Raw genomic sequence first — 230686 nt, forward strand, 5'->3', positions numbered from 1 at the left:
GATGCCGCTCGCACGCGCACTCGTCTGGTTCGCGCAACTGCTGGACGCGCTTGCGTACGCGCACGAACTCGGCGTGATCCATCGCGACATCAAGCCGGCCAATCTGATGATCGCGCAGCGCGGCGAATGCAAGGTCACCGACTTCGGCATCGCGCAGCTCGATACGTCACGGCTCACGCGTGCAGGAATGATGATCGGCACGCCGAGCTATATGTCGCCGGAGCAGTTTTCGGGCGAACCGATCGATGCGCGCAGCGATCTCTTTTCCGCCGGTGTCGTGCTTCATGAAATCCTGACCGGCGTGTGTCCGTTCACCGGCACCGCTGCCGCGGTAATGCAGCAGGTGCTCAATGAGATGCCGCCAGCGCCGTCTCAACGGGTGGCCGGCGTGCCGCCGGAGCTCGATGCGATGGTGTTGAAGGCGCTCGCGAAGCGGCCCGATGATCGTTATGCGTCCGCGCAAAGCTGGCGCGTCGCGCTGCTGACGCTGCTCGATTCGCTGACGGCCGCCGACGATCCGGATCGCACGGTGCTGGTCGCGCCGCTTACGCGCGCCGCGCTCGCCCCCCCGCAGCCGCCATCCGCCGCGCGTGTCGCGACTGCTGAGACGACCGCGCCCGGCGGTGTCATAGCGGGCGCTGCCGGTCATTGGCCGCCGGAACTGCTCGCACAACTCGAGCAACGTCTGGCGAGCTATGTCGGACCGGTCGCGACCCGGTTGATACGGCGCGCGGCCGCGCAGGCAAGCGACTCGCAGACGTTGTCCGCACAGCTTGCCCGGCATTTGCCCGACGACGCAGCGCGGCGCGAATTCGACGCGTTGCTTGCGCGTCATGCCGCGCAAGCCAACGCGACATCGGCGGCGGGTTCGGTGCGGGCCGCGGGGGCGGCGGTGTCAGGTGGTGGCGTGGTTGGGGGCTCGGGTAGCGCGGCCGGTGGTGCAATGGTCAGCGCGCCGCCAGCCCGAGCCGGCGTGCCACTCGATCCGCAACGGATCGATGCTGCCGCGCGCCGCCTTGCAAGCCATATCGGACCGATCGCGCGTATCGTCGCGGCGCGGGCCGCACGCGGCGCCGATGCGGCGACCTTCCATGCACGGCTTGCGGATGCGTTGCCGGCTACCGCCGACAAGGCCGCGTTTCTGCGCGAACTGGATGACTCTTCGGGTTGATCGCAGCGTGCGAACTTGCACGCGCAACATTGCGCGTGGCTCGTGGCACACAACGTCGAGACGACAACGCGCACGCCGGATCAGCCGGATGAGCCGCCATAGCGCCAGGTATCAGCGCTCGCTTGAACCGCCGGTCGCACTGCGCTAACCCGCGGTATCAGCCTTCTCCGCGAGCGCATCGAGCTGCGCCTGGTACGCGCGTGCAAACGGCTCGCGAAACGCGCGCTGGAACTCGGGGCCGACCCGCTGTCTGGTCTGCCGCCACGCGTCGACGTAGACCTCCCACAGGCGCGCATGGCGGCTCGACAACGCTGCTTCGATGCGCCCACGCGGCCGCAGGCGCGCCTCAATCTCCTCCGGCGCGAGCCCGGAGAGCACATCGGCGAGCGTCGCGCATAGTCCCGCGACCAGCGCCAGTTCGTGATCGCGCAGCTCCTTGAATGCCTGCCGCACCGCGGCGCGCGGCTCGAGCCACGCGCCGCCGTCGTTGCACAGCATTTGCGCCAGCGCCGCTTCGGCATCCGGAAAGAACTTCAGCGGATTATTGCCATGCGTGTCAATCATCGTCGTCGGGACGGGTGTCTGCTGCTGCGTGCTCGTGCGTGCGCGCAGCGCATGCATCGTGCCCTGCAGCGCGTCCCGCAGCAACGAGCCGGCCAGCCGCGCGAGTTCCACCGGCGACCGGTCGCCGATGCGATTGGGCTCGACGCCAAGGCCGTCGAGCAGCGCGCCCAGAACCGTGTCCGATGATGCAGGTTCACGCTGATGGACCACCGTCGCGCGTTCATCGGCCGAAGCCGATACGGGTTCGATCGTTGATGCCGCCGGAGGTGAGGCCTGTGCGACGCGCGTCGCCGCGTCGTCGTGCGGCGCGTAGCCCCGCAGCGCCGTCAGCGCGGCAGCGGGCATCGCGAAGAACGGTTCGTCCGCGACCGGCGGGAAGATGTGGCTACGCCGCGTCGGTGGCGGCACGTGATGCCCGGCTTGCATCGTGCCGGGCAGTGGCGCGGACACCGTGGCCGCACCTGGCTCGGGTTCCAGCGGCGCGCTCAGTCCGGCATGATCGAGGTCGAGCTCGATCAGGTATGCGCCGATGCTCAGCATGTCGCCGTCACGCAGGATTACTTCGCGCGAGGCATCCGGCGCGTTGCCGTTCACGAGCGTCGGATGGCCTCCGGTGTCGATCAGCACATAGCGGTCGCCGCGCCATTCGATACGTGCCTGCACGCGCGAAATCGCGCGCCGCCCGTCGGCCAGCACGACTGTGCAATCGGCACCGCGTCCGAGCGTCGCACCCTGCGCATCGACGGCGACGCTTCGTCTTGCCGATGGGCCATTGATGGTGAGGGTCAGGGAAGGAATAGCGGACATGGTTCGGCCTTCGATCGATCGTCGCTCGGCAATTGCCTGATATCAACCGATACAACAGCCGGTTTGCGCGGCTTATTCCGCGCGCTGTCCTTTCGTTATTCGTCTGCTTATTAAGCTATTTTGGTGCTTCTTCGTGCTGAAACCGCGTGCAGGGGCGCCGCGCGGCACACCGTTCATTGACCGGCGAACTCCACCCGATTGCGTCCGCCGCGCTTCGCGCGATACAACGCGGCATCTGCGAGACCATAGGCTGTGTCGAAATCGGTTCCAGCCGGATTCGCGCTCACGCCAAAGCTTGCTGTAATACGACGGTTCACCGGCGGCGCAAATACATGATTGCCGATTGCTTCGCGCATTTTTTCGGCCTGTTGTAATGCGTCGGCGAGTGCGTGCCCAGGTAGCAGCACAGTAAATTCCTCTCCCCCTACCCGCCCGATCATCCCGCGCTCGCCGACGATGCGCCGCAGACAGTCGACGATGCCGAGAATGACCGTGTCGCCTGTCGGATGGCCAAATTCGTCGTTGACCCGTTTGAACTCGTCGATGTCCAGCACGATCATCACTGCGCTATTGGCGCGCAGTGCCTTGATGGTCCGCTCGATCACCGCGCTGCGGTTGAACACGCCGGTCAGCGCGTCGTGCGTCGCACGATGCGCCAACTGCTGCGCGAGCATCTGCATTTCACGCTCGGCCCGGTCGCTGCGGCCAATCAGACGCCGCGTCTCGCGCATCAGACGCTCGAAATGCGCGATCAGTTCGCCCAGCGACTGCCGGTATTCGACCGCATCGGCATTGACAGCGGCGTAGATCGCGCGTGCCTTGTCCAGTGCATCGTTCTCATTCTGGAACAGGTCGGGCACGTCGCCGACAGGCGATTCCGGATACGGGAGCGCGGCCACCTTATTGTCCCTGGTGAGAGACAGGCCGATCGGTAAATTCGATCGCGTGGAAATCGGACTTCAGCTCTTCGCCGAATTCAGCGATGGTCTCGTCCTCTTCGTCGCGGTACCAGTTCATCAACACGCGGCTGCCGGACTGCGCTGCCTGGTCCAGTGCGTCGAACATGCTAAACAGCATCTTCGTGCTGGAGCTATTGAAGTAGGTCAGCACCACATCGATGGTGATGACCGCGCCGACCGACTCCGCGAGGTACTGACGCATCTGCTCGATGATGGGTGCATAAAAAGCCGCCGCATTCTCGGGGTACGACTCCCCTCTGAGCAGCAGTGAATGCTGGTCGAAGCGAAAATCGACTTCCGGGGACGTTGCGGTTGCAGCAATATAAAGATTATCCATGGGCTCGTGCGCCTCCTTACTCAGATGATGGCCATGAGGCAAAACAGCGTGGTTCCGGGTTCGTCGGCACGCGGATAAAAAGCAAACTCGAGAGGCGCGCTTGCGTCGCGCGCCATCGTCAGAAAACCTAGGCCCGCGCCCTTGCTATCCGCTGGGGTTTCAGACCGTAAGGTGACCTTGTAGGCCTCCTTGATCTGCTCAAGGGACATATTGCGGATTGGTTCCAGTTTGTTGCGCAGCGTATCGACGTCGGCGGTCGCGATAGGATTCACGCATAACATCAGGTGCCGCTCGCCGTCGGTGCTGATGCATACCGCGCCTTCACGGATGGTGCCGCCGCCTTCGCCATCCGGCTGTAGCGTGCCGGACGAATACTGGACGATATTCTGCGACAGTTCGACAAAGGACGAAAACAATTTGCGGCGGGTCGGGCCGCTTACGCCGGCGACTTCCAGTTGCAGCTTCACGACCTCGCCCATCGCCGCCACGATGTTATGAGAGAAGTAGCCTTTATGATAGAAGAGCACGTTACGCCGACGTGCCAGTTCAAAGAATGCGCTGTCTTGATCGAGTAATTGAGACATCTCAGTTGGGTAGCTAAATGCGGGCACAGAATAGGGTGACGTCGTCGCGACGGCGCTGCGCGCCCTGCCATTCGGATAGCGAGCGCCGCAAGTTTTCGCAGATCGCCGACGGCGCCTGCGCACGATGTTTGACAATCAGGTCAAGCGCGCGGCGCCGGCTGAAGGAAATATTTTTCGGGCCGCCGATCTGATCGATCAGACCGTCCGTGCAAATGAAAATCAGGCTGCCGGGCTGTACCGCAACGGTGAGTGGTGTCCACGCATAGTTGGACAGGCTGTCGACGTAGCCGACCCCCATGCGGTCGCCCGCGATCGTTTCGAAGTGGTCGGCGTCCGGCTGCAGGATATGCAGCGCGATCCTCGCACCGGCGAAATGCAGTTCGCTTTTAATCGCATCGAACCAGAAGAACGCGGCGTCCAGGCCATCGTTCGATTGGGGCACTTCACCGGCGCGTTGCGCTTGCCCGAGCAAGCCCTTGACGTTGCGGTTCAGTGCCGCCAGCAGCGCCGCAGGATCGCCCGGGCCGAGTTTTTCGAGCACCTGCGACAGCGACGCCGACGCGAGCAGCGTCATGAACGCGCCGGGCACACCGTGACCGGTGCAGTCGGCAACCGCGCCGAACCAGCCCTGCGCAAACGCGGCGAAATGATAGAAGTCTCCGCCGACCACGTCGCGCGGCTCCCACACCATCGCGGCATCCGGCAGCCTTTCAGAGAGTGTATCGCGCGATGCGCGCAGCATCGCGCGCTGGATCACGCTCGCATATTCGATGCTTTGCATGATCTGGCGGTTTTTCTCCGCCTGCATCTGCGCGACCGCGCTCATCAGTTGCAGGCCGCTGCCGAGTCCTGCGAAGCCGCCGTCGCGCGTCACGATAAAGCCATCCACCAGCGCCTTTTCGCCGGTTTCGACAGCCTTGAACGTCAGTGCCTCGATGCTCATACCCGCATCGACGATGAGCGGCTCCTTGTCCATAAACGCGATGCAGCTTTTTTTATCGTACAGCTCGCGATGGAAAGGCTTGCTCATTTGCGACAGAAAGATATCGCGATTGATCAGGCCAATTGGCCGATTCTCTTCAATCACAGCCAGGCTCGCGACATCGCCGCGTGATGAAAAAATTTCCATCACTAATGAGTTGGAGTCTTCAGCATCGACTGCTGGAACTTCCTGACATAAATCGCCGGCAGAATGGGGGTCGCCCTGCTTCGACGAACGGCGAAACCGCGAAAACGCTGGATGCATGGCAAACGAGCCGATGTGTGACTGGAAGCCAGCACGCTAATATTTCTCTATGTATTTTGCGTGACAGTTTCAACGAGTTCGTTCATTTATTAAATGCAAACGTTTCAATTTACGCCATCCGTAATGTGAAAAAATATGAATATATTCGAATGTCTCCGGCTATATCGCGCAATAGAAATCAATGCAAACGTTTGCCGTTCCGGATTTAGCCGGATTAACCGGCCAAACATCGCGCAAATTCCATGCTGACGCGAATCTTCGTTTCGCCTCACGCGATGCACCGTCGGCATTCGACCATGGAGCGCCCTTCTTCCTCGACGGAACGTCGAACCCGGCACCGGCGCGGCGCCTGCGGGCTAACGCGCGCTCCGTCGCGGCAGCGCTTATGATCACCATGGCATCCTTCCACCCATCCCCAGAGATGAACATGCCGATGTGCGAACCGATGTGGAAACGATTCGTCGCCGTGGCCGCCGCAGCCATCGCGCTAAGCCATGCGCCGTACTGTCCCGCGAAAGGAGCTGAGATGCCGCATACGAGCGAAGCACAGGTGCTCTATCACACCGTCGATATCGATGGAGTAGCCGTGTTCTACCGCGAAGCCGGTCCGCGCAACGCGCCGACGCTCCTGCTGCTGCATGGCTTTCCGTCTTCGTCGCGAATGTTCAATCCGCTCTTCCAGCGGCTCGCGAATCGCTACCATCTGATCGCCCCCGATTATCCCGGCTTCGGCAATAGCGCTGCGCCGCCTCCCGCAAAGTTCAACTACACGTTCGATCACCTCGCGCAGGTCGTCGACGCGTTCACCGTAAAGCTCGGCCTGTCGCACTACGTGCTGATGATGCAGGACTACGGCGGCCCGGTCGGATTCCGGCTCGCGCTTGCGCACCCGGAGCGGGTGGATGCGTTGATCATTCAGAACGCAGTCGCGCACGAGGACGGGCTCGGGCCATTGTGGAACAAGCGCCGGGAATTCTGGGCAAATCGCGCAGCGAATGAAGCCGCGCTGCGCGAAAACCTGATTTCATTTAACGCAACGAAGCTTCGTCATCTCGGCTCGAGCCCGTATGTCGACCGTTACGATCCCGACCTGTGGATGGATGAGTTCGCGTTTCTGAGCCGGCCAGGCGAAGTCGATATTCAGAGCGACCTCTTTTACGACTATCGAACGAACGTCGCGTCGTATCCGGCATGGCAAGCATGGTTAAAAAAGACCCAGCCGCGCACGCTGGTGCTATGGGGCAAGTACGATCCGTCGTTTCAGGTTGCCGAGGCGAACGCGTATCGGCGCGATCTGCCGGATGCGGACATTCATATCCTGGAGGCCGGTCATTTCGCGCTCGACGAACAGCCCGATCAGTGTGCGCGGCTGATCGACACGTTCATGCACCAGGTTATCGCGACGCGTCGCGCTTCGTAACGCGTTTGGTTTGCACGGCCGCACCGCCCGCCGAACGAGGTGGCGCGTGCCGCTTTCCTGTAACCGGTAATCGGTCTTGCCGGTGGTAATCAGACCGCGAAATCGATCGTGCCGCGCTTGTGCGACGATGTGTCCGACTGCGTACCAGTCTGCGTGCCCGTTTGCTGCATTTGCGTCAGTTGCATCGACTGGTTTTGCTGCTGCATCTGCGCCTGCATTTCCTTCTTCATCAATTCGTGGATCTTCTCTTCGATTTTCGCGCGTTCCTGCGGCGTCATCTGCGCATACTCCTGCGGTGTGATGCCCAATTGCGCAAGAATCGAGTTGAACATGCCCTGGCCGGGGTTGCTGCCCGTGTAGTCGTTCAGTTGCGCCAGCACGTCCTGGAACGACGGCCCGTCGTTGCGCCCGGCGACGCCGGACGACACAGGATGACTGGCCAGCGACGCGGCTGCGTTATCGCGAATCTGCATGACAGTGACTCTCCTTCGAGCGGCTGCTCAGATGGGTATTCATCGGGTAGACAGGCAAGCCGGCGCGGCCGGCTCCAGCATCGAGAATACGACTGGCCGCCGCATTCGAAAGCCCCGATAACGCGGCCGATTTGCCCGCACTTTTTCAATTACCCGAGCAGCGTTCCCTATGTTGATCACGCTCACGCCATCGCACTAAATGCCACGTGTCACTTCGCAAACAGCGACGCCATATTGGCAAATGCCTTGATCTCGACCGCGTTTCCCGACGGGTCGAGGAAAAACATCGTCGCCTGCTCGCCGACTTCACCCTTGAAGCGAATATGCGGTTCGATAACGAATTTCGTGCCCGCCCCCTTCAGTTTGTCCGCGAGCGCGTCCCATTGCTGCATCGACAGCACCACGCCGAAATGGCGCACCGGCACCGCATCGCCATCGACCGCGTTGGTCGCGCGGTGACCCGCTTCATCGGGCGACAGATGCGCGACGATCTGATGGCCATAGAAATTGAAATCGACCCACTCGGGCGAACTGCGGCCTTCCGGGCAGCCTAGCAAGTCGCCGTAAAACGCGCGCGCGGCCGCGAGGCTATGAACTGGAAACGCGAGATGGAATGGCGGCATCGCGCCTTGCGTCGTATCGGTCATGGGAGTCTCTGTGGGTCGTGGATGAACAAACAGCGAATACCGGCAGGCAACCCGGGATTTGAACCGTAGTCTACTGACAAACAAAATTGGTTGAAAGCGATATGATTTCGCTCTCAGCCTCAAAAATATTGATGAATCGAACCCCATGCTCCGCGAACTCTCCACCCTTGTCGCCGTCGCGCGGCACCGCACATTTGCCGCGGCCGGCGAACAGATCGGCCTCACCCAGTCGGCCGTCAGCGCGCAGATGCAGCGGCTCGAAAGCAGCCTCGGCCATGCGCTGTTCGACCGCACCGGGCGCTCCGCGACGCTGAACGACGCGGGCCGCGAAACGCTCGCGCTTGCCGAAGAAATCCTTGCGCTGCTCGCGCGCCTTGGCGATCGCGGCGCAACGCACAAAGCGGCGGGCGAAGTCAGCATCGGCGCGATCGCATCGGCGCAGACGTCGTTTCTCGCGGATGCGCTGGCCGCATTCCGCGCCGAATGGACCAGCTGGAAAGTGCGTGTCGTGCCGGGTGTGTCGCTTGCGTTGCTTGGCCAGGTCGATGCGGGCGAACTCGATTTCGCGGTGCTGATCAAGCCGCCGTTTGCACTGCCCGCGGAACTCGATAGCCAGACGCTCGTGAAGGAACCGTTCGTGTTGCTCGCCCCGGCCGCTTACGCACGCGCCGCATGGCGCGACGCGCTGGCGGCGCTGCCGTTTATCCGCTATGACCGCCGCTCGTTCGGCGGTGGGCAGGTCGACCGGTTTCTGCGGCGCATGCGTATCGAAGTCGACGACGCAATCGAACTCGACGAATTGCCCGGTATCGTGCGACTCGTCGCGCGAGGCCTGGGCGTCGCGCTGCTGCCGCTCACCGTGGGGCTCGGCAAATTGCCGAAATCCGTCGTGCCGCTGTCGCTCGGCGACGATACGTTCGATCGCGAGATCGTGCTGGTCGAGCGCCGGTGCCGCGAAGTGCCGTCCGCGGTGCGCAAGCTTGCGCAATGCGTGGCCGATGCGGCAAGCACGGCCGCGCAGCATGCTTGAGCACGGTAAGCGTGGCGTGCATACGCAAGCGGGCATGCACGCCGCGCGCAACACGCGGACCGCGTCGCGCGTGCGCGCCCGCTTCGCGATACCGCGCCGGCACGACACCATGCCAGTCAATCCTGGCCGCGCGGCACCGTGGCCACCACCTTCGGCGCACGCAGAAAGTCGAAATCGCAACCGTCGTCGGCTTGCATGATCGTCTCGAGAAATAGCTTGCGGTAGCCGCGCGCATCGGGGTCGGCTTCGCGCGGCGGCAATGCGGCAAGCCGCGCGGCGATCTCATCGTCGGATAGCAGCAGTTCGATCGAACGCTGTTGCACCGAAAGCCGAACCCGGTCGCCATTGCGCACGATCGCAAGCGGCCCGCCGATCGCCGCTTCCGGCGTGACATGCAACACGATCGTGCCGGCCGCGGTGCCGCTCATGCGGCCGTCCGAGATGCGCACCATGTCTTTCACGCCCTCCCGTGCGAGCTTGCGCGGAATCGGTATGTAGCCGGCCTCCGGCATGCCCGGCGCGCCGACCGGTCCGATCCGCTTCAACACCAGCACGTCGTGCGCGGTCACATCGAGCGCGGGGTCGTCGATGCGGCGCGCGAGGTCTTGCGCGTCTTCGAATACGACCGCGCGGCCCTCATGCTCCATCAACTGCGCATTCGCCGCGGACTGCTTGATGATCGCTCCGCCTGGCGCAAGATTGCCGCGCAGCACCGCGATACCGCCTTGCGGATAGACCGGTTTCGCGATCGGACGCACGACCTCCTGTTTGAAGCCCGGCGGCGCCGCGTCGAGCTCTTCGCCCAGCGTGCGGCCGGTGACCGTCAACGCGTCGAGGTGCAGCAGATGTTTCATCTCACGCATCACGGTGACGAGGCCGCCCGCTCGATGCAGATCTTCCATGTAGTGCTGCCCCGACGGTTTGAGATCGACGAGGACCGGTGTCTCGCGCGCCATCCGGTCGAGCGAATCGAGGTCGATCCGGATACCGAGGCGGCCGGCGATAGCGGTCAGATGGATGATGCCGTTCGTCGAGCCGCCAATTGCGAGTAACACGCGCAACGCGTTTTCGATCGCCTTTGGCGTGATGATTTTCGCGGGGGTGAGATTCGCGCCGATCATCGCGACAGCTTGCGTACCGGTACGCTCCGCAACGCGGATCCGGTCCGCGCTCACCGCGGGCGGCGATGCGCCGCCCGGCAGCATGATGCCCATCGCCTCGGCAATGCACGCCATCGTGCTGGCCGTGCCCATCACCGAGCAGGTGCCGACTGTCGCGACCAGTTGCGTGTTGACTGCGTCGATCTCCGCGTCGTCGATCTGGTCGCCACGAAAGCTCGCCCAGAAGCGGCGGCAGTCCGTGCATGCGCCGACCCGCTCGCCGCGATGCGAACCGGTCAGCATCGCGCCGGTGACGAGCTGGATGGCGGGCACACCGGCGGCCGCCGCGCCCATCAGCTGCGCCGGCACGGTCTTGTCGCATCCGCCGATCAGCACGACCGCGTCCATAGGCTGCGCGCGGATCATTTCCTCGGTGTCCATCGACATCAGATTGCGAAGATACATGCTCGTCGGATGCGAGAAGCTTTCGGCAATCGAGATGGTCGGAAATTCGACCGGCAAGCCGCCCGCAAGCTGCACGCCGCGCTTGATCGCGTCGATCAGTTGCGGCGCATTGCCGTGGCATGGGTTGTATGCGCTGCCGGTATTCGCAATGGCGACGATCGGCCGCGACAGCGCGTCGTCGGTGTAGCCTGCGCCCTTGATGAAAGCGCGCCGCAAGAATAGTGAAAAACCTTCGTCGCCGTAATTCGTCAAGCCCTTGCGCAAGCCTCTCCTTGCGCCATCGTCTGCGTTGTCAGCCATGTGATGTCCTCGATCGGATGATGCCGACAGAGTATCAATAATATTGGCGCATCGGGTCGGACGCGCGCAGGTCGACGTCCATCCGGACCACGGCACGTCCTGGCGTACGGCGAGAATTTTCTGCTCGAAAGCGGTCGGTGAAATTCGTCGAAGCCGTTCAGCGACGCGGCGCGATACGCCGGCGGATCCACTCGGCAAACGCTTCGTCTTCGATCCGGTAGTCGCCGACCGCAAGCCGCGTCACCACGTTTTGCGCCTGCAAGCGACGCAACGCCTGCGCGGCGGTGTTCTTCGTCGCGACCCTGCCGAGCATCTGCGTCAAACGTTTGACGCCCGCGGCGCTATGGATGTCCGTCTCGCCGCGTGCCAACTGCGCGATCACGATCTGATCGGCAGTTTTCATCGCGGTCCATTGCTTGAGAAAATTTTCATCGGAAAACACCGAGGCCTTCGTATGCGAGAGTGCCGCCTCGTCACCGTCGAGCTGGTAAAGCATGTACCGCTCGACGAAACGTTTGAAAAATTCCGGCGTGCGGTGCAGTTCTTCAAAAGCATGCCTTCCCTGCTCGAGCGTCAACCGGTAGCGCGCCATTCTGTTCAGCAGCTTGATGGTGAACGCAACGAACTCGTCTCCAAGCAGCGGAAACGGTTCGAGCGCTGCCCAGTTGTAGAAGGGCTCGGACGCACGCGCAAACATCTCACGCAAGGTGGTTTCCGAACTGCCCGCGAAAATGACCTTGATACGGTCTTTGCGGACGTCGAGCGCCGCGCGCAACGCATGCGCGAATTCGGCATGCTCCGCGCGCGCGAGCACCTGCGCTTCGTCAATCACCAGCAGCAGCGGCTTCTTCTGCCGATCCAGTTGCCTGAGCACTTCACGCAGCGCCACGCCAGGGTCCACTTCGGGCGCCGACAGTTCCGCTTCGAGCGCGCCTTCGATACCACCCGGGATTTTCGCACTGGCCTTGACCTTGCGCACAGGCGTGCCCAGCTTCGCAAGTACGGCCCGGATACCCTGCGGTTCCAGTGCCTCGGCAAGTGACGACACGAGTGCCGACGCGGGAGACGAACGGCTGTCCCAGAAGTTCGTATAGGCCGCCAGGTAGCCACGCTGCTGCGCCGCTGGCAGCAGATCTCGCCGCAAGAATTCCGTTTTGCCCATGCGCCTTCGAGCAAACAGCCCTCTTGCGGACGACAGCTTCAGGTCGAACGCGTTTAGATAGGCATCGGCCAGTTCCGGCCGGACGAAATGCCACGGGTCCGGCTGGAGAGTTTCATGGAGTTTCATCAAAAATGAGAAGTTTCAAAATCGATGATACCGGATGATACCGGCGCGGGAAGCTTCAGTAAATGAACGGGCGCGTAGCTCCCACGGGCTCCATGGAACGGAACAAGGCACGGGGTGATGTACGACGGTCGATCGCACGCCATGGACGGCAAATGCTAGCCGAAAAGGTCCATCTGTCGGGGAGCCCCGCTGGCTTCCTGCGCGCCGCCACCCTGCGCAATTGGCTTCGCTTCGATGCGGAAAAAATCCGGGTCCACGCCCGCATGTTTGGCCGCCTGTAACCAGCCCGGCATCGACCCCTGGCCGTTCCACTCGTTACCGCGCGCGTCGCGGTACAACGGCGGATGACGCCGATCGTGCTCGATCGATGCGGCCAGCGCGTCGATCGTGATGCCGAATTCTTCCATTCGGCGGCGGATCCAGATGATCAGGCGGTCGCGAGCCTCGCCGTCTGCAATTCTTGTCTTCATATGTGCGACATCGTGGTTATTTCCGCTCGAGTATAACGGGCACAACGGTCTCCCCGTCCGTGAGGACGCTCACGAAGTGCAAAAAACGCCCGTTTTATCGCGCCGACGCTGTATATGTCTTTCGATTTCACCGGCCAAGCCGCGCTCAACGGTATTGACGCAGTTTCACGCCAATCGTCGGGTCGTCGATGTTGGCCGCGCTCAGCACCAGTACGTCGATATTGATCTGCGTCTGGACCGGCTTACCACCTTCCGCCTTCAGCAACGTCTGCATCGCGACATACCCCATCTGATACGCGTCCTGCGCGATCACCGCGTGCAGCACGCCCGTTTGCAGATACTGGCGGAAGACCGGCCGATAGTCGAAACCGACCAGCTTCGGCCGCTGCTTCAGCGCAAGCGCTTCGAGCGCACGCACCGCGGCGACGGTCGTGAAGTCGGTCGGCGTGAAAATCGCGTCGAGAGGATGGCCGTACGTTTTGATCGCGTCAATCGCGGCCAGTTCGGGCTCGTGGATACCGTGCCCGATATACGCGTCAACCACGATCTGAAAGCCCATTTCTTTCGCCGCGTCGATAAAGCCCTGCTCGCGCGCGCTCGTCGACACCACGTCGCGCGCGAGCCGCAGCACGCCGACTTTCGCGCCGCGTGGCAACGCGTTCTGCAAGGTACGCGCGGCCGTGCGGCCGGCGGCGTAATTGTCTGTAGAGACGGTCGCAAGCGACTGGTAGTCCTGGCTCGGCCGGTCGATGAACACCACCGGCACCGGCAACCTGACCGGCGTCTTTACGCCGTTGACCGGAATCGGCGCAAGGATGATCGACTTCACGCCCGAGTCGATCATCCATTGCACCATTTTCAGCTGCAAATTCTGTGACCTGCTTTGCGGGTCGTCGTCGATCGGACTGCGGACCACCACCTGTACCTGGTGCTCCGAAGCGGCCTGCGTAATGCCGTCCTCCATGGCCTTCCAGAATTCACTTTGCGCGCCGGCCAGCACGGCGCCGTAACTCGCGGCACGCGCAATGCCGCTCGCGCCGGTCAGGCACGCAAGGCTGCCTACGCCCAGCACACCGATCAAACAGGCCACCACCTGGAGACACCTGCGCCGCACCCGTTCGCAGCTCATCGCATCACCTCGTTCGTGAGGACGTCGTATGCGCGCGAGCCGCTTGCTTCATATGTTTAGCGTGATGCCCTCGCTGCTGCCGACAGCCGTAAGTAACTATACTAGGGGCTGAATTCGAACGGGGGGAGCCGACTTGCGACGGCGAGCGAAAGCCACGTTTGCGCAGGACGCGACCGGGTCGGAATGCGCGTCTTCTGCGGCTGATGCGGACCGCACTGACGGATGGCCGCCGGCGGCGCGCGCGGCCGGCTCCGTCGGGCCATGGCGGACCATGGCAGGCATGCGTCACGGCGTCGGCATGCGCCTTCTGATCGGCGTACTGATCTTCAGTTCCGCAATCACGCTGATCATGACCGCCGTGCAGCTGTACCTCGATTACCGGTACGACGTCGGTCTGATCGAGCACCGCCTGAACGAAATCGGCGAAGGTTATCCGGACATCATCGGTGAAAGCCTGTGGCATCTGGACCGCGAGCAGGTGCGTATCGAGGTCGAAAGCATCCTCAAGCTGCCTGACATCCAGGCCGTTACCGTGCGCGAAACCGGCACGGGGCATCCGCTCGTGATCATGGCGCGACGCCGGCAGAGCACACCGGTACTGACACGCGAGCTGCCGATCAACCGCGTGGTCGAAGGCAAGCTCAAGCAGATCGGCACGCTCTATATCGAAGCGGCGCTCACCGATGTCTACCGCCGGCTGATGGGCGAAGCGCTCGTTATCCTCGTCAGTCAGGGCGCGAAAACTTTCCTCGTTTCGCTGTTCATCCTTTTTATTTTCTCGCGGCTCGTCACGCGCCATCTGGCGACCATCGCGCAGTTCATGCGAACTTACGATTTCCATCGGCCGGCGGCGGCTCTCGCGTTGAAACGCCGGCAGCCCGCGGCGCCCGACGAGCTCGATCAGGTCGTGATGTCGTTTAACGATCTGTGTACGAGCCTGCAGCTCGCGTACCGGAACCAGCAGGCTGCCAACGATGCGCTCGAACAGGATGTCGCGATGCGCATCCGCAAGGAAGAAGCGCTGCGTGAAGCCGAACAGCGTTACCGGCATCTGTTTCACGACATGCCGATCGCGTTGATCCAGATGCACGGTAACTTCGATCTGTTCCCGGCGCTGCGCGAAGCGGGCGTCACCGATCTGAACGCGTATTTCGACGCCAATCCGGACGTGCTGCGCCGCCTGACGAGCGCAATCGCAATCGACGAAGTCAACGCGCGCTCGGTCGAACTGTTTCGCGCAGGCGACGCCGCGCAACTGGTCGGCCCGGCCGGCCGCCTGTGGACCGAAAGTCCCGGTACGCTGCGCCGCGCGTTCGAAAGCCGCTACCACGGTGAAACACGTTTTAACGAAGAGATGAAAGTGGCGACGCTCGATGGCCGCGTCATCGATGTGCTGTGCGCGATTTCGCGGCCGCAGCCGATCGGCAGCCACACGCCGACGCTAATGGGGCTGATCGACATCACCGAGCGCGTGCGCGTGCGCGAAAAGCTGCAACAACTGGAAACCGACCTCGCGCATGCCGGCCGGATTTCGCTACTCGGCGAACTGATGGCGTCGATTGCGCACGAAATCAACCAGCCGCTCGGCGCGGTAGCCGCGAGCGCGCAGGCAATCCAGAACTGGTTGAACCGGCCGGAGCCGCCGCTTGACGAAGTGCGCGAGCTGACCGCGCTCACGCTCGCATCGGCGCGCCGCGCGAGCGACATCATCGTGCGCACCCGTGCGATGGCCGCAAAAGGCACGCCGCGCCGCGATCCGCTCTATCTCGACGACGTGATCGACGAGGCATTGCTGCTGCTCAGCCATGAAATTCACGCAAAGGGGGTCGAGCTGTTGCATCGGCCGGCGCCGGCCGCGCCGCGCATCATGGCGGACCGCACGCAATTGCAGCAGGTAGTCGTCAATCTGACCATCAATGCGATGCAGGCAGTCGCGCCGCTCGGTACGGGCCATGGCAAAGTCGCGCTGACCGTGATCGTGCCGTCGCCGGGCATGGTCGGCTGCGTGATCGAAGACAACGGCCCCGGCATCCGCGAGGAGAGTCTCGCGCTGCTGTTCGACCGGTTCTTCACGACCAGCGAAGGCGGCATGGGGATGGGGCTCGCGATCTGCCGGACCATCATCGAAGCCCATGGCGGGCGCATTGCCGCCGACAACGCGTCGACGCTCGGCGGCGCACGCTTTACGTTCACGCTACCGGCCGGCACATCATAGAGCGCCGCAGCGCCGCGGCACCATTTCGCAGCACAGACTTTGCGTCGATAGGCTCGTTGGCGTTTTCGTGAAACTTCGTACGCTTGCAACTTCGCACGGAAACATGACGCCAAAGCACACAACTAACGTAAAGATGTCATAGGCATCGAAACCGTGTGTGCCTACGCTGGCGTCCATGTGCACCGCTGCTTGCAAACGCGCCGGCCATGGTCTACAACGCCAGGTTGCACCGCTTGTGCCGCGCCGTCGAAATCGATGTCGCCGCAGCGGATGCGATTGTGTGCTCTTATGTGCGATGGTGTGCCCTTGTCTTCTTCAACCCCAGCATCCGCCCGCGCATAAGCCGTGTGCTGATTCAGCGAGTTAAACCGGAGAACAGCGATGACGATCGTAGCCGACCAGTTCGTGGACGTTTTGCTAGCCGCAGGTGTGAAGCGTGTATATGGCATCGTCGGAGACAGTCTGAACGGGTTGACCGACGTGATCCGCAAAACCGACGGTATCGAATGGATACACGTGCGTCACGAAGAAGTCGCCGCATTCGCCGCCGGCGCCGACGCGCATCTGACCGGCAGCCTCGCGGTATGTGCCGGCAGTTGCGGGCCCGGCAACCTGCATCTGATCAACGGCCTGTTCGATTGCCATCGCAACCGCGTGCCGGTGCTCGCGATCGCCGCGCAAATTCCGTCGCGGGAAATCGGCAGCAACTACTTCCAGGAAACGCATCCGCAAACGCTGTTCAAGGAATGCAGCCACTACTGCGAACTGGTGTCGATTCCCGGCCAGATGCCGCGCACGCTCGAAATCGCCATTCGCGAAGCGATCGGCAAGCGCGGCGTGTCGGTCATCGTAATTCCGGGCGACGTCGCGCTGCAGGAGGCGCTCGAGGCGCCCGCCGTCAAGCCCGCCGGGCTGATTCCGCCGCGTGCAATCCTCACGCCGGCCGACGACGACATCGACGCGCTCGCCGATCTGCTCAACGATAACGAGCGTGTCACGCTGTTGTGCGGTTCCGGCTGCGAAGGCGCGCATGACGAAGTGATGGCGCTCGCCGAAACGCTGCAGTCGCCAATCGTGCATTCGCTGCGCGGCAAGGAGCACGTCGAAGCGAATAATCCGTACGACGTCGGCATGACGGGCCTGATCGGCTTTTCGTCCGGCTACTACGCAATGCGCGATTGCGACCTGCTGCTGATGGTCGGCACCGACTTCCCGTACATGCAGTTCTATCCGTCGAACTACGAGGCGAAGATCGCGCAGATCGATCACGCGGCCGGCAATCTTGGGCGCCGCGCCGCGCTTGACCTCGGCATCGTCGGCGACGTGAAGGCCACGCTCGCCGCATTGCTACCGAGACTCGCGAAGAAAACCAGCGCCGCGCATCTGCAAAACGCACAGCAACACTACAAAAAAGCCCGCAAGGAACTCGATGCGCTCGCGCTCGAGAGTTCGCGCGAGTCGCTGATCCACCCGCAGCAGATCGCCAAGGCCTTGAGCGATCAGGCGAGCGATGATGCGATCTTCACCTGCGACGTCGGCCTGCCCACCGTGTGGGGCGCGCGCTACGTCGCGATGACCGGCAAGCGGCGCCTGATCGGCTCGTTCTGGCACGGCTCGATGGCAAATGCGATGGCGCAGGCGATCGGCGCGCAGTCGGCGTTTCCGGGCCGCCAGGTGATCTCGATGTCCGGCGACGGCGGTTTCGCGATGCTGATGGGCGACTTCCTGAGCCTCGCGCAACTCGGTTTGCCGGTCAAGGTGTGCGTGTTCAACAATGGCGCACTCGGGTTTATCGAACTCGAACAGAAGTCCACGTCGTTCGTTCCGTTCGGCACCGACCTGAACAATCCGAACTTCGCCGCGATGGCCGAAGCGGTCGGCATCAAGGGGATCCGGCTCGAGAAGCCGTCCGAGGTCGAAGCGGGTATTGCGGCCGCCCTCAAGCATGACGGACCGGTACTGATCGACGCGGTAGTGAACCGGATGGAACTCGCGATGCCGCCTTCGATCAATCTGGAAATGGCGAAGGGTTTTTCGCTCTATATGCTGAAGGCGATTCTGAACGGCAAGACCGACGAGGTAATCGACCTCGCGCAAACGAACCTGTGGAGATAAAACGTAGCGCCTGGCCGGCACGCGGCAAACCGACCCAGCCGTTACATGCTTACACCTGCGTTGCCGGACCCGCGGTCCGGCTCGCGCGCTATCAGTTCGCCCGATACACGCAAACGGTCGGCCATTCGCACCAGATGCGGCAACGACCTGGCTGCCATCTTGCGCATCACGTGACCGCGGTGAATTTGCAGCGTCACCTCGCTGATGCCGAGAATCGCCGCGGCCTGTTTGTTCAGGAGGCCTGACGCGATGAGCGGCATCACTTCACGTTCACGTGGCGTCAGCAACGCAAACCGTCCGAAGAGCCGCGCATCCTCCGCGCGCAGCATGCGCGCGTCGCGGTCCTGTTCGAATGCGGTGCGAACCGCTTGCACCAGTTCCCGATGGCCGAACGGCTTGATCAGAAAATCGATTGCGCCGGCCTTGATCGCGCGCACCGACGATGCGACATCCGCGTAGCCGGAAATAAAAATGATCGGCGGATGATCGCTGCCCGCGAGCTGCGTCTGCAGGTTCAGGCCGGTACCGTCAGGCAGGCGCATGTCGAGAATCAGGCACGCCGCCTTCGGTGGACGTTCGAACGCACGATAACGTGCAATTGAATCAAACCCGAGCGTCGCGATACCTTCTGACTCGAGCAGTTCGCCAATCGATTCACGAATGCGCGAGTCGTCGTCGACTACGTAGGCAACCACCTCATCACAACTGGTTTCCATTGCGTGCGTCTAGTAGCGAAGTCACATCGAAAGCGACACTGTAGAGCAGAATTGCAAATCGCATCGTTGTAAATTTTCATCGCCGGGCGCGCGACAATCATTCCGGGTCCATGCATCGCGGCCATTGTTTCAACGACTGCAGTGCATGGTCGATAGAGCGACCCGGCGGGCGCAACGATGTGTCAGGAAGCAAGCGCTACTAAGCGTTCTACCGGGAGCGCAACGATGAAAGCACGCTGTAACGACACGCACATTCCAGGTGCTAAAGCGCTTCGCGGCAGACGCTCGCGCGCTGATCGCGGGGCTCGCGCACGTCAACGTTCTGTTCATATCAATCGAGCCGCAAGTCAGCCCGCCTGCATCGGCACGCGCGTAGTGCCAGGCATCAGTAAGTTGCCTCATAATAGCGACGCCCTTCCCCCCGGGCCCGGCAACGCCGCCTTTACCAACAATCGCCTTGCACTCATCCGAACCCAAACGGCGGTGTGCGCGTTGGTCTATCGGTCTGTTAGCGGGAGCGCGATCTTGCGAGGTCAAACATGGCTGCACACCCCACGGTCGCGTACTGCGCGGCGACAACCGGACTACGGCGCTATGCGGTCGCGCTGCTGTTGACCGCTTGCGCAACGGTGCTGGCGTGGTTCACGAGCGCCCACGCGTCGTGCTACCTGCTCGCATTGATCATGAGTTCACTCTACGGCGGCCGTGTCGCGGGTTTCGTCACGCTCGTGTCATCGCTCGTCTGTTTCATCCTGCTGATCGCACTGCCGCACGCGAATGCGTTTGCCGCAGGCGAGATTGCGCGGCTTATCGTGTTCGTGATCGTATGCGTGATCGTCAATGACCTGATCACATCGCGCCGCAAGGCACAGAGCGCACTGCAGGAACGAGCGCCGCGCGCGGCGCCCGGTGCGCCGGCCGCCGCACATTGGGCGGATCCCGCACCGGCGGATCCGGCCGCGTTTACCGCAGCGAACGATCGCATGCGTAGCGCACGCGCCGGCAAGCTCACACTGTTCGGCGATGCGGTCGTCGATCGCGCCGGACCGCTTGCCGCCGGACAGTTCGCACAGTCGATCGGGAGCATCCACACGAACATCGGCACTCGACGCAACGCCGATTCCACACCGGGCCGTTACAGTGGCGTGCATCCGCTCGCGCCACGGCCGGACGCGAACGAACAGGCGCTGCGCAACGCGCTCAACAGCTTTCCTTGCATGGTCGTGATCACCGATGCCGAAGGGCGTCTGCAGTATGCGAACCAGCAAGTGCTGCAGTTTGTCGGCAAATGCGCGAGTGAGCTGATCGATAGCGGCTGCTCGCACCTGCTGCACGCCGACGACGCGCCGCGTGTGATCGCCAGCCGGCGCCGCTCTCATGAGACCGGCATTGCGCTTACCACGACCTACCGGCTGCGCCGCCACGATGGCGAATACCGCTGGATCGAGACACGTATGCAGCCGTCGCACGATGCTAAAGGACGCATCGTGCGCTGGTATGGCATCCATATGGATGTGCACGAAAGCATGACGACCGCGCACGCATTGCGCGACACGCAAGCGCAATTGTCGCGCGCAGCGCAGATCGCGACGGTCGCCGAACTCTCCGCATCGATCGCGCACGAGGTCAATCAACCGCTCGCCGCGATGGTCACGAACGGACATGCGTGCGTCAACTGGCTGCGCGCAAAGGAACCGAATATCGAGCGCGCGGTGACCGCGGCCGAGCGGATCGTGCGCGATGGCACCACTGCCGCGGAGGTAATCCGCCGCATTCGCGCGCTGTTCCGTCAGGCGCGGCCCGTGATCGGGCCGTTCGACATCAACGCGACCATCCGCGAAGTGCTTGGACTGATGCATCGCGAACTGCGGCATCATCAGATCGCGGTCGAGCTCGATCTCGACGCCACGCTGCCCGCGCTGAACGCAGACCGTTTGCAGCTCCAGCAGACGCTCTTCAATTTAGTTGACAACGCAATCGACGCGTTGATGCATGTCACCGTTCACCGGCGCCGCTTACAGATCCGCTCGGCGCGCGACGGTAACGAACATCTGCTGATCGAGATTCGCGATCAAGGTCCCGGTCTCGACGACGTGAACCGGATTTTCCAGCCTTTCTTCACGACCAGGCAGGACGGCATGGGCATGGGCCTCGCGATCTGCCGCTCGATTGTCGAAGCGCATGGCGGCCTGTTGTGGGCAACAAATCACGAGAAACCAGGTGGCGACAAACAAGGCGCGACGCTGCATCTCCGGCTGCCGTTCATGCATGCCCAAGCTGAGCCAACGCTTATTCCGATCGATTCGATACGTGTCGGTCAACTGCGCGGTCAATCGCGATAAACCGCAGTCCGTCGCGGCGGCGGCCTCAAACAGTCGCGATCATGAGAAGCCGGTCCGTCCGCTGCAAGCCGCCGCGTACCTGGCCCCGCATCGATCAGTCGAGCCGCGCCTTGATGCGCCAACGGTTCGGCGTATCGCCGACGAGCCGCCGGAATACCGTCGTGAAGTGCGCCTGGCTGCGAAAACCGCAATCCAGCGCGACGTCGAGCAGCGTTTTCTCGGACCGCTGCAACAGACGCTGCGCATGCTCGACGCGGCGCCGCAGCAGATACGTATGCGGCGTGTAGCCGGTCGAGCAGCGAAACTGCGCGGCAAAGTGCATGCGCGTGAGACCGACGCTTGCCGCGATATCGTTCAGCCGTACCGGGTCCGCGAGGTGCGCATCGATAAATTCGAACGCACGGCGCAGCCGCCATTGCGGCAGCGCGGTCGTGCGCGTCGCCACTGGCAGCGCACGCCGCGCAAAGTGCCGCTCGAGCAGACGCGCGACGATCGCAATGCAAATACTGTCGACATAAAGCGACGCGAACGTCGCATCGGCGTACTGGATATCCGCGAGTGCCCGGCTCAGGCGTTCGAGCGACGTATCGCGCGTGATTTGCGATGCGCCGAGCGCCAGTTCCCCCGCGTGCGGACGGCCAAACGCTTCTTCGTAATGCCGCTCGACCAGACTCTGCGGAATAAACAGATGAATCACATCGCACGAAGCGCGAAAAACCGCCTCCGCACTTTCGCCGGGGCCGGTCACATGCATCGAACCCGGCCCGAGTTGTCCGTCGAAAAGCAGCGAGCCTGAGCGGAACCGCGCGAAAGTCGGTTTCAGGACCACGCCGACGGTATGCTGGTCCGCGCCACAGGTGCTCGTATGTTCGACGCCGTCGACATCCTGCTGGGTCCAGCGCGATGCGATCACATAGTCGCTGCGCGTGCGGTAAGCATTGGTAGCATCGCGAGCGCCCCGCACGTCATGCTGCGGCGGCACGCGCCAGCAATCCTCCAATGCGACCAGCACGCGCCGCGGCGCGATGGCCTCGCGCGGCTCCGCGTACTGAACGCTGCATGCGGGCATCCGCCCGCCGGCGCCGATGTGGTTTTCTTCATTGTTCATGATGGGCTCCGTGACAATCCGTCGAAGCCACGCGAAACACGGACGCGGCATCGGCTACTGCATCGCGGCGGCCTGCACGAGCGCAGCCGCGCGACGTCGGGTACTGGCTTTGGATGCTAGTCGACATCGCGCTATGCGCAAATCATGTCTATCCGTTAGACGCCCGTAAGGTACATGCCGAAAGCGGCAAGCAGGCCGTCCGCCAACGCGCGATGGCCGCACCGTGGCCACTGCGGCTGCACCATTGCGCACGCGCCCGTTCTTCAACGCATGCAAAATTGTGCGCGGCTTGCGCGGCGCGTTCGATGAATACCTGTTTCGCCGGCCATTTCAAAGCGCTTATGGGTATGTCGAACTAGTCGACGAGCGAGTTGAAGCGCGTCGATCTTCGCGTCCGGATCGCCGGACGCATACTTTACGCGTCGTTCCCTCGGCCACGTGCGGATTGGTCTGACATAAGAAATTCCGTCAACGAGATGGTTCGGCATACGCGAGGTCGGCAGCCGCATTGTGGTCCAGGTCGGCTTTCAGGAAGGGTTCGGTTGACGGCAACGCGAGATGCGGTGCCGGCCGCATTGCGGGCAAGTGTGCCTTCGATAAATGCGGCGGGTTTTTCGTGATGCACGAAAATTTCACTGCGGCACGACCCGGCGCAACGAGCCGGTGCTTTCAAAAAGTTACGGCTTGCCGCATGCAAGGCGGGACCGTGCGCAAAGCGGCTGGCACGACGAAGAGCCGTTGAACGCGATGTCGGCGTATGCCCTTGCGAAGTACGCCAACACATTCCATTACAAAACAGTTTGGCTATTCTCACGTCGCGCGGGAATAACGAATCGTGCCGTTGCGTTTCAGTCATCTGCATCACCGTTTCGCCACGGCGAACCGGCATTTTCAATTCGTTTCGATAAGATACCTATGCAACTATCGCAAACTGCTACTACCTCCGCTTCTTCGTCGACATCATGGTCGCGGCCGTCAATTTTCATTCATTGGGCGACCGCGCTCGCTATCGCGGTGGGCCTCTTCGCCATCGAAATACGCGGACCGAAGGGTTCGGAGAGCCGCGTGTTCTGGAATGCCGTGCATATCTGGGCTGGCACGATCGTGCTGTGTCTGTCGGTGCTGCGCGTGGCGTGGACGTTGTGGAACGGCACGCCGCGCGAATTGCCGCACAGCCGCTTGCAACTGTTTCTCGCGCGGCTCGTGCATCTCGCGCTGTATCTGCTGGTGGTGGTGCAACCGCTGTTAGGCATCGCGATGGTCAATACGAGCGGTAGCGCAGTGCAACTGGCCGGCACGAGCATACATCTGCAGTTCTTTGCAAAAGACCCGGTCGCGCACCAGTTCCTGCACGACGCACATTTTCTGATCGGCAATGCGGCGTTCTGGCTGATCGGCTTGCATGCGCTCGCGGCAATCGTCCATCACACCGTGTTCAAGGACGCCACACTGACGCGCATGCTGCGCGTGGCGCGCGACGAATAAACGCGGCATGGCGGCCATCACGCGCCGCCCCGCTCCCAGATTTCGTAAGCCATCGCGCGGCGGATCAGCCCGTCGCCAATATGGAAGGTCTGCAAGCGCCGCACGCGCGCGTGCGCACCGACCGGCAGCGGGCAGTTGTCCAGCGCATCGCCGGCAATGCTGAAGCTGATCAACGAATCGACAAACACGCGCTCGGCGGTCGCAAACTGCTCGAGCGGCTCGAAGCGCAAGTCGCGCACGTGGCAAAAGAATCGCAGATAGTTCGCCGCGATTGCCGCCAGGCCGCGGTAAGTGACGTTGCGTAGCGGCGCCTCCCAGACCGCGTCGAACGCATATAAGCGCAGGCATTCTTCGAAGCGCTGCCCGTGCTCTTCCTGCAGGGACACGCTGACGAGATCGAGCGCATAGCGGCATCGATCCTCGTAACTTTCTGTCAACGAGCGGCGCGACAGAATCCAGTCGACGCTGCCAGCAGGACTTGCGGCGGGACTCGCATCACGGCCTGCGTCGCGATTCGAACCGCGTAGTGAACCCCGAATCGCACCGTGTTTGCACGGCTCCTGCGGATCGCTCATCGTTTTCCTCTTCTGTCCTTCTTTGCCCGTATCGACAGATATCGCACGCACCACATTGCACGATCGCTGAGGAGGCGCGAGCGGGCCTTGCCGCGCAGCGTGACCGCCCGCTCGTACCACAAGTGCCTCCGCATATCTAAACACGCGAAGCGCGAGCGCTATTCCAGAGCATCCAGCTAGCACTTTGCGCGGCGCACGCAATCGGTGCATCCGGCCCATGGCAATACATAGTCATCACCATCAATGCGTCCAGATACCTAGCATGGTTTCGCGACGCGCATCGAGCCAAACGCGTCGCGGCACGCACGCGGTCGACGTGTGCGTCACTCCGCCTGCACCGCTCAATCGATTTGAACAAAGGGATACGAAGAAAAATGACCCAACACCACCCAACCGGCGCGGCGACACCGCGACGCGCGTTTATCGCCGACATGGCACGGCTCGCCGCGGCGGGCGTCGTCAGCGGATGGACGCCGATCGGTCAGATTGCCGCTCACGCGCAAGGCGCCGGCGCGACGCCACCGGGCTTTCCGTCGGGCATTGCACTGTATCGCCAGGCATTCCAGAACTGGAGCGGCGAGATCGCGGTCGCGAACGTGTGGACCGCGGCGCCCGCGACGCCGGCGGATGTCGTTGCGATCGTCAACTGGGCGCGCGTGAGCGGCTACCGCGTACGTCCGCGCGGCCACATGCACAACTGGTCGCCGCTCACACTCGAGCCGGGCGGCGCCGCGCAACAGGTCGTGCTGCTCGACATGACGAAGTCGCTGACGAAGGTGGGGGTCGATGGCGCTTCGCGGCCTGCGCGCGTCACCGCGCAGACCGGCGTGTCGATGGAGTCGCTGCTCGCGACACTCGAAGCCCATGGATTAGGCGTCACCGCGTGTCCGGCGCCCGGCGATATCACGCTGGGCGGCGCCCTCGCGATCGGTGCGCACGGCACTGCGATTCCGGCGGCACGCGAAGCGCCATTGGCGGGGCGTACGTATGGTTCGCTGAGCAATCTGGTCTTGTCGCTGACCGCCGTTGTATTCGACGCAGGCACGCAGCAATACGTGCTGCGCACGTTCACGCGCAGCGATCCGGAGATCGGCGCGTTTCTGGTGCATATCGGCCGTGCATTGATCGTCGAGGTGACGCTCGAAGCCGGCGCGAACCAACGGCTGCGCTGCCAGAGCTTCGTCGATATTCCGGCATCGGAGCTGTTCGCCGCGGGCGGTTCGCGCGGCCGTACCGTCGCCTCGTTTCTCGACCAGTCAGGCCGGATCGAAGCGATCTGGTTTCCGTTCACGCACTGCCCATGGCTCAAGGTGTGGACGGTACAACCAGTCAAGCCGCCCTTTTCGCGCGCGGTGAGCAAGCCGTTCAACTACCCGTTTTCCGATTCGATATCGCAGCCGCTGTCGGACCTCGTCAAGCGGATCATCACGCGCGGCGAGTGCCACCTGACGCCGCTATTCGGCCAGACGCAGATGTCGATCGTCAGCACGGGGCTCGCCCTGACGCTGTCCTGCGATTTGTGGGGCTGGTCGCGCAATCTGCTGCAGTACATCCGTCCGTCGACGTTGCGTGTGACCGCCAACGGCTACGCGGTCATCACGCGGCGCGCCGACGTGCAGCGCGCCATTTCAGAGTTCGTGCAGTTCTATCAGAACCGTGTCGACGTGTACCGCGGGCGCGGCGAGTACCCGATGAACGGTCCCGTCGAAATTCGCGTAACGGGCCTCGACCAGCCGGCCGACGCGGGCAATGGCGCCGCCGTGCCGCTACTGTCGCCGCTGCGGCCGCGCGCGGACCGGCCGGACTGGGATGTCGCGATCTACTTTGACATCCTGACGATGCCGGGAACCCGCGGCGCCAATCGCTTCTACCGCGAAATCGAGCAGTGGATGCTGTCGAACTATGCGGGTTCGTATGCGACCGTGCGGCCCGAATGGTCGAAAGGATGGGCTTATACCGACGCGGCCGCGTGGCAGGACGCGGGTGTGATCGACGCGGCGATTCCGGCTTTGTTTAGCGAAGGCCAGGCGCCCGCCGGCCGATGGGATGCGGCCCGCACGATACTGAACAAGTACGATCCGCAGCGAATTTTTTCATCGCCGCTGCTTGACCGGCTGTTGCGGTGACGGGCACTGCGATCGACGCGCATACGACACGATCCCACGCGCAAGCTGGTTTTCCGGCAGCCGTCACAGGCCTGCGATACCCGGCCAGACGGGTTATCTGGCGCACTCAACCACAAGGACACCATCGTGCCTTCCGCAATTTCACATCGACAACACTTTAGTTCCGACCACGGCTACGGCGCTGACAACACCTCCGATGGCCCGATCATCGATGGCATCAACCAGTTCAATAACGTGCTGAACAGCCCGTTGCTTTCGTCGGTCGGGCAGACTCTCAATTACGTACCGATTGCCGGGCCAATCGCTCACGTGTTGCCGGATCTGGGAGGTCATCTGTTTTCGAAGATGGGCGAAGGTTTTGCCCATATGCTCGGCGAACAGGGCTCGGTGAACACGCACTTCGAACATGAGTGGCTAGGACGCGATAAGGCAACCGGAACGCGCGACAGTAGCGGACTCGGTCTGAATAGTCACCATCACAGGACCACGACACAGACCTGGCACGCGTCGAACGATGAGGCCACCCACTCGACAACGTTGAGCACGCAACGGATATCCGGAAGCAGCACGTAGGCGCCGGCGGTGACGAGCCGCCCGAGCAGCTTTGGCCGCGCTGGGCAAGCGCGCGACCTGGTAAGCGAGCGCGGGTTCAGCGTCGGCATTTGCGATTGACGCGCAACCCGTTAGCTCGCGTGAGGTCGATGCGCGATGTTTGTGCCCACCAGTTATTCCATCGCTTACCGATGTTGACCGGCGCATGCGAAACGCGTGCACCGAACGATCCCGGCCAGACGGGTCTTCTGGCATCAAACTTCACGAGGAAAGACGGTTATGTGTATTAAAGCGATAGCGAGCCTTATGCAAGGCAATATCGGCGGCGCCGTTTCCGCCGAAGCGAACGCGTGGGGCCTGGGCGGCGCGAGCGCAACAGCAGGTGCGTTCGCAACCGGCGGCGCAAGCAGCAGCAGTCACGGGTGTACATCGCGTTCTGGGCACTCGCGTGCATTGGAATACGGTTCGGAATCACGCCATAGCCGTGCCGGCGGCTCGTTCGAAAAAACCACCACGCAAACGCGGGTGGGCGCGGATGGTAGCTTCGAGCAGAAAACGACGCATACCCGTGCGAGCGAAGCGAAGGCCGGCTACGGCGGTCACGGCGAATGCGGCCGGCAGGGCCACCATGGCTCGGGCTACGACCGTTCTTACCAGCACACTAGCGTGCGCAGCTATGACCATGGCCATGAAAGCGCGGCCTGGCGCTCCGGCGGCAGCGGGTACAGTCATTCGGGCGCGATGGCGGCGGGCGGTTCATTCGCGGCGGCCAGCGTGTCCATTCAGCCGACCGGGCTCCTGAGCCTGTTCGGCGGCCTGCTCGGCGGCGCCGGCCAGCCAGCCGCCTGAGCGTCGGCTGAACGTCGGTGAGCGTCGGCTGAGCGTCGCCGACGACGGACGTCGCGCCCTCCAGCCGCGCGCTTGCTGCCGACTCCCTGGCCCGGCGCGCACGTGGCCGGAGCGCATGCCGTCCGTCATTCACCGGATTGGCAGCCGTTGCTTGCACGCAGCGGCCGCTTGCCTTTCCTGTCGCGGCGTGTATGCTCGCCCACGCGGCAAGCGTGGCGTCCATGCTACGATGCCCGGAACCGTATCGAGCCTCGACCCGACATGGCAACCCTATACATGAAGCTAGGCGTAGCGGAAGACGCCAGTGCCGCCGAAATCAAGCGGGCGTACCGCAAAGCCGCAATGAAATGGCATCCCGACCGCAACGCCGGCAACGAGGAAGCCGCGCGCGCGACCTTTCTCGACATCAAGGACGCGTACGAGATCTTGTCCGACCCGGAAAAGCGCAAGGTTTACGACTCGGTCTATGCAAGCGAGATGCACCGCTGGCAAACCCAGCAAAAACACCATCAGGAACGGCACCATCAACAGCAGCACCCGCAGCAACAATACGAACAGCAGCGGCAGCGCGACCACGAAAGGTCGGAGCGGGCGCGGCGTCAGCGCGCCGAGGATGCCGCCGCGGACGCAAAGTACCAGGAGCGCGTCACGTTCGCGATGCGCTATGTCGAACAAGGCTATAACCGCGACGTGATTTTCGGCGTGCTGCTCGGCCGTGATTGCCCGCCGAATCTCGCGGCGAGGATTGCAGATAGCGTGTGGGCGCTGCATCAATCGCGCGCCGGCGCTGCGCATGCAAACGGCGCGCGCCGGAAAACGGCACCGCGCTCGCGCGGAGCTACGTCAAGCGCGACGACGGCGCCGCGAACCGCAAGCGGCAAACCGGGTGCGCGCGGCAAAAAACCGTCTGGCTTCTTCGATACGCTGTGGCACAGCTTCTTCGGTGTACGTTCGTAGCCTGCCGCGCGGCGCACGCGTGACCCCGAACGTATGATGAAACGCGGGACCGCGCGGCATGAAGCCACCCGTGCGCCGCATCGGTAACCGTCACCAGGCGCGGTCAAACTTCGCCACGCCGAACACCGAACCGCCCAGCTGCGCTCAGCGTTGCCACGGCGGCGTGCGCGCAGCATCGCCATCGCTCGCCTCGCCGCTACGGTAGCGCGCAATCGCGTCGCGCACGACGCTTCGATCGATCGCGCGCTCATCGGCAAGCGCATGCAGCGCGGCAATCACGATCGACACCCGATCTACCTCGAAAAACGCACGCAACGCGCTGCGCGTGTCGCTACGCCCGAAGCCGTCGGTGCCGAGCGTCACATAGCGGCGCGGCACATATGCACGAATCAGTTCGGGCACCGCCCGCACGTAATCGGTTGCGGCGATCACCGGCCCCTGAGTCGCATTCAGTGTGTGAGTCACGTAGGGAATCGGCGCCTGCTCCGATGCCCCCGACGCCGAGCCGGTATTGCGCGCGTGCCGCTCCGCTGCCATCCCGTCGCGCTGCAATTCGGTAAAGCTCGTCACGCTCCATACCGCTGCGTCGATATCCCAATCGTCGGCGAGCATCTGTTGCGCGGCGATCGCTTCGCGCAGGATCGCGCCGGAGCCGAGCAGTTGCACGCGCGCCGCGCGCGGCCGCGTACCTTCGGACAGCCGGTACATTCCCTTCAGGATCGGCTCGCGCAGCGCGTCGAACGTTGCGGCGCTCACCGAGCGCTGCGCGTAGTTTTCGTTGGTGACCGTCATGTAATAAAACACGTCGCGCTGCTCCGCGACCATCTCGCGCATCCCCGCATCGACGATCGCGGCCACTTCGTACGCGAAAGCCGGATCGTACGCACGGCAGTTCGGAATGGTCGACGCCGCGAGATGGCTCGTGCCGTCCTGATGCTGCAGACCTTCACCGCCCAGCGTCGTCTTGCCCGCGGTCGCGCCGACCAGAAAGCCGCGTGCGCGTTGATCGGCGGCCGCCCAGATCAGGTCGCCGATGCGTTGAAAACCGAACATCGAGTAGTAGATATAGAACGGCAGCATCGGCAGATCGTGCACGCTGTATGACGTCGCGGCCGAAATCCACGACGACACCGCGCCCGCTTCCGAAATGCCCTCCTCGAGAATCTGCCCGCGCGTGTCCTCACGGTAGTACAGCATCGAGCCAAGGTCTTCCGGCTCGTACAACTGCCCGAGCGGCGAATAGATGCCAACCTGACGGAACATGTTCGCCATGCCGAAGGTGCGCGCCTCGTCAGCGACGATCGGCACGATGCGCTGGCCAATTTCACGGTCTTTCAGTAAAGCGGTCAGCATCCGTACCAGCGCCATCGTCGTCGAGATTTCGCGGTCGTTCGCGTCGAGTGCGAACTGCGCCCAGTTCGACACTGCCGGCACGGTGAGCCCTTGCGTCGCGATGCGCCTGCGACGCGGCAGATAGCCGCCGAGCGCGGCGCGCCGCGCGTGCAGGTACTGCATTTCAGGGCTGTCGGCGGCGGGCTTGTAGAACTTCAGCTGTTCAACGTCATCGTCGGAAAGCGGCAAACGGAAGCGGTCGCGGAACGCCTTCAGTTCATCGACGTCGAGCTTTTTCTGCTGGTGCGTGGTCATTCGTCCCTGACCCGCCGCGCCCATGCCAAAGCCCTTCATCGTTTTCGCGAGAATCACGGTCGGCTGACCGCGATGCTGGCGCGCCTGCGCATACGCCGCGTACAGCTTGCGCGCGTCGTGGCCGCCGCGCCGCAAGCGGTCGATGTCGTCATCGCTCATCTGCTCGACGAGCGCTGCGAGCGCCGGGTTCTGGCCGAAGAAATGCGCGCGATTATAAGCGCCGTCATTCGCGGAAAAGGTCTGGAACTGGCCGTCCACGGTATGCGCGAACGCATGCAGCAGCGCGCCGGTCTTGTCGCGCTCGAACAATGCATCCCAGTCCGAGCCCCACAGCACCTTGATCACGTTCCAGCCCGCGCCGTTGAACTGCGCTTCGAGTTCGTCGACGATGCGGCCATTGCTGCGCACCGGCCCGTCGAGCCGTTGCAGATTGCAGTTGATCACGAAAACAAGGTTATCGAGTCCTTCGCGCGCGGCCAGCGACAACGCGCCGATCGATTCCGGCTCATCCATTTCGCCGTCGCCGAAAAAGCCCCACACGGTGCGTCCGTCGGTCTCAGCAAGGCCGCGGTTGCGCAGATAGCGCATGAAGCGCGCCTGGTAAATCGCGTTGATCGGGCCGATGCCCATCGAGCCGGTCGGGAACTGCCAGAAGTCCGGCATCAGCCACGGATGCGGATACGAACACAGTCCGGGACCGGCAATTTCGCGGCGATAGTGTCGCAAATGCGCTTCATCGAGAAAGCCTTCGAGAAACGCGCGCGCGTACACGCCCGGTGACGAATGCGGCTGGAAGTACACGAGGTCGCCGCCGTCGCCCTGTTGCGCGCCTGGCGCGGCCGCGCGAAAAAAGTGATTGAAGCCGGTTTCGAAAAGATCGGCGGCGGACGCATAGCTTGCGATATGGCCGCCGAGTTCGCCATACGCTTTGTTTGCGCGCACAACCATCGCGAGCGCGTTCCAGCGTAACGCAGCCGCGAGCTTCTCCTCGAGTTCGATATTGCCCGGGTAGCGGCCCTGCTGTTCGAGCGCGATGGTGTTTTCGTATGGCGTTACACGCGTGCGCGCCGACTGGATGCCGAGCATGCGCGCATGTTCGGCAAGACGGTCAAACAGGAATTGCGCGCGGTCGCGGCCGGCGTGCGTGAGCACGCCTTCCAGCGCATCCAGCCATTCATCCGTTTCCTGCGGATCGTTGTCTTTGCGTATTTCCTGGCGGATTTCTTCGCGGCTTGCGGGGGTGCGTGCCGCTATCGGCGCGGTTGCACTATATGCGACGCCGGGTACCGCACCCGCGACGCTCAGCGCCTGCGTTGCCGTTTCGTTTTGCACCTGCCTGAGTTGCTGATTGCCATTGGACAAATCCGTCATCGCACGCTCCACATCCGGTCGCCGGTTCATTGGGGATGACGAATATGTTAGTGACGACCCGGCAGAATGTGCGTCTCATTTGCTGGTGAATTCGATTTCGCGTAGTGTGTTTATTCTTAAACTTCAGCGATAACCGGAATGTTTGCACTATGAGCTCCCCTGCCCGCCCTTCCCGCCGTCTGGACCGCATCGATATCGGCATCCTCAATCAGCTGCAGCAGAATGCGCGCATCACCAATTCCGAGTTGGCGCGCGCGGTCAACCTGTCGCCGACGCCGTGCTTTAACCGCGTTCGTGCGCTCGACAAACTGGGCCTCTTCAAACAGCAGGTCACGCTGCTGAACCCGGACGTGCTGGGCTTGCAGATCAACGTATTTATTCAGGTGAGTCTGGAGAAACAGGCGGAAGACGGCCTGCGGCGCTTCGAGCATGCGATCAATGCACGCCCCGAGGTGATGGAGTGTTATCTGATGACGGGTGATGCAGACTACCTGTTACGCGTGGTCATGCCGGACATTCACGCGCTCGAGCGTTTTATCCTCGACCATCTGACAAAGATTCCAGGCGTGTCAAACATCCGCTCGAGCTTCGCATTGAAGCAGGTTCGCTACAAAACCGCGTTGCCGCTGCCGGCCAACGGACTTACGCTGCACGAGCGCGACGACGAAACGGAATAACAGGCGCGCTCGCAGCTAATTCACGACATCGCCCAGACAGTCTCAGACGTCGGTCCAGTCCGCGAATCGCGCGGCCTGGCCGCGGTACACGCCCGCGCGGTCGACCAGATTCCATACGACGGCGTGCTCAATCCAGAAACGCCGTCCGGACTTCGCGATGCGAAGCCCGCGATAGCCGGTCGAATAGCCTTGCGTGCGCACATCCTCAAGTAGACGCGCGCGCTCTTCGCGGTTCGGGTCTTCGGCCGAAAGCCGCGATTGCAGCGTAACGAACTCGTCCCAGTCGTATTCGAAACAACGTTGCGCAGTTCTGTTCGCGTAAACGAAGCGCGGGTCCGCGTCTGCATTGTGCGCAACCAGCACGAACGGCGCATCCTGATAGAGCCAGCGCGCGGCGTCGGCAATGGGAACGTGTTGATCGACAAGCGGCGTGCCGACGAGGCGCAGATGACTATCGGCAAGCAAGGCGGCGAATTCGGGGGCGAGAGCAAAAGACGTCATTGGCGTGTCGGGCAGCGGGTTAGCGGCGGTGAAGCACGGGTAGTGAAGCGCAACAGCAAGCAGAAACAAGCCGCATCAAGCGGGATCGGCAACCTGGCGCCGGAACCACGAGAGATGGAAGCGATCACGCATTGCGCGAAGTTGCGGCGCGTTGCGCGACACGTGAAACCGTCGATTACCGGTGTCGGCACCGCCGCGCTCGTCCAATACTAGCGTAGCGTCGCGACCGATGCAGCGTCACGCGTGCAACTCAATGTTTCGCCATTGCGGCGATGCGCGCGATACGTCACGGGAATAGAGCGCAACGACGGATGTTTAACAGTCAGGCAGCCCAATAAAGAGACCGGGCTTGAGATGAGTTCCGGCTCGTGCACACGGGCGCTGCCGTCCTGTTCATTCGTGGAGAACGCTTATGCTCACCCGTTTTCGTCCCGGTCCCTCCTTGCATGAACAGGTCGAGCAACTCGGCCTGCTCGCGGCGTTAGCCGGCCGCTGGTCGGGCAATGGCTTCAATCTGATTTCGCTGCCCGACTTCGATTCGACGCTGCCCAGCACCGGCGATAAACCGTTTCGCACGCTACTGTCGGCCACTCACGAGACGCTCGAATTCACACCGATCGGCGCGCATGTACCGAACCGCGGCTCGCAATTACAGAGCAACAGCACCGATGGACAACCCGACATCACGATCTTCGGTCTTCGCTATCTGCAGCGAATCAACGACGCGGATTCACACGAGCCTTTGCATATCGAAAACGGTTTCTGGCTAAACGTACCGGCTAGCAAGATTCCGAAAGAAGCGCCCTCGGTGGTCCGTCAAGGCTCGATTCCGCACGGCTCGTCGATTCTCGCGCAGGGCAACGCGTTGCTGTCGCCGGACGGCAAGCCAGCCTTCGCAACACTCGATTCGACGCCGCAGCGCAATCCGGCTGGCGCCGCGCTGGGCAGTGCGTACCTCGCACCGCTGACGCAGGCCGTGTTGCCTGCTCGCATCACGAGCAAGGATGCGGTGAAGAATCCGAATGCGGTGCTCGCCGACGCGCTCAAGCCGTTTAGCGAGCATCTGAAAAGCACCACCGTGCTCACCGTGTCGAGCAAAAATGCGGGCGGCGTGCTGAACATTCCGTTTCTGCAAAATGCGACCAACAATAACGCCGCGGCCACCAGCGTCGAAGCCACGTTCTGGATCGAGACAGTGCAGCCGGAGAATGGGCACCCGTTCGAAGTCCTGCAATATTCGCAGAGCGTGACGCTCAACTTCCTCGGTATCGACTGGCCGCATATCTCGGTCGCCACGCTGTTCCGGCAGTGATGCGATGGCCGCGCGGCTTTGTCGTGCGCGGCGCGCTATGAGCCGCGTTTGTCGCGCGGTGCGGCAGCCGGTCCAACCGGCGGTTTGAAATCCTGATCGCTCCCGGCAGCGGCGTCAACAAATTAGCGTAGCGAATCGCCGCCGGCACGGCCGCTACTGCCCCTGCCGTGTACGCGCGATCGTATGCATCAGTTCGATCAGCACATCGGGGCTCACCGGCTTGACCAGATGATGCGCAAAGCCCGACTCGCGCGAGCGCGCGAAGTCTTCGGGCTGGCTGAAACCGGTCAATGCGATTAATACCGGACACACGCGTTGCGCGTGGGCGGCGAGCCGCCGCGCGATTTCATGACCACTCATACCGGGCAACGCGATATCGAGTAGTACCACGTCGGGGTCGAACTGCTCGGCAAGCACGAGCGCCGATGGACCCTCCGCGGCGGTGCGCGTGTCGTGCATTTCGAGCACCAGTGCGAGCGATTGCGCTGCGTCGAGATTGTCGTCGACAATCAGGATTTTCAGCCGTTTCGCGTTCGCGCCGCGCCGCTCGTGCGTGCGTGGCGCATCGGCCGGCGCCTGCACAGGCGCCACCGCGAGCGGCAGCGTGATCGAAAACTCGCAGCCTTTGCCGACGCCATCGCTCGCCACCGAGATGCTGCCACCATGCATGTCGATCAGCTTGCGGGCGACGAACAGACCGATCCCGAGTCCGTCGCGCGCGCGCCCGGCCGGCGGCGTGGCCTGCATGAACAGATCGAACAGAGCCGGAAGCTCGGCCGCGGCCACGCCGATACCGCTGTCTTTCACCACGACCCTCGCACGGCCATTCAATAACTCCGCGCGAATATGAATCTCGCCGCCGTCGTCGGTGTATTTGATTGCGTTGTCAACGAGGTTCGACAGAATCTGCGTCAGCCGCGTGCGGTCGCCGTCGACCGGAATTGGCGTAGCGAGTGTATTGAGGAAAATGCGGTGGTGCCGTTGCGCGGCAGCCGGTCCGTTGATTTCCATCGCGCGCCCGATCGCATCGCGCAGATCGAGCACTTCGCGCTTCAGGTTGATGCGGCCGGTCGTGATGCGCGACACGTCGAGCAGATCGTCGATCAGATGCGACAGGTGGAAGCTTTGCCGCTCGATCACCGCCTGCACCCACCGGACCTTCGACGGCAGGTTCTCGCCGCTCTCCTTGAGCACGTGGGCCGCGTTACGGATCGGCGCGAGCGGATTGCGCAGTTCGTGCGCGAGTGTCGCGAGGAACACGTCCTTGCGGCGATCCGCTTCCTTGAGCGCCTCCTGCGCATTCGCGCGCGCGGTGATGTCGGCGAGTGTGCCGACAAACGAATGCAGCGCGCCATGCGCGTCGTAGCGAAAGCGCCCGTGCATTTCGAGCACGCGCAGCGCACGGTCGCCGATCCGGTACGCGCGGAACACGATATGGACCGGCCGGTGCGCGGCCTCATCCGCCAGATAGCGCTCGACGAACGCGGCGCCATCGTCCGGATGCATAAACTCGCGCATGAAGTCTTCGCTGGAGAGCGGGCCGGCGTCGATCGGCTGCCCGGTGATCTCATACATCCGCGCGTTTTCCCACACGCCCGAACGCGTGACCGCGTTCCATTCGAAGATGCCGAGCCCGGCCGCGCCCGCCGCGATGCGCAGACGCTCGTCGCTTTCCTGGCGCGCGGCGAGCGCGCGGTCGCGTTCGCGCAGCGACGCGCCGATACGCTGATTCTGCTCGTCGAGCAACTGGCGAATCGCGCCGTGAATCGTCGCGCTGAAAAAGCCCTCGATGATCTGATGCGCGCCCGCCTGTTCGGTGCGCGGCGACAACGTACTGGCGAAGTATTCGCGCACGACCTGCTGCACGCTGATCTGCAACAGATCGAGCTCGCGATACAGTTCGTCGAGCTGATAGCCGTGCATCCAGCGTTTGCGCGCGTACTGGCGCGCGTCGAGATCGATCCGCGCATTGAGCGCGGAATTCGGCACCGCGGTCAACGCGGCGCAGATTTCTCCGTAGATTTGCGGCAGCAGATCGATCAACTGACGGTTCGTGAGCCGGTCGGCCTGCTCGATGAACGGGTCCGAGCGGACCGCGCGCAGCCAGCGGCGCGTGATGCGCCAGCGCTTGACGCGAATGTGTACCGCCAGATCCGCATATGGCCCGGCTTCGGGCGCTATTGTCATGTTCAAGCGTGAGTCATGCAATGTGCTTCAGGTGCCCGAACATACCACGCGAAACCGGTTCACGTTTTGCTTAATGCGAACCTTGTTTCAGGCAAACGACACATTCATCTGTTGTTTCCCGGCGCGTCGGCCAGGTCGTGACCCGCACGTGCATTCGCTCGAATGGTGCAACCGCGCGGAGCAACCGGCAACCCATGCAAAAGCCCGCGAGGTAGCACCCGGGTATCGCGCGGCAAGCGGTACGACCCTTGCTTGCTCAATCCGCACCTCTGTTCATCGCGCGCCCGGTTGTTCAGCCCGGCAACCGGCCTGCGCCCTCTTCTTTCCACGCGAGGCCCACCCGCAAATGACGGTCGAAGCGACCTGGTATCTGATCATCGGCGGCCTGCTGATCGCGATGGCGCTGGCCCGCAAGCTGATCGCGCATTTGCCGATGACGGGTGCGATGGTGTACCTCGCGGTCGGCTTCGTGCTCGGGCCAGCGGGCTTTGGTCTGCTGGCGCCGCAACTGACCCGCGGTGCGCAGGCGCTGCGTCTTGTCACCGAAGCCGGTCTCGTGATCTCGCTGTTCGCGATCGGCATGCACTTGCGCGTGCCGCTGCGCGACCGTCTGTGGCGGCTGCCACTGCGTCTGGGCACCGGCGCAATGCTGCTGACGATCGCCGCGATGACCGCGATCGCGTACTTCGGGCTCGGGCTGTCGGCGGGCCTCGCGCTGATCGTCGCGGCGGCGCTCGCGCCGACCGATCCGGTGCTGGCGAACGAACTGCGCCCACGCGAGGCCGGCGACGCCGACCCGCTGCGCTTCGCGCTATCCGGCGAAGGCGGCTGCAACGACGGTGCCGCGTGGCCGTTCATGCTGCTCGGCCTGGCGTGGTGTGGCGTCGAGGTCGGCGGCGCGGCGGGCATGCTCGGCAGCGCGCACATCACGACCGTTACCGGCTTCGCGGCCGCGCTGCTATGGGGCATCGGCAGCGCGCTCGCGATCGGCTGGCTGCTCGGCGCAGGCGTGGTCGCGCTCGTCACGCGCTTGCGGCTGCGCTTTGACGTCGCGGTCGGCGTCGAAGGGTTTCTCGCGCTTGGGCTAATGTCGGCGTGCTATGGCGCCGCGCAACTGGTTCATGGCTATGCGTTCGTCGCGGTCTTTGTCGCCGGCGTCGCGCTGCGCCACCAGGAACTGCGCGCGACCGGCGACGATACCGCGCCGACCGAGGTGCTCGAGAAGGTCGAGCACGGCGAGTTGGAGAAGGCTGCGCGCACGCCTGAACTGGCGCACGCGTATATCGCCGAATCGATGATGGCGTTCGCCGTTGAGATTGAGCAGACCGTCGAGCTTGTGCTGATGCTGCTGATCGGCAGTGTCGTATCCGCGCATTGGCGCGAATTGCTCGAGTGGCGCGCGATCTGGCCGGCGCTCGCGCTGCTGCTGGTCGTACGGCCGCTCAGCGCGCTCGCCGCACTGGCCGGTTCGAGCGCGACCTGGCCGCAGCGGCTGCTGGCCGGCTGGCTGGGCATTCGCGGCGTCGGTGCGTTCTACTACCTGATGTTTGCGATTGAACGGCTGCAGCGCGTTGCGCAGGATGCGGCGCTCGCCGTCGTGATGGCGGCCATCGTCGGCTCAGTGTTGCTGCATGGCGTATCGGCGACGTTGCTGCTCGACCGCTACCTGCGCACGCCACGAACGAAGTGATGCGCAAACCGTTGCGCCGCGCTGCAATGTCGCGCTGGCGCTATCGCGCTGTCCGCCGCGCGGACCACGGCGCCACCAGCCGCGCCCGGCGGCCTTGATCTACCTCAGGCTTCCGGGTTCTCCAGATCCGCATTCACCACCGTTTCCCCATAGTGCTGCGCGGCTTCGCGCGCTTGCTGGCCGTTATCGAACGGACCAATGTCGGGCGCACCGGCGAACGGGAACAGCAGCCGCCCGTCGGTTTTGCGCACGACTTTCAGCAGACCGACGAACGCGCCTTCCGTGGTGCGCCGATAGGTCGCATAGATTTCGTAGTCCTGTTTCGATTCGGCGCGCGAAGCCGTCGCATCGCGCGACTTCGCGAAAATCATCCGAGGCCTCGTCATGTTGACGCTCCGCATCCGATAGCCCGGCCGGCGCTCCTGCCGGCAAACAAAGGCTTTACTGCTGAACGCGCAAGCGATGTGCCCGTGTCGCGCGCGCGGCCTGCGGGCCGATAAGGTCACGCGACGCGGCACAGCGGGATCGCCGCATGCATCCGATCAAACCGACACCGCGCACGCGAGCGCCGCACAGACGCCCGCGCGCGCACCGGTGCGAAAGATGCGTGCGAAAAATTACACCGTTCAAGTATGTTTGCAACGGATGACGAAGCAACAGGCCGAAGCAACAGGCCGAAGCAACAGGCGCGCGGTCTACCTGTCGAAGTGCGGCTCGAACGGCGGCGATTGTGCCCCCAGCACCAGCACGCAATGCGATGCGAGCCGCGCTCATACGCTTTGCGCGAGCGCCACGCATGCTCCGCCCGCACCCGTGCGTGGCAAACTATGATTCTTCCCAGCGACGGGAGCGCACATCATGGAGCGTGCATTTACCAATCGCGCCGAGGCCGGCCGCGCGCTGGCGAGCCAGCTCGGTGCGTATGCGCATCGCAACGATGTCGTCGTGCTCGCGCTGCCGCGCGGCGGCGTGCCGGTGGCCTTCGAGGTCGCGCGTTCGCTGGGCGCGGCGCTAGATGTGCTGGTGGTGCGCAAGCTCGGTGTGCCATGGCAGGCCGAACTCGCGATGGGCGCGATCGCATCCGGCGGCGCGCTTTATGTCGATGAAGAACTGCTGCGTGAAATCAGCCTGCCGCAATCCGCGTTCGATCGGGTACTCGCGAGCGAGCGCGCGGAACTCGAGCGGCGCGAGCAGCGTTACCGCACGCCTCAACAAACGCCTGTCGGCATAGCCGGACGTATCGCGATCGTGGTCGACGATGGCATGGCGACCGGCGCATCGATGAAAGCCGCGATCCGCGCGCTACGCAGCCGCGGGCCGTCGAAAATCGTCGCCGCGTTGCCGGTCGCGCCACCGGACGCGGCGCAGAAGCTGCGAGGCGAAGTCGATGAATTCGTCTGCGTCCTGACGCCAGCCAACTTCTATGCGGTCGGGCAGTTCTACGATGACTTCAGCGAGACCACCGACGACGATGTCCGCACACTGCTCGCGCAGGCCGGAACGCAGCCGCGCCCGGGCTGATGCATCGCCGTAGCCGTAGCCCGTAGCCCGTAGCCCGTAGCCGCAGTCATGGTCGCTAGCGCGCGGCGAACTTGAACAGCGAACCGAGCGCGTAGTGCGCGATGCCCGGATGCATCACGGCCTCGCGCAACGCATGGACGACGCGCTTCTCACGCAACGACGCCTTCACGTTTTCCCAGTGCAGACGTGTCTTCAGCGCGCTGCGGCGCCGGTCCAGTTCCGACAGCAGCGGCCCGCTTGCGCGCTGCGTCGCGCGAAACCGCTGGTCCGCGACGAGCATCCCTTCGAGCGCTCGCCGTGCGGACCCTTTCGACAGCGAGCTGGTGCGCTGCCGATACAGATAGCCCAGTTCCGGATAGACGGTCATGCCGCCGGTCGCGGCCAGCGCCCGCAGCAGGAAGTCGAAATCTTCGCCGACGCGCAATTCGTCGTCGTAGCGCAAGCTTTCGATGACACGCCTGTCGAACATCGGCTTCAGATAGCCGAGTTCACCGGCGTTTTTCACGAGATCGACCGCATCGCATGCGCGCTTCGCGGACAAGGTCAATAGTGTGCGCGACGTCGCGGTGCCGTCTTCGTCGACGATGCGCAGATCGTCCGCGACGATACTCGCCGCATCGCGCCGCGCGGCGTCGACCAGTGCGGCAAGGCGGCCGGGCGCGATCAGATCGTCGCTGTCGACGATCGTGACCCACTGTCCGCGCGCCGCGTCGAGCGCCCGATTGCGCGCACCCGACGGGCCCTGATTGCGCACGGCAGGCAGCACGACAATGCGCGGATCGCGCGCCGCAGCCGCGTGCATGATCGACAGGCTATCGTCGGTCGACGCGTCGTCGGCGATCAGCAGCTCCCAACGCGTCAGCGTTTGCGCCTGCACCGAACGGATCGCATCGCTCAGCCAGCGAGCCCCGTTATAGTTCGCCATCACGACGCTGACTTCGGCTCGAGCGTCGGGACTCACTGCGTCGGGACTCACTGTGGGGCGGGTTTCCTGGCGGGAGGTTGTCGTATTCACGTGATGCTCCTCAAGCGCGCTTTTCCGCGGTCCCGATCCGCGATGTCCGCGATTGTCGAAAGCCGGCGCGGCCCGATCGTGCGGCACGCGCGTCGGGCGGCATCGTCAGCGACAAGCGAAGCGAAGAAACTCAGCGTCATTCCCTGTTCGCCCGCTACGCGCTTAACCGGGTGGCGAGCACGCGCCTATCGGGACGCGCGACGAAACGACCCGCGCCGTCGCGCGTGCGCAATCCGCATGCGCGCGTCGCGGCGCCGGCCGCGCGCGACCCGGTGACTGACCCGGCCAAGCACGGCCAGATGGCTACGAACCGGCAGCAGCGTCGGCATCGTCCCGGCTCACGCGGCCGCGGCCGTGATGTGCTCGGGCAGATAGTTTTGCAGATACTCTTCGAAGTCGGCGCGCACTTCCGGATGGCGCAGTGCGAATTCGACGGTCGCCTTCAGATAGCCGAGCTTGCTGCCGCAATCGAAGCGCGTGCCGAAGTAGCGATACGCGAGCACCTGCTCTTCGGTCAGCAGCGACTGCAGCGCGTCGGTCAGTTGCAGTTCGCCACCCGCGCCCGGGCGCAGCGCGCGGATATGCTTGAAGATGGTCGGCATCAGCACATAGCGGCCCACCACGCCGAGGTTCGACGGCGCGACTTCCGGCGCGGGCTTTTCAACGATGCCCGACAGCTTGATCACGTCTTCTTCCCATTCGCGGCCTTCTACCACGCCATATGAACGGCTGTCTTCACGCGCGATCGTTTCAACGCCGACCACCGAGCTGTGATAGTGATTGAAAACATTGACGAGCTGCTTCATCACCGGCTTCTCGCTGTGCAGCAGGTCGTCCGCGAGAATCACCGCGAACGGGCTGTCGCCGACCAGCTTTTCCGCGCACAGCACCGCGTGTCCCAGACCGAGCGCTTCCGCCTGACGCACATAAAAGCAGTCGACGTTGGCAGGCTTGATGCCGCGCACCAGCTCGAGCAGCTTTTCCTTGCCGCGTGCTTCCAGTTCCGCCTCGATCTCATACGACTTGTCGAAGTGATCTTCAATGGCCCGCTTGCTACGGCCCGTGACGAAGATCATTTCGGTGATACCGGCTTCGATCGCCTCTTCGACCGCATATTGAATCAGCGGCTTATCGACGATCGGCAACATCTCTTTCGGGCTCGCCTTGGTGGCGGGCAAGAAGCGCGTGCCGAGACCCGCCACGGGAAACACGGCTTTGGTGACTTTAAGCATGGTATGCATTCCCACTCGGTTGATGATGTCTACAACCGCCGACGCCTACGGCCTTCTGTCGAGGCGCTCCCGGCGCACATCATTCGGTCGAAGGCGCCTGCTTCGGTCGGCGAATCTGCGTGTGAAAAAAGACTAGCGGAAAAATAATCGAATTTCGCGTTAAAGAACCGCTAATTTGATCGAGTGGTTTTCGCACTTTTACCGAAACCATTCGGATTGGACGACGACGTCAATTCCTTACCGCACAATCAGCCGCCGGCAATCGGGCAATTAGTAAATATTGCTGATCGCCGGCGGGAACCGGAAATTATTGAAGAGCGGACTCTTCTTCGTCCAGCTGCGGCAGTTTTTCCGGATTGATCCGGAACCGGCCGATCGGCTCATTGCGCAAAGCCTCACGGTACGCCGACACGCCGACCAGCACCAACAGGACGACTACGCCAGCAAGCAGATGCACGCTCATTGACAACCCCCTCGTCAAGAATTTGCCTGAACCCAAATTATCACAAAAAAACTAATGGATAACGCGAATAGTATTTACCCGAAATATTTAATGTTGACGACAATATGACAGCTTTACGCGCCAACCGGCGCAGCACCATTCGTACCCGATGCGCATCGCCTCAATGCACATTTTCATTGCATTTTTTATCCGTTTTATTTCAATGCTGGTGCATTACGATACAAACGCGCGGTCCGCGCACACAGGCGCTCGCACGCCTGCTTTCATCCTCCTGTCGCGCCTTCGTGCCGGCATCTTTACGAGGACCGCATGAGCGACTCCGTTCTGAACGCCAACACGACCTCGTTGCCCTTCTCCGCCGCGCGCTCCGGTGACGTCCATGCGACCAGCGCCAGCAAGGAACATGTGATCGACGCGATGCGCGGCCTCGCCGCGCTGCTAGTCGCTTACTTTCACTGCCGCCAGGTGGTCTGGGTAGGCATGCAGAGCTTTCACCATGCTGTCGGTACGTCGTTCAGCCTGAGTTCGCTCGTTGCCTATGCGACGTTTCCTATCTCATGGGGTTCCGCGGGTGTGCCGATCTTTTTTGTGATCAGCGGTTACTGCATCCATCGCGGCGCCGCGTTCCGGCTGGCGCGCGATCCCAACTATCGGCTCGATGCGGGCAATTTCTGGATGCGCCGCTTCGCGCGGATCTATCCGGTGTTGCTCGCCGCGCTGCTGCTCACGCTGACGCTCGATGCAATCAGCCTGCAGTTGCCGCCGGTCAGCCATAAGGTGCGCGATATCGGGCTGATGCCATTTCTCGTGAACCTGTTCTCGCTGCAAGGTGTGGCCGGCCATACGTACGGGTCCAACGGCGCGCTGTGGACGCTGTCGCTCGAAGTGCAGTTCTACGCGATCTACCCGTTGCTGTTCGCGTTGCGGCGCCGCTTCGGCATGAACACAATTCTGGTCGCGGTCGCGCTGATCAATATCGTGTCGGGCATCGTGCTCGAGCGGCACGACATCCAGTTCTTTCCGTCGTACTGGTTCTCGTGGACGCTCGGCGCATGGATCGCCGAAGCGCAGGCCGGTGCGACCGCTACCCGGCAGCCTCGCTCCGCGCTCTTCTGGTATGGGCTCGCCGCGCTGCTGACGCTCGCGGGCTGCGCGGCGTTCTATGTGGGTCAGTACCTTGCGTTCCAGCTGTGGGCGCTCGGTTTCGCGTGCTATCTGCACAAGGCGCTGCAGCGCAAGCGCGCGGTCGAGTCGGCGCCGATGCGCGTGCTTTCCCGCTTCGGCGACTTCAGCTTTTCGCTTTATCTGATTCACCTGCCGATCTTCGTGATGCTGTCGTCGGTGTTCTTCCGGTCGGAACTGCAACTGTCGATCTGGCCGTCGTTCGGCTATATGGGCGTCGCGGTCGTGGCCGCCTATGTGTTTTACCGGCTCGTCGAGCTGCCGTCGATGAAGTGGTCGGCCAGCTTCAAGCCGAAGTCGCGCGCGAAGAACGAGGCGCCCGCGGCGCGCGTCGCGTGACGCAGTATGGCAGTCGCGCGGATTCCGGTCTCGCTTAACGGCTCTACATGGAATCCGCCGCGCCACCCATGGCACGCAAGCCACGGCGAAAACAGCCGCAAATCAGGCCGCGAGATCAGGCCGCATAATCGGTCCGTCGCAAAGCAACCGCTGATTCAACCCCGACAGCCCGCGCATCACCCGGCTTTCTTGCCCGCCGCAACCCGCTTCAGAATCTGTTCGACGCCATCCACATAGGCCGTCGTACCGAACGAATCGGTCGCCGTCTGGTAGCCGCGCATCACCAGTTGCTCGCGCAGCGTGCGGTTCGAGCGCAATTCCACGAGCCTATCCGCGAGCGCACGCGCATCGCCTGGCTCGCATAGCAAGCCGTTCTCGCCATCGTGAATGATCTCGGTCACGCCGCCCGCACGCGCCGCGATCACCGGCCGCCGCGCCAGCATGCCCTCGACGATCACGCGCCCAAACGGCTCCGGCGTGATCGACGTATGCGCGACCACGTCCATCGCACCCATACAGGCCGCGACATCGTGCTGAAAGCCGAGAAAGTGCACGCGTCCGGTCAGGCCGTGCTGCACGACGAACGCACGCAGCTCCGCCTCGTACGCGTCCTCGCCGAATAGTGCGGAGCCGACCAGCACTGCATGCATCTGTGGCTGCCCGATGATCGCTTCGAGCAGCACATGCTGCCCTTTCCAGCGCGCGAGCCGGCTAAACGAACCGACCAGAAACGCATCGCGCGGCAAGTTCAGCCGCTCGCGCAGCGTGCATTGCGGCACGTCGCGCAGCGCATCGAACGGCGCGGCCGAAATGCCGTTGAAAACCACCTCGACCTTGTCGTCGCTGAAGTTCGTCAAGTCGACAAATGCGCGCGCCGAGGCGCGCGAATTCGCAATCACGTGCGCAAGCCCGTAGCGTGAACACCATTTGATCACCTGCAATTGCCGGCGGCCGAAATGCTCGGCCGACACGATATCGCGCAGATGCCAGACCACCGGCTTGCGCGCGAGCTTGCCGGCCAGCACGCCGACCACCATCGAGCGCTGCGTATTGGCGTAAATCACGTCGTTGTTGCGCGCCCGCGCGGCGGTCGCGCGCACCAGCGACATCACGCTTTTCAGCGCACGGCCGAGCGGCGGCGAATTGCCCTTCTTGCGCATGTCGCGCGTCGCGCCCGCGTCGAGCACCGTAACCGGCACGCCCGCGCGATCGAGTGCCACGCGAAACGGTCCGTCGTCGAACAGTACGACATCCATTCGCGCGCGCAGCGCCTTGACGATTTCGAGCAGCGACAATTCGGCGCCGCCCAGCACGCCGCTCTGGTCCACGGCGAGCACTCGCAGCGACGAAGCTGGCTGGGTGGCCGCGCCCTTCGCCGGCGGATCGTACGCCGGCAGCATCGTGCCTTGCAGCGCCGGCACCCGCGCGCATACGTGCGCGAAGAAACGCTCGCGAAAAAGCGCCGCCGAAAAGCGTTCCGCGTTCGCGCGGCAATCGGCGGGCGAAAAGCGGTCCGGCTGCGCGGCAAAATTTTCAACTGCCGCGATAATCGACCCGGCCGTCTGTTCTTCAAAGAACAGGCCGGTCGGCCGCGGGTCCGACAGGTCGCGCACCGTTTCGAGCGCGCCGCCCTTGCCGTAGGCGATCACCGGTGTGCCGCATGCCTGTGCCTCGACCACCGAGATGCCGAAGTCCTCCTCGGCGGCAAACACGAACGCCTTTGCGCGACGCATCCGGTCACGCAGCACCGCAAACGGCTGGTAACCCATGATCTCGACATTCGGCGCCGCTTTCGCGCGAATTTTCTGCATGTCGGGCCCGTCGCCGATCACGACCAGGCGCCGCTCGGGCATCTTCGCGAACGCTTCGACAATCAGGTCGATCTTCTTGTACGGCACCATCCGCGATGCGGTCAGATAGAAGTCTTCTTTCTGCTCGTGGATCGCGAACGATTCGACATCGACCGGCGGGTTGATCACATCCGCTTCACGCTGATAGACCTTCCTGATGCGCCTTGCGATAAACGACGAATTCGACACGAACGAATCCACCGAATTCGCCGTGCGCACATCCCAGTTGCGGATGTAGTGAAGAATCAGCCGCGCGAGCGCCGACTTCGGGCCGCTCGTCAGCTTCGATTCAGTCAGGTACTGATGCTGCAAGTCCCACGCGTAACGGATCGGCGAATGCACGTAACTGACATGCACCTGATCGGGCCCGGTCAGCACGCCTTTTGCAACCGCGTGGCTGCTCGAGATCACGACGTCGTACTCCGACAGATCGAGTTGCTCGATCGCAAGCGGCATCAACGGCAGATATGAGCGGTACCTGGTGCGCGCTTTCGGCAGCTTCTGGATAAACGTCGTCTTCACCGGCTTGCCGCGAATGAAGCTGCGGTCGTCGAGGAAATCGACGAGCGCGAACAGGTCCGCGCCCGGAAAGCACGCGACGATCTGCTCCAGCACGCGCTCGGCGCCCGCATAGGTGACCAGCCAGTCATGCACGATCGCCACGCGCACCGTATGCGCGGCGTGACCTGCGCGCGACGCCGCGCGACGCCCAGGCTGAACAAGCGGCGCGGCGGGTGCGATCGCGCCCGCCGATGCCGCGGCATCGTGCAGCGCGCGCGTGGCAGGCGTCGACGGTCGCAGCAACGTGTCTTCAGCGATGTCGTGGTTCATGATGCGTTCCTCCGCGAATACATTCTCACGAGCCGGCCGAGCGCCGAGCGCGCCAGATCGCGCAACGCGGGCGTCATCGTCAGCGACCATGCGACGTTTGCGCCGACCACCAGCACCATCGCCGCGGCCACCAGCGGGATCGTTGTCGCGAGCGTCGACAGCCACAGCGTGGCGAGCAGGAATACCAGGTGCGCGGCCATGTCGAGCACGATCGGCCGAGCATGGATGCGCGATAGCCCGAGCAGTGCGAGGTAGTCGAACAGGCCCCGTGCCGCCACCGCAACCGCCGCGCCTGTCAGACCGAAGTAATGCACGCCGGCCCAGATCGCACCGGCAAAGAGCGGCGTTTCGATCAGCGCGACACGCGCGGCAATCGATGGGTGGACCTGCGCCTGGATCAGGATGCGCGCGAGATTCGCCTGGCCTGTCAACCACACGAAGATGATCAGAATGCGCCCGACCGGGCCGCCCGCGCTCGCGACTTCGTTGCCAACCCATAGATGCAGGAACGGCTCGAGCACCAGCATCGCGACCAGCATGATCGGCGTGAACGCGCCGTTCAGGAACTCGAGCGACTGCCGCATGATCGCGTCCGCGTTCTCGCGATTGAGCGCCGAGATGCGCGGAAACAGCGTGCGCACCATCGCGTTGGGCACCATGTTCAGACGCGTGACAAGATTCTGCGGCACCGAGTAATACGTGACGAAACGCGCGCCGAGCGCGGAACCGACCAGCACGCGGTCGGCCGATTCGGCGATCAGCAGCATCAGCGACGTGACGAGCATCCATCCGCCGAAGCTGAACAGCCCCTTCGCGACGCCGAACTGCGGCGGCATCATCTTGCGGATATCCAGCACCTTCAGCGCGGAGCGCCCGAGCAGCACCGCGGCAATCGTGCGCGCGACCACCGCGGCGGCCAGCACGTTCGGCAAGGTCGGCCCGATCCACCATGCGGCAGCGAGCGGCAGCATCTGGAACAGGAAGGTGCCGATCGTCTGGTACGTGTTGTAGCTGCCGAACTTTTCCGCGCCGTTGATCGCGCCGGCAAACACCCACGATACGTTCGAGATCGGAATGGCGATTGCGAGCCACGGCAACGCCGCATAGACCTCGTGCTGCATCGCCGGCGACACCTTCGCGAAATACGACGTGTACAGGAACGTGCCGAAATAGATAACGAGCCCGCCCACGACACCGCTCGTGAAGTTGAGCCACGTTGCGCTCCAGAACACGCGCGCGCACTCGTCCTTGTCCGCTGACGCGCGCGCCTTCGAAATATGGTTCTGCGCGGCCATGCTCATGCCGAGATCGAGAATGCCGAAGTAGCCGATCAGCACCCACACGAGCGCCACCACGCCGTACCGTTCGACGCCGAGCGCCTTGATATACGACGGCACGGTGACCAGCGAGACGAAGGTCGGCAGCACCAGCCCGATCAGATTGATCCCTACGTTCTTCAGGATGCCTTTGTCCATCCGTTACCCTTCGCGTCAGTCGTTCGGCGCACGCCGCGCGGGCGCCGTCAAAACGTCACGAGCGCGGCAGCGCGCGCGACGCGGCCGCCGGAACTCGTGCGCGCCGAAGCTCGTGCCCGCTTGTTCATCTGGATGAGCACAAAATCGTCGCATGTAAAAAATCGGTCCTGCGTGCTTTGTGCAGCGCGAAAAAAATCGCCCTGCGCAGCGGCCCGCGCGATGCAACACGTGCGGGTAGCAAACTGTGCACCCGCACCATCAGGCGCCCGGTTTCCACCGATACATCATCACCTTGCCGCGCGCGTCTTCTTCGACGAACACCAGGTATTCGCCATCGCTGCGCCGCGCCGCGGTGATGCCATTCGCGACGTCGACCCAACCCGACGCGTGGCCCACTTCCGCGCCCGGCCGGATCACGCCGATTTCATTGCCGCGGTCCTTGTCGAACACATGCACGACGCCCGCGGGCTCCACGCCGAAGATGTACTTGCCTTCGACCGTCACGCCGATAATCGTCACCAGCGGCTTCGCGTTCGTGTCCCACGGCAGCTTGACCGTGTAACGCAGGTCGGGCTTGCCGGTCGACCACTTGTCATAACGCACGAGCACGCGGCCGACTTCCTTCCATTGCGCACGCTGGTACGGCGCGTCGTCGGTATAGCCGGTCACGTACAGCGAATCGGTCGATGCGTCATAGACCGCGCGCTGGATCTGGTTGAACGGCGCCGGCACCGGATACGCCTGCATGTCGTCGTAGGAGTAGACCGGATTGCCCGCTTTATCGAGGCCGCCGAAACGGAAGCGATAGATGCCTTTCGCGTCGACCGTGTGCCAGATGTCGCCGGCGGTATCGACCCACCATCCCCAGCCGGGCATCCGCTTGCCGCTCGTATTGCGCGTGAATTCGCCGGCTTCGAAGCGGCCGTTGCCGTTCGTGTCGCGCCACATCCAGTCGCCGCCGGCCGGTGCATTCGGAATCGCGTCCGCATTGCGCGGCGCGCGTCCCGCGATATAGCCGGATGGAATCGCCGTCTCGCCGTCACGTGCGGCGTCGAAGCGGTAGATCTTCAGGTGATCCGAATACATGTCGGTCAGGTACAGGAACGTATGCCCTTTCAGCTGACGCGCGGTCGGCAGGCCCGGCCACTGGTCGACATGGAACACCGGATCTTCCGGATACTTGAAGCGGTTCGACAGAAAGCCGACATACGTCCATTGCTGACCGGCCGGCTTCGACAGGTCGAGTTCGAAGCGCTTGTTGCCGGTATAGACACTGTTCGGTCGCGCCGGATCGACCCACGCACCGTCGACAAACAGCAGCCCTTGCACCAGCCATTGACGCTTGCCTTCCGGTGAATAGCTTTCGAGTGTCGCGCCCAGACCCGCGCCCAGATTCGAGCCGAAGCCCTTACCACGCGGCGTGTAGTTCGGGCCCACACCGTTGGTCGACACATAGATGTTGCCGCGCGCATCGATGCCGACGCCGGTCAGCCCATTGAAACGCAGCGGGCCCGGCCGGCCCGCGACGCCGGAGAAAATGCCGCCGCGCTCGCCGAGCGTGCCGGGTGCCGCATAGCGGCCATTCTGCTTGCTGAAGAACAGCACCTGCTGACGCGGCCCGTTATCGGCGATCAGCACACGGCCTTGCGCATCGACGGCGACATCGACCGGCACGCTGTCCGACGGCAGCGGCAGCGTATCGTCGAGCCTCTCGCCGTTCGCCGAGTAATGCGCGACCGTCGGCTTGCCGTCGAGCACATCGGTCACCACCCACAGCGTGCCGTCGGACGCCAGCGCAAGATGACCGGGCTGGTGTGCTTTGAACGAACCCTTGCGTTGCATCGAATCCGGATCGTAGATATCGACACGATCGGCCGATGCGCTTGCAACATAAAGTGTCTTGTCCGATGCGGCGAGACCCGTTACTTCGGTATGCGTATCCGTCGGCACATCGTTGACAACCAGAAAGCTCGCCGCAAGCCGCGCGCGCGGATCGGCCGCATTCGCGACCGGCTGGAACGGCATCGTGCGCTGTGGGTCGCCCAGTTCGCGCCGCGTGACGCCATACCACTGATGGCCCTTCTCCGGCCACACGCCTTTGCCGACCAGATGGCCCTTTTCGGTGCCGACGGTCACCGCAATAAACGCATAGCGGTGGTTGAGCGCGACCGCATTGCCGCCGCCATTGCCCCAGCCATGTGTGCCGTTCGCGTAGCCGAGCATCTTGCCGTCCTTATAGACGCCTGCTTCAGCACCGCTTTCGTCCCACGGCGAGTCGGTATAGACCTTGCCGTCAGGCGCGACCGCGATCGCGGTGATGTTGATCTGCGTCCAGCTTCCGTCGCCGAACCCGAAGGTGTTGCCGATCCACGATGTCTGCGCGTTCAGCGCGGTGCCGCCCGCCTTCGCATTCGAGGCTGTTTGCGCGGACGCACCCGAAATCGTGATGAACGACACACACGCACAGAGTGCCCCGGCAAACAGAGATCGAATCAAAAGCACTTCTCCAGTCGGAACCGGCCCGTTGCGCTGTGATGCGTTAAGCAGCGGCGCCAGGACGTATCAGTGAAAGTTGGCGGTTCAGGAGCGGTAAGACCGCGGCAGCGCTGGGGGCCGCGCGAGAAGCCGCCTGTACAAGGAGACTGCGAAGGACACTGCGCCGGCTGCAATCCGGCACGCATCGCAAGATGCATGGCCTCTCACGCAGTCCGGCCAGCTGCAGCTATTCCAGCTCAGATTACGCGGAAAGGTTGTCTCGAAAAAAATCCAAAAAATTCAAAATAATTCAGACAGATACCGGTTTTGAATAAGCCGCAAAAGGCGGTGAAAAGCACATTAAATTTGAAGGTATGAATGGGTGATGAACCGGTGCCAAGCGGCCTTAAGCTCGCCCGAAGCGGCTTTCGTTGTCCATATTTTCCGTCTCTCAGCCGCCGTGCCGTATAACTTACCGCCGCTTGTGGAAACCGGCTCGCGGATTTCGCTATCGACGCATTGCGCACACGCGTCAATCACTTCGCAGTGGCGATGATTAATCGTTTTCCTTGCATTTTTTCAGCGGTTTTCTCTTTTTACAATGAGTGACCGGTTTCGCCTTCACCGCAAGCCTTTCGATAGCATGCGCCGATGATTACGCGTTTGACTGCTCTTGCCTCGCCCGCCGCGGACCACTCGGCGCAATTGCCGCAATGACGCGCGCCTGCGTGCTGCGCGCCGCGGCGGGGGCGCTGGTTGGCGCGGTGAGCGTGATGAATCTCGGCGTACCCGGCGCGATGGCCCAAGGGCTTGCCCGACTGGCGCGCGATGATGTCCGACGGCGAGCACCCGAAACCCGAGCTGTACCTGCTCAAGGCACGTGAAGCATTCGAAGTGCTCGACCCGCTGGTGCGGGAGCTACTCGAGCAAGCGTCGTGATGCGCGCATCGCGCACACGCAACCCGGTTTTCAGGCAACGAGAAAGGCAATCGATGACGAACCAACGCAAAGCGATCATTACCGGCATATCCGGCCAGGACGGCGCTTACCTGACCAAGCTGTTGCTCGCCAAGGGCTATCAGGTTACCGGTACGTACCGGCGCACGAGCTCGGTGAACTTCTGGCGAATGGAAGAGCTCGGCGTGCTCGACCACCCGAATCTGACGCTCGCCGAACACGATCTGACCGATGCCGGCTCCACGATACGGCTGCTCGCTTCCACGCAGGCCGACGAGGTGTATAACCTCGCCGCGCAAAGCTTCGTCGGTGTGTCGTTCGATCAGCCGGCGACCACCGCGCAGGTCACCGGCATCGGCGCGCTGAATCTGCTCGAAGGCATTCGCATCGTGAACCCGAAAACGCGCTTTTACCAGGCATCGACCTCCGAGATGTTCGGCATGGTGCAAGCGGTGCCGCAGCGCGAGGACACGCCGTTTTATCCGAGAAGCCCGTACGGCGTCGCGAAGCTGTTCGCGCACTGGACGACGATTAATTACCGCGAGTCGTACGGCATCTTCGCGACGAGCGGCATTCTGTTCAATCACGAGTCGCCACTGCGCGGACGCGAGTTCGTCACGCGGAAAATTACCGACACCGTCGCGAAGATCCATCTCGGCAAGGCCGACGTGCTCGAACTGGGCAACCTCGATGCGAAGCGCGATTGGGGCTTTGCGCTCGAATACGTCGACGGGATGCACCGGATGCTGCAAGCGGACGAACCGGATACTTTCGTGCTCGCGACGAACCGCACCGAGACCGTGCGCGACTTCGTGAAGATGGCCTTTGCGGCGTCGGGCGTGCAACTCGAATGGTCGGGCAAGAACCAGGGCGAGACGGGTATCGATGTCGCGACCGGCCGTATTCTGGTGCGCGTCAACCCGAAGTTCTACCGGCCCGCCGAAGTCGATCTGCTGATCGGCTGCGCGGACAAGGCAAAGGCGAAGCTCGGCTGGGAGCCGCAGACGTCGCTCGAGCAGTTGTGCCAGATGATGGTCGGCGCGGATATTGCGCGCAACCAGATTCACGATACGTTCTGATCCCGCGTTGAACGCGCGTCTGAAGCACTGATGCACTGACGCGCGATCGGCGGCGCCCGGCAACCGGGCGCCGCCGTCGTTCTGCGCCGTCGCTCCCGTTCGTTGTTAATGCAACGAACCCGCCGCAATCGCTTCGCCATACACCGCCGCGACGCGCGCTGCGATCACCGGATTGTCGAAGTGCGCACGCGCGTAGGCGCGGCATGCATCCGCATCCGGCAACTTCAACGTGCCGTCGAACGCCTTCCCCAGACCGTCGGCAATCGCATTTGCGCCGGTCGACGGCAGCACCAGGTCTTGCGATAGCCCGGCCACCGCTTCCGGCAATCCGCCGACCGGCGTGACGAGCACCGGCGTGCCCGACGCGAGCGACTCCACCGTGATCAAACCGAAGCCTTCGAGCGCGACAGTCGGCACGACACTGATCGTCGCCGCGCGGTAGAGCGTCGCCAGATGCTGATCCGGCACGAAGCCGAGCAGTTTCACGTTGTCAGTCAGGCCCGCGTCGTCGATGCGTGCCTGCAACTCGCCTTCGAGGCGGCCTTTGCCGGCAATCAGCAACAGCACGTCCGGCTCGCGGCGCTTGACGATCTTCACCGCGTCGATCAGGTCCTCGAGGCCCATGCGGCGCACCAGACGCCGCACCGCAAGCACGATCGGCCGGCCGAGCGGCAACTGCATCTTGAGCCGCGCCTCGTTCTGCGTCAGCGGCAGATTGAACTGGTCGACGTTCACGCAGCCGGGCACCACGCGAATCCGCTCGGGCGGAATGCCGTAGCGCGAGCTCAGGATCTTGCCGAACGCGTCGGATAACACGATGAGCCGCGACGAGCGCGCGTAGACGGTCTGCTCGAGATAGCGCTTCGCGCGCTGGCCGAGCGAATCGGCGCCTTCGACGTGGCTTTCGTCGGCCCATGGCCCCTGGAAATGCGACACCTGCGGAATACCACGCATCACGTCGAGGCCCGGAAACGTATAGAGCGCAAAATGCGACGAGATCACGTCGGGCCGCTGCGTCTGCATTTCACGGCGCAGCGCGCGGCGCGCGGCCATCAGACGCATCGGCAGCGATTGCGCGGCCGGGCCGAAGCCCTGGATCGCGCCATTCGTGTCGGCGGCGACGCGTGGCGAACCCGCCACCACGCCGCGTACCGCGACGCCCGCGCCCGGCAGCGCGCCGATCAGCGAGTAGTACATCCGGTCGAGACCGCCCGCGCGCTCGGGAAACCAGTGCATGCCGATCTGCAGCGATTTGATCGAAGGTGTTGTCATGGCCATTCCTGTTTGTATGAAGCCGCGCTCGATCACATCGGTGACCACGGGGAAATCTCCGTGTGCCGATGCGACATCTTCGCGCGACGGTTGCGTGTGGCGCTTCATGCACCATCGGCGCCGCGCGGCGGGGTCGTCAGCAGATTGCGCGTGACGACATCCACATCGCTCGCCCCGTTGCGGCTGCGGTCTTCGCGTAGACCGGCGATCTGCCGGTACAGCGCGATGTATTGCGCGGCCATGCGCGCCCAGCCGAAACCGGTGGCAAGCTCGCTGGCGGCCACGCCCATCGCGCGGCGCCGGTTATCGTCGCCGGCAAGGCGGCCGATCGCGTTGGCGAGCGCCTGCGGATCGTCCGGATCGTCGAGCACGATCCCGCACTCCGGCGTGATGATCTCGGCGCCGCCCGCGGTGCGCGCGGTGACGACCGGCAGGCCGGCCGCCATCGCTTCGAGCAGCGACAGGCTCATCGCTTCATAGCGCGAAGGAAACACAAAGGCATCGACCGAATGCATCAGCACCGGCATTTCCTTGACGAGCCCGAGAAAGTGCACGCGATCGGCGATACCCAGTGCGCGCGCCTCTTCCGGATACGGGCTGCCCGGCAGATAGCCGGCAACCGCGATCTGCACGTGATGCGGCAGATGCTTCAATGCGCGCAGCACGGTGCCGAGGTTCTTGCGCGGCGTGCGCAGATCGCCGACGAACAGCAGCAAAAATGCGCTCTGCGGCAGCTTGAACTTCGCGCGGTCGCCGCTCGCGGTTGCAAAGCCACGCGTATCGACGCCGTTGTAAATCACGTCGACGCGGTTACGCGGCGTGAGACCAATCGAGCGAATCTCGGCCGCGACCTTCTGCGATACCGCGGTGATCACGCGCGAGCGCCGGTACGCCCAACGCTCGAGCATCGCGTTCAAGCGCGTGTACACATACTGATAGCCGGACCACACGCCTTTGGTAATGCCAAACGGGTAGTACTTGCTCGCGAACCAGCCGCTATGCACGAAGTGCGCGGTGTTCACATCCGCTGGCGCCCATGTGATGAAACCATTCACATGCAGCACGTCGAATTCGCGGCGATGCGCACGCAGCCACTGCGCGCTTCTGATCGCGAACACCTGCTGGCGCAGCAGGTTGGTCGGCCACCAGCGGCCGATCCGCATCGGCACCCAGCGCACCAGCGGATGCTCGAGCAGATCGGGTGCCACATGCGATGCGATCAGCGTGACCGCAATTCCCTCGTCGAGCGCGGCGCGCGCGATTTCGTGGTTGACGCGGCCCTGTCCGTCGTTATGACGCACGACATGCGTGACAATCGCGACTCTCAATCCGTTTCTCCGTGAAAGACGACTCTCGATCTGCGGGTTTCCTGTTTCTGGTAATGCGCCGCGGACAGGATCGAAAAAAGACTCATGAAAAGCAGTGCGCCACCGGTGCCGACCAGCGTATTCGTGAAGACGATCATCGCGAGAATCGCCACCGCGAGCGACAGACACGACGCGACGAACTTGTCGTCGCGCAGCTTGAACGAAGCGAAGACCGCGCGCATCACGAGCCAGCCGATGCCGGACAGGTACAGCAGCGTGCCGGGCCATCCGAGCACGAACGGAATGTTCATCACGCCACTGTCGAAGTTGCCGTACTGGCCGAGCTGGCCGTCGTTGCCGCTCGACAGTTTGGTCGACGTGCCGGTCGCGCCCATGCCTTCGCCGGATACGTCGGTAAACGCCTTTTGCGCAAATTGCGCGTAGAACTCGTTGCGCGCCTGGTAGCTCTGGTCGTCGTCCAGATTCGTAATGGTCTGCAGACGCGTTTGCATCCGGTCCGCGACCGGGCCGACCGAGAGCAGCGGGATGCACAGGCCGATCAGCAGCACCCCGCTTGCGATGATGCGAAACCGGACCTTGTTGTTCGACTTGACGAGCAGCATCACGAGCGCAATCACCCAACCGCCCCAGGTGGAACGCACGAGGCTCAGCGCGAACGACATAAAGCCGAATCCGCCGGCAAGCCACCGTACCTTGTGGTCCGCGGCGAGCACGAACACCATCGAACCGAGCATCGCGAGCGCGAACGGACCGGACGAATTCATCGTGCTGAACACACGCACGCCGAGCGGCACCGGCTCGCCCTGCGAGCTCATCTGCGCGCCGACCATCCACAGCACATCCCACGCCGGCATGATGAAGAACTGCACCGCGCCGTACACGCCCATCGCCAGCATGCCCCAGATAAACGTGTTCACGATCGTCTCGCGAAACGCCGGGTAAATGCGCGTGTTCACCATGATGTGAAAGCCGATCAGCACCGGATACAGCCAGTTCGCGAGGTCGTACAGCGCGGCGAGCGGTCCGGCCGACACGAAGCCGATCAGCAACGCGTACGCGAGCCCAAAGAGAATGAGCAGCACCGGCAGACCGCGCCGCTGCGCGAGGATCGGGTAATAGCGCACCAGCGAAAAACCGCAGATCATCGTGACCGCGAGTGGCGCAATCTGGATCAGGCTGGTCGGCGTATAGGCGTTCTTCGACCAGTCGGCGAGGCGCCGTACTTCCGGGCTCAGGAACCACAGCCACCAGACGAAGCCGACATAGCGCGCCGGACTCTTGAAGTACAGCCACGCGCCGACGAGGATCGCGAGCACCGGAAAGCCCAGTGTCAGCGCCGCGCCCTGATGCCCGGCGATCAGCACCGCGGTGATCAGCCACAGCAGCGCCGGCGGAATCCACTCGCTCTTGTCGCCGCTGACGAACCCGCGAGCGCTGGACGCCCCCGCTTGCAGAAGCGATGCCATGCTTACACTCCTGCCCGGCTGCTGCGTGCCGAGCTGCTGGCCGCAACACCCGCGCCCGACGCGCGCATCCGGTGCTGCAGCATGTCACGCGTGATCCGCACATGCTGCTGCGCGAAGTGCTGCGTGGTGAAATCGCGCGCGAGCAGTTCGGCCGCCGCCGCGCGCGCCTGGCGCAGCGCGTGCTCGGGCGAGGCCACGAGGCGATTGGCCGCCTCGCGTAGTGCGTGCGGATCGAACGGCGGCACATAGGTCGCTGCATGCGCCGGGAAATACTCTTTCAGGCCGCCGACATCGGTCACCAGCATCGGCTTGCCGACGGCCGCGGCCTCGAGCGTCACTGTGAGGCCCGAGACGTGCGAGTTATGCCGCAGCGGCACCACAATCACATCGGCCCACGCATACAGCTCGCGCTGCTTTGCGATGCCCGACGCTGACGCGATCTCGACATTCGGCGCGCGCAGCGACGCGGGAATACGCCGCCGCGTCGCGAGCCGCACCTGGTAGCGCGCGTCGTGGCCGAACGCTTCGATCAGCGTGCGCCAGTCGCGGTCACGATCGTTGCCGATTGCCGCGATACGCAGCGGCGTATGCGGTACCCATTCACGCGGTTCGTGCACCGGAAAATCATTGGTGTTCAGACCGTAGAACACCTGCGTCGCATCGCGCTGCAGATAGCGCTGGCACAGCGCCGCATTCACGCTCGAGTGCGTGGTCAGCACGTCCGCGCGCGCGACCAGCTTGCGGTACAGCCAGCGCCGCAACATGCCGTAGCCCGCCCACTTGTCGAGCAGCCAGATGCTTTGCGCGAGCAGCAGCGGCCGTGCGCGCTCGCGAAACCGATGCCCGTACAGCAACAGCAGCAGCGACACCGCCAGGTGCTCATGCTCGGTATGCGTCCAGACGACGTCCGAGCGCAGGATCTGCTCGCGGTTGCGCCACGTATGCAACATGTCGAAGCCGAGCAGCGCCTTCAACGCGCGGCGCGCGAGCTTCACCGGCTTGCTTTCGCGCGCATCCTCCGAGTACGTCAGATGGAATTCGTCGGACTCCGCATGGTGATAGCCGTACAGGCAGCCGATGTTGTCGCCTTTCCGGTAGCTGCGCGGGTCGGCGCCGTAAAACAGATGGACGTTGACGTTGATGCTCATGCAGGCACTCCGGTCTGCGTGTTCAATGGCACATCGCGCCGCACACCGTCATCATCGTCGCGAGACAGCACGACGAGAATGCGGGGCGAAACCACGATACGAATTCTCACGCGGCGCATACAGCACATGCGCCACAGGCGGCGACACCGCATCGCGCCACGCGCGCGCCGCGTTACAGCAGTGCGCGGCGCGCTTCGCGCGCGCCGGTGCGGACCGCCTTCCAGCGCGACAGCTGCACGCTTTTGCGCGACATCAGCGCAAGCAGCGCGTGCGCGACGCCTGGGTACACGCGCGTGCCGACCAGCGCGTACCACCACCACGCGGTCTCGCGGCGCAATGGCGGCAATTGCGCGCGCAGGATCAGATGCAGGTTGTACGCGGCGTTGCGCACCGCGGTCATCGACTGCGCGTCGCGGCGGTCGTCGTCGTGGCGCTCGGCCGGGAAATGATCGACCGCGACGCGCGGATCGTAGACGAGCTTCCAGCCCGCCTTCTTCACGCTCATGCTGAACGCCATATCGTTGTGCACCTGCGCGCCCGCGCCGCGCAGCCGCGTATCGAAACGGATCGTGCGGACCGCGTCGCGCCGGTAGCTCATGTTCGCGCCCTTCAGCATGTCCACTTCGCGCGCGCCGCCGACACCCAGATGATGGTTGCCGATCAGCTTGCCCGACGGCGTCAGCTTGCCGACGAGCTCACGCGAGCCGCTCAGCACGCCGCCCTTCTGATGCACCCAGTCGCGCCCGCCGAGCGCGCCCAGCTGCGGGTCCGCGGTGAAATGCGCTTCAATACGCTGCACCCAATCGGCGTGCGGTGCGGCATCGTCGTCGGTAATCGCGATCACCTCGCCGCTCGCCGCATCGAGGCCGCAATTGAGCGCGGCCACCTGCCCCGGCGCATCGACCGGCGCAATGCGCAGCGGCAACCGGCGCGCCGCCAGATGCGGCTGCAGGCACGCGTGCGTCAGTTCGTCGTCGGGGCGCGCGACCACCACCACTTCATCCGGTGCGCGCTGCTGCCGCTCGAGCGCGGCAAGGCAGCGCGTCAGATCGTCCGGACGGCGAAAGGTCGGGACCAGTACCGTTATTTTCATCGAGGCTCTCCGTACAGCTCAATCCGCGGTCATCCGACGGATCAGTTGCTCAGATATTCCTGCACAGCGGCGTAGCTGCGGTCGTAACCGCCGCGCGCGCGCGTCGGCATCGCGTTGAAAATCGCGCCTTGCACATGCACGCCCGCTACGCTCAAACGCTTCAGCGAATCGCTGATCTCGTTCTCGGTATGCATGCCCGAACGCACGACGAAGAACGTCGAGCCCGCGTAGCCGCCGATGATCGACGCGTCGGTCACCGCGAGCACCGGCGGCGTGTCGATCAGCACGACGTCGTAGCGTTTTTGCAGCGCGTCCAGATACTGCGGCAGACGCGGCGACATCAGCAGTTCCGACGGGTTCGGCGGACGCACGCCGCAGGAGATAAACGACAGCCCCGGCGTATCGGTCTGGCGGATCGCCTCTTCGAGCGAGATCTGCCCGGACAGCAGTTCCGACAGGCCGTTTGCCTGCGCGCCGCCCAGGTGCCGCTCGAGCGTGCCGCGCCGCATATCGCCGTCGATCATCAGCACGCGCTTGCCCGAGTGCGCGAGCAGCACCGCGAGGTTGACCGTCAGGAAGCTCTTGCCGACCGCCGGCATCGGACCGGTCAGCATGATGATGCGGTTGCGCGCGTCCATCAGCGTGAACTGGATCGACGTGCGCAGGCTGCGCAGCGCTTCGATACAGACATCCTTCGGCCGTGCGTTCGCGAGCACCTGGCGCTCGCGCGCGGCGCCGCGCACGACCTGGTTCTCGAGCACCGCCTGCTCGGCCGATAGCGGCACGAGACCGTACACCGGCAGATGGAAAATGCGCTCGACGTGCTCCGGATCGTCGATGCCCTTGAACATGTTGCGGCGGATCAGCACGAAGCCGGTGCCGGCGATCAACCCAAGAATGGTCGCGGCGGACAGGATCAGGAATTTCTTCGGCTTGACCGGCTCGCCGGGGCGCAGCGCCGCGTCGACGATATGCACGTTGCCGCCGGTGCCGGCGCGTTGCACCGACAGTTCCTGCACGCGGTTAAGCAGCAGCACGTAGATATCTTCCGCGACCTTCGCATCGCGTTGCAGCTGCACCGCGCGCACTTCGGTGGCCGGCAGATCGCGGAAACGCGACGAGTAGCGCGCTTCCTGCGCCTGCAGTTCGGACATCTGCTCGCGCGCCGCCTGCATGATCGGGTGATCCGGCGCGTAGTTCTGCTGCAATGACGCGATCTGCATCTTCAGCGCGGCGATCTGCTTCTGATAGTCGACTGCGCCGTCGAGATAGATCTTCGCTTCGTCGGACGCGTTGATCGAACCGGACTTGCTCTGGTACGCGGTCAGCGCGGCCTCGGAGTTTTCGAGGTCGGCCTTCAGGCGCGGCTCTTCGCTCTTCAGGAAGTCGAGCATCTTGCTCGCGTCGGCCTGCTTGGTCTGGATATGCTCGTGCAGGTACGACTGGGCGACCGCGTTGGCGATCGCCGCGGCCTGATCCGGGTCGCCGCTTTCGAGCGAGATCTGGATCACGCCGGTCTGCTTGCCCTGCTCGGTTACCTTGATGGCCGACTGGAAGCCGGAGATCGCGTCGAGGTCGTTAAAGCGCATCACGTTGAATTGCGTGCCCGGCCGCGCGACCAGCTTGTCGACCAGCATCGTCACACCGCCGCCCTGCGCGGTCTGGCCAACCTCGCCGTGCAGCAGCAACGCGCCGTCCGGACCGTGCACTTCGTACTGGTTGTCGGCGAGCGCGACCATCGTCAGCTCCTTGCCTTCGAGCGCCGGCGTCACATCGATCGAATCGACCTGCGCCTGTTCGCCGCCCCATGCATACGACTTCAGCCCGAGCCACGGCCGCGCGGGTCCGCCGGACTTGTGCAGGCGCGACGCGAGGCGGCCGAGCAGCGGAAACGTCTTCGGCGACACCGTGAAGTTCAGCTTCATCTGCTGCACGACCGGGCCAAGCACGCCGCGGCTCTTGATCATTTCGATCTCGGCGTCGGTCGGCAGCGAACCCGAGCCGCCCGCGCCGACCGCGATCGGCGCGCCGGTCTGGTTTTGCGTGAGCGCCTGCGACGTGTTGTCCTGCGGCTCGACACGCACGTGCGCGTCGGCCGAGTAAACAGGCTTGGCGATGTAGCAGTAGAAGCCCGCCATCGCGACGATGGTCGCGGCGATCGCAACCAGCCACCAGATATCGTCGATGATCGTCTGGATCAGCTGGCCGAGGACCACGTCCTCTTCCTCGGTGCGGCCCTGGATGGCCAGATGAGTGTTGACTTGAGTACTCACGATTCGATCCCCGTTCAGTTCGGGTGCCTTGCGGCGTTTCAGGCTTTCGGCGATTTCAGCGGCGGCCCGGTTTGCATCGTCGCGACGATCGCGGTGATGGCAACAGAGGGCCGCCGGCAATCCGACTGTGATTGATGCAAGCTGCCGTGCCGCGGCGGTCCGGCGTCAGTTCGGATTTATCCGCTTCGCTTCGCATCACTTAGCCGCCATCGCGACCCGCCAACCTAATCTGGCTGGCGAGTTGCAACAGCGGCGATCAGGCGGCGTCAGTTGGTCAGCTCCTTGATGAAGAACACGGACTGCAAGGTCGGCAGGATCTGCTGGATCATGCGGTTGAAGGTTGCGCCCACGGCCGTGCCGACGTACACCACGTCAAGCGGCTTGAGCTGGAATTGCGAACTCAGCATCACTGAGTCCGGCTGGGTCATGTCGAGGCGGAAAATCTCCGGCGAGTTCGGGTTGTCGCGCATGCCGCGCATCACGAAGATCTGCCGCGGGTTCGCATCGGTGTCGAGAATGCCGCCCGCGCCGGTCAGCGCATCGGCAATCGTGAAACGGCCCTTCAGCATGTTCAGCGTCACGGGTGTCTTGACCTCGCCCATCACAAAGATGCGGCTATCGGTGCGATCGGGCACGTTGATCACGTCGCCCGGCTGCAGCAGGATGTTTTGCGAGCTGTCGCCGCGGTCGAGCATCGCGTCCGCGTTCAGCACGTAGAACTTCTTGTTGCGCGTCAAACGCACGCGCTGCAAGTCCGCGTCGGGGTTCGTGCCGCCCGAACGCGAAATCGCGTCGACAAGACGCAATGGCACGTCGCTGATCGCGAGCGGTCCGGGCGTCTTCACATCGCCGGTGACCTCGACGCGCTGGCTGCGAAATGCGAGCACGCGCACGTCGACCTGCGGATTCTTGATGTACGGGTTAAGGCCCACTGCGAGTTCGTCGCGAATCTGCGAGGTCGTCTTGCCGGCCGCGCGAATGCGCCCGACGAACGGGAAAAAGATCGTGCCGTCCGGCGTGACGGTCTGACCGAACGGGTCGGCCTGTCCCGGCAGCGCGGTCGTGTACGGCTGCTGCAGCGTACTCGCGAGGGTCTGCGTGGTATTGCCGCCGGTCGACAGCGTCGTGCCGTTCTGCGTCGTCAGCTCCGGGTGATTCCACACGGTCACGCCGAGAATGTCCGACGGCTGCACCTGATACCGGTAGTCGCTTTCGGTGTACTGCTCCGGCGGCAGCGGCGGCGGCGCCATTGCCGCGGCAAACTTCGCCTGCTCGGTGACGAGTTGCGCGTCGATCGTCTTCACGTCGTACGTCGGCTGCGGGCCTTGTGGACCCGGGTCGTTCAGGCGCGACGTGTTCAGGTGGTTACCAGGCAGAATCGAACACGCCGACAGATACGCCGCCAGCGCAAGAAGAAACAGACAAGTGAAATTTCGCTTCAGCATATTTTGTTGAGCCATCCCATGACCAGATGTTCGATCAGCACCAGGCTTTCGCGGTATTCGCGCTCTTCGCCTCCGTACGGGTCGACCACGTCGGACCCCTCCCATTTGCCAAGCGCATGAACCTTGCCGCGTGCGGCCGGGTCCAGCGCTTCGACATCCTTCACCTGGCGCTGCTCGGTCACGAGCACCAGGTCCGCATCGCGCACCATCCGGCTGCTTAAGCGCCGCGCATGATGCTCACCCGCCGTTACACCGCGTTCCGCTAGCAGACGCCGCATCACCGGATCCATCCCGTCGCCGTCGACCGCGCGGATACCGGCGGAGTGAAAAGCAATCTGCGCGCCCGGATGACTGTGCTGGCGGGCCTTGAACAGCATCTCGGCGGCGGGCGACCGACAGACGTTGGCGTGGCACACGATCAGGACATTGGCGAACATGGCGGTATCCGTGAATGGCGTTTGCGGTTTGGCAGTTCTCTGTGTAAGTGCGGGTTCGGTTCTCAAGCGTGTTTGTCAAAACGACCTGTCAGCGGCCTGCAAGGCAGGCCGCTTGCACTTCTTTTTCAAAGTTGCGCGGTGGCCATCGCCTTCGACGCATCGCGCACCGTTGCATCCTGCTGCGCATGCTGACGGCCGATCGCGTGATATTCGATACCGAGCTCGCGCATCGAATCCGGCTCGTACAGATTGCGGCCGTCGAAAATCACCGGCGTTTTCAGATGCGATTTCAGGCTGTCGAAATCGGGACTCTTGAACACTTTCCATTCGGTCAGGATGACTAGTGCGTCGGCGTCGCGCGCGGCTTCCATCTCTTCTTCCACGAACGACAGCCGTGCATGACGCTGCGGCATGTTCTCGAGATCGAGCGCGAGCACGCGCTTCGCTTCGTCCATCGCGACCGGGTCGTACGCCTTCACTTTCGCGCCGCGTGCAAGCAGTTCCGCGATCAGCGGACGGCTCGGCGCTTCGCGCATGTCGTCGGTGTTCGGCTTGAACGCGAGGCCCCATACCGCGAACGTGCGGTTCGACAGGTCGCCGCCAAGACGCTCGACGATCTTGCTCGCGAGAATCTTCTTCTGCTCGTCGTTGACCGCTTCGACCGCCTCGAGAATGCGTAGGCCATGACCGCGCTCGCTTGCGGTGCGAATCAGCGCCTGCACATCCTTCGGGAAGCACGAACCGCCGTAGCCGCAGCCTGCATACAGGAAGTCGTAGCCGATGCGCGGATCGGAGCCGATGCCGCGGCGCACCGCTTCGATATCGGCGCCGACGCGGTCAGCGAGGTTCGCGAGTTCGTTCATGAACGAAATGCGCGTCGCGAGCATCGCGTTGGCCGCGTACTTCGTGAACTCGGCCGAGCCGACGTCCATATACAGCGTGCGTTCGCGATTGCGATTGAACGGCGCATACAGGCGCTTCATCATTTCGCGCGCCTTCTCGCCGGGCACGTCCTCATCGCAGCCGATCACGATCCGGTCCGGACGCGTGAAGTCTTCGACCGCGGCGCCTTCCTTCAGAAACTCGGGGTTCGACACGACCGAGAACATCTGCTTCGAGCCGCGCGCGGCGAGCTCTTCGGATACCGCGGCCGCGACGCGGCGCGCGGTGCCGACCGGCACCGTCGACTTGTCGACGATCACCTTGAAGCCGTCCATATGCTTGCCGATGTTGCGCGCGGCCGCGAGCACGTATTGCAGGTCCGCGGAGCCGTCTTCATCCGGCGGCGTGCCGACCGCGATGAACTGGATGTCGCCATGCGCGACCGAAGCCTCGACATCGGTCGAGAACTTCAGGCGCCCTGCCTTGCGGTTGCGCGCGATGATCTCCAGCAGGCCGGGCTCATGGATCGGCACGCCGCCGTTGTTCAGCACGTCGATCTTGCGCTGGTCGACGTCGAGACAGAACACGTCGTTGCCGATATCGGCAAGACAGGCGCCTGTCACAAGGCCTACGTATCCGGTTCCAATGATCGTCACGTTCATGAATCACACCTCGAGAGATTGAGTGGTCGACTGGAGTTCTAAGAAATAAAAGCGAAGACGGAATGAAGCAGCGCCGCCGTGTTCTCAGTAAGCGTTGCTGCCGACAAAGCCCTTCCAGAACGTCAGCACGACGATCTTCATGTCAAGCCAGAAGGTCCAGTGCTGCATGTAGTACAAATCGAGCTTCACGCGGCCCATCATCTTTTCGATGCGGTCGGTTTCGCCGCGGTAACCGTTGATTTGCGCCCAGCCGGTGATGCCCGGCTTGATCCGGTAGCGGTGCATGTAGCCGCGCACCAGATCCTTGTAAATGTCGTCGTGCTCGAGTGCGTGCGGACGCGGTCCGACGACCGACATCTCGCCCCTCAGCACATTGATGAACTGCGGCAATTCATCGAGACTCGTGCGCCGCAGGAACGCGCCGACCGGTGTGATGCGCGGGTCGCGGCGCGTCGCCTGGGTGATCTTGCCGGCTTCCTCCTTGTGCATCTTCATCGAGCGGAACTTGTAGATCTCGAACTGGTTGCCATCGATGCCCTTGCGTTTCTGCCGGAAAAACACCGGCCCCGGCGACGACAGTTTGACCAGCACCGCGATCACGAGCATCAGCGGCGACAGCGCGGTCAATGCTGCCAGTGCGAACAGGCGATCGAACACGCGCTTGGGCAGCACGCGCAGATCGGTGATCGGCGACGCCGCGAGGTTGATCGCCGGCACGCCCAGCAGATCGACCATCGGCTGATTGAAGAGCGTGAGGCTGCGCACATCCGGAATGAAACGGATGTTCACGAAATCGTTGCGGAACTCGGTGACGAAGCGATGAATCGTGCGTTCCTTCGACATCGGCAACGCCATCCACAATTCGCGGACCTGATCGCGGCGCATTGTCTGCACGAGCTTCGCGAAGTCGCGCTCGACCGGCACGCCTTCGATGTCGTGGGGCCCGCGTTCGAGCGCCTGCGGATCGTCGAGCGGATCGTCCGTGCGACGGTTGCGCGCGCCGTCTTCGGTATAGACAATCAGCGGCCTGAAACCCGCGTCCGGCCGGCTTCGGATCTGCTCGACCAGAAACTTGCCGTACGGCACGCTGCCGACGATGGCCACCGCCTTCTGGTTAAAGCCCTCCCGGCGCAGACCTTTCAGCACTGTATGCACGATCGCCTTCGTGACGATCAGCAGCACGATGCTCGCGACCGCCCAATAACCGAGCCACAGACGCGACAGAAGTTCCGCACGGTGCAGACTGAAGCTCATCAGGATGCCGGTCAATTCGACCATCAGCCAGCCGCACGACACACGCCACATCAGGTCATACAGCGATTTGCCGCGCCACGACTGATAAATGCCGAGCGCCGGAAAAAACACCACGACCAGCAGGCTGTCGAACGTCAGCGAAATACTTTGCATGTCGTCGAGCCACATGAAGTGCCCGGCGTGCACCGCGGACGCGATCAATGCCCCCAGGGCAACCATCGCAATGTCGATGATTCTCGATAGAACGCTCAGCATGCTGCTGCACCTCGTTGATCAAACTGATCCGCGCCGTAGCAGCCAACCTTGTCTGGCCAATACGTCATCGAATCCGGCGGCTGTTAGTTATTCGCGCGGAAAAGCCCTGGCGAATTAGGTGAATACCCTCGTACTAGTATGAATAAAGAGGCATTAAAATTCGCGCCGCAAGCCTCTAAAAATAACAATTTGTATCGGTAATGATTGCCCAATTTTTCGCTAATTTATGCGGCAACAATTACCTTTTTCCCGCCTTCAACAATGCGTTTCCAGCGTCATCTAGCCGGATTCTGCCGCTTTTCTTACAATACCTTCATGAGCCCTCCGGGCTCTGTTGTATTCACGCATCCGGAATTCGCCGGGAGTTGAACCCGGCTATTTCGCGATGCTCATCATTATTTTAATTTTTCAAGTATGGTTGACTTAAATCTATCGCAATTCAGCGGGGAAGAATTTCCAGAAAAATTGCCGTCGATTTACGTATTCTTTTATTGAGCAATTACGGCGTGTTAAAACTCGAGGCACTCATCCCCGTTCGAGGAGTCAACCATGAGTGCTATCGGCACGGCGTCGAGCGCCGTCCAATCCCGCCCCGCATCCGCCACGCCGCTTAACGTCAAGCTCAAGGTCCAGCCGGTGATTCTGGCTGGCGGCTCGGGCACGCGGCTATGGCCGATGTCGCGCGAACAGCATCCGAAACAACTGATCGGTTTGCTGGGCGAGGACTCGTTATTGCAATCGACGACACGGCGCCTCGATGCGCTCGACGCGGGCTATCCGGTCGCCGATCAGCTCGTGGTGGTATGCAACGAGGAACATCGCTTTACGACGGCCGAGCAGTTGCGCGTGGCCGGTAAGGCAAGCCGCCTGATGCTCGAGCCGGTCGGCCGCGATACCGCGCCGGCGCTGACGGTTGCGGCATTGTCGGTGGCCGCGCACGATGAAGACGGCATCATGGTCGTGATGCCCGCGGATCACGCGGTCGCCGATCTCGACAGCTTTCACGCAGCAGTGGCGGCTGGTGTGCAATATGCGGCAGCCGGCCATATCGTGACGATGGGTATCGTGCCGACGCGTGCGGAAACCGGCTACGGCTATATCCGTGTCGGCGGGCCGATGCCCGCGGCAAATGGCGCGGCGAGCGGTAGCGAAGGCGAAGCGGCAGGCGGCGCGCGCCGGCTCGATCGCTTCGTCGAGAAGCCGCATGTCGAACTCGCGCAACGCTATGTCGAATCGAAGGAATACTTCTGGAATAGCGGCATCTTCATCATGCGCGCGTCGACCTGGCTAAAAGCGATCAAGCACTTCCATCCGGCGATTCACGACGCGAGCGCAGCCGCTTATGCAGCCGGCAGCGCGGACGGCGACTTCTTCCGGCTGCAGCGCGAAGCTTTTGCAAACTGCCCGTCCAATTCGATCGATTATGCGGTGATGGAGCAGCTGGGCAGCGATACGTCGACGGCAAGCGGCGTGGTCGTGCCGCTCGCGGCCGGTTGGTCCGACGTCGGTTCGTGGGACGCGATCTGGCAGATCCTGCCGAAGGACGAGGACGACAACGTCGGCCGCGGCCGCGTGATTTTCGAGGGCGCCGAAACGACGTTCGCGCATTCGGAAGGCCGGTTGATCGCGTGCGTCGGCACCCAGGATCTGGTCGTCGTCGAAACGGACGATGCGATTCTGGTCGCCGACAAGTCGCGTGTGCAGGACGTGAAGAAGGTCGTCGGCCGCATTCGCAATGAGCGCGGTACCGAGGCGACCAATCATCGCAAGGTGCACCGTCCGTGGGGCCACTATGATTCGGTCGACACCGGTGAGCGTTTCCAGGTGAAGCGCATCGTCGTGAAACCGGGCGCGCAACTGTCGCTGCAGATGCATCACCATCGCGCCGAGCACTGGATCGTCGTGCGCGGCACTGCGTTGGTCACGCGCGGCGAAGAGCGGTTTATCGTGTCGGAAAACGAGTCCGCGTATATCCCGCTCGGCGTCACGCACCGTCTCGAGAATCCGGGCAAGATGCCGCTTGAAATTATCGAGGTGCAGTCAGGTTCGTATCTCGGCGAAGACGATATCGTTCGCTTCGACGATACATACGGCCGTCGTTGAACGGCAGCCGTTGAATGATGAGGACACCGGCGGCGCTACGCGCCGCCGGTGTTTTTTGCGCGATCGTCGCGTGATCGTTGGACGTCGGTGTCCGGCGTCCGCCACCCGTTCAGGTTCAACCGTTTCGCGTTGCCTACGTGTTTAGCGGTGCATTCGTTGCATCGAATGCGTTCAAACCGCGCCGCGGTCCGGAAGGACCTGCGGCGCGTATTCTTCACCGCGCTTCACCGCGCTTCACCGCGGCCCTTCTGCCGCGGTTTGCTCACCCGTGATTTGCAGCAGTCGCGCCGGCGGTTCGTATTCGGCGAATCGGCGCGTGCTCAAGCGTACGCGTTTAGCGCACGTGCGAAAGGAATTTGCGCGTCGGCGGGAAACGGTCCGTCGTCTTGTCGGCGGCGGCGCTGCTTTCGCTCGGATAGCGGCGCAATTGCAGACGGTGTGCATTCGTATGCTGCGGGTACGACGACGTGGCCGACGATGGCGTGGCGCCATTGCCATTGCGGTTGACCGCGCCCGGCACCGCGCTCTTCGCCGCGGCCGACTCCGGCATCGGACGCGTAACTGGCGCCGCGCCGGCCGCTTGCGATGCAGCCGGCGCGCCCGCATAAGCCGGCAGCTGCCGTTGCGCAGCGTGTGTCTGCTGCACGGGTGCCGCGGCCGCATGCGGCACGACGCGCGTGCGCTCCGCCACGGCCGCACCATCGCGCTGCTGGCCGGTCGCATGAGCGGCCGTCACGCCGGCTTCGCGATCGATCCATTCGGTCGCCCATGCGAGCGCAAAGCGCCGCGCCGCTTCCGCATCGTCGAAACGCGGGCCGATCAGGCCGGAACGCTCGATGCGCCGCCCGTCCCGCATGATCTCCGCCCACGCGCGATACATCGTGCTCGCGACCTGCTCCGCCGCCGCGTAGATCACATAACCGCGCTCGTCGGAAAACTGCGCGCCACCGGGCATCGCAAGATTCATCCATAGCGGCGCGTGAAATTCGTCCTGTTGATGCAGGCCCTCCGGCGCGCTGACGCTGTCTGATGCGTCGTCTTGCGCGAGCGCGGCGCCATGTTGATGACCGTCGTACAGTGCGCTGTATTCGTCATCGCTTGCATCCGCTTGCCGATGCGCATGGGCGACGCTCAGCGACTTCGCTTCACGCGACTCGGCTTCGGCACTGCTGCCGACGAAATCGGCGTGTGCGGACGGCACGATTTCATTCGTGAGCGACGCTTCGTCGACTGCGCCTGCCAGTTGCCGCGTGATGTCGGCGATCGCGCCGAGCGGACGCCAGCCGTTCGTGACACCCGGGGTGCCCGACGCGGTCTGCCACGACTCGGGGCTCTTCCAGAACACGCCACGCACTGCGTCGTCGCGCGGCCTCACCGGCTGTTCGGCCTCGGGCGCAGGCTTCACTGCGACCGGCGGCGTGGGCTCGGGAATATACGCGAACGTGCGACCCGTCTCGGACAGCAGACGAACCATTTCAAGCAGCGTGCCGTTGGCTTGCCATTCTTCGAAACGGCGACGGCATGTTGGGCCCGACGGGTAGCGTCCAGGCAGCTTCGACCACGGTTCGCCGGTGGTCATGATCCACAACACGGCATTGGCGACAATGCGTGGTTCGGCGCGCGGCCGTCCACGGCGATTCAAGCGGACGGCTGGCTCATCGGAAACGAGCGCGGATAGCCGTGCCCATTCGTCATTGCTTAGCTCATCGAAAAACATGCATTTCTCCACGCGGGCCAGGCCAGGCCGCGGTTTGGGCAGTCACGAACTTCTTGTGGTTCGTGTGGGCGCCCCCGGTTGCACAATATGTTTTCCGTTTCGGCGGCATTGCGAAGAAACCGCACGACGTCGCACAGCGTCAGTGCGTGTTTTCCCAATTAGCGCGCACGAAACGTGGTCTCACTCATGCATGGGAGAATTTGTGCACGAAGCATACCATTACCAGGGTTTGCTTGAATGTGATGCGGCCAAGTGTTACGGATAGAAACAAACTTGTCCTGTTTGCAGGATTGTTTTGGTCCCGTTTGTCACATATCCGTCGTGCATTCTGTTGCAGCGAACCTGCGCTTCGCCGTCGCTTGACGCATCCTCATCGTCTTTTGCGATTCGCTTATGCAAAGCGGGCCGCGATCTGCCGCACAACCCACTTTGCAACCCACTCCACGCGCAGGCGTTGCGTGATTCATACGCTGTCGCTCGCGCAAATAACGTATCGCCGTGCGTCGCTATCGAAAGAAGGTTTTTAGCGCACCGGTGCGGCCGCCTGATCGCCGACTACGGTTCGCCACGGACGCACGCGCCATCGCTTGACGAGCCCCGAGCGCACGTACGGATCGGCTTTCGCGAACGCCTCAGCCGCGTGCGGCGACTCGCCGCTAAAGAGCAGCACCGCAACGTCGACCGGGTCTTCGAGCGCGCCAGCCAGTTGCAGTTCGCCGCGCGCGGCTGCTTCCCACGCGAGCTTCACATGCACGGCGCGAAACTCGCCGCGCCGTTCGAGATAGTCGTCCGCGAGGTCATACATCAACAGATAGTGCATCGTGATCCTCCATGTTTGACAAGCGATGACAGGAACCCGCACAGGCGACGTTAGCAGCGCCGTTACGGATCGCGAAAAGACACGCGATCCGCGTTCGCCGCAAGCGTCGCGGGTTTCACTGTGCGTGGTGCTCTGCGTGGTGCTCTGCGTGTTGCTCTACGTCATGCTTTCCGTGACGTTTGACCGATACCCAGGGAAACACCTGCCCTGCCGGCGCGCATAACCGTCAACCATCGCTCCCATTGGCCCGTTCTGACAATTACCATTCAGTACGATGGTGCTGCAGACGGGCCGGATGCGTTGGCCCCGGATCGAATAACGACGAATAACGCTAACCACCGATGGAGTGTCCCATGAAGATCCAATCCGCAATTGCCGCTCTCGTGCTCGGCGGACTGCTCGCGGCGCCGGCTTTCGCCGGGAACAGCCAGCAGAGCAAAATGACCGCTTGCAACAAGCAGGCTGGCGACAAGAAAGGCGATGAACGCAAGGCGTTCATGAAGGACTGTCTGTCCGCCTCGTCGGCGATGGCCGCATCCGCACCGATGACGCAGCAGGAGAAGATGAAGGCGTGCAACGTGCAAGCGGGCGACAAGAAAGGCGACGAGCGCAAGGCGTTCATGAAGACCTGCCTGAGCAACAAGGGTTAAACCGTTTGCGCCTGTTTGAACGCAGCCGGGTCGCGCTGGCACCCGGCTGCGGGTGTTCGACAGTAGTGTCTGTCGAGTGCATCCTGCTACCTGCCTGATTGCGCTGCGTATGCATCAGGAGTTTGCCGCATCGGCCATGACCGCATCGGCATCGGTGTTTGCGTGACCGGCATCGGCATCGATGCGGTTCGATCGCGTCGCATCGCCGATGGCGCACGCGATCTGATGCTCGTTGCGTGATCAAGCATTTTTCCCACTCTTTGATAACGCGCGACGCTCTCGCCGCAGACCGCGGCTATTCGTTCTCGTATCCCGCGAGTTGCGCCTGCACCGTTTTCTTCTATGATGGCGGCACAGACGGCCCCATCGCGCCATACAAAGACAATCGCCAAACCACCAAGGGCCGCCCGCTTGTCGTTGATGCCAAAGCGCATGCACGGAGGCAGGAATGGTTGGGAGACACAAGAATCGCTGGCTGCGCCGGTGGCTCGTCGCGATCGTTTTCTGGTCGGTGCCGGTCGGCATCGTCGCGGTGCGCGAGATTCAGGAGGAAATGGCCTATAACACGGTCGACCTGAACAACGCGCTGACGAGCTGGCAGTTCACGGATGCGCAGCGCGCCGCCGGCGCGCCGGCCCGTTGCCACGGCACGCCCGACGATGCGCGCGCCGCGCGTTGTCCGGCCGACGTGCTTGCCGCGAATGCGCCGCGCCAGCAGGAAGCCATCGACGAATACAACCTGCGCCGCAAAACCCTCGCGTCTTATCTGTGGCATGCGTTCGTCGGCTACTGGGTGGTGCCGGCGGCGACGCTGTTCGTGATCGGCACGCTGATCGGCGGCATCCGGCGCGCGCTGCGCCGGCCGCCCGTGCAACACACCGCCCCGGATTCCGCGCAAGGTCCGGCGAAGCACCAGGCGCATCACTGACGCGGCGGCCGAAACATCACAACCTCGCGCATCCGCTGGCCTGACTGATGCGTGACCGCAACACTTTCAGCAGCATTTCAACGCGCGGTGCCGCACGGTGCGCAACCAGTAAAAGCGACCGTTTCACGAATGCCCGAGGCCGGCTCTATCGTCAGCGGAAAGTGCGTGCCGCGAGAGCCGCGCGGCGCGCGAATCTTTGCGAAGTCGCGCGTTCGCGTGGCGCATGCGCGCGGGTCAGATTTACCCGCATATCGCGCGAACCGCCGGGAAAGGCCCATCACACAAGGCGCTGCGGGTTGCCGGTAAAAGGCTCTCTTTGTGCATCCGTGTGTTATAACTAAACGGCAACCCGCGTGACCTGAGGCTGCATCCCCGGAACCACGATGGAGAAAAACGATGCAAAGACGAAACTTCATTCTAAAAAGTAGCGCTGCGCTCGCTTTCGGAAGTCTTGCACTGGCAGGCTGCACCACCACCGGGAAGTCTGGAGAATCCGCCGCCACCGACATGTCGAAGCGGCAATCGATCGACGCATCTGTCGACGGCACGATGTCGCGGCTCTTCAGTACGGTTCCCGGTTCACGCGAACTGGTCGGAAAAGCACGCGGCGTGCTGGTGTTCCCGTCGGTGATTCAAGTGGGATTTGTGATTGGCGGCCAGTACGGCGAAGGTGCGTTGCGTGTCGGCGGCACGTCGGTCGGGTACTACAGCACCGTGTCGGGCTCGTTCGGTCTTCAGGCGGGTGCGCAATCGAAGGCGCTGATTTTCCTGTTCATGACGCAGGACGCACTCGACAAGTTCCGCGCCGCCGATGGCTGGTCAGTCGGCGCCGATGCGTCGGTCGCGCTGGTGAAGATCGGCGCGAACGGTGTGGTCGACACGACGACAGCGACCTCGCCGGTCGAAGTGTTCGTGCTGACCAATGCCGGCTTGATGGCCGATGTGTCGCTCGCCGGCACGAAGGTCACGCGGCTGAAGATCTAAACGCTCGGCACCGCACTCGCTACACGCAGCCTCACGTCGCCATGGACGTGAGGCTTGTGGCTGCTTTTTGTTTGCCTTCCTGATTGCCGTTTGTCCGGCCGTTTGTCCGGCCGCTTGTCCATTCGCCGGGGCCCGGTTACCTGCGGCAGGTACCCCGCGTAGCACCCATCAAACGCTCGCTCACGAAGTACTGGTCGATGCATCGACCACCTTGAAACGCGAGCGTTTTTGCGCCCGGATCACCGACTGATACGCTTCGACATATTGGCTCGCCATCCGGTGCGACGTGAAGCGTTCTTCAAAGCGCTGCCGCACGCGCGCGCGCGGCAGGCTATGCAGACGGTTTACCGCCGCGACCGCACCGATCTCGTCTTCGACGATAAACCCCGATATGCCGTCATCCAGCACCTCGGGCACCGCGCCGCGATTGAACGCGATTACCGGCGTGCCGCATGCCATCGCTTCGATCATCACGAGGCCGAACGGCTCCGGCCAGTCGATCGGGAACAGCAACGCATGCGCGCCGGACAGAAACCCGGCTTTCTGGTCGTCGGCAATTTCCCCGATGTATTCGACATACGGCAGGTCGAACAGCGGCCGGATATCGCGCTCGAAATAATCGCGGTCGGCCGCGTCGACTTTCGCCGCGATACGGATGCGCATGCCGCAGCGGCCAGCAATGCGAATCGCCGTGTCGACGCGTTTCTCCGGCGAAATACGGCCCAGAAACGCGAGGTACTTCTGTTCGACCGGCTGCGGCATATACAGCGTTTCGGGTAGCCCGTGATAAACCGTCGTGAGCCAGCGCGCCTGCGGCAACGGCTGGCGTTGCGAATTCGAAATCGAAATGACCGGCGCGGTATTGAACGTGTCGAAGACCGGCTGCTGCTCCGGCAGGTCGAGACGGCCATGCAGCGTCGTCACGAACGGCGTTTCCTGACGCTTGAACACCGAGAACGAGTAGTAATCCATATGGAAATGCAGCACGTCGAACTGGTCGGCCTGGCGGCGCACGATCTCCATCAGCAGCATATGCGGCGCGATGCGGTCGCGAATGCCGGGATCGAGGCGCAGTGCACGCGGCCACACCGCTTCGAGCTTCGCGCTCGTGACTGAATCGCCGCTGGCGAACAATGTCACGTCGTGGCCGAGGTCGACCAGCGCCTCGGTGATGTACGACACGACGCGCTCCGTGCCGCCATAGAGCTTCGGCGGTACCGATTCGGTCAAAGGGGCGATCTGCGCAATTCTCATAACGTCTCCAATGGTGGCGAGCGAGTATGCCAGCGCGTCGAGCTTACCGGCAATCAGCACGAACCGCAGGTCAATACCCGGTTGACTTGCCGGATTGCTTTGCGATCCGAACTGCATGCGCGCGGACTCATGCGCGATGGCTCATTGCTTCGTCTCGTGTGCTGTCGTTTTGCTTATGTCACCCGATTATTGCCTGGGCTGTCGAAAAAAACCGCGTCTGTTTGCACTTGCAGCATGCTGTTACAAACGCGAAACATTCGCTCACGAACGGTGGCAAACGGCGTGACGGCAGTTGCCGGCGGGCACGGCATGATCGGGCGCCATGCGCGTGTCGCTGATGTCGTTGCAAGGTCCGGCGTTTAGCGCGCGGGCCATTTCCACGCCGGCACGTCGAGTTCGTCGCCGCCAGCGATGCGCGTGGCGCCCAGCTCCTTTTCGAGCACAAGCGACTGGCTGCCGCTTTCGCGTTCGAGGGACGCAATCAGCCGCGCCGCATGCGACACCACCAGCACCTGCGAATGCGCGGATGCTTGCGCGATCAACCGTCCGAGCGCGGGCAGCAGGTCCGGATGCAGGCTCGTCTCCGGTTCGTTCAGCACCAGCAGCGCGGGCGGCCGCGGCGTCAGCAGCGCGGCGACCAGCAACAGATAGCGCAGCGTGCCGTCCGACAGTTCCGCGGCCTTGAGCGGCCGCAGCAGGCCGTGCTGCCGCATCGTCACTTCGAAGCGTCCGTCGAAGTTCGAGATGTCGACGCGCGAGCCGGGAAACGCGTCGCTCACGGCCTCGTCGAGTGCGCGCGGCGAGCCGATCTCGCGAATCGTCTGCAGCGCGGCGGCGAGATCGGCGCCGTCATCGGCGAGCACGGGCGTATGCGTGCCGATTTGCGGCAGACGCGCAGGCGCGCCGGCATCGGTACGGAAGTAGTCGTAGAACCGCCACGAACGGATCTGCTCGCGCACCGCCAGCATTTCCGGCGCGCCGCGCGGGTCGGCGAACTCGGTCATCATGCTGTCGAAGCTCGCGACCGTCTGCGGGACGGTCTGCCAGTCGCCAGCGTCCGAGCGCGTGCGCAACGACGCGCCATGCCGGTCGACCAGCAGCGCCGAGGGCCGCAACAGCGGCCCGCTCCAGATGCACTCGCGTTTGATTACGGGGTCGAGGCTGAACTGCGTCGGGCCAGGAACCGGCAGGCCGAGGTCGATTGCGTAGCCGAATTCGTCACCCGCGAAGCCGAGGCGCAGATTCACCGGCTCGTGGCGGCGTGTGCCCTGCACCGGCGCGTCGCCCGCGAGCATCGCGCGCGAAAAGCGCTCGGGACCGGCCCATAGCGTCGACTGCAGACCGCCTTCGCGCGCGAGCGACGGAATCACACCGCCGCGCGCGGTCGCGGCGAGCAGCCGTAGCGCGCGGTACACGTTCGACTTGCCGCTGCCGTTCGGCCCGGTCACCACATTGAGCCGGGAGAGCGGCACGATCAGGTCGCGCAGCGAACGGTAATTGGCGATCGCGAGGGTCGTCAGCACGGCCGGTCGGCGCAGCGTTCAGGACGACGGGCCGTTATTGCCCGACACCGGGCCCGACACCGCGCCCGCAAGCGGCACGCTGCGCAAGTCACGCAGATACGTATCGCGCCACACGCCGAGGTCGTTCTTGCGCAGCGCGGCCATATTGATTTCGTGGCGCCGCATGCGCTCGTCGAGCGGCATCGACAGCGCGCGCTGCAGCGCTTCGCACATGCCGACTGAATCATGCGGGTTGACGATCAGCGAACCAGTCAGTTCGGCCGCGGCGCCGGCGAACATCGACAGCACCAGCACGCCCGGATCGTCGGGATTCTGCGCGGCGACGTACTCCTTCGCGACGAGGTTCATCCCGTCGTGCAGCGGCGTGACAAAGCCGATCTGCGACTCGCGGAACAGCGACATCAGTTTCCAGCGGTCATAGCGCTGGTTCAGGTAGCGGATCGGCGTGTAGTCGAGGCCCGAATACCGGCCGTTGATGCGCCCTGCTTCATATTCGAGGTCCTGACGGATCTGCTGGTAGGTCGACACATCGGCGCGCGTCGGCGGGGCGATCTGCACGAGCGTCACGTTGCCGCGCCATTCGGGCGAGCGCTCGAGCAGTTGCTCGAACGCGCGAAAGCGCTCGACGAGCCCCTTCGAATAGTCGAGCCGGTCGACGCTCATGATCAGCTTGCGGCCTTCGAGGCTTTGCTTGAGGTCCATCACGTGCTGCCGGCTCTCGTAGCGTTTGGCCTGCTCGGCGATCTCATCCGGGAACACGCCGATCCGGTAAACGCCGGTGCGCAGCGTGCGGCCGAACGCTTCGACATGGCCGCCCGCCGTCACGGTGCCGCGCGCATGACGCTCGATGTAGTCATGAAATGCGAGCTGGTCGGTCTCGGTCTGGAAGCCGAGCAGATCGTAGCAGCACATCGATTTGACCAGCTCTTCGTGCGGCGGAATGTTGATCAGAATCTGCGGCGATGGAAACGGGATATGCAGAAAGAAGCCGATCCGGTTGGTCACGCCTTCGGCGCGTAGCGCTTCGGCAAAAGGAATCAGGTGGTAGTCATGCGCCCAGATGATGTCATCCGGTTCAAGCAGCTTGATCAGCTTATGCGCGAGCCACGCGTTCACGCGCCGGTAGCCCGCGTACTCGTCGCGTTCATAGCGCGCAAGGTCATTGCGGTAGTGGAATACCGGCCACAGCGTCGCATTCGAAAAGCCGCGGTAGTACTGGTCGTAGTCCTTGCGCGTCAGGCCGACCGTCGCAAATGTGACGGAGCCATCCTGCTCGAGCGTCGGTCCGGCATTCGCGACCGCCTCGCTGACGACATCGCCGCTCCATCCGAACCAGACGCCGCCGGTATCCTTCAGCGCGCCGAACACGCCGACCGCGAGCCCGCCGGCGGACCCTCGGGTTTCGGTCGGTGTCGCGACGCGATTCGATACGACGATCAGTCGCCCCATGCTGTTGTCCTCCTGTGTCGGTTCACGTACCCGCGCGGGTGCCAGTGCCAGTGCCAGTGCCAGTGCCAGTGCCAGTGCCAGTGCCAGTGCCAGTGCCAGTGCCGCGGCCCGCGACCGGGTCGGCCTCGGTATTCGCGGCGGTACTCGACGCTGGCGCGGGCGCGGCCTTCGGCATCCAGTCGAGCGACTCGCCAGTTTGCGCGTCGCCGGTGTCCCCCTGGGCGTCCCACTTTGCGGCCACATCGGCCCGTGCGCGCGGCAGAAATTGCGGATGGTGCTGCTGCACGAAGCTGATGAGCCCTTCGCGAACCCGGCAGCGCAAATCCCAGTTCAGCCCTGAATCGATCGAACTGACCAGCACGCGCAACTGCATCGCGCGATCGGTCGCATCGGTGACCTGCAGCACCTGCACGCGGCCGTCCCACTCGGGCGCCGCGGCGACGATGCGCGCAAGTTCGTCGCGCAGCGGCGCGAGCGGCATCCGGTAATCGACAAACATAAACACACTGCCAATGATCTGCGAACTGCTGAGCGTCCAGTTCTGAAACGGGTTTTCGATAAACCACTGCAGCGGCACGATGAGCCGGCGCTGATCCCACAGCCGCACCGCCACGTAGGTGCCGGTGATTTCCTCGATGCGCCCCCACTCGCCTTGAATCACGACCACGTCGTCGAGCCGGATCGGCTGCGACAACCCGATCTGCAAACCGGCGATCAGGTTGCCGAGCACTGGCCGCGCGGCAATACCGGCAACCAGACCGGCGACACCCGCCGACGCCAGCAGGCTCGCGCCGATCTGCCGGACATTCGGGAATGTCATCAGCGCGGCGCCGACGCCGACGATCACGATGACCACCATGATCGAGCGCGCAAGCACGCGTGCCTGCGTGTGAATGCGGCGCGCCTGCAGGTTATCGGCGGTATCGAGTGGGTGGGCGGCGATAATCGCCTCGCCGATCGCGGATGCGGTGCGCACCGACAGCCATGTGATCGCGGCAATCAGCGCAAAGGCGGCGGCATCTCTGAGCCCGACGATCAGCGGCAGCGAATCCGGCGCTTCCCACCAGACGATCTCGAGCGCGACCACCGTCATCACGAACAGCGCGGGCCGCGCGATCCGGCGCAGCACGACGGTCAACGACGGGTGCGGGCGTGCGATACGCAGCAGCACGCGCTTGCCGAGTCGATGCACGCCAATCGCGGCAATCACAAGGCATGCGGACACGACCAGCGTGCCTGGCCACGAATGCAGCGGCGCGGTCGCGAGGCGGTTCAGATCGTCGAACGTCAACATCAACGCATACTTCCTCGTTCAAGGTTGCGGAGAAAGAAACCGGCTTGTGCCGGCGCGCCACCCGTTCTGATCGATGCGCGGTTCAGTCCATCGCTTCGCATCGACCGGATGGCCGAACCCGCGATCGATCGGCCGATGCCAGCCGATGCGGCGAATGCGCGGGCCATACGAACCCGATGCGCGCCAGGCCGAACCAATGCCGAGCCCATGTCAGAACAAATGCGATACACAGCCGCGCCGGCGGCTGGCCTGCGAGTGGCGGACTGCGCGCACGTCGCGCGCATCGTGTTGTGGTCAGGCGGCTCGAGTCAGCAGCGCTCGTGCCCGTGCCTGACGGGGACCTTCAGAAGAAAACCGGCGGCGCCGCGACGTGCGCGCGGCCGCCATTCGCGGGCACGACTGGACACTACCAGACATGACTGGGCACCACCAGGGGTACCGCACCGGCGCCGCGTTTCCACCGGCTATGCGCATACCCTACGCACAAACCGTTTGCGCACGCCATTCGCACAAGCTGATTCGCGCCGGCCGCGAGGACCGGTTACGGTCGCGTTCAGCCTGTCAGTTGGTTGCCCCTTTGCACGGAAACGCCTTGCCGAGCCCCAGTGACACCGCCGTGCTCGCATTGAAGCTTGCCGCATTCGGATTTTCCGCAATGAACTTGCGAACCGCATCGGTCAGCTGCTGTGACCGGGCATCGGGCGGCAGGCAGAAGTATTGCCCGACGCGCGGGCCCGTGGTGCCGCCGATCGCGTCGATCGTATTGAACACCCCGTCCGCCGCGCCTTCGATATACGCGCCGCACGCGCTTCGCGACGCGATATCGGTCTTCGTGCACAGCTTGTTGAGGTCGGCCCCCGTAAATGCGTTCGCCGACAGCGGCACGGCAAGCACGCTGACGCAAATCAGAACCCGCAGCATGATGTTCCTTCGAGGTATAAGCGATGCAGATTTTTTCCGGCCATAAAAGCTACCCGTGCCGGTCTGTTATTTTGCACTGTTTTGCGGTGCCGGCGCAGTGCCGCCAGCGGGCGCCTGTTTTTGCATCTGCTGCAACCGCGCGGTCAGCCCTTCGACGACGTCCGGCTCCTTGTACTGCTTCGCGAAGTCGAGCGCGGTCAGACCCAGCTGGTTCTTCACGTTCAGGTCGGCACCGCTGTCGAGCAGCAGCTTGACCGTCGACAGATGCCCGCCACGCGCGGCCATCATCAGCGGTGTCGTGCCGTTCGGCGAACCGGCGTCGATATACGCGGAGTGATCGAGCAGGATCTTGATCACGTCGTCGTGGCCGTTGGTCGCCGCGTAGTGCAGCGGCGTCCAACCTTTGCGGTTCACCTCGGCGTCCTTCGAAATCAGCAGATTGACCAGTTGGACGTCGCCATTGAGCGCCGCCAGCATCATCGCATTTTCGCCAGCCTTGTCGACGATCTCGATGTTCGTCTTCGGGTTATCGAGCAGTACCGCGGCTACCTGATCCGACTTTTCGCGCGCGGCCAGCACGAGCAGCGGAAAACCGTAGTCGTCGGTCATGTTCGGGTCGATGCCCTTCGCGAGCTGCTTTTTGATTTCCTTCGCATCGTCGAATTTGACGGCCTTGATCACCGTGTTGTCCGCCGCGGCGGCCGCGGGCTGCGCAAGCACCGCGAATAGCGTCGCAGCGGCGACCGAACCGGCCAATAGCGTGCGCGCGGCGGCCAGCGCGGTGCCGCGACGTAACCCACGGACTCGGAGATCAGCGAAATAATTCTGCATAATTGACTTTAATAATATCTAATATCTTATTGATATCAAGGAAAAAACCTTGAAGCCACTTCACGCGCCCACGGGCGCCTGAAGGCCGAACAGGCGGAAGAAGTTGCGCGTCGTCGCCGCCGCGAGTTCCGTGTCCGGCATCTCGCGTTGCTGCGCGATGAAGCGTCCGACATAACTTACGTACGCAGGTTCATTTGGCTTACCGCGATACGGCACTGGCGCGAGGTACGGCGAGTCGGTTTCGATCAGCAGACGCTCGAGCGGCACGCGGCGCGCGACGTCCTGAACCTCGGTCGCGCTCTTGAATGTGACGATACCCGACAGCGAAATGTAAAAGTTCTGCGCGAGCGCCTGTTCGGCAATGGCCCATGGCTCCGTAAAGCAATGCATCACGCCGCCAGGCACGCTCGCGCGCTCCTCGGCCATGATGCGCAGTGTGTCGTCCGCCGACGCGCGCGTGTGGATGATCAGCGGTTTCTTCGTGGCATGCGCGGCGCGGATATGCGTGCGAAAACGCTCGCGCTGCCATTCCATGTCGTCGATCGAGCGGCCTTCGAGGCGGTAGTAGTCGAGCCCGGTTTCGCCGATCGCGATCACCTTCGGATGCGCGGCCAGTTCGGCGAGTTGCGCGACGCTCGGCTCGCGCGCGTCCTCGTGGTCCGGATGCACGCCGACCGATGCGTAGACGTTCTGATGCCGCTCGGCGATATCGAGTACCGACGGCAACGTTTCGAGATCGACCGACACGCACAGCGCATGGGTCACCGCATGCTCGCGCATATTGTCGAGCACCTGCGGCAGGCGATCGACGAGTCCTTCGAAGTTGATATGGCAGTGTGAATCGACAAACATGACTAATCCTGGTTTAAGACAGCCGGGCCTGGCAAGCCGGCGGGCGACAGCAGCAGGCCAGCCCCGGCCGCGGCTGCTACTACGGGCGCAAGCGACGCCCGACGATCACAAGGTCCCGCTCGATGCCGTCGAGCACGGCCACGCGCGGCAGCACGCCCCAATCGGCGAATCCGAAGCGGCGAAACAGCCGCAGGCTCGGTTCGTTATGGCCGAACACGAAGCCCAGCAGTGTATCGATGCCCAGACCCGGCGCGGCGGCGAGCGCTGCTTCGAGCAGCGCGTTGCCGAGTCCTTTGCCGCGCACGCTTTCGTCCACATAGATGCTGACTTCGGCCGTACGGCCATATGCCGGGCGGCCGTAAAAGTCCGAAAAGCTCAGCCACGCGAGCACTGCACCGTCTGCTTCGACCACCCACAGCGGCCGGCGCTGCGGTGCATGCGCGTCGAACCACGCACGGCGGCTTTCGACGCTAACCGGCTCGAGGTCCGCGGTCACCTGTCGCGACGGCACCGTCGCGTTGTAGATCGCGACGATCGCGGGCAGATCGTCGAGCGTGGCATCGCGGTAAGAGAGCGTCATGGTTCGGTACAGCGGTCAATCGTTTTCAAAAAACGCGCAGGCATCGGCCGGCCTTCGCGCGCGCAGCGTCTCGCATCGCTATGCGAACAGGTCGCGATAGCCGAGAAACAGTTCTTCGAACACGAGCCGCGCATTCAACGGATGGTTCTCGACCGCGCGCTGCCGCGTAACGGTCTTCATAAAACGCGCGAACGCGTGCGCATCCGCCTGCGCGGCGCAGCGTGCTAGCGCCGCCGATGCATGCGGGAAATAACGCGGCCTGCCCGCGGTGCGCTGCGCGAGCAGATCGTACAGCCAGCGCTGCAGCCAGCCGAGCACGAGCGGCACCGGCAGCTTTTGCAGCGTTTCGCCGCAAGCGAACGCATCGCACCCGGCGCCGGCCGCGAGCTGCTGCAGCGTCCAGTCGCGCAGCGCGCGGTTCTCGTCGCGGGCGAGCGCCAGCGCGGCGAGTGGCGCGCCGCCCACTTCGGCAAGCAGCGCGCGCGCGTCGTCGACGCCTTGCGCGGCAAGCCACGCGGCCGCGGCGTCAGGCGCGGGCGTCGGCATCGGCCATTGGCGACAGCGGCTGATGATGGTCGGCAGCAACCGGTCGATGCGCGCGGACACCATCAGGAATACGACGCCCGCCGGCGGTTCTTCGAGCGTTTTCAACAATGCGTTCGCGGCCGCGACATTGAGCGCCTCGGCCGGATACAGCACGACGACGCGCACCCCGCCGCGGTGTGAGCCGACCCCACAGAAGTCCAGCAGCGCGCGCACCTGCTCGATACGGATTTCCTTGCTCGGCGCACGAGTCTTCTTGCCGTCGTCGGCGTCAGCTTTGTCCGCGCTTTTGTCCGCTTTATCGTCGGCGCCCGCGGACACGAATCCCGCCTCGGCTGCCAGCGCTTCGGGCAGCACGATCCGGTAGTCCGGATGATTGCCTTGCACGAACCAGTTGCACGCCGCGCATTGACCGCACGGTTGCCCGTCGGCCCGCGGCGCTTCGCACAACAGTCCCTGCGCGAGATGCTGCGCGAAGTGAAGCTTGCCAATGCCCGCCTGGCCATGCAGCAGCAGCGCATGCGGCCACGCGCCGCGCAACTGCTGCAGCCGGTTCCATTCGTCGGTTTGCCAAGGATAGATCATTTCTTTATCATTCAGATACTTGCGATAATATCTTCAAGCTGTTTCTGAATATACGGCACGCTCAACGTCGAATCGATGATGACGAACCGGTAAGGCGCCTCTTCGGCCCGGCGCAGATACTCGGCGCGCGTGCGCGCAAAAAACGCGTCCGACTCGCCTTCGAAACGGTCCGGCGCACGCGCTGCGCTGCGCCGTGCGCTGGCGGTATCGGGCGGCACGTCGAACAGCACAGTCAGATCCGGCTGGAAGCCGCCCTGCACCCAGCGCTCGAGCGCTTCGAGCTTGTCGCGTGGCAGCCCGCGCCCGCCGCCCTGGTACGCGAACGTCGCGTCCGTGAAACGGTCCGACAGCACCCAGTCGCCACGCGCGAGCGCCGGTTCGATGACCTGTGCAAGATGTTCGCGGCGCGCCGCGAACATCAGCAAAGCTTCGGTTTCGAGGTCCATCGGCTGATGCAGCAGGATGTCGCGCAGCGATTCGCCTAGCGGCGTGCCGCCCGGCTCGCGCGTGACCACCACCGAGCGGCCGCCCGGCGCGACCTTCGCTTCGAGGCGATCGCGGAACCAGCCGAGATGCGTGGTCTTGCCCGCGCCATCGATGCCCTCGAATGTGATGAATTTGCCGCGCGCCATTATTGCCCTCGAATGTATTTGTCGACGGCCTTGTTGTGATCGCCGAGTGTGTCTGAAAAAATGCTGCTGCCGTCGCCGCGCGACACGAAGTACAGCGCGTTGGTCTGCGCCGGGTTCAATGCCGCTTGCAGCGACGCGACGCCTGGCAGCGATATCGGAGTCGGCGGCAATCCCATCCTCGTATAGGTATTGTAAGGAGTGTCCGCCAGCAGGTCGCGCTTGCGCAAATGGCCGGTGTAACTCGCACCCATTCCGTAAATCACCGTCGGGTCGGTTTGCAGCGGCATGCCCGCGCGCAGCCGGTTCGCGAACACGCCCGCCACCATCGGCCGGTCCGACGCCTTGCCGGTTTCCTTCTCGATGATCGACGCCATCGTCAATGCTTCGTACGGCGTGCGATACGGCAGCCCCGGCGCGCGCGTCGCCCATGCTTCGTCGATACGCAGCTTCATCAGGCGGTACGCACGGCGATAGATGTCGAGGTCGCTCGTGTCCTTGTCGAATAGATAGGTGTCCGGGAAAAACAGGCCTTCCGCGTTGCCGCCCGGCGTTTGCGGCGCGCCGATCGCCTTCAGCAGGTCGGCGTCCGACAGGCTCGCGGAGTCGTGCCGCAACGCCGGGTTGGTGTCCAGTTCCGCGCGCATCCGCTTGAAGGTCCAGCCTTCGATCACGGTTGCGACGTATTCGTTCACGTCGCCGCGCGCGATTTTCTGCAGCACGTCGTACGGCGTCACGCCGCTTTTGAATTCGTAATTGCCCGATTTGAGCTCCGCCTGCAGGCCAAGCGCGCGCGCCATCAGCACGAACAGTTCCGGCTCGACCGGCACTCCGCCGCGGTTTAACTGCGCGGTGACGCTGCGAAGAGTGCTGTGCGCCTTGATCGTGACGTCCAGTTGGGGAGTAGCCAGGTTGATCGGCGTGGTGGCCCAGTGATAAGTGCCGGCGGCAGCCGCCGCGGCCAGCACGACGAGCGCCGCGCCGGCCAGGAAACATTTCTTCAAAAGGGTCATGCGGGACAAGGCTCGGGTGAAGACTCATATAATAACTGGTTGCCTTACCGTAAGTCATGCAGGGCCCTACCGGATTTCCGCCTCATGAACGCACCCCACGAATTCGCTTCAACCTCCGCTGCCGGCGCTGCGCGCGCCGATGAACGTACCAATACGGCCGCGGCTTCTAACACGGCCGTTCTGGACACCCATGCCAATGTTGGGCCGGGGTCGGCGCCCAATGCACCCAACGCGCCCAACGCATCTTCGACGCCGGCGGCCGGCGCTCCAGCGGCCGGCGTCCCGGCGCGCGCGCCGCTGGCCGCCGCCGCGCCCGTCGCACCGCTCGCGCCGTTGCCACGGCCAGCGCGCGGCGACTTCGACGCGGCGCTCACGCGCGGAGCGTATATGCCGCTCACGCAGTTCGGCGTGATCGACGTGACGGGCGACGACGCGGCGACCTTCCTGCACAGCCAGCTCACCAACGACACACAGCATCTCGATGCGGCAAGCGCGCGTCTCGCCGGCTACTGCTCGGCGAAGGGCCGGCTGCTCGCGTCGTTTCTGACGTGGCGCACTGGCGAAGCGATTCGCCTGCTGGTTTCGCAGGACGTGCAGCCAGCCGTGCAGAAACGTCTGTCGATGTTCGTGCTGCGCGCGAAAGCGAAGCTCGCCGACGCGAGCGGCACGCTCGCCGCGGTCGGCTTCGCCGGCGATGTGCGCGACGCGTTATCGGGCGTATTCGACGCGTTGCCTGACGGCGTGCACGTGAAGGTCGACGGCCCGGCCGGATCGCTGATCCGCGTGCCGGACGCGGCCGCTCGCCCGCGCTACCTGTGGATCGGACCGAAGGCGGAAGTCGACGCGCGGCTGCCCGCGCTCGATGCGAAGCTCGCACGCGCGTCGGCGGCGGTGTGGGACTGGCTCGATATCCGTGCGGGCGAACCGCGCATCACGCAGCGCGTGGTCGAGCAGTTCGTGCCGCAAATGGTCAATTTCGATGTGCTCGGCGGCGTCAACTTCCGCAAGGGCTGCTATCCGGGCCAGGAAGTCGTCGCGCGCAGCCAGTATCGCGGCACAATCAAGCGGCGCACCGCGCTCGCGCATGTCGCCGGCGAGCCTGAGACGGTGCTGCCGGGCAGCGAACTGTTCCATGCGGACGACGCGAGCCAGCCGTGCGGCATGGTCGTCAATGCGGCGGCCGCGCCGGACGGCGGCGTCGATATGCTGGTCGAGATGAAGCTCACGGCACTCGAGGCCGGCACGGTGCGACTCGGCGCAGCGGATGGGCCGGCGCTCACGTTCCTGCCGTTGCCGTACGCGCTGCCGTCGGACGCGTAAGGTCCGGTGCGTAAAGTCCGACGCAGAGTTCCGACGCGCACGCTCCGACGCATAAGCGCCGTCGCGTAAGCTCCGATGCATAAGCACCGACGCGTAGGGTTCGACGCATAAGCTCCGACGCGCGTATGCCCGCTTATGCTGCGCGCCGCCACTGATGCCCGCGGCGGCTCCGAGACAGGCGCCGTGCGCGGCACGCTGACCATCGTTGCGTTCGCAAGCGCGTCGATGCGTTGCCTATCATCGGCCGACGTCGAATCTTCGCGAGCGGCCCGCTGAACCGCTCACCTGCTTTCTTTCCGTTGGCTTGCGCATCGACGGCGCTGCGGTTGCGCGCATGGCCGATGCAGGGTTGAATACGCCGGAACGGCCATCATGTGTCCAATGATGATCGTGGCACTCGGCCACGACCGTCACGGTCCGTTCGAACTTATAACCCACACCGGCGACTTCACACGATGTGTCTGATCGTATTCGACTGGCGGCCCGCCGCAACCGACGGACCGCTCCTCACGCTTGCCGCGAACCGCGACGAGTACCTGCGCCGCACTGCCGAGCCGATGCACTGGTGGCAGCACGCGCCGACGCTGCTCGCCGGCCGCGATCTGACGGGCGGCGGCACATGGCTCGGGCTCACACGCGACGGCCGCTTCGCCGCGCTGACCAATTACCGCGCGCCGCATGCGAACCGCGCCGACGCGCCGACGCGCGGCACGCTGGTCAGCAACTGGCTGATGCGCGCAGTGGGCGCGACGCCGCTCGAGTATCTGCACGAGGTCGCGCAAAGCGGCGAAATGTACAACGGCTTCAATCTGCTGGTCGGCGACTTCGCGCGACGCGAGCTCGCTTGGTACTGCAACCGCTCGCCGCAAGCGCCGGCGCTGCTAGCCGAGGGCACGCACGGCATCTCGAACGCGGTGCTCGACACGCCCTGGCCGAAGCTCGTCAACAAGCGCGCGGCGCTGGCCGGCGCACTCGCCGGCAACGCGCAGGCGCCGCTCGATCAGTTGATCGAGATGATGCGTGACACGCGCGTTGCGCGCGACGACGAATTGCCGGCCACCGGCGTGTCGCTGGAACGCGAACGCGCGTTGTCGGCGCCGTTTATCGAAATGCCTGACTACGGCACGCGCGGCACAACCGCGCTACGGGTGCTCGCACGCGATGGACGCTTGTCCGTGCAGACCACTGAGCGCAGCGACGACAACGGGTCGCATCAGATCAGGCGTCCCGGCGACTACGAGCGCAGCTTCGCGTTCGATATCGCAGGTTGATCGATCTCGAGATCGGGACATCGCCGCCTCCAGTCTCCCCATTCGGCGTTCAGCGCGAGGCTGACGCGCGTGCGGGGTAGCGGGCTTGTGTCGAGGCGCGACCTGGGCACATCGCCGCCCACATTCGCCACTCGCCACCAGTGCATCAGGTGTCAGGATCAAGCCCGCGCGGGCGTCCGGCGTACATGTGTCCATGTACACGCATGCGTCGGCGGCCGTGTTCCTCAGTCAATACCGAAGGCCGCGCGCAACGCCGCGGCCGCGTCGGCATGCGCTTGCGCGACCTCGGGCACGTAACCGCCCATCTTGAAGAACTCGTGAATCATTCCATCGTAGCGCTTGAGCGCCACTGCGTTGCCCGCGGCGCGCAATTTGTCCGCGTAGGCTGCGCCCTCGTCGCTCAACGGATCGTATTCGGCGGTGGCGATCCACGCGGGCGCGACGCCACCGAAAGCGGGTGCGCCGCGTGGACCGTCGAGCGGCGCGAAGCGCCAGTCGCAGCGGTCGTTCGCATCGCGCAGATATTGCGTGAAGAACCATTGGATCGTCGTCGCCGACAGCAGAAAGCCGTCGGCAAGACGCGCATGCGAATCGGTCTGCTGATGGCTCGTCGTGCCCGGATAGATCAGCAATTGCAGCGCGACCGGTAGGCCCGCTTCGCGCGCCAGCACCGCGCAGACAGTAGCCAGCGTGCCGCCCGCGCTGTCGCCGCCGAGCGCGATGCGTGACGCGTCGATCGCATAAGCGGCGGCGTTCGCATGCAGCCAGCCGAACGCATCGAATGCGTCGTCAACGGCGGTGGGGAACTTGTACTCGGGCGCGAGCCGGTAGTCGACCGAGAGCACCGCGCACTGCGCGTCGCGCGCGAACATCCGGCACAGCGCGTCGTGGGTCGCGACACTGCCGACCGTAAATCCACCGCCATGAAAATAGACGAGCGCGGGTACCGGTTGCGCCCAGTGCGGCTCGACCGGGTGATACAGTCGTGCGCGAACGGTCGAGCCATCGCGCACCGGCACCTCGAGGTCTTCGACCGAAAACATCGGCGCGCTTGCGATCTCGAGAATCGGCGCACTTTTTTCATAGGACGCGCGCGCCTGCTGCGCGGTGAGATCGTGGTACGCGGGGCGCTTCGCGCGCTCGATCATGTCGAGGATTTGCTCGATCTTCGGGTTCAACGGCATCGTGCTTCAGGGGGCGCGTCTGCGCTTCGCGGTGATCAAGCGAGCCATCATGCCACGAAGGTTGGGAACAGGCAGGTGGCGACTCCTCATATGGAACGCGCGGCGCGCGGACCTTCCGTTACGCCCCCCCTTTCACATCGTGCCGCAGCGACATCGGGTCAGTCGGCAGGCGACGCTCTTCGATATCCGCGTGACGCAGCTTCACCGCTTCGAGAATCGACGCATGCGTGAGGATGTAGAACTGCCCGTCGCGTACGGCATCGAATGTGCGCTCCGCGATATCGGCCGCGCTCTTTTTGCCCGACTGCACCGCGCGCCGCAGTTGCTGGTCCGCTGCGCGGCGCGATTCGGTCGGCGGCGCATCGTCGCGCAATTCCGCGGGACGCGAGCGTTCCGAGCCGGTGATGCCGGTCGGCACATAGGCGGGGCACAGCAGCGAGCAGCCGATCGGCGCGCCGGTCTGACGCAGATCGTGATAGAGCGTCTCGGTCAGCGAGACAACCGCATGTTTCGACGCGTTATAGATGCCCATCGCGGACGGCGACAACAGCCCCGCCACCGACGCGGTATTGACGATGTGCGCGGGTTCGTTCTGCCGCAGCATGATGGGCGTAAACACGCGCACGCCGTGCGCGACGCCCATCACATTGACGCCGAACACCCACGACCAGTCGTTCGCCGAACACTCCCACAAATAGCCGAGCGCGCCGACACCCGCGTTGTTGAACAGCAGATGGACGCGGCCGAACGCATCGAGCGTCGCCTGCGCGAGCGCTTCGACCTGATCGGCGCGCGACACGTCGGTGCGCACGCCAATTGCGTCGGCGCCTGCCGCGCGCAATTCGTCGACCGCACGAGCGAGCGCCGGCTCGTCGACATCGGCAAGCACGAGTTTCATGCCGAGCGCCGCTCCTTTATCGGCAAACGCGCGGCCGAAACCGCTTGCGGCACCTGTGATGACCGCGACCTTTCCTGCGAATTCGAACATCGATACTCCCGATAACCGGCCTCTACGCGAAACACCGCGCCGATGAATGCAGCGGGCCGCGTGCTCAGATCAGCTTGACGAGCTGCTTGCCGAAGTTTTGTCCTTTGAGCATGCCGAGAAACGCCTGCGGCGCCGCATCGAGTCCGACGGCCACGCTCTCCCGGTAATGCAGCTTCTTTTGCGCGACGAGGTCGCCCAGTTGCCTGAGCGCGTTGGGCCATTCGTCGAGGTGTTCGGACACGATAAAGCCCTGCACCGTCAGACGCTGCGTGAGAATCGCGTCGACGTGCAGCAGCGGCACGGGCTGCGCGTCGTAGCGGGAGATCATCCCGCAGACGGCGATGCGGCCGTACGCGTTCGTTCGCGTGAGGGTGGCATCGAACACTTCGCCGCCGACGTTCTCGAAGCAGCCGTCGACGCCGTCGGGCGTCGCACGCTCGAGGTCTTCGCTGAGGTGGCCGGCCTTATAGTCGACGCAGGCATCGAAACCAAGCGTCTCGACGACATACCGGCATTTTTCCGGGCCGCCGGCGATACCGACCGCGCGGCAACCGGCGAGCCTGGCGAGTTGTCCGACCACGCTGCCGACCGCGCCGCTCGCCGCACTCACGACGACGGTCTCGCCAGCGCGCGGCGCGATGATGCGATTGAGCCCGTACCACGCGGTCACGCCGGGCATGCCGAGCGCGCCGAGGTACGCGGAGAGCGGCACGTGTGCATCGTCGACCTTCATGACGCCCTGGCCGTCCGAGGTACCGAATTCCTGCCAGCCGAGCACGCCGACCACTTTATCGCCAACGGCGAACGACGGATGCCGGGACTCGATAACTTCGCCGACGGTGCCACCGATCATCACCTGATCGAGCGGTTGGGGCTTCGCGTAGGACTTGCTGTCGTTCATGCGACCGCGCATGTACGGATCGAGCGATAGATAGTGGTTACGCACACGAAACTGCCCGTCGCCAAGCGGTGCGAGCGGCGTCTGAACGAGCCGGAAATTGTCGGCGGTGGCCGCGCCTTGCGGGCGCGACACGAGCAGAATCTGACGATTGATCGCGGTCATTGCAGTCTCCTACTTCGTATTGATGCGGTTAACTGCCAAAGGGCGCCAGCGCGGCGCAGCACTTCAGAGCTGGAACAGACAATATCGCGAGAAACAGGCACTGCATGCAACCGGGACGCGCGCAACGCGCAACGCGCAACGGCAGAGTGAACCCTTTGTCACGACAAATAAAAGGTGGCGAGTCACAGGGGCCCGTACCCATGCCGTAACGGTGCCCGCTTAGGGCCGAAGCGGCATTCCTCGAAGTGGCATTCTTTTAACCACTTTCATTGTTCCCAAAGGTGGCCTCCTTCGGGACTCGCTCCGTAATGAGCGTCGGTGCCGCGCCTGCTGAGCGCATTATCCTGAAAAAGCCATTCCTCAGCAAAACCTTATCCCGCACGCTTTCCAAGCCGCCGACCCGCGCGTTCTGAACGGGATTAGCCGATTTGCAGGACACTCATACGGACTCTTTCAGCCGTCCGATGCACATCACTTCGCCCAACGTAACCGGACAAATTCGCAGGATTGCGATGTGTTGCAACGGCGCGATGCCTTGACAATTCTTGACACAACTGACGCAAATCTTCAGATACCTTACTGATCCGTAAATTGTCCCGTAGTGCAAATCCAGGCCATGCAAAAAAGGAGAAGAAGATGGCGGAAGCAGGAAAGTCAGAGAAACCAGGGTCGGGAATCGCGCACCAGTGCACAGCCGCGGCGATGCTCGTGTCAGCCATCATGCTCGCTGCATGCGGCGGCGACGGAAACAACCCCACCGGGACTGTGGCGGCCGACAGCACCGGGCCAGCACCATCCGGTGCCAACGCGCCGGCAGATACGGCAGCTGCTTTCTTCGACAGCATTTTCATGGACGGCGCAGGCAAGGGCTACTACCAGTTCGACACCGCTCATGATGCGAACGGTTTGCCGTTGATGAACCAGACAACCTCTGGCCGGCGCCGTTACTACGTGACCGGAGAAGCGGACACGAACTTCACGCAGACCACGAATGCGATAGCAGGTGGCTACGTGCCGTACGTTGAATCTGTTGTGTTCATCACGGACGAAGGGGCTTTTACATCGCAGAGCGCAGCGTCAACCAACATCGGAACGAATTCGAAGATATTCAAGCGGTTGCAGCAGGGGTATGACCTCGGGATGACGGGTATGTCCACCCCGCTCTACCGCGTAACAATCAAGGTGCAGGACGTGTCAGGACAGTCGGTTGCTGCTGTCGTCAGTCAGGACGAAAACGCAACGCTGAATGGACTCATGCCGGTGCGTCAGGACAATGCGCCGATGCCGACCGGCGCGCAGATATACCAGGTGCCATACACCGTCTTGAAGCAACATCTTCGGATCAACCTCAGCATTACACGCCCTAGCCCTTCGTCGCTCGAAACGTTGCAGGCGAGCCAGGGAGGAACGATCGAGATGATGGGCGGCTATCGCTGGCTGAAACCGGCCACGTCCAACGGATTGCCGTACATCGAGTACAACGGCGCGGTCTATAACGGCGGATTACAGATGCCAGATGACGTGCATGAAGCAGTGGGCGCGGCGTACAACCAGGTCGCCGCGGATTTCATCGCGCAGCGCCTCGCCATCGCGCTCACGCACTAACGCAGCAAAACGGACGGCGTCGCTGCCGTCCAGTACCCCATCTCAACCATCGCTCGGCCCCGGCTTCGCAGCCGGATCCGTCCTGCGTCGCTGCTGCACGACATCACGGCCGACAGCGAGCCGCCGCATATACTTGAACGTCCCCAGCGCTTTGGCGACGAAGTGGCCTTCGGTATCGCGAATCTCCCCTTCGCAATAGGCCATCGTAGTCGACCGATGCAGCACCCGACCGGTCGCACGCAACTCGCCACGTCCCGGCTGCATGAAATTCACCTTCATCTCAACGGTCACAACGCCGACTCCGTCGGCGGACAAACTTCGCGCCGCCATTGCCAGCGCAACGTCCGCGAGCGTCATCGTGACGCCCCCATGCGCGACATTCCACGTATTCAGATGATCAGGCGCAAGCGGCAGCACGACCTCGCTCACGCCATCCGCCGCTGCCACCACCCGCACCCCAAGGTGGTCGACGAACGGACTCTCAATGGCCGGCGGCGCAGCAACGGCCCCTTGCGTCGCCGCGCGTTTCGATTCAGTCATAAAGCAATCACATTTCGTAATCGACGCATTCGCGCGACTCGCGCACCTTGCCGACAAACGCCTTCAGCGCTTCGTGCGTCGGATGGATTTGATAAGCGTCGAGCGCGGCCTTGTCGGCGAAATCGGAGACCAGCACGACGTCGTACGTGGATTCGAGACCCGGCTTGGCGAGCCCGACTTCGAGATGCAGGATGCCCGGAACGATCGAGCGGCAGCCTTCGAGCTTTTCCTTCAGCTTCACCGCGTTTTCCGCGCGCGTCGCGCCCTCGGCCTGTTCCTTCAGCTTCCACATCACGATGTGACGAATCACGGTCTTCTCCTTGTCGATAATCGTTGTTGATCCATGCGGGACGGGCACCGCCGCGGCGCCCTCGCATCGACAAATGATACCGCGCACTATTCATTGCGATGCGGCAGACCCGCACAACCGTTCGCACCGCGCGTGAGCCCGGGCGGAAAAAACAGACGCATGCCAGGACACCGACCGGCGCAGACCGTTGCAGCGCTTCCTATACTTTCTGCATCGCCTCGTCCCATCGCCATCCCCGGCATCACGCATCGAACACGCCGCCCGCATGCGCGCAGCCCGCTTGCAGCGCGGCGTCATCAGGCCCGTGCGCCATATGGCGCCTGTTTTTATCGAAGCAGACCACGCATGAGCAGCGACGCGTTCGCACACTCATGCGGCCTCCCGCGGTTCGCCGCGGCGGCGCGCACGGTATATCGCCACCCTGTTTTGCGAGGGCAATATGGCTACTTACATCATGCTGGTCAACTGGACCGATCAGGGCATCCGCTCCGTGAAGGACACCGTCAAGCGCGCACACGCGTTCCGCGAGGTCGCGCAGGGACTTGGCGCCACGCTCGGCACGTTCAAATGGACGCTAGGCGCGTATGACCTCGTGGTTTCGCTCGACTGCCCCGACGACGAAACCGCTACCCGCGTCGGGCTCGCGCTCGGGCTGCAAGGCAATGTGCGCACATCGACACTGCGCGCGTTCGGCGAAGACGAGATGGAACGTATCCTCGGCGGATTGAAGTAAGAGGCCAAGGCCGCCGCAGCCGGTTACACCACAACCGTTTCCATGACCCGACCGGTTGCAGCCCGTCCGCCGCATCACCGCGTGAGGCCGATGCGGCGGCGTTTGCCGTGCGCGAGCGCGCCGCTCCACGCGTTAGCGCCCGAATCCGGCCACCCCAGTACAATGGCTCGCAGATTTCCGCTCTCGTCGAGGTGCAGGCCATGCTCACTGATCGCGCTGTCCGGTTGTTCCGCTTCGTTGTTATCGTCTTTGCGTTTGCAGGCGTGACCGGTTCGTTGAGCGGTTGCGCCGGATGGTTCGGCAGCGAACCGCTGCGCGTGAACGTGGCCGGCCTCGAACCCCTCGAGAGCCAGGGGATGGAAGCGCGTTTCAATCTGAAGCTGCGCGTGCAGAACCCGAGCAGCGCACCGGTCGATTACAGCGGCGTTTCCGTCGATATGGAAGTCAACGGCAAGGCATTCGCGAGCGGCGTGAGTCCCGCGTCGGGCAGCGTACCGGCATTCGGCGAAACGATTATCAGCGTGCCCGTGACGGTCTCCGCGCTGACCGCGCTCCAGCAGATTTTCGAGTTCGTCAGCCGCGAGCAATACGGTCAGATCCAGTACATCCTGCGTGGCCGGCTCGCCGGTAGCGGCATCGGCGGCGGTACGCGGTTTACCGACCAGGGCTCGCTATCCATACCGTTCCCCGCCGTCGGCGTGCCTTCGTGACGCATGCTCTCCATGCACGCTGATGATTCACGCTGGCGGCGCGTCAACGGTCTTGCCGCGCAACGCCACCGCGATCGAACTGCCGACAACCAGCGCGATGCCGGCCACCGATACCAGCCCGATCGTTTCGCCCCACGCGAGATAGCCGAATAGCGTCGCCCAGACGATACTCGTGTAGTTGTACGGCGCGAGCGCACTCGCGCTGGCGTTGCGGAACGCGACGGTCATCAGGATCTGGCCGGTACCCGCGAGAATGCCGATCAGCGCCATTAGCGCGAGCGCATCGAGCGTCGGGGTGCGCCACAGGAACAGCAGCGACATCCCGCTCACGAGCGTGCCGATCAATGTGAAGTACAGCACCGCGACGCTCGAGTCTTCAGTCGGCTTGAAGTGTTTGATCTGGATAATCGACAGCGCGCCGGTGATCGCGCTGAGAATAAGCAGCAGCGGACCCAGCCAGCTCGCCTGGTTGCCGTTCGGCCGCACGATCAGCAGCACGCCGATAAAACCGATCGCGGCCGCCGCCGCGTCGCGGCGCCGCAGCGTTTCCTTCAGCAGCAGCGGCGCCAGCACAATCACGAATAACGACTCCGAGTAGAGAATCGCAACCGCTTCGGACAACGGCACATAAGGCAGCCCGGCAAAAAACAACCCGAGCGTGACAAGCAGCGTCAGCGCACGCACCGTCTGCCGGCGGACGTTCAGCGTTCTGATTCTTTCGCGCAACGGCGTGCCGTACATGCACATCGCAATCGCCGGCGCGAGGCCGAACAGCATGCGGAAGAACGTCAGCACATTGGCCGGATAATGCAGCGCGACCGTTTTCGCGAGCGCATCGACCAGCGCGAAGCAAAACATCGAGAGCAGAATCTGCACGATGCTGCGCGAATTGACGGCATGCGGACGGGCGACGGAGACGGACACGGGCGCGCAATGAGAATAGACATCAAGGGCCGCTGATCATGCGGGACCTCATGCGCTGCGTCAAGCAGAGCACGGCTCATTGCTGCCGCACTCGACTGGTTGTGAATGCAACCGGTGTTACACGCCGCAGCGGCCCTATGTGATCCGCATCGAGACCGCTCTCGCCGGCAGCGGCAGCGCGACGCCGCTAGCCCAGCAGATCCGCCGCGCGCACGCGCCGCACGCCGGCCGCGTTCATCTCGCGCCACGCGGCATCGAGCGAGCCGTTCAGGTCGATCGCACGGGTCGCGTCTTCGATCACCGCGACATCGAACCCGGCGGCGCACGCATCGAGCGACGACCACGCAACGCAAAAGTCGGTCGCGAGCCCGCAGCACCACACCCGTTTCACACCGGTGTCGCGCAAGTAGCCGGTCAGGCCGGTTGGCGTCGTATGGTCGGCTTCGACGAACGCCGAATAGCTGTCGACATGCTGATGGTGTCCCTTGCGGATCACCGCACGCGCGTGCGGAATATCGACATCGCGATGAAACGCGGCGCCCGGCGTCTGCTGCACGCAATGCACCGGCCACAACACCTGCTCGCCGTAAGGCAGCGTGATGAACTCGAACGGCTTGCGGCCCGCGTGATTTTCAGCGAACGAGATATGCGCGCGCGGGTGCCAGTCCTGTGTCAGCACGACGTGAGTGAACAGGCGCGCGAGCCGGTTCGCAAGCGGCACCACTTCGTCGCCGTGCGCGACCGCGAGCGCGCCGCCCGGCATAAAGTCGTTCTGCAAATCGACCACCAGCAGCACGTCGTCGGCCTGGTTGATCCTGAACTTCGGTTCCGCTGTCATCTCCTTACCTTGATCGTTGTGACAGAAGCCCCGGATTATCCGTTGAAACGACGGTCTTGCGCTGCCCGCGCGACCAGGCCCGGCGCAATCTCCCACGCGTCGCCGTTCGGCTGCGCCGCGTAGCGTCGAATCGCGCGCTCGACCTCGGCGAGACCGAGCATATCCGCGTACAGCATCGGGCCGCCACGCCATGGCGGAAAACCGTATCCGGTCAGGTAGACCATATCGATGTCGGATGCTCTTGCCGCGATCCCTTCGTCGAGAATCTTCGCGCCTTCATTGACGAGCGCAAACACGAGCCGCTCGACGATTTCATTGTCGGTCAGTTCGCGGCGCACGATGCCGGCTTGCCGTGCATGCGCGACGATCATGTCGTCGACGAGTTGCGATGGCATCGCGCTGCGCTCGCCCGCCTTGTAGTCATACCAGCCGCCGCCGGTCTTCTGCCCGAAGCGCCCGAGCTCGCATAGCCGGTCGGCGAGCGTCGAATAGCGCTGCGCCGGGTGCTCGCGATAACGCCGTTTGCGAATCGCCCAGCCGATATCGTTGCCGGCCAGATCGCTCATCCGGAACGGCCCCATCGCGAATCCGAACGCCTCGATCGCACGATCGACCTGCGCGGGCAGCGCGCCCTCTTCGATCATGAATAGCGACTGACGGATGGTCTGCTCGATCATCCGGTTGCCGATAAAGCCGTCGCAGACGCCCGCGACCACCGCGGTCTTGCCGATCTTCTTCGCAAGCTTCATCACGGTCGCGAGCACGTCCTTCGCGGTTTGCGCGCCGCGCACGACCTCGAGCAGCTTCATCACATTGGCCGGGCTGAAGAAATGCAGGCCGACCACGTCCTGCGGACGCTGCGTGAACGCGGCGATCCGGTTCAGATCGAGCGTCGATGTGTTCGACGCGAGAATCGCGCCCGGCTTCGCCAACTGATCGATGCGGCGAAACACCTGCTCTTTCACATCGAGATCTTCGAATACCGCTTCGACGATCAGGTCCGCGTGAGTCAGACTGTCGTACGATGTCGACGCACTGATGCGCGCAAGCCGCTCGTCGGCTGCCTGCTGGCTCAGCCTGCCTTTTTTGACAGTGGTGTCGTAGTTCTTGCGGATCGTCGCGAGGCCGCGCTCGAGCGCTGCCTCGCTGGTATCGATCAGCGTGACCGGCAGCCCCGCGTTGACGAAACTCATTGCGATGCCGCCGCCCATCGTGCCCGCGCCGATCACCGCGACCTGCGCGATCGTGCGCGTAGCGGTATCTGACGGTACATCGGCGATCTTGCTCGCGGCGCGTTCGCCGAAAAATGCATGCCGCAATGCGCGGCTTTCCGGCGACTGCACAAGCGCGACGAAGCATTCGCGCTCGAATGCGAGCCCTCTGTCGAAGCCATGCACCACGCCTGCTTCGATCGCATCGATGCATTTATGTGGCGCTGGAAAGTGCTTCGCGGTCTGTGCGATCTGCTCGCGCGCGGACTCGATGCAAGCCGCCGCATCCGGATGATCGATCGCGCGCTCGCGCAGCTTCGGGTATGGGCCGGGCCGCGCACCCGCTTCGCGTGCGAACGCGAGCGCGGCGGCGAGCAGATCGCCATCGACGACCTTGTCGAACAGCGCGGTATTCGCCAGCGTCTCCGCCATCGCCGGCTTGCCTGACACGATCATCTCGAGTGCGGTCTGCAAGCCGACCGCGCGCGGCAATCGTTGCGTGCCGCCGGCGCCGGGCAAGATGCCGAGTTTGACTTCCGGCAGCGCGATCTGCGTGCCGCGTGCGGCGATCCGGTAATGCGCGCCCAGCGCGAGTTCGAGGCCGCCGCCCAGCGCGACCCCATGCAGTGCGGCAACCACCGGCTTCGCGCTGCGCTCGAGCGCATGAATCACCGCGCCGAGCATCGGCTCCTGCGTCGCTTTCGGCGTGTTGAACTCGGTGATGTCGGCGCCACCGCAAAACACCTTGCCGGCGCCGGTCAGCACGATGGCGATCAGCGCCGGGTCCTGCTGCGCGCGCTCGAGCGCATCGACGATGCCGGCCCGCGTCGAGTGGCCCAGACCGTTCACCGGCGGGTTGTTCAGCGTGATGACGGCAACGCCGTCGTGCGTCGTGTAGTCGACTGCCATCTGTGTGTCTCCGCTTGTCTTCGCTTGTCTTCGCTTGTCTCCGCTTGTCTCCGCTTGTCTCCGCTTGTCCGCGAACGCCGCATACCGCGCGCACGCGATGCGCGCGACGCTGGCTTTACGCCGACGATCTATGTCACGGTTCGCGATCTCCGGCGAACGCTTCTAGCGAGCACGCAGCATACACAGAGCCCGACGTTCGTTCAATTTGGACGGGCTCGCGCGATGCGCGGCATCTAGCGACGCGAGCGGCGCGCGCCGACGCCCTCTTCGACCGGTCCGGCCGTCGCGTGCGGATCGGCAGCGGCGGTTGCATCCGCCAGCGGACAGTCCGCGTCGGCGAGAGCCGACGGCAGCCGATAGTCGCGAAACTGCTCGCGCAGCTTCAGCTTCTGTAGCTTGCCGGTCGCCGTGTGGGGCAGTTCGTCGACGAACACGACGTCATCGGGAATCCACCATCTGACGACCTTGCCTGCGTAGAACGCCAGCAGTTCGTCGCGCGTCACATCGGCGTGCGGGCGCTTCACGACGACGAGCAGCGGCCGCTCGGTCCAGCGCGGATGCGCAACCGCGACGCACGCGGCTTCAGCCACCGCCGGATGCGCAATCGCGACATTCTCGACATCGATCGAACTGATCCATTCGCCGCCGGACTTGATCACGTCCTTGCTGCGATCGGTGATGTGCAGAAAACCGTCGGCGTCGAGCGTCGCAACGTCGCCGGTCGGAAACCAGCCGTCGATCAGCGGCGACGTATCGGCACGGTAATAACGGTCGATCACGCATGGGCCACGCACATGCAGATCGCCGAACGCGACGCCATCCCAAGGCAATTCCCGGCCGTCGTCGCCGACGATCTTCATATCGACGCCAAACCCGGCACGGCCCTGTTTTTCGCGCAGTGCGCGCTGTACGCGTCGCGGCCGTTGCTCCTCTTCGCTGGTCAACTTCACGAGCGAGCCGAGCGGCGACATCTCTGTCATTCCCCACGCGTGAATCACTTCGACGCCGTAGTCGTCCTCGAAGGTGCGCAGCATCGCGGGCGGACACGCGGATCCGCCGATCACGGTGCGCTCGAGCGACGAAAAACGCGCGCCGGTTTCCTTCAAATGCGCAAGTAGTCCGAGGTAGACGGTCGGCACGCCCGCCGAAAACGTGACGCGCTCCGCTTCCATCAGCTCATATAGCGAGCGGCCGTCGAGATCCTTGCCCGGCAACACCAGTTTCGAGCCTGCGAGCGGCGCCGCATGCGGAATGCCCCATGCGTTCACATGAAACATCGGCACAACCGGCAGCACGACGTCGCGCGCGGACAGCGCCAGCGCATTCGGCAGCGCGGCGCCGTACGCATGCAGCACCGTCGAGCGATGCGAATACAGCGCGCCTTTCGGATGGCCGGTCGTGCCGGACGTGTAGCACAGGTAGGATGCGCTGCGCTCGTCGATGCGCGGCCAGTCGAATTCGCCGTCGTGCGGCGCGAGCAGCGTCTCGTAGCTCAGGACCGGCGTGCGCATGTCGGGCAGACGCGCGTCATCCGTGAGCGCAATCCAGCCGCGCACGTGCGGGCATTGCGGCGCGAGTGTATCGACGAGCGGCGCGAACGGCGCATCGAACAGCACATAGCTGTCTTGCGCATCGTTGATGATGAACGCGATCTGATCCGGAAAGAGCCGCGGATTGATCGTGTGACAGACCGCGCCGAAGCCCGTTGTGCCGTAGTAGGTTTCCAGATGCCGGTGGCCGTTCCACGCCAGCGTGGCGACGCGCTCGCCCGGCTGCACATCGAGCGCAATCAGCGCTTGTGCCAGCTGCTTCGCGCGCCGCTCGCAATCGCGGTACGTATAGCGATGCAGATCGCCTTCGATGCGCCGCGACACAATCTCGACCGTGCCATAGAAGCGCGCCGCGTGCGTCAGCAGCGCGGACACCGTCAACGGCACATCCATCATCTGACCTTGCAGCGGCGCCGTCATGCGCATATCCCGTTGGTTGTCTTGATGATCGTCACCTGCGGTGGCTGCAGTTTCCGTTCCCACGCGGCGTCGCAGGAGCGCCGCCCGGAGACCGCGCGTATGCGACGCAAGTACGCGGCCTGCAGCGTCTGACACGCGGATTTACAATATCGGCTATTAAAGAGGCGCTCAATATGACGTTTTCACCAGGCACCGCCGAATTTCCCGCCACCGCCGCATCCGGTCCGCTCGATCTGGTCGCGTCGGCGATATCGAGCCAGCGCAACGGCGCATTCGCGCAGCTCGGCTCCGCTTTTCTGACGCGCTTGCCCGCCGCGCCGCTGCCCGCACCGTATGTGGTCGGCTTTTCCGCGCAAACCGCCGCGCTGCTCGGCTTTCCGGCGACGCTCGCGAGCGAGCCGGGCTTCGCTGACTATTTCTCCGGCAACCCGACGCGCGAATGGCCCGCCGCGGCGTTGCCGTACGCGTCGGTGTATTCCGGCCACCAGTTCGGCGTGTGGGCCGGCCAGCTCGGCGATGGCCGCGCGCTCGGTCTCGGCGAAGTCGAACACGCGGGCGCGCGCTATGAATTGCAGTTGAAAGGCAGCGGCCGCACGCCGTACTCGCGAATGGGCGACGGCCGCGCGGTGCTGCGTTCGTCGATTCGCGAGTTTCTGTGCTCGGAGGCGATGCATCACCTCGGCATTCCGACCACGCGCGCGCTGTGCGTGACCGGTTCCGACCAGCCCGTGCGCCGCGAGGAAATGGAAACGGCGGCGGTCGTCACGCGCGTGTCGCCAAGCTTCGTGCGGTTCGGCCATTTCGAGCACTTCTACTCGCACGATCGGATCGACGAACTGCGCGCGCTGGCCGATCACATCATCGACCGCTTCTATCCGGCGTGCCGCGACGCGGACGACCCGTATCTCGCGCTGCTGCACGAAGCGGTGCTGTCGACCGCGGACCTGGTCGCGCAATGGCAGGCGGTCGGCTTCTGCCACGGCGTGATGAACACCGACAACATGTCGATCCTTGGTCTGACGATCGACTATGGTCCGTTCGGTTTTATCGATGGCTTCGACGCGAACCACATCTGCAACCATTCGGATTCGCAAGGCCGCTATGCGTACCGGATGCAGCCGCAGATCGCGTACTGGAATCTCTTCTGCCTTGCGCAAGGGCTGCTGCCGCTGTTCGGCGCGCGCTACGAAGAAAGCAAACGCAGCGAGCGCGCGGTCGAAGACGCGCAACGCGTGCTCGAAGGCTTCAAGGCACGCTTTGCGCCGGCGCTCGAAGGCCGCATGCGCGACAAGCTGGGCCTCGAGACCGCGCGCGAAGGCGACGACGCACTGGCCAACAAGCTGTTCGAGATCATGCATGCGAACCGCGCGGACTTCACGTTGACGTTCCGTCACCTCGCGCAGATGTCGAAGCACGACGCGCGCGGCGATGCGGCGGCGCGCGACCTGTTTCTCGATCGCGCCGCATTCGACGCGTGGGCGAACGACTACCGCGCCCGGCTGTCACATGACGCACGCGACGATACGTCGCGTGCGCTTGCAATGAACCGCGTGAACCCCAAGTTTGTGCTTCGCAATCACCTTGCGGAAACGGCAATCCGGCACGCGAAAGAGAAAGATTTCTCCGAAGTGGAACGGCTCGCGGCCGTGCTGCGCCGGCCGTTCGACGAACAGCCCGAGCATGCCGCTTATGCGGCGCTGCCGCCTGATTGGGCGACGTCGCTGGAAGTCAGCTGTTCGTCGTGATGGCCGCGCCGCAGTTGCTGCTGTTACTAGCGCGCGCCTGTCATTCTGGCGCGGCCGGCGCGACATAAACCTGCGGCCGCGCGACACGCGGCGCACCTTTGCCCGACCCGCATTCTTCTCAGGACGAGACCATGAACGCAGACGATCCGAAAACCACCCCGTACCCCGTGCAGAAAGACGACGCCGACTGGCGCAAGCAGCTGTCCGAGACCGAGTACCAGGTGACCCGCCACGCGGCGACCGAGCGCCCGTTCACCGGTCGCTACTGGGACCACTGGGATCGCGGCATCTACGATTGCGTCGCTTGCGGCACGCCGCTGTTCGAATCCGATACGAAGTTCGACGCGGGCTGCGGCTGGCCAAGCTACTTCAAGCCGATCAACGGCGAAGTGATCGAAGAGCTCACCGACCGCTCGCATGGCATGCTGCGCATCGAAGTGCGCTGCAAGAATTGCGGCTCGCATCTGGGCCACGTGTTCGAGGATGGTCCGGCGCCCACCGGTTTGCGCTACTGCATCAATTCGGCTGCGTTACAATTCGACCCGAAATAACCCGGCCGATGCAACATTGAAGCGGCGGCTGAACGGCTAACCGACGGTTCACCGGCGGTTAGCCGCCGCCGCGACACATCGGCGAATGACTGAATGCCTGCCAGGCCGCCCTTACTGCAACGCGCTCGGCGATGCGCGCACAATGTGCGCTTCACTCCCGGATTCCCGACCTGACAATGAAATTCCTGTTCGATCTGTTCCCGATCATCCTGTTCTTTATTGCGTTCAAGATCTGGGGCATTTTCACCGCGACCGCGGTGGCGATCGGCGCGACGCTGGTGCAGATTGCGTGGGTGGCGTTCCGCCATCGCAAGGTCGATCCGATGCTGTGGATCAGCCTCGGCGTCGTCACCGTGTTCGGCGGCGCGACGCTCGTGCTGCACAACGACACGTTCATCAAATGGAAGCCGACCGTGCTCTACTGGGCGTTTTCGGTCGTGCTGATCGTGTCGCAATTCGCGTTCAGCAAGAACCTGATCGAAGCGATGATGGGCAAGCAGATCACACTGCCGCATCGGATCTGGGGGCATCTGAATATCGTCTGGGCGGTGTTCTTCGTGCTGCTCGGCATTCTGAATCTGATCGTTGCGTACCACTTCTCGACCGACGCATGGGTGAACTTCAAGCTGTTCGGCGCGACCGGCTGCCTGCTCGTGTTTATTGTCGGACAGAGCCTGTGGCTCGCGAAATATATGAAAGAAGAGTGACATGAGCACCGACGCATTCCTCCATGCCACGCCCGCCGAGCGCGCTGCGTTGATCGAAGCGCGCCTCGCCACGGCGCTCGCGCCGGTCGAATCGATCGCGGTTCGCGACGACAGTGCGCAGCACGCGGGCCACGCCGGCGCGGCCGCCGGCGGTCACTTCAGCGTGACGATCGTCGCCGCCGCGTTCGCGGGCAAGCCGCGGGTGGCCCGCCATCGCATGGTGTATGATGCGCTGGCCGACGCCATGCAGCGCGGCATTCACGCACTGGCAATCACCGCTTACACGCCGGAAGAATTCAGGCGGCTGCCGCGTCAGGCCGGATAAGCGTTGCCGATACGCTCGCAGACAAGCCGCGCAAACACGTCACGCAGATAAGCCACACATAAGCCACGCAGATGAGTTTGTGAGTCGATCCAATTGGCCGCCGCTGCGATTCACCACGTTCGCCCCGTTTTCGACCATCCATTACGTTAGCCCCCCATTTAGCCCGTTAGGAACCTCCATGACCTTGAAAAATGCCCGCTACTGGGTCTTGCTGGCCGCGTGCGCCGCTGCGCCCGCATTTGCGCAGAACGTCGCCGTCGTAAATGGCACGCCGATTCCGAAAGCACGCGCCGATGCGCTGGTTCAGCAACTGGTGGCACAAGGTCAACAGGATTCCCCGCACCTCGAACAAGCGGTGCGCGAAGAACTGATCAACCGCGAGATTCTGATGCAGGAGGCGATCCGCCGCGGCATCCCCGCGCGCCCGGATGTCAAGGCGCAAATCGCGGTCGCGCAGCAGACCGTCGTGCTGCGCGCGCTGATCGAAGACTTCGTGAAGCACAACCAGCCGACCGACGCGGAAGTGAAGGCGAAATACGACGAGCTCGTCAAGGAAGCGGGCAGCGGCAAGGAATATCACCTGCACCATATCCTCGTCGACAACGAGCAGCAGGCGAAGGATCTGATCGCGAAGATCAAGGGCGGCGCGAGCTTCGAAGACCTCGCGAAGCAATATTCGAAGGACCCGGGCTCGGCGAAGAATGGCGGCGACCTCGACTGGTCGGATCCGAAGGCCTATGTGCCGGAATTCGCGGAGGCGGCCGAGAAGCTGCAGAAGGGCCAGATGACCGACACGCCGGTGCACACGCAGTTCGGCTGGCACATCATCCGCGTCGACGATACGCGCGAAACCCCGCCGCCGCCGCTCGACCAGGTGAAGGCGCAGATCGTTCAGCAGATGCAGCAGGAAAAGCTGCAGGCGTTCGAAGAAAGCCTGCGCAAGAACGCGAAGATTCAATAACGCGCGGCTTTCGACGTCTGCGGCAGTCCGGTTGAACCGGGCTGTCAGGGCCGCCCAGGCCTGCAACGAAGACCCCATGCTCCCCGCAGCATGGGGTTTTTTCTTTGCGGTGACGCAACGTCAACCTTACGTTTTTCAAACAACACCAAACAATTTTCTAAAGCTGGTCAACCAGTCGGCCGTTATAACCGTTTGCCTTTTTACTCAATATTTGCACACATGGAACCGGCGACGGGTCCGCTGCGTAATGTCGAAAGGAACACAATGCGGCCGGGCCGGACCCATGCGTATAAAAAGTTTGCAAAGGATTCAATGCACTGCTGCGGAGACAGCGCCTCGATTTCGAGGTCGTAGCGGAACAGTGCGAATCCCCCATTATTCGATCCATGGCTGACACAGTCTCATCCGGCCTCGACCGCGTTCTCGCACGCGTGAGGCGCCTGCCCGGCGCACAGCATTGGCGCCGCTGCGTCGTACCGGCCTGCGCGCTCGGGGTTTGCGCGCTGCTGCTGCTTGTCCTCCAGCATTTGTCGCAAACCGTCGATTACCGGTCGGTGGTGGTCCAGTTGTGCCACCTGTCCGCCCCCGAATGGGCGGGTGCGCTCGGCGCAACCGCGGTTAGCTATGTCGCGCTCGTCGGGCGCGATGCGGTCGGCTTGCGCTATGTCGGCGCGACAGTGCCGCGCATACCGCTTTGGGTCGGCGCGACGGTCGGTTCCGCACTGGGCAACGTCACCGGATTTGGCGCGCTGACCGGCGGCGCGGTGCGCTGCCGGGTGTACGGCGTGGCCGGCGTCACGCCGGTGCAGGTCGGCCAGATGACGGTATTCACCAGCGTCACGCTAGCACTCGCTCTCGCGCTGATGACCGCAGCCGGCATGCTGGCCAGCGCCGGCACACTCTCCGGCATGATCGGGCTCGCGCCGGGCACGCTGCGCATGATCGGCGCGGCGGTGCTCGCGGGTTTCGCGGTGCTGATCGTCGCTTGCCGCGCGACGCCCACGCGCGTGCAGCTGACCCAACGCTTCTCGCTCACGTTCACGGTGCCGGCACGCCGCGATCTGATCGCTCAACTCGCGCTCGCGGTCGCCGACGTGGTGGCCGCGAGCGTCGCGCTGTGGACGCTGTTGCCGCACGGGGGCGCACATGTCGGCTTCGGTCAGTTCCTGACGGTTTATGCGGCCGCGATGCTGCTCGGCCTGATCGGACACACGCCGGGCGGCGTCGGCGTGTTCGAGGCGGCGATGGTCTGCGTGCTCGGCGCGAGCGTGCCGACGCCGCAGATGCTGGCCGCGCTGCTCGCCTATCGCGCGATCTATTTCGGGGTGCCGCTCGTGCTGTCCGCCGGCGTGCTCGCTGCTTTCGAGGGACGCGCGCAGCAGGCGGCGCGTGCATCGGCGCTCGCGCAACGTGGCGCAAAGAGCGTGTCGCAACTGGCGCCGCTGTTTCTCGCGATCTGCACGTTCGTGGTCGGCAGCATGCTCGTCATTTCGGGCGCGACGCCCGCGTTTTCAAAGCGCATCGCAATCCTGCAAACGGTGTTGCCGCTTTGGGTGATGGAAAGCTCACAGATGCTGGCGAGCCTGTTCGGCGTGCTGTTGCTGTTCGTCGCGCGCGGGCTGCTGAGGCGTCTGGATGCCGCGTGGTGGCTCGCGCTGATGATCGCGGCGCTGAACCTCGGCTTGTCGCTGGCGAAGGGGCTCGCGTTCGTTGAAACGGGCGTGCTGTGCGTACTGATCGTGCTGCTGATCGCGACGCGCGAGCGCTTTAACCGCCATTCGTCGCTGTTCGCAGAGCGCTTTACGCCCGGATGGCTCGCATCGGTCGGCATGGTGATCGCGCTCGCGGTCTGGATCTTTCTGTTCGCGTTTCGCGACGTCGAGTATTCGCATCATCTGTGGTGGCAATTTGCGTTCGACGAGCGCGCGCCACGCGCGCTGCGCGCGACGCTCGGCGCAAGCCTGTTTGCGGCGGCGCTCGCGTGCTGGCAGTTGCTGCGCCCGGCTGCCGGGCGCTTCGAAAAACCCGCTGAAGGCGATCTGATCGAAGCGGCCGGCGTCGTGCGCGCGCAGGAACGCAGCGACGCCGTGCTCGCGATGATGGGCGACAAGAGCTTCCTGTTCTCCGAGTCGCGCAACGCTTTCCTGATGTACGCGAAACGCGGACGCACGTGGGCTGCGCTGCACGACCCGGTCGGCCCGCGCAGCGAATGGCCGGCGCTGATTCAACGTTTTGTCGCGCTGGCGCACGCGCATGGCGGCCGCGCGGCGTTCTACCAGGTGCGCGCGGATGCATTGCCGCTCTATCTGGACGCGGGGCTCACGCTGATGAAGCTCGGCGAAGAAGCGCATATCGCGTTGCCCGCGTTCGAACTGAAAGGCTCGCATCGCGCGCATCTTCGCTATGCGCTCAAGCGCGGCGAACGCGACGGCTTCTCGATCGAAGTGATCGAAGCCGCGCGCGTGCCGGACGCGTTGCCCGTGCTGCGCGAGATATCCGACGCGTGGCTCGCAAGCCGCGTCGCGCGCGAGAAAAGCTTTTCGGTTGCGGCGTTCACGGCCAGTTATCTTGCCGCGCAATCGGTGATGCTGTTGCGCCAGCACGGCGAGCCGCTTGCGTTCGTCACGTTCATGACCACGGATCTCAATACCGAAGCGACGGTAGGCGTGATGCGCCACCTGCCGGGCGCTTCGCCCTATGCAATGGAATATCTGTTCACGCAGCTCGCGCTACATCTGAAAAGCGCGGGATTTGGCTCGCTGAGCCTCGGGGTCGCGCCGCTGTCGGGGATGCGTCCGACGCCGCTCGCGTCGCCATGGCATCGCGGCGCGGCGCTCGCGTGGCGCTTCGGCGGCTGGTTCTACAACTTCCGCGGGTTGCGCGGCTTCAAGGACAAGTTCCAGCCGCGCTGGGAGCCGCGCTATCTGGCGGCATCGGGATCGATGAGCGTGTTCCTCACGCTCGCGGATCTGTCGCGGCTTGCCGGAGGGGCGCGGTCGTGAAGGTTATCGTTCTGGCTCGCGCGGCGTGTTGTCGTGCAGCGAAGCTTGTGCGCCGCGCGACGGCGGGCTTCCGCTTTCTTCCCGGTGAATCTATCGCGTCGGGTCTGTCGGGTGCGTGCTTCGCTTCCGGTGCTTCTCCTGTCGCATCCCGCGCGCGCGCCACACTGACCACACTGCTCGCGCTCGCGTCGCTCGGAGCGCTGGTTGCGCCCGCCGCGCACGCGCAAACCGTCGCGTCGGTGTCGGGCGGCCGTTATGGCGACGTCGCGGTGACAAAGCCCGCAGGCGACATGCACGGCTTTGTCGTGCTGTTCTCCGACGCGCGTGGCTGGACGCCGTCCGACCAGCAGGCGGCCGACGCGCTCGCCCGCGACGGTGCGCTCGTCGTCGGTGTGGATACGCGGCTGTACGCAGCGAAGCTCGCCACAGCGAGACACGAAAGCTGCCACAACCTGTATAGCGATGCCGAGGACATCGGGCACCAGCTTGAACGGCAAGTGCAATCGAGCCGCTACTTCTCGCCGATCCTGGCCGGCACCGGCGAAGGCGCGCTGCTTGCCGAACGCGCACTCGCACAGGCGCCGGCGAATACGATCGGCGGCGCGGTGTCGCTCGATCCGAACGGCACACTCGATGCGCGCTTTGCGCCCTGCCCGGCCGATCCGGGCCTGAGCCGCGGCACGGGTCTGCCGGGCTTTCTCGCGCAGGGCGTGACGAGCGCGGAGCGCGGCGTCGGCGCGTCATCGGTCGCGGCGGCTCCCGCCACAGCCGCCACTGCGACTATCCGTGCGAACGCGAACGTCACGCGTCGCACATTTGCGGCCGGCATGACAAAGGCGGCGCGTCTTGCCGCGCTGACCGAACCGCATCTGAGCGCCGGCGCGTCAAGCGAGGAGGACGTGTCGGATTTGCCGCTGATCGAATTGCCCGCGGCTCATCCGACGGACATGCTCGCCATCGTGATCTCGGGTGACGGCGGTTGGCGCGATCTCGACAAGACGATTGCCGAATCGTTGCAGAGACAAGGGGTTTCGGTAATCGGCTGGGACGCGTTGCGCTACTTCTGGAGTGAGAAGACGCCTGCGCAGACAAGCCACGACCTGGCGCGCGTGCTTCAGACTTATGGCTCGCGTTGGCATGCACGTGACATTGCGCTCGTCGGCTATTCGTTCGGCGCGGATGTGATGCCGTTCGCGTACAACCGGTTACCGGCCGCATTGCGCGCGAAGGTCTCGTTCGTGTCGCTGCTTGGCTTCGCGCCTGATGCCGATTTTCAGATCCGCGTGACCGGCTGGCTCGGCATGCCGGCGAGCGATAAAGCGCTGCAGGTAAAACCCGAGCTGGCGAAGATGCCGCCCGCGATCATCCAGTGCGTGTATGGCGAGAAAGAGGAAGATACGCTGTGCCCGTCGCTGACGAAGACGGGCATTGAACTCGTGCGCACGCCGGGAGATCACCATTTCGGCGGAAACTACGATGCGCTCGCGAAGCACATTGTGGAGAGCTGGAAGAAGCAGATTGCGGTGCGCGCCGCGGCAGCGGCAGCGGCAAGCGGTGCAGCGGCAAGCGGGCTAGCGTCGCGCGGCTAGAGCGACGAAGATCGAAGACAGCGCGTGCGCGTCGCGGATAGCGAGCGTGGACCTCCTCGACACCCCACCGGCATCGGAGCGGCGCCACGAGCGTAGCGCCGCTGGCGTCGCGCACACAGCACATTGAGCACATCGGATTCGCGCCGCGTCATACGCCAGACCTGCGGGATCACGCGCCAAGCTCGAGACGCGCGCCGTCGCCCACGCGCGCCCATACCCTCCGCTTACCCCAACCAACGACGCGCGTTCTGGAACACCCGCATCCACGGACTGCCGTCGCCGTGCGCAGCCGACCATTGAGCCGGCGCCCAGCTCATCTGCACCGTGCGATGCACGCGCTCGGTGTGCGGCATCAACACCGTAAAGCGGCCATCCGGCGTTGTCACCGACGTGATGCCGTCCGGCGATCCGTTCGGGTTGAACGGGTACTGCCCGGTCGGCAAACCGCGATGGTCGACGAAACGCATCGCGACCGCCACACGCGACGCGTCGCCTTGCTGCGAAAAGTCCGCAAAGCCTTCGCCGTGCGCGACCGCCACCGGAATGCGCGAGCCTTCCATGCCGGCAAAGAAGATCGACGGCGACGCCTGCACTTCAACTAGCGAGAAACGCGCCTCGAATTTCTCCGACTTGTTGCGTGTGAACTTCGGCCATGCATCGGCACCCGGGATCATCGACGCGAGACTGCTCATCATCTGGCAGCCGTTGCAGATACCCAGCGCAAACGTGTCCTTGCGATCGAAGAACGCGGCGAACATATCCGCCAACTGCGCATTGAAGCGGATCGTCTTCGCCCAGCCCTCGCCTGCGCCCAGCACGTCGCCGTATGAGAAACCACCGCACGCGACCGCGCCCGCGAAGTCGGCGAGCGACGCGCGGCCCGCGAGCAGATCGCTCATATGCACGTCGTGCGCGTCGAAACCGGCGCGATCGAACGCATACGCGGTTTCGAGGTGCGAATTGACGCCCTGCTCGCGCAAAATCGCGACGCGTGGCCGCGTGCCCTTGCTGATAAACGGCGCGGCAACGTCTTCCGACAGATCGAAGCTCAGATGCGGCGTGATGCCCGGATCGGCGGCGTCGAGCAGTGCATCGTATTCGGCGTCCGCGCACGCCGGGTTATCGCGCAAGCGTGAGATGCGCCAGCTCACCTCGCTCCACGCACGCTGCAATTCGACGCGCGGCGCTTCATAGATCTTCTTCGCGTCGCGATAGATTTCGAGCGCGTCGCGCTCGTTCGGCTTGCCGATCACATGCGCGCATGCCGACAGGCCGTATTCGCGCAGCGTCGCGAGCACCGCGTCGCGTTCGCTCGCGAGCACCTGCACGACCGCGCCCAGCTCTTCGCTAAACAGCGCACGCAGTGTGCGGTCTTCGCGCCGGCCGCTGGTCTGCTTCGCCCAGTCTTTCGCATCGCCGTAGTCGAACTCGTGATTCGGGTCGAGCGTCAGCATGTCGACGTTCAGCGACACGCCGACGTGCCCGGCAAACGCCATTTCACACACGGTCGCCCACAGGCCGCCGTCCGAGCGGTCGTGGTACGCGAGCAGCTTGCCTGCGCCGTTCAACGTCTGGATCGCGTCGAAGAATTGCTTCAGGTCTTGTGGCGCATCGACGTCCGGTACCGAGTCGCCGACCTGCTGCGTGACCTGCGCGAGAATGCTGCCGCCCAGCCGGTTCTTGCCGCGGCCGAGGTCGATCGCGATCAGCACGGTATCCAGCGCGCGGCCGGCTTCGTCGGTCGTGCGCAGTTGCGGCGTCAGATGCTTGCGCACGTCGTCGACCGGCGCGAATGCGGAAATGATCAGCGACACCGGCGCGACGACTTCCTTCGCGACGCCATCGTCATTCCACTTGGTGCGCATCGACAGCGAATCCTTGCCGACCGGAATGCCGATGCCAAGCGCCGGGCACAGCTCCATGCCGATTGCCTTCACCGTGTCGTACAGCGCCGCGTCTTCGCCGGGGCTGCCGCACGCGGCCATCCAGTTCGCCGACAGCTTCAGCTTGTCGAGCGATGCAATCGGCGCCGCCGCGATATTCGTCACCGCTTCGCCGACCGCCATGCGGCCCGATGCAGGCGCGTCGATCACCGCGAGCGGCGTACGCTCCGCCATCGTCATCGCTTCGCCGTGGAAGCCCGCGTAGTCCATCGTCGTGATCGCGCAGTCGGCGACGGGCACCTGCCACGGACCGACCATCTGGTCGCGCACGGTCGCGCCACCGACCGAACGGTCGCCGATCGTGATCAGAAACGACTTGCTCGCGACCGTCGGATGACGCAGCACGCTGGTCGCGACTTCGGCCAGCGATACGTGCGTCAGTTCCACCGGGGGCAGCGCGACCGACTCGCGCTTGACATCGCGATGCATGCGCGGCGCCTTGCCGAGCAGCACTTCCATCGGCATATCGACCGGCTGATGCGCGTTCGCGTCGCGTTCTTCGGCGTCGGTCAGCTTTAGCTGACGCTCGACGGTCGCGGTGCCGACCACCGCAAACGGGCACCGTTCGCGATCGCAGATCGCTTCGAACTTCGGCAGATCGGACGGTGCGATCGCGAGCACATAGCGCTCCTGTGCCTCGTTCGACCAGATCTCGCGCGGCGAGAGCCCGCTCTCTTCCAGCGGCACCTTGCGCAATTCGAAATGCGCGCCCTTGTCCGCACCATCGACGAGTTCCGGAAACGCATTCGACAGGCCGCCCGCGCCGACGTCGTGAATGCTCAGGATCGGATTGCGCTCGCCGAGTTGCCAGCATGCGTTGATCACTTCCTGCGCGCGCCGCTCGATTTCCGGGTTGCCGCGCTGGACCGAATCGAAGTCGAGTTCCGCGGTATTCGTGCCGGTCGCCATCGAGCTGGCCGCGCCGCCGCCCATGCCGATGCGCATGCCGGGACCGCCCAGTTGAATCAGCAATGAGCCTTCTGGCAGATCGTGCTTATGCGTATGCGCGTCCGAGATATTGCCGATGCCGCCCGCGATCATGATCGGCTTGTGATACCCGCGCACGCGTCCGGTGACGTTCTGCTCGTACGTACGGAAGTAACCGCCGAGATTCGGGCGGCCGAATTCGTTGTTGAACGCGGCGCCGCCGAGCGGGCCGTCGATCATGATCTGCAACGGCGATGCGATGCGGTCCGGACGGCCGTATGCGCTCGCTTCTGCGGATTGATCCGCGCTGTTGCGGTGCGCGACCGGCTGCGCCGCGTCGCGCGCGTTTTCCCATGCCTCGCGCGCGTCCGGCAGTTCGAGGTTCGATACGGTGAAACCGGTCAGCCCCGCCTTCGGCCGCGCGCCGCGGCCGGTCGCGCCCTCGTCGCGGATTTCGCCGCCCGCGCCAGTCGCAGCGCCCGGGAACGGTGAAATCGCGGTCGGGTGGTTATGCGTCTCGACCTTCATCAGCGTATGCGTGAGCTCGACATGACGCCCGTAGTGCTCCGCGAGTTCGCCATCGCGTTGCGCGGCGCGCGGGAACCAGCGTTCGGCCTGCGCGCCTTGCATGATCGCCGAGTTGTCCGAATACGCGACGATCGTGCCCTGCGGGTTGAGCTTCTCGGTATTGCGGATCATCGCGAACAGCGACATGTCCTGCGCGGCGCCGTCGATCGTCCACTGCGCGTTGAAGATCTTGTGGCGGCAATGCTCGCTGTTGGCCTGCGCGAACATCATCAGTTCGACGTCCGTCGGATTGCGGCCGAGCTTCGTGAACGCGTCGACCAGGTAGTCGATCTCGTCGTCCGCCAGCGCGAGGCCCAGTTCGGCGTTGGCCTGCTCCAGCGCGTGCCGGCCGCGGCCGAGAATATCCACGGTCAGGAGCGGCTTGGCCGGCAGTTCGTCGAACAGATGCATTGCGTGGTCGCGCGACGGCGCGACGCTTTCGGTCATCCGGTCGTGCAACGCGTCGGCGACCGCGGCGCGCGCGCTATCCGACAGTGCCTTCTTGCCGCCGAGCAGGCCGCTTTTCATCACGACCGTGTATTCGATGCCGCGCTCGATCCGGCGCACCTGCGTGAGGCCGCAATGATGCGCGATATCGGTGGCCTTGCTCGCCCATGGCGATACGGTGCCGAAACGCGGCACGACGAGGAACGTCTCGGTAGCGCCCCGCTCGCTGCCCGCGTCGAACGGATCGCCGTAGTGCATCAGTGCTTCGATTTTCGCGCTGTCAACGCTTGTGAGCGGCGTTTGAGCATTGACGAAGTGCAGATACTGGCCACGCACGCCGACAATGTTGGCGTCGATGCGCGTCAGCGTATCGAGCAGGCGGGTTTGACGGAAATCAGAGAGGGCCGAAGCGCCGGGGAAACACGAGAAGTGGGCCATGGACTTGACGTTGTGTGACGTTACGTCGAAGCGCCTGCGGGGACGACGAATCGGGTTGGTCTTCGATCGCGTATCACAGGCGTCGTTGGGGCGAAGGGAAGTCCGGGATTATAACCCGGGACGGCTTGCTGGACCGGGGCTCGGGTGGAGGTTTCAGGGACGCCCGGCGGTCCGTGGTCCGAAGTCCGGTGCGTGGGTCGGTTCGGCCATTGCCCGGAGAATGCCCGGCGGTTCACTCCGCGCGGGTCCCTCGATGGCTCGGTCAGTCGTCCGCAGTGAGTCGTCCGCAATCGGCCGCGCCGTCGTGCCCCCGGTTGATGCCGCCTCAACGGCCACAGTAGCGGCTTCCCCGGTTCACCAGATGCGACGTCCCCCGTTTGACTGCTATCATTCGGCCTTTCATCAGACCGGTGCGGCATCGGACGGCATCGTCCGCCAGCCACGCCGTACACGTCACGCATACGGGGACAGCGGGCGTCTCGCGTCCTGCCGGCAACACGAAACACAATATGGATGTCATTGTCATCGGCGGCGGGATTGTCGGCGTCGCCACCGCCTACCAGTTGCGCGCGGCCGGCCATCGGGTCTGCGTGGTCGAACGGCACGCGACCGTCGCGCAAGGCGCGACCTATGGCCACGGCGGCACCGTGCTGCCAACCCCGCTCGACGTCTGGTTCGGCCCCACCTTCATGCAGCACCGGCAGGCCGCGAAAAGCGGAATCATCCGCAAGACCGGTTTCAATGGCGAGGCACGCGAGTTCGTCAAGCGTCTGTCCGCACTGCACGCGCCCGACGCGTTCACGCAGCAATATGCGCGACTGCGGCCGCTGATCGAATCCGCCCGCGATGCGCTGGCCGATATCGAAGCGCGTTTCGGTCTCGAATTCGAGCAGTCGAGCGGACAACTGTATCTGGTGCGCACCGCGCAGGAGTGGGAGCAGATCAAGCCGGCACTCGAGTTGCTGGCCCAATTCGAAGTGCCGCACCACGTGCTGACGCCGAACGAGTGCGTCGCGCTCGAGCACTCGGTGCCGGCCGACCCGCCGTTCGCCGGCGGCGTGCTGTTTCGCGACGAACGCACGGCGAACTGCCCGCTCTTCGCGAAGCTCGTCAAGCAGACTCTCGATGCGCAAGGCGGCGTGCAATTCCAGTTCGGCCGCGAGGTCACCGCGATTCGTCTCGATAGCCAACGCGCGGCGGTCGAACTCGCGCCGCGGCCAGGCGACCCGGTGCGTTCGCGCGAAGTGGATGTGATCAGCGCCGATGCGATTGTGATCGCGGCGGGCGTCAGCAGTCTGCCGCTGCTCGAGCGGCTTGGCCTGCAGTTGCCGATGCATCCGTTGCGGCTGCACAACCTCGTTGCGCCGATCGCCCGTGAAGAATTCGCACCGCATACGGCGGTGATCGACGCGATCAAACGCATTACGATCACGCGCACCAATCATCGTTTGCGGATTGCCGGCGGCGCGGTGCTGCAAAGCGCGCGCGAAACCGACAAGCCGCTTGGCGAGCCGCTGACGAAAGAAGCGCTCGCGCTGCTTGGGCAGGCGACGCATGACTGGGTGCCGGGCGCCGCGCGCATCTCGCAGGCGCTGCCATGGGAAGGGATCAAACTGCTGTCGCCGGACGGCATGCCGGCGACCGGCAATGCGTTGCATCCGCGGCTTTTCGTCAATATCGGGCATGGGCCGGTTGGCTGGGGACTCGCGTGCGGGTCGGGCAAGCTGATCGCGGACATGATGTCCGGCCGCGCGCCGGATGTGCCGCCGGAGACGGTTGCGGCGCTAGGGCCGGAGCGGTTTCGGCGCTGACGGGAGTGGCTGGCGTAATTGTCGGGACTGGTGGGACCGGTTGGCTGCGTGGCTGGCGTAGCTTCGTCACTGACGTCGCCGCGTCGCTGCGTGGCTGGCGTCGCTGTATGGCCGCATGACTGACGTCGCGCTTGGCGTCGCTAGCGCGATTCACGTGGCGTGCGCCGCCACACGCTTCGCACCGGTTGCATGCCACTGGTACAGGCATACGTGTTGCCACTACCATGGAGGTCGGCGCGAGCGCGGCGCATGTCTTTCAACGTGCCGTCTGTGCGCCGCGTGACATCGCTATCCCGCTACCCGGCTACTCTTTCCCGCGCTCCAACGCCGCCATGACCACTCCGTCCTCCGCGTCTTCGTCGGGTTCCGCTCCCGCCGCCGCGCCGATGCTTGTCCATTCGCATGACCGGCCGCTACCGCTTTTCACCGTCGCCGAACTGCGCGCGCTCGAAACGCAAGCCGCCGCCGCGCTGCCGCCTCACGCGCTGATGGCGCGCGCGGGCGCCGCGGCCGCGCGCTTTCTCACCGAACAGATTGCGCACGACGGCTCAGTGGACGCCGCTCACCCGGTGCTGCTGATTGCCGGCCCCGGCAACAACGGCGGCGACGCGCTTGTCGTGGCCGCTGAGTTGCAGCGCGCGGGCGTGGCCGTCGCCGTGTGCATGCCGTTCGAAGTGAAGCCTGACGATGCACGCTGGGCACTCAACGAAGCGCGCGCGGCCGGTGTCCCGATTTCGCAAACGCCGCCTGCGTCATTCGACAACTATGGCTGGCTGGTCGACGGGATGTTCGGCATCGGCCTCGCGCGGCCACTCGACGGTGTGTTCGCCGAACTCGCGCAGCGGCTCAGCGCGCGCGCGATCGGGACTCGCGGCGATGCGCACGTGCACCATGCTGCGGCACCCTACGCGCTACCCGGCATACCCGTCACGCATGGACGCGTGCTCGCGCTCGATGTGCCGAGCGGCCTCGATAGCGACACCGGCAACGTCGTCGATGGCGGCGCCGCGGTTCGCGCAACCTGCACGGTCACGTTCATCGGCGCGAAGCCTGGCCTCTTCATGGGCGTAGGCCGCGATCTCGCGGGCGCGGTGACGGTCGCGCCGATCGGCATCGACGCAAGCGGTCACGCCGCCGGCGCCGTGCTGAACGCACCGTCGTTGTTCTCGTCGCACTTCCCGGCACGCGATTTCGCGACGCATAAGGGTACGTTCGGCAGCCTCGCCGTGGTCGGCGGCGATACCGGCATGTGCGGCGCGCCGATCCTCGCCGCACGCGCCGCGCTCTATACCGGCGCCGGCAAGGTGCATGTCGCATTGCTCGGCGAAGGCGGCCCGGCCTATGATCCGCCTCACCCCGAACTGATGCTGCACGCGCTCGACGATCTGCCGCTCGACAGCATGGACGCGCTGTCGATCGGCTGCGGGATGGGCCGCCGCGAGCGCGCGGCGCGGGTATTGCGCGACGTGCTGGCGCTCGATGTGCCGAAACTTTTCGATGCGGACGCGCTTAACCTGCTCGCGCGCGACCCGGCACTTGCCGCCGCACTGCAGGCGCGCGGAACACAAGCGCAAGACCCGGCGATCGTCACGCCGCATCCGCTCGAAGCCGCACGCCTGCTCGGCATCGACGCGCCGGCGGTACAGCGCGATCGGCTCGCGGCCGCGCGCGAACTCGCCCGTCGTCTCGCCAGTATCGTCGTGCTGAAAGGCGCCGGCACGGTGATCGCCGCGCCGGACAGCCGTCTCGCGATCAATCCGACCGGCAACGCGGCGCTCGCGACAGGCGGCACCGGCGACGTGCTAGGCGGCATCATCGGCGCGCTGCTCGCGCAGGGCCTGCCGCGCTATGAAGCCGCGCTCGCGGGTGTCTACCTGCATGGGCTCGCGGCGGACGCGCTTACCGCGCGCGGCGACGGTCCAGCCGGCTGCACCGCCGGCGAGCTCGCGCCGATGGTGCGCAAGCTGATCAACCGGCTGTGGTATCCGGCACAGGGGTGAAGCAACGGAACATGCTCCGCAGGAGCACGCGCGCGGGTCACACAGCGTGCGCGCCGGGTTGCAGCATCGGATAGGTGAACAGCAGAAAGTGCGTCGCGTTCAGCGCGAAATGCGCGAGCACCGAAGCCGCGAGACCGCCAAAACGGTACGCGAGCCCGTAGCCAAGTCCGGCAACCGCGGCGAATACGACCAACAGCCAGCCGCCGCCCGGCAGATGCATCAGCCCGAACAGCGCGGCGGCGACAACGACCGCAATCGTCTTGCCGAATCGATGGCCGTCGAGCAGACGTGTAATGCCGCCTTGCAAATAACCGCGAAAAAACGCTTCCTCGACGACCGAAACCAGCAACAGGTTATTGAGCAGGAAAAGCCCGGCGTGCGCCGGCCACTTTGGTTCCCAGACAACCACGCGCAACGCCAGCGCGGTGCCGAGACACACCACCGCCGTCAGCAGCCAGCCGCCGACACCCGCGATCAGCGACATGGTCGCGTTTTGAGGTCCGCGCACCCAGCGGAAGATCAGCAGCAGCCAGAACGCGACGAGTGGCTTGTCGAGATTCAGGTACATCGTGAACGGCAGCGCATCGGGCGTGAAGCGCTCGGCCTGAATCACGCGCGGGTTATGAAAGCCCGGCACCCCGTGAAGAATCAGCGCGACGCCCAGCACGATGAATACTGCATGGGCCGCGCGCCGCACACTCGGCGGGCGCGGCGGCAACACCGCGTAGGCGAGTACCAGCAGCACGGCAATCGCAACGAGCGCCACCGCGTTCAGCATCCCGTCAGCGAGCGCGGCACCGTAGCCGATCACGAGCAGCGTCACTGCGATCGCGCGCCGCTCGATCGTCCACGTCGCAGGTACGGCGAGAAAAATGGCGGCCCATGACAAGACGAACATCGAATCCCCGCAAAGATAGCGTCCGCGCATCCGGGCATTTAGTCTGAACAATGCGCTGAACAAAGCGCGACGATACCGTATCGTTGTGGATCGCGTGCTGAACCCGGCATTCGACGCGTCCCGGTATCTGGGGTCGCCGCGGCTCCCCTGACTGCCGCCATCGACGGCCGTTATACTGAATGACTGCGTTGCCCGACGGCGCGCCGCGACTGCGCCGCCCTCCTTTCGTGCCTCTTCGTTTGACGGACGGTTATGACCAAGATCACTTTCCCCGCCTGGACCTCGCTGCAAGCGCACTACGAGCAGATTCGCGATGCGCGGCTGCGCGACTGGTTCGCCCCTGAGAACGACCCCGCCCCCACCCGTGCCGAACGCTTTACGTACTCGGGTGGCGGTCTCGCGGCCGATTTTTCCAAGAATCGCATTACCGACGAGACGCTGAAGCTGCTCGTCCAGCTCGCGCGTGAAGCGGGCGTCGAGAAGCGCCGCGACGCGATGTTCGCCGGCGAGATCGTCAACCCGACGGAGGGGCGCGCGGTGCTGCATACCGCGTTGCGCGCAAGCGATCCGAAAGCGCCGTTCCACGCGCAGGTGCAAGCCGAGCGCGCGAAGATGGCCGCGTTCGCGACGCAGGTGCGCGACGGCAAGTGGACCGGCTACACCGGCAAGCGCATTCGCCATATCGTCAATATCGGCATCGGCGGCTCGGATCTCGGGCCGAAGATGGTCGTGCATGCGCTAAAGCACATCGCGTCGCCCGATATCTCCGCGCACTTCGTGTCGAATGTCGACGGCGCCGATCTGTACCGTGTGCTCGAGCAGATCGATCCTGAAGAAACGTTGACGATCGTCGTATCGAAAACGTTTACAACGCTTGAGACGATGACCAACGCGCATTCGATGCGCGACTGGTTCCTGCAGAAAGGCTGCCCGGAAAATGCGCTCGCGAAGCATTTCGTCGGCGTGTCCGCGAATCCGACCGAAGTCGTCAAATTCGGCATCGCGAAGGAGAACGTCTTCGAGATGTGGGACTGGGTCGGCGGCCGCTATTCGCTGTGGTCCGCGGTGGGTCTGTCGATCATGATCTCGATCGGACCCGCTCATTTCGACGAGCTGCTCGCCGGCGCGAATGAAATGGACCAGCACTTCCGCACCGCGCCGCTCGAGCGCAATCTGCCGGTGCTGCTCGGCATGATCGGCATCTGGTATCGAAACTTCTTCGGCTCGCAGAGTTACCTTGTCGCGCCGTACTCGGAAGCGCTACATTTCCTGCCGTCGTATCTGCAGCAGCTGGAGATGGAGAGCAACGGCAAGCAGGCGCGCCTCGACGGCACGATGGTCGAGTATGAGACCTCCGCGGTCACATGGGGCGAACCGGGCACGAACGGTCAGCACGCGTTCTTCCAGATGCTGCATCAGGGACCGACGATCGTGCCGATCGATTTCATCGCGGTGCTCACGCCCGAGCATCCGCTCGCGAGCCATCACCCGAAACTGCTCGCGAATTGCTTCGCGCAAAGCGAGGCGATGATGCTCGGCCGCACCGTCGAAGAAGCAAAGAAGGTCGCCGGCCCGAACAAGCCGGAACTCGTGCCGCACATCGTGTTCCCCGGCAACCGGCCGACCACCACGCTGCTCGTCGATGCGCTGACCGCCCGCTCGCTCGGCGCGCTGATCGCGCTTTACGAGCACAAGGTGCTGACGCAGGGAACCGTGTGGGACATCAATTCGTTCGATCAGTGGGGCGTCGAACTGGGCAAGATTCTCGGCAAGGTGGTCGAGGCCGATCTGACCGCCGCGAACGTCGAAGCAGGCAAGCACGATTCGTCGACCTCCGCGTTGATCGCGCGGGCGCGGGCGGCGTTGAAGAAGTAACGCGCTGCGGTTGCTGGGTGCACGCGCGCTGTTGAACAGAACGGGCCGTTGAACTTCAACGGCCCGTTTTTGCGCGGTGTTTGCGCTTTCTTTGGGCTGCGCTTTTTTGCGCGCGTTGTTTGGCCGTTTGCAGGTTTTTCGCGAACGACGCGTGGTCAGACGAGACGGCCCGCTTCGATCGTCACTGTGGTGTCGCAGCGGCGCGCGAGTTCAATATCGTGTGTGACGAGTACAAGCGTCGCGCCATTCGCGCGATTCATCTCGAACATCAGGTCGATCACCGCGTGGCCCGTGGCTGCGTCGAGACTGCCGGTCGGTTCGTCGGCAAAAAGGATCGCCGGATGCGTGACAAATGCGCGCGCCAGCGCGACACGCTGCTGTTCGCCACCCGACAGCAGCTTCGGATAGTGGCGCATCCGCTCACCGAGCCCCACCTGCGTCAGCAGCGTGCGCGCCCGCGCGACGATATCGCGCGCCGCCATGCCACCGCGCAACTCGAGCGGCAACGTGACGTTCTCGAGCGCGGTCAGATGCGGCATCAACTGGAACGACTGGAACACGAAGCCCACCGAGCCGCTGCGCAGCGCCGCACGCCCATCTTCGTCGAGTTCGGATAACTCACGGCCGAGCAGCCGAACCGAGCCCGACGTCGCGCTGTCCAATCCCGCGAGCAGGCCAAGCAGCGTAGACTTGCCCGAGCCTGAAGCGCCGACAATCGCGACACGGCTGCTGGCTTCGATCGACAGGTCGATGTTGTCGAGTATCGTCAGCTCGCCTGTCGCGTCCCTAACCTTCTTCGACAAACCCCGCACTTCGATGACTGGATCGGATTTATTTTGCATGGTGACGCGTAGGTTGAAAGTGCGCTCGTTGTTGCGGGCCGCGCTGATCGCCGCCACCGTGGCGAGCGTCGTGTCGAGCGCGACCTTCGCCACTCATGCCGATGCGGCCGAGGCCGCGTTGGTCAACGTTGCGGCCAACGCAGCGCCGGCTGCCGCAGCCAAACCGGTGATCGTCGTACTTGGCGATAGCCTGTCCGCCGAGTATGGGCTGCCTCGCGATACCGGTTGGGTTCAGCTGATGCGTCAGCGCCTGTCCGATCAGCGGCTCGATTATAGCGTTGCGAATGCAAGCATCAGCGGCGACACCACGAGCGGCGGCCGCGCGCGCCTGCCCGTGCTGCTCGAACGGCTAAAGCCATCGATCGTGATCGTCGAACTGGGCGCCAACGATGCACTCCGCGGCGTACCGCTATCCACGACCGCGGACAACCTGCGCACGATCATCGAACAGGCGCAGCAGGCGCATGCGAAGGTCGTGCTGGTCGGAATGTACGTTCCGCCTAATTACGGCCCCGACTACACGCAGAAGTTCCACCGCATGTACACCACGTTGTCCAACGAACTGCATGTGCCGCTCGTGCCGTTTCTGCTCGCGGGCATCGCGGACAAACCTGACATGTTTCAGGCCGATCAGATCCATCCGACCCGGCAGGCACAGCCCGTGCTACTCGACAACGTGTGGCCCGCGCTGAAGCCTCTGTTACACACAACTTCGACGCGGTGAACAGCACGCCAACATCCTGTTTCCTACTATTGGGGAACGTGCCCGGATGATGTCTATCTTGACACTCGCGCCGGCCCCGCAAACCGGCTCTCTTTGTAAGCGACTATGAAGGAGATGACGTGAAACACTTACCTCTTATCGCTTTAACCGTGGCGATCTCCGCTTGTGCCGCTCAACCGCCTGCTGGTGTGCAGTCCGTTGGAACGAGCCAGCAACCTCCCGCAACCGTCGGCAAGTGCATCGCGCAGAAATGGGCCGACAAGTCGCAACAACAGGTCGTGTCGCAGAACACGCTGGCCTGGGACAGGTCGATGGACGTGTACGTGCCAGGTCAGCAACCGCCCGGCGGCGCCGCCGCAATCGTGCGGCCTTCGTATCAAGGCTCCGGAACCTGGGTTGGGTTCCGTCCGGGTAGCGGCGGTGCAGGTGCGAACGCTACTGCCGATATCAGCGGCTGCCTGTAGACGCGTGCTTGCGCGCATTTCAGGCGCGCTTCTTTTTCAATCGTTTGAAGTTCATGCATTAAACGAAAAGCCCCGCATTTGCGGGGCTTTTTGTTGGTTCTCGCTAAATTGAGGAGACTAGCGCTTCAGGAGCGTTACGCGTTATTCACCATCGTTTGCGGGTTGCGCGCTATCGAGGTTTCCATAGAGCTTGACCTTCGCACGCGAACGCAACGCATCCAGATACGCCTGCATCTGCGCCTGCGCATCAACTTGCGCGACTTGCTGCTGGGCTGCGGCAAGACGCTGCGCATCGATCGGCGCGGGCGGCACGATCGCGTTCACGCGATAGATGGCATATCCTTCGTTACCCAGATCGACGCCGACGTAGGCCGGCAATTTCTGCGCATCGACCTTGTAAATTGCACTCAGTGCGGCAGGCGGCACGCCTTGCGGATCGTTGCGCGATACCTTCAGCGCGGACGAAAAACCCGCAGTCGATTTCGACTTCTGCAACTCGGCGAGCTTCGCGGCGCCTTCTTTCTGCGCGAGTTCCGTGGATTGTTGCGCGACCAACTTCTGCCGCACGGCATCCTTGATCGTGTCGAGTGCAGGCACCGCGGCCGGCTTGAAGTCGGTCACATGCGCGGAGATCAACGTGTTGTTGCCGACGTCGATTGCCTGCGTGTTGTTGCGGTCCTTCACCGAATCGCCGGCGAATACCGCGGCGAGGAACTTTGGATTATTCAGCGGGCTGTCCGCCGGCAACGCGGGATTCGGATGCTCGGTGACGGTGGCCGTCTGCAGTTGCAGCTTGTACTTGTCGGCCGCCGGCTGCAAACCCTTCGCCTTTTCATAGACGATCGACGTGAAGCCGTCCGAATCGTCACTGAACGCTTTCGCGGCCTGTTGGGCCTGCACATCCTTTTCGATCGCCTGCTTGACGTCGTCGAACGGCTTGGTCACCTCCGGCTTGATGTCGGTCACCTTGACGATGTGAAAGCCGAAATCGGTCTGCACGATGTTGCTGATCTCATCCTTCTTCAGGCTGAACACCGCATCGTCGAATGCCTTACCGCCCGCGATCATGCCACGCGTGAAGTAGCCGAGGTCGCCGCCCTTCGATGCCGAGCCCGGGTCCTGCGACTCTTTTTGTGCAATCGCCGCGAACTGATCCGGATGCGCCTTCACTTGCGCGAGGATCGCTTCGGCCTTCTGCTTCGCTTTTTCCTTGTCGGCCGCGCTTGCGTCCTTCGGCGCCGAGATCAGGATGTGGCTCGCGCGCACTTCGCCTTCGGTGCGGTAGTGCGCGATGTTGTCCTGGTAGTACTTCTGCAGATCGGCGTCGGTCGGCTTCGCGGATGCGGCAAGCGTGGCCGGCGACAGCACGACGTATTGAATAGTGGCCGTCGCGGGTGTCGCGAACGCATCCTTATGCGCGTCGTAGTACGCCTGCACTTGCGCATCGGTCGGCTGCACTTTCGATGCGTAGTCCTGCGAGCGGAACGCGAGGCCCTGCACTTCACGCTGCTGCTCGGCGAGTTCGGTCAGATGCTGCGCGAGCGCCTTCGGCACGAACGCGGTGCTCTGGATGGCCGCAGGCAGCTCCTGCATCGCCATTCCGTAGCGGACCTGCTCCTGATACTGGTCAGGCGTGAGGCCCTGCATGGCGAGCAACTGCTTGTAGCGATCCAGATCGATCGAGCCATCGGGCTTTTTCAGCGATGCGATGACCGGGTCGGCCATCAGCGCGCGGCGCAGCGCGTCGTCGGACACGGTCAGATGCAGACGCTGCGTTTCGTCAGCCAGCACGCGCTGCTGGATCAGGCCGTCGAGCATTTCCTTGCGGCGATCCGGCGTGTCGAACAGCTTTGTGTCGAACTGGTTGCCGAGCATCTGGCGCGCGCGATCCAGTTGCATGCGCATCGAGTTGTCGTATTCGGCGCGGGTGATCTTGTGTCCATTGACGCTCGCGACATTCGCGCTGTCGTCAAAGAACCCGCGGAAGCCCTGAATGCCCACGAAGCCCAAACCCGGCACGATAACCAGGACGAGCATGAACATCATCAGACGTTGGTGATTGCGGAAAAAATCGAGCATGCTTTCAGGCGCAAAAACGGTCCAGAGGACAAGGTTGCAAGAACGGGGGTGCCAAACGTGACCCGACGTGACCCAACATGACAAGCGGGATGGCCAGGCGCAGATGCCAAAAATTCAGAACGCCCGATAGTACAACAGCAGACAACAAAAAAGGCGAACCGGAGTTCGCCTCGCAGTTCGCCTTGCTAGGATGCTGGCGGAGTGGACGGGACTCGAACCCGCGACCCCCGGCGTGACAGGCCGGTATTCTAACCGACTGAACTACCACTCCTTGTGTACTTCCCTGTGCTACTCGCGGAGGCTGGAACTGGTGGGTGCTGAGAGGCTCGAACTCCCGACCTACGCCTTGTAAGGGCGCCGCTCTACCAACTGAGCTAAGCACCCGTTCCATGATGCGTCCGCAACCGGCTGAAGGAGGCAAAAGCCTTCACCTCAACCGGCGAGCCCATTAGTTTAACGCATCCTTCAGAGCTTTGCCAGGCCTAAATTTCGGCACCTTGGCTGCCTTGATCTTGATCGCCGCGCCCGTGCGCGGGTTGCGGCCCGTGCGCGCGGTGCGCTTGCCAACCGCAAACGTGCCGAAGCCGACCAGCGTGACCGACCCACCCTTCTTCAATGTGCCTTTGACGCCACCGATCACCGCGTCGAGCGCCCGTCCTGCCGCGGCTTTAGAAATGTCCGCTTGTTCCGCGATGTGGTCGATCAATTCCGTTTTATTCATTCCAGCCCCCGAGAATGTTGTTGGGCAATCGTGAGAGCGCTTAAAGCGCCCGGTTATAAAGAAGCCCGGCATTTTTTGCCGGGCCATTCAATTAGAATGAGCCGAAACCGCCATGTCAACAGGGGTTGCGCCCAATTCCTGGCAGTTTTTTACATGGTTTTCATGACAAGATTTCGCGAACCGGTCGATGCGCGCGCAACTAAACCGATCGCGCGCCGCGCCGGTGTTACATGTCGAACGACGCCGCAGCCGTTTTCTGTCTGTAAGGCAAAATAAAAAACCCGCAGCTTTCGCTGCGGGTTTTTGCGGGGTCTTGCTACTTTAAGTTCGCTCGAACGTTTAGTGCTTCACGACCTCGGTCGCCGTGCCCGACTCCGTGGCCGCTTCGCCCACCGGGGTCGCCGGCTTCGGCTCTTCCTCAGGCAGCGGGGACGGCGAGCGCTCGAGCGCGAGTTCGAGAACCTTGTCGATCCAGCGGACCGGCACGATTTCGATCGCGTTCTTCACGTTGTCGGGGATCTCGGTCAGATCCTTGACGTTCTCTTCCGGAATCAGCACCAGCTTGATGCCACCGCGGTGCGCCGCCAGCAGTTTCTCTTTCAGGCCGCCAATCGGCAGCACTTCGCCGCGCAACGTGATTTCACCCGTCATCGCGACATCCGCGCGCACCGGAATGCCCGTGAGCACCGACACCAGCGCCGTCGTCATCGCGATACCGGCGGACGGACCGTCCTTCGGCGTCGCGCCTTCCGGCACGTGAATGTGGATGTCCTGCTTGTCGAACGCTTCGTCCTTGATACCCAGACGCCGCGAACGCGAACGCACCACTGAACGTGCCGCTTCGACCGATTCCTTCATCACGTCGCCGAGCGAACCGGTACGGATCACGTTGCCCTTGCCGGGCATCACCGCCGCTTCGATCGTCAGCAGATCGCCGCCCACTTCGGTCCACGCGAGGCCCGTGACCTGCCCGATCTGGTTTTCCTTCGCCGCCAGACCGAAGTCGTACTTGCGCACGCCGAGGAACGTGTCGAGGTTGCCGCTATCGACGGTCACCGCGCCATCCGCCTTCTTCAGCAGCAGCATCTTCACGACCTTGCGGCAGATCTTCGACACTTCACGCTCGAGCGAGCGCACGCCCGCTTCACGCGTGTAGTAGCGAATGATGTCGCGGATCGCCTGTTCCGCCACATCGATCTCGCCGGTACGCAGACCATTGTTCTTCTTCTGCTTCGGCAGCAGGTAACGCTGCGCGATGCTGACTTTCTCGTCTTCCGTATAGCCCGACAGACGGATCACTTCCATCCGGTCGAGCAGCGGCGGCGGGATATTCAGCGAGTTCGACGTCGCGACGAACATCACGTCCGACAGGTCGAAGTCGACCTCGACGTAGTGATCGGCAAATGTATGGTTCTGCTCCGGATCCAGCACTTCCAGCAGTGCCGACGACGGATCGCCGCGGAAATCCATGCCCATCTTGTCGACTTCGTCGAGCAGGAAGAGCGGATTGCGCACGCCGACCTTGGTCAGGCTCTGCAGGATCTTGCCCGGCATCGAACCGATATACGTGCGACGGTGGCCGCGGATCTCGGCCTCATCGCGCACGCCCCCCAGCGCCATGCGCACGAACTTGCGATTCGTTGCGCGCGCAATCGACTGCCCGAGCGACGTCTTGCCGACACCCGGAGGCCCGACCAGGCACAGAATCGGCGCCTTCACCTTGTCCACGCGTTGTTGAACCGCGAGGTACTCGAGAATCCGTTCCTTCACCTTCTCGAGGCCGAAGTGATCTTCGTCGAGCACGCGCTCGGCGTTCGACAGGTCGTTGTTGACCTTGCTCTTCTTGCGCCACGGCAAGCCGATCAGCGTGTCGATATAGTTGCGCACGACGGTCGCTTCGGCGGACATCGGCGACATCAGCTTGAGCTTCTTGAGCTCCGCATCGGCCTTCTTCTTCGCTTCCTTCGGCATGCGCGCGGCCGTAATGCGCTTCTCGAGTTCTTCGAGATCCGCACCCTCTTCGCCTTCGCCCAATTCCTTCTGGATCGCCTTCACCTGCTCGTTCAGGTAGTACTCCCGCTGGCTCTTCTCCATCTGACGCTTCACGCGTCCGCGGATGCGCTTTTCGACCTGCAGGATGTCGATTTCGGCTTCGAGTTGCGCGAGCAGATGCTCAAGACGCTCGATGACCGGGAACATCTCGAGAATGTGCTGCTTCTGGTCGAGCTTGAGCGGCAGATGCGCGGCGATGGTATCCGCGAGTCGGCCCGCTTCATCGATGCCCGACAGCGATGTCAAAATTTCCGGCGGGATCTTCTTGTTCAGCTTCACGTACTGGTCGAACTGCGACACGATCGCGCGGCGCAGCGCTTCAGTTTCCGCGCTATCCGCATGATCGGGTTCGAGTGGCATCACCTCGCACGAGAACTGCGTTTCCTGTTCTTCGATCGACAGCGTCTTCGCGCGCTGCAATCCCTCGACCAGCACCTTCACCGTGCCGTCGGGCAACTTGAGCATTTGCAGGATGTTCGCGACGCACCCGACCTCATACATGTCTTTTTCGGTCGGCTCATCCTTGGCCGCTGTCTTCTGCGCGACAAGCATGATGTGCTTGCCGCCTTCCATCGCCGCTTCGAGCGCTTTGATCGACTTTGGACGCCCCACGAAGAGCGGAATCACCATGTGCGGGAAGACGACCACGTCTCGCAGCGGGAGCAGCGGGAGCGTGACGCGTTCCGGCGGGAGGAGTTGGGTTCCTGACATTTCATTTCCCCATGAGTGGAATCAGTTCGTTCGGTAATTAAGGCCGCGGGAAAGGATTGCAAGCCTACGCGTGTGGAGAAAAGTTCAGTGACACCAAGAAACAGTCCATCCTGATCACAAGATAAACGAAAAAAGCCGTTCACGTCGCCATGAACGGCTTTTTCTCAAAAATCGGGAAGCGCCGATCAATTCGAGCCCGCAACCTTCGGTGCGTCTTCATAGATCAACAGCGGCTTACCGTCGCCGTCGATCACGTTATCGTCGATGATGACCTTGCTAACGCCTTTCATCGCCGGTAATTCATACATCACATCGAGCAACGCCTGTTCGAGAATCGAACGCAGTCCGCGTGCGCCCGTCTTGCGACGGATCGCCTTGCGGGCGACAGCCTGCAGTGCCGGCGGCCGGATTTCCAGTTCGACGCGTTCCATGCTGAACAGCTTATGGTATTGCTTGACGAGTGCATTCTTTGGTTCAACAAGAATTTTCATCAATGCCGCTTCATCGAGCTTGCCGAGTGTCGCCACGACCGGCAGGCGGCCGATCAATTCAGGTATCAACCCGAATTTGATCAGATCTTCCGGCTCGACATCGCGCAGCACTTCTCCCGCGTCCCGGTCCTGCTTGCTCTTCACGCTAGCGCCGAAGCCGATGCCGGTCTTCTCGGTGCGATCGACAATCACCTTCTCGAGGCCGTCGAACGCCCCACCGCAGATAAAGAGGATGTTGGTCGTATCAACCTGGATGAAATCCTGGTTCGGGTGCTTACGCCCGCCTTGCGGCGGCACCGACGCCATCGTGCCTTCGACGAGCTTTAGCAGCGCCTGCTGGACGCCTTCGCCGGACACGTCGCGCGTGATCGATGGGTTGTCCGACTTGCGGCTGATCTTGTCGATCTCATCGATATAAACAATGCCGCGCTGCGCCTTATCGACCTCGTAGTTGCAGTTCTGCAGCAGCTTCTGGATGATGTTCTCGACGTCTTCGCCGACATAGCCTGCTTCAGTCAACGTAGTGGCGTCCGCAATCACGAACGGCACATTGAGCAGGCGCGCGAGCGTCTGAGCAAGCAGCGTCTTGCCCGAGCCAGTCGGGCCAATCAGCAGGATGTTGCTCTTCGAGAGTTCGATCTCGTCTTTCTTGTCGAGATGCTTCAGCCGCTTGTAGTGGTTGTACACAGCCACCGCGAGAATTTTCTTCGCGCGTTCCTGGCCGATCACGTACTGATCGAGAATTTCGCGGATTTCCTGCGGGCTCGGCAGATCGGACTTCGACATGCCGGTTTCGACACCTGCGCCCGCCGCCTCGTCGCGGATGATTTCGTTGCACAGGTCGATACATTCATCGCAGATGAACACCGACGGGCCAGCGATCAGCTTTTTGACTTCGTGCTGACTTTTGCCGCAAAACGAGCAATACAACAGCTTTTCGCTGTTTGAACCTTTTTTGTCCGCCATAGATATGTAAGCCTCCGGACACTCCGAGTAACATGATACGCCGTTTGCCGCGCCCTCACCCTCGGCGCGGACCAGTGCAAAAGCTGACGGCGTTTGCCGCAGGCGATCAGACGGGTCTTATTATTTCACAACGTTTTTATCCGACGCTCTTTCCCCAATTACAGGAAAAATGCGCCGGATCAGCGATGCCCGCGTACCACTCAAGGACGCTTGTGCAGCACCTGGTCAACGAGGCCATACGCTTGCGCGTCGTCGCCGGACATAAAATTGTCGCGGTCCGTGTCACGCTGGATGCGATCGACCGGCTGACCCGTGTGATGGGACAGTAATTGATTCAACCGTTCCTTCAAATACAGGATTTCACGGGCCTGGATTTCGATGTCCGACGCCTGACCGCGCGCGCCGCCCAGCGGCTGGTGGATCATCACGCGCGCATTGGGCAATGCGAAACGCTTGCCCTTCGCACCGGCTGCCAGCAGAAATGCGCCCATGCTGGCCGCGAGGCCCATGCACAGCGTCGACACGTCCGGCTTGATGAATTGCATCGTGTCGTAGATGGCCATGCCGGCCGACACCGAACCACCCGGGCTGTTGATATAAAAGCTGATGTCTTTGTCCGGGTTTTCACTCTCAAGGAACAGCAACTGCGCGATCACGAGGTTCGCAGTCTGATCGTTCACTTCGCCGACCAGGAACACCACCCGCTCCTTCAACAGACGCGAGTAGATGTCGTAAGAGCGCTCACCGCGACCGCTCGTCTCCACGACGATCGGCACCAGGCCGAGCGCCTGCGCTTCGAGATCCCGATCCCTCGACTGGGTCGACAACGTCTGGGAGGTCAGCGTGTCCAGCATTTGAGCGCGGAAGGTCATGCAATGGATCCTTGTCTGGAAATAGTCATACTGGACAGGTGAGTGCGGGACAACAGGTATTCAAGGGGCCGTTGATGCATCGTCGCGACGCATATGCAAAAACGGCGTGCGGCCGTCGCTCCGACAGCCGGCACGCCGTAGCAGCAACGCTTAAGCCTGTTGCGCCGTTGCGCTTGCCAGCTCTTCGAAGCTTACTTCCTTGTCCGTCACCTTCGCCTTGCCGAGCACGAAATCGACAACGTTCGATTCGACAACGAACGCTTCCATTTCGGCGAGGCGCTGCTGGTTCGAATAATACCAGCGGACGACTTCCTTCGGGTCTTCATAGCTTTTGGCAAATTCGTCGACTTCGGCGCGAATCTGCTCAGGCTTCGCCTGCAGTTCATTGGCCTTCACCAGCTCGGCCAGCACGAGGCCGAGCTTCACGCGGCGCTCTGCCTGATCCTTGAACATCTCGGCCGGGATCGGCGCGTTCTGCGCATTCGGCACACCGCGCTGCACGAGGTCCTGGCGCGCCATTTCGACGAGACGCTGCTGGTCCTGTTCGATGAGTGCCTTCGGCACATCCAGTTCGGAAATTTTCAGCAGCGCGTCCATCACCTGGTTCTTCACGACAGCCTGCGTGCGACGCTTCGCTTCGCGCTCGAGGTTGTCCTTGATCTCATTGCGCATCTTGGTCAGATCACCGTCTTCGATGCCAAGCGACTTCGCGAATTCGCCGTCGATTTCGGGCAGATGCGGCCACTCGATTTTCTTCATCGTGACCGTGAACTGCGCAGTCTTGCCGGCAACTTCCTTGCCGTGATAGTCGTCCGGGAACTTGAGATCGAATTCGCGTGCTTCGCCGACCTTCAGGCCGAGCGCCGCCTTTTCGAATTCCGGCAGCATGCGGCCTTCCCCGAGCACGAATGCGAAGTCTTCCGCGCTGCCGCCCTGGAACACTTCACCGTCGATCTTGCCGACGAAGTCGACCGTCACGCGGTCGCCTTCCTTGGCCGCCGTATCCGCGCCGCCGTCGCCATGCGCACCGGCTTCGCCGCGCGCGTGGAAGTGCACGCGCTGCTTGCGCAGAATGTCTAGCGTGCGGTCGATTTCAGCATCGCTGATCGTGGTCTTGGTGCGCTCGATTTCGGCGGTCGCGACGTCGCCCAGCTTTACCTCCGGGTAAACCTCGAAGGTCGCATCGAATGCGTATGCGCCTTCCTGCGCATCGATCTTCGGGCTGAAGTTCGGCTGGCCCGCGACGCGCAGATTTTCCGCGCGGCTGATATCGAAGAACTCCTTGCCGACCTTATCGCTCAGCACTTCGGCTTCAACCTGGCCCGCATACTGCTGAGTGACCATCTTGAGCGGCACCTTGCCCGGACGGAAGCCGGGCATGCGCACGTTCTTCGCCAGTTGACGGATGCGCGAGTCCACTTCTTTCTGCACGGCATCCTTCGGCAGGGAAATCGTCACGCGGCGTTCGAGCTTGCCGAGGTTCTCAACAACGTTAGCCATGGCTTCAATCGTCCTAAAATTATTCGAGCGAATCAGTTATCTTTTCTGCGCCTTCCGCCGACGTCTGAATTGCTGACGGCCTCAACGATCGCGTACCACTTCGGTCGCTCCTCGGTCTCGCCGATCGCATGTCTCGTGCCGCAGGCGCAGTTTGGGTCAGAGAGCCGAATATTTTAGCAAACTATTCACGCGGCTCACCGCGAATCGGCGTTTGAGCCGACATCTTCGCATTCGGCGCGGGTTCGCCGCTGTTTTGAGCTAGCAACGGACGCGAGCAGCATCCGGTATCCGGTTACGTGAATGCGCCGCGCAAGCTTCGCGAAATGTCGCCCTCAGCCGACGCCTGGCGCGTTCGAAAATCGATGCGCGCTATGCCATCCGGCATATTCAGTCGCGTGCGCCATGCTGATAAGCTAGCGAACGCGTTCGGACAAGCGGCCTTCGAAGCCATGGCCCGCACGCATTCCGGCAACACCACACCAATCATCAAGAGACATCATGCCTAATCCGTCGTCCGCGCCTGTCGTCGTCATCGCTCCCGATTCGTTCAAAGGCTCGCTTGGCGCCGAAGAAGTTGCGCAGGCAATCGCTTGCGGCATTCAACGCGCGCGCGCCGACGCGACGGTGCGCATCTGTCCGATGGCCGACGGCGGCGAAGGCACACTCGATGCGATGCTCTCGCGCGGCGGCGAGCGCCGCATGCTGACTGTGCGCGGCGCGGCCGGGCCGTCGCGCGATGCGGCCACGGGCCTCGTCGGCGACGGCAGCGCGATCATCGAAACCGCTGAAATCGTCGGCATCACGGACGCGGTCGGCATGGGCGTCGCGGTCGAGGAGCGCAGCACGCGCGGCATGGGCGAGGCGATTCGCGCGCTGCTCGACGAAGGCGTGCGGCGCTTCTATGTCGCGCTCGGCGGCAGTAGCACGAACGATGGCGGCGCTGGCCTGCTGGTCGGCCTCGGCCTGAAGATTCTCGATGCGCAGGGCCGCGAACTCGAACCGACACCGGAGCAACTCGCGCGCGCGGTGCGGGTCGATGTGTCGCAACTCGATCAGCGCCTCATCGAAGCATCGTTCGTCGGGATGTCGGACGTCGACAATCCGCTCACCGGCGAGCACGGTGCGACCGCGGTATTCGGTCCGCAAAAAGGTGTGAAGCCGGATCAGGTCATCGCGATCGACGCGGCGCTCGCTCGCTTCGCCGATCTGCTCGAGCCAGCCCTGTCGCGCAACGCACGCGACTTGCCGGGCGCGGGCGCGGCGGGCGGCCTCGGCTTCGCGCTGCGGATGCTCGGCGCGCAGTTCGAGCCGGGTGCGGAAGTGGTCGCCCGCCAAATCGGTCTCGACGACGCACTGCGAGGCGCGAACTGGCTGATCACCGGCGAAGGTCGTTCGGACGTGCAAACGCTGCACGGCAAGGCGCCATTCATCGCGTGCCAGCATGCCCGCGCCGCCGGTGTGCCCGCGACGCTCTTATCCGGCGCGATCGATCCAGCCGCGCTGCCGCGCCTCACGGAGCACTTCAGTGGCTGCTTTTCGCCTGCCCCGGGACCCATCACGCTTGAAACCGCGATTCGCGACGCGGCCCGCCTGCTCGCGAACGAAGCGGAACAACTGACGCGTCTGCGATACGACGTTCAACACATGCGTTGACCCGCGAAGCGGATGCGGCAACAATCACAGCGCCACGACCGCATCCACTCACAACAGGAAGACCATGAAGGCCTCCGATAAAGCCGGACTCGAACAGTTTCTGACGTATCGTCTGCACATACTCAACAAACTCTCCGAGCGCGGTATCAGTGAACGATATCTGGAGAAGCTGGGCGTGACCTTGCCTGAAGCGCGCGTGATTGCATCGGTAGGGTCGTTCGGACCGTTTTCGATCATGGATCTCGCGCGCCATGCAAACCTGGACAAAAGTCAGGCGAGCCGTGCAGCCGAAGCGCTAATCAAGCAAGGGCTCGTGCAGCGCGAAGCAAGCGATGACGACGGACGGGTCGTGCTCGTTTCGCTAACCACCGAAGGGCGAGCGCTGTATCGCAAAGTAATGCCGATCGCGCGCAAATGGAACAGCGAGCTGTTCGATTGTCTCGACGAGCGTGAGAAGGCCGCGTTAGGCGCGGCACTCGATAAGGTGATCGACGCGGCAAGCGAGCGCGACGCGCAATAGCGCGCGGGCAATGCTCGTCGAGCGGTGCGGCGCGGCGGGTTAAGCTCGCGCTTTGCAGAAATCGTTGCCGCCGCAACGGACGCGCGGAATCTGTCGCGGCCTGCACGTCACCCGATGGCCGCGCAGCGTTCGTTGCCCGCCGTCAAAAACCACCGTGAAAAGCCGCCGCTAAAGCCCGCCTGTTAAAGCCCTCCGCTACAGGCCGCTATTGGCCGCTCGCTGGCGCAGCAACCCAAGCACCGCATCGCAGAACGGTGTCGGCACATTCAGCTTGCGACCCAACTCCGGAAATACACCGAGAATGGGCTCGACCTCGAGCGGCCGCCCCGCTTCGAAATCCTGCAACATCGAAGTCTTGAACGCACCGAGCTTGCGTGTGACCGCGACGCGTTCAGCCGGTTTTGCTCCGGCCGACAATCCGAGCCTCGCGCCGATCGCTGCGGCCTCCTCCATCATCCGCAGCACGAGTGCATGCGTCAGCGGATCATCGAGCAGACGGTCGGCGGTTGAACCGGTCAGCGCGCTAAGCGGATTCATGTTCATGTTGCCCCACAGCTTGGCCCAGATCTCGGTGCGAATCGCATCGGACACCGCGACATCGAAGCCGCCCGCGCGCATCGCTGCGGCAAACGCGTCGGTCTGCGCGGCGAGGTCCGCGCCCGGCGCGCCGACGATCAGTTGATTCCCACGCCCACGCCGTACGACGCCCGGTCCATCGGTCGACGACGACAAGTGCACGACACAACCAATGGAGCGCTCCGGCGGCAACGCCGCCGACACACTGCCGCCGGGATCGACTGCCTCGATCGACTGATCGGCGAGCGGGCCCGAGAAGCGATGCAGGAACCACCACGGCAAACCGTTCATTGCAGCGACGATCACCGTATCCGGACCAATCATCGGTTGCAGGCTCGACGCAATCGCGGGCAATGTCTGCGCCTTCAACGCAATCACCACGTAGTCCTGCACACCGAACGTGGCGGGCACATCGCTCGCGTTGACACACACCACCGACTCGCACCTATCGTCGACCACCTTCAGCCCGTCGATGCGCAACGCGTCAAGCGTTTTGCCACGCGCGAGGACGCTCACCGCATGGCCTGCGCGCACCGCCGCCGCGGCAATCAGGCCGCCGATCGCACCCGCGCCGACAATAGCCGTGCGCACTGGCTGCGCACCTGAATTCATCGCAGGTCACTCCTTGTATGACGGATCGATCCGATCGACCTGTCGCAGCAGCGCACGCAATACATCGGCGCCGGCGCCGTGGCGTGGATCGAACTGGAGCGCGTCACGTGTGCTGCGCGCGGCGACATTGCCTGGAATCTGCCGCGCCGCGCCTAGCGCCGCCGTCGCGAGTTGCACTTCACATGCGCGGTTGAGTGTCCATAGTCTCACGAACGCTTCGGCGATCGTCGAACCGATCGACAGCAACCCGTGATTGCGCAAAATCATCAGCCGCCTGTCGCCGAGATCGGCGACAACGCGCGGTCCTTCGCCCGCATGCACGGTGACACCTTCGAAGTCGTGATACGCGACCATCTCGTGCAGTTGCGCCGAATAGAAGTTCGTATTCTCGAGCCCTGTTCGCGAACACGCGACCGCAAGACCCGCGGTGGTATGCGTATGCATCACGCAGTGTGCGTCGGGCAGCGCGCGATGAATCGCCGCGTGCACGACGAAGCCCGCCGGGTTCACCGGGTATGAAGACGTGCCGACCACGTTCCCGTCGACGTCGATCTTCACCAGATTCGACGCAGTGACTTCCGTGTAGTGCAGTCCGAACGGATTGATCAGAAAGTGTGTGCGCGGTCCGGGCGCCCGCACGGTGATGTGGTTGTAGATCAGTTCAGTCCAGCCGAGCATCGCAAACACGCGATAGACACCGGCAAGCTGGATGCGCAATGCGCGCTCCGCATCGTCGTCGGTCATGCATTCTGTATGCTGTTCGATAGCGGGCGTAACGGTTTGCCGAACATCGACGGTGGACATCGCGGTCTCCTTTTTTTCGGCGCGCGCCATCTCAGCACGGTAGCGCTGCGGCGCGGGACACGGGGGGTGTCAGCGCAGCATAGGACAAGCTCGTTGCGCGCGCAACGAAAAAACGGAAGGCGCGCAGCGCACGCGACGCAGCGCGATAGAGTTTGGCGTCACGAATGCAATGCCACCACACCATGGACTCGTCTGGCACGACACATCAAGCCTATTTTCAGCAAATCGTAATGCGACCTTGTTAACATGGCGGTCCCTTTCGCCTATTTGATTTCGAGGATTGAGAATGAAGAAGGTTTTACTGGTGCTGGTTGCCGTTGCGGCTGGATTGGGCAGCATGTCGTCCGCATTCGCCGACGCACATCACCGCGAGTGCCATCGGGTGTACGATCATCACCATCATCATTGGGTTCGTCACTGCCGCTGATTGGCAATGTGACTCGCGATGCGACCCCGCTGTACGCGGGGTTTTTATTTGCGTAGTGCTTTTATATGCGATGCCTGTGCGCAGCGCACCGTAACGCGCAAAACATCTGGGCCGAACAATGCGTTCAACGCAAGAAAAAGCCCTGCTCAACGCGTACGCCGGCAGGGCTTTATCACGACATCCATTCGGACATCACTTCGATGGTGCGAGGAGGGGGACTCGAACCCCCACACCCTTGCGGGCGTCAGGACCTAAACCTGGTGCGTCTACCAATTTCGCCATCCTCGCCGCCGGGCGCATTGCACCCGATGTCTTGCCGCGGCACTCACGGTGCTTCGTGTTTGCCGCTTCGTGCTGATCCGGTCGTTTATGTGAGCCGCGCGACGCGCGGCGATGCGTGCCGGCCGATCCACTCTGTCAGACACACAGCGTGGTCGAAACCGTGAGCGCGAGATTCTACCCGATCGGCATGCGCTTGTCTGCAACTGGGTCACGCATGCAATGCTACAATTTTTGGCTCGCCGCAAGAAGCGAAGCAGCGCGTCGCGCGTGCGTCCGAATCAACAATGTGGACAATGCGCGGACAACGCGCAAACTACGCAGCAAGCACGGACAACCCGGGACAGCCCCGGCCAACACCCCCGCTCACCCGACATCCCACCCTCGCACGCCGTGAATTTTGACGACTATTGCCAGCAAAAAGCGGCACCTCCCGGATCGAGCACTTACTACGCGCTGCGGCAGGCGCCGGTTGCGCGACAACCGCTGCTGACCGCGCTGTTCGCGCTGCGTCGCGAATTCGAAGAAACGGTCAGGGAGACCAGCGATCCGACCGTCGGCCGCACGAAACTCGCGTGGTGGCAGAAGGAGGCCGCCGCGCTCGCGGCGGGCGAGCCATCGCACCCGGTATCGAAGGCGCTCGCCGCGCACTGGCCGGATGCGCGCACCGAGTATCCGGCGCTGCAGACCTTGCTGGCCGGCTTCGAGATGGATCTCGACCAGGCGCGCTACCTCGACTATCCAAATCTGCGCCGCTATGTGGATAGCGTCGGCGGCACGTTCGCGTCGGTCATCGCGCGCGCCACCGCGAACGACCCGCAAGCGGCGGCAAGCTGGGCCGCGCCGCTCGGGCAGGCGCTGATGCTGGCGCAGATTGTCGTCGAACTGGGCGACGACGCGCGTCATGGCCGCATTTACATTCCGATCGATGAGATGCAACGTTTTAACGTGACCGCCGCGGATCTGATTAACCGCCGCTACACCGACGCGTTCACCGATCTGATGCGCTTCCAGACAACGCGCGCGCGCGACGCGATCGATACCGCGCTGCGTGGCCTGCCGGGCGCGGAGCGCGGCACGCAGCGCACGCTGCGTGCACTGGCCGCGCTGGCACTTGCCCTGCTCGATGAGATCGAACGCGACGGTTATCACGTACTGCATCAGCGCATCGCGCTCACGCCGATCCGCAAGCTATGGGTTGCGTGGCGCGCCGCGCGGCGTCGCTAGATCACCGCGCATTGCCGCCGCACCCCGCGATACGCTTGCACACACGACGGCGACGCGCGGCTAGTGGCACGCAGCACGCACATTCAGATATGCAGCAATGGCAGCGGATCGAAGCACCTCTGCAGCACCGCCGCCGCATCGCACCCCCACCACGACGCCAGCACGGTCGCGTACAGCCGCCTGAAGTCGACCGCCATCGGCAGATTGCCGTTGCCGTCGAGCTGCGACATTGCCGGCGGCGCGCCGTACAGACCACCGCGCACGCTGCCGCCGATCACAAAGTGCGGGGCGCTGCTGCCGTGATCGGTGCCGCCGGTATCGTTTTCACGAGGCCGCCGGCCGAACTCCGAATACGTGACGATCAACGTCTGATCCCATAGACCCAGTTCGCGCAGTGTTGCTTGCAACGCATCGACGCCTTGCGCGAACTGTGCGAGCAGCAGCGCGTGCCGCTCGCGCTGGTTCGCATGCGTGTCGAAGCCGTTCAGCGTCACACGAATCACCGATGCATCGTGATCGGGCCGCGCGTACGCCGCGTCGCGTGGCGGACTCGCTGCGCTCGCAACGATCGCGTGGACCAGCGCTGCGCCGAATGCACCCAGCGGAAAACGCGTAAGCAACGCATGCTCGACGACCCCATCCGCATCCGCGCAATTCGACGACGGCATCAGCGTCGTGACGCCGCGCGCGGCGCCGGTCAACGGCCCCTGCTCTGCGCTGCCAATCACCAGCGCACCGCCAGGCAGCGCGCCAGCAAGCACGCTACCCGGCGTGCGCGGAACCGCTTGCGCGGATGCGAGCGCCCGTGTAACCCACCCATCGCGCAGATACCGGTGCGCGTCGGACGCGGTGTCCCAGATCTCCATCGCGCGAAAGTGCGACAGGTTGAAGTGCGGATAGCCCAGCCCTTGCACAATGGCCAGCTCGCCGCGTTGCCAAAGCGGCATCAGCGGCTGCAGCGCGGGATGCAGCGCGGCGCGCTCATCGAGCGGCAGCACCGCATCGCGAGCGATCGCAACATGTGGACGCAACGAGTAATAGAGCGGATCGGCAAACGGCACGACAGTGTTCAATCCGTCATTGCCACCTTTGAGCTCGATGAGGAACAGCAGCTTTCGACCGCTGGCCCGACCCGTGCTGTCGTACTGAGAAACGCGCTTCGCGCAGCGCGCGTCGCTTTGCGCGAAGCGTGCCGCGCCTTCGCATGCAGCGGCAAACGGCGCGCGCGGCAGCGACAGCGCTGAAAGCGCCGCACCCGCGGCCGCCGCAGTGGACAGGAACACGCGTCGCTTCATGCTGTGTCTCGCTCCGTTGTCGATCCAGGGTCGCGTGCCCTGCTTCGTCTGCGTGTCTAGCGCTTGTACAACTCGCGTACCGCATCTTCGATATGCTGCCTTAACAAACGCCGCTCCTCGGGCGTCATATGTCCGTCACGACGACGCTGATCGAGATCCGGCGGCACCGCCGTGCGCACGATCGCATCGGAGGCCGGTGATGTGTCGACAGCCGGTTTGCGTGGCGTGCGAGGCGCACGGGTATGGGGATGAGAAGCGGGACGAGGGGGAGCGACGCGATCGGCAACAGGCGGAGGGTCGGCCAGCGCGGGCGGGCTCAGCGCGCCCGCGAACGTGCTCGCTGCTGCCAGCGCAATCACGCTCAGGCGCACGTTCGGCCATACCCCTCCCTTCATCTTGTTCCCTTCGTAACGCTGCAACCGGCTACCTCAAATGCGTTTGGTGATTCCGGCAAAAACCGGGCGCGAGAGTGTTGGTCTAGTGAAGTATCTACCGAACTGGCGCGAACAGTAAAGGAGTGTAAGCGCGCCCGCTTTACGCCGCGCCACAGGCCGGGTAAATTTTGTAACTGACTGTTACGCGATAAATGCCGCAAACGCGTTCCCCTTTCTAATCGCGCTAAGATGCCGACCATGGAAACCAAAAACCCTTCGAAAATCCTCGTTGTCGACGACGACCCGCGGTTGCGCGACCTGTTGCGCCGCTATCTCGGCGAGCAAGGCTTTAACGTCTATGTCGCCGAAAACGCGCCGTCGATGAACAAGCTTTGGGTTCGCGAACGTTTCGATCTGCTGGTGCTTGACCTGATGTTGCCGGGAGAGGACGGGCTCTCCATTTGCCGGCGTCTGCGCGGCAGCAACGACCGCACGCCGATCATCATGTTGACCGCGAAAGGCGAAGACGTCGATCGTATCGTCGGCCTTGAAATGGGTGCCGACGACTATCTGCCGAAACCGTTCAACCCACGCGAACTGGTCGCACGCATTCACGCGGTATTGCGCAGACAGTCGCCATCCGAGTTGCCGGGCGCCCCGTCCGAAACGTCGGAGGTGTTCGAGTTCGGCGAGTTCGCGCTGAATCTCGCGACGCGCACATTGACCAAAGCCGGTCAGGAAATTCCGCTCACCACCGGCGAGTTCTCGGTATTGAAAGTGTTCGCCCGCCATCCGCGCCAACCGCTGTCGCGCGAAAAGCTGATGGAACTGGCGCGCGGCCGCGAATACGAAGTCTTCGATCGCAGTCTCGATGTGCAGATCTCGCGTCTTCGCAAACTGATTGAACCCGATCCCGGCAGTCCCCGCTTTATCCAGACCGTCTGGGGTCTCGGATACGTGTTCATTCCTGACGGCGCAGCCTGAGTTGGTTCACTGCGTGGTGTCAGATCTTCAATAAGAAGGCCGCATGCGGATCGACCGGCGCCTCCTGACGCTCGCGTTCGGCGGCCTTTTCTGGCGGACGTTTCTGCTGATCGCGCTGTTGATCGCGGTCAGTCTCGCCGCATGGTTCCAGAGCTTCCGGGTGATCGAACGCGAGCCGCGCGCGCAGCGCGTCGCGTTGCAGCTGGTCGCGATCGTGAAGCTCACGCGCACCGCGCTGCTCTACTCCGATCCGGACTTGCGGCGCGCGCTGCTGCAGGATCTCGAAAGCAACGAAGGCGTGCGCGTGTACCCGCGCGAAACCACCGACAAATACAAGCTGCAGCCGGACGAATCGCTGAACCGGTTGATCGAGCATGACATCCGCGGGCGTCTTGGCGACGACACGATCATCGCGCAATCGGTGAACGACATTCCGGGCGTCTGGATCAGCTTCAAGATCGACGACGACGATTACTGGGTCGCGCTTGATCGCGATCAGCTCGATAACGTAACCGGCCTGCAATGGGCCGGCTGGGGCGTGTTCGCACTTGCGCTTTCGCTATTCGGCGCGGCATTCATCACGAGCCTCGTGAACCGGCCATTCGCACGACTCGCGATGGCCGCGCGCCGGGTCGGCTCCGGGCAATCGCCGGAGCAGTTGCCCGAGCGCGGTCTCGGTGTCGCGGCCGAAACCAACCGAAGCTTCAATCAGATGGTGCGCGATCTCGAGCAACTCGAAGCGGACCGCGCACTGATGCTCGCGGGCATCTCGCACGACCTGCGCACGCCGCTTGCTCGCTTAAGACTCGAGACGGAAATGAGTCCTTCCGACCAGACGACCAAGGACGCGATGATCGACGACATCGAGCAGATGGATATGATCATTGGGCGCTTCCTCGATTACGCGCGGCCGGTGCAGCGGATGCCCGAGCCGGTCGACCTGTCGGTGATCGCCGGCGAACTGGCGGCGCGGATGTCGACCGAAGACGGCATCCGGCTGATTACGCGCCTCGCTCCGTCCGCGGTGATCGAAGCGGATGAAACGGATATCCGGCGCGTGGTCGGCAACCTGATCGAGAACGCGCGCAAGTACGGCTTAAGCGAGGCCGATGGCATTCCGCACGTGATACTCGAGACGCGGGTGTCGCATTCGCGCGTCGAGTTGTCGGTGGTCGATGAGGGTCCGGGCATTCCCGAGGACCAACTCGCGCTTGTCACACGACCGTTTTACCGTGTCAATACGGCACGCACGCAAGCGAACGGCACCGGCCTCGGGATGGCGATCGTGCAGCGCCTGGTCGGCCGGTATCGCGGCGCACTGCGGCTGCGCAACCGGACGCCGGGTCCGGGCCTCGAGGTGACGATAGAGTTCCCGCTCGCGAAGAGCGGCTAATGCAACATCGGCGGCAGCCCGTTCAGGTTGAATAAAACCTGCTTCGTCCCCATAACAACAGGATTGCCTCGGACGAAACCGAAACAATCGTCCCGCCGCCCACTATCGTCGTGTTGAAGAAAATCTATCCGCGTCGTTAGTGAAAAACTATTGCCCGAAAATAGCAATAGAGTTATAGTGTTTGTGCACCGCGTCGAAACCGCTCGAATGAGCGAGGTGCCCGATCAGATCAGTTACGGCGGTTGCCGCGTGGCGAGCAACCCCGCTTTGAAAACCTGTTTGCCACTTTTTACATAGGAGTGTCTGCATGAAAACCGTCGGCGATAAAATCGAAGCTTTCACCGTCACCGCTGCGAAGCCTGGCTTTAACCACCACGAAGAAAACGGCGTGTCGGCGTTCGAAGAAATCACCGAACAGTCGTTCCCGGGCAAGTGGAAAATCATTTACTTCTATCCGAAGGACTTCACGTTCGTTTGCCCGACGGAAATCGTCGAATTCGGCAAGCTGACGAAAGACTTCGCAGAGCGTGACGCCGTTCTGCTCGGCGGCAGCGTCGACAACGAGTTCGTCAAGCTCGCATGGCGCCGTGAACACAAGGACCTCGACAAGCTGAACCACTACGCGTTCGGCGATGTCAAGGGCGAGCTGATCGACCAGCTCGGCGTGCGCGACAAGGAAGCCGGTGTTGCACTGCGCGCGACGTTCATCGTCGACCCGCACAACGTGATCCAACACGTGTCGGTCAACAACCTGAACGTCGGCCGTAACCCGGAAGAAGTGCTGCGCATTCTGGACGGTCTGCAAACGGACGAACTGTGCCCGTGCAACCGCGCAGTCGGCGGCGCAACGCTGTAATTTATTGCAGCAGAAAGCCCGCTAAGCTTGAAAAAGCCGGCGGGCTTTTTTATCGGCAACACGATAGGAGATATCTATGGAATTCTTGTCCGCGATCAAAGAACTTGTGCCTGACTACGCGAAGGATATTCGCTTGAATCTGGACGGCACGATCGCGCGTTCGTCGCTCGAAGGCAACGACGCGGTCGCCGTCGCGCTGGCTGCCGCGTTTGCCGCGCAGAGCCCGGCGCTGGTCGCCGCGATCCGCAATGCCGGCGTGCTGTCGCCCGAGGAAATCAACGGCGCGCTGACCGCAGCGGCGCTGATGGGCATGAACAACGTGTGGTACCCGTACGTTGAAATGACCGGCGACGCGGATCTGAAGTCGCAGCCCGCCGGCCTGCGGATGAACGCATACGCGTCGCACGGCGGCGTCGACAAGCGCCGCTTCGAAATGTACGCGCTCGCGTCGTCGATCATCGGCAAGTGTCACTTCTGCGTGAAGTCGCACTTCGATACGCTGCTCAAGGAAGGCATGAGCTCGACGCAGCTGCGCGACGTCGGCCGCATCGCCGCGGTGATCAATGCCGCCGCGCTGGTGATTGCTGCTGAAGGCAAGTAATACGGCGCTTTAAGCGATACGTCACACAAGTGCGTCACCCCGCGCGGCGATACACGATATCGCCGGGCTCAAGCAAAAACGCCACGCATGATCTGCGTGGCGTTCTGCTTTTGGACGCCGGCAAACGCCGGTCAAGCCCGCGCAAACTACTTGCGCGTCAACAACACCGCGGCCTGCGCCTCGATGCCATCGCCGCGGCCGAGATAGCCGAGCTTTTCATTGGTCTTCGCCTTCACGTTGACACGCTCGAGCGGCAGTTGCAAATCGGCGGCAATATTCGCGCGCATCGCGTCGATATGCGGCGCGAGCTTCGGCGCCTGCGCGATCACGGTACTGTCGACGTTCGCGATCGCAAAACCCGCGCGCGCAATGCGCGCCGCGCATTCGCGCAGCAGCACCCGGCTGTCGGCGCCGGCGAATTCCTTGTCCGTGTCGGGAAAATGACGGCCGATATCGCCGAGTGACGCGGCGCCGAACAGCGCATCGGTAATCGCGTGCAGCAACACGTCCGCGTCCGAATGGCCAAGCAGCCCGCGATCATACGGCACCGTCACGCCGCCGATGATCAACGGCCGGCCCGGCACCAGCGCGTGCACGTCGTAACCTTGTCCGATTCTGAAATCCATAGTGGTGGGGTCCATTGTTATGTGGTGGCCGGCAACCGCGATAGCGCGTTGCCGCGCGCCGCGTCAGGGAGAGAAGCGAACTGTCACGAAGAAGCCGCATTCAGCGTCGCGGCCGGCCGGCTCAGGATCGCGTCCGCCAGATCGAAATCTTCCGGGTAGGTCACCTTGAAATTGCGCAGGCTGCCCTGCACGAGCCGCGGCGCATGCCCGATCCATTCGATCGCGCTCGCCTCGTCGGTCAGATCGTGGCCCTCTTGCTGCGCGCGCAGAATCGCCTCGCGTAGCATGCCGACGCGGAACATCTGCGGCGTCTGTGCCTGCCAGAGTCCGTCGCGGCCTTCGGTGCGCGCAATGCGAGTATCGGTATCCGGCGCAATGCGCTTTAGCGTGTCCGCGACCGGCAGCGCCATAATGCCGCCGATCGCATCGTCCTTGAGCGCGTCGACCAGCGAGCGGATCAGCGTCGGCGTGATACCGGGGCGGGCCGCGTCGTGCACGAGCACCCAGTCGTTGTCGCTTGCCCCGAATTCGGCAAGCGCATGCAGACCGTTCAGCACCGACGCCTGCCGCGACGCACCGCCGCAACGTCGCACCGCAAAGCGCAGACCCGCGAAGCGGCGCGCATCGAAATGCTCGTCGTTCGGCGCGAGCACGACCAGCGTCTGCGCAAACTCGCTGCACGCGTCGAACGCCGCGAGCGAGTAATGCAGCATGTCGCGTCCGGCAACGCTTCGATATTGCTTGGGCATCGGCGCGCCGGAACGGCTGCCGGTACCCGCACCGGGAATCAGGGCAAAAAGACGGGGAGTCACAGAACGGGATGCTGCAAAGTCAAAGTGAAGGTCGGATTTTATAATAGGTCCTTCGCCCGCACGTCCCGACACGCGTAAACTTGCCGTTTCTGCCGACGCTCCGGTCAACTCAACGGCCGTTCTTCCTTATTTATGTCCGACACCGCCGCCACCCCGCCACCGAATCTGTCATCGATCAATCCGCCTGTGGCGGCCGTCAAGGCCGGCCAGCGTTATGCCTTCGATGGCGCGCACGGCTCCGCCGACGCGCTGCTGGTCGCCCGTTATCACCTCGCGTACCACGAACGGCTGCCGCTCATCGCGGTGGTCTGCGCGAGCGCGGTGGATGCGCAGCGCCTCGCGCAGGAAATCCCCTACTTCGCGCCGAATGCGCGCGTGCGGCTGCTGCCGGACTGGGAAACACTGCCGTACGACACGTTCTCGCCGCACCAGGATCTGGTCTCGGAACGGCTCGCGACGCTGCACGATCTCGGCGAAGGCCGCTGCGACATCCTGCTGGTGCCGGCCACCACCGCGCTGTACCGGATGCCGCCCGCTTCGTTCATGGCCGCCTACACGTTCGCGTTCGCGCAGGGCGAGCGGCTTGACGAAGCAAAGCTGAAGTCGCAACTCACGCTGGCCGGCTACGAACACGTGAGCCAGGTGATGCGGCCCGGCGAGTACTGCGTGCGCGGCTCGCTGATCGACCTGTTCCCGATGGGTTCGCCGCTGCCGTACCGGCTCGATCTGTTCGACGATCAGGTCGACTCGATCCGCGCGTTCGATCCGGATACGCAGCGCAGCCTTTACCCGGTCCGCGACGTGCGCCTGCTGCCGGGCCGCGAGTTTCCGTTCGACGAAGCATCGCGCACTGCGTTTCGCAGCCGCTGGCGCGAGGTGTTCGAAGGCGACCCGAGCCGTGCATCCATTTACAAGGACATCGGCAATGGCGTGCCGTCGGCAGGCATCGAGTATTACCTGCCGCTGTTCTTCGAGGAAACCGCCACGCTCTTTCACTATCTGCCCGAAGGCTCGCATCTGGTGTTCGCGGGCGACCTCGACGCGGCGATCAAACGCTTTACCGCCGACACGCGGCAGCGCTTCAGCTTCCTGTCACACGATCGCGACCGGCCGATCCTCGAGCCGCAGCGGCTCTTTCTGTCGGACGAAGACTTCTTCACGCTCGCCAAACCGTTCGCGCGCCTCGTGCTGCCGTCGAAAGCGGAAGGCGGCTGGGCGTTGCCGCTGCCCAATCTCGCGCTCGACCGTCACGCGGACGATCCTGTGACCGCATTACGCGCGTATCTGGATACGACGCCGAATCGCGTGCTGTTCGCGGTCGAATCGGCGGGACGCCGCGAGACCATCGCGCAACTGCTCGCGGAACACGACCTGCGCGCCGGTTCCACCGATAGTTTCGACGCATGGCTTACCGAGGACGCGCGTTTCGCACTGGGCGTCGCGCCGCTCGCGAGCGGCTTCGCGCTGCCGGGCGAAGGCATCGCGATCATCACCGAAACCGAACTTTACGGCCCGCTTGCGCGCCGTGCGGGACGCCGCCGCCAGGAGCAGGCAAGCAACGTCGACTCGATGGTGCGCGATCTGTCGGAGCTCAAGGTCGGCGATCCGGTCGTGCATTCGCAGCACGGCATCGGCCGCTACATGGGCCTGGTCACGATGGATCTCGGCGAAGGCGAAACCGAGTTTCTGCACCTCGAATACGCGGGCGAAAGCAAGCTGTACGTGCCGGTTGCGCAATTGCATGTGATCTCCCGCTATAGCGGCGCGGACCCGGAAAGCGCGCCACTGCATGCGCTCGGCTCCGGCCAATGGGAAAAGGCCAAACGCAAGGCCGCGCAACAGATTCGCGATACGGCCGCCGAACTGCTCAACCTGTACGCACGCCGCGCGGCGCGCGAAGGCCACGCATTCAAGCTCGATCCGCGCGACTACGTGAAATTCGCGGAAAGCTTCGGCTTCGAGGAAACGCCGGACCAGGCCGCCGCAATTGCGTCAGTGATCGGCGATATGACAAGCGGCAAGCCGATGGACCGGCTGGTCTGCGGCGACGTCGGCTTCGGCAAGACCGAAGTCGCGTTGCGCGCGGCCTTTATCGCGGTGATGGGCGGCAAACAGGTCGCACTGCTATCGCCGACCACGCTGCTCGCCGAACAGCATACGCAGACCTTCTCGGACCGCTTCTCCGACTGGCCGGTGCGCATCGTCGAGCTGTCGCGCTTCAGGACCGCGAAGGAAATCAGCAGCGCGATCCAGCAGATCAACGACGGCACTGTCGACATTGTGATCGGCACGCACAAGCTGCTTTCATCGGAAGTGCAATTCAAGCGGCTCGGGCTGGTGATCATCGACGAAGAGCATCGCTTCGGCGTGCGTCAAAAGGAAGCGCTGAAGGCGCTGCGCGCCGAAGTCGACGTGCTGACGCTCACCGCGACGCCGATTCCCCGCACGCTCGGCATGGCGCTCGAAGGCCTGCGCGATTTCTCGGTAATCGCGACCGCGCCGCAGAAGCGGCTCGCGATCAAAACCTTCGTGCGGCGCGAGGAAGACAGTGTGATCCGCGAGGCGATGCTGCGCGAATTGAAGCGCGGCGGCCAGGTGTACTTTCTGCATAACGAAGTGGAGACGATCGAGAATCGCCGCGCGATGCTCGAGGCGCTCGTTCCCGAAGCGCGCATTGCGGTCGCGCATGGACAGATGCACGAGCGCGAGCTGGAACGTGTGATGCGCGATTTCGTCGCGCAACGCGCGAACGTGCTGCTCTGTACGACGATTATCGAAACCGGCATCGACGTGCCGAGCGCGAACACCATTCTGATTCACCGCTCCGACAAGTTCGGCCTCGCGCAATTGCATCAGTTGCGCGGACGGGTCGGCCGTTCGCATCACCAGGCGTACAGCTATCTGCTCGTGCATGATCCACAGGGGCTCACGAAACAGGCGCAGCGCCGGCTCGAGGCGATTCAGCAGATGGAAGAGCTCGGCGCCGGCTTCTATCTCGCGATGCACGACCTCGAAATTCGCGGCACGGGCGAAGTGCTCGGCGACAAGCAGTCCGGCGAGATTCACGAAATCGGCTTCCAGTTGTACACCGACATGCTGAACGACGCGGTGAAAGCGCTGAAAGACGGCAAGGAACCCGATCTCACCGCGCCGCTTGCGGCCACCACCGAAATCAATCTGCACGCGCCGGCGATCCTGCCGGCCGACTACTGCGGCGACGTGCAGGAGCGGCTATCGCTGTACAAGCGTCTGGCCAATTGCGAACACAACGATTCGATCGACGGCATTCAGGAAGAACTGATCGACCGCTTCGGCAAGCTGCCGCCGCAGGCGCACGCACTGGTCGAAACGCATCGGCTGCGCCTCGCCGCAAGGCCGCTTGGCATTTCGAAGATCGACGCCGGCGAAGCGGTGATCGCGCTGCAATTCATTCCGAATCCGCCAGTCGACGCGATGCGCATCATCGAGATGGTGCAAAAGCACAAGCACATCAAACTTGCCGGCCAGGACAAACTGCGCATCGAGACGCGCAGCCCCGACCTCGCCGTGCGCGTCGCGACCGTCAAGGAAACGTTGCGTGCGCTCGGCGCGTCGTCGAAAGGCGCGGCCGGTCAGCGCGTGACCGCGCAGTAAAACGGCGATGAGCGGCCGATCCGCCAGCGGCAAGCGCGCCCAGCGCACAAAGGTTCTGCACGCAACCGCGGATGCGGATGAACCGCTCGCCGCACGGACCGCTTCGATCGTCGATCTGCTGACGCGCCTCGTGCGTATCCCGAGCCGCGGCGGAATCGACCCGACCGCGCCGGTACTCGAATGCATCGAGCAATGGTTTGCGCGGCATGCACCCGCGTTGCCGTGCACGCGCGTGATGTCCGCGCGCGGCGAACCGCTCGGACTGTATGTGCAAGTGTGCGGCACCGCGCCAACGCGGGCGGCAAACAATTCTTCTGACAAAAGCGCGGCCAGCACGCGTTATTACGTGCTAAACGCGACGCTCGACACCGCGGGTTTCGGCGATGAATCGGTCTGGACGCACCCGCCGCTTGCCGCACACATCGTCGACGGCTGGCTATACGGCCGCGGCGCGGCCGATAGCAAAGCTGGCGCCGCGCTCTTTGCGCATCTACTGGCAGCGCTTTCACACCGTACCGCCGAATTCGCCGGACGCATCGGCCTGTTGCTCGATCTCGACGAACATACCGGCCGCTTCGGCGGCGCGCGTGCGTTTTTCGACAACACCGGCAATATTGACAGCACTGGCAATCAAATCATCGGCGCAGGCCGCTGCGACCCACCTCGCCCTGACGGCGTCCTGATCGGCTACCCCGGGCACGCGCGCCTGATGGTCGGCGCCCGCGGCTTTCTGCGTGCGCGGCTCGTCGTGCACGGCATCGCCGCGCATTCGGGCAGCGGCAGTTCGCGCGGCCTCAACGCGGCGGTGCGCGGCGCCGCGCTCGCGAACGCATTACACGATATACCGCTACCCGCGATTGACGATGCGACTTTTAACCGCCAGGCACAATTGACCGTGACCGGCATCCGATCGGGAGACGGTGCGTTCACGGCGGTACCGGACCGGTGCGAAGTCACAATCGATATCCGGCTCACACCCCGTTTCGATGCGCGGCACGCGCGCAGCCTGATCGCCGATGCAGTGCGCGCGCATGACATCGCCTATACGGCTAGTCCTGCAAATAATCTATTGACGGACATCGAATGGATCGATGGTTGGCCCGCTTATCGTGTGCCCGATAGCCATCCGATGATCACCGCGTTGTGCAAAGCGGCACAGCACAGATTCGGTGCGGCGCCATCGTGCGAAGTGGCCGGCCCTTCGAATATCGGCAACTACCTGGCGTCGCTATCAATCCCTGCACTATGCGGCTTCGGCCCGCGCGGCGAACAGTTTCACGCAAACGATGAGCGTGTCGACCTGTCAAGCATCGCGCCCGTCTATCAAATCTACGAAGACACACTGCTCGAATTGCTTCGCGCTTAAGCCGCGCGATGTGTGTTTTATGCTGCGACGCGCAACCGGCCCGCGCAACGCGCGATCAATATGCGGCATTTTGGCTTATTAAGGGTTTTTGGGTATGATCGGGCAGACAATCAAGCCGGAGTCCCCGTCATGTCCCAGGTCGCTGAATCAGCAGCTCAGCCCGCACGAATGTCCTCTCCATCCGCGTCCGACGCTTCTGAATCCGGCCTCTCTTCTCAAGCCAATTCCCGTACTGCACCGCTTTCGCTGCCGTGGGTCGAACGTCTTGTGTCATTCGATACCGTTAGTCGTAATCCGAATCTCAGCCTGATTGAAACCGTGCGCGACGCATTGCGTAAGCAGGGCATCGACGCGACGCTCACGCATGGCGACGGCGGCACATGGGCGAATTTATTCGCAACGATCCCAGCGCACGACGGCGAAACGAACGGCGGCGTCGTATTGTCCGGACATACGGATGTGGTGCCGGTCGATGGCCAGAAGTGGGACAGTGACCCGTTCCGGCCGGAAGTGCGAGACGGCAAGCTATACGGCCGCGGCACCTGCGACATGAAGGGTTTTATCGGAGCAGCGCTGACGGCCGTGCCCGATATGCAACGCGCAAAGCTCGCGCGGCCCATTCATCTCGCCCTCTCGTTCGGCGAAGAAGTGGGCTGCGTCGGCGCGCCGCTGCTGATCGAAGATCTGATCAAACGCGGCATCAAGCCCGAAGGATGTATCGTCGGCGAGCCGACCAGCATGCGGCCGATCATCGCGCACAAGGGCATCAACGTGTACCAGTGTTGCGTGCGCGGCCAGGCCGCGCATTCGTCGCTCACGCCACAGGGCCTGAATGCGATTGAATATGCGGCGCGTCTGATCTGCCATATCCGCGACATCGCGGACCAGTTCCGCGAACAAGGGCCTTTCGACGAACTCTACGACGTACCGTTTACCACCGCGCAAACGAGCACGATCGAAGGCGGCAACGCCGTCAACACGGTGCCGGCCGAATGCCGCTTTGCATTCGAGTTCCGCAATCTGCCGACCCTCAACCCCGAACCGATCTTTGCTCGCATCGAGCAATACGCTCGCGAGACACTGCTGCCAAAAATGAAGCGCGAGCATGAGGCCGCCGCGATCGAATTCACGAAAGTCGCCGCCGCGCCCGGACTCGATGCGGCCGAGCAGGCCGCGATTACGCAACTCGTGCGCGCGCTCACCGCGCATCGCGACAAGCATAAGGTCGCTTACGCGACGGAAGCTGGCCTTTTCTCTCGCGCAGGCATTCCGAGCATCGTCTGCGGGCCGGGCGACATCCAGCAGGCGCACAAGGCCAACGAATTCGTCGCACTCGATCAGCTCGCGCAATGCGAGCGCTTTCTCGGCAAGTTCATTCACAGCATGTCGATCGACGCACACACGCGCTGACTCCGGCTCAAGCCGCAGACGTCTCCACGAACACAACCCAGATACGCTCACGCCATGTCCACCGCCATCCAGCAGCACACCGACCACACGATCGACGGCGAGCCGATTCCGACGCTCGATGCGATCGCCTCGCAGCATTTTGCGTTGACGCCGTGGGTCGTGCGAACGCCGGTGTTCGACCGGATGGACTTCCCGACACTCGAAGGCACGCTCGTCAACTTCAAGTTCGAGTTACTGCAGGCCGGCGGCAGCTTCAAGGCGCGCGGCGCGTTTACGAACCTGCTGGCGCTCGATGAACCGCAACGTAGCGCGGGCGTGACCTGCGTGTCCGGCGGCAATCATGCGATCGCAGTCGCTTATGCGGCGATGCGGCTTGGCATTAGCGCGAAAGTCGTGGTGTTCCGTTCGGCGAATCCGGCGCGCATCGCGTTGTGCCGGCAGTTTCGCGCGGAAGTAGTCGTCGCGGAAAATCCGGTCGAAGCGTTCGAGATCGTGCGCCGCATCGAAGCGGAAGAAGGCCGCTACTTCGTGCACCCGTTCAACGGTTACCGGACCGTGCTCGGCACCGCGACGCTCGGCTACGAATGGGCGACGCAAACGCCGGACCTCGACGCGGTGATCGTGCCGATCGGCGGCGGCGGACTCGCGGCCGGCGTATCGACCGCACTGCGGCTCGCAAATCCGCGCGTCCATGTGTACGGCGTCGAACCCGAAGGCTCCGATGTGATGAGTCGCAGCTTCGCGGCGAACCATACCGTGAAGATGGGCCATATGCATTCGATCGCCGATTCGCTGATGTCGCCGCACACCGAGCAATACAGCTACGAACTGTGCCGCCGGCATATCGACCGGCTCGTGACCGTCTCGGACGACCAGCTGCGCGCGGCGATGCTCACGTTGTTCGCGCAACTGAAACTGGCGGTCGAGCCCGCTTGCGCGGCGGCGACCGCCGCGTTGCTCGGACCGTTGCGCGAAACACTGCAGGGCAAACGCGTCGGCGTCCTGCTATGCGGTACCAACACCGATACCCTCACGTTCGCGACGCATATCGAGCGCGCACGCTCGACGCAGGCATAGGACGCGCGGTAAAAACCGGGGTAAGCGCTCCTACCCCGTTTGCCTGATCGTTCGCTATCATGCGTGCATTGACCACCAGGAGAGATGCCTTATGAGCATGATCAAGGAATTCAAGGAATTCGCCCTCAAGGGCAACGTGATGGATCTGGCAGTCGGGGTGATTATCGGCGGCGCGTTTTCCACCATCGTCAATTCTGTGGTGAAAGATCTGATCATGCCGGTTATCGGCGTCGTAACCGGCGGCCTCGATTTCTCGAACCTGTTTATTCTGCTCGGTCATATTCCCGACAACTACAAGGGCAACCCAAGCTCATACAAGGACTTGCAGACGGCGGGCGTCGCGGTATTCGGCTATGGCTCGTTCATCACGGCCGTGATCAACTTCGCAATTCTCGCGTTCATCATCTTTCTGATGGTGAAATTCATCAACAACCTGCGCAGGCCGGCCGAAGCGGCGCCGCCGCCCGCGCCGCCGGAAGACACGCTGTTGCTGCGGGAAATCCGCGATTCGCTGAAGAGCGCGCCGCGCTAGGCGCTTGCGCCGTCGCTCGCGGTCTTTTGCGCCTTCGCGTCCGCCGCGCTCTCGATCGCCTTCTCGAGCTGCGTGAAATTGACCGGCTTGGTCAGATGCGCGTTAAAGCCCGCGTCGAGGCAACGGCGGATATCCTCGTCGGTACCGAAGCCGGTCAGCGCAATGGCCGGCACATCGGAGCGCTCGCGAAACGCGCGGACGAAATCGATGCCGGTGCCATCCGGCAAACCGACATCGCTGACGATCAGATCGAACGAAGCCGTTTGCGTCGCCGCAAGCGCGTCCGCGACGCGCCCGACGACGGTCACTTCGTGCCCGAGTGTGCGAATCAGCTGCGCCATCACCTCGGCGGTATCTTCGTGGTCTTCGATCATCAGGATCGACAGCGCGCCGGCCGGGTAGCCGATCGATGCGTCCGCAACGACCGGCTTGTCCGCCGGCGGCTCCGCGGTCGGCAGTGTAATCGTGAATGTCGCGCCGCAATGCGCGCCGGGACTATATGCGGTGACCGTGCCGCCGTGCGCATCGGTTAGCGCTTTCGTGATCGCCAGGCCGAGCCCGAGGCCGCCGAACTGCCGCGACATATTCTGGCTGCCCTGCTCGAACGCATTGAACAGCTTGCCTATCTGCGCAGGCTCGATACCGACGCCGGTATCCTCGACTGAAATCTGCAAGTGCATCCGCTCGTCGCGGGTACGCACGTAAATATGGCCGCCGTCCGGCGTGAACTTCGCCGCGTTACGGATCAGATTCCACAGCATCTGCTGCAGCCGCGCGCGGTCGCCGAGCACATAGTGATGACGGGCCGCCTTGTCGACGTGCACGTCCTGCTGCTTCACCTGAATTTCGCTGCGAAAGAGTTCGAGCACGCTGTCGATCACCTCGTGCACGTCGACGGTTTCGTGCGCGAGGCGCAGCTTGCCGTTCGCGACACGCGTCAGATCGAGCAGATCGTCGATCAACCGCGCTTCCAGTTCGACGTTGCGGCGGATCATCGCGATGCCCGAGCGCGCCGATTCGGGTAGCCCCGGAATCATCTCGACCATCCGCGCGCCGGCCAGCACCGGCGTCAGCGGCGTGCGCAGCTCGTGCGACAGCATCGCGAGAAAGCGGTCCTTCGCGCGGTTCGCTTCTTCGGCGAGCTGGCGCGCGGTCTGCTCCGACTCGAGCAGCCGCTCGCGCTCCTCGATCGCCTCGCGCTGCGAATGGACGTCCGTGCAACTGCCGAACCACTTGCTGACCGTGCCGTCCGCATCGCGCATTGCGACGATGCGCGTATCGAACCAGCGCCACGCGCCGTCATGCCGGCGAATGCGCAACTCGTGCCGGTATTCGGAGGTGCCGCTGCGCACGGTTTTCAGCCACGTGCGGCGGACTTCCTCGCGATCGTCCGGATGCACCGCGTCGAGCCATGCGAGCCCGAGCGAAGCGGCGCTATCGAGGCCGGTGTAGTCGAACCACTGCTTCGACACGAAGTCGCATGCGCCGCTCGTGTTGCAGGTCAGCACGAGGTGCGGCAGCGCTTCGGACAGCGTCCTGTAGTGCTCTTCGCGATCGCGCAGCATCAACGCTTCGGCGGAGGCCCGTTGCAGCCGCACCTGCGACAGCACGCGCTCGACCGCTTCCGGCAGATAGTCGAGATAGTCGCCCGCCTTCGGCACGACATCGGACACCCCCGAGCGCAACGCCTCGATCACGCGCGATTCGTCAGTGAAGCCGGTGACGAGAATAGCCGGCACGCGCACGCCCTCGCTGCGCAGCCGGCGGAAGAAGTCGAGGCCTGTTTCCGCGCCGGTCAACTGATAGTCGAGCACGAGCAGGTCAGGCGCGCTCTCGGCGATGCGTGCGCGCGCCGCGCCAACGCCCGCGCACAGCGCGACCTTGCAGCCGGCGCGTTCGAGCGACTTGCGGGCGAGCCGCAGGATACCCTCGTCATCGTCGACGACGAGCACATGCGCCGTGGGCAACGTGGATACGTCTTGTGTCATGCTGGTTCTTCGTTGTGTGTGCTGTCGATGACCGGCGTCGGGTTCAAGCTCAGGTTCGGGTGCAGGTCGCTGTGCGCAGCCCGCGCGCCCAGAAGCGCGGCGCGGACCGTTGTTACCCGAAGGACAGCGCGCGCCGTCATGCGACGATCATCCGGTGCCCCGGCGGCAGCTTAACCACTTGCAGGAAGAAACCGAGCCGGCGCACCGCTTCGATAAACGCATCGTATTCGACCGGCTTCGTGATATAGACATTGCAGCCGAGTTCGTAGCAGCGCTCGATTTCCCGTGGATCATCGGTCGTCGTCAATACGATGACCGGCATCGCCGCAGTCGAAGGCGACTCCTTCAGCCGCCGCAGCACCTCGAAGCCGTCGACGCGCGGCATCTTCAGATCGAGCAGCACGACGTAGTTCGTCAGATCGTCGCGCGGCGGATACTTGCCGATGTGTTCGCCGAGCGGCCGGTCGCCGAAGAAGTAATCGAGCGCCTGCTGGCCGTCCGCGAACCTGACGAAGCCATTCGAAATGCCGGCCCGGCGCAGGTTGCGCTCGACGAGCGTCGCGTGCCCGTCGTCGTCCTCGACTAGCACGATGCCCACCGTCTTGCCGCCCCCTTCCGAACCTGTCATGTTTCCTCCAACGATAGCCGCCTGTTGTTGTGCGTCACTTGCGCGTCACTTGTTGCATCACGATACGCTCAGGTCGAGCGCACCGGCTGGTCCGGCAGCACGACGAAAAACGTCGAGCCCGCGCCTTCCGCCGATTCGACCCACACCCGGCCGCCGTGCCGCTCGACGGTGCGCCTCACGAGCGCAAGGCCGATCCCGTCGCCTTTCGATACATCGCCGTGCAGCCGCTGGAATGCGCGGAACATCTTCGGCATATACGCGGCCGGAATGCCGAGCCCATTGTCTCGCACATAGAAGGTTCGCGTCGTCGGCGCTTGCGGCTGCGCTTGCATCTGGGTCGGGGACCGCACGTCGTCTTCGGGCTCCGCGGCGAGCGCGCCCACTTCGATCCTACCGGGCCGGCCCGGATCGAGAAAGTTCAGCGCATTGCTGATCAAATTGCTGAACACCTGTTCGATCGCGGCCGGATCGCCCCATGCGGACGGCAGATCGCGCACCGTGACCGTCGCAAACCGTTCGCGAATCTGCGACTGCAATGCGTCGACCGCGCGCGCGACCACACGGCCGACGCTGACGCGCTGCCACTGATACTCGAGACGGCCCGCACGCGAGATGCGCAATAGCGCATCGATGATCGCCGCCGCACGCGTGACCGACGAGCGCAGAAACTGCAGCGACTCACGCATATCGCCGTCGAGCACACGCGCGAGACGCCGCTCTTCGGCTTCCGGCAAACCGGCGCCATCGATGGTCGCGCGCACGTCGTCGCACGACACCTGCAACTCTTTCGAGAAGCCCTGCAGGTTGACAAGCGGCGAACGCAGATCATGCGACACGCTATAGATGAACATCTCGTTGTCCTGCGTCTCCTGACGCAGCGCCTCGTTGACGCTCGCCAGTTCGCCCGCGCGCGCCTGCAGCCGCTTTTGCAGGGTCACCTGCTCCTGTTCCGCGACACGCAAGCGGGCACTTGTCTGGTGCAGCGCCGCGTCGAGCGCGGCGATTTCGTCGTTACCGGCCAGCGGCGCACTCAACGGCTGGCCGTTGCCGAGGCGCTCGGCATTGTCGGTCAGCACTTCCAGACGGCGCGCGATATTGCGCGCGAAGACCAGCGCGGTAACCGCCCAGACCAGCATCGACCCGACCACCGCGAAGATCAGCGCATATTGCTGGCGCGCACGCGTCTGCGCGACCGAAGCACTGCGCTGCGCATCCAGACGCGCCGCTTCCGCGATAAACGCATCGAGTTCGTGACGCACGATGCCGATTTGCACGGGCATCGCGTTCGCTTCGAGCGAAATATACGTTTTCACACTGCGCCCTTCGCGCAGCGCCTGCGCGGCATCGAGCGCCTGCGCGTGATAGTGCTCGACAGCGTCGCGCATCGTGTGCACGCGTGCAAGCTGTTGCGGGGTATCGGCAACCAGTTGCTCGAGATGCATCAACCGGTCCGACAGGTCGACCCATGCGGCATGACGATCGATGAACGCCGCATCGCCAACGATCAGCCCCGTGCGCACGCGCGCCGCCTGACGCAACAGCGGGTCGGCGAGCGCGGAAGCTTGATAGAGAATCTGCTTGCTGTCGGCAGCCGAGCGCACCGCTTGCGCGGTTTGCTCCTGCGTGTCGAACACGACCCCCAGCAGCGCGAGCTCGACCAAGCTCGGCAGTGCGATCAGCAGCAGACCCTTTGTGAATAGTTTCATATTCGCCTGGCAAACGTTCCGGCCGCGACGATAAACAGCGACGACGCGCGAAGACACAGCATCGGGAGATGCACGGGTAGGCAACCTCTACGACCTCGAGTAGCCTGAAGACCGGGCAGCACCGGCGCGACGAAGCTGCGCGGCTGGAATCAGGCAATTATCGACGTGAATCGACGATATTTCAACGCGGTCCGGCCACGCGACATACCGCATGCGAAGCGCCGCGGGATGCTGCACGGCGAAATAATGCAGGAGAAGTGCTGGCGCACACAAAAATGCCTTTTTTATCGGTGACGGAATCATTCGCGCGGCCCATGCGTCTATCATGGAGACAGATGCACAGAAAGCGAAAGCGCACGGCGACGCGATTCGGCATGGTTCCGCACGGGCCGGTGTTAGACGGGCACAATGTCGAATCACCGTGAATCCGGCATTTTCGTATGCTATAAAAGATCGACGTGCGGCGCGCGAAGCCGGGAGTGGTCGCATGAGGACGCTGCGTTTCTTGCAATTCTTTTTCAGGCGAATTTTTATGTCCTTCCCGAAAAAGCGTAGACGCGCGAAGGTGGACGGCGACGAGTCGTTCCTCGCGGTACTACGGCATTTCAAGGCATTCGGTCAGCTCGATACGAAAATTGCGCGCGCCCGCGCGCAGGACGAGCCTGTGCTGTATGCGCACGTGCTGCCCGGGCTCGACGTGTTGTTATGCTGCGTGCGCGGTGCGCAGCCGCCGTATCCGGCCACCGCCGAGCTGCGCCGCCGCTGCATCGAATCGATCGCGAACGCACTGGAGCAGCCGCTCGACGGGCTGGAGAACGGCGGTTACTGGTACGAGGCCGACGGCTTCGGCTTCCTGGTATTTGCAAGCCGCGCACGCACGCGCATCCTGCCGGAGTTCGGCGCGTCACGGTCCGCCGCGGGTGTGCGGCGCATGCGGCGGCAAGATGCGGGCGACACCACGCCGCGCTCGTTGCGGTAGGCAATTACACCGGCAAAGAGCGTGAGTCTCTTTCGCCACGATGAAAGGCCGCGCTAGCGAATGCGCGGCCTTCGTCATTTGCGGACCATGTTTTTTGAGCTTTTCGCCGCTCATGCGAACGCGCCGATTCTCATCGATTTATGAGGCGCGGTTTATCGTCGATTCACACACGCGCAACGTTGCAGCTGCATGCGCGAACTCTCTCCTGTCTTTAATCTTCAAACCCACCCGCACGTTCAACTAACTGCCTTTGTACTCCGCCGCATTTTCAGGTGACTTTGTCTTCGGCTTTTGTGAAGCCGGCGCTTTGCCCTTGCTCGCCGAAGCCCCCGACGCCGGCGTGTTGTCGGGCGTCAGCAGTGACCCCTTCGCGCGCTCCTTGTGCCCAGGCGGTGGCGCGCTCGGCTTCGCGCGCATATTCGCGAGCAATTCACCGCAAGGCAGTGGCTTGTTATTGCTGGGCGCGATCAGCGGCAACAATGCGGCGAACGGATTAATCAGGCCGAGGCCCACCATCGCGCCGCCGCGCAGCGCCAGCGCGGCCGCGTTCACACCGACATGCGGATCCTTGAACGTGCCCTTCGCATACAGCGGCGAGCGCAGCGTGAAGATCCGGAAGCCCTTCGTATGCGGGTGGATGCCCAGGTCGAACGTCTCGTCGCGCAGATTCACCTGACCGTCGATATTGATCACCGCATCAGCCGTATCGAGCGCGAATACGCGGGAATCGAGCACGCCGTCGGTCACGACGAAGTCCGCCGCCGCGCAGTTGATCTTCACATCGCGTGTGCCGAACAGCTTTTCGTAGATCACATTCGCGACGTTCAGCCCCGCCGCCTCCATCAGCAGCAGGCTCACGGTGCCGTCGGTGACGAGCAGCTTCACTTCGCCATTCGACGTACTGGCCAGCGCGGCCGGCGAGTTGCCGGTCGCCGACAACGCCGCATCGCCGTTGATCTCGCCGAGCGCGCTTTGCATCGTCTTCACTTTCGGGAACAACTGCTTGAGCTTCACATGTCGAGCCGACGTCGAGAAACGCCCCTTCAGCGGCGTGCTGCTACCATCGAGCGTGATGTTCGACGCGAGCGCGCCGCCCGCGACGCCGAACTTCAGCGGCTCGAGCGTCAGTACTCCGTCCTTCATCACGACATGCGTATAAAGGTCGGTGATCGGCAGGCTCGGATCCTTGATAATGCGCCGGCCGGTCAGCTTGACGTCCGCGTCGATCGCCTTCCAGCGATCGGTGTGAAACGGCTCGACCGGCAACACCTTGTCCGACGGCTGCTTCACCGCGTCGCCGCGTTCGGCCTTGCTCCTGTTGCTATCGGCGCCGATGATCGGAGCGAGGTCGGCGAACCGCAACGTGTTCGAAACCAGTTCGCCCTGCAGCAGCGGACGCGGCTTGCGGCCGACGTAGGTCAGCGTGCCGTTCAGATCGCTGCCGCCGACCCGGCCTGTAAAATTTTCATAGGTGAAGGTGTTTCCGCTCGCGTTGAATTGACCGATCAGGTGGCCCTCGGTCGCATACGGCGGCGTCTGCGGCAGCGTGATGCCGGTGAGTCCATATAGATGATCGAGGCTCGTGCCGCGCAGCCACAGCCGCAGGTCGACCGCCGCGAGATGCGCAGGGTCGGTCAGCGTGCCGACCAGCGCAACGTGGAGGTCGCCGGCCTGCACGTCCGCCTGCACCGGGAACGGCCGGTCCGGATCCTGCAGCGCAAGCACGCCGCCGACCTTGCCATCGCCCGACACGGGCGTTTTGTTATACGTACCCTTCACCGACCAGCCGATCGCGTATGGCGCGATCACCTGTCGTCGCGGACCTGTTGCTGAAGGCGCGCCGCTTGCACCGCTTGTGCCGCTCGCCACCCCGCCCGCACCCGCCCGTTCATTCGCGACCGCGCCGCTCCCGGCACTGGCCGGGCCCGGCGCGACCACCACCGTCGACGCGCCCGACGCGACTGCGTCTGCGCCACCCTGTGCGCGCGGCAGCAAAGCCGCGCCCGTACCCGACGCAGTGGACGCAGCCGATGCTTCGGCCGGTTCCGCCTGCCGCTCGAACTGGTGCGCACCCGCCTTGCCGACCTCCCGCGCGGACGCGCTGCGCGATTTCGCCTGCTGCTGCTGCAGCGCTTCACCGATCGGAATCGGCTTGCCGAGCGTATCGACGATGATCTGCATATCGACCTTCTTCTGCTCGTCGCTCACTGAGATGCGCCCTCTGTCGAACGCGATATCGTGCAGATCGAGCCTCCATTCGGTCGGTCCGGCGGACGACTTGAGCTTGAACGTCCAGTTGTTGCGGCCATCGATAAGCCGCTCGACATCGACCGACGGGTTCACCAGGTGGATGGCCGGAATCACGATGTCGTGTGCGATCAATGGCAGCACCTTCACCTGAAAGTTGATCTCGTCGAGCGTCGCGAAGTGCGGCTGTTTGGTCCAGTCCGGATTCGCAATCGTGATATTCGATGCGGAAAACCGCGGCCACGGCACCCATGCGCGCCATCCGGTCTCACCCGTCGAATGCCGCAAACCGACCTTCAGATCGCCCTCGATCGCAAACGGCCGGCCGATTGCTTCGCTAACCTTTTCGTTGACCCACGGACGCGCGCGATTCCAGTCGAACGTCAGAATGAAGACCGTCAGTATTGCGATCAGGATCGCCAGCACGGCGACGAACCATGCGACGATCCTGCCGATGCGCCGCGAGAACGATGGGTGGGTCTTCTTCGAGACATTCATGAGGGCTCCGGTCCTGTTCCCTGCACTGTCGTTATCCGGGCAGCAGATGCCGTGCCCGGTTTGCCCGAACCCGCGGCACGGCTTACCATGGCAGCCGCGCCGCAACGTTGCGCAATGCATGGCGGCGAACCCTTCGCTTGCAACCCCGCTGGCGGCCCGCCGGCCCCCTCACAGACAGAACAACATGACGGCTACTCCGATCGTGCAAGCCGAGCGCATCGTGCGGCGCGATGCGTTGCGCGACAACAGGACGCTGCTGCAGCCGACCGACTTCGCACTCGTGGGCGGCGACCGCGTCGCGATCAGCGGCCCGTCCGGCTCGGGCAAAAGCGTGCTGCTGCGCGCGCTTGCGCTGCTCGACCCGCTCGATGGCGGGCGCGTGCGCTGGCACGGCAACCCGGTATCGCGCAGCGCGATGCCCCGCTATCGCCGCGCGATTGCGTATATCCGGCAGCGGCCCGCGCTGCTGGATGGCACCGTCGAAGACAACCTGCGTTATCCGTTCTCGCTCGCCGTCTATCGCGACGTGCGCTTCGAGCCGGCCTACGTCGAAGCGCTCGCGACACACGCCGGGCGTGGCGCGGGCTTTCTCGAGCGTCAGGCAAGCGAGCTGTCGGGCGGCGAAGCGCAGATCGTCGCGCTGATCCGCGTGCTGCAGCTCGCGCCCGAAGTGCTACTGCTCGACGAACCGACCGCATCGCTCGACCCCGAATCGACAGACGCAACCGAGGCGCTGATCGATGCATGGTTCGAAGACGCGCCCGCGGCGCGCGCATGCGTCTGGGTATCGCACGACAGGGCTCAAGCCGCGCGCGTCGGCAGGCGTCAGTTGACGATGCGTGCGGGCGTGTTGAGCGAACCCGCGGCCGACGCGCCGGACCCGGTAGCGGCCGCGCTCACGCGCAAACCTGAAAGCAACCAGACCATCGGCAAGGAGTCGACCCGATGACATTGCGCGACCTGCACCTGTGGGAAGTCGGCATCGCCGCGCTGCTGATTCTCGTGAACGGCGCGTTGTCGGTGCTGCTCAAGCTCGACCTCGAACGCAAGCTTGCGTGGGCAGCCGCGCGCACGATCGTCCAGCTGCTGGCGGTCGGCTACGTGCTCGGCTGGGTATTCAGCCATGCGCACTGGTTCATCGTGCTGCCGCTGATGATCGTGATGACGCTGATTGCCGGCTTCGCGGGCGCGCAACGCGGTAAACGGACCTATGCAGGCCAGCGCGCGGACAGCGTGCTGTCGATCTGGGTCAGCTCGTGGCTGGTGGCCGCGGTCGGGCTATTCGTCGTGATCCGCATTCATCCGTGGTACGAGCCGCAGTACGCGATCCCGATTCTCGGCATGATCCTCGGCAATACGCTGACCGGCGTATCGCTCGGCATCGAACGGATGACCGAAGAATTGACCGCGCACCGCGATCGCGTTGAAATGGCGCTGGCGCTTGGCGCGACCCGGTGGGAAGCCGCGCAGGGCCCCGCGCGCGACGCGGTGCGCGCCGGCATGATCCCCACGCTCAATCAGATGGCGGTGGTCGGCGTGGTCAGTCTGCCGGGGATGATGACGGGCCAGGTACTCGCAGGCCAGTCACCGCTGCAGGCGGTCCGCTACCAGATCGTGATCATGTTTCTGATCGCGGCCGCGTCGGCGCTCGGCACCGTCGGCGCCGTGCTGCTGACGTATCGCCGGCTCTTTTCCGCCGAACACCGGTTTCTGGCGTCACGGCTGATCGAACGAACTCAACGGTCGCGCGCCGCGCAATAAACTGGCTTGATGCGGCGGCGCCGAAGTGGACCGCCATTGTCACGCGAGTGTCACGCAATCACACCCGAGTGCATCGCTCGCCGCATCACATTCCGCATCACATTCCGCATGACGCCCGATTGGCACGGCTGCAAACGCAGCGATACGCTCAACGCTTCGCGGACACCGCCACCTGCGAGCCATCGCTCAACGTGATGGTTTTCGTGCTGCCATTGGTCGGCATCGTGAAGCGCACCACCTGGCTCACCGCGGTGTAATTCGGACATTTGATCGTTTTGCCTGCGCTCGTCACGTCTTTCGTGCCGTGCGGCGTTTGCGCCTGGAAGTTCATCTGCACGGTCGCCATGCCGTCCTTCGCGACGACCGGCGCGAAACGGATCTGCGTCTGACGGATCATCGCGCCGTTCGAGTCGATCGGCAGCGATGCGTAGCTCGGACATTCGCTCGTCGCCGGCACCGCGCCGCCCGGCGGCACGGTCTTCCACGTAAAGTCGTCGGTCTCGCCGGAGCGGATCGTTCGGGTTTCCTGCGCATTGCCGAACTGTTTCGATGTGACCTTCACCGTGTAGCGGATCGGTCCATCGGTGGCCGCCTTCGATGTCACCGTGATCGGTGTTGCGGCGAAGCTGGCGGCGGGCAGCGCAGCAAGTGCGCAGACGAAGGAAGCAGCAACCGGAACGGCGCAGAGACTCAAGCTGATGCGCATGCTTTTGCTCATACTGTCACCTCGTTATTGTGCTGGCGGGCAGCGCGACTCGCGATCCGTCGACCTGTCGCGCAACGCCCTGCCAGTCAGTCTAACGCGGCGCGCGGCGCATGCGTGCATCGTGGGGATCGGGTATTACCCCGCCCGGGCGGGCGCCCGCGCTACACGCCCAGCCAGTGTTGCAGCGCGCATCGCCGCTCCATGCATCGGTTAATGCTGGCGGCGGCCGCGCGATCGATCGCCCTTATGCTGCGAATTCCGGTTTGCGTGCGCGTCGTTCTGCGTGCGTTCCTGGTACTCGCCGCCGCCGCGCCGGTCGGTGTCCTCAAGACCGTGCTCGATATCCTGATGCGCCTGTTTTCCGACACCGCGCGGATCATCCTCATGCTGCGACTCAGGGCTCTGATCGGTCTCGTGCGGTAGCGGCGCCGACGCTTCGTGCGAGGCGTGCTGCTTGCCGGCGTGTTGCTTGTCGCGCTCAGCCGGCGGCTTCTGGTCGCCCGTGGCGCGTTCAGTTGAAGTTTTCATCATGCGTCCTCCGTACTGTTTCTCCGTCGTTTCCGGATCGTTTCGATTGCCATCGCCTACCTGCGCTAGCCCGCGAGCCGTTTTTTCATCGCCGCGGTAATGCGCTGCCGTGTCTTCGCGTAAGCGGCCCACGGGTCGTCGCGCAACGTCTGCAGCCGTTCGTGCAGATTGGCCACGTTCCACTGATCGCCGGCCGTCGTTTCGCTCACTTCGTCCCAGCCGATCGGCACCGATACGCCAAGACCCGGCCGTGCCCGCACCGAATACGCGGCGACCGTGCTCGAACCGCGGTTGTTACGCAGGTAGTCGACAAAAATCTTGCCCTTGCGATTCTGCGCGCCCATCTTCGCGGCGAACTGCTTCGGCAGCGTCGCGGCCATGTGCTGCGCGACCGCCTGCGAAAAATCCTTCACTTCGTCCCAGCCGGCATGCTTCGCGAGCGGCACCACCAGATGCAGGCCTTTACCGCCGCTCGTCTTGCAGAACGACACGAGCCCGAGTTCGTCGAGTAGCATGCGCGTCAGTTGCGCGGCCTCGATCATCCGTTCCCAGCCAAGCGATGCGTCCGGGTCGAGATCGAACACGACGCGGTCCGGCTTCTCGATGTTCGACGCCACCGCGTTCCACGTATGCAGTTCGATCGTGCCCATTTGCGCGGCGCCGACGAGCGCCTGGACGGTCTCGATCGTGATCAGCGGCGGGTGCCCCGGGTCGACCCCTTCGTGCTGCGTCACATGGGGTATCGATAGCTTCTGCGCGTGCTTCTGGAAGAACAGTTCGCCGCCGATATCCTCCGGCGCGCGCACCAGCGCAACCGGCCGGTCGCGCAGATGCGGCAGCATCCAGTCGGCGACTGATTCGTAGTAACGGACCAGATCGATCTTGCGCGCATCGGTGTGCTTGTCGATCACGCGGTCCGGGTGCGAGATGCGTACGCCTGCGACGGTTTCGGTTGTCGAGCGTTTTGCTTTCGATGCGCGCGGCGTCGCCACTTTCTGTTGCTCCGCATCCTGCGATTTCGTCGCGCGCGTGTTCTTGCGCGATGGCGATGCCGATACGGCACGCTCTTCGTCGGTGGACTGTTGCACGTCGACTCCTTTTCGCGCTGCCTCGATCACGATCTGTCGCGCGGGTTTATCGCGGCGCAGGCTGACAAACGATGCCTGACGGACGATGCCTTCATCGGTCCATTCCGCGAAGTTGCACTCGGCGACCAGTTCCGGCTTGACCCAATGCACCGGCGTGCGGCTGCGTTCGCTCGGCGCGCTCGCAAATGGCATCCGCGAAGTTTCGAGTGCGTCGAGTTCCTTTTTCAGCGAGCGCAGCCGCGCCGCATCGAAACCGGTACCGACGCGGCCGGCATAACGGAGCTTGCCGTGCGCGTCGTGGACGCCGAGCAGCAGCGCGCCGAAGTCCGTGCGACTGCCGCCCGGCTCCGTATAGCCGCCGATCACAAACTCCTGGCGGCGCCGACACTTGAGTTTGATCCATGCGGACGTGCGGCCCGACGTGTAGCGGCTGTCGCAGCGCTTGCCGATGATCCCTTCGAGCGACATCTCGCATGCGCTTTTGAGCAGCGCCTGGGCGTCGGTGCCGAAATCGGCGGAATAACGCAGCGAATCATCGCCGAGCGGTTCGAGTAGCGCGCGCAGCAGCGCACGGCGCTGCTCGAGCGGCACGCCGCGTAGGTCATAGCCGTTCAGATACGGCACGTCGAACAGGAACAACGTGATGTCACGCTCGCGATGGCTGTCGAACGCGTTTTGCAACGCCTGGAAGTTCGGGATGCCGTCGTTGTTGAGCACCACAGCCTCGCCATCGAGCCACGCGGTATCGACGCCGACCGCGGCGAGTGCTTGCGCCTGCTTGCTGAATTTATCGGTCCAGTCGTTGCCGGCGCGCGTATAGATTCGCACCGGGTCCTTCGCATTGCGATGATCGATTCGGGCAAGCACCCGATAGCCGTCGAATTTGATCTCGTAGCGCCACGTGTCGCCCGCGGGTGGCGAATCGACCAGCGTCGCGAGTTGTGGCTTGAATGTCGTGGGCAATGCGATTTTGACCGCGCCTTCAATCGACGGATTTCCGGCAAGCTCGCGCAGCGATTCGCTGTTGCGGGTCGCCACGATGTCAGGGTGTGAGCTGACGGCGGCGCGCTTTGTGCGTCCGGTTGTTTTCGGCTTTGCAATCACCGCGCGCGTGTGATGTGAATCCGCTGCTACGCGCTTTGCACCGCCGCGAGCGTCGCCTTTGCCGGCTTCGCCGCCGCGGCTGCCTGTGCGGGTGTTCTCGCCGGTACCGCGCGCGCCGCGCGCGTCGGACAGCACACTGCCCGGAAACGCATCGAGCACATCGAATTCGCTTTCGCTATGCGCGTCGCTATCGCGTTCCTTGATGAGCAGCCATTGTTCCTTGTCGCCGCTGCCGCGCATGTGGCTGCGCACCAGCGTCCAGCCGCCGTGCAACTTGTCGCCGTGCAGATGGAACTTGAGCTTGCCGGCCGCGTACGCCGCGCGCGCGTCGTCTTCGCCGCCGGCGGGCTCCCACGTGCCGCGGTCCCAGACGATCACCTCGCCCGCGCCGTAGTGCCCCTGCGGAATCGTTCCTTCGAATGAACCGTACTCGAGCGGATGGTCCTCGACGTGCACCGCGAGCCGCTTGACCGACGGGTCGAGGCTCGGCCCCTTCGGCACCGCCCATGATTTCAGCGTGCCATCGAGTTCGAGCCGGAAGTCGTAGTGAAGCCGCCGTGCGTCGTGTTCCTGGATCACGTACGCGAGCGCGTGCGCGGACTTGCGCGCAGCGGTCCCGCTCGTCGAGCGGCGTTGTGCCGTTGCGCCCGAAGGCTCCGGTGTCTTATCGAAGCGTCGTTTGCGGTGATAGGTCTCGAGTTTGTCGGCCATGATTCATCGTGACGGTCTGCTTCGTTGTATCGCGATGCGGCGCGTGCGTGGCGCGCGTCCGCACTTTCGCCCCTACAGTCATGCGGCGCGCCGTTTGCGCGGCGCCGAACTGCTCGCGGTGCGCCGCGCGGATGGCTTGCTCTTCGTGCGGCGCGACGTGGCGCGCTTGCCGGCCTCTGTACCGGCCTCTGTGCCGGCCTCTGTGTCGGCCTCTGTGTCGGTGTCGGCCTCGGCGTCGGCGTCCTCGCCTTTGCCGCTGGCCTTGGCGGGCGCTGCTTTGCGCGGTGGCTTCCGCCTATCGCGGCCGAGACTGCGTTTGAGCAGATCGCTCAAGTCCAGGATATCCGCGCTGCGCCGCGTTTCGCGCGGTTCCTCGACCTCGCCGATTTCCTCGGTCTTGCCCGCGCGCACCTTGCGATCGACCAGCGCCATGATGTCGTCGTGGAACGTGTCGTGATACGTGGACGGGTCCCACCTGTCGCTCATATCGTCGATCAGCCTCTTGGCCATATCGAGCTCGCGCGCGGTAATGCCTGCCTTTTTCGGACTTTCGGGCGGTAGCTTCAGTTCGTCGTACGAACGCACTTCGGCTGCCCAGCGCAACGTATTGAGCGCAAGAACCGGTCCGAGCGGAATCAGCACGGCGAGATGTTGCTTGTTGTGCATCACGACATTGGCGATACCGACCTTGCCGCTGTCTTTAAGCGCATCGCGCAGCAGTGCATACACTTTCTCGCCCTTGCGATCGGGCGCGAGATAGTAAGGCGTATCGAGGTACAGAAACGAAATCTCGGGCGCTTCGACAAAGGCGAGAATATCGACGGTTTGCGTCGACTCGGGGTTCGCCGAGCGAATCTCCGCATCGGACATCACGACGTACTTGCCCTTCTCGTATTCAAAGCCGCGCACGATGTTCTCGCGCGCTACTTCCTTGCCGGTGCGCTTGTTGATCTGCCGATATCCGATCGGATCGACCGAACGCTTGTCGAGCAGATTGAAGCCGACCTTCTCCGACTGCGTCGCCGGATACAACTGTACCGGCACGTGCACCAGACCGAAGCTGATCGCGCCCTTCCAGATCATGTGTGCCATCCCGCGCTCCCCAGGTTCAGACTTCAGCAGAAGCAGCAAACATGCCACGCAGCCGCATGCGCGCGGCTGCGTTCGCGCGTGCGCACTTCGGACGCGACCCGACTGTGAGCGGGCTGTAACTCTTGCGTCGCGCGCGGCAAAAGATACGGGCGCCGCCGTCACCCGCTCGCGCCTGTCAACGGTACACCGGGAAACGGGCCGCGTAGCCGGTTCGGCGACGCATCGCGGACCCGTTACAATACCGGGGTTTTGCGCGCCCTTTCCGCTTCTGCGCCTGTGGTTACGTCTGTTGTTGCGTCCGCCACGGCATCCATTACCACGCCTTCTTCAGCGCCCATTCGCGTCGACATGAACCTCGTTATCCAAAGCCTTGCGCCGCTTTCCGCCGATCATCGCAAACCGCTCACCGCGCTCGCGCACGGCTCATCCGCGACCGTGCTCGATGAGCACGCGATCCGTGTCGAAAACGCGAATCCGGCGCAGCGCGCGGACCTCGATGTGTACTGCGGCACGCACGAACTCGACTACGCGTTTGTCGCGCCGGGCATGCGCATCACCGATTTTGGCCTCGTCGCGATGGATATGGATTCGACGCTGATCACGATCGAATGCATCGACGAAATCGCGGACTTCTGCGGACTCAAGGCCGAAGTGGCCGCGATTACCGAGGCGTCGATGCGTGGCGAGATCAAGGACTTCAATGAAAGTCTGACACGCCGCGTCGCGTTGCTGAAGGGACTCGATGCGAGCGCACTGGAACGTGTCTATGAAGAGCGTCTGCAGTTGTCGCCGGGTGCCGAACGCATGCTCGGGGGCGCGAAGGCAGCCGGGCTCAAAACGCTGCTCGTGTCGGGCGGCTTCACGTTCTTCACAGAAAAATTGCAGGCGCGGCTGAACCTCGATTTTACGCGTGCCAATACGCTGGAAATCGTCGACGGCAAGCTGACCGGGCGTGTGCTCGGCGAGATCGTCAATGCGGATGTGAAAGCGCGTATGCTGCGCGACGCGTGCGCGAAGCTCGGCATCGAACCGCGCCGCGCGATCGCGCTCGGCGACGGCTCAAACGACCTGAAGATGATGGAAGCCGCAGGGCTGTCGGTCGCGTTTCGCGCAAAGCCCGTGGTGCGCGAAGCAGCGAGCGTCGCGTTCAATTTCGTCGGGCTGGATGGATTACTGCGGCTTTTTTCGGCGTGAGTAACCGGTCGGGCTGCCCGGGTTGAACCTCGGTCCGCGGTATCGGCCTGCAGGCTCAGCGTGAACACGCACAGCGCGACGACCGCCGGTCAGCCCGACGGTCGCAGTCCTTGCCCGCACAATGAAGCGCCGGGCGCGCCTTAGCCCGCCAGCGCGTTGAGGCAGCGTTCGAGATCCGCGCGCAGATCCGCCTCGTCCTCAAGCCCCATATAGAAACGCACCAGTGTGCCGCCGTGCGGCCAGTCGGACACGCTGCGCATCGACGCGATATCGTACGGCATCACGAGGCTCGCGGCGCCGCCCCAACTCCAGCCGATCGCAAAGAGTTCGAGCGCCTCGCAGAAGGTGTCGATCTGCGCAGCGCTGTAGCGCTTGTCGAACACCACCGAAAAGAGCCCGCCGGCGCCGGTGAAATCGCGCTGATAGAACGCGTGACCCGGGCAGTCCGGCAGCGCGGGATGCAGCACGGCCGCGATTTCGGGCCGCGTCTTCAACCATTTCGCGAGCGCGAGCGCGGTGCGGTCATGCTGCTGGAAGCGCACCTGCATCGTCGGCAAGCTGCGCAGCACGAGCGAGCAGTCGTCCGACGACACGCCAATACCCATGCGCATCCGCGCGAGTTTCAGCTTGTGGTGCAGCGCCTGATCGGCTGTGATGGTCGCGCCCATCAGTACATCGGCGCCGCCCGATTGATACTTCGTGAGCGCCTGCACCGAGATATCGACACCGTGCTCGAATGGCCGGAACGCAATACCAGCCGACCATGTATTGTCGATCGCGGTGACGACCTGGCGCGAGCGCGCGACTGCCGTAATCGCGGGAATGTCCGGCACTTCCATCGTCACCGAGCCCGGCGCTTCGAGCCAGATCAAGCGGGTATTCGGCTGGATCAGATCGGCGATGCCCGCGCCGATCATCGGGTCGTAATAGCGCGCGCTGACACCGAAGTCGCGTGCCAGCCACTCGCCGTGGTCGCGGTTCGGCGAATACGCGTTATCCGGAATCAGCACGTCGTCGCCCGATTTGACGAACGCGAAGTAGACGTTGGAAATCGACGAAAGTCCGGACGGTTGCAGCAACGCATGGTGACCGCCTTCGAGCGCGGCGAGACGCTGCGCAAGCGCGATCGACGTCGGCGTCGCGTGCAGGCCATAACGCCATTGCGCGTCGTTGCGCCAGTCGAGCGCGCGCATCGTCGCGAGATCCGGAAAGATCACGGTCGACGCTCGCGCAACCGGCACGGAGAACGAGTCGAAACCCGGCGTCAGGTCGTCCTGCGGATGAACGATGCGCGTTTGCAGACCGTATTTCGGAGCGGATTGGGTCATATCGGTTTCCCGTTGTCGTGTGCGTTAGTGGGGAAAGTTGAAGGACGGCGGGTTGAACGACGGCGCGCGGCTCGACGTCGTCGCGCGATGCGATGCAATGCAATGCGCGACGTCACTCGCCAGTGCGCAGATTGCTCACGCCATTGACGGCCTGGTCGCCGCTGTTGCCACTACTTTGCCCGTTTGCCGGCGTGGCGGCCGCCGGCGCCGGCGTAGCCGCGGCCGGCTGGCTTCCAGGCGCCGCGCCCGCCGCCGACTCGCTTCTCGCCACTGCGGGAGCGCCCGGCGGCGGCACCGGCGCGCCTGCCGCCAACGGACGCAGATCGAACTCCTGCGGATTCGAATCGTCGACGTTCATCCGTTCGCCCGACAGCGTCCCATCGGCCGCGAATTTGCCGACCCAGTTGCCCGTGATATGCGTTCCGTCGTTCGACTCTTCGACTTCGAGTGTCGTGTCCATCCGATCGCCCGCGATCAGGATCACTTCGCCGGTGTCGGTGAACTGATATTCACCATGCACGCCGGACGGATCGTCGGTTTTCGGGCCAAGCCGCAATACGATTTGCCGGGAGCCGAGCATGCCCGCATAGCGCGGAAATTTCGCGAACCCGGCGTTCGGCTTGAGCGGCAACTGGATCGGCGGCGGCGCTGCCAGTTGCTTCACCGCGTCGCTTTGCGCGTGCGCGGCGGGCATGATCGACGCGAACGCCATGATCGCTGTGGTCGCGATCACGCGCAGCGCACGGCGCTTGCGCGCGTGGATTCCGTTCGGCCTGGTATGGTGCATTCGATGTTCCTTGTCGTGCCTGGTAGGGCGTGCGAAGCCGCGAAATCATACGGCGGCGCACTGCTCAGTGCGCTCGCGTCGCGATTATTTTTGCGGCTTGATTTGCATTTACACGCGCTCGAAAATCGCCGCAATGCCCTGGCCGCCGCCGATGCACATCGTCACAAGCGCATAGCGGCCGCCCGTGCGCCGCAGCTCATACAGCGCCTTCACGGTCAGCAACGCGCCGGTCGCGCCGATCGGATGGCCAAGCGAAATGCCCGAGCCGTTCGGGTTGACCTTCGCGGAGTCGAGCCCGAGTTCGTTGCTGACCGCGCACGCCTGCGCTGCGAACGCTTCGTTCGCCTCGATCACGTCGAGGTCCGCGACCGACAGGCCTGCGCGCTCGAGCACCTTGCGCGTGGCCGGCACCGGTCCGATACCCATATAGGCCGGATCGACACCGGCATGCGCGTACGCGACCAGCCGCCCAAGCGGCTCGACGCCGCGTTTGTCCGCGACATCGCGTTCCATCAGCACGAGCGCCGCCGCGGCGTCGTTCAACCCCGACGCGTTGCCGGCCGTGACCGTGCCATTCTCTTTGGCGAACACCGGCTTCAGCTTCGCGAAGTCTTCCGGTTTCGGGTCGGCGCGCACGTGCTCGTCGGTGTCGAACACGGTCTCGCCTTTCTTCGATGCGATCTTGACCGGCAGGATCTGTTCGCTGAAGTAACCGCCGGCAATCGCGCGCGCCGCGCGTCGGTGCGATTCCAGCGCGAGCGCATCCTGCGCATCGCGCGTGATGCCGTATTGGCGCGCGACGTTTTCCGCGGTAATGCCCATGTGAATCGTCTGGAACGGATCGTTCAGCGCGCCGAGCATCATATCGACGACGCGCGCGTCGCCCATCCGCTGGCCGAAACGCGCGGCCGGCAGGATGTACGGCGCACGGCTCATGCTTTCAGCACCGCCGGCGATCGCGATGTCGGCGTCGCCGAGCAGCACGCTTTGCGCCGCCGAAACGACCGCCTGCAGGCCCGACCCGCATAGCCGGTTCACGGTCAGCGCGGGTGCATGCTGTGACACGCCGCCGTCGAGTGCCGCGACGCGCGCGAGATACATGTCCTTCGGCTCCGTATGGATCACGTTGCCAAAGACGACGTGCCCCACTTCGTCGCCGCTGACGCTCGCGCGCGACAATGCTTCCCGCACAACGCGCGCCGCGAGGTCGGTCGGCGCGAAGTCTTTCAGACTGCCGCCGAAATCGCCGATTGCCGTGCGTACGCCGCTTGCCACTATCACTTCACGTTGCATCGCTTGCTCCTCCGTCGTAGGTCTTCAGTATGCGCCGGCGCACTCCACGGGCGATGCCGATGTCGCGCCGCCCGATTCGGTTATGCGAGACGCGCCGATGTTCCGCCGATGCCCCGCCGCCCTGCTATGCGGCGAGTAGCCGCTCGACGGTCGCGCGAAATGGAACCGGTGCGACCGCGCCGTAACCTTGTGTCGACAGCGCGGCCGCCGTGTTCGCGTAACGCGCGGCGGTAAATGGATCGTCGCCGGCGACGACGCGTGCGACGAACGCGCCGCCGAAGCAGTCTCCCGCGCCGGTCGCATCGACTGCATTCACCTCGAGCGCGGGCACGACACGCCGTTCATCGCGCGTCGCCACGTAAGCGCCGTCGCGACCGAGCTTCAATGCGACCACGCGCGGGCCCTGCTCGAGAATAAAATCGACGATTTCATCGCGCTGCGCGAGGCCCGTGAGCACGGTGACATCATCCCAGCTCGGCAGGCAGATGTCGCACTGGCGTATCGCCTCGAGCATCACGGCGCGGGCGCGTGCGAGCGGCCACAGCTTGAGCCGCAGGTTCGTATCGAAGCTGACGCGCACACCATGCATGCGCGCATGGGCGATCGCCGCGAACGCCGCATCGCACGCTGTGACGCTGATTGCCAGACTGATGCCCGATAGGTGCACGACCTTCGCGGCAGCAATGGTGTCCAGCGGCAGATCGTACGGCGCATAGCGGCTCGCGGCGGACCCGGCACGCAGATAATCGAACTGATGGCCGGCGCAACCGTGCGATACGAAATACACACCGGTCGGCGCGCTTTCATCGACACGCACGCACGATGTATCGACCCGCTCGCTACGCCACAGCTCGAGCAGCAACTCGCCGAACCGGTCGCGGCCAACGGCCGATACGAAACCCGCCGACGCGCCCTGGCGCGCGGCGGCAATGCAGAAGTTCGACGTGTCACCGCCGAAACCTTGCAGCCAGTTGGGCTCCCCGGGCTGCGCCTGGTTGAATTCGACCATCGCCTCGCCGAGCGCGAGAATCTCCGGCGCATCGGCTTGCGTGTGATTCACCATGGGTCAGACCTCGCCCCACAGGTCGTGTCCATCCGCGCCGGAAATCTTCACCGACACGAAATCGCCGACCTTATAGCGCTTCGACGCCTTTGTCGCCGGTGAGATATAGACGACGCCGTCGATTTCCGGCGCATCGGCCGCAGTGCGGCCGATGCCGCCGTCCGCATTGATTTCGTCGATCAGCACTTTCAGTGTCTTGCCTACCTTGCGCGCGATCCGCTTCGCGGACACCTGTTCAGCCACTTCCATAAAGCGCGCGCGACGCGCTTCGCGTATGTCATCGGGCAGCGCGCCGTCGAGTTCGTTCGCGCTTGCGCCCTCGACCGGCGAATACGCAAAGCAGCCGACGCGGTCCAATTCCGCCTCGCGGATAAAGTCGAGCAGCGTTTCGAACTGCTCTTCGGTCTCGCCGGGAAAGCCTGCGATAAACGTGCTGCGGATGGTCAGATCCGGGCAGATCTCACGCCATGCGCGCACGCGCTCGAGTACCTTCTCCGCATTGGCCGGCCGCTTCATCCGCTTGAGCACCTCCGGGTGCGCATGCTGGAACGGCACGTCGAGGTACGGCAGCACGTGACCCTTGAACGGCCCTTCGGCCATCATCGGAATGACTTCGTCGACGCTCGGATACGGATAAACATAGTGCAGCCGCACCCATGCGCCATATTGCGCGGCCAGTTCGCCAAGCGCGGCGACGAGGTCGGTCATGCGCGTCTTGATCGGCTTGCCGTTCCAGAACCCGGTGCGGTATTTGACATCGACACCGTACGCGCTCGTGTCCTGCGAAATCACGAGCAGTTCCTTCACGCCGGACTTGAACAGATTCTCCGCTTCGAGCATCACTTCGGCGACCGGCCGCGACACGAGGTCGCCGCGCATCGACGGAATGATGCAGAACGTGCAGCGGTGGTTGCATCCCTCGGAGATCTTCAGGTACGCGTAATGACGCGGCGTGAGCTTCACCCCGGCCGCGGGAACGAGATCGACGAATGGATCGTGCGGCTTCGGCAAGTGGCTATGCACCGCCTGCATCACTTCGCCGACCGCGTGCGGGCCGGTTACCGCGAGCACCTTCGGATGCACTTCTTCGATCAGGCCGGAGCCGCTCGCGCTCTTTTTCGCGCCGAGACAGCCGGTGACGATCACCTTGCCGTTTTCGGTTAGCGCTTCGCCGATTGCATCGAGGCTTTCCTGCACCGCTTCGTCGATAAACCCGCAGGTATTGACGACGACGAGGTCAGCGCCGTCGTAAGTGCCGGAGATTTCGTAACCTTCGGCGCGCAACTGCGTGATGATCTGTTCGGAATCGACCAGGGCTTTCGGGCACCCGAGTGAGACGAATCCTACCTTCGGCGTCGCCGACGGCTTATTGCTGGGATGAGAGTTGGTATTCAACTTAGTACTTCCGGACGAGGGGCGCAAAAATCGCCCCGAAGATAGACTGGCTGACCGCATTTTACTCGCAGCCGAAGCTGCCAAAGGACAGAGTTCGAATGAGTCAGCCTGCTTTCCTTATCTGCCTGCTCCGCGCGCGATGCTTGCACGCGATTAGCAAATTTGCTAATATACGCCGATGACGTGGACCGTTGCTTACTACAACGACCGGGTCAAACGTGAAGTCTTCGAACTGCCTGACGGTATCCTCGCAAGCTATCTGCGGCTCGTCGAAGTGATGGAAGAGCACGGCGCGGACTTGCGTATGCCGCATTCTCGCGCAATGGGCGACGGCCTGTTCGAGTTGCGTCCGCGTGGCCACGAGGGCATCGGGCGCGTGTTTTACTGTATGCATGTGGACCGGCAAGTCATCGTTCTGCATTCCTTCGTCAAGAAAACGGAGGAAACACCGCAGGACGAACTACGCACGGCTCGCAAGCGTTTGAAGGAGGTCCGCAATGGCCAAGGCAATTGCAAAGGCAAGCACTAAGGCAACCATACCGCGCGGCACGAGCGATCCCGGTGGATTCGCCCCGGTCGCTCATACGAAGGCCGACACCGCGCAGTTGCTCGAGAAGCCCGGCGTGCGCGCCGCCTACGATGCGCTCGATGACGAATATCGGGCGCTGCGCGTGATCCTGTCGGCGCGCCGTGAGGCTGGGCTCACGCAGGCGCAAATCGCCGAACGCATGGGTACGACGGCGTCCGCGGTGTCGCGGCTCGAAGCGTCGCTTACCAGTGAAAAGCATTCGCCGTCATTCGCGACGCTGCGCAAGTATGCGGCGGCTTGCGGCAAGAAACTCGTCATTTCGTTCGCCTAGCCGCTGCGCGCGATTGTGTCGTGGATGCCGCGCGCAGGTCGCGAGCGGCGGCCGCACAAAAGACCGGCTGCGGCCGCGGTGCACTTTACTTCTTCTCCGGCTCCGGATTCGGCGTGGCCTGCGTAAACGGAAACGAGCTGAACATCGTCTTCGCCTGATTCTGCATCTGCTCCTGCATCTGCACGAACATGTTCTTCGATTGCTCGATGTAGCTCGTCATCATCCCCTGCATCATCGGCGCCTGCATGTTCATGAACTGCGACCAGACCTCGGGGTTCATCGTCTTGCCTTCGTAAAGGCCCTTCGACTGGTCCGCGAGCTTGTTCTGGATGTCGATGAACGCCTGGATGTTCTTTTCCAGGTACGTGCCCATCATTCCCTGCATCGCATGGCCGTAGAAGCGGATGATCTGCGACAGCATCAGCGATGAGAACATCGGCAAGCCGCCGCTCTCCTCTTCAAGAATGATCTGCAGCAGAATGCTGCGCGTCAGGTCCTCGTTGCTCTTGGCATCGATGACCTTGAAGTCCTCCTGATCCAGCACCAGCTGCTTGACGTCGGTCAGCGTGATATAGGTGCTAGTCTCCGTATCGTACAGTCGACGGTTCGGATATTTCTTGATGAGTCGTTCGGCTGTTTTCTTTGTAGTAGTGGTCATGTAACGCCTTTGAGCGCCAGTGCAGCGCGGAAACGGCGTCCCTCGAAAGCAATGCAACTGCCCGCGCGAAACGCCGTCAGACACACCTGAACCATGCAGTCATCCACTCGTACGAGTGGACGTCCGCGCGGATCAGCCCATATGCAGGCCGCCGTTCAACGAGAAGTCGGCGCCTGTTGCAAAGCCGGATTCTTCCGAAGCCAGCCACGCGACGATCGACGCGATTTCATCCGGCGAGCCGAGCCGGCGCACCGGAATCGTCGCGACGATCTTCTCCAGCACGTCGGGGCGAATCGACTTCACCATGTCCGTGCCGATGTAGCCGGGCGAAACGGTATTGACCGTCACGCCCTTGGTGGCCACTTCCTGCGCGAGCGACATCGTGAAGCCGTGGATGCCGGCCTTTGCGGTCGAGTAGTTCGTTTGACCGAACTGACCTTTCTGGCCATTCACCGACGAAATATTGATGATGCGGCCCCAACCGCGCTCGACCATGCCGTCGATCACCTGCTTCGTGACATTGAAGAGGCTGGTCAGGTTCGTGTCGATCACCGCGGTCCAGTCTTCATGCGTCATCTTGCGGAACACGACGTCGCGCGTAATGCCCGCATTGTTGACCAGCACGTCGATCTCGCCGCACTCGGCCTTGACCTTGTCGAATGCACCCTTGGTCGACTCCCAGTCGCCGACATTGCCTTCCGACGCGACGAAATCGAACCCGAGCGCCTTCTGGTCTTCGAGCCATTTAATGCGGCGCGGCGAGTTCGGGCCACAGCCGGCGATCACCTTGAAGCCTTGCTTATGGAGGCGTTGGCAGATAGCCGTGCCAATGCCGCCCATGCCGCCTGTTACGTACGCAATTCGCTGTGACATAAATCTGACTCCATTATCGTTTGCGGAAGCACCGTCCGGCCGCTTCCTGCCTGACCACTCCCTGTTCGCCTTCGACAAACCGGCGAGCTGACCGGCCTGCCGCGGCGATCCGCACCGGCGGCCACGCGTATCGCATGCCGCCGTCGGCGCTTACAGCATCACGGACGCTCGAGTGCGAGCGCCACCCCCATCCCGCCGCCGATGCACAGCGACGCAAGACCGCGCTTCGCATCGCGCTTCTGCATTTCATGCAACAGAGTGACGAGCACCCGGCAGCCCGATGCGCCGATCGGGTGGCCGATTGCGATCGCACCGCCATTCACGTTGATCTTCGACGTGTCCCAACCCATCTGCTTGTGCACGGCCAGCGCCTGCGCCGCAAATGCCTCGTTGATTTCCGCGAGATCCAGATCGTTGATGCTCCAGCCCGCGCGCTCGAGGCAGCGGCGCGACGCCGGCACCGGGCCCATGCCCATCACTTTCGGATCGACACCGGCGTTCGCATAGGCCTTGATCCGCGCGAGCGGCTTGAGGCCCAGCGCCTCGGCCTTCTTCGCCGACATCACGACCACCGCCGCGGCGCCGTCATTGATGCCCGATGCGTTTGCGGCCGTCACCGTGCCTTCCTTCGAAAACGCCGGCTTCAGCCCCGCCAGCGCCTCGGCGGTCACGCCATGGCGCACGAATTCATCGGACGCAAAAGAGAGCGGATCGCCCTTCTTTTGCGGAATCAGGATCGGCACGATCTCATCATTGAAACGCCCGGACTTCTGTGCGGCTTCCGCCTTATTCTGCGAAAGCGCGGCGAACGCGTCCTGCTGCTCGCGCGTGATGCCGTACTCCTTCGCGACGTTTTCGGCGGTCACGCCCATGTGATATTGGTTGTACACGTCCCACAGGCCGTCGTAGATCATGCTGTCGATCATCTTCACGTCGCCCATGCGGAACCCGTCACGCGAATTCGGCAGCACGTGCGGCGCCGCGCTCATGTTCTCCTGGCCGCCCGCGACGATGATCTCCGCGTCACCCGCGATAATCGCGTTGGCCGCGAGCATCACGGCCTTCAGGCCCGAGCCGCACACCTTGTTAATGGTCATGCCCGGCACTGCCGTCGGCAAGCCCGCCTTGATCAATGCCTGGCGAGCCGGGTTCTGGCCGGAACCGGCCGTCAGCACCTGACCCATGATGACTTCGCTCACCTGGTCGGGCTTCACGCCCGAGCGTTCGAGTACCGCGCGAATCACCGTGGCGCCGAGCTCAGGCGCGGGAATCTTCGCGAGCGAACCGCCGAATTTGCCGACGCCCGTGCGGGCCGCCGATACGATCACTACGTCAGTCATTTCGATTTCCTCCGGTACCGCGGCTGCATGCGCCCCGATGTGCCGTCAAGTTAAAGATCCGCTCTGTCGTCAACTGCTTCTGCTGCCCGACGTGATGCACACGCAAGCGCATCGGGCACTACCCGGTCATTCGCGCTACTCGCGCTGTTGCACGTAGCGCCCCGGCGCGGGTTCGATCACCGGAAACCCGGCCGAACCGGCTTGCGCGCGCGGCTTGACTTTCTTGCCCGCGTACTGATCGAGCCATGTCGTCCATTCCGGCCACCAGCTGCCGGGCGTTTCAGTGGCACGCCCGAACCATTCGTCCGCACCGGCGGGCAACGTTTTTTCGTCGCCGTTCACTACCCAATAGCTGCGCTTTTTCTTCGCCGGCGGATTGATGACGCCCGCGATATGCCCTGACGCGCCGAGCACAAACTTCAGCGGCCCGGTGAGCAGCGGCACCGATGCATACGCGGTTTGCCACGGCACGATATGGTCTTCGCGCGAACCGTAGATAAACGTCGGTACATCGATGCGCGACAGATCCACCGGCTCGCCGCACACCGTCAGCTTGCCCGGCTCGCGCAGGCTGTTCTCGAGATACGTGTTGCGCAGATACCAGACGTACATCGGGCCCGGCAGACTGGTCGAATCGCTGTTCCAGTACAGCAGGTCGAACGGCACCGGCGTGCGGCCCTTCAGATAGTTATCGACCACGTAGTTCCACACCAGATCGTTCGGACGCAGGAACGAGAACGTGTTCGCAAACTCGATGCCGCGCATCAGCCCCGGCGGCGTGCCGTTCTTGCCGCCGATGGTCTGCTCGCGCATCTGCACATGGGCGTCGTCGACGAACACATCGAGCACGCCTGTGTCGCAAAAGTCGAGCATCGCGGTGAGCAGCGTCATCGATGCGCACGGATGTTCGCCCCGCGCCGCGGCCACTGCAAGCGCCGTGGCGAGCATCGTGCCGCCGACGCAAAAGCCGAGCGTGTTGATCTGCTCGCGCTCGCTGATCTGCTGCACGGCATCGATCGCGGCAAGCACGCCCTCTTCGACGTAGTCGTCCCACGTCTTGTGCGCAATCGACGCATCGGCATTGCGCCATGAAATCAGAAACACCTGATGCCCCGCTTCGAGCGCATGCGCGACCAGCGAGTTCTCCGGTTGCAGATCGAGAATGTAGAACTTGTTGATGCAAGGCGGCACGATCAGCAGCGGCCGCTCGCGCACCGACGCGGCAAGCGGCTTGTACTGGATCAACTGCATCAGATCGTTCTCGAACACGACCGAGCCTTCGGTCGTCGCGAGATTCTTGCCGACCACGAAACGGGATTCGTCCGTCTGCGATATCTTGCCGCGTTGCATGTCGCCGAGCAGATTCAACACCCCCTGGCGCAAGCTTTCACCGTGGCTCTCGAGCAGCGTCTTTTGCGCCTCGGGGTTCAGCGCGAAGAAGTTGCTAGGCGACGCGGCCGCAGTCCATTGCTGAACCGCAAAGCGAATCCGCTCGCGCGTCTTCGGATCGGTATCGAGCGCATCGACCAGCTCCTGCAGATAACGGGCATTCAGCAGATACCACGCCGCCATGTACGCATAGATCGGCGTCGTCTTCCACGCGTCCGCGCTGAAGCGCCGGTCCTTCAGGTCCGGCGTGGCGCTCGTCGCCTGCGTGGCCTGCTGGAACAACTGCATCGCGTCGCGCGAATAGTCGGCCTGCAACCGCTGAAGACGCTCCGGCGGAATCGCGGCGCTCGGCAGCTTCATACCAGCCAATGCGGCGAACGGTTGGGCAAATGGCTGCGCAAACGGCTGCGCGAGCCCCGGCGCAAACGGCTGTTGCGCGGCTTGCGCGAATGGCTGGGTGAACTGCCTCGAAAACTGTTCGGCCATTTGCGGCATGCCTGCCGCCGCCTGCGTGAAATCAGGCATGCCCGGCACCGAAAACGGATTGCCGTTTGCCGCGGCCTGAGCGCCGATTGAACGCCATGCGTTCAACCATGCGTCAAATAACTGATGAACTCCGGCGGCATTCGCGCCCGACTGCTGTTGCGTGCGATCCGATGAAGTGTGCGTGCGTGAGGAAGTCGACGAGTGTTGAGCTGCCACCATACCTGCGCTTTTGACCGGTGAGTCCTCGCGGACGGGTTGAGAGGCAGGTGCCTTCGCGCACGGGCGGCGAAAAAAAGCTCGCAGCCACTAACGCCCTGTCCCATTGTTGGGGAACATTTTTGCGCCCCACTGCAAGGCATGTCAATGCTTGATCCCGATTTTGCCGCAGTGCGATATCTTTTTCATTATCGTTTTCCCCATGTAAGGGAACGAGTCTTCGCGAGCGCACCATGCGAACCGTCCTTATCGGACAATCAGCCCGTCGCATCAGGGTTTTCCGGGGGGGTGCGGCGCTCCGGCGCCCCGCCTCGCGCGCGCGACGTGGGTGGCTGCATCGTCAGGAGAAAGCGTTTTCGCGGTGCAGCAATTTTGCCGCCCGCCGCGCGTTGCACGCGGCGACTGGCGGTGCCGGACAGTACCCGCCGATGCCGGCCATACCGCCCGAAAACGCCCGCCGCGGCACAGCATAGGCTCAATGCGCGAGCCAGATCAGCGCGGCCATCCGGCCCGTCACCCGATCGCGTCGATACGAGTAATACCGCTCGCGCTGCGTGAACGTGCATTGGTCGCCGCCCGTGACTTGCGTCACCCCGAGTTGCGCGAGCCGCTCGCGCGCGAGTGCCGGCAAGTCCGCGAGATACTTGCCGGTAGCCTGCGCGCGTGGCGCGAACGCGCGGGCGACCGCATCGCGTCGCGCGACATCGGCCGCATCGACAAACGCGCTGCGCACGTCGTCACCGACCTCGAACGCGGCGGGCCCGATGCAAGGTCCCAGATATGCATGCAATGCCGACGGTGCGACACCAGCCAGCGCGGCGACACGGCGCGCGGTGTTCTCGACGACACCGGCGGCGAGCCCCCGCCAGCCCGCATGCGCGGCGCCGACCGCACGGCCGGCAGCGTCGCAAAGCAGGACCGGCATGCAGTCGGCGATCATCACGATCGATACGGTGCCCGGCCGGTCGGTCACGCTTGCGTCGGCTTGTACAGGCGCGCCACCTGCGCGGGCGTTATCGAGCACGTCGTCGGCGTTGACGACGTGTGCGCCGTGCACCTGGGAAAGCCATGCCGGCTCGGCAATCCCCGCGAGCGCGCGAAGCCGCGCGCGGTTCTCTTCGACATGCACAGGATCGTCGCCGGCGCGCCGACCGAGATTGAGGCCGCCCGGCCGCTCGGCGCCGTCACGCCATGCGCCGTACGGCGGCAGGCTCACGCCGCCATTGCGGGTCGTGACGAGCGCGCGCACGCGCGGGGCGATATGCCAGTTGGGTTGCAGCACGTCGGCCGACGTCAGAGCCGGGAGTGTCATCGGTGGGGATCCTTGTTCTTGCCGCGCGGGGCGCCGCGCACCTGCCGAGTGTCCGCGGCATCAGGCTCGCGATCGTCGCCATCGTCGGAAGCACCCGCGTGGCCGGTGTCGTCACCTTCATCGCCTTCCTCACGGTCGTCACCGGACCCGTCTTCGGACTCGCCGTCGCGTTCGATCGCATCGTCATCGTCGAACATCGGATCGTCCGCTTCGTCGTAGACGTCGTCGAAATCGTCTGCTTCTTCGCGGTCAAAGCCGAGCGCCGCGCACAGTTCGGCCAGATCCGCCGGCACATCCGCGCGCCATTGCATCGTGCGGCGCGTTTCAGGATGGACCAGCCCAAGACGCCACGCGTGCAAAGCCTGGCGTGCGAAGCCACCGGGCAGCGGCGTCACCGAACGTTTGCCGCGCGCGCGCCCGTACACCGGATCGCCGAGCAGCGGATGGCCGGTATGCGCGCAATGCACGCGAATCTGATGCGTGCGGCCGGTTTCGAGATCGCAGTGAATCGCCGATACCGGCTGCCGTTCCCACACGACCGTCGCGACCCGCCGGAAATGCGTGCGCGCTGGCTTCCCCGCCGCGCCGGTGACGACCGCCATACGCGTGCGCTCACGTGAGTCGCGCCCAATCGGCGCGTCGATCGTGCCTTCGTCGGGCATGCCGCCCCAGACTAGCGCGAGATAACGGCGCTTCACCGTGCGCGCCTGCAACTGCCGCACGAGATCCGTCTGCGCGGCGAGCGTGCGCGCGACGACCATCAGGCCCGACGTGTCCTTGTCGAGCCGATGCACGATGCCCGCGCGCGGCAGGCCGGCGGCCGCCTCGCCATAGCGATGCAGCAGGCCGTTCAATATCGTGCCGCTCCAGTTACCCGCCGCCGGATGCACGACAAGCCCCGCCGGCTTGTTGATCACAACGATCGTGTCGTCTTCATAGACGATGTCGAGCGGCACCGCTTCCGGCGCGAACGCAAGCTGTTCGGGCAGCAGATCCGGCACGAGTTCGATCGTCGCGTTCAGCGGCACGGGCTGCCGCACTTTCGCCGGCAGGCTGTCGACGTGCACGCGCTGCGCCTCGATCCAGCTCTGCAGACGGCTGCGCGAGAACTCGGGAAATAGCTTCGCGAGCACCTTGTCGAGACGCTCGCCCGCGAGTTCGAGCGGCACCACGGCGACGCGCAGCGTGGCCAGGTCTGACGTAGCGACACCCGACGCTTCGCCAGCCGGCGCGCCACGCGCACCGTCCGGCGTGGCGGGAGTTGTCAGTGACGGGGAAAGTGCGTCGTCCGCGACGAGATCGTCGTCGAGCGCATCGGTGGCATCGGGCGCCGCCGCGTTGGAGCGCGCTTCGCATCGGCTATAATCTTTGTCGCTATTCCGCGCGCCGGCTGTGGCACCCGGAGTATGAGAACGGGTCATCGAGACTGTTTACCTGACGTAAAGCGCTTGACGTAAAGCTTGACTGGACAATGCGAGCCTTGAATATGATTACCCAAATGGCCCAAAAAGCGGCAGCGCAACCGGCCCTGCGTATCGCGCGATACGCGCGCTATATCGCGTGTATCTGCGCGGTCGCACTGGTCGCAGCGTGCCACGGCCTGCCCGAGAAGACCGATGAAACGGCCACGTGGACGAACAACAAATTATATACGGAGGCGCAGGACGCCTTGAGCGGCAGCGACTGGGGCAAGTGCGCGAAGTACTTCGAAGCGCTCGAGGGTCGTGACCCGTTTGGCCATTTCGCCCAGCAGGCGCAGATCAACGTCGCGTATTGCAACTGGAAGGACAGCGAAACCGCCGCGGCCGACCAGGCCGTCGACCGCTTTATCCAGCTTCACCCGGATCACCCCGATATCGCCTATGCGTACTATCTGAAGGGCATGATCCACTTCAACGACGATCTCGGCCTGTTCGGCCGCTTCTCGGGTCAGGACATGAGCGAGCGCGACCCGAAGTCGCTGCGCGAGTCGTACGACGCGTTCAAGGTTGTCGTCGACAAGTACCCGCAGAGCAAATACGCGCCGGATGCGGCGCAGCGCATGCGCTATATCGTGAACGCGCTCGCGTCACACGAGGTGCACGCCGCTGATTACTACTACCGTCGCGGCGCGTATGTGGCCGCGATCAACCGCGCGCAGCTGGCGATCAAGGAGTACAAGAACGCGCCGGCAATCGAAGATGCGCTGCATATCATGTGGCTGTCGTACGACAAGCTCGGCCAGCCGCAACTGGCTGACGATACGAAGCGCGTGCTTGCCGGCACCTTCCCGGATAGCCCGTACATTACCGGGCACGCGCGCCCGGGCAAGGAAAAGTCGTGGTGGCAGTTCTGACGCAGCCACGCTGACCTCTGCGCTGCGCACCAACAAAAACGCCACGGCCCAGGCCGTGGCGTTTTTGTTGGCAGACCGCTGTAACGCGCCGTCAGTCGGCCCGACATCCGCCGTTGCGTGCAAAGAACGCGCGCGCGGTGGCGTCGCGGGTACGGCAGGTTACGTCGCGTTTGCGTTCTCATCGCGCTCGAAAAGCGCAATCGATTCGACATGCGATGTATGCGGGAACATGTTCACGACGCCCGCGCCCTTCAATCGATAACCCGCTTCATGCACGAGCAGACCTGCGTCGCGGGCCAGCGTCGCCGGATTGCACGACACGTAGACGATACGCTGCGGCAACGGGCCGTCCCCGCTTTGCGCGATATCGGCCAGCGCCTTCGAGACGGCGAGCGCGCCCTCACGCGGCGGGTCGATCAGGAATTTGTCGAAGTGCCCCAGTGCGCGCAGATCGTCAGCGCCGACTTCAAACAGATTGCGGCACGCAAACGACGTATGCCCATCGACGCCGTTTTCCTTCGCATTCGCCAGGGCTCGCGCGGTCAACGTGTCGCTCCCTTCAATGCCGACCACTTCCCGCGCGAGTTTCGCGAGCGGCAGCGTGAAGTTGCCGATGCCGCAGAACAGATCGAGCACACGATCGGACTTCGCGGGCGCCAGCAGCCGCAACGCGCGGCCGACCAGCACACGGTTGATCTGGTGATTGACCTGCGTGAAATCGGTCGGCAGAAACGGCATGCGGATACCGAACTCCGGCAGCGTGTAGTCGAGCTGCACGTCCAGCGGATAGAACGGCGTGACGGAATCCGGTCCCTTCGGCTGCAGCCAGAACTGCACGTGGTGCGCGTCGGCGAATTCACGCAGCAGCTGTTCGTCCGCGTCGTTGATCGGCTCGAGCACACGCAGCACGAGCGCCGTGACCGACGCCCCGACCGCGAGTTCGATTTGCGGCATGCGATCGCGAATCGACAGGCCTTCGACCAGTCTGCGCAGCGGCACGAGCATGTCGGAAACATGCGCAGGCAACACTTCACAGCTCGTCATGTCGGCGACGTAGCTGCTCTTGCGTTCATGGAAACCGACCAGCACGCCGCCCTTCTTCACGACGTTGCGCACCGTCAGACGCGCGCGGTAGCGGTAGCCCCACGACGGCCCATGGATCGGCCGGAAAACCGTCTCCGCACGCAGTTTCGCCAGATGCGCGAGGCTATCTTCGAGCACGCGCTGCTTGACCGCGATCTGCGCGCGCATATCCAGATGCTGCATCGAACAGCCGCCACAGGTGCCGAAGAAGCGGCACTGCGGCCTGGTACGGATCACGCTTTCGCGCAGGATATCGACGACAAGCGCCTGCTCGAAACTTGGCTTCCTTCTATAACTCGAATAGGTGACGCGCTCGCCGGGCAGCGCGCCCTCGACGAAGATGACTTTGCCCGGCGTGCCGTCTTCGGTCGCGGTGCGGCCGACGCCGCGCGCTTCCATATCGAGCGAGTCGATATCGAGCACCGGCAGCGAGACGGGCGCAAGCGGCAGCGCGGTGACGCCCGCTTTGGCGGGTTTGCGTTTTGCTGCCTTGTTCGCAGGGGTTTGTGACGCTTGGCGAGGGGTGGTTTCAGACACCAGCAACTTCCTGACAGACTGTGAAGTAAAGGCGAGATTGTAGACGAACGGCAACCTCCGACGGAGATTTGACGATGCGACTGATTAGCTGGAATGTCCAGTGGGGACGTGGCGCGCGCGGTGACGTCAGCCTGCCGCGTATGCTGAACGAGGCGCGCCACCTCGCCGACTTCGACGTGCTGTGCATGCAGGAAGTCACGCGCGGCTTCAACGTGCTGGCCGGCCATCCGGGCGACGACCAGTTCGCCGAGCTGGCGGACGAACTGCCGGGCTTCACGGTGCTCGACGCGATCGGCGCGGACCTTGCCCCGTTAAAGCTCGATGGGCCAGGCGCGCCGCGCCGGCAGTTCGGCAATGCGCTCGCGACGCGGCTGCCGGTCGAGCGTGTGATCCGCCATTCGCTGCCATGGCCCGCCGATGCACAGGCGCCGTCGATGCAGCGGGTTGCGCTCGAAGCCGTGCTGCGTGCGCCGAACGGGCCGCTACGCGTGATCGTCACGCATCTTGAGTTTTATTCGCTGCCGCAGCGGCTCGCGCAGGTTGACGCGTTGCGCCGCATCCAGCAGGAAGCGGCCGCCCACGCCGCGCGTCCGGCGCCGGCGGAAAATGCGATCGGGCCATTCGTCGATACCGCGCGGCCGGTGAGCGCGATCGTCTGCGGCGATTTCAACAGTGCGTACGACAGCGACGCCTATCGGCGCATGCTCGCTCCGCTCGACGGCAGCCCGTCGTTTATCGACGCATGGACGACACTGCACCCGGGCGCGACACCGCCGCCGAGCGCCGGCGTGTACGACACCGAGCAATGGCAGGACGGGCCGCTCACCTGCGACTTCCTGTTCGTTACTGAGGATCTGCGCGGCAGGCTGCGCAGTTGCGAGATCGACGGCGCGACGCGCGCGTCGGATCACCAGCCGATCGTGCTGGAGATCGATTGAGCGGTTGAGCGGGAGTAACTGGCTGGAATAGCTGCGGCAACTGCAGCAGCCGCGCCGGATGGACACGACACTGGGCCGGCAACGACAGGAATGGCATCGCAAACGCGAGACGCCAGCGCAACATTAGCTGTCGAACGCCGCGAGATACTCGGCCCAGTGCGGCGCGGGTTCCTGCACGAGTGAATTCTTCACGAGCGCGATTTCGTCCGCGTACTCTTCCGGTGAAAAACCGCCGCGCATCAACTGAAACCGGCAATACAACAAATAGGTATTGACGACGTCCGTTTCGCAATAATTTCGTATTTCCTCGATACGCCCTTGCTGAAAGGCGTTCCACACCTGGCCGCCATCCATCCCGAGCTTGCCCGGAAAGCCGCACAGCTTCGCAAGCGCATCGAGCGGCGCGTTCGCGCGCGCCTGATACATCGCGAGCACGTCCATCAGGTCCGTGTGACGCGCGTGGTAGCGGCTGATGTAGTTATTCCATTTGAACTCGCGGTCGTCTTCGCCGAGGTCCCAGTAACGGGCCGCTGCGACGCCGTTGACCAGCGCGCGGTAATGCAGCACCGGCAGGTCGAATCCGCCGCCGTTCCACGATACGAGTTGCGGCGTGTACTTCTCGATCACGCGGAAAAACGATTGCACAAGCACCGTTTCGCCGTCGTCCGGCGAGCCGAGCGAGCGCACGCGAAAGCCGTTGTTGTCGCGGAATACGCAGGAAATGGCCGCGATACGCTGCAAATGATGCGGCAGGAAATCGCTGCCGGTCTTTTCGCGGCGTGCCGCGAACGCAAATTCCGCGACTTCGGCGTCGGATAACGTCGCGGGCAACGCTTCAAGCCGACGAATGCCGGCGACATCGGGAATGGTCTCGATGTCGAATACGAGAATCGGAGTCATCAGGTTAGAGAACCGCGTCCTTGCGTACGCCGTTGGACGCGAAGAAGCGCTTCAGCCGCACCAGCGCCTCCTGCTGGATCTGCCGCACGCGTTCGCGCGTCAGCCCCATTTCATCGGCCAGTTCTTCGAGGGTGGCCGGCTCGATATGGTTGAGGCCGAAGCGCCGTTCTATCACATGACGGTGCTTGTCGGACAACCTCGCGAGCCATGCGCGCGTCAGCGTTTCCAGTTCGCGATGCTGCACTTCGGCATCCGGCGACTGGCTTTGATCATCGGACAGCAGATCGAGCAGGCTGCTCGCCGGATCGAGATCGAGCGGCGCGTCGAGCGACGCGGTGTGCTCGTTCAGCGCAAGGATATCGGTGACTTCATCGCTGGTTTTGCCGGTCAGGTACGCGATGTCGTCGATGCTCGCGTCGCGCCGGTCCGCCGCTTCACCGGAATTCATCGAGTTCTTTTCCAGATGACGCTTCGCACGCAGCACCTGGTTCAGTTCGCGAATCACGTGCACTGGCAGCCGCACGGTGCGCGCCTGGTTCATGATCGCGCGCTCAATGCTCTGGCGAATCCACCAGGTTGCATACGTCGAAAAACGGAAGCCGCGCGTCGGATCGAATTTTTCGATCGCGTGCATCAGGCCGAGGTTGCCTTCCTCGATCAGATCGAGCAACGGCACGCCGCGGTTCAGGTACCCCTTCGCAATGCTCACCACGAGCCGCAGGTTGCGCTCGATCATGACCTGCCGCGCCTCGAACTCGCCGGCCTTCGCCAGCCGCGAAAAACGCTGCTCTTCCTCGACAGTCAACAGCGGCTTCACGCTGATCCGGTTCAGATAGTGCTGGATCGTATCGGCGGTCAGCTCGGCCTGCAGCAACGCGCGGAAATCGTCCGCGTCGGACGGGGAATCGTTTGCGCCTTCGCGCGCGTCCGAGCCACCTTCGCCGTCGTCGGCTGCACGCCGCTCATCGGCATCGGCGGCATTGTTATCGAGTTCGTCGATGTTTTCGTCGTCCAGATCCGAAGCGCCAGCCTCCTCCACCGATACATGCGTGGCACGGCTGATCGTCTCAGTCTCGGCTTGCGGTGGGCGGCGCTTCGATTTCGGCATGGTCGTAATCGCTTATTGCGGCGGCAAGTACTTCAGTGGGTCGACAGGTTTGCCCTGCCGGCGAACTTCGAAATGCAACATCACACGATCGGAATCGCTGTTTCCCATTTCGGCGATCTTCTGCCCCTTCGTGACCGCGTCCCCCTCTTTTACCATCAAAGCACTGTTATGTGCATAGGCGGTAAGGTACGTTGCATCATGTTTGATGATAATGAGATTGCCGTATCCGCGCAGCCCATTTCCCGCATAAACGACCCTTCCATCCGCAGAAGCCTTGACCGGCTCACCCAGGCTTCCGCCAATATTCAAACCTTTGTTTTTCGAATCGTCAAACGTGTTGAGCAGCGGACCGCGCACCGGCCAGGCGAATGTCACCGCGCCGGAAGCGGCGGCGGCGTCGCTGGTGGCGGCCGGCGGCTGCGGCGGAATGGTCGTGGCCGTCGCACCCGGCGCGTTGCTGGTCGCGCCATAGACCGGTGGCTGCGCCCCGCCCGGCAAGGTCGAAGGCGAACCACCCGCCGGCAGCTGGCCGATCGGCGCGCTTTGCACCGCACCGCCCGCGATCGGCGCGGTCGCGACGCCCGGCGTCGCCGCCGTCGGATTCGCGCCTGGCGGCGCAACGCGCAGCAACTGGTCAACTTCGATCTGATTCGGGTTCGTCAGATTGTTCCACGCGGCGATATCGCGATAATTCTGCCCGTTTTCGAGCGCAATTCGATACAGCGTATCGCCTGGTTTTACCCGGTAATAACCCGGAGGCGGCGGGCCGAGCGGCACCGGAGGCTGCGCCGGCTGTTGCGTGGCCGCCGTGCCGAGCGTACCGGAACGATCGACGACCGGTGCAGTGTCAAGACGCGACGCGCAGGCCGCGAGCAGCGACACCGCGAGTACGCACACCCCCCGTTGAGCCACGGTCAGACAGACATTTGTGCTGGTTCTTTGCATCGTGCGCAGCTTGCTGATAGTCATCGGATTCAAATCACTCCGGATTTTAAGGGTACAAAGAAAACGCGATCAAGCCGCGACTCCCGCCACTGCGCGGGCCCGGTGCGCTCGACGAGCGTCAGCACCTGGGTCTGACCGTCCTGCGTGCCGACCGGCGCGACCAGACGCGCACCGATCGCCAGTTGTTCGAGCAGCGCCTGCGGCACGTCGAGCCCCGCGGCGGCAATCACGATCGCATCGAACGGCGCGGCCGCCGGCAAGCCGATGCGGCCGTCGCCGTAATGCAAGCGAATATTCGGAATGCGCAACGGCCGCAGATTCGTCTTCGCGCGCTCGTATAACGGCTTGATGCGCTCAATCGAATACACGTCGCGCGCGACCTGGCTCAATACCGCCGCCTGATACCCGCAGCCGGTGCCAATCTCGAGCACGTTATTCAGCTGCCGGCCCGCCGCGGCCAGTTCGATCATCCGCGCGACCACCGACGGCTTCGAGATGGTCTGGTGATGACCGATCGGCAGCGCCGCGTCTTCGTAAGCCTGCGTCGCGAGGCCAGGATCGACGAACATGTGGCGCGGCACGGTCGCCATCGCATTCAATACGCGCGGGTCGGCAACCCCATTCGCTCGCAGCCGTTCGACCATCCGCTCGCGCACCCGTTCCGACGTCAACGCATGCGCGCTGTTCAACGGAACGTTCGGCGCACCGGCACGCTCGAGCGTCGCGGGCAACCTCAGCGCGGGTTGCCGCGCAGCATCGTTGCGCCTGCCGGCGTTCACGGCACGCGCCGTTTGCGACGCTGCGATGCCTGATGGTTCGGACGTTCGGCCTTCGAGCGGCGCAACCTTTGAGACGCGCGCGTCACCCGAACGCGCTTCGCTTCGGCGCGGTTCGCGCACCAGGTCTTCGAGGCCCAGCGGGAAGCGCTTCGCGCGCTCGCCCGTCATGAAGCGCCGCTCCCGGCGCGTGCCCAGTCGCGTGCCGCGGACAGCATCGCGTTGTGGGTCAGATCGAGTTGCAACGGCGTGATCGATACATGACCGTGCGCGACGGCGTGAAAGTCAGTGCCTTCACTCGCGTCGCGCGCGGTACCCGACGGCCCGATCCAGTAGATCGGCTCGCCGCGCGGGTTAGTCTGGCGGATCACCGGCTGCGACGGATGCCGCTTGCCAAGACGCGTGATACGCCATGCCCCCAACTCGTCGTAAGGCAGGTTTGGAATGTTGACGTTCAGCAGCGGATGTCCCGGCAAAGGCGCATCGAGATAATGTTTGACTATTTCGGCGGCGACACGCGCGGCCGATTCGAGATGCGCCCAGTCCTTGTCGACCAGTGAGAATGCAATCGCGGGCACGTTGAACATCACGCCTTCGGTCGCGGCGGCGACCGTTCCCGAGTACAGCGTGTCTTCACCCATGTTCTGGCCGTTGTTGATGCCCGACACCACGAGGTCGGGCTTATGGTCGAGCATGCCGGTCAACGCGATGTGAACCGAATCGGTGGGCGTGCCGTTCACGTAGTAGAAGCCATTCGCCGAGCGCAGCACCGACAGCGGCCGCCACAGCGTCAACGAATTCGATGCGCCGCTGCAGTTCTGCTCGGGCGCCATCACGGTGACGTCGGCGAGCGGTTTCAGTGCTTCGTGCAGCGCCGCGAGACCGGGCGCGAGATAACCGTCGTCGTTGCTGAGTAGGATTCGCATGCGGCGATTGTAACCGAGGAAAGAAGGCACGCGGACGACACCGCATGCGTGTGCGCGCGCTCGTGCGCACTGCGATGCGCGACGCTCTCGCGCACGCGCTCGGGTGTCACGCGCGAGCGCCGGTTACCGCGTCCCGCCTGTCGTGCGAGCCATGTGAGCGCGATGCGCGCGGCACACGAGCGCGCCGCTAAGCAATGCCAATTCGCTGCAGCACGCAATGACGGAGCAAAACGAAAGGCGACGAAACCTGACGCAACGAAGCGCACGGTCGTTCGACCATGCTTTACACTCGACGGCCTGTCTGTGAACACCGTTAGGAGGAGACGCCATGCGCGCCATCCGTTGTCACCAGTTCGGACCACCCGATACGCTCACGCTCGACGAACTGCCTGATCTGCTGCCGCAAGCCGGCGAGGTCGTCATCGACGTGAAGGCCGCCGCGGTCAACTTTCCGGATGTGTTGATCATCGAGAACAAGTATCAGCTGAAGCCGCCGCTGCCCTTCACGCCAGGCGCCGAAGTCGCGGGCGTGGTGCGCGCGGTGGGCGAAGGCGTCACGCAGTTGCGAGGCGGCATGCGGGTCGTCGCCTACGTCGCGCATGGCGGTTATGCGGAACAGGCGCGCGCGGCGGCGCACGCGTGCGTGCCGCTGCCCGACGACGCGCCGTTCGATATCGCGGCTGCGTTCACACTCGCCTATGGCACATCGCATCACGCGGTAGTCGATCGCGCCGGGCTGCAGGCCGGCGAGACGATGCTCGTGCTCGGCGCGGCGGGCGGCGTCGGCCTCGCCGCGGTCGAGATCGGCAAGGCGCTCGGCGCGCGCGTGATTGCCGCGGCGTCGAGCGATGCGAAGCTCGACGTGTGCGTCGCGCACGGCGCCGACGCGACGATCAATTACGCGACCGAAGACTTGCGCGAGCGTATTAAAGCGCTCACCGACGGACGCGGTCCCGACGTGATCTACGATCCGGTCGGCGGCATTTATACCGAACCCGCATTTCGCAGTATCGGCTGGCGCGGCCGCTATCTGGTGGTCGGCTTTGCAAACGGCGAAATACCGAAGCTGCCGCTCAATCTCGCGTTGCTCAAGGGCGCGAGTCTGATCGGCGTGTTCTGGGGAGAGTTCGCGAAGCGCGAGGCGGACCGCAACACCGCGGCGTTCGCCGAAATGACCGGCTGGATCAGAAGCGGCAAGCTGCGGCCGTATGTGTCGGCCCACTACCCGCTGGAGCAGGCCGCGCAGGCGCTCAACGATATCGCACAGCGTCGCGTGGTCGGCAAGGTGGTTATCACGCCGTGAGCGCGTGCCGATCGCCGGTCGCACTTGCGTCAATCGCGTCCAAGGCGGCTGAGCGGCGGCGGATTCAGAGCCGCTCGGTCTCGCCGCTCTTTGGCTGCCACTTCATGAAGCGCCGCTCGATCATGCCGACCAGCGCATCGAGAATCAGCGCGAACGCGGTCAACACGAGAATGCCGGCAAATACAGTGTTGATATCGAACGTGCCTTCGGCCTGCAGGATCAGGTAACCGACGCCGCGCGCCGAGCCGAGATACTCGCCGACCACGGAGCCGACAAACGCGAGTCCGACCGAGGTATGCAGGCTCGAAAACACCCAGCTCATCGCGCTCGGCAGATACACGCTGCGCAACAGCTGCCGGCGATTCGCGCCGAGCATCCGCGCGTTCGCGAGCACGACCGGGCTCACTTCCTTCACGCCCTGATAGACGTTGAAGAACACGATAAAAAACACCAGCGTGACGCCAAGCGCAACCTTCGATCCGATGCCCAGACCGAACCAGACGCCGAAGATCGGCGCGAGAATCACGCGCGGCATCGAGTTCGCCGCCTTCACATAAGGATCGAACAGCGCGCTCGCAATCGGCGCGAGCGCAAGCCACAAGCCGACCGCAAGACCGAGCACCGTGCCGATCACGAACGCGAGCACCGTCTCGACCAGCGTGATCCACAGATGGATATAGATCTCGCCCGACGTGAACCATTGCCAGATCCGCACCACCACTTTCTGCGGCTCGCCGAACAGGAACGCGGCCTTGTTCGGGTCATCGAAATAGAACGCGGGCAACAGCGTCGGGCTCGTTAGCGCGTACCACCCGACGAAGCACAGCACGAGCAGCAGCCATTGCCAGATCACGAGGTTCGCCCGGTTCGGACGTAGCGTTTTCCACATCGGTTGTCAGGTCCTTTCGCGAGGCACGCGCAACGTCATGCGCTCTTTATGCCCTGTTCATGTGCGTGCGGCTTACACGGCCTTCAGTTGTTGCTGATAGCCTTTCAACACTTCGTCGCGCAGCACGCTCCAGATCTGCGCATGCAGTTCGACAAAGCGCGGATCCGAACGGATTTCGGCGACATCGCGCGGGCGCGGCAAATCGATCGTGAACTCGCCGATCGGTCGCGTCGCCGGCCCGGCCGACAGCACGACCACTCGATCGGACATCGCGATCGCTTCATCGAGATCGTGTGTGATGAACAGCACCGCCTTGCGTTTCGCGGCCCAAAGATCGAGCAGTTCGTTTTCCATCAGCTGGCGCGTCTGGATATCGAGCGCGGAGAACGGCTCGTCCATCAGCACGATATCCGGGTCGAGAATCAGCGTCTGCGCCATCGCGACACGCTTGCGCATGCCGCCCGACAGCTGATGCGGATAACGATCGCCGAAGCCGCCGAGACCGACGCGCTTCAACCATGTGTCGGCCCGCTCGCGCGCCTCAGCTCGACTAACCTTGCGAAACGACAGTCCGGCCATCACGTTGTCGAGCGCGGAGCGCCACGGCATTAGCGCATCGGCCTGGAACATATAGCCCGCGCGCCGGTTGATCCCCGTCAACGGTTCGCCGAACACGCTGACCGAACCGGTCGACGGCGCCAGCAGCCCCGCGCCGACATTCAGCAAAGTCGACTTGCCGCAGCCCGTCGGGCCGACCACCGATACGAACTCGCCCGGCGCCACGCGCAGCGTCGCGTCCTTGATCGCGGTGTAGCGCGCTTCACGTTCGTCGCGCGATGCGAATGTGCAGGTGATGTTGTCGAGCGCGAGTGCGGGCACCGTCATCGTCGCTCACCTAGCCCTTCACCGTCGCGAGCGCTTTCTTGACGAACTCGTTGGTCCACGTCTTCGACAGGTCGATCGGCTTGCCCTGCACGGTTGCGTCGAACGCCTGCAGCGTTTTCAGCGACGTGGCCGGACCGTCGGCCGGCATCAGTCCGTCGGGCGACATCGCCGGCTTCACGTGTTGCCATGCGGCGATATACAGCGCGCGGTCGCCGAGCAGGTACGACTCGGGCACCGCGTTGGCCACGTCGTCGTCGCTGGCGGTTTGCAGCCATTTGAGCGCGCGCACCATCGCATTGGTCAGCGCTTGCGTCGTATTCGGATTTTTGTCGATAAAGCTTTGCGACGCGTACAGGCAACCGGCCGGCATATCGCCGCCGAACACGTTATGCGTATCGGCCAGCGTGCGCGTATCGGCAATCACGCGAATCTGGCCCGCGCGTTCGAGCTTCGTCATCACCGGATCGAGATTCGCGAGCGCATCGATCTGCCCGGACTCCATCGCGGCGAGCGCGCCCGCGCCGGCGCCAACGCCGATAAACGACACGTCCTTCGCGGTCAGGCCACCCTTCGCGAGCACGAAGCCCGCCATGATCGACGTCGACGAACCGGGCGCCGTCACGCCGATCTTCTTGCCTTTCAGATCCGCAATCGACTTGTAGTTCGGCATCGTTTTCTTCGACACGGCCAGCACGATTTGCGGCGCGCGCCCTTGCAGCACGAATTCGCGGAACATCTGATGTTGCGCCTGCAACAGCAGCGTATGTTCGAACGCGCCGGACACGACATCCGCGCTGCCGCCGACCGCCGCCTTCAACGCCTGCGAGCCGCCCGCGAAATCGGAAATCTCGACGTCGAGACCTTCGTCCTTGAAGTAGTTGCGTCGCTCGGCAATCGTCAACGGCAAGTAGTAAAAGAGATTCTTGCCGCCCACTGCGATCGCGACCTTGCGCGTTTCGAGCTTCGCCTGCCCCGATGCCAGCGGCGCTTGCGCAGCGAGAGCCGCGCCCGCGAGCGCCGCGGCGCCGGTCAGAAAGGTTCTACGTTGCATCGTTGCTGTCTCCGGTTCTCGTTGTATTTGTGGGTTGCTTTTGATTTGCTCGCGGTGTGCCTGCGGTGCGCGTGAGCTCGTGCCGCTCACACAATTTGTTGCGCATGCAACCTTGCGATATGGTCCGCATCATAACCTAGCGATCGCAGGACTTCATCGGTATGCGCACCGAGTTCCGGGCCCAGCCAGCGCGTCTCGCCAGGCGTCACCGACATTTTCGGCGACACCGCGGGCAACGCGATCTCGCGGCCGTCCTGCCATTTGAAGGTCTGGATCATCTGACGCGCGATGTATTGCGGATCGGCGAACATGTCCGCGACGCTGAAGATGCGGCCCGCCGGCACATCGGCGGCGTTCAGCACCGCTAGCGCGTCGTCGATCGTGCGCGTCGATAGCCACGCGGCGATCGCATCATCGATTTCCTGCGTGCGCGGCACGCGGCCATCGTTATGCGCGAGCCCGGGGTCGTTCGCAAGATCGTCACGCTCGATCGCACTCATCAGCCGCTTGAAAATCGGATCGCTATTGCCGCCGATCACAATGCTTCCGTCGCGGCACGGATAGGTATTCGACGGCACGATGCCCGGCAGCGACGCGCCGGTGCGCTCGCGCACCATCCCGTACACGCCGTACTCGGGCACCACGCTTTCCATCATGTTGAACACGGCCTCGTATAACGCGACATCGACGACCTGCCCTTTGCCGCCGTTCACCTGCCGATGATGCAGCGCCATCAGCGCACCGATCACGCCGTGCAGCGCCGCGATCGAATCGCCAATCGAAATGCCGATGCGCGGCGGTGGCAGATCGGGATAGCCAGTGATATGCCGCAATCCGCCCATCGCTTCGGCGATCGCGCCGAACCCGGGACGATCGCGATACGGACCGGTCTGACCGTAACCAGAGAGCCGCACCATCACGAGGCCGGGGTTTTCAGCGGCGAGCACGTCGTAGCCGAGTTCAAGCTTTTCGAGCAAGCCGGGGCGAAAATTTTCGATCACGATGTCCGCTCCCTTCGCGAGACGCCGCACGATCTCCTTGCCCTCGTCGGCTTTCAGGTTCACGGTCACCGATTTCTTGTTGCGCGCCTGCACCGCCCACCACAGCGACGTACCGCCGGTTTCCGGATACAGCTTGCGCCATTTGCGCAACGGATCGCCACCTTTCGGGTCTTCGATCTTGATCACGTCCGCGCCGAACTCGCCGAGAAAGCGCGCGGCAAACGGGCCCGCGATCAGCGTGCCGAGCTCGAGCACTTTCACGCCGGCAAGCGGGCCGGCGGACTGGTTCGTGTGGGTCGGGTTCGTTGCGCTCATGTGTCTCCTCCGGTCTTTTTCTATTTGCTGCGTTTTCGGTCGCGGTTGCGGCTATTGCGGCTATTGCGGCGCTGGCGGTGATGGTGCGCCAGCGCCGACACCGGCATGGCGACATGCATTCGCGCGATAGCAAGCTACATCGAACGCCGGTCGAGCATCGCACGCGCGATCGTGCCCGCATCGACATACTCGAGTTCGCCGCCAACCGGAACGCCGCGCGCCAGACGCGTCACCGTCAAGCCACGCGACTTCAGCGTCTGCCCGAGATAATGCGCGGTCGCTTCGCCTTCATTCGTGAAATTGGTCGCGAGCACCACTTCCTTCACGACGCCATCGGACGCGCGCCTGACGAGGCGGTCGAAATGGATTTCCTTCGGACCGATGCCGTCGAGTGGACTCAAACGTCCCATCAGCACGAAATACAGGCCGCGATAGGTCATCGTCTGCTCGAGCATGATCTGATCGGCCGGCGTTTCGACGACGCACAACAGCGTTGGGTCGCGTTGCGGGTCGCTGCAGACTTCGCAGATCTGCGCTTCGGTGAACGTGTTGCACTTCTCGCAATGCTGCAGATGCTCGGTCGCATAGAGCAACGAGCGGCCGAGCTTCTGCGCGCCGTCGCGGTCATGCTGCATCAGGTGATACGCGATGCGCTGCGCGGACTTCGGCCCGACGCCGGGCAACGCGCGCAGCGCTTCGACGAGCGCCGACAAGGCGGAGGGTTGTTTCATGCGGGTCCCGGGCGCGCAAGCCCGGCTCGGATAACGTAGCTGCGACGTAGCTGCGACGAAGCTACGTGGCCGGCCGCGGAAAAAGCCGCGGCCGCTGGCTGTTTAGAAAGGCAGCTTGAAGCCCGGCGGCAATGGCAGACCCGACGTCATGCTGCCCATCTTCTCCTGGGCGGTCGCTTCTGCCTTGCGCACCGCATCGTTGAACGCGGCGGCGACCAGGTCTTCGAGCATGTCCTTGTCGTCGGCAAGCAGCGATGGATCGATCGACACGCGGCGCACGTCGTTCTTGCAGGTCATCGTCACTTTCACGAGACCGGCGCCTGACTGGCCCTCGACCTCGATGTTCGCGAGTTCTTCCTGCATCTTCTTCATGTTTTCCTGCATCTGCTGGGCCTGCTTCATCAGCCCGGCGAGTTGGCCTTTCATCATGGACATGCTCCTTCTTGATCGTATGGATTGCGCAAAACGCTATGGCCTTGTGTCGGGTCTGCTTTCTCGAAGCGGACCCGAGGCCGGCCAGGCGTGGTGAATCAATGGGCGGCGCCCGCGCCCGGCGCGCCCGGCATCAACGGACGAACGGAGCCCGGCACGATGCTCGCGCCGAACTCGCGTATCAGCGATTGCACGAACGGGTCCGCACCGATCTCGCGCTCGGCCTCCTGTTGCCGTTGCGCGCGCTCGGCCGCATCGAGCGCGGCCGCAGTGCGGCGCGCCGGCCCGACCTCGACGATGACGTCCACCGGCTGCGCAAGGCGCTCGGCAAGCGCCGTCTTCAATTTGGCGACCTGCGCGGCGTCCGCGTACTGCGGCACCGGCACGTTCAGCTTCAACGTGGCGCCATCGAGCGCCATCAGTTCGCTGTTAAACGCAAGCTGATACGAGATGCCCTTTAACGGCAGGCTAGCCGCGAGTGCCGGCCAGTCACCTTCAAAACCGACTGCATCGAGCGGCACCGCGGGCGGCAACGCACGCGTGTCGACCACGGTCGCGGGCGCGGCAGCGGGACTTACGCGCACATCGTTATACCCGCTGTCGAAAACTGGCGCGAAGCCGTCGTCCGGCGGTGCGAAGAACGCATCGTCCGCCGATGCCGGTACGTAGTCGTCGAGCGCGCCAGGTGCGTCCGGTGGAATCTCTTCCCAGGGCGGCACGCTGGTGCCGCCTGAACTCGTGCGCGCCGCTGTGTTGCGGGCTGGCGCGGCAGGTTGCTGCGGCGCGCGGCGCGCGGGGTTCGGCGTCGGCACCGCCACGCGCGGCGCGGCGGGCTTCGCCGGTGCATCGGGCGCGGCTTTCGCGGACACGCCTGACGTCGGGCGGCTACGCTCGCCCGACAGTTTCATTCCAGCATTGCGTAGCACGTCGAGCGCCGCGCTCGCGCCGCTCGCGCGGCGCTGTGGCTCGTCAGCCTGCTGCATCGACGATGGTGCGCGCGGCACGTCGGCGGCAGGCTGCAGTTGCGACACCTCGGGCGACTCGGGTGAAGCCTGCGCTACTGAAGATTCGACTGCGTGGCCGGCAGCATCGGCCGAGGATGCGCGGCTTGCAGTCACATTGCCCGCGGCGTCATCAAGCGTCGTGTCATCGGACGCCGAGGCGTTCTCGTCGGTACCCTGCTGTGACATCGATCGCGGCATCGCAGCTGACGCATCTCCCGCTGCGAGCGAGTCCCCTCCGGCCGCCGGTTCGCCCGAATCCGCGCTAGCAGCAACGGAACGCGCGCCACCGGCAGCGGATGACGCGCGCTCATGATTTTCCTGTTCTTTGTGCGCCGGTTCGCTCGACGCGTCGCGCGCGGAAGCGTTAACGGTCAACGGCGCGGTCAACGGCGCACTCGGCGCGCCGTCGGCGGACGCATCGACGGCCGACGGCGCACTCGTCCGATCAGTCGATTCCGCAGCGTGCGACACCGACGCACGGCCTGCGTCCAGCGCGCGCACCGGTTGCGGCACGGGTTCTTGCGCGTCGACACGGCGTGGCGCGCCCGCCCGCTGTGGCATCCCACCTTGCTGCGCTGTCACAGCTGCCGCGCCGGAGCGCTGGCCACCCGCCGCCGCGCCCTGCGTAGCCGGCCGCGCCGCCGGAACCGGCCCGCCGCCCGCGGCGCCGTTCAATGACGGCTCGAACGCGAGCATGCGCAGCAGCGTCATTGTGAAGCCCGCATATTCGTCAGGCGCGAGGCCCAGTTCGCCTCGACCAATTGTCGCGATCTGGTAGAACAGTTGCACCTGCTCGGCGCTCAACGTGTCGGCAAAGCGCCGCAGATCGCCTGCTTCGGGCCATTCGTCGAGCACCGACGAAGGCGCGAACTGCGCCCATGCAATACGGTGCAGCAAGCTCGCGAGATCCTGCAACGCGGTGGAAAACGACAGGCTGCGCAGCGCCATTTCGTCAGCCACGGCCAGCACCGCGGCGCCGTCGCCCGCCGCGAGCGCGTCGAGCAGCCGGATCAGATAGCTCTGATCGAGCGCGCCCAGCATGCCGCGCACGGCCTCTTCCGTCACCTGGTTCGCCGAGTACGCGATCGCCTGATCGGTCAACGACAACGCATCGCGCATCGAACCATCGGCAGCGCGCGCGAGCAGGCGCAGCGCTTGCGCTTCGAACGGAATCTGCTCGTCGCCGAGAATCCGCTCGAGATGCGACACGATGTGCCCGGCGGGCATCTGCTTCAGATTGAACTGCAGGCAGCGCGACAGCACCGTCACCGGAATTTTCTGCGGATCGGTGGTCGCCAGAATGAATTTGACATGCGGCGGCGGCTCTTCGAGCGTCTTGAGCATCGCATTGAACGCGTGGTTCGTCAGCATGTGCACTTCATCGATCATATAGACCTTGAAGCGCGCATCGACCGGCGCATACACCGCGCGCTCGAGCAGCGCGGCCATTTCGTCGACCCCGCGATTGCTCGCCGCATCCATTTCGACATAGTCGACGAAGCGCCCTTCGTCGATCTCCCGGCACGCGCGACACACGCCGCATGGCGTCGCGGTCACACCCGTCTCACAGTTGAGCGCCTTCGCGAAGATCCGCGATAACGTGGTCTTGCCGACGCCGCGTGTTCCGGTAAACAGATAGGCGTGATGCAGACGGCCACCGTCGAGCGCATGCGTGAGCGCGCGCACGACGTGCTCCTGTCCGACGAGCGACGCGAAATCTTTCGGCCGCCACTTGCGTGCGAGAACTTGATAGGTCATCGGGAAATTGTATCAGCAACGCATCGGCGCAAAGCCGGTTCAGGCGGGCGCCATAAAGGGTTTGCGAAAAACGGCTGCCGGGCTTGCAAAAAGCGGATCGTGTCGTCCGTTATTGAAACCTCACGCTCAACCGCCGCGCGCTCTATTGTATTTGGCTAACGCGTCGATAGAGAAAGACTTCGCGCGAGACCGTCAAATGAAATGCGCGGAGAAAGTGACGCGTGACGAACACGACGTAGAAAAAAGCGCGAGGAAAAATGCAACGGAAGAAAGAGGAAGGTGACGAGCCCGACCCTCGGCACTGGTGGAAAACGGCTGTGGCTGCTTCGTTCCCGACCTGACCAGGTTGACCGCACCTCCATGCGAGGAGGCCCGTCACGAAGCATTCTATCATCGCCGGGCCAGGCGCGCGACTGGAAAATCGGCCACACCGCTTGCGCGCATCGCGTAGCGTGCGCCCGGATCGCGCAGCGCGAGCTCCGCGAACGCGCCGCGACAATGCGCGTCGCAGGCCCTTGTGTTCGACGACCACCATCTCCAGATAGCCCACAGAAAGGACCGATGCAGGATGCGGCGAAGCATCGATCCTGCTGCCGGAATGGGTACTATCACCACGGGCAGCACATAGCGAATTAGGCTAAACTGCGTGCAAGTGACCCGTAAAGTCAAGCGCCGAGCGCCTTCGCAGGTTCTTCGCAGCTGGTCCCCACAGACCTCGAAAGTGATTCGGTTGAGGCTTTCTTTGCGGTAAAGCGAACGGAGATTTTCTTCAGTTTTGATGTATCGTGGCGAGCATTCAGGCAGGCCTCGAACCGAATGAGGTATTCAGACAATGAGCGAACAAATCAAGCACATCAGCGACGCGTCGTTCGAACAGGACGTCGTCAAATCCGATAAACCGGTTCTGCTGGATTTCTGGGCAGAGTGGTGCGGTCCGTGCAAGATGATTGCACCGATTCTCGACGAAGTCGCGAAAGACTATGCAGACCGCCTGCAGATCGCGAAGATCAACGTCGACGAGCACCAGTCGACGCCGGTGAAGTTCGGCGTGCGCGGCATCCCGACGTTGATCCTCTTCAAGAATGGCGCTGTTGCCGCGCAGAAGGTTGGCGCACTGTCGAAATCGCAGCTCACCGCGTTCCTCGACGGCAATCTGTAATTGCCCGGACTCACTGCCGAGCCTCACTGATTAACCGGCGCATAGCCGCGGCTCATCGCGTTGTTATAGCCGGTTAATCTTCGCCTTCAGTTTGTTTGCGCGACAAGCGGCCGCATCCGGCCGATCCAGCCGGTAACAAGCGCGCGAACGATCATCTCCGGGGCGGTTGCATGGCCCTGGTTTGTTGTCGGTTGACAACACGGGCAAAGCAAAGCTGCCGGTCCGCCACGCAGGCTGGATCAGGCGTGTGCTATGCTAGAATCCATAAAGCGTCGATAAGACGAGTACGTCCCTGAGCGGTCCCGCTCAACCCTCCTCCCAGATTCATTTCAGGTCGCACCTTCTCCCTGCGGGTTCTCCGTATGCATTTATCCGAGCTTAAGACTCTGCACGTCTCACAGTTGATCGAAATGGCCAATGGCCTTGAGATCGAAAGTGCAAACCGCCTGCGCAAGCAGGAGTTAATGTTTGCCATTCTCAAAAAGCGCGCGAAGACGGGCGAAACGATCTTCGGTGACGGCACGCTCGAAGTGCTGCCGGACGGCTTTGGTTTCCTGCGCTCGCCGGAAACCTCCTATCTCGCGAGTACGGACGATATTTACATCAGTCCGTCGCAAATCCGCCGTTTCAATTTGCATACGGGCGACACGATCGAAGGCGAAGTGCGCACGCCGAAAGACGGCGAACGCTATTTCGCGCTGGTGAAAGTCGATAAGGTCAACGGCCAGCCGCCGGAGGCATCGAAGCACAAGATCATGTTCGAGAATCTGACGCCGCTGCACCCGAACAAGGTGCTGCTGCTCGAACGTGAAATGCGCGGTGAGGAAAACGTCACCGGCCGTATCATCGATATGATCGCGCCGATCGGCAAAGGCCAGCGCGGCCTGCTGGTCGCGTCGCCGAAGTCCGGCAAGACCGTGATGCTTCAGCACATCGCGCATGCGATCAAGCAGAACCATCCGGACGTCGTGCTGTTCGTGCTGCTGATCGACGAACGCCCTGAAGAAGTGACGGAAATGCAGCGCTCGGTCGCGGGCGAAGTGATTGCGTCGACCTTCGACGAACCGGCCGCGCGTCACGTGCAGGTCGCCGAGATGGTGATCGAAAAGGCCAAGCGCCTCGTCGAAATGAAGAACGACGTCGTGATTCTGCTCGACTCGATCACGCGCCTCGCACGCGCGTACAACACGGTCGTGCCGGCCTCGGGCAAGGTGCTCACCGGCGGTGTCGATGCGAACGCGCTACAGCGTCCGAAGCGCTTCTTCGGCGCGGCACGCAATATCGAGGAAGGCGGTTCGCTGACCATCATCGGCACCGCGCTGATCGAAACCGGCAGCCGCATGGACGACGTGATCTACGAAGAATTCAAGGGCACCGGCAATATGGAAGTGCACCTCGAGCGCCGTCTTGCGGAAAAGCGCGTCTATCCGTCGATCAATCTGAACAAGTCCGGCACGCGCCGCGAAGAGCTGCTGATCAAGCCCGAGATCCTGCAAAAGATCTGGGTGCTGCGCAAGTTCATTCACGACATGGACGAAGTCGAAGCCATGGAATTCCTGCTCGACAAGATTCGCCAGACGAAGAACAACTCCGAGTTCTTCGATATGATGCGCCGCGGCGGCTAAGGCCCGAGCGCCGTGCATCGCGCGTGCTTTCGCGCGCGCGTCGCAATGACAAACGCCCGCAGTCGCGGGCGTTTGTCATCGAACTGCGCACTAGCTGCACTTACGGCACTCGCTGCACTCACACCGCTTACGGCATGATTCGCGCTCCGCGCGCAGCGCGATTAAAATCGTCGCAGTCCGCAAACCTGTGTCCGTGCGATCTGTCGGTCAAGCCACCTCTAGCGATGCTCTCGAAACTCACTCACTGGATCGGCACGCGTCGTCGCGAGCGCGCACTGCGCACGCACGCGATTTCCGATGCGCTGTGGCAAACAACGCTCGCCGGTCTGCCGTTCCTCGCGTGGCTTGACGCATCGGATCAGGCGCGTCTGCGCGACATGACCAGCCTCTTTCTCGCGCAAAAGGAATTCTCAACCGCGCATGAGCTTGAACTCACCGACGAAATCAGCGTAGCGATCGCCACGCAGGCCTGCCTGCCGGTGCTCAATCTCGGGCTCGACCTGTATCGCGGCTGGGTAGGCGTGATCGTCTATCCGGGGGAGTTCGTGATTCGCAAGACGGTCGAAGATGAAGACGGCATCGTCCATGAAGTCGAACACGATGCGAGCGGCGAAGCATGGGAAGGCGGGCCCGTCGTGCTGTCGTGGGAAGACGCGCAGATGACCGATGGCAGTGACGCATACAACGTCGTCATCCACGAATTCGCGCACAAGATCGATATGGTGACGGGCGCCGCCGACGGCCACCCGCCGCTGTTCCGGCGGCTGCACGCGCCACTCGACAGCGCCGCGTGGGCGGACGTATTCGATCACGCATATGACCAGTTCTGCGCGAAGGTCGACGCGATACCGGATCGCCGTTGGGCGCGTTTCGAACGCGAGTCGCTGATCGACCCTTACGCAGCGGACCATCCGTCAGAGTTTTTCGCGGTATGCAGCGAGGCACTTTTCGTGAAGCCGCGCGAATTCGAGGCGGAATATCCGCAGTTGTACCGGCTGCTCGCCCGCTACTACCGGCAGGATCCCGCACAAACCGGCGTATTGCACGGCAACTCGGCGGACTGACAACCGGGTTTGCCGGCACCCACCGGGTTGTTGCATCGGCCATCGCGCGACAAAACGTCGAATGTCGGCTTTAGGCGCGTCGCGACAAGCCAGCCCGCGCTACCGTTGGCCGCGAAAAAACTGATGAAATTCTCGCCAAGCGACTGATTTTCTGGCATAATTGCCGCTTTTCGACCTTAGGCAAGTGGCTTGCGAATCCGTCGGATACCGCTGGCTGGCTACCGCCCGCTCAAAGGAAAGACCATGAAAGAAGGCATTCACCCGAATTATCGCGAAGTCGTGTTCCAGGACATGTCGAACGACTTCAAGTTCATCACGCGCTCAACCATCCAGACGCGTGAAACCATCGAATTCAACGGCCAGACCTACCCGCTCGCGAAAATCGAAGTGTCGTCGGAGTCACATCCGTTCTACACCGGCCAGCAAAAGATCATGGACACGGCCGGCCGCGTCGAGAAGTTCAACAAGAAGTTCGGCGCCCGCGCAAACGGCAAGGCGGCCAAGTAACGCATCACGAGTTGCACCGCGCGAGGGCTGGCCGCTGTGCTCGCCCCGCGCAGTCCTCCCCGAGAAAGGGCAGCATTGGCTGCCCTTTTTTGTCTCTGTCGGTTTTGTCTTTTGTATCGCCGCGGCACACGCGTCACACGGTTGCGTTCGTCATTCGCGCGGCGGCCGACCGGACGCGCCAGTTGCGCGGCGCAGAGCCTGGCGTGAAGACACAGCAAGCCGACCGCAGGATCACAATCAGCCACGCGCCGTTGTCAACACCCAGTTGTCAGCACGCCATGCTGCCTGTCACATGCTTATGACGCACAGCGCCGCGCACGTCTACAATGCCGGATGCTCAATCGGCCGGGTTTCCGTGCTGCACGCGTCGTTGGCCCACTCGCGGGCCGCCTGGTCGGCCACCGCGTGCGCATCGCGTCACGGAAAAACGCATCATCACGATCAATAACACCGCATGAGACCCGTTGTCCGCCTCACCGCCTCCGCAACCAGCGCGCTGCCGCGCTCGTTGCTGCTCGCCATCTGCGTGATCTATGCATCGTTCGGTCTGTTCGGCCGCGATCCATGGAAGAACGAGGATGCCGCCGGCTTCGGCGTGATGTGGACAATGGCGAACGGCACCCTGCACGACTGGCTGCTACCGAACCTCGTCGGCAAATACATTACATCGGACGCACCGCTCGGCTACTGGTTCGGCGCCGCCGCGATCCGGTTGCTCGCGCCGTGGGTCGACGCGAGCAACGCGTCGCGCGTATTCACCGGTCTGCTGTTCTGCGCGGCGTGCGCGTTCGTCTGGTACGGCGCCTATCTGCTCGGCCGGCGCCCCGAAGTACAGCCGTTCAAGTATGCGTTCGGCGGCGAACCGGAACCGCGCGACTACGGCCGCACACTGGCCGATGGTGCACTGCTGATCCTGCTCGCGTGCTTCGGTCTCGCGGAGCGAGGCCACGAAACCACGCCCGCGCTTGCGCAGTTTTTCTGCATTTCGATGCTCGTCTACGGGCTCGTGCGGCTGCTCGACAAACCGATCCAGGGCACGCTGATCTGGGGCGCCGGCCTCGGCCTCGTGATGCTCACCGCGAGCCCGGTGCTGGTCGGCGCGCTGCTGATCGGCACGCTGGTGATGATGCTGATCGTGCGCGAAGCATGCACGCGCTGGCTGCTGCTGGCGGGTCTGCCGGTCGCGCTCGTGCTATCGGCATCGTGGCCGATCGCGGCACTGATCTTCTTCCCGTCGGATGCGGTCTGGTTCCTGAATCAATGGGTGCGCGGTAGCCTGCACTCGTTCGCGGGCCCGTTCGGACCGGTACTGCTGTATGCGCTGAAAAACCTGCCGCTCTTCACGTGGCCCGCGTGGCCGCTCGCGATCTGGGCGTGGTTCAGCTGGTCCGGGCTGCGTCGCGCACCCCACATTGCGATTCCGCTGGCAGTGATCGGGCCGCTCTTCGCGCTCGTCATTCTGCAAGGCTCGGAAACGAACCGGCTATATATGCTGCCGCTGCCCGCGCTATCGGTGCTCGCCGCTTTTGCGCTGCCGACGTTGAAACGCGGCGCAATCAACGCGTTCGACTGGTTCGCCGTGTTGAGTTTCACGGTGCTCGGCTCGTTCGTGTGGCTGGTATGGCTCGCATCGATGACCGGCTTCCCGTACTTCCTCGCGCGCAACCTGTCGCGGCTCGTGCCGGGCTACGTGCCGCAATTCAGGATCGTGTCGTTGCTGTGCGCGATCGCGGTCACGGTCTGCTGGATGGCGCTGGTGCAATGGCGCGTCGCGCGGCATCCAAAGGTGTTGTGGCGCAGCGTCGTGCTGTCGAGTGCGGGCACCACGCTGATGTGGGTGCTGCTGATGACCTTGTGGCTGCCGATCGTCAACTACAGCCGGACCTATAAGGACGTCGCCCAGCAGATCGCCGCGCATCTGCCGGAAGACTACTCGTGCATCTCGCCGGTGCGTCTGGGCAACGCGCAGATCGCGACCTTCGCGTATTTCGGCGGCATGCATTTTTCGTTCGACGATGACGATTGCGACGTGATTTTGCGCCAGGATACGCAGGACTTCGGCGAACCGAGCCCGATGTCGAACTTTGTCTGGAAGCTCGTATGGGAAGGCCGGCGGGCAGCCGACCGCGACGAGCGGTTCCGCCTGTATGTGCGAATCGACCGTCCGAAGCCGCCGGTCAAGCGACGCAACGTGCGCCCTGCAAGGCCGCAATGAAGCAACACGATGAAGTAACGCAATAAGCACCGCACCGAGCGCCACACGAAGCGCCGCAGTAAGGCACCGCAGTAAGCGACACATCAAGCGGCATGTCCAGCACATGCCGATCAACCCAGCGGGCCGCACGCGGCCCGTGACCCACCGCACCCCAAGCGCAAACGAATCGTCATGACGCAAACCGGTCAACCGCCGCCCACCGATCCCCTGTTCGCCGACGTGCGAAAGATTGCGGTGCTCGCATGGCCGGTGCTGATCGGCCAGCTCGCGATCATTGCGTTCGGCGTGATCGATACCGCGATGGTCGGCCGCTACTCGGCCACCGATCTCGCCGCGCTCGGGCTCGGCGCATCGATCTACATCTCGGTCTACATCGCGCTCACCGGCATTCTGACCGCATTGCAGCCGATCGTCGGGCTGTCGTACGGCGCGGGCCGTCATGAGGAAATCGGCGAGGATGTGCGGCAGGGATTGTGGCTGACGGCGGCGCTCACCGTGATCGGCTTTCTGATCCTGTACTTCCCTGCCCCGCTGCTACAACTCGCGCACGCACCGGACGCACTGCGTGAACGCACGATCGACTATCTGCAGATTCTTGCGTTCGGTCTGCCCGCCAGCCTCGTGTTTCGCGTCTACTCGGCGCTCACCACCGCGGTCGGCCAGCCACGACTCGTGATGTTTCTGCAGGTCGGCGCGCTCGCGCTGAAAATTCCGCTGAACCTGTGGCTGATCTTCGGCGGGTTCGGCGTGCCGCCGGCCGGCGGACCCGGCTGCGCGCTCGCGAGCACCGTGCTGAACTGGCTGCTGGGTGTCATCTCGCTGCTGCTGATGATGAAACTCGACGTGTTCCGGCCATTCGCGATTTTCTCGCGCTTGTGCTGGCCGGTCTGGCAGCGCCAGCTCGCACTGTTGAAGCTCGGCATTCCGATGGGGGTGTCGTACCTGATCGAAGTGACGTCGTACACGTTTATGGCGCTGTTTATCGCGCGCTTCGGCACGACGACGCTCGCCGGTCACCAGATCGCCGCGAATCTCGGCGCGGTGCTGTACATGACGCCGCTATCGATTGGCATCGCGACGTCGACTCTCGTCGCCCGCGCGCTCGGCGCGCAGCACATCGAAGCGGCGCGCACGCTCGCGCGGCACGGCATTCTGATGGCCTGCGCGATCGCGTGCTGCTTCTGCGTGATGGTGCTCGCGCTGCGGCCGCTGATCATCGCCGGCTATACGACCGACGCGCGCGTTGCTCAGGCCGCGATGCCGCTCGTGCTGATCGTTGCGTTCTATCACATCTGCGACGCGCTACAGATCACATCGGCGTTCGTGTTGCGTGCGTACCGGATCGTGCTGGTGCCGACCGCGATCTACGCGTTCGCGCTGTGGGGCGTCGGGCTCGGCGGCGGGTATCTGCTCGGCTTCAACGTCGGCGGCGCCGTGCCGGCGTGGCTAACCGGTGCGCGCGGCTTCTGGGTGGCCAATACCGCGAGTCTGGCGGTTGCGGGCGTCGGCCTGCTGTTTTACTGGCGCAGCATGGGCGGTCGCAATGCCGGCACGACCGGCGTACCGCACGACGAAGCGCGGACCTGAACGCAATCCGCTGTTGCGCACGTATGGTCTGTCGCACGCGCGCGTCGCTCATGCACGGCATCACCCAGCTTGCCGTTCACGACATTCGCGCGACGCCTGAGCGACACCTGAGCGACACCCGCACCACATCGAGCGTCACACCGCGTCGACTTGCGCGTGTCCGACCCGCTCAAACACTTCGCGTGCCGCGAACAACGCATTCAATGCGGCCGGAAAACCCGCATACACCGCCATCTGAATAAACACTTCGACAATCTCGTCGCGCGTGCAGCCGACGTTCAACGCTGCTTCGATATGCACCTTCAATTGCGGTTGCGCATTGCCCAGCGCAGCAAGCGCGGCAATCGTCGCGATCTCGCGTGCACGCAAGTCGAGCTTCGGGCGGGTGTAAATGTCGCCGAATGGAAACTCGATCAGCAGGCGGGCGAAATCCGGTGCGATCGGCGCCAATGCGGCGAGCACCTGCTCTCCGGCCGAACCGTCGATTTCCTTCAGCTTGCTCCAGCCCCGTGTGTAACGTTCGTTTCGTTCGTCCTGAATGTGTTCCATCGTGAAACCTCGCTCCGTTCAGTGTTAGTCGACATGTCATGTCTCACTGCACCTCGTCGTTCGAGTCACCACGCTCGATCGCTTCATAGTGCACGATCTTGTCGCTGATCGCCGCGAGGCTGGTCTGCAACTCCGCGATGCGCGCCAATACCGCGTCGCGATGCGTAACCAGCATCTCGCGGCGCGCGCGGATCGTCGCGTCGCCCTGCGCGCGCAGAGCGGCGAACGCCTGCATGCCGGAAATCGGCATACCGGTGGCCTTGAGCCGCATCACAAACTGCAGCCAGTCGAGGTCGGCCGGCGCGTACAGACGATGCCCCGCATCGCTGCGGCCGACCGCCCGCAGCAGGCCGGCCTGCTCGTAGTAACGCAGCGTATGCGTGGAGACGCCGCTGGTCGCGGCGACCTGACCGATCGTAAGTGCTTTGGACATGACGGAACTCAGGTTAGGACTTAGAGTGCACTCTAAGTCAAGCGCGCTGTTTCGTGAACCGCGCACGCACAGGAATATTTCGCGCGCCCCATACGACCACGGCTACACCACCTGAAGCTTGGGAAGCCGCATTGCGCTCGGTTAGAATCGCCAGCGTTCTGCAAGTATTCAGGAGCGCGAGCGATGCGACTGTCGATGCAACGCGGCACCCGTCAACGGACATGGCATTCGGCATGCATCGTGGCGCTTGTACTTTGCGCTCTCGGTGCACTCGCGCGGCACGCCGATGCAGCCCGCATCACGCAGGTGTCGCCACAGGGCAAGGTCGCTCAGGTGCGCCAGGTTGTCGTCAAGTTCGACGAAGCGATGATCGCGTTCGGCGCCGCGAACGCCGCGGCGCCGGCACGCGTACATTGCGACGACGCATCGGCCAGCGCCGGCTCGGGCCGCTGGATCGATGCCAAGACATGGGGATGGGACTTCAACGCGGACCTGCCACCCGGCATGCGTTGTTCGATCGAACTGGACGACGCGTTGAAATCGGCATCCGGTCAGACATTGAGCGGCCCGCGCCACTTTGCGTTCGAAACCGGCGGCCCGTTCGTGCAAAGCGTGATGCCGTACAGCGGCGGCGAGATCGACGAAGACCAGGCGTTTATCCTGCGGTTAAACGGGCCAGCCACCGACGCATCGGTGCACGACCATATCTGGTGCGAATCGAGCGCGCTGGGCAATCGCATTCCAGTCAAGGCGGTCGACGCATCCGTGCGAAACACGCTGCTGTCGCACTTCCGCTTGCAGAAAGACGCCGCGCGCGTACTCACGCTGCAATGCCAGCAGACGCTGCCGTCCGGCGCGAAGATGCAGCTGGTCTACGGCGCCGGCGTGGCGAGTCCAAGCGGCCTCGCGAACGACGTCGAGCGGCGCTTCGATTTCACGGTGCGCGCGCCATTCGCCGCGAGCTTCTCCTGCGAACGCGAAAACGCGCAGGCGCCTTGCACGCCACTGCGTCCACTGCGCGTGCAGTTCAACGCGCCGATCGCACGCGCCGATGCGGAAAAGATCCAGCTCAAAGGACCGAACGGCAACGCCGCACCCACCTTCCCGCCTGGCGACAAAAATCCGCAGATCGATGCAGTCGAATTCGCCGCGCCGTTGCCCGAGCACGCCGAACTGACAATCGATGTACCCGCGTCCTTGAAAGACGCGAGCGGCCGCGCGTTGTCGAACGCCGATCTGTTCCCGCTGAAAGTCACCACCGCGCCACTGCCGCCACTCGCGAAGTTTTCATCGGGCACATTCGGCATCATCGAGCGCTTCGCGGAACCGGATACGCCCGCGCTCGTGCCGGTCACGCTGCGCAACGTCGAAGCGGATCTGCATATCGAAGGACTCAACGCGGGTAGCGCGCAGTTCAACCAGTTGCGCGTCGACGCGGACACCGACATCCGGCGCTGGATGCGCATGGTCGAGCGCTTCGACCAGTTTGCGATGACACGCGAGTCGATTGCGAAGCTGATGCCGGATGTACTCGCTCACAATCCGCATCCGGTTTTTGTGCCGCGCGCGCCGCAGCAGACGCCGGCAAGCGGTAACGAAGGCGAACCGAACCGCCTGATCGACGTGCGCTCGCTGTCGTTGCTCGCCGGGCAGCAACGCGTGCAGACGCTGACGTTGCCGAAGGCCGACCCGAAGGGACTGCGGCCGTTCGAAGTGGTTGGCGTGCCGATCAGAAAGCCGGGCTTCTATGTGATCGAACTCGCGTCGCCGGCGCTCGGTGCATCGCTGCTCGGCAAGCCCACATCGATGTACGTGCGCACGGCGGTGCTCGTGACGAACCTGGGCGTCCACTTCAAACAGGGGCGTGAAAACAGCGTCGTCTGGGTGACGACGCTCGATAAAGGTCAACCGGTGCCGAACGCCGACATCCATGTCAGCGACTGCAACGGCACCGGGCTCGCGTCCGGCAAAACCGACGCGCGCGGCCTGCTGACCATCAACAAGCCGTTGCACGCGCCCGACCGGTGCAACGACGACAACTACGAAGGGCTGTTCGTCTCGGCCCGCATCGACGATCCGAAAAACGGCGCCGACATGGCGTTCGTGCGCTCGGAATGGAACCGCGGCATCGAGTCGTGGCGCTTTAACGTGCCGACCGATATGAGCCGCGAACAGACGGTGCGTGCTCATACTATTTTCGATCGCACGCTGCTGCGCGCAGGTGAAACCGTATCGATGAAACATCTGCTGCGGGTCCAGACGCTGAACGGCTTCGCACTGCCGCAACGCTATCCGGCGCGCGTGACGATCCGCCACCTCGGTAGCGGACAAACGTGGCATCTGCCGCTGCATTGGGCCGCCGATCACACCGCGGATTCGACCTTCCCGATACCGGCAGCCGCGAAGCTTGGCGAGTACACCGTGTCGCTCGACGATGGCGATCCGGATGCAACGGGCGACACTGAAAACACGGATAACGCCGGTGACGGCATCAACGACGACGCCAACGGTAACGCCGCGCGTCAAGTCAGCTACGAGTCGGGCAGCTTTCGCGTCGAAGCATTCCGTCTGCCGGTCTTCAAGGGGTCAATCGCCGTGCGCGATGAAAAGACCCATCCGCTGATCGCCGCGCAGCAAGCACCGCTTGCGTTGCAGATCGACTATGTGTCGGGCGGCGCGGCATCGGGCTTGCCGGTGCAGGTATCCGCGTTGATGAAACGCGCGTCGCCCGCGTTCGCCGGTACGTACCCGGACTTCAGCTTCACGCCGTACCGCAGACCGGCTAGCGACGACGCGGCGTCGCCCGATACCGGAGACAGCGAAGACGGCGGAGCATCGTCATCGAGCGAAGACACGTCGAAGCTGGTCGCCGACAAGGAACCGGTGACGCTCGATCGCAACGGCTCCGGCACGCTGACGCTGAAAAACCTTCCATCGATCGATGCGCCGAAACGTCTCGTGCTCGAAGCGACCTTCGCCGATCCGAACGGCGAAGTGCAAACGATCAGCGGCGGCGCGATGCTGTGGCCGGCCGCGGTCGTTGCGGGCATCAAGTCCGGGCAATGGGTATCGGTCGGTCAAACCGTGCCGGTCAAAGCGCTCGCGCTCGATCTGCAAGGCAAGCCGCGCGCCGGCATCGCACTCGACGTACGCGGCATCGCGCGCATCATGACCAGCTCGCGCAAACGGATGGTCGGCGGTTTCTACGCGTACGACAACCATACGGAGATTCGCGACCTCGGCACGCTGTGCAGCGGCACGAGCGATGCGCACGGACTGCTATCGTGCGATGCGAAGTTGCGCGAAGCGGGCAATATCGATCTCGTCGTCACCGCAAAAGATAGCGACGGCCGGCAATCGACCGCTACCACGTCGGTCTGGGTCACGCGTGCCGACCCGCTATGGTTCGGCGGCGACAACACCGATCGCATCGACGTGTTGCCCGAAAAGACCACGTACGAACCCGGCGAGACCGCGCGCTTCCAGGTGCGCATGCCGTTTCGCTCCGCGACCGCGCTCGTCGCGATCGAACGCGAAGGCATTATCGATACGCGCGTCGTGCAACTGAACGGCACCGATCCGACTGTCGAACTGAAAGTCGATCAGACATGGGGGCCGAACGTCTATGTATCGGTGCTCGCGCTACGCGGGCGGATTCGCGAAGTGCCGTGGTACTCGTTCTTCACGTGGGGCTGGAAGGCGCCGCTCGAATGGGCTCGCGCGTTCTGGTACGAAGGCCGCCAGTACGAAGCGCCGAGCCCGCTCGTCGATCTGTCGAAGCCTGCGTTCCGCTACGGCCTCGCGCAGATCAAGGTCGGCACGGCCGCCCACCGGCTCGCGGTCAGCGTAATGCCCGACGCGCAGACCTATACGGTGCGCGGCAAAGCGCACGTAAAGCTGCGCGTGCAGATGCCAGGCGGCCAGCCTGCGCCGGCCGGCACGCAGATCGCCGTCGCCGCGGTCGACGAAGCGTTGCTCGAACTGATGCCGAACCGCAGCTGGGACCTGCTCGATGCGATGTTGCAGCAACGCGCGTACGGCGTCGAAACGGCGACCGCGCAAATGGAGATTGTCGGCCGCCGGCATTTCGGCCGCAAAGCAGTGCCGGCGGGTGGCGGCGGCGGACACGCGGCAACGCGCGAGCTGTTCGATACGCTGTTGCTGTGGAACCCGCGTGTGACGCTCGACGCGCAAGGCGCCGCGTCGCTCGATGTACCGCTCAACGATTCGCTGACGAGCTTCAGGATCGTCGCGATCGCCGCGGTCGGCACCGGCACGTTCGGCAGCGGCAGCGCGTTGATTCGCAGCACGCAGGATTTGCAGCTCATCTCCGGCCTGCCGCCGCTCGTGCGCGAAGGCGACCTGTTCCGCGCGCAATTCACCGTACGCAACACGACTTCGCGCGCGATGAAGGTGCGGGTGAGCGCAAATGCGCCAGGTCTCGCGTTGCCCGCGCAAACGGTCGATCTCGCGCCAGACTCCGCGCGCGAAATCGCGTGGACCGTTAGCACGCCGGACAACCTCGACGACGCGCCGGCGCCGGCATTGACGTGGTACCTCAGCGCGCTCGAGCAATCGGGCGCGACATCGGCCGGACCGCGTGCGAGCGACGCGCTGAAAGTCACCCAGCGCGTCGCCGCGGCGGTCCCGATCACGGTTCAGCAGGCAACGCTCGCGCAAGTCGATCACACGCTGTCGATACCGGTTGCCGCACCACCCGATGCGAGCGCAGGCAGCAACGGCGCATTGCGCGGCGGCATCGCGGTGTCATTGCAGCCGAAGCTCGCGGACGGCCTGCCGGGCGTGCGTCGCTGGCTGGAACGCTATCCGTTCACCTGCCTCGAACAGCTGAGCTCCCGCGCGATCGGGCTGCGCGATGCGCAGCAATGGCAGGCGGTCATCGCGAAGATGCCGGTCTATCTGGACCGCGACGGGCTCGCGAATTACTTCCCGCCAGGCGACGACAGCCGCAATACCGGTAGCACAACCCTCAGCGCCTATCTGTTGTCGGTCGCCGACGAAGCATCGAAACTCGATGCGCGTTTTGCGTTACCCGACGATCTGCGTGGCAAGCTGACATCGGGCTTGAGTGCGTTCGTCGAAGGACGCATCGAACGCAATCCGTGGGCGCCGCGCAACGATCTCGATCTGCGCAAGCTCGCGGCGCTTGAAGCGTTGTCGCGTTTTGGGATGGTTCAACCACGCATGCTCGATTCGATCGAAATCGCGCCGAACCAGTGGCCGACATCGGCGGTGCTCGACTACTACGCGGTGCTGTCGCGCGTGAAAGGCATCGCGCAGCGCGATGAAAAACTCGCGCAAGTCGAACAGATCGTGCGCGCGCGGCTCACGTATCAGGGCACCCGCCTGACCTTCTCGACCGAGTCCGGAGACGACCTGTGGTGGTTGATGACCAGTCCCGAAACGAACGCGGCGCGTGTCGCGCTGACTTTCGTCGATGCGCCTGAATGGAAAGATGACATGCCGCGCATCGTCGGCGGGCTGCTCGCGATGCAACGCAATGGCACATGGCAGACGACGCCATCGAACGCATGGGGCTCGCTCGCGGTCGAGCGGTTCTCGCGCACGTTCGAAAGCGAACCGGTCACTGGCCGCACGCTGCTGCGGCTCGGGACGATCGACAAGACGATGGTGTGGGGTGCCACCGGTGCCGCCGCTTCGGCGGATGCCAACGCATCGGTTGCATCTGCAACGAAAGCGAACACCGCCAACACCGCGAACGGTACGCACCGCGCGATGCTGCCGTGGCCGCCGGCCACGCGTGATGGTCCGCTGCCGCTGACGCTCACGCACGAAGGCACCGGCAAACCCTGGGCAACGCTCGAAAGCCTCGCCGCCGTGCCGCTGAAAGCGCCGTTCGCCGCAGGTTATCGGATCACGAAGACGGTCACACCGCTCGATCCGGCCGTCAAAGGCGTGCATACGCGTGGCGACGTGGTGCGCGTGCATCTGGATGTCGATGCGCAAAGCGACATGACGTGGGTCGTGGTCAACGATCCCGTGCCGGCCGGTGCGTCGATTCTCGGCTCCGGGCTTGGCCGGGATTCGCAAGTCGCCGTGCAACACGAAAACCAGCCCGACAACGCGCGACGCGACGTGTGGCCCACGTTTGTCGAACGCGGCTTCGACGGCTATCGCGCGTATTACGAGTTTGTGCCGAAAGGCCGCTTCTCGATCGAGTACACGGCCCGGCTCAACAATGCGGGGACCTTCGGTCTGCCGCCGACGCGCGTTGAAGCGCTATATGCGCCGTCGGATTACGGCGCGTTGCCGAATGCACCGGTGGTGGTGCGGCCGGCGGTGGCCGCGCCGGCGGCATCGGCATCGGCATCGGCATCGGCTTCGGCGGCTTCAGGTTCCGGCGCTCAGGGTTCCAGCGCTTCAGGTTCCGTCGCGCAGTAACCTCGAACGAGATCCGCATGAACCGCCCGCCCACCTCGCCACCAACCCACCCCGCGCGCACACGCGCATTCGCGGGCACGGCGGTTGTATGCGCAACCTTGCTGGCCGCGCCGCTCTACGCTCAGGCGCTGCCAACCTTCGACGACGTGCGCTCGCAGTGGCGCAGTTCCGACTGGCTGCTGCTGTCGCGCAGCGGCGAAACACTGCAGCGCACTCGCGTCGACCATACCGAGCGGCGCGGCGAATGGGTCGCGCTCGCCGACGTATCGCCGGCGCTGCGCGAAGCGATCGTCGTGTCGGAAGACAAGCGCTTCTATGCGCACAGCGGCGTCGACTGGCGCGGCGCCGCGGCGGCCGCATGGGGCAACCTGTGGAATACACGCACACGCGGCGCATCGACGGTGACGATGCAATTGTCGGGCCTTCTCGATAACGACCATCAACGCTCAGGGCAACGTTCGATCGTGCAGAAGGCCGGCCAGGCATTCGACGCACTGCGTGTCGAGCGCAGCTGGCGCAAGGATCAGATCCTCGAGGCCTATCTGAACCTGGTGCCGCTGCGCGGCGAGACCATCGGGCTGGCGGCGCTATCGCTGACGCTATTCGGCAAGGCGCCGTCCGGCCTCGACGATCGCGAGGCGGCGGTCGCGGCCGCGCTGGTGCGCGCGCCGAACGCGCCGTATCCGAAAGTCGCTGCGCGCGCGTGCCGGATCCTGCGCGATATGCATGCCGCCGCACAATGCACGAACCTCGACAGCTTCGTGCAACTGGCGTTTGCGCGCCCAGCGCCCGTTCTGCTGACCACGTCGCCCGCTAGCGAATCGCTTGCGCCACACTTCGCGCGACGTATCGCCAATGATGTGCATCCGGTTGCGGGCGCGCGTATCCGCTCGACACTCGACGCGAACTTGCAGCGCTTCGCCCATGACACGCTTACACGCACGCTCACCGAACTGAATGCGCGTGCGCATCCGCGCAATGTGCACGACGGCGCGCTCGTTGTGCTCGACAACGCGAGCGGCGATGTGCTCGCATGGGTCGGCTCGTCGGGCAACCTGTCGGCCGCGCCCGACGTCGATGCGGTGCTCGCACGCCGCCAGGCCGGCTCGACGCTCAAGCCGTTTCTGTATGCGCAGGCAATCGAAGAACGGCGTGTAACCACCGCGACCCTCGTTGACGACGCCCCGCTCGATCTGCCCGCGGGCGGCGGTCTCTACATGCCGCAAAACTACGACAAAGGGTTCAAGGGCTGGGTCAGCGTGCGCACTGCGCTCGGTTCGTCATTGAACGTGCCGGCGGTGCGCACGCTGGTGATGGTCACACCGCATCGCTTCGCGGACACGCTCGTCGCGCTCGGACTGCCGCTCGAACAAAGCGGCGACTACTACGGTTACAGTCTCGCGCTCGGCAGCGCAGACGTCACACTGCTATCGCTGACCAACGCGTATCGCGCGCTGGCGAACGGCGGGATCGCCTCGCCGACCTGCGAGCTCGCGCAGCCGCCGGCCGCTGCGCGCTGTGCTCACACTGCGTCGAATGCGCACCGCGTATTCAGTACCGATGCGAGCTTTATCGTAACGTCGGTGCTGTCCGACAACAATGCGCGCACGCGCACGTTCGGCTTCGACAGTCCGCTCGCGACGCGCTTCTTCGCCGCGGTCAAGACCGGCACCAGCAAGGATATGCGCGATAACTGGACGATCGGTTTCACGTCGCGCTACACGGTCGGCGTCTGGATCGGCAACGCGGACGGCACGCCGATGTGGGACGTGTCGGGCGTAACGGGCGCAGCGCCGATCTGGGCTGCGCTCGTCGGCTATCTGCATCGGCAGGTGACCAGCACACCGCCCGCCGCGCCTGGCGGTGTGATTCGCACGCATGTGACGTTCGAGCAGGCGCTCGAACCGGCGCGCGACGAGTGGTTTCTGAGCGGCACGCAAACGCCAGTCGTTGCGCTCTCCGCGAGTGCGCGCGGCGACGAAGCCGCCACCACGGCACCGCGGCGCGCGACGACGACCGACGCGTCCCGGTCACTTGCGGCGCCGCGCATCGGCGCGCCGGCCGACGGCACCCTTTTTGCGCTCGATCCCGACATCCCGCCGGTCAACCAGCGCATTGCATTCGAACGCGCGAGTGGCACGTCCACGCGAAGCATATGGCGGCTCGACGGCAAGCAACTGGGTAATGCGCAGCGCGTAATGTGGCCGCCGTGGCCCGGCCGCCATGTGCTCGAACTGGTCGACACCAGCGGTCGCGCCGCCGACACCGTGCGCTTCGAAGTACGCGGCGCGACCGCACGCGCGCTCGCCGCGGATGTCGCTTCGCGACGAGCCGTCTCGTCGCCCGTCGCCGCTGACAACATTTCCGTTGCTGCTCCAGGCAGCTCCGCGGCACAGCCCGCACCCGACCCTTTGCGCAGATGATTCGAAGCATCGCCAGCATCTGAACACGCAGCCAACCCGCGAATAGCACGGTAAATCAACGGTTTTCGCAATAATGCCGCACAAAGTGGACTATGCTTGAGTCGCAGTGCTTGCTGACTGGATGCGCGGTCCGTTCCCGGCCTGTTCCGCCCTCGATGGAGTGCTTACCATGTTGAAGAAGCTCTGGATGCTATGCGTCGCGCTGATTCTCGTGCTGTGCGCCGGCCTTGCAGCAGCGGTCGAAGTCAATACTGCCGATCAGGCGGCGCTTGAATCGGTAAAAGGCATTGGCCCGGTCCATGCAAAGGCGATCATCGACGAACGCACAAAAAACGGCCCGTTCAAGGATGCGGACGATCTCGCCGCGCGTGTAAAAGGCATCGGCCCGAAGTCGGTGAAGAATCTCGAAGCGGCGGGCTTGACGATCAACGGATCGGGTGCGCCGCCATCGGGCGCGGCGAAGTCAACATCGAAGTCGACGAAGGCCGCACCGCAGACCACCGCAACCACGACGCAAGCGCCCGCGGCAACCACGCCGGCGGCCGCTTCCGAAACCAAAGCATCGAAATCGAAGAAGAAGAGCAAGGCGGCCGCGTCCGCACCGGCCGGCTGATGGCGGGGGTCGGCTGAGCCGCGCAGGTCGGTCACGCGTGAGCCAGCGCATCGCGTTGCGTACCGGCGCAATTATCGTCGTCCCGGGCGACGCCACTGCATACGGTGTCCTCTGTGGTTCCTTGACGTTCCTTTTACGTCCGCTACTGCCGCAGTCGTTCGTTGCATCTGCAACGAACGACTGCGGCGATCCGATGCCGCGCATTGCTCGCGGCGTTTTCCCCAACCGATGCGCATCGCGCGCACGGCCTTCAGGAGAGACAGTCATGAGCCTACTCGACACGATCGGTTCGATGTTCGGCAATGCGCCGCAAGGCGGAGGAGGTCAGCAGGCGCTCGTCGCCAGCGCGCTCGAATTCATCAACAACCAGCCAGGCGGGCTGAACGGTCTGATCCAGCGCTTCCATGAGAACGGCGCCGGCGACATCATCAGCTCGTGGATTGGCACCGGCGAAAACAAGGCGATCAGCCCCGATACGCTGCAAAACGTGCTGGGTTCGGAGACGGTCACGAATATGGCGTCGAAAGTGGGCATTGAACCGGAACAGGTGACGGGACTGCTGTCGCAGGTGCTGCCGCACGTGGTCGACGCGGCAACACCGAACGGCCAGGTGCCCGCCGACGGCAAGGTCGATGCGTCGAGCCTGTCGGGCGCAATGGGCGCATTGAGCGCGCTGTCGGGGCTGTTTGGCAGCAAGAAGGCCTAGCGGCAACAACCCGTCCCCCGATGACCGCGGGCGGTCGCGCGAACCCTTCGCGCGCCGCCCGATTGATTTGCCGTTGGGACGCGTCGACCATTCGTTCCGTTTATCGAGCGCGCGACGGGATGACGCGCTCACAACTGCTGCAACTGCCGATCGGCATCCACCCGCTCGCGCTCCACACGTTCCAGATCCGCAGTCAACGTGCGCAGCATATCTTCCAGTCGCGTAAATGTTTGCTGGTGTCGATCGACCTCTCGCTGCGCTCGCTGCAATTCCGCATCCCAACCCTGCACCTCATCAGTCTGCGTATCGACGGTACGCTGAAGGTCGGACTCGCCGTGTTGCTGTTTGCGCTTTAAATCTTCGAGCAACCGCTGCGCGAGGCGTTTTCCGGTTTCTCGAGCGGACACCGCCAAGTGTGCGTCATCCTTTTGCCGCCTCGCCTCGTCGATCTCTCTTTCCAAAGACGTTTTCACGCCCGACAACTCGGCGACTTTCTGTTCCCTTTCCGCTTTACGCTGTTCCAGTTGCCGGCGCCGCGCCGACGGGTCCGTGTCGCCGCCTCCTTTGAGCCCGATCGAGCCGCGATGCTCGAGATTCGGCGTATGCACAACCGGGTAGGCATCGACACCCTGAACAATGAAATGCCTCCCGGTGCGCTGATCGACGAAAACACCCGCAACTTCCGACGACCTGTATTCCGATGGAATCGCGTCCAACGGTTGCGCGCCGGACCACGGCGGCCGCTGTGCACTGGACGGCGAATGCACATGCGCTGCTGCGGCGGGCAGCGCCGTCACCTCCGGCGCTTTCACACGCTGCGCATGCCCGACTGTCGTCGCGTGCGTATTGCCCGCCTCCGCGGGCGGCATTTCCTTCAATTCGACTGCAACCTCATGTATTCGCATTGGACACATCGCTTTTCCCGGTTCGTCACGTCAATGGAATGCTAGAGAGGCGCAGGCATCCGCGTGCAATGCGTAATCAATGGGCGCAAAAAAAAGCGGACAACGAATCACTCGTTGCCCGCCTCTTTGCGAACCGAAGTTCGAGCCTCGGCCCGAACTTCGTTCCGCCTTAATGCACGACCCGCTCGAACACCAGCTTGCCGTTCTTCACATCGACCGGAATCACATCCTTCGGCCCGAACTTGCCCGCGAGAATCAGCTTCGCAACCGGATTCTCGATTTCCTGCTGGATCGCGCGCTTCAACGGCCGCGCGCCGAACAGCGGGTCGTAACCGACCTTGCCGATCAGTTCCAGCGCGTCGTCCGACACGACCAGCTGCATATCGAGCTTCGCGAGCCGCTCGTGCACCCGATCAAGCTGGATCTTCGCAATCGACTCGATGTTCGACCGGTCGAGCGCATGGAACACGACGACATCGTCGATCCGGTTCAGGAACTCAGGCCGGAAATGCAGCTTCACTTCTTCCCACACTGCGTCCTTCACCGCGTCCTGCGACTCTCCCACCATCGACTGGATCACCTGCGAGGCGAGGTTCGACGTCATCACGATCACCGTGTTCTTGAAGTCGACCGTGCGGCCCTGGCCATCGGTCATGCGGCCGTCGTCGAGCACTTGCAGCAGCACGTTGAACACGTCCGGATGCGCCTTCTCGATCTCGTCGAGCAGGATCACGCTATACGGCTTGCGGCGCACCGCTTCAGTCAGATAACCGCCCTCTTCGTAGCCGACGTAGCCCGGCGGCGCGCCGATCAGCCGTGCGACGCTGTGCTTCTCCATGAACTCGCTCATGTCGATACGGATCAGATGGTCTTCCGAATCGAACAGGAAAGACGCCAGCGCCTTGCACAACTCGGTCTTGCCCACGCCAGTCGGCCCAAGGAACAGGAACGAACCATACGGACGATTCGGATCCGACAGGCCCGCGCGCGAACGGCGGATCGCATCGGCGACCGCATTGATCGCTTCATCCTGGCCGACCACCCGCTGATGCAGCTTTTCTTCGATTTGCAACAGTTTCTCGCGTTCGCCTTGCATCATCCGCGAGACCGGAATGCCGGTCGCGCGCGACACCACTTCGGCGATTTCCTCCGCGCCGACCTGCGTGCGCAGCAAGCGCGGCCGCGTCGGGTTGTTCTGCTCCTGTGCTTCGGCCTGCGTGACCTGCTTCAGACGCGCCTCGATCTGCGGCAGCTTGCCGTACTGCAATTCCGCAACCTTTTCGAGCTTGCCTTCGCGCTGCAGCCGCGCGATTTCCGCGCGCGTCTTTTCGATCTCTTCCTTCAGTTGCGCACTACCCTGCACCGCGGCCTTTTCCGCGGTCCAGATTTCTTCGAGATCCGAATATTCGCGGTCGAGGCGCTCGATCTCTTCCTCGATCAGTTGCAGGCGCTTCTGCGACGCTTCATCCTTCTCCTTCTTCACCGCTTCGCGTTCGATCTTCAACTGGATGCGGCGACGATCGAGCCGGTCCATTTCCTCCGGCTTCGAATCGATTTCCATCTTGATCTTCGACGCGGCTTCATCGATCAGGTCGATCGCCTTGTCCGGCAGGAAACGGTCGGTGATATACCGGTGCGATAGCTCCGCCGCGGCGACGATCGCCGGGTCGGTGATATCGACGCCGTGGTGCAGTTCATAGCGCTCCTGCAAGCCGCGCAGAATCGCGATCGTCGCTTCGACGCTCGGTTCATCGACCAGCACTTTCTGGAAGCGCCGCTCGAGCGCCGCATCCTTCTCGATGTACTTGCGGTATTCGTCGAGCGTGGTCGCGCCGACGCAATGCAGTTCGCCGCGCGAGAGCGCCGGCTTCAGCATGTTGCCCGCGTCCATCGCGCCTTCGGCCTTACCGGCGCCGACCATCGTATGGATCTCGTCGATAAAGACGATAGTCTGGCCTTCGTCTTTCGCGATATCGTTGAGCACCGCTTTCAGGCGTTCCTCGAATTCACCGCGATACTTCGCGCCGGCGAGCAGCGCCGCCATATCGAGCGACAGCACGCGCTTGCCCTTGAGCGTCTCCGGCACTTCGCCGTTGACGATGCGCTGCGCGAGCCCTTCGACAATCGCGGTCTTGCCGACACCCGGCTCGCCGATCAGCACCGGGTTGTTCTTCGTGCGTCGCTGCAGGATCTGAATCGAGCGGCGGATTTCGTCGTCGCGGCCGATCACCGGATCGAGCTTGCCGGCACGCGCGCGTTCGGTCAGGTCGATCGTGTACTTCTTCAGCGCTTCGCGCTGGCTTTCGGCGTCCTGGCTGTGCACCTGCGAACCGCCGCGCACCGCGGCGATCGCCGCTTCCAGCGACTTGCGCGTGAGGCCGTGCTCGCGCGCGAGACGTCCCGCTTCGCCCTTGTCGTCGGCGACGGCGAGCAGGAACATTTCGCTCGCGATATACGTATCGTTGAGCTTCTGCGCTTCCTTGTCCGCCTGGTTCAGCAAGCCCGTCAGCTCGCGGCCGATCTGCACGTTGCCGTCGGTGCCTCGCACCTGCGGCAGCCGCGTAATCGCATCGTTCAACGCGGTTTGCAGCGCCTGCGTATGCACGCCCGCCCGCGACAGCAGCGAGCGCGCGGAACCGTCCGGTTGCGCGGCGAGCGCCGCCAGCAGGTGGACAGGCTCGATGTATTGATTGTCATGGCCGACCGCGAGGCTTTGCGCGTCCGCCAGTGCTTCCTGGAATTTGGTGGTGAGTTTGTCGATTCTCATCAAGAGACCTCCAGTTTCGAATGTCACCAAAATGAGGCGGATTCCACTCGTTTCAAGCGGTTATTTGCATCTGGAGATAACAATTCGCGCGATTGGCGACGCCCGCCGCGCTAATCCGCCGTCGGCGGCCGTGGCCACGGCCGTGACGACGCGTGCGGTATCAGTATGCCTGGGTGGCCGCGGCGACGCTCACGCGTCCGGGGAGATCGGGACGATCGACGCGACCGGCACCGCGGCGGGCATCAGGCCAAGCAGCGTCAGCAGCGGGTCGCTCGGCTTCGCAATATCCCCGATCGTATGGCGATCGAGCTCGGCGAAAAAAGCATCGCGCGCACTTTCGAGGACGCTCTTCAAGCGGCATTGCGGACGGATCGCGCATTCGCGATGCGCGCCGTCCGCATCCGGAAGGCAGGCGACCAGCGCGAAGTCGCTCTCGGCCGCGCGCACTACTTCGCCGACCGTCAGCGCCGATGAATGCTCGTACAGCCGCAGGCCACCGTTGCGTCCGCGAACCGTCTCTACCCAGCCGAGTTCAGCGAGCCGCTGGACGACTTTCATCAGATGATTCTTTGAAATTCCGTACGAGTCGGAAATATCCTGGATCGTTGCTAGCCCCTCAGGACGTACGGCGAGGTAGAGCAGCACACGCAACGAGTAGTCGGTATAGTCTGTCAGTCTCATGTATGCCAAGTCGCGATCGGCGAAGGCGTGGCCGCAAAAAAGCCGGGCCGCGTCCTTTCCAAGGTTGCCGTGAACGCTTTTATCGCGTGCTGTATCGCACGCCTGATTGTAATAAGATGCTTGTATTACGCATCTTATTGGCGCGTTTATCGTGTTATTTCGCGTAACTATAAACGCTATGCTTTGTTCGCATGCGGTCTTTTTTACCAGAATCGCGAAGTTCTTTTGCAATTGACCGCAAAAAGCTATCGCCCGCCTTACTTGTGACGAATGATGAACCCGTCTTTTGAACCCGCCGCGGCAGTTGCGCGGCATTCCGAACCAACTGAAGCGAATATTCGCGAGCTGGTCTACGCGTTTTACGACCGCGTGCGTGCCGATGCGCTGCTCGGCCCGGTTTTCGAGCAGACCATCGCGGGCCGCTGGGACGAGCATCTGCCGAAAATGTGCACGTTCTGGGGCAGCCTCGTGCTCGGCTCGAAGCAGTACCGCGGCAATGTGCAGCAGACCCATCAGCCGTTGCCGGGCATCGAGCCGCGGCATTTCAGCCGCTGGCTTTATCTGTTTCTCGATACCGTCGAAGCGCGTTATGAACCGGCCGCGGCCGTGCGTTTCATGGAACCCGCGCTGCGTATCGCGCAGAGTCTGCAATTAAGCCGCTTCGGCTGGGACTACGTGATTCCCGACGAGCAGAAGGCGCTACTCGAGCGGGTTGCGCCGCGCCGGCGTAAATCGGACGCGGATGAAGAGGCACACGACCTGCCATCGAGGCCGCGCGGAGAACCGTTTCCGGCAAAGATCATCGGGCGCGGAAGCGACGACGCTTAACGCAGTGGCGGTCCGCGACTGCTCCCGCTCGTCGTCCCCGCTCGCCGCCCGAATCGCTACTCCGCTTTCGCGGCGTTGCCGGACCTCAAGCCCCACCGCTCCAGCGCCGCATCGTCGGTGACACGCGCATCCACCCAGCGCTCGCCGTTTTCCGTCTTTTCCTTCTTCCAGAACGGCGCGTGGGACTTCAGGTAATCCATCACGAACTCGCACGACGCGAACGCATTGCCGCGATGCGCGGACGTCGTCGCGACGAGCACGATCTGATCGAGCGGATACAGCTTGCCGACCCGATGCACGATCAGCACGTCGGTGCCGGGCCAGCGTTCGCGCGCCGCATCGACGATGTGTTCGAGCGACTTCTCGGTCATGCCCGGGTAGTGTTCGAGTTCCATCGTCTCGACGGCGCTACCTTCGTTCAGGTCGCGCACCGTGCCCACGAAGCATGCGACCGCGCCGACTTTCGGATTGTGTGCGCGCAGCGCGGCTACCTCAGTGCTGAGGTCGAAGTCTTCGAGTTGAACGCGCACCGTCATCGCCTGCTCCTCAGCCGCCGGTAACCGGCGGAAAAAACGCGACTTCGCAGCCGTCGGTAATCCTCGTACCGGCATCGGTCATCACGTGATTGCACGCCATACGCAGCGCGCGCCCTTCAGCGAGCGTGTCGGCCCAGATGCCGCCGCGTACGCGCAGCCACGTGCGCAAGTCGCCGACGGTGGCCACTTCCGCGGGCACATCGACCGCTTCGTCGGCCACGCCGAGCGCCTCACGCACGCTCGCGAAGTATTTGAGCTGTATCTTCATTGCAGTGTTGATTCAGTGTCAGTCCTAGTTCAGCAATTCGGAAAACGGAATGAAACGTACGGTCTCACCGGCGCTAATCGCGTGGTTCGGCGGATTGTCGATCAGTCCGTCACCCCAGACCGTCGATGTCAGCACCGCCGAACTCTGGTTCGGGAACAGATCGAGTCCGCCTGCGGCATTCACGCGCGCGCGCAGAAATTCGTTGCGACGGTCGGCCTTCTGCTGCGTAAAGTCCGCGCGTAGCGACAGCGCGCGCGGCGTGACAGTGCGCACGCCCGCAAGCCGCAACACGAACGGCCGCACGAACAGTACGAAGGTCGCAAAGCTCGAAACCGGATTGCCCGGCAAGCCGATAAAGAATGTTTCGGCCCGCGCGGTTGCGTGGCCCGTTGCGCTCGCGGCACTCGCCGGGCTTTCGGTGCCGACAGGCGCGCGGCGCACCGCGCCGAATGCAAGCGGCTTGCCCGGCTTCATCGCGATCTGCCACATCGACAGCCGCCCTTCGGCCTCGACGGCCGGCTTCACGTGGTCTTCCTCGCCGACCGACACACCGCCGCATGTGAGGATCAGATCGTGCTCGCGCGCCGCGTCGCGCAGCGTCGCCCGGGTCGCGTCGAGCTTGTCGGCGACGATGCCGTAGTCGGTCACGTCGCAGCCAAGCTTTTCGAGCAGCCCGCGCAGTGTGAAACGGTTCGAGTTGTAGATTGCGCCGGGCTTCAGCGGCTCGCCGGGCATCGTCAGTTCGTCGCCCGTGAAGAATACGGCGACCTTCACACGACGCATCACGTGCAGTTCCGCGCAACCGACCGATGCCGCCAGCCCCAGCGCCTGCGGCGTCAGGCGTGTGCCGGCCGGCAGGATCACCGCGCCGCGCCGGATATCCGCGCCTTGCTGCGTGATCCATTCGCCGGCCTTCGGCGTATGCAGCAGCGTCACTTCGTTGCCGGCGGACTCGGTTTGCTCCTGCATCACGATCGCATCCGCGCCGGGCGGCACGGTCGCGCCCGTAAAGATGCGCGCCGCGGTGCCAGCCGCGAGCGGCTGTGGCGCATGACCCGCCGGCACGCGCTGCGACACCGGCAAGCGGCGGTCGCCATGCGCGAGATCGGCGAGGCGCACCGCGTAGCCGTCCATCGAGCTGGTGTTCATCGGCGGCACGTCGAGCGGCGAGATCACATCCGCGGCAAGCACGCGGTTCAGTGCGTCGAGAGTCGGCAGCGTTTGTTCGCCGTCGATCTGCACGGCCGCGCCGAGCAAGGTCGCGAGGGCGTCGGCAGTCGACAGCATGGGGGCGCGTGGTGCGGCAGGCGTGGGTATGGACATCGGGTGACGATGGCGCGAGCGGAAAAAGACATTGTAACGGCGAACGGTGCGATTCACGGTCGGCGCCCGCACCGGATTTTCCGGTGCGCCTGCCTTCGCGCGCCGGCCCGTGCCACGCGGGCATGACACGGATAGTGTCCAGACGGGGACGCAGGGAAACCCGCTTACCGCGCCGTGAACTTACGATTCCGCACACTCCATTTGTAGGGGAAAGTCGTCCATGAAATGCCTTGTGCTATCGCCGTGTCTTCTGCTGTGCGTTGCCGCATGCACGCCCGCTCTCTCCGTGAGCGACACGGTCGTTATCTGCGACGAGCGCGGTTGCGCTCGCAGTGCGACAAAAGAGCAGTCACGCGACGCTCAGATAGAACGCGCACCCGCCGCCGAAGACGCCCGTATCGGCGCGCTCAGCAAGCGTGCCATGTCCGAACCCAAAGCGGCATACGACCTCGGTCTACGTTACCTTCGCGGCGACGGCGTGCGGCAAGACAGCTACCAGGCGCTGGCCTGGATGCGCGACGCCGCGACACGCGGCGACCTGCATGCGCAAAAGGCGCTGGGCAGCTTTTACCTGTTCGGTTTCGAGGAAATGGGCGCCGATCCGCGCGAGGCCGAGAAATGGCTGTCGATCGCCGCGAGCCGCGGCGACGATGAAGCGCAGACGCTACTCCAACAGGCACGCGCCGCGAAAGAGCTGGACCAGAACGACTACCGGGCGCGCACAGCCTGGCGCGACGTTAACTACCGCAACTGGTACTCGGGCTATCCGTATCTGGGAACGTGGCGACAGAACGCCTGGTACTACTAGCCGGATCGATTCCGCCCGTGAGTTTCATGGGCAAACCTTCACTACCTGTCCCGGACGTCGTTCCTGCGATCGCATCGACGACTGCACACTGCTTTGATCACTCACTCTGTTCGCAACGCCATGAAGCCCCCCTTTTTCCGCTATTTCGTTATCAATTGCTCACTCTGCGCCGCCTCGGCGGCGACACTCACTGCGTGCGGCGGCATGGTCTCGCCAGGCGGCCAGAATCTGGGCGCGACCGGTGCGGCAGCTGGCGCAACAAGCGCCGGTGCCGATTCGGCTTTGCAGCACTGCAGTTCGCCGCTCGGCACGATCGCGGTTGACGACGGACGCAACGCGGACTGGTTCGGCCCATTCGGCAGCGCAACCAGGGTGACCACGATCGAACCGCTGTTGCGCCTTGCAGTTCAGCAATCCAACTGCTTCGTGATTACGTCGATCGGCAACCAGAAAACCGATGCGCGCTTGTCGCAGATCACGAACCAGCAACGCAGCTCAGGTGAATACCGTGCCGGTTCGAAACAGGAAAAGGGCCAGCGAGTCGCCGCCGACTATTTCATGGAGCCGAAGATCATCGTCAGCGATTCGGCCATTGGCAGTGTCAGCGGCCTGCTCGGTGGCGTCGTGGGCAACATGCTCGGCAGCGGGGCCGTGGCGGGACTGGCTGGCAACCTGAAGGCCAAAGCATCGGTCGTCACGTTGACACTCTTCGACGTGCGCTCGACTGTACAGATCGCGGCCGCCGAAGGCAGTTCGACTGCGACCAACTACGGCGCCGCACTCGCCGGCTTCGGAGGTGGAATGGGCGGTGCGCTCGGCGGCTTCTCGTCGACGCCGGAAGGCAAGGCGACCGTGGTCGCATTCATCGACGCATGGAACAAGATCGTCGTCGCGCTGCGCCATTACAAAGCGCAAGACGTCGAGGGCGGACTGGGCCGTGGAGGCCGGTTGAAGGTCAACTGAATATCAACTGAAGGTCCTGACGCAAGACGCCCTGTGTGCCCGGGAAAATCGAGCTTCGATGCGCGACGCAGGACCCGTGACCCGGCACGGCCAGTCGCTCGCGCCGCTTGAATCACGTGGCGACCGCGCGCATCCATGCGCTGAAGGTCGAATGGCCGACGGCCGGCACGCTTGATCCACGCGCGCGCGCTGTCGCATTGTCCCGGCTTTGCGCGGCCATTTCGCCTGGCGTGCAGCCGAACTTCGCCTTGAATAGCCGGCTGAAGTGCTTTTCGTTGACGAAGCCGTGCCGCCACGCGACATCCGACACCCGCGAGCGATGCGAGACGGGACTGTCCAACGCACTGCGCGCGCGTAGCAGCCGTTTGTTCTGCACGGTGCGCATCACACCTCCGGCCGGCTCGAAAAGGCGGTAAAGCCTCGATCGCGAGATGCCGATGTCCTTGCAGATCTGGTCCGGGCTCAGGTCCGGCGACAGCAGATGCTTTTCGATGTAGCGCCTGATGCGATTGACAAGCAGGTCGTCCAGTTCGGATTGCGCTTGCCGCACGGTGTCGGGCCCCGGAGCCAGACAGGCCTGCAAGATGTTCCTGGTCGACTCGACCGCGTATGGCCATTCGCTGCTCTTCAACTGCGGAAGATTCCTGCGCAACGAGCGCAGATAGTCGGCGAGCAGGTTCCCCATCCCCGTTGTCAGGCAGCGTCCGTGCAAGTTGCCGACCTCGACTGACAACGCGTCACGCGGTATGACCATGCACAGGGTATCGCCGGCGGTCACACGCAGATCGAAAGGGAAGGCCAGATCCAGCACACATAGACTGCCCGGGACGCCATGTACCGCAGTTTGCGCCGCGTGCCCGTGCAGTGTTTCGCTCATCTGAAGCTGCAGATAGTACGCATCGAGACCATCAGCGCGAATCCTGCGCGACGAGCGGCTCATCGTATGAACAACCGGGCGTGACGGTTGCAACCAGCTACGCCCGCCGAACATCATCGGTCCGAGCAGCGTGAAGTCGACCCGTGAGTCGTACTGCTTATTCGTTTTGTCGAGAAGCGACAGATCGAACAACGGACTGGCGTCCTCGCGCCATGCGTCGAATTGCTCGGCGGGCGGTACATGTTCGGTCGAAAACTGGTATGTCGATGCGTTGTGTGACGCGCTCATCTGTTGAATGGAATAACTTGAGCGATGAACCCGACACGCGGTGAATCACCGCCGCCGGGGCTTTATCCGATGCATAGAATGTTTGGCGTACTATACATCGCCATTCTGAACGAACCTCGTCTATC

The 230686-nt window shown here is 63.7% G+C and carries 184 protein-coding genes, 3 tRNA genes, 1 other RNA gene and 2 pseudogenes (1 of these 190 running past the window's edge); 74 read left to right on the forward strand and 116 right to left on the reverse strand.

What is annotated here, in order from left to right:
* Nucleotides 1-1171: the 3' portion of a serine/threonine-protein kinase gene (locus BX592_RS06240; protein WP_134190804.1), read on the forward strand. Its footprint begins 368 nt before the window's first position; 1171 of the gene's 1539 nt are visible here — the last part of the coding sequence; its start codon lies beyond the left edge, outside the window; it ends in the stop codon at nucleotides 1169-1171.
* A 144-nt stretch (nucleotides 1172-1315) separates the two neighbouring features.
* On the opposite strand, the gene tagH is transcribed toward BX592_RS06240, so the two are convergent.
* The 5 genes from tagH to BX592_RS06265 all read right to left on the reverse strand — a co-directional run bounded on the left by tagH (nucleotide 1316) and on the right by BX592_RS06265 (nucleotide 5551).
* Nucleotides 1316-2542: a type VI secretion system-associated FHA domain protein TagH gene (gene tagH, locus BX592_RS06245; protein ID WP_134190805.1), complete on the reverse strand. Its 1227-nt coding sequence runs from the start codon at nucleotides 2540-2542 to the stop codon at nucleotides 1316-1318.
* Between the two features lie 173 nt (nucleotides 2543-2715).
* Nucleotides 2716-3441 (reverse strand): GGDEF domain-containing protein, encoded by a 726-nt coding sequence (locus tag BX592_RS06250; RefSeq protein WP_134190806.1) that lies wholly within the window; start codon nucleotides 3439-3441, stop codon nucleotides 2716-2718.
* Nucleotide 3442: 1 nt separating this feature from the next.
* The gene (locus BX592_RS06255; RefSeq protein WP_134190807.1) at nucleotides 3443-3838 is read right to left on the reverse strand and encodes a DUF1987 domain-containing protein; all 396 of its coding nucleotides are present in this window, start codon (nucleotides 3836-3838) and stop codon (nucleotides 3443-3445) included.
* Between the two features lie 20 nt (nucleotides 3839-3858).
* Entirely contained in the window at nucleotides 3859-4422 is a 564-nt protein-coding gene (locus tag BX592_RS06260) for a SiaB family protein kinase (protein ID WP_134190808.1), read from the reverse strand.
* 13 nt (nucleotides 4423-4435) lie between these two features.
* The gene (locus BX592_RS06265; RefSeq protein WP_134190809.1) at nucleotides 4436-5551 is read right to left on the reverse strand and encodes a SpoIIE family protein phosphatase; all 1116 of its coding nucleotides are present in this window, start codon (nucleotides 5549-5551) and stop codon (nucleotides 4436-4438) included.
* Between the two features lie 643 nt (nucleotides 5552-6194).
* On the opposite strand from BX592_RS06265, the gene BX592_RS06270 reads away from it, so the two are divergent.
* Nucleotides 6195-7088, forward strand: a complete 894-nt coding sequence (locus BX592_RS06270) for an alpha/beta fold hydrolase (protein ID WP_134190810.1) — start codon at nucleotides 6195-6197, stop codon at nucleotides 7086-7088.
* An 89-nt stretch (nucleotides 7089-7177) separates the two neighbouring features.
* Here BX592_RS06270 and BX592_RS06275 read toward each other — a convergent pair whose 3' ends face one another.
* Together BX592_RS06275 and BX592_RS06280 are read right to left on the reverse strand one after the other, a co-directional pair.
* Nucleotides 7178-7561, reverse strand: a complete 384-nt coding sequence (locus BX592_RS06275; protein WP_134190811.1) for a hypothetical protein — start codon at nucleotides 7559-7561, stop codon at nucleotides 7178-7180.
* 209 nt (nucleotides 7562-7770) lie between these two features.
* Nucleotides 7771-8208, reverse strand: coding sequence for a VOC family protein (locus BX592_RS06280; protein ID WP_134190812.1), 438 nt, complete (start codon nucleotides 8206-8208; stop codon nucleotides 7771-7773).
* Nucleotides 8209-8353: 145 nt separating this feature from the next.
* Here BX592_RS06280 and BX592_RS06285 point away from each other — a divergent pair, with 145 nt between their 5' ends.
* Nucleotides 8354-9238, forward strand: a complete 885-nt coding sequence (locus BX592_RS06285) for a LysR family transcriptional regulator (protein WP_134190813.1) — start codon at nucleotides 8354-8356, stop codon at nucleotides 9236-9238.
* Between the two features lie 116 nt (nucleotides 9239-9354).
* Here BX592_RS06285 and BX592_RS06290 read toward each other — a convergent pair whose 3' ends face one another.
* From BX592_RS06290 to BX592_RS06305, 4 genes are all read right to left on the reverse strand, one after another.
* Nucleotides 9355-11103, reverse strand: coding sequence for an IlvD/Edd family dehydratase (locus BX592_RS06290; protein ID WP_134190814.1), 1749 nt, complete (start codon nucleotides 11101-11103; stop codon nucleotides 9355-9357).
* A gap of 157 nt (nucleotides 11104-11260) precedes the next feature.
* Nucleotides 11261-12391 (reverse strand): ATP-binding protein, encoded by a 1131-nt coding sequence (locus BX592_RS06295; protein ID WP_134190815.1) that lies wholly within the window; start codon nucleotides 12389-12391, stop codon nucleotides 11261-11263.
* Between the two features lie 155 nt (nucleotides 12392-12546).
* Nucleotides 12547-12861 (reverse strand): H-NS family nucleoid-associated regulatory protein, encoded by a 315-nt coding sequence (locus BX592_RS06300; protein WP_134190816.1) that lies wholly within the window; start codon nucleotides 12859-12861, stop codon nucleotides 12547-12549.
* A gap of 145 nt (nucleotides 12862-13006) precedes the next feature.
* Nucleotides 13007-13990, reverse strand: a complete 984-nt coding sequence (locus tag BX592_RS06305; protein ID WP_134190817.1) for a substrate-binding domain-containing protein — start codon at nucleotides 13988-13990, stop codon at nucleotides 13007-13009.
* A 271-nt stretch (nucleotides 13991-14261) separates the two neighbouring features.
* On the opposite strand from BX592_RS06305, the gene BX592_RS06310 reads away from it, so the two are divergent.
* Together BX592_RS06310 and poxB are read left to right on the forward strand one after the other, a co-directional pair.
* Nucleotides 14262-16205 carry a sensor histidine kinase gene (locus BX592_RS06310; RefSeq protein ID WP_134190818.1) on the forward strand — a complete coding sequence of 648 codons (1944 nt, stop codon included), beginning with the start codon at nucleotides 14262-14264 and terminating at the stop codon, nucleotides 16203-16205.
* A gap of 381 nt (nucleotides 16206-16586) precedes the next feature.
* Nucleotides 16587-18320 (forward strand): ubiquinone-dependent pyruvate dehydrogenase, encoded by a 1734-nt coding sequence (gene poxB / locus BX592_RS06315; protein ID WP_134190819.1) that lies wholly within the window; start codon nucleotides 16587-16589, stop codon nucleotides 18318-18320.
* Between the two features lie 41 nt (nucleotides 18321-18361).
* On the opposite strand, the gene BX592_RS06320 is transcribed toward poxB, so the two are convergent.
* Nucleotides 18362-19036 carry a response regulator transcription factor gene (locus BX592_RS06320; protein WP_134190820.1) on the reverse strand — a complete coding sequence of 225 codons (675 nt, stop codon included), beginning with the start codon at nucleotides 19034-19036 and terminating at the stop codon, nucleotides 18362-18364.
* A gap of 539 nt (nucleotides 19037-19575) precedes the next feature.
* On the opposite strand from BX592_RS06320, the gene BX592_RS06325 reads away from it, so the two are divergent.
* Nucleotides 19576-21378: an ATP-binding protein gene (locus BX592_RS06325; protein WP_134190821.1), complete on the forward strand. Its 1803-nt coding sequence runs from the start codon at nucleotides 19576-19578 to the stop codon at nucleotides 21376-21378.
* 94 nt (nucleotides 21379-21472) lie between these two features.
* On the opposite strand, the gene BX592_RS06330 is transcribed toward BX592_RS06325, so the two are convergent.
* Complete coding sequence (locus BX592_RS06330; protein ID WP_166676310.1) at nucleotides 21473-22486, reverse strand: AraC family transcriptional regulator; 1014 nt, start codon at nucleotides 22484-22486, stop codon at nucleotides 21473-21475.
* Nucleotides 22487-23401: 915 nt separating this feature from the next.
* Between BX592_RS06330 and BX592_RS06335 the strand changes: the two genes are divergently transcribed.
* Nucleotides 23402-23971 (forward strand): cytochrome b, encoded by a 570-nt coding sequence (locus BX592_RS06335; RefSeq protein ID WP_134190823.1) that lies wholly within the window; start codon nucleotides 23402-23404, stop codon nucleotides 23969-23971.
* Between the two features lie 17 nt (nucleotides 23972-23988).
* On the opposite strand, the gene BX592_RS06340 is transcribed toward BX592_RS06335, so the two are convergent.
* Nucleotides 23989-24546 (reverse strand): nuclear transport factor 2 family protein, encoded by a 558-nt coding sequence (locus BX592_RS06340; protein ID WP_166676311.1) that lies wholly within the window; start codon nucleotides 24544-24546, stop codon nucleotides 23989-23991.
* Nucleotides 24547-24920: 374 nt separating this feature from the next.
* Between BX592_RS06340 and BX592_RS06345 the strand changes: the two genes are divergently transcribed.
* The 4 genes from BX592_RS06345 (at nucleotide 24921) to BX592_RS06360 (ending at nucleotide 29030) form a co-directional block, all read left to right on the forward strand.
* Complete coding sequence (locus tag BX592_RS06345; RefSeq protein WP_243849356.1) at nucleotides 24921-26672, forward strand: cholesterol oxidase substrate-binding domain-containing protein; 1752 nt, start codon at nucleotides 24921-24923, stop codon at nucleotides 26670-26672.
* Between the two features lie 126 nt (nucleotides 26673-26798).
* Nucleotides 26799-27245 (forward strand): hypothetical protein, encoded by a 447-nt coding sequence (locus BX592_RS06350; RefSeq protein WP_134190825.1) that lies wholly within the window; start codon nucleotides 26799-26801, stop codon nucleotides 27243-27245.
* Between the two features lie 285 nt (nucleotides 27246-27530).
* The gene (locus BX592_RS06355; RefSeq protein WP_134190826.1) at nucleotides 27531-28073 is read left to right on the forward strand and encodes a hypothetical protein; all 543 of its coding nucleotides are present in this window, start codon (nucleotides 27531-27533) and stop codon (nucleotides 28071-28073) included.
* 261 nt (nucleotides 28074-28334) lie between these two features.
* On the forward strand, nucleotides 28335-29030 hold the full coding sequence (locus BX592_RS06360) for a J domain-containing protein (RefSeq protein ID WP_134190827.1): 696 nt from the start codon (nucleotides 28335-28337) through the stop codon (nucleotides 29028-29030).
* A 144-nt stretch (nucleotides 29031-29174) separates the two neighbouring features.
* On the opposite strand, the gene mdeB is transcribed toward BX592_RS06360, so the two are convergent.
* On the reverse strand, nucleotides 29175-32048 hold the full coding sequence (gene mdeB / locus BX592_RS06365) for an alpha-ketoglutarate dehydrogenase (protein ID WP_134190828.1): 2874 nt from the start codon (nucleotides 32046-32048) through the stop codon (nucleotides 29175-29177).
* A gap of 149 nt (nucleotides 32049-32197) precedes the next feature.
* Here mdeB and BX592_RS06370 point away from each other — a divergent pair, with 149 nt between their 5' ends.
* A complete protein-coding gene (locus BX592_RS06370) occupies nucleotides 32198-32725 on the forward strand; it encodes an Lrp/AsnC family transcriptional regulator (RefSeq protein WP_134190829.1) in 528 nt (175 codons plus the stop codon).
* 42 nt (nucleotides 32726-32767) lie between these two features.
* On the opposite strand, the gene BX592_RS06375 is transcribed toward BX592_RS06370, so the two are convergent.
* Nucleotides 32768-33226, reverse strand: coding sequence for an MEKHLA domain-containing protein (locus tag BX592_RS06375; RefSeq protein ID WP_134190830.1), 459 nt, complete (start codon nucleotides 33224-33226; stop codon nucleotides 32768-32770).
* 412 nt (nucleotides 33227-33638) lie between these two features.
* On the opposite strand from BX592_RS06375, the gene BX592_RS06380 reads away from it, so the two are divergent.
* Entirely contained in the window at nucleotides 33639-34538 is a 900-nt protein-coding gene (locus tag BX592_RS06380) for a heme-binding protein (RefSeq protein ID WP_134190831.1), read from the forward strand.
* A 153-nt stretch (nucleotides 34539-34691) separates the two neighbouring features.
* Here BX592_RS06380 and BX592_RS06385 read toward each other — a convergent pair whose 3' ends face one another.
* Complete coding sequence (locus tag BX592_RS06385) at nucleotides 34692-36725, reverse strand: hybrid sensor histidine kinase/response regulator (protein ID WP_134190832.1); 2034 nt, start codon at nucleotides 36723-36725, stop codon at nucleotides 34692-34694.
* A 346-nt stretch (nucleotides 36726-37071) separates the two neighbouring features.
* Here BX592_RS06385 and BX592_RS06390 point away from each other — a divergent pair, with 346 nt between their 5' ends.
* Complete coding sequence (locus BX592_RS06390) at nucleotides 37072-38415, forward strand: cation:proton antiporter (RefSeq protein ID WP_134190833.1); 1344 nt, start codon at nucleotides 37072-37074, stop codon at nucleotides 38413-38415.
* Between the two features lie 104 nt (nucleotides 38416-38519).
* On the opposite strand, the gene BX592_RS06395 is transcribed toward BX592_RS06390, so the two are convergent.
* Complete coding sequence (locus BX592_RS06395; protein WP_134190834.1) at nucleotides 38520-38801, reverse strand: DUF6723 family protein; 282 nt, start codon at nucleotides 38799-38801, stop codon at nucleotides 38520-38522.
* 472 nt (nucleotides 38802-39273) lie between these two features.
* On the opposite strand from BX592_RS06395, the gene BX592_RS06400 reads away from it, so the two are divergent.
* Nucleotides 39274-39936, forward strand: a complete 663-nt coding sequence (locus tag BX592_RS06400) for a phosphoribosyltransferase (RefSeq protein ID WP_134190835.1) — start codon at nucleotides 39274-39276, stop codon at nucleotides 39934-39936.
* A 55-nt stretch (nucleotides 39937-39991) separates the two neighbouring features.
* Here BX592_RS06400 and BX592_RS06405 read toward each other — a convergent pair whose 3' ends face one another.
* The 3 genes from BX592_RS06405 to BX592_RS33730 all read right to left on the reverse strand — a co-directional run bounded on the left by BX592_RS06405 (nucleotide 39992) and on the right by BX592_RS33730 (nucleotide 42646).
* On the reverse strand, nucleotides 39992-40951 hold the full coding sequence (locus BX592_RS06405; RefSeq protein ID WP_134190836.1) for a glycosyltransferase family 2 protein: 960 nt from the start codon (nucleotides 40949-40951) through the stop codon (nucleotides 39992-39994).
* 338 nt (nucleotides 40952-41289) lie between these two features.
* Nucleotides 41290-42183: a UTP--glucose-1-phosphate uridylyltransferase GalU gene (gene galU, locus BX592_RS06410; protein ID WP_134191052.1), complete on the reverse strand. Its 894-nt coding sequence runs from the start codon at nucleotides 42181-42183 to the stop codon at nucleotides 41290-41292.
* A gap of 307 nt (nucleotides 42184-42490) precedes the next feature.
* Complete coding sequence (locus BX592_RS33730) at nucleotides 42491-42646, reverse strand: hypothetical protein (RefSeq protein WP_166676312.1); 156 nt, start codon at nucleotides 42644-42646, stop codon at nucleotides 42491-42493.
* A gap of 309 nt (nucleotides 42647-42955) precedes the next feature.
* Between BX592_RS33730 and BX592_RS06415 the strand changes: the two genes are divergently transcribed.
* Nucleotides 42956-44167, forward strand: a complete 1212-nt coding sequence (locus tag BX592_RS06415; protein ID WP_134190837.1) for an acyltransferase family protein — start codon at nucleotides 42956-42958, stop codon at nucleotides 44165-44167.
* Between the two features lie 176 nt (nucleotides 44168-44343).
* Here the strand turns inward: BX592_RS06415 and BX592_RS06420 are convergent, their stop codons facing one another.
* The 3 genes from BX592_RS06420 to BX592_RS06430 all read right to left on the reverse strand — a co-directional run bounded on the left by BX592_RS06420 (nucleotide 44344) and on the right by BX592_RS06430 (nucleotide 50807).
* Nucleotides 44344-46848 carry a glycosyltransferase family 4 protein gene (locus BX592_RS06420; protein WP_134190838.1) on the reverse strand — a complete coding sequence of 835 codons (2505 nt, stop codon included), beginning with the start codon at nucleotides 46846-46848 and terminating at the stop codon, nucleotides 44344-44346.
* The gene (locus BX592_RS06425; RefSeq protein ID WP_134190839.1) at nucleotides 46845-48323 is read right to left on the reverse strand and encodes an oligosaccharide flippase family protein; all 1479 of its coding nucleotides are present in this window, start codon (nucleotides 48321-48323) and stop codon (nucleotides 46845-46847) included. The genes BX592_RS06420 and BX592_RS06425 overlap by 4 nt, the downstream gene beginning before the upstream one ends.
* Nucleotides 48324-48581: 258 nt before the next feature.
* Nucleotides 48582-50807 carry an NHL repeat-containing protein gene (locus BX592_RS06430; RefSeq protein WP_377681466.1) on the reverse strand — a complete coding sequence of 742 codons (2226 nt, stop codon included), beginning with the start codon at nucleotides 50805-50807 and terminating at the stop codon, nucleotides 48582-48584.
* Nucleotides 50808-51608: 801 nt separating this feature from the next.
* On the opposite strand from BX592_RS06430, the gene BX592_RS34315 reads away from it, so the two are divergent.
* Together BX592_RS34315 and gmd are read left to right on the forward strand one after the other, a co-directional pair.
* Complete coding sequence (locus tag BX592_RS34315; protein WP_377681464.1) at nucleotides 51609-51737, forward strand: hypothetical protein; 129 nt, start codon at nucleotides 51609-51611, stop codon at nucleotides 51735-51737.
* 53 nt (nucleotides 51738-51790) lie between these two features.
* Nucleotides 51791-52834, forward strand: coding sequence for a GDP-mannose 4,6-dehydratase (gmd, locus tag BX592_RS06440; RefSeq protein ID WP_134190841.1), 1044 nt, complete (start codon nucleotides 51791-51793; stop codon nucleotides 52832-52834).
* A 105-nt stretch (nucleotides 52835-52939) separates the two neighbouring features.
* On the opposite strand, the gene BX592_RS06445 is transcribed toward gmd, so the two are convergent.
* The 10 genes from BX592_RS06445 to BX592_RS06490 all read right to left on the reverse strand — a co-directional run bounded on the left by BX592_RS06445 (nucleotide 52940) and on the right by BX592_RS06490 (nucleotide 66349).
* A complete protein-coding gene (locus BX592_RS06445) occupies nucleotides 52940-54106 on the reverse strand; it encodes a glycosyltransferase family 4 protein (protein WP_134190842.1) in 1167 nt (388 codons plus the stop codon).
* Nucleotides 54107-54210: 104 nt separating this feature from the next.
* Nucleotides 54211-55434: a glycosyltransferase family 4 protein gene (locus BX592_RS06450; protein WP_134190843.1), complete on the reverse strand. Its 1224-nt coding sequence runs from the start codon at nucleotides 55432-55434 to the stop codon at nucleotides 54211-54213.
* On the reverse strand, nucleotides 55431-56900 hold the full coding sequence (locus BX592_RS06455) for a glucose-6-phosphate isomerase (protein WP_134190844.1): 1470 nt from the start codon (nucleotides 56898-56900) through the stop codon (nucleotides 55431-55433). The genes BX592_RS06450 and BX592_RS06455 overlap by 4 nt, the downstream gene beginning before the upstream one ends.
* A gap of 2 nt (nucleotides 56901-56902) precedes the next feature.
* Nucleotides 56903-58048 carry a glycosyltransferase family 4 protein gene (locus BX592_RS06460; protein ID WP_134190845.1) on the reverse strand — a complete coding sequence of 382 codons (1146 nt, stop codon included), beginning with the start codon at nucleotides 58046-58048 and terminating at the stop codon, nucleotides 56903-56905.
* 172 nt (nucleotides 58049-58220) lie between these two features.
* Nucleotides 58221-59141 carry a glycosyltransferase family 2 protein gene (locus BX592_RS06465; protein WP_134190846.1) on the reverse strand — a complete coding sequence of 307 codons (921 nt, stop codon included), beginning with the start codon at nucleotides 59139-59141 and terminating at the stop codon, nucleotides 58221-58223.
* A 41-nt stretch (nucleotides 59142-59182) separates the two neighbouring features.
* The gene (locus tag BX592_RS06470) at nucleotides 59183-61417 is read right to left on the reverse strand and encodes a polysaccharide biosynthesis tyrosine autokinase (protein WP_166676315.1); all 2235 of its coding nucleotides are present in this window, start codon (nucleotides 61415-61417) and stop codon (nucleotides 59183-59185) included.
* Nucleotides 61418-61680: 263 nt separating this feature from the next.
* Nucleotides 61681-62859 carry a polysaccharide biosynthesis/export family protein gene (locus tag BX592_RS06475; RefSeq protein ID WP_134190847.1) on the reverse strand — a complete coding sequence of 393 codons (1179 nt, stop codon included), beginning with the start codon at nucleotides 62857-62859 and terminating at the stop codon, nucleotides 61681-61683.
* The gene (locus BX592_RS06480; RefSeq protein WP_134190848.1) at nucleotides 62853-63296 is read right to left on the reverse strand and encodes a low molecular weight protein-tyrosine-phosphatase; all 444 of its coding nucleotides are present in this window, start codon (nucleotides 63294-63296) and stop codon (nucleotides 62853-62855) included. Before BX592_RS06480 ends, BX592_RS06475 begins: the two co-directional genes overlap by 7 nt.
* Before the next feature lie 125 nt (nucleotides 63297-63421).
* Nucleotides 63422-64840 carry a UDP-glucose dehydrogenase family protein gene (locus BX592_RS06485; protein ID WP_134190849.1) on the reverse strand — a complete coding sequence of 473 codons (1419 nt, stop codon included), beginning with the start codon at nucleotides 64838-64840 and terminating at the stop codon, nucleotides 63422-63424.
* Nucleotides 64841-64924: 84 nt separating this feature from the next.
* On the reverse strand, nucleotides 64925-66349 hold the full coding sequence (locus BX592_RS06490) for an undecaprenyl-phosphate glucose phosphotransferase (RefSeq protein WP_134190850.1): 1425 nt from the start codon (nucleotides 66347-66349) through the stop codon (nucleotides 64925-64927).
* A gap of 549 nt (nucleotides 66350-66898) precedes the next feature.
* On the opposite strand from BX592_RS06490, the gene BX592_RS06495 reads away from it, so the two are divergent.
* Nucleotides 66899-68452 carry a mannose-1-phosphate guanylyltransferase/mannose-6-phosphate isomerase gene (locus BX592_RS06495; RefSeq protein WP_134190851.1) on the forward strand — a complete coding sequence of 518 codons (1554 nt, stop codon included), beginning with the start codon at nucleotides 66899-66901 and terminating at the stop codon, nucleotides 68450-68452.
* 334 nt (nucleotides 68453-68786) lie between these two features.
* Here the strand turns inward: BX592_RS06495 and BX592_RS06500 are convergent, their stop codons facing one another.
* Together BX592_RS06500 and BX592_RS06505 are read right to left on the reverse strand one after the other, a co-directional pair.
* Nucleotides 68787-70169: a transposase gene (locus BX592_RS06500; RefSeq protein ID WP_134190852.1), complete on the reverse strand. Its 1383-nt coding sequence runs from the start codon at nucleotides 70167-70169 to the stop codon at nucleotides 68787-68789.
* A 523-nt stretch (nucleotides 70170-70692) separates the two neighbouring features.
* Nucleotides 70693-70989 carry a YciI-like protein gene (locus tag BX592_RS06505; protein ID WP_134190853.1) on the reverse strand — a complete coding sequence of 99 codons (297 nt, stop codon included), beginning with the start codon at nucleotides 70987-70989 and terminating at the stop codon, nucleotides 70693-70695.
* Between the two features lie 353 nt (nucleotides 70990-71342).
* On the opposite strand from BX592_RS06505, the gene BX592_RS06510 reads away from it, so the two are divergent.
* The 3 genes from BX592_RS06510 to BX592_RS06520 all read left to right on the forward strand — a co-directional run bounded on the left by BX592_RS06510 (nucleotide 71343) and on the right by BX592_RS06520 (nucleotide 73551).
* Complete coding sequence (locus BX592_RS06510) at nucleotides 71343-71639, forward strand: PsiF family protein (protein WP_134190854.1); 297 nt, start codon at nucleotides 71343-71345, stop codon at nucleotides 71637-71639.
* Between the two features lie 448 nt (nucleotides 71640-72087).
* The gene (locus BX592_RS06515; RefSeq protein WP_134190855.1) at nucleotides 72088-72567 is read left to right on the forward strand and encodes a hypothetical protein; all 480 of its coding nucleotides are present in this window, start codon (nucleotides 72088-72090) and stop codon (nucleotides 72565-72567) included.
* Nucleotides 72568-72963: 396 nt separating this feature from the next.
* Entirely contained in the window at nucleotides 72964-73551 is a 588-nt protein-coding gene (locus BX592_RS06520; RefSeq protein ID WP_134190856.1) for a BPSL1445 family SYLF domain-containing lipoprotein, read from the forward strand.
* Nucleotides 73552-73731: 180 nt separating this feature from the next.
* Here BX592_RS06520 and BX592_RS06525 read toward each other — a convergent pair whose 3' ends face one another.
* From BX592_RS06525 to mltG, 11 genes are all read right to left on the reverse strand, one after another.
* Nucleotides 73732-74805: a glycosyltransferase family 4 protein gene (locus BX592_RS06525; RefSeq protein WP_134191054.1), complete on the reverse strand. Its 1074-nt coding sequence runs from the start codon at nucleotides 74803-74805 to the stop codon at nucleotides 73732-73734.
* Between the two features lie 359 nt (nucleotides 74806-75164).
* Nucleotides 75165-76328: an AAA family ATPase gene (locus BX592_RS06530; RefSeq protein WP_134190857.1), complete on the reverse strand. Its 1164-nt coding sequence runs from the start codon at nucleotides 76326-76328 to the stop codon at nucleotides 75165-75167.
* Nucleotides 76329-76346: 18 nt separating this feature from the next.
* Entirely contained in the window at nucleotides 76347-77777 is a 1431-nt protein-coding gene (gene otsA, locus BX592_RS06535) for an alpha,alpha-trehalose-phosphate synthase (UDP-forming) (RefSeq protein WP_134190858.1), read from the reverse strand.
* Between the two features lie 22 nt (nucleotides 77778-77799).
* The gene (locus tag BX592_RS06540) at nucleotides 77800-79071 is read right to left on the reverse strand and encodes a mechanosensitive ion channel family protein (protein WP_134190859.1); all 1272 of its coding nucleotides are present in this window, start codon (nucleotides 79069-79071) and stop codon (nucleotides 77800-77802) included.
* A 561-nt stretch (nucleotides 79072-79632) separates the two neighbouring features.
* The gene (locus BX592_RS06545) at nucleotides 79633-79992 is read right to left on the reverse strand and encodes a Rap1a/Tai family immunity protein (RefSeq protein WP_134190860.1); all 360 of its coding nucleotides are present in this window, start codon (nucleotides 79990-79992) and stop codon (nucleotides 79633-79635) included.
* Between the two features lie 66 nt (nucleotides 79993-80058).
* Entirely contained in the window at nucleotides 80059-80823 is a 765-nt protein-coding gene (locus BX592_RS06550) for an ankyrin repeat domain-containing protein (RefSeq protein WP_134190861.1), read from the reverse strand.
* Between the two features lie 60 nt (nucleotides 80824-80883).
* A complete protein-coding gene (locus BX592_RS06555; protein ID WP_134190862.1) occupies nucleotides 80884-81675 on the reverse strand; it encodes a TatD family hydrolase in 792 nt (263 codons plus the stop codon).
* A 79-nt stretch (nucleotides 81676-81754) separates the two neighbouring features.
* Entirely contained in the window at nucleotides 81755-82255 is a 501-nt protein-coding gene (locus BX592_RS06560; RefSeq protein ID WP_134190863.1) for a GNAT family N-acetyltransferase, read from the reverse strand.
* Between the two features lie 78 nt (nucleotides 82256-82333).
* A complete protein-coding gene (locus BX592_RS06565; RefSeq protein ID WP_134190864.1) occupies nucleotides 82334-83383 on the reverse strand; it encodes a DNA polymerase III subunit delta' in 1050 nt (349 codons plus the stop codon).
* Nucleotides 83384-83394: 11 nt separating this feature from the next.
* Nucleotides 83395-84015: a dTMP kinase gene (gene tmk, locus BX592_RS06570; protein ID WP_134190865.1), complete on the reverse strand. Its 621-nt coding sequence runs from the start codon at nucleotides 84013-84015 to the stop codon at nucleotides 83395-83397.
* Nucleotides 84015-85025 (reverse strand): endolytic transglycosylase MltG, encoded by a 1011-nt coding sequence (mltG, locus tag BX592_RS06575; protein WP_134190866.1) that lies wholly within the window; start codon nucleotides 85023-85025, stop codon nucleotides 84015-84017. Before mltG ends, tmk begins: the two co-directional genes overlap by 1 nt.
* 84 nt (nucleotides 85026-85109) lie before the next feature.
* Here mltG and ygfZ point away from each other — a divergent pair, with 84 nt between their 5' ends.
* Nucleotides 85110-86345, forward strand: coding sequence for a CAF17-like 4Fe-4S cluster assembly/insertion protein YgfZ (ygfZ, locus tag BX592_RS06580; protein ID WP_243849358.1), 1236 nt, complete (start codon nucleotides 85110-85112; stop codon nucleotides 86343-86345).
* A gap of 455 nt (nucleotides 86346-86800) precedes the next feature.
* Nucleotides 86801-87616, forward strand: a complete 816-nt coding sequence (locus tag BX592_RS06585) for an NRDE family protein (RefSeq protein WP_134190867.1) — start codon at nucleotides 86801-86803, stop codon at nucleotides 87614-87616.
* A gap of 224 nt (nucleotides 87617-87840) precedes the next feature.
* Here BX592_RS06585 and BX592_RS06590 read toward each other — a convergent pair whose 3' ends face one another.
* From BX592_RS06590 to BX592_RS06600, 3 genes are all read right to left on the reverse strand, one after another.
* Nucleotides 87841-88800, reverse strand: a complete 960-nt coding sequence (locus BX592_RS06590) for an alpha/beta hydrolase (protein ID WP_134190868.1) — start codon at nucleotides 88798-88800, stop codon at nucleotides 87841-87843.
* 118 nt (nucleotides 88801-88918) lie between these two features.
* Complete coding sequence (locus BX592_RS06595; protein ID WP_134190869.1) at nucleotides 88919-89788, reverse strand: SDR family oxidoreductase; 870 nt, start codon at nucleotides 89786-89788, stop codon at nucleotides 88919-88921.
* Nucleotides 89789-89852: 64 nt separating this feature from the next.
* Nucleotides 89853-90851 carry an NADP-dependent oxidoreductase gene (locus BX592_RS06600; protein WP_134190870.1) on the reverse strand — a complete coding sequence of 333 codons (999 nt, stop codon included), beginning with the start codon at nucleotides 90849-90851 and terminating at the stop codon, nucleotides 89853-89855.
* A 636-nt stretch (nucleotides 90852-91487) separates the two neighbouring features.
* On the opposite strand from BX592_RS06600, the gene BX592_RS06605 reads away from it, so the two are divergent.
* Complete coding sequence (locus BX592_RS06605) at nucleotides 91488-92456, forward strand: hypothetical protein (protein ID WP_134190871.1); 969 nt, start codon at nucleotides 91488-91490, stop codon at nucleotides 92454-92456.
* Between the two features lie 42 nt (nucleotides 92457-92498).
* On the opposite strand, the gene BX592_RS06610 is transcribed toward BX592_RS06605, so the two are convergent.
* Nucleotides 92499-92996 (reverse strand): PaaI family thioesterase, encoded by a 498-nt coding sequence (locus BX592_RS06610; RefSeq protein WP_134190872.1) that lies wholly within the window; start codon nucleotides 92994-92996, stop codon nucleotides 92499-92501.
* A 7-nt stretch (nucleotides 92997-93003) separates the two neighbouring features.
* A complete protein-coding gene (locus BX592_RS06615; protein ID WP_134190873.1) occupies nucleotides 93004-93306 on the reverse strand; it encodes a Dabb family protein in 303 nt (100 codons plus the stop codon).
* A gap of 439 nt (nucleotides 93307-93745) precedes the next feature.
* Here BX592_RS06615 and BX592_RS06620 point away from each other — a divergent pair, with 439 nt between their 5' ends.
* Together BX592_RS06620 and BX592_RS06625 are read left to right on the forward strand one after the other, a co-directional pair.
* On the forward strand, nucleotides 93746-94039 hold the full coding sequence (locus BX592_RS06620; protein WP_134190874.1) for a GYD domain-containing protein: 294 nt from the start codon (nucleotides 93746-93748) through the stop codon (nucleotides 94037-94039).
* Between the two features lie 200 nt (nucleotides 94040-94239).
* Nucleotides 94240-94749 (forward strand): LEA/WHy family protein, encoded by a 510-nt coding sequence (locus BX592_RS06625; protein ID WP_134190875.1) that lies wholly within the window; start codon nucleotides 94240-94242, stop codon nucleotides 94747-94749.
* A gap of 27 nt (nucleotides 94750-94776) precedes the next feature.
* On the opposite strand, the gene BX592_RS06630 is transcribed toward BX592_RS06625, so the two are convergent.
* The 4 genes from BX592_RS06630 to BX592_RS06645 form a co-directional block, all read right to left on the reverse strand.
* On the reverse strand, nucleotides 94777-95673 hold the full coding sequence (locus BX592_RS06630; RefSeq protein WP_279589174.1) for a DMT family transporter: 897 nt from the start codon (nucleotides 95671-95673) through the stop codon (nucleotides 94777-94779).
* A gap of 187 nt (nucleotides 95674-95860) precedes the next feature.
* Nucleotides 95861-96487: a bifunctional nicotinamidase/pyrazinamidase gene (gene pncA, locus BX592_RS06635; RefSeq protein ID WP_134191057.1), complete on the reverse strand. Its 627-nt coding sequence runs from the start codon at nucleotides 96485-96487 to the stop codon at nucleotides 95861-95863.
* 59 nt (nucleotides 96488-96546) lie between these two features.
* Nucleotides 96547-98631 carry a 3-hydroxyacyl-CoA dehydrogenase NAD-binding domain-containing protein gene (locus tag BX592_RS06640; protein ID WP_134190876.1) on the reverse strand — a complete coding sequence of 695 codons (2085 nt, stop codon included), beginning with the start codon at nucleotides 98629-98631 and terminating at the stop codon, nucleotides 96547-96549.
* Nucleotides 98632-98864: 233 nt separating this feature from the next.
* A complete protein-coding gene (locus tag BX592_RS06645) occupies nucleotides 98865-100601 on the reverse strand; it encodes a 3-(methylthio)propionyl-CoA ligase (protein WP_134190877.1) in 1737 nt (578 codons plus the stop codon).
* Between the two features lie 173 nt (nucleotides 100602-100774).
* Between BX592_RS06645 and BX592_RS06650 the strand changes: the two genes are divergently transcribed.
* From BX592_RS06650 to BX592_RS06680, 7 genes are all read left to right on the forward strand, one after another.
* A complete protein-coding gene (locus tag BX592_RS06650; RefSeq protein WP_134190878.1) occupies nucleotides 100775-102346 on the forward strand; it encodes a protein adenylyltransferase SelO in 1572 nt (523 codons plus the stop codon).
* Between the two features lie 131 nt (nucleotides 102347-102477).
* Nucleotides 102478-102897 carry a peptide-methionine (R)-S-oxide reductase MsrB gene (msrB, locus tag BX592_RS06655; RefSeq protein WP_134190879.1) on the forward strand — a complete coding sequence of 140 codons (420 nt, stop codon included), beginning with the start codon at nucleotides 102478-102480 and terminating at the stop codon, nucleotides 102895-102897.
* Between the two features lie 176 nt (nucleotides 102898-103073).
* Nucleotides 103074-103604, forward strand: a complete 531-nt coding sequence (locus tag BX592_RS06660) for a septation protein A (protein WP_134190880.1) — start codon at nucleotides 103074-103076, stop codon at nucleotides 103602-103604.
* 1 nt (nucleotide 103605) lies between these two features.
* Nucleotides 103606-103929 carry a BolA family protein gene (locus BX592_RS06665; RefSeq protein WP_134190881.1) on the forward strand — a complete coding sequence of 108 codons (324 nt, stop codon included), beginning with the start codon at nucleotides 103606-103608 and terminating at the stop codon, nucleotides 103927-103929.
* A 178-nt stretch (nucleotides 103930-104107) separates the two neighbouring features.
* The gene (locus tag BX592_RS06670) at nucleotides 104108-104890 is read left to right on the forward strand and encodes a peptidylprolyl isomerase (protein ID WP_134190882.1); all 783 of its coding nucleotides are present in this window, start codon (nucleotides 104108-104110) and stop codon (nucleotides 104888-104890) included.
* A 386-nt stretch (nucleotides 104891-105276) separates the two neighbouring features.
* Entirely contained in the window at nucleotides 105277-107892 is a 2616-nt protein-coding gene (gene mprF, locus BX592_RS06675; RefSeq protein ID WP_134190883.1) for a bifunctional lysylphosphatidylglycerol flippase/synthetase MprF, read from the forward strand.
* A gap of 164 nt (nucleotides 107893-108056) precedes the next feature.
* Complete coding sequence (locus BX592_RS06680; protein ID WP_377681467.1) at nucleotides 108057-109481, forward strand: virulence factor family protein; 1425 nt, start codon at nucleotides 108057-108059, stop codon at nucleotides 109479-109481.
* Nucleotides 109482-109705: 224 nt separating this feature from the next.
* Here the strand turns inward: BX592_RS06680 and purL are convergent, their stop codons facing one another.
* Nucleotides 109706-113803, reverse strand: coding sequence for a phosphoribosylformylglycinamidine synthase (gene purL / locus BX592_RS06685; RefSeq protein WP_134190884.1), 4098 nt, complete (start codon nucleotides 113801-113803; stop codon nucleotides 109706-109708).
* A 509-nt stretch (nucleotides 113804-114312) separates the two neighbouring features.
* Here purL and BX592_RS06690 point away from each other — a divergent pair.
* On the forward strand, nucleotides 114313-115614 hold the full coding sequence (locus BX592_RS06690; RefSeq protein ID WP_134190885.1) for an FAD-dependent oxidoreductase: 1302 nt from the start codon (nucleotides 114313-114315) through the stop codon (nucleotides 115612-115614).
* A gap of 332 nt (nucleotides 115615-115946) precedes the next feature.
* Nucleotides 115947-117614 (forward strand): NAD(P)H-hydrate dehydratase, encoded by a 1668-nt coding sequence (locus BX592_RS06695; RefSeq protein ID WP_134190886.1) that lies wholly within the window; start codon nucleotides 115947-115949, stop codon nucleotides 117612-117614.
* Nucleotides 117615-117651: 37 nt separating this feature from the next.
* On the opposite strand, the gene BX592_RS06700 is transcribed toward BX592_RS06695, so the two are convergent.
* Nucleotides 117652-118512: a CPBP family intramembrane glutamic endopeptidase gene (locus BX592_RS06700; RefSeq protein WP_134190887.1), complete on the reverse strand. Its 861-nt coding sequence runs from the start codon at nucleotides 118510-118512 to the stop codon at nucleotides 117652-117654.
* A 252-nt stretch (nucleotides 118513-118764) separates the two neighbouring features.
* Here BX592_RS06700 and pgi point away from each other — a divergent pair, with 252 nt between their 5' ends.
* Entirely contained in the window at nucleotides 118765-120387 is a 1623-nt protein-coding gene (pgi, locus tag BX592_RS06705) for a glucose-6-phosphate isomerase (RefSeq protein ID WP_134190888.1), read from the forward strand.
* A gap of 155 nt (nucleotides 120388-120542) precedes the next feature.
* Here the strand turns inward: pgi and BX592_RS06710 are convergent, their stop codons facing one another.
* Nucleotides 120543-121229: an ABC transporter ATP-binding protein gene (locus BX592_RS06710; RefSeq protein ID WP_134190889.1), complete on the reverse strand. Its 687-nt coding sequence runs from the start codon at nucleotides 121227-121229 to the stop codon at nucleotides 120543-120545.
* Between BX592_RS06710 and BX592_RS06715 the strand changes: the two genes are divergently transcribed.
* Nucleotides 121228-121953 (forward strand): arylesterase, encoded by a 726-nt coding sequence (locus BX592_RS06715; protein ID WP_134190890.1) that lies wholly within the window; start codon nucleotides 121228-121230, stop codon nucleotides 121951-121953. The genes BX592_RS06710 and BX592_RS06715 overlap by 2 nt on opposite strands.
* A gap of 119 nt (nucleotides 121954-122072) precedes the next feature.
* Complete coding sequence (locus tag BX592_RS06720; RefSeq protein WP_134190891.1) at nucleotides 122073-122417, forward strand: hypothetical protein; 345 nt, start codon at nucleotides 122073-122075, stop codon at nucleotides 122415-122417.
* A gap of 141 nt (nucleotides 122418-122558) precedes the next feature.
* Here BX592_RS06720 and BX592_RS06725 read toward each other — a convergent pair whose 3' ends face one another.
* The 8 genes from BX592_RS06725 to tig all read right to left on the reverse strand — a co-directional run bounded on the left by BX592_RS06725 (nucleotide 122559) and on the right by tig (nucleotide 131809).
* The gene (locus tag BX592_RS06725) at nucleotides 122559-124496 is read right to left on the reverse strand and encodes a SurA N-terminal domain-containing protein (RefSeq protein ID WP_134190892.1); all 1938 of its coding nucleotides are present in this window, start codon (nucleotides 124494-124496) and stop codon (nucleotides 122559-122561) included.
* A gap of 194 nt (nucleotides 124497-124690) precedes the next feature.
* A tRNA-Asp gene (locus tag BX592_RS06730) sits at nucleotides 124691-124767 on the reverse strand.
* A gap of 37 nt (nucleotides 124768-124804) precedes the next feature.
* Nucleotides 124805-124880 (reverse strand) — tRNA-Val (locus BX592_RS06735).
* 64 nt (nucleotides 124881-124944) lie between these two features.
* A complete protein-coding gene (locus tag BX592_RS06740; RefSeq protein WP_134191059.1) occupies nucleotides 124945-125217 on the reverse strand; it encodes an HU family DNA-binding protein in 273 nt (90 codons plus the stop codon).
* Between the two features lie 339 nt (nucleotides 125218-125556).
* Complete coding sequence (gene lon, locus BX592_RS06745; protein ID WP_134190893.1) at nucleotides 125557-127980, reverse strand: endopeptidase La; 2424 nt, start codon at nucleotides 127978-127980, stop codon at nucleotides 125557-125559.
* A 185-nt stretch (nucleotides 127981-128165) separates the two neighbouring features.
* Complete coding sequence (gene clpX / locus BX592_RS06750) at nucleotides 128166-129437, reverse strand: ATP-dependent Clp protease ATP-binding subunit ClpX (protein WP_134190894.1); 1272 nt, start codon at nucleotides 129435-129437, stop codon at nucleotides 128166-128168.
* Nucleotides 129438-129637: 200 nt separating this feature from the next.
* Nucleotides 129638-130309: an ATP-dependent Clp endopeptidase proteolytic subunit ClpP gene (gene clpP, locus BX592_RS06755; protein WP_134190895.1), complete on the reverse strand. Its 672-nt coding sequence runs from the start codon at nucleotides 130307-130309 to the stop codon at nucleotides 129638-129640.
* A gap of 150 nt (nucleotides 130310-130459) precedes the next feature.
* Nucleotides 130460-131809: a trigger factor gene (gene tig, locus BX592_RS06760; RefSeq protein WP_134190896.1), complete on the reverse strand. Its 1350-nt coding sequence runs from the start codon at nucleotides 131807-131809 to the stop codon at nucleotides 130460-130462.
* A gap of 498 nt (nucleotides 131810-132307) precedes the next feature.
* Here tig and BX592_RS06765 point away from each other — a divergent pair, with 498 nt between their 5' ends.
* The gene (locus tag BX592_RS06765) at nucleotides 132308-133462 is read left to right on the forward strand and encodes a glycerate kinase (protein WP_134190897.1); all 1155 of its coding nucleotides are present in this window, start codon (nucleotides 132308-132310) and stop codon (nucleotides 133460-133462) included.
* Nucleotides 133463-133526: 64 nt separating this feature from the next.
* Nucleotides 133527-133982 (forward strand): MarR family winged helix-turn-helix transcriptional regulator, encoded by a 456-nt coding sequence (locus BX592_RS06770; protein ID WP_134190898.1) that lies wholly within the window; start codon nucleotides 133527-133529, stop codon nucleotides 133980-133982.
* Nucleotides 133983-134177: 195 nt separating this feature from the next.
* Here the strand turns inward: BX592_RS06770 and BX592_RS06775 are convergent, their stop codons facing one another.
* The gene (locus BX592_RS06775) at nucleotides 134178-135170 is read right to left on the reverse strand and encodes a 2-dehydropantoate 2-reductase (protein ID WP_134190899.1); all 993 of its coding nucleotides are present in this window, start codon (nucleotides 135168-135170) and stop codon (nucleotides 134178-134180) included.
* A 6-nt stretch (nucleotides 135171-135176) separates the two neighbouring features.
* The gene (locus BX592_RS06780; protein ID WP_134191060.1) at nucleotides 135177-135914 is read right to left on the reverse strand and encodes a class II aldolase/adducin family protein; all 738 of its coding nucleotides are present in this window, start codon (nucleotides 135912-135914) and stop codon (nucleotides 135177-135179) included.
* Nucleotides 135915-136260: 346 nt separating this feature from the next.
* Between BX592_RS06780 and BX592_RS33735 the strand changes: the two genes are divergently transcribed.
* Nucleotides 136261-136401 (forward strand): hypothetical protein, encoded by a 141-nt coding sequence (locus BX592_RS33735; protein WP_166676313.1) that lies wholly within the window; start codon nucleotides 136261-136263, stop codon nucleotides 136399-136401.
* A gap of 201 nt (nucleotides 136402-136602) precedes the next feature.
* On the opposite strand, the gene BX592_RS06785 is transcribed toward BX592_RS33735, so the two are convergent.
* Nucleotides 136603-136689: transfer RNA gene (locus BX592_RS06785), tRNA-Leu, on the reverse strand.
* A 384-nt stretch (nucleotides 136690-137073) separates the two neighbouring features.
* Between BX592_RS06785 and BX592_RS06790 the strand changes: the two genes are divergently transcribed.
* The gene (locus BX592_RS06790) at nucleotides 137074-137907 is read left to right on the forward strand and encodes a squalene/phytoene synthase family protein (protein WP_134190900.1); all 834 of its coding nucleotides are present in this window, start codon (nucleotides 137074-137076) and stop codon (nucleotides 137905-137907) included.
* An 83-nt stretch (nucleotides 137908-137990) separates the two neighbouring features.
* On the opposite strand, the gene BX592_RS06795 is transcribed toward BX592_RS06790, so the two are convergent.
* A complete protein-coding gene (locus BX592_RS06795; RefSeq protein WP_134190901.1) occupies nucleotides 137991-139202 on the reverse strand; it encodes a DUF1501 domain-containing protein in 1212 nt (403 codons plus the stop codon).
* 56 nt (nucleotides 139203-139258) lie between these two features.
* Nucleotides 139259-139597 (reverse strand): hypothetical protein, encoded by a 339-nt coding sequence (locus BX592_RS06800; protein ID WP_134190902.1) that lies wholly within the window; start codon nucleotides 139595-139597, stop codon nucleotides 139259-139261.
* A 228-nt stretch (nucleotides 139598-139825) separates the two neighbouring features.
* Here BX592_RS06800 and ompR point away from each other — a divergent pair, with 228 nt between their 5' ends.
* The 4 genes from ompR (at nucleotide 139826) to BX592_RS06825 (ending at nucleotide 143410) form a co-directional block, all read left to right on the forward strand.
* On the forward strand, nucleotides 139826-140560 hold the full coding sequence (gene ompR, locus BX592_RS06810) for an osmolarity response regulator transcription factor OmpR (protein ID WP_007585880.1): 735 nt from the start codon (nucleotides 139826-139828) through the stop codon (nucleotides 140558-140560).
* A 43-nt stretch (nucleotides 140561-140603) separates the two neighbouring features.
* Nucleotides 140604-141953, forward strand: a complete 1350-nt coding sequence (locus BX592_RS06815; RefSeq protein WP_134190904.1) for an ATP-binding protein — start codon at nucleotides 140604-140606, stop codon at nucleotides 141951-141953.
* A gap of 307 nt (nucleotides 141954-142260) precedes the next feature.
* Nucleotides 142261-142809 (forward strand): peroxiredoxin, encoded by a 549-nt coding sequence (locus BX592_RS06820; protein ID WP_134190905.1) that lies wholly within the window; start codon nucleotides 142261-142263, stop codon nucleotides 142807-142809.
* 76 nt (nucleotides 142810-142885) lie between these two features.
* On the forward strand, nucleotides 142886-143410 hold the full coding sequence (locus tag BX592_RS06825; RefSeq protein ID WP_134190906.1) for a carboxymuconolactone decarboxylase family protein: 525 nt from the start codon (nucleotides 142886-142888) through the stop codon (nucleotides 143408-143410).
* Nucleotides 143411-143556: 146 nt separating this feature from the next.
* Here the strand turns inward: BX592_RS06825 and ispF are convergent, their stop codons facing one another.
* Nucleotides 143557-144036 carry a 2-C-methyl-D-erythritol 2,4-cyclodiphosphate synthase gene (gene ispF / locus BX592_RS06830; protein WP_134190907.1) on the reverse strand — a complete coding sequence of 160 codons (480 nt, stop codon included), beginning with the start codon at nucleotides 144034-144036 and terminating at the stop codon, nucleotides 143557-143559.
* Between the two features lie 83 nt (nucleotides 144037-144119).
* Nucleotides 144120-144848, reverse strand: coding sequence for a 2-C-methyl-D-erythritol 4-phosphate cytidylyltransferase (ispD, locus tag BX592_RS06835; protein WP_134190908.1), 729 nt, complete (start codon nucleotides 144846-144848; stop codon nucleotides 144120-144122).
* 132 nt (nucleotides 144849-144980) lie between these two features.
* Between ispD and mfd the strand changes: the two genes are divergently transcribed.
* The 5 genes from mfd to mscL all read left to right on the forward strand — a co-directional run bounded on the left by mfd (nucleotide 144981) and on the right by mscL (nucleotide 152866).
* A complete protein-coding gene (gene mfd / locus BX592_RS06840) occupies nucleotides 144981-148481 on the forward strand; it encodes a transcription-repair coupling factor (RefSeq protein WP_134190909.1) in 3501 nt (1166 codons plus the stop codon).
* 7 nt (nucleotides 148482-148488) lie between these two features.
* Complete coding sequence (locus BX592_RS06845; protein WP_134190910.1) at nucleotides 148489-149847, forward strand: M20 family metallopeptidase; 1359 nt, start codon at nucleotides 148489-148491, stop codon at nucleotides 149845-149847.
* 129 nt (nucleotides 149848-149976) lie between these two features.
* Entirely contained in the window at nucleotides 149977-151257 is a 1281-nt protein-coding gene (gene argE, locus BX592_RS06850; protein ID WP_134190911.1) for an acetylornithine deacetylase, read from the forward strand.
* Between the two features lie 54 nt (nucleotides 151258-151311).
* On the forward strand, nucleotides 151312-152334 hold the full coding sequence (locus BX592_RS06855; RefSeq protein ID WP_134190912.1) for a threonine/serine dehydratase family protein: 1023 nt from the start codon (nucleotides 151312-151314) through the stop codon (nucleotides 152332-152334).
* Between the two features lie 91 nt (nucleotides 152335-152425).
* A complete protein-coding gene (mscL, locus tag BX592_RS06860) occupies nucleotides 152426-152866 on the forward strand; it encodes a large conductance mechanosensitive channel protein MscL (RefSeq protein WP_134190913.1) in 441 nt (146 codons plus the stop codon).
* On the opposite strand, the gene BX592_RS06865 is transcribed toward mscL, so the two are convergent.
* The 3 genes from BX592_RS06865 to BX592_RS06875 all read right to left on the reverse strand — a co-directional run bounded on the left by BX592_RS06865 (nucleotide 152863) and on the right by BX592_RS06875 (nucleotide 157188).
* Nucleotides 152863-154854 carry a hybrid sensor histidine kinase/response regulator gene (locus BX592_RS06865; RefSeq protein WP_134190914.1) on the reverse strand — a complete coding sequence of 664 codons (1992 nt, stop codon included), beginning with the start codon at nucleotides 154852-154854 and terminating at the stop codon, nucleotides 152863-152865. The genes mscL and BX592_RS06865 overlap by 4 nt on opposite strands.
* A gap of 136 nt (nucleotides 154855-154990) precedes the next feature.
* Nucleotides 154991-155482 carry a response regulator gene (locus BX592_RS06870; protein ID WP_134190915.1) on the reverse strand — a complete coding sequence of 164 codons (492 nt, stop codon included), beginning with the start codon at nucleotides 155480-155482 and terminating at the stop codon, nucleotides 154991-154993.
* A 68-nt stretch (nucleotides 155483-155550) separates the two neighbouring features.
* The gene (locus BX592_RS06875) at nucleotides 155551-157188 is read right to left on the reverse strand and encodes a sensor histidine kinase (RefSeq protein WP_134190916.1); all 1638 of its coding nucleotides are present in this window, start codon (nucleotides 157186-157188) and stop codon (nucleotides 155551-155553) included.
* 487 nt (nucleotides 157189-157675) lie between these two features.
* Between BX592_RS06875 and BX592_RS06880 the strand changes: the two genes are divergently transcribed.
* Complete coding sequence (locus BX592_RS06880; RefSeq protein ID WP_134190917.1) at nucleotides 157676-158167, forward strand: hypothetical protein; 492 nt, start codon at nucleotides 157676-157678, stop codon at nucleotides 158165-158167.
* Between the two features lie 240 nt (nucleotides 158168-158407).
* Here the strand turns inward: BX592_RS06880 and BX592_RS06885 are convergent, their stop codons facing one another.
* Nucleotides 158408-160912 carry an AsmA family protein gene (locus tag BX592_RS06885; RefSeq protein WP_134190918.1) on the reverse strand — a complete coding sequence of 835 codons (2505 nt, stop codon included), beginning with the start codon at nucleotides 160910-160912 and terminating at the stop codon, nucleotides 158408-158410.
* 184 nt (nucleotides 160913-161096) lie between these two features.
* On the opposite strand from BX592_RS06885, the gene BX592_RS06890 reads away from it, so the two are divergent.
* Nucleotides 161097-161861, forward strand: coding sequence for an ABC transporter ATP-binding protein (locus BX592_RS06890; RefSeq protein WP_134190919.1), 765 nt, complete (start codon nucleotides 161097-161099; stop codon nucleotides 161859-161861).
* Entirely contained in the window at nucleotides 161858-162673 is an 816-nt protein-coding gene (locus BX592_RS06895) for an ABC transporter permease (RefSeq protein WP_134190920.1), read from the forward strand. The genes BX592_RS06890 and BX592_RS06895 overlap by 4 nt, the downstream gene beginning before the upstream one ends.
* Nucleotides 162674-162821: 148 nt before the next feature.
* Here the strand turns inward: BX592_RS06895 and BX592_RS06900 are convergent, their stop codons facing one another.
* The 4 genes from BX592_RS06900 to ku form a co-directional block, all read right to left on the reverse strand.
* Nucleotides 162822-163379, reverse strand: a complete 558-nt coding sequence (locus tag BX592_RS06900; RefSeq protein WP_134191061.1) for a DUF6013 family protein — start codon at nucleotides 163377-163379, stop codon at nucleotides 162822-162824.
* A gap of 210 nt (nucleotides 163380-163589) precedes the next feature.
* On the reverse strand, nucleotides 163590-163907 hold the full coding sequence (locus tag BX592_RS06905) for a hypothetical protein (RefSeq protein ID WP_134191062.1): 318 nt from the start codon (nucleotides 163905-163907) through the stop codon (nucleotides 163590-163592).
* 65 nt (nucleotides 163908-163972) lie between these two features.
* Nucleotides 163973-166810, reverse strand: coding sequence for a DNA ligase D (gene ligD / locus BX592_RS06910; RefSeq protein ID WP_134190921.1), 2838 nt, complete (start codon nucleotides 166808-166810; stop codon nucleotides 163973-163975).
* Nucleotides 166811-166888: 78 nt separating this feature from the next.
* Nucleotides 166889-167902 (reverse strand): non-homologous end joining protein Ku, encoded by a 1014-nt coding sequence (gene ku / locus BX592_RS06915; RefSeq protein WP_134190922.1) that lies wholly within the window; start codon nucleotides 167900-167902, stop codon nucleotides 166889-166891.
* A 348-nt stretch (nucleotides 167903-168250) separates the two neighbouring features.
* Between ku and serB the strand changes: the two genes are divergently transcribed.
* A complete protein-coding gene (gene serB / locus BX592_RS06920) occupies nucleotides 168251-169096 on the forward strand; it encodes a phosphoserine phosphatase SerB (RefSeq protein WP_134190923.1) in 846 nt (281 codons plus the stop codon).
* Between the two features lie 140 nt (nucleotides 169097-169236).
* Here serB and BX592_RS06925 read toward each other — a convergent pair whose 3' ends face one another.
* The 5 genes from BX592_RS06925 to rimO form a co-directional block, all read right to left on the reverse strand.
* A complete protein-coding gene (locus tag BX592_RS06925) occupies nucleotides 169237-170424 on the reverse strand; it encodes a cystathionine beta-lyase (protein WP_134190924.1) in 1188 nt (395 codons plus the stop codon).
* Between the two features lie 112 nt (nucleotides 170425-170536).
* Nucleotides 170537-171211, reverse strand: coding sequence for a hypothetical protein (locus BX592_RS06930; RefSeq protein WP_134190925.1), 675 nt, complete (start codon nucleotides 171209-171211; stop codon nucleotides 170537-170539).
* Between the two features lie 108 nt (nucleotides 171212-171319).
* Nucleotides 171320-172504 (reverse strand): beta-ketothiolase BktB, encoded by a 1185-nt coding sequence (gene bktB, locus BX592_RS06935; RefSeq protein ID WP_134190926.1) that lies wholly within the window; start codon nucleotides 172502-172504, stop codon nucleotides 171320-171322.
* Nucleotides 172505-172628: 124 nt separating this feature from the next.
* Nucleotides 172629-173567, reverse strand: a complete 939-nt coding sequence (locus tag BX592_RS06940) for a sugar kinase (RefSeq protein ID WP_134190927.1) — start codon at nucleotides 173565-173567, stop codon at nucleotides 172629-172631.
* A 3-nt stretch (nucleotides 173568-173570) separates the two neighbouring features.
* Nucleotides 173571-174962 carry a 30S ribosomal protein S12 methylthiotransferase RimO gene (gene rimO, locus BX592_RS06945; RefSeq protein WP_134190928.1) on the reverse strand — a complete coding sequence of 464 codons (1392 nt, stop codon included), beginning with the start codon at nucleotides 174960-174962 and terminating at the stop codon, nucleotides 173571-173573.
* Between the two features lie 178 nt (nucleotides 174963-175140).
* On the opposite strand from rimO, the gene BX592_RS06950 reads away from it, so the two are divergent.
* Together BX592_RS06950 and BX592_RS06955 are read left to right on the forward strand one after the other, a co-directional pair.
* Nucleotides 175141-175491, forward strand: a complete 351-nt coding sequence (locus tag BX592_RS06950; RefSeq protein ID WP_134190929.1) for a type II toxin-antitoxin system RelE/ParE family toxin — start codon at nucleotides 175141-175143, stop codon at nucleotides 175489-175491.
* Nucleotides 175472-175822: a helix-turn-helix domain-containing protein gene (locus BX592_RS06955; RefSeq protein ID WP_377681468.1), complete on the forward strand. Its 351-nt coding sequence runs from the start codon at nucleotides 175472-175474 to the stop codon at nucleotides 175820-175822. The genes BX592_RS06950 and BX592_RS06955 overlap by 20 nt, the downstream gene beginning before the upstream one ends.
* An 85-nt stretch (nucleotides 175823-175907) precedes the next feature.
* Here the strand turns inward: BX592_RS06955 and phaR are convergent, their stop codons facing one another.
* The 6 genes from phaR to BX592_RS06985 all read right to left on the reverse strand — a co-directional run bounded on the left by phaR (nucleotide 175908) and on the right by BX592_RS06985 (nucleotide 183517).
* A complete protein-coding gene (phaR, locus tag BX592_RS06960; protein ID WP_134190930.1) occupies nucleotides 175908-176480 on the reverse strand; it encodes a polyhydroxyalkanoate synthesis repressor PhaR in 573 nt (190 codons plus the stop codon).
* Nucleotides 176481-176612: 132 nt separating this feature from the next.
* The gene (locus tag BX592_RS06965; protein ID WP_134190931.1) at nucleotides 176613-177353 is read right to left on the reverse strand and encodes a 3-ketoacyl-ACP reductase; all 741 of its coding nucleotides are present in this window, start codon (nucleotides 177351-177353) and stop codon (nucleotides 176613-176615) included.
* A gap of 158 nt (nucleotides 177354-177511) precedes the next feature.
* The gene (locus BX592_RS06970; RefSeq protein ID WP_134190932.1) at nucleotides 177512-178693 is read right to left on the reverse strand and encodes an acetyl-CoA C-acetyltransferase; all 1182 of its coding nucleotides are present in this window, start codon (nucleotides 178691-178693) and stop codon (nucleotides 177512-177514) included.
* A 135-nt stretch (nucleotides 178694-178828) separates the two neighbouring features.
* Nucleotides 178829-180787 carry a class I poly(R)-hydroxyalkanoic acid synthase gene (gene phaC / locus BX592_RS06975; RefSeq protein WP_134190933.1) on the reverse strand — a complete coding sequence of 653 codons (1959 nt, stop codon included), beginning with the start codon at nucleotides 180785-180787 and terminating at the stop codon, nucleotides 178829-178831.
* Nucleotides 180788-181259: 472 nt separating this feature from the next.
* Complete coding sequence (gene pgeF / locus BX592_RS06980) at nucleotides 181260-182096, reverse strand: peptidoglycan editing factor PgeF (protein WP_134190934.1); 837 nt, start codon at nucleotides 182094-182096, stop codon at nucleotides 181260-181262.
* A complete protein-coding gene (locus tag BX592_RS06985) occupies nucleotides 182093-183517 on the reverse strand; it encodes an RluA family pseudouridine synthase (protein ID WP_134190935.1) in 1425 nt (474 codons plus the stop codon). Before BX592_RS06985 ends, pgeF begins: the two co-directional genes overlap by 4 nt.
* 77 nt (nucleotides 183518-183594) lie before the next feature.
* On the opposite strand from BX592_RS06985, the gene BX592_RS06990 reads away from it, so the two are divergent.
* Nucleotides 183595-184431: an outer membrane protein assembly factor BamD gene (locus tag BX592_RS06990; protein ID WP_377681465.1), complete on the forward strand. Its 837-nt coding sequence runs from the start codon at nucleotides 183595-183597 to the stop codon at nucleotides 184429-184431.
* 159 nt (nucleotides 184432-184590) lie between these two features.
* Here BX592_RS06990 and rlmD read toward each other — a convergent pair whose 3' ends face one another.
* Nucleotides 184591-185913 carry a 23S rRNA (uracil(1939)-C(5))-methyltransferase RlmD gene (rlmD, locus tag BX592_RS06995; protein ID WP_243849372.1) on the reverse strand — a complete coding sequence of 441 codons (1323 nt, stop codon included), beginning with the start codon at nucleotides 185911-185913 and terminating at the stop codon, nucleotides 184591-184593.
* 212 nt (nucleotides 185914-186125) lie between these two features.
* On the opposite strand from rlmD, the gene BX592_RS07000 reads away from it, so the two are divergent.
* Nucleotides 186126-186989 carry an endonuclease/exonuclease/phosphatase family protein gene (locus tag BX592_RS07000; RefSeq protein ID WP_134190937.1) on the forward strand — a complete coding sequence of 288 codons (864 nt, stop codon included), beginning with the start codon at nucleotides 186126-186128 and terminating at the stop codon, nucleotides 186987-186989.
* A gap of 123 nt (nucleotides 186990-187112) precedes the next feature.
* Here BX592_RS07000 and BX592_RS07005 read toward each other — a convergent pair whose 3' ends face one another.
* Genes BX592_RS07005 through surE form a run of 5 tightly spaced genes read right to left on the reverse strand, consistent with a single transcriptional unit; the run spans nucleotide 187113 to nucleotide 191644 of the window.
* Nucleotides 187113-187889 carry a 3'-5' exonuclease gene (locus BX592_RS07005; protein WP_134190938.1) on the reverse strand — a complete coding sequence of 259 codons (777 nt, stop codon included), beginning with the start codon at nucleotides 187887-187889 and terminating at the stop codon, nucleotides 187113-187115.
* Nucleotides 187890-187893: 4 nt separating this feature from the next.
* Nucleotides 187894-188997, reverse strand: a complete 1104-nt coding sequence (rpoS, locus tag BX592_RS07010) for an RNA polymerase sigma factor RpoS (RefSeq protein WP_134190939.1) — start codon at nucleotides 188995-188997, stop codon at nucleotides 187894-187896.
* A 12-nt stretch (nucleotides 188998-189009) separates the two neighbouring features.
* Entirely contained in the window at nucleotides 189010-189960 is a 951-nt protein-coding gene (locus tag BX592_RS07015; RefSeq protein WP_134191065.1) for a peptidoglycan DD-metalloendopeptidase family protein, read from the reverse strand.
* A gap of 11 nt (nucleotides 189961-189971) precedes the next feature.
* Nucleotides 189972-190889, reverse strand: a complete 918-nt coding sequence (locus tag BX592_RS07020) for a protein-L-isoaspartate(D-aspartate) O-methyltransferase (RefSeq protein WP_134190940.1) — start codon at nucleotides 190887-190889, stop codon at nucleotides 189972-189974.
* On the reverse strand, nucleotides 190886-191644 hold the full coding sequence (gene surE / locus BX592_RS07025; RefSeq protein WP_134190941.1) for a 5'/3'-nucleotidase SurE: 759 nt from the start codon (nucleotides 191642-191644) through the stop codon (nucleotides 190886-190888). The genes BX592_RS07020 and surE overlap by 4 nt, the downstream gene beginning before the upstream one ends.
* Nucleotides 191645-191972: 328 nt before the next feature.
* Between surE and BX592_RS07030 the strand changes: the two genes are divergently transcribed.
* Nucleotides 191973-192947, forward strand: a complete 975-nt coding sequence (locus BX592_RS07030) for an NADPH:quinone oxidoreductase family protein (RefSeq protein WP_134190942.1) — start codon at nucleotides 191973-191975, stop codon at nucleotides 192945-192947.
* Between the two features lie 64 nt (nucleotides 192948-193011).
* Here BX592_RS07030 and BX592_RS07035 read toward each other — a convergent pair whose 3' ends face one another.
* The 8 genes from BX592_RS07035 to ffs all read right to left on the reverse strand — a co-directional run bounded on the left by BX592_RS07035 (nucleotide 193012) and on the right by ffs (nucleotide 201390).
* Complete coding sequence (locus BX592_RS07035) at nucleotides 193012-193836, reverse strand: ABC transporter permease (RefSeq protein WP_134190943.1); 825 nt, start codon at nucleotides 193834-193836, stop codon at nucleotides 193012-193014.
* A gap of 72 nt (nucleotides 193837-193908) precedes the next feature.
* Entirely contained in the window at nucleotides 193909-194721 is an 813-nt protein-coding gene (locus tag BX592_RS07040; RefSeq protein ID WP_134190944.1) for an ABC transporter ATP-binding protein, read from the reverse strand.
* A 10-nt stretch (nucleotides 194722-194731) separates the two neighbouring features.
* Entirely contained in the window at nucleotides 194732-195772 is a 1041-nt protein-coding gene (locus BX592_RS07045) for an ABC transporter substrate-binding protein (protein WP_134190945.1), read from the reverse strand.
* Between the two features lie 86 nt (nucleotides 195773-195858).
* On the reverse strand, nucleotides 195859-197088 hold the full coding sequence (locus BX592_RS07050) for a CaiB/BaiF CoA transferase family protein (protein WP_134190946.1): 1230 nt from the start codon (nucleotides 197086-197088) through the stop codon (nucleotides 195859-195861).
* A gap of 134 nt (nucleotides 197089-197222) precedes the next feature.
* Nucleotides 197223-197819, reverse strand: a complete 597-nt coding sequence (recR, locus tag BX592_RS07055) for a recombination mediator RecR (protein WP_134190947.1) — start codon at nucleotides 197817-197819, stop codon at nucleotides 197223-197225.
* A 102-nt stretch (nucleotides 197820-197921) separates the two neighbouring features.
* The gene (locus BX592_RS07060; RefSeq protein ID WP_134190948.1) at nucleotides 197922-198248 is read right to left on the reverse strand and encodes a YbaB/EbfC family nucleoid-associated protein; all 327 of its coding nucleotides are present in this window, start codon (nucleotides 198246-198248) and stop codon (nucleotides 197922-197924) included.
* 101 nt (nucleotides 198249-198349) lie between these two features.
* Nucleotides 198350-201013, reverse strand: a complete 2664-nt coding sequence (locus tag BX592_RS07065; RefSeq protein ID WP_134190949.1) for a DNA polymerase III subunit gamma/tau — start codon at nucleotides 201011-201013, stop codon at nucleotides 198350-198352.
* Nucleotides 201014-201291: 278 nt separating this feature from the next.
* An RNA gene (gene ffs / locus BX592_RS07070) (signal recognition particle sRNA small type) lies at nucleotides 201292-201390 on the reverse strand.
* 455 nt (nucleotides 201391-201845) lie between these two features.
* Here ffs and trxA point away from each other — a divergent pair.
* The 6 genes from trxA to BX592_RS07100 all read left to right on the forward strand — a co-directional run bounded on the left by trxA (nucleotide 201846) and on the right by BX592_RS07100 (nucleotide 209170).
* Entirely contained in the window at nucleotides 201846-202172 is a 327-nt protein-coding gene (gene trxA / locus BX592_RS07075; protein WP_006048864.1) for a thioredoxin TrxA, read from the forward strand.
* Nucleotides 202173-202534: 362 nt separating this feature from the next.
* A complete protein-coding gene (gene rho, locus BX592_RS07080) occupies nucleotides 202535-203797 on the forward strand; it encodes a transcription termination factor Rho (RefSeq protein ID WP_075157316.1) in 1263 nt (420 codons plus the stop codon).
* 224 nt (nucleotides 203798-204021) lie between these two features.
* On the forward strand, nucleotides 204022-204861 hold the full coding sequence (locus BX592_RS07085; RefSeq protein WP_134190950.1) for a M90 family metallopeptidase: 840 nt from the start codon (nucleotides 204022-204024) through the stop codon (nucleotides 204859-204861).
* Between the two features lie 243 nt (nucleotides 204862-205104).
* Nucleotides 205105-205368, forward strand: coding sequence for a type B 50S ribosomal protein L31 (locus tag BX592_RS07090; protein WP_134190951.1), 264 nt, complete (start codon nucleotides 205105-205107; stop codon nucleotides 205366-205368).
* A 454-nt stretch (nucleotides 205369-205822) separates the two neighbouring features.
* Nucleotides 205823-207583, forward strand: a complete 1761-nt coding sequence (locus tag BX592_RS07095) for an ArnT family glycosyltransferase (RefSeq protein WP_134190952.1) — start codon at nucleotides 205823-205825, stop codon at nucleotides 207581-207583.
* A gap of 207 nt (nucleotides 207584-207790) precedes the next feature.
* Entirely contained in the window at nucleotides 207791-209170 is a 1380-nt protein-coding gene (locus BX592_RS07100; protein WP_134191066.1) for an MATE family efflux transporter, read from the forward strand.
* A gap of 135 nt (nucleotides 209171-209305) precedes the next feature.
* On the opposite strand, the gene BX592_RS07105 is transcribed toward BX592_RS07100, so the two are convergent.
* The gene (locus BX592_RS07105; RefSeq protein WP_134190953.1) at nucleotides 209306-209719 is read right to left on the reverse strand and encodes a carboxymuconolactone decarboxylase family protein; all 414 of its coding nucleotides are present in this window, start codon (nucleotides 209717-209719) and stop codon (nucleotides 209306-209308) included.
* A 43-nt stretch (nucleotides 209720-209762) separates the two neighbouring features.
* Complete coding sequence (locus BX592_RS07110; RefSeq protein WP_134190954.1) at nucleotides 209763-210152, reverse strand: MerR family transcriptional regulator; 390 nt, start codon at nucleotides 210150-210152, stop codon at nucleotides 209763-209765.
* 195 nt (nucleotides 210153-210347) lie between these two features.
* Here BX592_RS07110 and BX592_RS07115 point away from each other — a divergent pair.
* The 4 genes and pseudogenes from BX592_RS07115 to BX592_RS07130 all read left to right on the forward strand — a co-directional run.
* Nucleotides 210348-216482: pseudogene (locus BX592_RS07115) on the forward strand (alpha-2-macroglobulin family protein); the annotation flags it as partial.
* Nucleotides 216483-216592: 110 nt separating this feature from the next.
* On the forward strand, nucleotides 216593-218998 hold the full coding sequence (gene pbpC / locus BX592_RS07120; RefSeq protein WP_134190955.1) for a penicillin-binding protein 1C: 2406 nt from the start codon (nucleotides 216593-216595) through the stop codon (nucleotides 218996-218998).
* A 169-nt stretch (nucleotides 218999-219167) separates the two neighbouring features.
* Nucleotides 219168-219605: pseudogene (locus BX592_RS07125) on the forward strand (ComEA family DNA-binding protein); the annotation flags it as partial.
* Between the two features lie 271 nt (nucleotides 219606-219876).
* Nucleotides 219877-220317 (forward strand): YidB family protein, encoded by a 441-nt coding sequence (locus tag BX592_RS07130; RefSeq protein WP_134190957.1) that lies wholly within the window; start codon nucleotides 219877-219879, stop codon nucleotides 220315-220317.
* 128 nt (nucleotides 220318-220445) lie between these two features.
* On the opposite strand, the gene BX592_RS07135 is transcribed toward BX592_RS07130, so the two are convergent.
* The 3 genes from BX592_RS07135 to BX592_RS07145 form a co-directional block, all read right to left on the reverse strand.
* Nucleotides 220446-221033: a hypothetical protein gene (locus BX592_RS07135; protein ID WP_134190958.1), complete on the reverse strand. Its 588-nt coding sequence runs from the start codon at nucleotides 221031-221033 to the stop codon at nucleotides 220446-220448.
* 358 nt (nucleotides 221034-221391) lie between these two features.
* On the reverse strand, nucleotides 221392-223989 hold the full coding sequence (gene clpB / locus BX592_RS07140; protein WP_134190959.1) for an ATP-dependent chaperone ClpB: 2598 nt from the start codon (nucleotides 223987-223989) through the stop codon (nucleotides 221392-221394).
* A gap of 189 nt (nucleotides 223990-224178) precedes the next feature.
* The gene (locus BX592_RS07145; RefSeq protein WP_134190960.1) at nucleotides 224179-224670 is read right to left on the reverse strand and encodes an Rrf2 family transcriptional regulator; all 492 of its coding nucleotides are present in this window, start codon (nucleotides 224668-224670) and stop codon (nucleotides 224179-224181) included.
* 273 nt (nucleotides 224671-224943) lie between these two features.
* Here BX592_RS07145 and BX592_RS07150 point away from each other — a divergent pair, with 273 nt between their 5' ends.
* Nucleotides 224944-225498, forward strand: coding sequence for a group III truncated hemoglobin (locus BX592_RS07150; protein WP_134190961.1), 555 nt, complete (start codon nucleotides 224944-224946; stop codon nucleotides 225496-225498).
* Nucleotides 225499-225554: 56 nt separating this feature from the next.
* On the opposite strand, the gene moaE is transcribed toward BX592_RS07150, so the two are convergent.
* The 3 genes from moaE to BX592_RS07165 are packed head-to-tail and all read right to left on the reverse strand — an operon-like array spanning nucleotide 225555 to nucleotide 227589.
* Nucleotides 225555-226034: a molybdopterin synthase catalytic subunit MoaE gene (gene moaE, locus BX592_RS07155; protein ID WP_134190962.1), complete on the reverse strand. Its 480-nt coding sequence runs from the start codon at nucleotides 226032-226034 to the stop codon at nucleotides 225555-225557.
* 10 nt (nucleotides 226035-226044) lie between these two features.
* Complete coding sequence (gene moaD / locus BX592_RS07160) at nucleotides 226045-226302, reverse strand: molybdopterin converting factor subunit 1 (protein WP_134190963.1); 258 nt, start codon at nucleotides 226300-226302, stop codon at nucleotides 226045-226047.
* A gap of 24 nt (nucleotides 226303-226326) precedes the next feature.
* The gene (locus tag BX592_RS07165) at nucleotides 226327-227589 is read right to left on the reverse strand and encodes a molybdopterin molybdotransferase MoeA (RefSeq protein WP_134190964.1); all 1263 of its coding nucleotides are present in this window, start codon (nucleotides 227587-227589) and stop codon (nucleotides 226327-226329) included.
* A 256-nt stretch (nucleotides 227590-227845) separates the two neighbouring features.
* Here BX592_RS07165 and BX592_RS07170 point away from each other — a divergent pair, with 256 nt between their 5' ends.
* Complete coding sequence (locus tag BX592_RS07170; RefSeq protein ID WP_134190965.1) at nucleotides 227846-228433, forward strand: tetratricopeptide repeat protein; 588 nt, start codon at nucleotides 227846-227848, stop codon at nucleotides 228431-228433.
* A 120-nt stretch (nucleotides 228434-228553) separates the two neighbouring features.
* Nucleotides 228554-229396: a hypothetical protein gene (locus tag BX592_RS07175; protein ID WP_134190966.1), complete on the forward strand. Its 843-nt coding sequence runs from the start codon at nucleotides 228554-228556 to the stop codon at nucleotides 229394-229396.
* A gap of 112 nt (nucleotides 229397-229508) precedes the next feature.
* Here BX592_RS07175 and BX592_RS07180 read toward each other — a convergent pair whose 3' ends face one another.
* Nucleotides 229509-230561 (reverse strand): AraC family transcriptional regulator, encoded by a 1053-nt coding sequence (locus BX592_RS07180; protein ID WP_134190967.1) that lies wholly within the window; start codon nucleotides 230559-230561, stop codon nucleotides 229509-229511.
* Between the last annotated feature and the right edge of the window lie 125 nt (nucleotides 230562-230686).

The sequence above is a fragment of the Paraburkholderia rhizosphaerae genome (genome assembly GCF_004366595.1).
In the GTDB taxonomy this organism is placed as follows: Bacteria; Pseudomonadota; Gammaproteobacteria; order Burkholderiales; family Burkholderiaceae; genus Paraburkholderia; species Paraburkholderia rhizosphaerae.

Bases quoted from the DNA above. Each gene is read 5' to 3' on its own strand.
- tagH (WP_134190805.1), bottom strand. From the start codon at position 2,542: ATGTCCGCTATTCCTTCCCTGACCCTCACCATCAATGGCCCATCGGCA.
- BX592_RS06255 (WP_134190807.1), bottom strand. From the start codon at position 3,838: ATGGATAATCTTTATATTGCTGCAACCGCAACGTCCCCGGAAGTCGAT.
- BX592_RS06260 (WP_134190808.1), bottom strand. From the start codon at position 4,422: ATGTCTCAATTACTCGATCAAGACAGCGCATTCTTTGAACTGGCACGT.
- BX592_RS06265 (WP_134190809.1), bottom strand. From the start codon at position 5,551: ATGGAAATTTTTTCATCACGCGGCGATGTCGCGAGCCTGGCTGTGATT.
- BX592_RS06270 (WP_134190810.1), top strand. From the start codon at position 6,195: ATGCCGCATACGAGCGAAGCACAGGTGCTCTATCACACCGTCGATATC.
- BX592_RS06275 (WP_134190811.1), bottom strand. From the start codon at position 7,561: ATGCAGATTCGCGATAACGCAGCCGCGTCGCTGGCCAGTCATCCTGTG.
- BX592_RS06280 (WP_134190812.1), bottom strand. From the start codon at position 8,208: ATGACCGATACGACGCAAGGCGCGATGCCGCCATTCCATCTCGCGTTT.
- BX592_RS06285 (WP_134190813.1), top strand. From the start codon at position 8,354: ATGCTCCGCGAACTCTCCACCCTTGTCGCCGTCGCGCGGCACCGCACA.
- BX592_RS06290 (WP_134190814.1), bottom strand. From the start codon at position 11,103: ATGGCTGACAACGCAGACGATGGCGCAAGGAGAGGCTTGCGCAAGGGC.
- BX592_RS06295 (WP_134190815.1), bottom strand. From the start codon at position 12,391: ATGAAACTCCATGAAACTCTCCAGCCGGACCCGTGGCATTTCGTCCGG.
- BX592_RS06300 (WP_134190816.1), bottom strand. From the start codon at position 12,861: ATGAAGACAAGAATTGCAGACGGCGAGGCTCGCGACCGCCTGATCATC.
- BX592_RS06305 (WP_134190817.1), bottom strand. From the start codon at position 13,990: ATGAGCTGCGAACGGGTGCGGCGCAGGTGTCTCCAGGTGGTGGCCTGT.
- BX592_RS06310 (WP_134190818.1), top strand. From the start codon at position 14,262: ATGGCAGGCATGCGTCACGGCGTCGGCATGCGCCTTCTGATCGGCGTA.
- poxB (WP_134190819.1), top strand. From the start codon at position 16,587: ATGACGATCGTAGCCGACCAGTTCGTGGACGTTTTGCTAGCCGCAGGT.
- BX592_RS06320 (WP_134190820.1), bottom strand. From the start codon at position 19,036: ATGGAAACCAGTTGTGATGAGGTGGTTGCCTACGTAGTCGACGACGAC.
- BX592_RS06325 (WP_134190821.1), top strand. From the start codon at position 19,576: ATGGCTGCACACCCCACGGTCGCGTACTGCGCGGCGACAACCGGACTA.
- BX592_RS06330 (WP_166676310.1), bottom strand. From the start codon at position 22,486: ATGAACAATGAAGAAAACCACATCGGCGCCGGCGGGCGGATGCCCGCA.
- BX592_RS06335 (WP_134190823.1), top strand. From the start codon at position 23,402: ATGCAACTATCGCAAACTGCTACTACCTCCGCTTCTTCGTCGACATCA.
- BX592_RS06340 (WP_166676311.1), bottom strand. From the start codon at position 24,546: ATGAGCGATCCGCAGGAGCCGTGCAAACACGGTGCGATTCGGGGTTCA.
- BX592_RS06345 (WP_243849356.1), top strand. From the start codon at position 24,921: ATGACCCAACACCACCCAACCGGCGCGGCGACACCGCGACGCGCGTTT.
- BX592_RS06355 (WP_134190826.1), top strand. From the start codon at position 27,531: ATGCAAGGCAATATCGGCGGCGCCGTTTCCGCCGAAGCGAACGCGTGG.
- BX592_RS06360 (WP_134190827.1), top strand. From the start codon at position 28,335: ATGGCAACCCTATACATGAAGCTAGGCGTAGCGGAAGACGCCAGTGCC.
- mdeB (WP_134190828.1), bottom strand. From the start codon at position 32,048: ATGACGGATTTGTCCAATGGCAATCAGCAACTCAGGCAGGTGCAAAAC.
- BX592_RS06370 (WP_134190829.1), top strand. From the start codon at position 32,198: ATGAGCTCCCCTGCCCGCCCTTCCCGCCGTCTGGACCGCATCGATATC.
- BX592_RS06375 (WP_134190830.1), bottom strand. From the start codon at position 33,226: ATGACGTCTTTTGCTCTCGCCCCCGAATTCGCCGCCTTGCTTGCCGAT.
- BX592_RS06380 (WP_134190831.1), top strand. From the start codon at position 33,639: ATGCTCACCCGTTTTCGTCCCGGTCCCTCCTTGCATGAACAGGTCGAG.
- BX592_RS06385 (WP_134190832.1), bottom strand. From the start codon at position 36,725: ATGACAATAGCGCCCGAAGCCGGGCCATATGCGGATCTGGCGGTACAC.
- BX592_RS06390 (WP_134190833.1), top strand. From the start codon at position 37,072: ATGACGGTCGAAGCGACCTGGTATCTGATCATCGGCGGCCTGCTGATC.
- BX592_RS06395 (WP_134190834.1), bottom strand. From the start codon at position 38,801: ATGACGAGGCCTCGGATGATTTTCGCGAAGTCGCGCGATGCGACGGCT.
- BX592_RS06400 (WP_134190835.1), top strand. From the start codon at position 39,274: ATGGAGCGTGCATTTACCAATCGCGCCGAGGCCGGCCGCGCGCTGGCG.
- galU (WP_134191052.1), bottom strand. From the start codon at position 42,183: ATGCTTAAAGTCACCAAAGCCGTGTTTCCCGTGGCGGGTCTCGGCACG.
- BX592_RS33730 (WP_166676312.1), bottom strand. From the start codon at position 42,646: ATGAGCGTGCATCTGCTTGCTGGCGTAGTCGTCCTGTTGGTGCTGGTC.
- BX592_RS06415 (WP_134190837.1), top strand. From the start codon at position 42,956: ATGAGCGACTCCGTTCTGAACGCCAACACGACCTCGTTGCCCTTCTCC.
- BX592_RS06420 (WP_134190838.1), bottom strand. From the start codon at position 46,848: ATGAACCACGACATCGCTGAAGACACGTTGCTGCGACCGTCGACGCCT.
- BX592_RS06425 (WP_134190839.1), bottom strand. From the start codon at position 48,323: ATGGACAAAGGCATCCTGAAGAACGTAGGGATCAATCTGATCGGGCTG.
- gmd (WP_134190841.1), top strand. From the start codon at position 51,791: ATGACGAACCAACGCAAAGCGATCATTACCGGCATATCCGGCCAGGAC.
- BX592_RS06445 (WP_134190842.1), bottom strand. From the start codon at position 54,106: ATGACAACACCTTCGATCAAATCGCTGCAGATCGGCATGCACTGGTTT.
- BX592_RS06455 (WP_134190844.1), bottom strand. From the start codon at position 56,900: ATGGCATCGCTTCTGCAAGCGGGGGCGTCCAGCGCTCGCGGGTTCGTC.
- BX592_RS06460 (WP_134190845.1), bottom strand. From the start codon at position 58,048: ATGAGCATCAACGTCAACGTCCATCTGTTTTACGGCGCCGACCCGCGC.
- BX592_RS06465 (WP_134190846.1), bottom strand. From the start codon at position 59,141: ATGAAAATAACGGTACTGGTCCCGACCTTTCGCCGTCCGGACGATCTG.
- BX592_RS06475 (WP_134190847.1), bottom strand. From the start codon at position 62,859: ATGCTGAAGCGAAATTTCACTTGTCTGTTTCTTCTTGCGCTGGCGGCG.
- BX592_RS06480 (WP_134190848.1), bottom strand. From the start codon at position 63,296: ATGTTCGCCAATGTCCTGATCGTGTGCCACGCCAACGTCTGTCGGTCG.
- BX592_RS06485 (WP_134190849.1), bottom strand. From the start codon at position 64,840: ATGAACGTGACGATCATTGGAACCGGATACGTAGGCCTTGTGACAGGC.
- BX592_RS06490 (WP_134190850.1), bottom strand. From the start codon at position 66,349: ATGCTGAGCGTTCTATCGAGAATCATCGACATTGCGATGGTTGCCCTG.
- BX592_RS06495 (WP_134190851.1), top strand. From the start codon at position 66,899: ATGAGTGCTATCGGCACGGCGTCGAGCGCCGTCCAATCCCGCCCCGCA.
- BX592_RS06500 (WP_134190852.1), bottom strand. From the start codon at position 70,169: ATGTTTTTCGATGAGCTAAGCAATGACGAATGGGCACGGCTATCCGCG.
- BX592_RS06505 (WP_134190853.1), bottom strand. From the start codon at position 70,989: ATGCACTATCTGTTGATGTATGACCTCGCGGACGACTATCTCGAACGG.
- BX592_RS06510 (WP_134190854.1), top strand. From the start codon at position 71,343: ATGAAGATCCAATCCGCAATTGCCGCTCTCGTGCTCGGCGGACTGCTC.
- BX592_RS06515 (WP_134190855.1), top strand. From the start codon at position 72,088: ATGGTTGGGAGACACAAGAATCGCTGGCTGCGCCGGTGGCTCGTCGCG.
- BX592_RS06520 (WP_134190856.1), top strand. From the start codon at position 72,964: ATGCAAAGACGAAACTTCATTCTAAAAAGTAGCGCTGCGCTCGCTTTC.
- BX592_RS06525 (WP_134191054.1), bottom strand. From the start codon at position 74,805: ATGAGAATTGCGCAGATCGCCCCTTTGACCGAATCGGTACCGCCGAAG.
- otsA (WP_134190858.1), bottom strand. From the start codon at position 77,777: ATGGGGCGACTGATCGTCGTATCGAATCGCGTCGCGACACCGACCGAA.
- BX592_RS06540 (WP_134190859.1), bottom strand. From the start codon at position 79,071: ATGTTGACGTTCGACGATCTGAACCGCCTCGCGACCGCGCCGCTGCAT.
- BX592_RS06545 (WP_134190860.1), bottom strand. From the start codon at position 79,992: ATGCTGCGGGTTCTGATTTGCGTCAGCGTGCTTGCCGTGCCGCTGTCG.
- BX592_RS06550 (WP_134190861.1), bottom strand. From the start codon at position 80,823: ATGCAGAATTATTTCGCTGATCTCCGAGTCCGTGGGTTACGTCGCGGC.
- BX592_RS06555 (WP_134190862.1), bottom strand. From the start codon at position 81,675: ATGTTTGTCGATTCACACTGCCATATCAACTTCGAAGGACTCGTCGAT.
- BX592_RS06560 (WP_134190863.1), bottom strand. From the start codon at position 82,255: ATGACGCTCTCTTACCGCGATGCCACGCTCGACGATCTGCCCGCGATC.
- BX592_RS06565 (WP_134190864.1), bottom strand. From the start codon at position 83,383: ATGATCTATCCTTGGCAAACCGACGAATGGAACCGGCTGCAGCAGTTG.
- tmk (WP_134190865.1), bottom strand. From the start codon at position 84,015: ATGGCGCGCGGCAAATTCATCACATTCGAGGGCATCGATGGCGCGGGC.
- mltG (WP_134190866.1), bottom strand. From the start codon at position 85,025: ATGACCCTTTTGAAGAAATGTTTCCTGGCCGGCGCGGCGCTCGTCGTG.
- ygfZ (WP_243849358.1), top strand. From the start codon at position 85,110: ATGAACGCACCCCACGAATTCGCTTCAACCTCCGCTGCCGGCGCTGCG.
- BX592_RS06585 (WP_134190867.1), top strand. From the start codon at position 86,801: ATGTGTCTGATCGTATTCGACTGGCGGCCCGCCGCAACCGACGGACCG.
- BX592_RS06590 (WP_134190868.1), bottom strand. From the start codon at position 88,800: ATGCCGTTGAACCCGAAGATCGAGCAAATCCTCGACATGATCGAGCGC.
- BX592_RS06595 (WP_134190869.1), bottom strand. From the start codon at position 89,788: ATGTTCGAATTCGCAGGAAAGGTCGCGGTCATCACAGGTGCCGCAAGC.
- BX592_RS06600 (WP_134190870.1), bottom strand. From the start codon at position 90,851: ATGACCGCGATCAATCGTCAGATTCTGCTCGTGTCGCGCCCGCAAGGC.
- BX592_RS06605 (WP_134190871.1), top strand. From the start codon at position 91,488: ATGGCGGAAGCAGGAAAGTCAGAGAAACCAGGGTCGGGAATCGCGCAC.
- BX592_RS06610 (WP_134190872.1), bottom strand. From the start codon at position 92,996: ATGACTGAATCGAAACGCGCGGCGACGCAAGGGGCCGTTGCTGCGCCG.
- BX592_RS06620 (WP_134190874.1), top strand. From the start codon at position 93,746: ATGGCTACTTACATCATGCTGGTCAACTGGACCGATCAGGGCATCCGC.
- BX592_RS06625 (WP_134190875.1), top strand. From the start codon at position 94,240: ATGCTCACTGATCGCGCTGTCCGGTTGTTCCGCTTCGTTGTTATCGTC.
- BX592_RS06640 (WP_134190876.1), bottom strand. From the start codon at position 98,631: ATGGCAGTCGACTACACGACGCACGACGGCGTTGCCGTCATCACGCTG.
- BX592_RS06645 (WP_134190877.1), bottom strand. From the start codon at position 100,601: ATGACGGCGCCGCTGCAAGGTCAGATGATGGATGTGCCGTTGACGGTG.
- BX592_RS06650 (WP_134190878.1), top strand. From the start codon at position 100,775: ATGACGTTTTCACCAGGCACCGCCGAATTTCCCGCCACCGCCGCATCC.
- msrB (WP_134190879.1), top strand. From the start codon at position 102,478: ATGAACGCAGACGATCCGAAAACCACCCCGTACCCCGTGCAGAAAGAC.
- BX592_RS06660 (WP_134190880.1), top strand. From the start codon at position 103,074: ATGAAATTCCTGTTCGATCTGTTCCCGATCATCCTGTTCTTTATTGCG.
- BX592_RS06665 (WP_134190881.1), top strand. From the start codon at position 103,606: ATGAGCACCGACGCATTCCTCCATGCCACGCCCGCCGAGCGCGCTGCG.
- BX592_RS06670 (WP_134190882.1), top strand. From the start codon at position 104,108: ATGACCTTGAAAAATGCCCGCTACTGGGTCTTGCTGGCCGCGTGCGCC.
- mprF (WP_134190883.1), top strand. From the start codon at position 105,277: ATGGCTGACACAGTCTCATCCGGCCTCGACCGCGTTCTCGCACGCGTG.
- purL (WP_134190884.1), bottom strand. From the start codon at position 113,803: ATGGCCCACTTCTCGTGTTTCCCCGGCGCTTCGGCCCTCTCTGATTTC.
- BX592_RS06690 (WP_134190885.1), top strand. From the start codon at position 114,313: ATGGATGTCATTGTCATCGGCGGCGGGATTGTCGGCGTCGCCACCGCC.
- BX592_RS06695 (WP_134190886.1), top strand. From the start codon at position 115,947: ATGACCACTCCGTCCTCCGCGTCTTCGTCGGGTTCCGCTCCCGCCGCC.
- BX592_RS06700 (WP_134190887.1), bottom strand. From the start codon at position 118,512: ATGTTCGTCTTGTCATGGGCCGCCATTTTTCTCGCCGTACCTGCGACG.
- pgi (WP_134190888.1), top strand. From the start codon at position 118,765: ATGACCAAGATCACTTTCCCCGCCTGGACCTCGCTGCAAGCGCACTAC.
- BX592_RS06715 (WP_134190890.1), top strand. From the start codon at position 121,228: ATGGTGACGCGTAGGTTGAAAGTGCGCTCGTTGTTGCGGGCCGCGCTG.
- BX592_RS06710 (WP_134190889.1), bottom strand. From the start codon at position 121,229: ATGCAAAATAAATCCGATCCAGTCATCGAAGTGCGGGGTTTGTCGAAG.
- BX592_RS06725 (WP_134190892.1), bottom strand. From the start codon at position 124,496: ATGCTCGATTTTTTCCGCAATCACCAACGTCTGATGATGTTCATGCTC.
- BX592_RS06740 (WP_134191059.1), bottom strand. From the start codon at position 125,217: ATGAATAAAACGGAATTGATCGACCACATCGCGGAACAAGCGGACATT.
- lon (WP_134190893.1), bottom strand. From the start codon at position 127,980: ATGTCAGGAACCCAACTCCTCCCGCCGGAACGCGTCACGCTCCCGCTG.
- clpX (WP_134190894.1), bottom strand. From the start codon at position 129,437: ATGGCGGACAAAAAAGGTTCAAACAGCGAAAAGCTGTTGTATTGCTCG.
- clpP (WP_134190895.1), bottom strand. From the start codon at position 130,309: ATGACCTTCCGCGCTCAAATGCTGGACACGCTGACCTCCCAGACGTTG.
- tig (WP_134190896.1), bottom strand. From the start codon at position 131,809: ATGGCTAACGTTGTTGAGAACCTCGGCAAGCTCGAACGCCGCGTGACG.
- BX592_RS06765 (WP_134190897.1), top strand. From the start codon at position 132,308: ATGCCTAATCCGTCGTCCGCGCCTGTCGTCGTCATCGCTCCCGATTCG.
- BX592_RS06770 (WP_134190898.1), top strand. From the start codon at position 133,527: ATGAAGGCCTCCGATAAAGCCGGACTCGAACAGTTTCTGACGTATCGT.
- BX592_RS06775 (WP_134190899.1), bottom strand. From the start codon at position 135,170: ATGAATTCAGGTGCGCAGCCAGTGCGCACGGCTATTGTCGGCGCGGGT.
- BX592_RS06780 (WP_134191060.1), bottom strand. From the start codon at position 135,914: ATGACCGACGACGATGCGGAGCGCGCATTGCGCATCCAGCTTGCCGGT.
- BX592_RS33735 (WP_166676313.1), top strand. From the start codon at position 136,261: ATGAAGAAGGTTTTACTGGTGCTGGTTGCCGTTGCGGCTGGATTGGGC.
- BX592_RS06795 (WP_134190901.1), bottom strand. From the start codon at position 139,202: ATGAAGCGACGCGTGTTCCTGTCCACTGCGGCGGCCGCGGGTGCGGCG.
- BX592_RS06800 (WP_134190902.1), bottom strand. From the start codon at position 139,597: ATGAAGGGAGGGGTATGGCCGAACGTGCGCCTGAGCGTGATTGCGCTG.
- ompR (WP_007585880.1), top strand. From the start codon at position 139,826: ATGCCGACCATGGAAACCAAAAACCCTTCGAAAATCCTCGTTGTCGAC.
- BX592_RS06815 (WP_134190904.1), top strand. From the start codon at position 140,604: ATGCGGATCGACCGGCGCCTCCTGACGCTCGCGTTCGGCGGCCTTTTC.
- BX592_RS06820 (WP_134190905.1), top strand. From the start codon at position 142,261: ATGAAAACCGTCGGCGATAAAATCGAAGCTTTCACCGTCACCGCTGCG.
- BX592_RS06825 (WP_134190906.1), top strand. From the start codon at position 142,886: ATGGAATTCTTGTCCGCGATCAAAGAACTTGTGCCTGACTACGCGAAG.
- ispF (WP_134190907.1), bottom strand. From the start codon at position 144,036: ATGGATTTCAGAATCGGACAAGGTTACGACGTGCACGCGCTGGTGCCG.
- mfd (WP_134190909.1), top strand. From the start codon at position 144,981: ATGTCCGACACCGCCGCCACCCCGCCACCGAATCTGTCATCGATCAAT.
- BX592_RS06845 (WP_134190910.1), top strand. From the start codon at position 148,489: ATGAGCGGCCGATCCGCCAGCGGCAAGCGCGCCCAGCGCACAAAGGTT.
- argE (WP_134190911.1), top strand. From the start codon at position 149,977: ATGTCCCAGGTCGCTGAATCAGCAGCTCAGCCCGCACGAATGTCCTCT.
- BX592_RS06855 (WP_134190912.1), top strand. From the start codon at position 151,312: ATGTCCACCGCCATCCAGCAGCACACCGACCACACGATCGACGGCGAG.
- mscL (WP_134190913.1), top strand. From the start codon at position 152,426: ATGAGCATGATCAAGGAATTCAAGGAATTCGCCCTCAAGGGCAACGTG.
- BX592_RS06865 (WP_134190914.1), bottom strand. From the start codon at position 154,854: ATGACACAAGACGTATCCACGTTGCCCACGGCGCATGTGCTCGTCGTC.
- BX592_RS06870 (WP_134190915.1), bottom strand. From the start codon at position 155,482: ATGACAGGTTCGGAAGGGGGCGGCAAGACGGTGGGCATCGTGCTAGTC.
- BX592_RS06875 (WP_134190916.1), bottom strand. From the start codon at position 157,188: ATGAAACTATTCACAAAGGGTCTGCTGCTGATCGCACTGCCGAGCTTG.
- BX592_RS06880 (WP_134190917.1), top strand. From the start codon at position 157,676: ATGAGGACGCTGCGTTTCTTGCAATTCTTTTTCAGGCGAATTTTTATG.
- BX592_RS06885 (WP_134190918.1), bottom strand. From the start codon at position 160,912: ATGAATGTCTCGAAGAAGACCCACCCATCGTTCTCGCGGCGCATCGGC.
- BX592_RS06890 (WP_134190919.1), top strand. From the start codon at position 161,097: ATGACGGCTACTCCGATCGTGCAAGCCGAGCGCATCGTGCGGCGCGAT.
- BX592_RS06895 (WP_134190920.1), top strand. From the start codon at position 161,858: ATGACATTGCGCGACCTGCACCTGTGGGAAGTCGGCATCGCCGCGCTG.
- BX592_RS06900 (WP_134191061.1), bottom strand. From the start codon at position 163,379: ATGCGCATCAGCTTGAGTCTCTGCGCCGTTCCGGTTGCTGCTTCCTTC.
- BX592_RS06905 (WP_134191062.1), bottom strand. From the start codon at position 163,907: ATGAAAACTTCAACTGAACGCGCCACGGGCGACCAGAAGCCGCCGGCT.
- ligD (WP_134190921.1), bottom strand. From the start codon at position 166,810: ATGGCCGACAAACTCGAGACCTATCACCGCAAACGACGCTTCGATAAG.
- ku (WP_134190922.1), bottom strand. From the start codon at position 167,902: ATGGCACACATGATCTGGAAGGGCGCGATCAGCTTCGGTCTGGTGCAC.
- serB (WP_134190923.1), top strand. From the start codon at position 168,251: ATGAACCTCGTTATCCAAAGCCTTGCGCCGCTTTCCGCCGATCATCGC.
- BX592_RS06925 (WP_134190924.1), bottom strand. From the start codon at position 170,424: ATGACCCAATCCGCTCCGAAATACGGTCTGCAAACGCGCATCGTTCAT.
- BX592_RS06930 (WP_134190925.1), bottom strand. From the start codon at position 171,211: ATGCACCATACCAGGCCGAACGGAATCCACGCGCGCAAGCGCCGTGCG.
- bktB (WP_134190926.1), bottom strand. From the start codon at position 172,504: ATGCAACGTGAAGTGATAGTGGCAAGCGGCGTACGCACGGCAATCGGC.
- BX592_RS06940 (WP_134190927.1), bottom strand. From the start codon at position 173,567: ATGGTGAATCACACGCAAGCCGATGCGCCGGAGATTCTCGCGCTCGGC.
- BX592_RS06950 (WP_134190929.1), top strand. From the start codon at position 175,141: ATGACGTGGACCGTTGCTTACTACAACGACCGGGTCAAACGTGAAGTC.
- phaR (WP_134190930.1), bottom strand. From the start codon at position 176,480: ATGACCACTACTACAAAGAAAACAGCCGAACGACTCATCAAGAAATAT.
- BX592_RS06965 (WP_134190931.1), bottom strand. From the start codon at position 177,353: ATGTCACAGCGAATTGCGTACGTAACAGGCGGCATGGGCGGCATTGGC.
- BX592_RS06970 (WP_134190932.1), bottom strand. From the start codon at position 178,693: ATGACTGACGTAGTGATCGTATCGGCGGCCCGCACGGGCGTCGGCAAA.
- phaC (WP_134190933.1), bottom strand. From the start codon at position 180,787: ATGGTGGCAGCTCAACACTCGTCGACTTCCTCACGCACGCACACTTCA.
- pgeF (WP_134190934.1), bottom strand. From the start codon at position 182,096: ATGACACTCCCGGCTCTGACGTCGGCCGACGTGCTGCAACCCAACTGG.
- BX592_RS06985 (WP_134190935.1), bottom strand. From the start codon at position 183,517: ATGACCCGTTCTCATACTCCGGGTGCCACAGCCGGCGCGCGGAATAGC.
- BX592_RS06990 (WP_377681465.1), top strand. From the start codon at position 183,595: ATGGCCCAAAAAGCGGCAGCGCAACCGGCCCTGCGTATCGCGCGATAC.
- rlmD (WP_243849372.1), bottom strand. From the start codon at position 185,913: ATGGAAGCGCGCGGCGTCGGCCGCACCGCGACCGAAGACGGCACGCCG.
- BX592_RS07000 (WP_134190937.1), top strand. From the start codon at position 186,126: ATGCGACTGATTAGCTGGAATGTCCAGTGGGGACGTGGCGCGCGCGGT.
- BX592_RS07005 (WP_134190938.1), bottom strand. From the start codon at position 187,889: ATGACTCCGATTCTCGTATTCGACATCGAGACCATTCCCGATGTCGCC.
- rpoS (WP_134190939.1), bottom strand. From the start codon at position 188,997: ATGCCGAAATCGAAGCGCCGCCCACCGCAAGCCGAGACTGAGACGATC.
- BX592_RS07020 (WP_134190940.1), bottom strand. From the start codon at position 190,889: ATGACGGGCGAGCGCGCGAAGCGCTTCCCGCTGGGCCTCGAAGACCTG.
- surE (WP_134190941.1), bottom strand. From the start codon at position 191,644: ATGCGAATCCTACTCAGCAACGACGACGGTTATCTCGCGCCCGGTCTC.
- BX592_RS07030 (WP_134190942.1), top strand. From the start codon at position 191,973: ATGCGCGCCATCCGTTGTCACCAGTTCGGACCACCCGATACGCTCACG.
- BX592_RS07035 (WP_134190943.1), bottom strand. From the start codon at position 193,836: ATGTGGAAAACGCTACGTCCGAACCGGGCGAACCTCGTGATCTGGCAA.
- BX592_RS07040 (WP_134190944.1), bottom strand. From the start codon at position 194,721: ATGACGGTGCCCGCACTCGCGCTCGACAACATCACCTGCACATTCGCA.
- BX592_RS07045 (WP_134190945.1), bottom strand. From the start codon at position 195,772: ATGCAACGTAGAACCTTTCTGACCGGCGCCGCGGCGCTCGCGGGCGCG.
- BX592_RS07050 (WP_134190946.1), bottom strand. From the start codon at position 197,088: ATGAGCGCAACGAACCCGACCCACACGAACCAGTCCGCCGGCCCGCTT.
- recR (WP_134190947.1), bottom strand. From the start codon at position 197,819: ATGAAACAACCCTCCGCCTTGTCGGCGCTCGTCGAAGCGCTGCGCGCG.
- BX592_RS07060 (WP_134190948.1), bottom strand. From the start codon at position 198,248: ATGATGAAAGGCCAACTCGCCGGGCTGATGAAGCAGGCCCAGCAGATG.
- BX592_RS07065 (WP_134190949.1), bottom strand. From the start codon at position 201,013: ATGACCTATCAAGTTCTCGCACGCAAGTGGCGGCCGAAAGATTTCGCG.
- trxA (WP_006048864.1), top strand. From the start codon at position 201,846: ATGAGCGAACAAATCAAGCACATCAGCGACGCGTCGTTCGAACAGGAC.
- rho (WP_075157316.1), top strand. From the start codon at position 202,535: ATGCATTTATCCGAGCTTAAGACTCTGCACGTCTCACAGTTGATCGAA.
- BX592_RS07085 (WP_134190950.1), top strand. From the start codon at position 204,022: ATGCTCTCGAAACTCACTCACTGGATCGGCACGCGTCGTCGCGAGCGC.
- BX592_RS07090 (WP_134190951.1), top strand. From the start codon at position 205,105: ATGAAAGAAGGCATTCACCCGAATTATCGCGAAGTCGTGTTCCAGGAC.
- BX592_RS07095 (WP_134190952.1), top strand. From the start codon at position 205,823: ATGAGACCCGTTGTCCGCCTCACCGCCTCCGCAACCAGCGCGCTGCCG.
- BX592_RS07105 (WP_134190953.1), bottom strand. From the start codon at position 209,719: ATGGAACACATTCAGGACGAACGAAACGAACGTTACACACGGGGCTGG.
- BX592_RS07110 (WP_134190954.1), bottom strand. From the start codon at position 210,152: ATGTCCAAAGCACTTACGATCGGTCAGGTCGCCGCGACCAGCGGCGTC.
- pbpC (WP_134190955.1), top strand. From the start codon at position 216,593: ATGAACCGCCCGCCCACCTCGCCACCAACCCACCCCGCGCGCACACGC.
- BX592_RS07130 (WP_134190957.1), top strand. From the start codon at position 219,877: ATGAGCCTACTCGACACGATCGGTTCGATGTTCGGCAATGCGCCGCAA.
- clpB (WP_134190959.1), bottom strand. From the start codon at position 223,989: ATGAGAATCGACAAACTCACCACCAAATTCCAGGAAGCACTGGCGGAC.
- BX592_RS07145 (WP_134190960.1), bottom strand. From the start codon at position 224,670: ATGAGACTGACAGACTATACCGACTACTCGTTGCGTGTGCTGCTCTAC.
- BX592_RS07150 (WP_134190961.1), top strand. From the start codon at position 224,944: ATGAACCCGTCTTTTGAACCCGCCGCGGCAGTTGCGCGGCATTCCGAA.
- moaE (WP_134190962.1), bottom strand. From the start codon at position 226,034: ATGACGGTGCGCGTTCAACTCGAAGACTTCGACCTCAGCACTGAGGTA.
- moaD (WP_134190963.1), bottom strand. From the start codon at position 226,302: ATGAAGATACAGCTCAAATACTTCGCGAGCGTGCGTGAGGCGCTCGGC.
- BX592_RS07165 (WP_134190964.1), bottom strand. From the start codon at position 227,589: ATGCTGTCGACTGCCGACGCCCTCGCGACCTTGCTCGGCGCGGCCGTG.
- BX592_RS07170 (WP_134190965.1), top strand. From the start codon at position 227,846: ATGAAATGCCTTGTGCTATCGCCGTGTCTTCTGCTGTGCGTTGCCGCA.
- BX592_RS07175 (WP_134190966.1), top strand. From the start codon at position 228,554: ATGAAGCCCCCCTTTTTCCGCTATTTCGTTATCAATTGCTCACTCTGC.
- BX592_RS07180 (WP_134190967.1), bottom strand. From the start codon at position 230,561: ATGAGCGCGTCACACAACGCATCGACATACCAGTTTTCGACCGAACAT.